Origin of the sequence: Priestia endophytica, from assembly GCF_026790145.1 — a bacterium.
GTDB classification, from domain to species: domain Bacteria; phylum Bacillota; class Bacilli; order Bacillales; family Bacillaceae_H; genus Bacillus_I; species Bacillus_I endophytica_A.
Genome location: NZ_JALAMS010000018.1, coordinates 206,972 through 437,657, shown reverse-complemented (window position 1 = coordinate 437,657; position 230,686 = coordinate 206,972). Strand labels below are relative to the sequence as shown.

Sequence of the window (230,686 nt, the reverse complement as noted above, 5' to 3'; positions counted from 1 at the left end):
GATGAACTATTTTCTGCAAGTACAAACTTACATCCGCTATCTTTCATAAGATACTTAGTATGCTCTTCTGGAAACTTTGGATCGATAGGAAGGTATGCTCCTCCAGCCTTGAGTATACTAAGTATGCCAACTATCGATTCAACGTTAGGGAGAGAACTAATTCCTATCACATTTTCCCTCTCTACGCCTTGCTTTCTTAGATATCGTGCCAATTGATTTGATTTCCTATCTAATTCACTAAAACTAATGCTTTGTCCATTGTATACAAGTGCTGTAGCATTTGGTGTATTCATACATTGTCTTTCAAATAGTTCTTGAAGAGAGCTACATTTATAATACGAATGTGTATTGTTAAAATCAGTTAATAGTTTATATTCTTCTTCTGAAGATAGAATATTTATATTTTTTATTTTTTCATCTGCATTTTCAGTCACCTTGTTGAGCAATTGACCAAAATGATGAGCTAAACTCTCTACTGTTTCTCTTTTAAAGAGCTGTGATGCATACTTGAACTTTATCTCCATTTTTCCTTCTTGAACATACACATCAATAGACATATCAAATTGAGACATTCCACTATCTAAAGGGTAGTTGGAGTAATTTAAAAGCCCGTTTTCATCTACACCATCTTCCAATTCAATATTCTCCAAAGAGAATATAATATCAAACAATGGGTTTCTTCCTGTTTGCCTTGATATTTTTAACCGATCTACTAACAATTCAAAAGGATAATCTTCATATTTTATGCTCTTAATTACGTTTTCCTTTACATCTTCTAAAAGATGTGTGAACGACTGATTTTCATCAAGATGGTTTCTGAGGGCTAAAGTATTTACAAACATACCTACTATATTCTCCAAACCCGAATGAAATCTGCCTGCTGTTGGCGTACCAATTGTAATGTCATTCTCTCCGGTATATTTATAAATTAATACATTTAAAGCTGTTAACATTAACGTATACAGAGTAGTTCTATTATCTACCGCTAGTTGTTTCAGCCTATATGCTAATTGAGGTTCTATATTTAATAGTAATTGGTCTCCTAAAAGATCTGGGGTTGCAGGACGAAGATAGTCTGTGTTTAGTCCTGAGGTGGGATTATAATCATTAAATTTATTTAACCAGTATTGTTCACTTTCTTTAAATTTCTCTGTTTGTACATAACTTTCTTGCCACACTGCATAGTCTTTGTATGTTAAATTTTGCTCAGTTTTTATAGATTGATGATTATTGTAGTAATTTATAAAATCTTGCATAACAATTTTCATTGAAATACCATCAAAAACTATGTGGTGAACATCAGTGAATAAAAGATGTTTATTTCCACTCAATCGTATTATTTTCACTCGAAATACAGGGCCACTTTCTAAATCAAAAGGTTTAATGAATTCTTTGAGTTGATTGTCTAAATTCCCCTCAAAGTTTTCTATAAATTCTATATCAATAGTAATCTCTTGGTTAATTTTTTGAACAAGATTCGCGTTCTTAAATGAAAAAGAGGTTCTTAACGCTTCATGTTTACTTACCATAAATCGAAGAGACTTTGTTAGTAAACTTTTTTCTATCTGTCCTTTTAAAATAGTTGCTGAAGGTAAGTTGTATGCAGTAGATTCTTTATTTAGTTGCCATAATACAAATAGCCTTTTTTGCTGAAAAGATACTGGATAATAATCTCTCGGGGCAGTCCTAGAAATGCTTTGTATTTCTTGGTGTCTTTCATTACTTGCTAAATCTGCTAGCCCTTTTATCGTCGGATTACTAAAAATATCACTTATTTGCAAATCTATTCCCAACTTATGATTAACTTTTAAAATGATAGAAGCTGCCTTTAAAGAATGTCCTCCTAATTCAAAAAAATCATCCATAGAGCCTATGTTCTTTACTCCCAGGATTTCTTCCCAAATTTCAGCAATATAAATTTCCGTTCTCGTTTCAGGTGCAGTATATAATAAATTATTTGTAATTTTAATGTTTGGCGTTGGGAGACTCTTTCTATCTACTTTTCCATTCTGATTTAATGGAAGCTTTTCCATACGAGTAAAATATGAAGGCACCATAAACTCTGGAATGTTCTCCAGTAAGAACTTTCTCAAACTTGGATAAGAGAGAGGCTTTGATGATGTAAAATAAGCACTTAGCGCCTTTGAACCAGATGCATCGTCTATAGCAATCACTACTGCTTCATCCACATCTTGGTGCTTTGTTAAGTAGTTTTCAACCTCACTTACTTCTATACGATATCCTCTAATTTTTGTTAGATTATCTTGTCTTCCAATAAACTCAATGTTTCCATCTGGTAACCATCGAGCTAGATCTCCTGTTTTATAAGCACTTTTTCCTGTACCTAAAGGAAATTCACTAAATTTTTCGTTGTTTAACGTTGGGGAATTATTATAACCTAATGAAACACCCGCCCCGCTAATTAGCACTTCTCCTACAACACCTAGTGGTAAAAGATTCATGTTTTTATCTACAATAAATAACTCCGTATTGGTTATAGGTTTTCCTATAGGAATATTTGTTTTTTGTATATCTTGGGTATTAATTCGATAAGAGCATGCTATATCAGTGCATTCTGTTGGTCCATAAGTATTCACTAACTCACATTTATTTTCACTGTGTTCAAGTAAAGGTTTGATTTTCTTAGTGTTAATAGATTCTCCTCCAAGAAAAGCATACCTTAAAGAAGTTAACCTAGAAAAGTTGGTTTCTTCATTATAAGAGACGATAGGATAAAAGCCACTTGGTGTACAATTTATAATTGTAATTTTACTTTTTTGAATATAGTTAGACATATTGTTATAGTCATAGGCACCTGGTTCGAATATATGTAAACAACCGCCTAAAACTAAGGGGGCAAAGATGTTTTTATGAGAAGTGTCAAAACTTATAGGAGCAATCAACAAAATATTATCATTCTGGTTCATATCAAATTCTTCTGTATACCAAGTTAACAGATTCAAAAAGGAATCTTTTTTAATCATCACTCCTTTAGGTTCACCTGTACTACCAGAAGTATATAGAACGTACATTAAACCATGAGGTGAGACATTCACCACTGGATTTTTTTCTGCTTCAGCATCCGAACTTTCATTTAAAACTTTGTCTATATCGCAATGTTTTACATTTAAAGTTAAGTTATTTAAATCACTACTTTTTTTCACAAGATAACTTAGCTTAGAATTATAAATTAACGATTTTATACGTTCATTTGGATAATTAGGATCTATTGGCATATAAGCTGCACCAGTTTTTAAAATACCTAAAGTCACGATAGGGAGCTCTAAACACCTATCTAAAACTAGACCTACTATACAGCCTTCCTTCACTCCCTCTTTTATTAACCTATTTGCTAATATATTTGCTTTATTGTTTAACTCTTGATATGTCATTTCCTTGTCTTTAAAGACTACTGCCACGGATTTAGGATTTTTCAAAACTTGTGATTCGAACATTTCGATTACTGTATTACGAGATACAGTTCGACTTGTGTCATTAAATATATGACTCATCATTTCTTTTTCTTGAGGCGATGTGATTTCAATACTATAAATATTCCGATTAGGATTCTCAACAACTGCTTGAAAAAATCTATTCAACTGCTTACACAGTCTATCAATGCTTTCCCTACTATTTCCTTTATATTCAATATTGCAACTAATTTCTACTTCATTAATATCAAATTGAAAAGAAGTGTCCGGATAAATCGAAGTATCTATGTGACTGCTGTTGATATTTTTTAGACTTACAATTGTGCGCGGACTTGCATGTAATCCTATATGCTCCTTTACTGTACTAATTGATACATGTTGGTTATTGTTAGAATTATAAATTTCCTCTTTAATAGATAACAAAAGGTCTTTAACTGTCATTTTTTCTTCAATTTTACTTCGAAGGATTAACAATTGATTATGCGTAGTTGTGCTACCAGGTGAATTTACTACAGGAGTACCGATACAAATATCGTTGGAACGTGTATATATAGACAAAAGATATTTTATCCCACACATTAGAAGTATATATATGCCGTATTCGGAGTGGTTACTCATTTTCATTAGTCCCGCAGAAATGTTTGCAGGCATTGTATATCGGAATTCACCTGCTTCATTCGTATAATTTGAATTTCGATAATATGAAAAACTACTCATATTAATATCGTCTGTAAGTTTATTAAGCCAATATCTTTCTCCGTCATTGAACTTTTGACTGGTATCGAAGGATGTACTATTCATAACAATCTTCTCCTCTAACAATTTTTTGATTAATATAATCTATCACTTCAAAAAATTTATCGTTGATAAAAAAATGCCCCCCTTGAAATCTACAAATTTGCATTTTCTTAGTTGTGAAATTGGACCATCTCATCATTTCTTCCTTTGTCATGTTATCTTCTGTGCCATACATTACAGTAATGTTAGATGTTATTTTACTGTTCATTGATTCAAACTTATATTCTTCAATTAATTTAAAGTCCGCTCTTAAAATGGGAATGAATATATCCATCAACTGTTTATTTTCAAATACTTCTCTAGGCGTTCCATTTAACTTTTTCAATTCTTTTCTAAACTTCAAATCAGGTAAATTATGTATCTTACGCATTCTAATCATATCTGGAGGTTTAATACCTGATATAAACATATCAAGGGGTGGTTTATAACCATTTTCAATCAAATTTCTACACACTTCATATGCAATTAATCCACCCATACTATGACCAAAAAACATATAATCATTGTCATCTAGCTGTGAACTTATTAATTTACATATATCAGTTACAGCTTCATTCATGTCATTGTAAAAAGGTTCATTAAACCTTTTTCCTCTACCAGCGTAATGTATAGGTTTTAAATCAAAATTTGCAGATAAAGGTTTTTTCCATTCGTGAAATATAGAACCAGATCCGCCAGCGTAAGGAAAGCAAAAAAATGTGATTTTATTCATAGCAATGCACCCGCACTTCAAATTTAATGTTGTTTATGAACAAATATTTCGTGGAATTTTAATGTAATGTAGCACTACTTACCCTTCCTTTTATTCCAAAAAGGGATTCGTCCTTGAATATCATCTATGACTGATGAAAATCCTGGTGCTGAAGCTAAAAAGAAACCTGTGCAATGATGTGCATTTCGATAATCAGCATCCTTCAGAAGTATCAAATGTGCTTTTTTAATATTGTAGTGTGGAACAGCTGGAAACAAGTGGTGTACTAAATGATAGGAGTTTCTATGAGGATGTAATATGAACCGTTCAAACCAATTTCCAAAAGAGTTTCTAGAAGCAAATATCTCTTCATCAGACTCAAGACCGGCATGTTCGGCCATTTCGGCCCAATATTTTAAAATTTGAAAAGTAGTCAGAAACGGTATAACCCAATATAATATGAACTCTTGCCAAAAACCAAAATAGATGGAAGCTACTATAATAATTCCCCAGTATGCAAGACGAATAATTCGGTCTAAATTAGATTCTTCTTTTACATAAGCAGTCACCTTTATCATGCCAATTAAGTAGTTAGGTACATGTACTAGGAATAAAGGTTTTAATATATGCTTAACAAAAAAAGTAATTTTATTTTTAGGCGGTGAGTCTAATCCTACTATATGATACCTTTGTTTGTCAGGATCAATATCACTCCATAAAAATCTGTGATGGTTCATATGGCTTTTACAATAAGCATCATAAGAAATTAGTATTGGAAAAGCTGCAAATAAACTTGCTATCCATTTATTCAAATGTTTATTTCTAAAAAGCATTTTATGACTAGACTCATGCATCATGATATCTAAACCCCGCATCCGACTACCAATGATTACAATACTAACTAGATACATTAGAATATGGGGAATCATATAATTTAAAATAATAGCTAGAGAGATGATAAACCAATCTAATCCTATAGCGAAGAAATTGTACCAATTGTTTTTCTCTTGTAAATCACGAATTCCTCCTATAATCTCTTTTGAAAATGAGTGTTTTTTTATAGGTTTAGGCAATTCTTTTTCCATATCCACAGATATATTGTCCATTTTATATCTCCTTTTTAATTTTAATGATTCAGTGAATACCAAGAAATCTTAAATTCATTACAATATTCTAACTATCAGTATCTATATTATGACTAGAGTTATCATTAAACACCTCATCTACAAGAGAAACTATGGGATAAATACTTTGCTCAATATTGGATAAAATATGTGTTTGAACATTGTTTTTTATATTTACAGAAGAATGCATTCTTACTCCTGGATCAAATCCTAAAATAGCATATTTCAAAATCTCATCTTTTTCTGTCATAATCCAAACACCATATCCATACGAAGTAGAGTCATTGCTTTTAACATGCGGTGTTAATAATGTATTAAGATAATCTGAACTAAGTAATTCTCCTCCCATAAGAGCTTTCCAAAAAAGTGATAAATCTTCAACCGTTGTAAACGCTCCTCCGTCTGGCCCTCCTACAACAGGAACAGAATAAATGTTCGTTCTCCAAGACCCACTCTCTTTATCATCAATGTAACCTAAAGCTGTATTTGGAGGTAACTGATCCATTCGATAATAACCTGAATTTGTCATTCCACAAACTTTAAAAATATGATTCTTTATATACTCTGAAAATGATACACCTGCTAATTTCTCTACTAATAGTCCTAGAACAATAAAACCTGAATTGCTATAAGAGAACTTAGTACCAGGTTCAAATTTCATTTTATGATCTTGGAACATGGGTAAGAAAGCATTAGGAGAAGTAATAGAATACATGGGAATTTCTCGCCATAGTTCCTCAAAATCTTCCATTACTTCCTCATCAAAGTAATCCGGAATACCTGACGTATGCGTTAATAGATGGTGAATTGTGATATCTGGAGAAAAGTTGGGAAACTCGATATCTAAACAGTCTTTCAGATAAGTATCAAATGTCAATTTACCATCCTCAACAAGCCTAGATATAGCAACAGATGTAAAAATTTTACACCCAGAAGCCATAGCAAATATGGTACTAGGGTTAATAGCTAATTTTTCATTTCTGTTAGCATATCCAAAACCTTCTTTTAAAAAGACACCATGTTTATTTTCAATCAAAACTGAACCCGAAAAGGGGAGTTCTTCACTATTTTCCAATATAATTCCTTTAATATAATTTAAGATTTTCATCATTCCTCCCTCTCCTATTATTTTCTTTTAATACAAATTAATGTTAACTTAGTAATAAACAATATGCAATAAAATTCAGAAAAAACTGATATTAAAAAATAGCATCTCATCTTGGAATTTTAATCATTCATAATATATGATAATTAACTTCATTATTCTATATTTAAAATTTATCCTCTATTATAAGAAAGGAAAACATACATGAAAAATGCAAAGCTTATTATCATCCCACTTGGAAATCGTTTAGAAAATACTTTTTTACAACAGAAGTTGAATTCCTTACCAAAATATGAAAGAGACAAAATTAGCGCTTATCACAATTGGGAAGATAGACAACGTTCCTTGTTAGCCCAACTTTATATCCGTAAATATTTTACTGAATTATTAAATACTACTGATTTCTTAATTAAAAGAACAGAAAAGGGGCGTCCTTACTTATCGTCTCCACAACTATTTAACGGAGATTTTAATTTCTCTCATTCCTCTGATAAAATTCTTTGTGGTATCTCAACCCATGGAAAAATCGGAGTAGATATAGAAAAAAAACAGTTAATAGACTTATCAATAACTAAATATTGTTTTACTCAGGAAGAAGTCTTATATTATAAAGATTTAAGATTTGAAGAACGCTTATCTTTTTTCTTTAAAGTTTGGACTTTGAAGGAAGCCTTTGTTAAAACAACTGGGGAGGGTATGAGTACTCAATTTTCTGACTTTGGTTTTGATATGGATAACTGGGAAAAAGGAAAAATCATGTTAAGAAATCAAAGCAAAGTAAGTTCTAATACTTTTCACTTCAAGTCACTCAAATTCCATAATGATTTTTTCATTGGGGTGTGCAGTAACGAGATAGAGAATTTAAACCCTATAGAATTGCAAAAAATAGACCGATTTAAAGTATTTTAAAAATGTATTTTTCATAGAGTTTATAAACCTTTGATATAGAAAACCCTGTTTCTTTTTCTAACACTACTGTAACACGTTATGCCTAATTTATTCCTTACCTCTCTGTACATCTTGTATAAAGATGCCCACTTGAATCCAACAGAGCCGACCATATAAAATAAAAGACAGCACAATTATTAAATATATATAAGCTGGTTTCCTTAATCATATAAAGACCTCTGAATTTTATAGTAACAGATCTCAATATGGTTCCTATTTCAACACAAACTTCAGTTTTTTAATATATTAACTTTTAAACCTTAAACCCCTTTTACCTGTAGGAGAACTTAAAAGGAGAGAAAATGTCTTGGATTAATCTATTATTAGATGGAAAGTTTTTAATACGTTTTCCGTGACGTTATTAGTGTCATGCTTATTATCTTTTCTATATATGATTCGCTCAGTTGAAACAAGTGTTAATGACTACAAATTAGCGCAAGGATTTATATTATGGTTATTCGTTTATGGTCTTTATGTAGGCGCCGTTATTTTAATTTATGCTACTCTTGTTTCTGTTCTTATTGAAGTTTTATGGAATAAATTTAATCTGAACTCATTCACTTATATTATACTGCATGGATTAGTAGGAGCTTTAACAGGTGGAGTGGTTTCCAAAAGTGCATTAGTTGTTCTATGTATTGCTGGCATAGCCATACTGTATGCGCTTATTGACTATTGGCAAATGACTCAAGGGGATGAGAGCCGTTCTATAAAATACATTTTGCTTGTTTCTCTACTTCCTATTGTCTGTTCTGCTATTTACTTTGCAACTATTTCAGAGCCCCTACCTCCATTTACAGCAGAGGATGCAATAGAATCAGCAATAGATGATCATTCTATTACAAGCAAATTCCCTCATAAAATTGGTACAGTAGACTCCAAAGAGAAAGGATACCATATTACAAGAGAAACAAGGGCTAAGAAAATTAAAAGAAATACATACTCGGTTAGATTTATAGAAAAATGGAGCAAAGACGGAGAAAGTGGAAAATTTGGAACTTCTCATGAAACTCATTGACACTTCATGCTATTTCAGGAGAGGAACCACCATATTATAATGAATAATTTTACTTCAGCAAAAAGCAAGTAATAAGAGCATATTTTACTTTTCTCAACCCAGGCTCTTATTACTTGCTTTCTTATCATTACCCTGCAATTTCAGCCCCGCTAAAAACTCCACTAACATTCCCATCCACAATAATACAATGACCACCAAACATATCTCCATCAGAAAAATAGATCGTAAAATCACCATAGGGATCAACAGATATGCTTGTGACCTTTATACAATTTATAAACATTTCTTTTGTAATTTCCTCTACCTCTGCCTCATCGTCTCCTTGCAGCCAGTCATTTGCGAGTTCAACCAACTCTTCAGCAGCATACATTCTAACCTTTCGATCCCATTCATTCTGTTCGTTGAAAAGTGTATGAGCTGTTTCTAAAGCAGACTTCATTATAGGGGAATCTTCATTCCAGTCAAAATAAAGATAACACTCCTCGTCATTCCAAGAGGTGCGCTTTTCGAAAAGTTTAACACCTTTCTCAAGGGTAAACTCTCCTAATATTTCATCATGATAATAAACAGGCTTTTTTGCTTCTTCTAATAGATGTTCCAACTCATTATCCTTATATGCTGGGTCTAAGAGGTCGACAAGCATCATTGCATTTTCCCCCCTGCGAACTTGTAATTTTACAATTGTATAGGCTTCTATCATCTTTCTTGTTTCTTGCCATTCTTTATCATCTGCTAACCACTGAAGCCGTATCTCTTCCTTTTTAGGGGGGTTATCATTATGTAAGGTCTTCCACGCAATTAACTCAATGGATGCTGTCCACATCACATCATTCCCTGCTCTTCCCGCACTAGTTCCTAATGCTCCTGTCACAGCAGCTATTTCAATGACTTCTTCTGAGAATCCACTTTGGAATCTACTAATCTCGCTTGCTTTACTCAATTTAATATACATTCCTTTCTATATAATCAACTTCTACCTTAACTACCCTGTGATGTTCACGTTCCATTATTAACAATCCTTAGTCACTTATGTATTACTCTGCACGGGAATTATAATCAACCTTTACTTCCCTTAATCCTTTTAAGACACGTCTAATTCTTTGAGATAAATCATTAACTTCACCTAACGATAACTCTCCAATAGCTTCTTCTAACGGAAACGAGCTTAGCCGCTTTGTAGTTCCTTCAACTGTTCCGACAAATACTTTTTCGTGTGTCATAACAATCTCGCCAATAGCCGTATCAACAATAACATCTTCTACTTTACCTAAATTATCGAATTCATTCGCTAATCTTGCTGCAGCATATCGATATCCTCTATTTTATTCTAAAAATTCTTCATAAAATTCTTTAATCGTATAGAACAATTCATCATACTCCCAATTTCCCATAAACTTGCCTCCATCGTTTAGTTGTAGTTAGTACATAAAATAAAATCAAACTTCCCTGAGCTATGTACCTCACCGCTATACGCAAAGTGATAAATAAGAATAATAGAGTTATATGTTTTTTTAAGTTCGCTGTATTTCTTAACTTTAGGAATAATGACTTCCTCGTATGATATGCCTTCCAACAGCTTAGAAATATCTTTGCTGCTCTCTCCTAACCATTCCACTTCAAAGAAATCTTCGTCTGTTTCATACTGGTTAATATGAAAACCCCTAAAAAATGGAGAAGGAATAGAATCTCCATCCTCGTTATATTTCAAAGCAACATATTCCTCTAAGTCTCTTTCTCCCTTAAGATTTCCTAGCCATATTGAAATACTTCCTTGTTTCTCCATGAAATACACTCCTGTTTTAAAGAGTTTGTTAGTGTTTTGTTTCATTAATTTTCACCTAGGTGATTTCTGGTTGTTGCTCACATTCTATTAACTTTAAATTCACTTTGAACATCTCTCCAACTTCTATAACAATTCGACTCCAAGTTGCTTAAAAAACTTTATCTTTACTTTCTCCATTCCTTTTATACGAATAATCAAATCTCGCTCTCTTTTGCGTATTTCTGTAACATTGAGGAACTCTCCATCAAAAACCGAATAATCTTTATATGTAATACTAATAGTGCACACTTTTCGATAAACATCTAGCGTAAACACCAATTTAAAATTGTTGTTATCTTCATATACATACAAAAGAATACCAGCACGTATATCATCCCCTACGCTTACTGGTTCATCTTGAAAAAATTCAAGTAATTCATACTCATCATATTGAATAAACATTTCCATTCCCTTTCTAAACTTCTTTCACTTTGTTATTCTTGCTTCTCCTCTCTATTTATAGGAAGAGCGGGTTTAGGATAGGAAGCTTTTTTATCATCTATTAGAGCTATGTATGTTTTAATATCAATTAATACATACTTATCTCCATTTCCACCAAATATCTCTTAAAAAATAAACAGCAGGTAAATCAATCCCACGCTTATTCTCTTTTTCATCAACCACAAACCAATTAGTATCATCCATCCATGCTTCTTCATATTGTTCTGGACGGAACTCATTATCTTCATCAGTTAAGGCTACAAACAAATCTGTAAACTTCACTATGTTTTTGGTAGGATGAAGTCTTCCACTCATCCAAAATCCTTCACCTTCTATATTTGTGATTTCTCCTATGTATTCGTCGATATAATAAAGCTTCATAATTAATACTTAATTCCCTCCGCGTTTTCTCCATATTTGTTAATCTCTGTCCATGCTTCTCTTAACCATAGCATCTGCTCTTTTAACTGTTCCTCACTTATCCTTTCATATTTCCTATCACACTTAAAAACTTCCTGGGCCCAAGCCAGTAGTATCTTCATAAACTCTATCGTTTCTATTGCACAAATAACTTCCTCTTCCCCATCAGGAAATAGGCTCTCGAATAAAGCGAAATTTTCATATGCTCGAATTATACTTGTATTTCCTCCTCCTTTGTACATCTCTTCTTCTCCTGTTAGGACTTTTAAATAAGCAATAAACTTCTCTTCAATATCATTAAAGTTTGCTAAAATATCTGATCCCAATGAAATTTCAATAAGAAAGCTGTTTTCTAAATGACTTTGGGATAAGTCGATAATGATGCGTTCCCTTTTCTCTTTAAATCTATATTTATATTTTGACATAGTAACTCTCCTGTAATTTTAAAAATTGTAATGTTAACGCCCTAATTCAAAATAAAAGAACCAGAGATGAAATGATGTTCTAGTCTCTGGTTCCCTTGTTTATCATCTTTAAATGGAATTATGAAGAGATGCTCGATCACACTTTTCAAACAAAGTTCAAACATCTTTAACTTTTGGTACTTAACCTAAATACTCATTTTCCTAATTTTATAATTTAGACATTCAACATCTTAAGAATTTTATCTCGATGTTTAGTTAAAACAGGACAGAGTTGGATAACCCCTTGTCCCCCTTCAATCTCTTCCACAGGCTCCCCTTTACTGCAGAAATAGCAATGGATTTCATCAGCAGAAAAGTGGTAATGAAATACACCTTCATTGACGGCTACGTACTGAGCACCGTTGAAACTAAATCCAACTTGCCCTTGCTCATTATATTCTAATTGCAAGCCTTGAAGATCGTCTTCACTTTCTTGTAAGACTTCATCTTCTTTCACTTCTTGAATTACATTCATGATAGATTCAGGAGAAAAATCACAGCGATGAGCATAGATGATCGCTTCCTCATCCTCTTCTTCTACTTTTGTCATCAGATGAGCTTCACACGAACAGATTGGACAGGAAGTAGCCTTCTCCTTTTCTTCATCATCAATATACATCAAGCTATAGGATTCCTGAAGAATATATTTATACCCGCTATCTACTATGTATGGAATAACAACTTCTACTGGTTTTAACTTAGGATCAAATTCAGCAGACTGACTCGTCATATATTCACTAGATAAAATCAATTCAAATTGAAGTTGATTCTCTTCGTCCATTCCTAAAAAATCATGTGCGTATTTATCAAATACACTAAAATAGTTTTGTAAATCTAACATTTTATCACCTTTAGTTCCTTTTAAAGTTTCCTTCTCTTCGTTTTTATTTATCTTATGAGCCAAGCGAGGCCTTCAACGGAGAAGAAATAAAAAGCAGGACAGGGATCACTGCTTTTTGTAATTCTATCATAATTGAAGCAACTTTCTTTAGCAATACCACGCTTAGCTGATGATTATAAAGTGTACGCACTAATAAAAAAACAAGGAGAAACCACAAATTTTTATCTGATTTCTCCTTCTATATCTACCTATTTAACAACATTCTCCTTTGTTCTCTCCACAACAAACCAAGGATTAACTAACTCCTCTTTATTATACAAGAGCGGCGTTCCATCTTGTTTTGTAACTCTTCCTCCTGCTTCTTCAACAATTGCATGTCCTGCAGCTGTATCCCATTCCATTGTTGGAGCAAAGCGTGGATAAACGTCTGCTTTTCCTTCTGCAACTAAGCAAAACTTTAAGGAACTTCCGGCAGAAACAATATTTACTTCTTCCGCTTCTTTTTCTAGTTCTTTTACAAATTGTTTTGTATCTTCTGACATATGTGAGCGGCTAGCAACTACATTTAAGCCTTTTCTTTCTTGTGCTAACGGTAACTTTTCTGCTTTTTCTTGGAATGATTCTGCTTCTTTTGCGAGTACTTCTTTACAATTTTCTAGCTTATAAGCCCCAAACCCTTTCTTCGCAAAATAAACCGTATCCCAAACCGGAACGTAAATGACACCAATGAGCGGAACATTTTTATGTACAAGCGCAATATTAACGGTAAACTCTCCGTTTCGTTTAACAAACTCTTTCGTTCCGTCTAGTGGGTCGACTACCCAAAAGTAATCCCACTCTTTTCGCTCATGATAAGGAAGATGTGTACCTTCTTCACTTAGGAGTGGAATTGTTGGATGCTCTTTTTGAAGAGAAGCTGCGATCACTTCATGTGATTTTTTATCCGCTAAGGTTAGCGGTGAGTCGTCAGCTTTTGTTTCTAGTGCAATGTCTTCTGAATCGTATACACCTAAAATTTCAGTTCCCGCGTTTGTTGCAATACGGATAAGGTTGAGTAAATTTACTTCATCTTCTTTTTTATGAGGCATTGTATTTGACTCCTTTCATGTAAATCAGTCTATCTTTCTAGTTTACTAAAAATGTGGTTATCTTTTTAGATAAATTTGATAAATAGGAAAATAAATACTAATGTCAGGCCTACTATTCCTATGAACGACATGACTTTAATATAGCGAATAGCAGCGGGTGTTGGCCCAGGATTTTCTTGATACATCCATCTTTTCCCGAATAATAAGCTTTCTTCTGGATCGAAGTAACTCCAAATAAGAACAGCATACAGGGGGATAAAGAGAATAAAGCTCAGAATAACGCCAGCCAATATATCCACCTCCAGCAAAGCTTTAAATAATCATACGGTTAACGTAGTCAACAGTTCCGTACTGGACAAAATAAAAAGCAAGGAAGATGCACTTCCTTGCTTTTTTTATATTCAAGACTTCAACATTTCTTCACTCACCGAAAAGTCATACTCATAGCACGTATAATAAAGCTCCACAATCTCTTCATGCGACGGCACTCTAGGATTATTCCCCGGGCTTCCGCTCGCTAATGCATCCGTCGCCATTTTAGCTACAACTTTTTGGAACTTTTCTTTATCAATGCCCCATTTCTCCATATTCGGAATATTGAGCTCAGAGCAAAGTAATTTGATTTTATAAATCACTAAATCTGCCAGTCTCTCATCCTGAAATGCTTTTGATTCTGGATAAAGAAGGCGCCCAATCACCGCTAGTTTCTCTGTTGCCTCTTCTTTTGTAAATTCCAATAGGGCAGGAAGCAGCATCGCATTTGAGATCCCATGCGGAACATGAAATAGGGCACCAATAGGACGAGACATGCCGTGAACAAGCGTTACAGAGGCATTTGTAAAAGCAAGACCTGCTTTCATTGACGCTGTTGCCATTTTCTCGCGTGCTTCCATGTCTTCTCCATTGTCATAGGCTCTTTTAATATACGTTAAAATATCTTCAATCGCTGAAAGAGCTAAGTTATCAGTCAGCGGCTGTGACCTCTTAGAAAGGTACGCTTCTATCGCATGACAAAGGGCGTCTATGCCTGTTGCAGCTGTAACAGAAGATGGTGTAGATCGTGTTAGGACTGGATCTACAATGGCGACTTTTGGAAGAAAAGCAGGATGTTTAATCATCATTTTAATATCTTCTTGTGTATTTGTAATAACCGTTACGTTTGTAACTTCTGAACCTGTGCCAGCTGTTGTTGGAATCGTGATAAGTGGGAGCGGTTCTTTTGTAAGAGCAGAGGTGCTGTGAAGATAGTCGTTAATTCCTCCCCCGTTTGTGGCAAGAACAGCAACGGCTTTAGCGGCGTCAATGCAACTTCCTCCGCCAATGGCAATTACAACATCGCATTTTTCTTTCACACAAATATCAAGGGCTTCTTTCACATGAGAGTCTGTAGGCTCTGAATTCACATCTAAGTAAGAAGAGTACGTAACGTTTGCCCTTTCTAATAAATCCGTGCATTTTCCGACATGACCGATTTTCTCCATAATCCGGTCACTAATTAAAAGCGCCCTCTTCCCATATGTAGCAACTTCATCTCCGAGCTGCTTTAAAGCGTCTCTTCCATAAAAAACAGACTCTGGCATGCTAAACTTTGAATACGTTTTCATTTTTTATCCTCCTTGCATGTTCTTATTGTAGTAAGGAAGTTTTTACAATCTAAGATGCAAGGTTCTCTATCTCTATTGTAATACAACCCTTCTCCCCTTTTCTAGCACAAATAAAAAGACAACTCTTTACCGAGTTGTCTTCACTGTACTTGAAAGATAAAATACACAATCATAATCGTCTGGAGAGCACCTTTTACAACAATGCTGCTTAAAAATCCGATAAGTGAACCATATCCTACCTTCATTGCGTCTCCTATGCTTTTTCTATGTACGAGAAGTTCTGCAATGACCGCTCCTAAAAACGGTCCAGCAACAATGCCGACAACAGGAATCACAAATGGTCCAACGAGAAGACCAATCGTACTTCCCCATATCCCTGCTTTTGAACCGCCATAGCGCTTAACTCCAACTAAGTTGGAAAAGTAATCGGCAACAAAAAGCAAGATAACGAACATTGCTTGAATAATCCAAAATAGAATCGAAAACTGTTCAAAGCTGAAAAACAGACCATATAAAAGATACCCCGCTATAATAAACAAGACGCTTGGGATAATCGGATAAATTAATCCTACATATGCGACTATAAATACAAGACTAACAACAATCCAGCCTAAAATATCGATAAAAACCACTCCTACTGCAAAATGTCATGTGATATTTAATCATACCCTAGTATAGCAGAAATAAGCAATTCCTTTTAGCGAAAACTTCTTCGCTTGGTATATAATGGAGGTAGTTTAAGGATAGAATGGAGCTTAAAAAATGACAGTGGAAACAACCATTATCGAAACACTTAAGGAAATTGAAAAGAATTACAATGTAAAAGTGCTCTATGCTTGTGAATCTGGCAGCAGAGCGTGGGGGTTTCCTTCTAAAGATAGCGACTTTGACGTCAGGTTTATTTATGTTCATCCCCCCCATGATTATTTAGTGATTGATCCAATGGGCGTTGGCAAAAGACGAGACGTGATAGAGCTTCCTATTAATGATAAATTAGACGTTGTCGGCTGGGAGCTTACAAAAGCGCTCAAGCTATTTCGAAAAGGAAATCCCCCTCTTCTAGAATGGATAAATTCAGGGATTGTCTATTATGAGAAGTTTTCAACGATGAAGCAAATTCGTGAGCTAGTAGACGAGATTTTCCTTCCAACGTCAGCGATCTATCATTATTTAAATATGGCAAGAAAGAATTTTAAGGAGTTTCTACAAGGAGATACAGTAAAAATCAAAAAATACTTTTACGTCCTTCGCCCCATTCTTGCGTCACGCTGGATTGAACAATTTAACGAGTTTCCTCCGTTAGAATTTCAAGAGTTGTTAGATGGAGTAGTGCCAGATGGTGAAATTAAAGAGGAAATCACCGTTCTTCTTCAGCGGAAGATGGCTGGAGATGAGCTTGATTTAGAGCCTAAAATTCACGTTATTAATGATTTTCTATCTTATGAATTAGAGAGTTTAGAAGCGTATGCGAAAAGCTTGGATTTGAAAGTTGAGGATCCTACACCTAAGCTGAATGCTGTATTTAAAAATACGCTACAGGAAGTGTGGCATTCTTAAGAAAACAAAAAAGCATCCATTAGGTAATGGATGCTTTTTCATCTTGCCTTTTCTAGGCTAACCAATCGAGATAATCATCAATAAGTTGCTGTAAATCATGTAGAAAAAGACTTACATGATAACCATCACATACAGCATGATGAACTCGTATTGAGATAGGCAGTAATGTTTGATTGCCGTTAGAAGCATATTTTCCACATGTAATAATAGGCAGAAGATAATCTTCCCCATTAAATAAGTTTAATTCAAACGATGAAAAGTTCACCCATGGGATTGAAGAGATTGAGAACGTATGGGGTGGGACATTTTCTTTTACCCATAATCCTTTTTGATGACCGAATACGTTCAGATCAGACTCATAACTTTTATAAAAAGTGGAGAAGTCAGAAGAATAATCAGTCCAGAGCGCAGAAAAAGTCCCAGCATCTTTATGGAAAACCGTATAATTTGGGACAACTTCATCCCAATATCCGAGAATTCCTTTTTCATTAAAAGTTGTTCTAAATTCTCTATGCTTGTTGACGATTCGCGTCACCATATAAATAAACGCAGGATAAAATTTAATCTTCTTATCTTTTAATGCCGCTAATAATTCCGTCACATCTAAGTTCGCTGTTAGATTGAAAGAACATTTTGCTCCACTCATATAGTGATGGAAATGCTCTTTTCTATTCCAATTTTCAATATCAATTTGATGAAAGTTCATGACTCTTCCTCCTAAAATATAATTTTTAATTTTAGGAGGCTAATTTCTCTGATTTTTTCATATTTTTCACTCCATCATTTACTTTAGGAACATTCATGAGATCGTTTGTAGAAAGGATCTCATGCGGTTATTATACAAAGACAGAAGGTTTGAAGCAACCTACAAAAAAAGTGGATGAAGCCTAGTGCTTCATCCACTTTTTTTCTACTTCATTCTTATACTTCTTCTCCATTTGTTGCAATTACCTGTTTGTACCAATCAAACGACTTTTTCTTTGAACGTTCTAATGTGCCGTTTCCTTCGTTATCACGATCAACGTAAATGAAGCCATAGCGTTTTTTCATTTCTCCTGTTGTGAAAGAAACTAAGTCAATACATCCCCACGGAGTATAGCCCATTAAGTCAACACCATCAAGCTCAACTGCTTTTTTCATTTCTTTAATATGTGCTCCTAAATAATCAATGCGATAGTCATCATCGCAAGTACCGTCTTCATTCTTCACATCAATGGCACCAAATCCATTTTCAACAATGAATAATGGAAGCTCATATCTTTCATATAGCATATTCAATGAATAGCGTAAACCAACAGGGTCAATCTGCCAACCCCAGTCAGATGCTTTGACATGAGGGTTCTTCACGCTAGCGCTTGATCCTGCTATGTTTGTTGGATCAATTTCATTTACTCCAGTTTTCACAGCGTCTGACATATAATAGCTAAAGCCGATATAGTCTACTGTTCCTTCTGCAAGAATTTCCGCGTCACCAGGCTCCATTTTAATGTTGTAGCCTTTTCTCTCCCACTCTTTTAACGCATAAGCTCCGTAATGGCCGCGGCAATGGACATCAGCAAAGAGCCAGCGGTCATGCATAGATTCGACTTGCAGCATCATATCATCTGGATTACAAGAGTACGGATAAATCGGCACCATTGCCACCATGCATCCTACTTGAAGATCAGGGCTAATGTTGCGAGCTGCTTTCACAGCAAGTGCGCTTGCAACAAGCTCATGGTGAACAGCTTGGTACATCACTTCTTCAGGATTTTCGCCTTCTTCACATTTAACCCCAGAGCATGTCCATAAGAAAATTGGGTTTGATGTGTTCTTTTGGTTGTTGATTTCATTGAACGTCATCCAATACTTTACTTTATCTTTGTAACGTTCCATTACTGTTGTTGCATAATGCACGAAGAAACCGATTACGTCACGGCTGCGCCATCCACCATATTCTTTTGCAAGATGATACGGCATTTCAAAGTGGCTTAATGTGACAACAGGTTCGATCCCATGCTTTAATAGTTCATCAAATAAATCGTCATAAAACTTTAAGCCGTCTTCATTTGGCTCCAGCTCGTCACCTTTAGGGAAAATACGTGACCATGCAATACTAGTACGGAAGCATTTAAAACCCATCTCCGCAAATAGGGCAATATCTTCTTTATAATTCTCGTAAAAGTTGATGCCTTCATGGTTTGGATAATATTTTCCTTCTACAATACCGTCCGTAATTTCACGCGGCACACCGTGCGCACCTGCCGTCATTACATCAGCAACACTTGGTCCTTTTCCGCCTTTATTCCAACCGCCTTCAATTTGGTGAGCAGCAACGGCTCCGCCCCATAAAAAGTTTTCTTTGAATGCCATGTTGTTTTCCTCCCTTTATAAAAACAAAACGAATCCTTTTCTAAGTGATTCCGTTTTTTTAATTGTGAAATGTTATACTTTAATAATAGAACAACGCTACTTTTAATGAAATGGCTTACAGTAACTTTGAAATGCCGTTTTAATTTTAATGAATAATAAGCACATATTTTTGGAATGCCGTTTTGAAAACGATTAACTTTCACATATAGAAGGAATGTTGCACAATGATTATTTCGAATAAACTTGAATCAATGGACTCTTTATCAAAATCAGAAGAAATATTAGCGAAATTTATTCTCCAGGAGAAAGAAAATATTGAAAGTCTCTCAACAAAAGATTTAGCAAAAGCTACCTATACTTCCCCTTCAACAGCTGTTCGCTTGTCTAAAAAATTAGGCTTTAGCGGGTGGAATGAATTAAAAGAAAAATATCTTGAAGAGCTTCACTATTTGAATCAGCACTTTTCTAACATTGATCCAAACTATCCATTTGATACAAATGATACGTTTATAAATGTGGCTGCGAAAATTGGACATCTTGCCTCAGAATCAATTGAAGATACGCTGTCCCTTTTAAAGCATACAGAGCTACAAAAAGCTGTTGAACTTCTTCACAAAGCACAGCATATTAGCATCTACGGGATTAGCAACTCCCTTATTATGGCATATGATTTCAAACATAAAATGCTTCGTATTAACAAGTATGTTGACATTATGAGTGTACCTGAAGAGCAACCATTTGTAGCATCCAATTCGACGCCTCAGCATGCGGCAATCTTAATTTCCTATTCTGGAGAAACAGAAGAAGTTTTAAAAATCGCGAACATTTTAAAAAGAAACCGCACTCCTATTATTTCTCTCACAAGTATTGGAGAAAACAGCTTAAGAAAGCTCTCGGATTGTGCCATGTCCATTTCAACGCGTGAAAAACTTTATTCGAAAATCGCTACATATTCTACAAATAACTCGATTCATCTCCTCTTAGATATTTTATATTCATGCCTTTTTAAAATGGACTATGATCGCAATTTAGAATATAAAACAAACGTTTCAAAAAATGTTGATGAACGCGTATCAAGCAGCACGCTATTAAAAGAAGAATAATGTTTCACTAAAAACCGGTATTCTTTATAGAAGGACACCGGTTTTCGCCTATTGACAAAGAATTCCTTTTAGTTTAGTATTTAAGTAAATACTTAATTAACTAAATACCGAAGAAAGGACTCACCTTATGAACAACGCATTTAAAGCTCTCGCTGATGGGACCCGTCGTAAAATTTTATCTCTCTTAAAAGAAAGAGATATGACAGCTGGAGAAATTGCAGAACAATTTAATATGTCAAAGCCTAGCATTTCTCAGCACTTAAAAATCTTGAAAAATGCCGACCTTGTTTCAGATGAAAAAAAAGGTCAGTATGTTGTGTATTCTTTAAATGCGACTGTTTTCCAAGAACTTGTGAGCTGGGCCCTTGATTTTGTTGAAAAAGGAGATGAAAAGAAATGAAAAAACACGTCTTCCCTCTTATCATTATGTCACTTTCCATCTTATGTTGGGTGATCCTCTACAATAAGCTACCCTCTCAAATTCCGATGCAGTGGGGAGTTGATGGAACTGTAAATTCTTACGCACCTAAGCTACAAGCAGCGTTTACTCACAATGGAATCTTGATGTTCTTGTATGCGGTTTTAGTGCTTTCCCCTAAAATGGATCCTCGGAAACAAAACTATCAAAAGTTTTCACGCTCGTATCGAATTATCACGCTTGCTATTATGTTGGTTTTGTTTCTTCTTAATATTTCCGTTCTTCTTGCAAGCCTTGGATATAACTTAAATGTTACAACAATTACTCCTATCCTTGTTGGTATTTTGTTTATTATTTTAGGAAACTACATGCAAACGGTAAAACCTAACTTTTTTATTGGGATTAGAACTGCTTGGACACTCAGCAATGAGCAAGTATGGAGAAAAACACACAGACTTGGTTCAAAACTGTTTATCCTAGGAGGTCTTTTATTCTTCGTAACTCCGTTTGTTCCAGAACAACTGTTATTTCCTCTGATTATCTCTATTATTCTTGCTGTTGTTCTTATTCCAACTCTCTATTCATATGTTCAGTATCGGAAAATGACAGAATAACACTTTGCCACAACAAAAAACCGCTCTACTAATATAGTAGAAGCAGTTTTTTATTGTGGCATTAGCTTAATTTGTGTTCAAGCCTCCACCATTTAATCCTTCTTTAATATATCCGTTTACTTGACTATTTGCCAATAAACCGATATGAGTGATGCCATAAAGTTGAATGTTTCTTGCTCCTTGTAATCGAGAAAGACTAGGAAGAACAATTCCATCATTTATGCTGTAGATTGAAGTATATAAGATTTTTTGGTTAGGATCTGTACCTGGCAATGCTACTGAAGAAGATAGACCGTTAGCTCCACCTAAAGTAACAACATTCTCAATTTTGTCCCCGCCACCAAGATACTTGATGTAATAAAGCGTATTTGCTCCTCCCATGCTATGAGCTACAATATCAACTTTATCTGATCCTGTTTCTCTTAGAACGCGATCAATGTACGTTGCAAGCTGTGGTCCGTTTGTGGAGTTAGAACCTGCTTTGTTGTAGAAATCAATGGCATAGAACTGACTTCTATCCCATCCTTGCAATCTTAAATAGTTTTCAATACTGAAGAAATTATAAGAAGCTCCTCCAATACCATGTACAAATACAACTGGATTGTGAGCAGACTGGGCTTTAGCACTTGATGGTTGAACACCAATAAAAGATAGAAAGAGTGCAAAAGATAGAACTGCTGCCATAATGACCTTTTTCATGCATAAACCTCCTAAAATTATGTAACAAAGATAATTATATACAATACTCCTAATTTTGTTAATATATTTTTCAAAAAAAGGGCAATATTCCCTATCAAAAATTTAATATTATTAAAGACTTAATGCTAATGATAGAAAAATATTATTAACACCTTCAACCAATCCACAAAAAAAGCGCCCTAAGTTTTTCAACTTAGAACGCTTCACTCCGTAACTATCTTAAAATCGAATAACACCGGCAATTCTTCCAATTGTAATAAAAACAAAGCACCATAAGAAAGCACCAATGGCCACAAATAAGAGATATGTTTTTAAATTCATCCGGGTAATGCCTGAAAAGTAGCATGTCACATGGCGCACACCCGGAATAAAGTAGCCAAGGATAAGCGAATATGGCCCATATTTCTTCATCCATGTTTCCACTTTATCCATTCGTTTTTCTTTTAAACCAACCCACTTTCCATACTTATCAATAAAAGGACGACCTGCTTTTCTTCCAATAAGGTAGCTAATTATCATTCCTAATAGAGCACCTGTAAAACTAATAACAATAGCAAGTTCATAGTTGAGCGTACCAACATGTGTAAAGTACCCAATGAGCGTCATTAATACTTCATCAGGAATGGGTAAACCCACAATTCCGAGCGTAAGCATCAAAAAAACAGCAATATAGCCATAGTGTGTAATAAGATGCTCGACTAGTTCCATCCTTGCATCTCCACGTTTTCAGGGGCTTGGCTCTTGAAATGTGGGAATTTGACTCGACTTACCATAAGATAAGCAAGAATACACGTCCCAATGGCTAGAATCACTGGGTTATGTACAAAACTTAGCACAACAAGACAAATCGCAGCGAATGGAGCAGGCATTCCAATAAATGTTGATAGTTTGCTTTGTTCAGCATTAAAACGGGCAAGACGAAGCATTCCACAAACACTGAAAGCAAGTGCACATAAAAGACCGATAAGCGGCAGCTCATATAATGACACACTGTAGGCAAGCATTGATGGCGCAACGCTAAATGTGACAAGATCAGCTAAAGAATCCAGCTCTTTGCCGATTTCTGAAACAACATTAAGCTTGCGGGCAGCTAGACCATCAAAAAGATCAAAAAACATTCCTGTAAAAATCAGCATAACAGCTGAATGAACGTGGTGAAATAATAAAGAGTGAATAGCTAAAATTCCACAAATAAAATTTCCGATTGTAATCATGTTGGGTATATAAATCAAAGCGTAGTTAAACCTCCAGTACTATTCTCTATGTAATGTACCTTTTTTCTGAGTTGTTTCATTTTCTTCTTTAATAACTTCATTAATTTTTTCCATTGTTCGTGTCATATGTGTTAAATCATCTAAGTTCACTTTTGAATAATAGTTCTTAATAAGCTTTATGTCCAATTCTTGGAGCAAAGAGACATACTTTTCTCCATTTTCTCCTAATGATATAAAAGATTCTCGCTTATTTTGTGGGTTGACCGCTCGTATAATCATTTTATTTTGTTCAAGTTTTGAGAGAACTTGACTTACAGCACTTTTCGTAATACCGAACGAATGAGCAATTTCGTTTGCTGTTACGTTTAAATGCTTAGCTATATAAGCTAAGATGAGATCTTGCTGCATTGTTAAGTCAAACTGATCAATTTTTTTCGTCTCATTAGCAATTAATACTCCAAACTCTTCAAAGGCATCGTTCATTTGTTTAATAATCTTTTGATACTCCGACAACACTTTTTTACGCTCCTTTTATAACGCTATTTTCATTACTTTTTAGCAAAATGCTAGAGAAGTAATTTCTTCCGCAATTAGTTAAGTTAACTTAATCAATTATAAAAGTAGTTCGATTGTAATGTCAAATTTTTCAGGAACGCATATTAGCATACCATATAAAAAGACCTTGTGCTTAGTTTATGGAAATTTATATACATTTCTATACGGTTTTTCATTTTTTGTTGTTCTCTAAATTCAAATGATATTTAAAAAATGAGTTGACAGTAAAGAATATCTCTCTTATAGTTAAGTTAACTTAACTTTTGTTAATTAATTCCTTTATAATGCTCTTAAACTTATCTCAAATATGGCCCCCTAATAAGAGTCGAAGAAGAAGGCGAAGAAGTTTCTCTTTTGAAAGAAGTAATTTATGGAGGGAAATTTGTAGATGCCTAAGAAAAGGTATAGAAACCTAGGCTTTGCAGACTAGCTTTTTCTAGAACAGATTGAACAAAAATCTTGTAATCTATCCTTACTATCTTAAACTTTGGACCCTCTCATCATCCTTTTTCTGTTAGAATATGAAGATATAGGTTTTACTATATATAAAATTCATCAAGAAAGCAGGTCATATATGAGCACAGTACAAAATCATTCAAAGATTGAAAAAGAAGAGCTAAATTTAAAAGACGCTGTTTTTGTTTTTGCCTCTTTTACTTTAATGGGCGTAGCAGCGATCACACTGTTAATTATTTTTGATGTTTTGACGCTAGATCAATTTTTATCATTTCATAACCCCGCTACACTTATGACCATGACGATTACAACAACGATAGGACTTATCTTATTTGGTATTCTTTTAACAATTTTAATTCCTTCTCATTACATTGATAATCAGAATAAGCAATACCAAACATCTTCTATATCAGCACTACTTTCTCTTTTTCTTTTTGGATCATTGTTTGAAGAGCTTTTATTTAGAGGGATTGTTCAAAATTTACTTCTTCTTTATATAGAAGAAAGCTGGGGCGGGATTTTTATTACTTCTCTTCTATTTTTAGCTCTTCATGTTCAATATTTTAAAAAGCCTCTTATGCTTTTTAATATTTTATTACCAAGTCTTGCATTTGGTTGGGTATATGTGAAAACAAGTAATATTTTAGCACCAATCATCGCCCACTTTTTTCTTAATTTTGTCATCACCATTCTCTTTAAGTATCGAATTCTAAAATTAAAATCCTAAACAACAAAGACTCAAAGCTAAAAGCTCTGAGTCTTTGTTGTTACTCTATTAAAAAACTTAAGATAACACAATAGAATCACCAAGAAACGTTGTTAAGAGTGATTTCAACTCTTTTTTCTTCTCTTCGCTAAGCTTGCGGGTTGGAGCTAATACATCTGTTGACACTTCTATCCCTCTTAAACGAATGGCTTCTTTGGCAACATTCATAAAGGGCGAGTCTAATTTATATAAAAGCGGTAAAGGAGCAAGTTGACGATGAAGCTCAATCGCTTTTTCGTAGTCTCCTGTTTGAAAAGCTCTATAAATTCCAACAGATAGTTCTGGAGCAAAACTTGCTGAGAGCGGAATTGAGCCATCTCCTCCTAAAGCTAGCGTATTAAATAAGTGATCATCATACCCTGAGAAAACGACAAAATTAGGTTTCTCTTTTTTCACTTTTAAAATGAGTTCTCTTGTATGCCCTACAGCGTCAACGGTATCTTTAATTCCAACGATATTTGGATGTGCTTGAGCTAGCTTCAACACTAAATCAGGAGATAGATCTGTTCCTGTTAATGAAGGAAAGTTATATAGCATGATGGGGAGATCTACATTTTGCGCAATTTCACTATAATGCTCAAAAAGACCTTCTTCAGTTAAGGGCCAATAATAAGGGTTAATAACAACAATACCGTCAGCTCCCTTTTCTTGTGCATGAACGCTCAAAGAAATCGTCTCCATTGTGCTTGACGTGCCTGTACCAATCAGAACGGGAACACGACCGTTTACATAAGGAATCACAAACTCCGCTACTTCTCTTCTTAGCCCTGCTGACATTTGACTAAATTCCCCTCCAGAACCTAAAAAGAAAAGTCCATCAACATTTGATTCAATTAAGAAATCAATTAGGTTTTTCATTCCTTTTTCATCAATGCGTCCATCTTCATATAAAATAGTTGGAATTGGTGGGATAATCCCTTTGAATATTGGATTTGCCTTCACTGCAACCTCTCCTTTCATCTTTATATAAAACGCTTTCATTTTAGATTTTCTGGATGTTTTTTTATCGTATCACATCCCATGCTTTTTTAGTTATTTATTTGCATTTTGGTTATATTTTGCGAATTAAAATATCCACTACTTCACTCTCTTATGAGTTGTTTGAAGTAGTGGGTATTCAAAATATAATTTAACTCCTCTAAGGTGCATTTTCGTGCTTTTCTTTTCTTGTTGCCTTTTATTTCTAAAAAAAACTCTCTGCTTTTTCTTTAAACTTATAAAAAAATAGAGGCACTTCCTCTTCCTTTAAACCAATAAAAAGATTATGAGCAACGTTCAGATAATACCATTTTTGCTTTTCGTATCCCCGTTTAAAGTGTATCCACACTTCCTCTCCTTGCTCTTTGTAGTCTTTTTGTAGCGAATGTAAATTTGATAATTTATCAGCTGCAATAAGAGCTTTTACAAGTAATGACCCGCTTTTTGCCACGGCAATTGTATGAGCTTTACGCTCTTCCCAGCTTTTAGACTTATCTTCCGTATGAGCCCCAACAAGAGATGCTACTTCTTTTCCAAAAAGAGCCTTAATGTCATCTAATGTGGCCTCTGTATCTTCAACCGTATCGTGAAGAAGACCCGCGATTACAACACTTTCTGGCAAGTTTGCTTCTTCTAATATTTTACTCACCTCGATAGGGTGAACAATATACGGAAGGGAACTTCCTTTTCTTTTTTGTTCTCCATGCATTTTGGTTGCAAATGCTAGCGCTTTTTCTTTTGCATTCATCCCATCACCTCTTGGCGTCCTGTTGTTTTTATCATATGTGATATTGATGGAAAAACCAAACGTTAATACAATAAAAGAAGCGGCTGCTAATGCAGCAACCGCTTCTCTTATTTGTGCTTCTTCTCAGTCGAAGAAGAATCCTTTGTACGGTGCTTTCTTTTTTCGTCTTTCTGATCTAGTTCAACCTCTTCAAGTGGAATATGATCGACGTTTTGTTGGCTTTCAAATTTGTCTAACTCTGTTCGGTCTTTTACTTCGGATTCTTTTGAAGGTTCATTTTTTATCCGTTCTTCTTCTTTATAATCATTATGTCTCGTTTTCGCCATTTTTTCTTCCTCCCTTTTTTGAAGTATTCTATTATATTTTCTTTCGTATTTTCGTAGATAGTTGTACTTTTTCTTTAACCTTACTAGGAGAAATTCAAACACGGCGTGAAAAACGGTTATGTAAGCGGAAGCTCTATTTTAATATATGCTCCACCTTCTTTATGATTATAAGCCTCAATTTCTCCGCTGTGATTTTTGACAATAGAGTGCGCAATATAAAGGCCAAGCCCTGCATTTCCTTCTGTATTTCCTCTTGATTGATCTTCTCGGTAAAACTTTTCAAACAGCTTTTTGTTATGATTTTGCGCAAACCCAGGTCCGCTATCTTTCACTTCAAATAAAACGGTCTCATTGTGGATCGTAATATCCCAGCTAATCTTTCCGCCCCAAGGAGTGTAGCGAATACAGTTTGTGATTACATTGTCAAAAACTTGCGCAATGAGATGTGGATCAGTATAGAGGACTTCCTGCGCACCGTGAACTGTATAAGAGAAATAAATGCTCTTTTTCTTGCTTAAAAGCTCAAATTCGTTCCCTTTTGCTTCAACAAATTCTCTAATATTAATCGGTTCCTTTTTTACAGAAAACGTAATATTCTCTAGGAAGGAAACATCGCGAAGCTGATCAAGTAAGCGAATGGAACGAACTGTATTTCTAAAAATGGTTTGTAAATAATCATCAAGCCGCTTTGGATTGTTTTTACTTCCTTCAAGAAGTCCTTCTGTATGACCATGAATGATCGTAAGCGGGGTTCTCAAATCATGAGCAATCGCTGCTGTCATTTCTTTTCGGTCTTCTTCAAGCTTCCATTGACGTGTTAGTGACTCTTTAAGCGCAACTCTCATGTCTTCAAATGCATGAACAAGCTGATCTAATTCTCTCGATTCTTGAACTTTTGGTAGCGAAAACTCCAAGTCGTTACGCTGAATTTTATGAGATGCATCAATAAGCTCGTTGAACGGTTTCTCAATTTTCCGGCTAAAGCGACGTCCAAACAGATACGAAAAAAGATAGAAATATAGAAAAGGACTACTAAATAATAAAACCGTTGCACCTACAATAAACAAACGGTCCTTTGGATTAGAAGAAGCAAGCGTTAATTTGTAGCGCAACAAAACAGCACCATTCACTTCTTTTTCTCTATTAAACAGTGGATAAAGTTTAACAAAATACGTACCATCATGGATATCACTGTTCAGCTTAGAATACAATTCTCGTTTACTTCCGATATACGTTTTTTCAATTGAACCGTATACAACATTTCCTTCTTTATTCAGAACTTGATAGCCAATCCCTTCTGTTGGAATTTCTTTTTCAAGTCTGCTTTGAAAACTTCGGGATGTCACATCACTTTCATGTTTTTGAACAAATGCAAGCACATCCGGGATTTTTTTCTCATAGTAGTTAGCAGGATTCAATCCGTTCGGAATAAGGAAGATAATCGCACATAGCACAATAGCTCCTGCTGTAATAATGGTCGCAAGTATACTAAATAAGAGGACAAGATGAAAAGACGTAACGAGCTGGGTTCTTAGACTTGCGCTCTTTTTCCGTCTCTTCAACTTACCCATTTATAGCCAATTCCCCACACTGTTGAAATATAATCTCTGCATCCTTTATATTTAGAAAGCTTAGCGCGAATTTTTTTTATATGCTCTGTCACTGTTGAAGAGTCTCCTTCTGCATCATATCCCCAAATTTTTTCATACAGCTGCTCTCGTGTGAACACTTGTCCTGGATGAAGCGCTAGAAAATGCAGAAGCTCAAACTCTCTTGATGTAAATGGAAGTTTTTCATTGTTGTATAAAATTTGATAGCCGTCTAAGTCAATTGTTAAATAGCCAAAATGAAGTCGATTGTATACCGTACTTTCCGTCCGCTTCTCTCGCCTCAAATGAGCATAAATTCTCATCTTCAGCTCCTTCATGCTAAATGGCTTTATTAAATAGTCGTCTCCTCCAACTAAAAGGCCTTTGATCCGATCTTGCTCTGTTTGTTTTGCACTTAAAAACAAGATCGGACAAGAGACATTTTTACGGATAAGTTCACAAAGCTCAAATCCGTCCATTTCAGGCATCATCACATCTAAAAGAATAAGATCTGGCCGTTCTTTTAGTTTGGTGAGCGCCTCTTTTCCATCATAGGCACATAGCACATCATATCCTTCATCTTCTAAGGCATCTCTCATAAACGAGATAATTTCTTTCTCATCATCCACAAGTAGAATTTTTTCTTGCATTTTATCCTTATCCTATCCATTCTTTTTTCTTCCATACGGTTATATTTATTATAATGCTAAGTCCCAATATTGGAAATAGAAGGAATAAAAAGTTATCTGAACTTGTACCGCTTAGTTGATAAAAAATCGAATCGGTCATTGAAAAGAAGAAAAGAAGCTGATCTGACGCATAGACACTCCCAATTAATATAGCGATTAATCCAACATATGAAAGAATGGCATTTGGCATAAGAACGCTCACTAAGCTAGCAAGTGTAATAATTGTGAGAAAAATAGCAAACGCAATGCCGTAAAATTTAAGCGTATAGAGAAATGCTCCCATCGTATCTACATTATGCCCACCTAAAAATATCGTATGTTCTACATTCGGCATCACAATTTTCCCAAACAAAAACCCGGTTACACCTGTAATAACTAACACACCGAAAAACAGAAAACATTGAATAAACCACTTCGCTAAAAACAGCTGTAAACGTGACTGAGGACGAATTAATACAAGGCGCAGTGCCCCTGACGCATATTCCCCGTTAAAACTATCCACAACAAGCATTGGAATGAGAATAAATGTAAGAAAGAAAGCTAAATCTCGTAAATAAAGGGAGGAAGAATTTAGCGAATCCATCTTTACATCATGTTCAGGATCGAAGAAAGTGGTTCCTCCCATTGCAAATAAAAACAAACATTCAAACCCAAGCAACAACAGATAAACAACAAGCATAATAATAGTCTTTTTTCGTTTGAAAGTTCTTTCTAGTTCACTCCAAATTAATTGTTTCATTTCTGCTCTCTCCTTTTATAAAAATGTTTCTTTTTTTCGAAGTGTTAAAAATGTTAGCGTGCTGAAAAACAAAATATAAAATCCCATCACTCCTAGATTCCATAAAACAAACTGTGGTTTTTCAGCAATCATCGTTGTAATACCTTCATGTTGAATCATCGGAATTGATGTGAAAAAGAATTTTGCAACCGTTACTTGATCAATAAATCCACTAAATACTTTTAACATATAAGGATAAGAGAATGAGAAAAGCAAGAAACCTCCTCCTCCTCCAATGGCTGCTGTCGTTGTTTTACTAATAACGGCAATAAATACTAGTACAGCCCCAATTGCAACGGTCGTCATATATGACAGCCCATAGAACTCAATATTATAAATTAAGCCTTCTTTAAAGCTAAACAACTCGTTATGATAGAAAACAGCATAGTTTGCCTGATTATCAAAGAAAAAGAATCCTATCAAATAACTACTCAAAAAATAGATGATAAAAAAGAGAAACAAGAAGACCAGTATAACGAGCACTTTAGCTGTGACAAGCTCACCAAGCGAACGGGCCCGAATCATCAACATGCGCAGCTGTCCTGTTCGGTATTCTTCTGTAATCATCAACGTAATAAAAACAAGTAAAAGCGCATTAAATGCGGTAAATAACATCTCAGATAACCCAAGTACAGCAAAGTTTCCTGTGAACGTATATTCTGGTAAGTCAGGACTTAGCTGCCCGTTTTGCTTCTGCAAATACGAAGCAGCAACAAGTAGTCCAGCAGGCGCCATCGCCAACACAACCCACGTTAATTTCCGTTTAAAAAGTCGCTCCCATTCCGCTAAAATTAATGCCTTCATCGTGACACCAACTCCACAAACGCATCTTCTAAATTTTGATTTTCAGCTGCAAATTCATTTAAATCTCCGTTCCACATCAGCTCTCCTTCTCTAATCACAACAATCTGGTCACAAACGCGCTGTAATTCATCAAGCAAATGGCTCGAAATTAAAATTGTTTTTCCATACTCCTCCTTTAGCTTGAATAAAAGCTCGCGTAGTTCTCTTACTCCAATGGGATCAAGTCCGTTTGCTGGTTCGTCTAATATAAGAAGTTCAGGATCTCCTAAAAGAGCTTGCGCAATTCCTAATCGCTGCTTCATGCCAAGCGAATAAGTGCGAACTTTATCATCTTCCCGTCCTGTTAATCCAACAATCTCAAGCACTTCACATACTCTTTTTTCACGTTCACTTTTAGAACTAATATGAAGACGTGCTAGATTATGAAGGTTTTCTCCTCCTGTCATATACGGAAAGAAAATCGGTGACTCAACGATTGCTCCTACTTCCTTTAACGCTTCTTTACGATCTGTCATAATGTTTTTTCCATTTAATAAAATTTTGCCCTCTGTTGGTTTAATTAAGCCTGTTAGCATGCGGATAAGCGTTGTCTTCCCAGCTCCATTTGGCCCTAATAACCCGCAGATGCCTCCACCTTTAACACTGAACGACACTCCCTTTAATAACGAGCGTTTTTTCATTTTTTTAGATACGTTTTGGACATTTAAAATTGTATTTTTCATAAGAAAATCCCTCCTAACGTCAGTATAGGAGGGATTTATAAACATTTTATAAAGTTTTAGAATTAAAGAAAAAATTTTCCTGCTGCAACAAGAGCAGCAACTTGGGCGGCCACTTTTAGAAAATCCACAAAAAAGCTGTGCCAGCCAACTCCTTTTTTCACGGAGTTTTCAATTGTATCAAGCTGTTTTTGAATGATTTCAAGCTTGTATAAAATCGTTTCTTTCTGAATCGTAAGCGCCGTAATTTCTTTATCTTTTTCACTCATTCGATTTTCAAGTTTTGCAACACTTTCCGTTAATGACTCAATCTTATTCATCGTCTTTCACATCTCTTGTTCCCCATAAAGCAAGGAGAGCTATTGCAAAATAAACGCCTACTCCCGTGTTTAAGGGTTGCTTTGCTAGAATAAATCCTGCTGCCATCATTCCATACAGAAACGTTGATGAAAGCAGTGATATTTTACGCATCCACGCTTTTCTCCATACGAGTCCAAGAATGAGAGAAATCAAACTTAAAATAAAAATACTTGCCCACTTTGCTTCATTACCAATTTCCTGAAACGTATAAAAAAATTCAGGACGGTTATGAAACAACTTGTCATTTACTACTAGAACCATAGACCACCACGCTGTAATAAGAATTAAAAACATTTCAATAAAAACATTTCGTTTTTCCATAGCATGCCTCATTTCTATTCTAGCTTCTATACTCTATGAAAATTTTTTAATACTTGTCACATTTTTATATAGAAAGTCCTCCTATCCTCTTCTCTAGCTTCTCTACAAGCTATTAAAATAAAAAAGCGTAAGAACTTTTAGAAGTTCTTACGCTTTTTCCAATGATCTGGTATTTTTAATATTGGTGGCAACTTTGTATGACTATTTCCCTTTGCTGCGTTTACTTGTGCTTGAGTAAGAAAAAGACTTCCCGTCAAATCTGCCCCGCTAAGATCTGCATCCCTAAAGTCTGCTCCAATCAAATCTGTAAAACGAAGATCTGCTTCCCTAAGATCTGCTGCAATAAGGAGTGCTCCTCTTAGATTCTCCCCTTTAAGCTTTGCTTTCCTAAGCTTAGCCCCTATATAATCGCTACTATACTTTCGTTTTTTCTTATGAGTGACTTGCGGGCGGACTAATTCACTTGTTTGTAAAAGCAGTGTATTTACTTTTGCTCTATGCCCTGCAACATCTATATGTAAAATTTCTTCTGGAGATTGTTCTGTCATCTTTTCCGTTTCTCTGAACATCTCTCTTAGCTCAGCATGAATAGATTTTGTTTCCCTATAGCTCATTGCTTCATATAAGTAGGAAAGCATTTCATGAAGCTGCTGAACAATCGGATAGACGCTAAACATTTGTTCAGCATATTGTTTATTTCCTTTCCACTCTTTCCTCTTATATATAATTCTAGATACTTTTTGACCTGCTCCAAAACATTCATAAGCAACACAACCGCGAAAGCCTTCCTTCATTAAGTTATCATGAATGCCGCACAAGTAGTTATCTTGCAAATTCCGGCAAGGTGTTCCCCCATCTTTATCAAAGGGAAAATCAGCTGACTTTGCATATGGCAATGCAACACAGCATAAACCAAAACAGCTTGTACAGTCTGAATTCAATGCTTTTTGAACTTCTACTTTATTTTCTAATTTAATTGACACTTTTATCCCATCCCTTTTCTAATCCCGTTATATTCATATTAAAAGGAATGATGTAAAAAAGGAAGAGGTTTGTAAATTAGATTTCCATTCTGTTTATATTCCTTGTTAGCCAAGATGATGAACATTTTCTAACTATTTAATAACTTAAGAGCACCAATGGTTGTAATGTGAACAGATGTTAATCTACAAAATTTAAGAATGCTCTTTTTCATTAAAACATGTCCACTTCTTTACCTTACTCGTATGCCGCTGTTCAATGCTCGTTCTTGATACTTTAATAAGAATTTGAATTCCCTTGAATAATGAGGACGTTTTTTATCGATTATCATCCTTTCTTCCTTTCTTCCTTTCTATCCATAGTATCAGTAGTGTAGAAGTATGCTAGACCTTTAAAAAGAAAAAGATTCATTTGTAGGATTTAACTTTTACAAAAATATGGTATACTACCAAAAAAAGCATATAAAAATGATAATTAACTCACAGTTTAGGGGCTCTTACTTTTTTAAAAGTGGGAGGTAACAGGGAACCAAGTGAAAATCTTGGGCGGTCCAGCCACTGTTATGAAGGAGTTTTTCACCAGAGGCCACTTAACAACTCTGTTAGGGAAGGCGGCGAAAAATGATGATTTCAGAGCCAGGATACCTACCTAATCTGTACGCTAGGATCTTCTAGGAAAGAGAGTAGTGTATACATATTTAGCATTGTTTATTTGTGCTGCTTATTTGTTATACATATTTTCCTCAACCCTAGAAATGGTTGGGGATTTTTTATTAAAGGAGGCTACAAAATTGGAAGGTTTATCACTTTTTGCATTTGTATTTGTTTTAGGATTAAGGCATGGGCTTGATGCAGACCATTTAGCTTTTATTGATGGTCAAACAAGGTATAACTGGAGGATGAAAAGTCCTTTCTCAAGATGGGTTGGTACATTATTTTCATTTGGACATGGGGGCGTTGTCGCATTAACTGCTGGAGTTTTAGGAATGGTGATGAGTAATTTTACGTTCCCATCATCCTTTGACACCTTTGCTTCTTGGGTATCTATTTTATCTTTATTTTTAATTGGGACATTAAATACGTACAATTTGATTCGAACAAGAAGTAGTAAGGAAGAATTTCAGCTTAGTGGGTTAAAAGGGAAATTCATTCCAAGGCTTGCAAAAGGAACAACAAATCCGCTTCTTATTATTCTTATTGGTGCTCTTTTTGCCCTAGCAGCCGAAACGGTGAGTCAAACAGCTGTATGGACGTTAGCTGCTGGCAATTCAAGCGCGTACACTCCGTTATTATTAGGTTTAGTTTTTATGGTTGGCATGATGATTACAGATACAATTGATTCTTTTGTTGTACACAAAATGGTCAAAGACTCAAGCAAATTTGGTCAAGCGGCTTCACGCCTTATGGGCTGGGTCATCGTTGTACTCGCCTACAGCGTTTCTTTCTATCTTGCTTTTACATTCTTCAATCCATGGGCAGAAATAGACTTCGAGATTGTTGGCGTTATCCTTTTTCTATTTCTTCTTTCAATGTTTACTTTTGTCCGTTTCAAAGCTAAAAAAGCAAACAACAGTGTTCAATCTGTGTAACAACTGTGAGTTTATCTGAGAGAGCAACACATCCTTTGCTCTCTTTTTCTTCAATTTAAACAAGTCAGTTTGTAATAAGAAACAAACTTGATAGAAACTCTCTCATTTTATGCATCTTTCTTCCACATATGATTATTAATCGTCTTTCTATTATAGGCAGTTTCTCTCTTCTAGCTTATTTTATCTCTTTAATAAAAAATTTCTCTTCATATAATGTAGATAGAGGACTCATTTAGGGTAATGATACACATAAAGGAAGATAAATAGGAAGGAGTCATTTATGAATATGAATCTTGTCATCATTTTACTTGCTTTAGCAGGACTTCTCATTATTTGCTGTAAGACCTTTAGCTCTCCTTATATTGCTTGCAATGCCGTCGGGACATTTTGCAGTTTATTTACTGCTCTAGCTATGATTCAAGAGCAGCTTTCAATCATTGAAGGACTCATTATCATCTGTGTCATATTAGCGCTCGCTTACCTCATTTATACTCCCTTGAAAACAAGCTTATTTGTTCGAAACTGCTATATTATGTTTAATGTTAATTTCTCTAAGTCACAAGAAATTATAGAAAGGGAAAACTCTAATATTACGATTATTACTAAACCGCTAAACACTCTCATTCTTTCCTATAGAGAGCACCAAGCAGAACAAGCACACCATCTAAAAAAGATACTTAAACAAGAAGCACAAGGTATGCCACTATCTGGCTTTCTTCTTCTCTCAAGCTCTATTATTCTCTATTTATGGCAAAGGATTAGCTAAAGCTGACCTAAAAAAGTAGTGAGAAGCCGAAAGCTTCTCACTGCTTTTTTCACTTCCATCTCATATATTGATATAAACGGTCTTACATGTTGAAGTTTTGAACGATTCTTTTAATGATGTTTTGTTCTCCCTCTTCTAGTTCACTCATTATGTCTTCAAAAGCTCTAGTTGATTCATATGTATTTAATACTTGAAGTGCCGCAATACTATAGTGACCAATTGTATCTTTTCCAAATACTTTGTGAATCTCTTCCTTTCTACACTTGCTTAGCTCAATAAGTTTAGAAATAACTTCTGCATTGGATATGTTACCCTTTACAATTTGGATAAGAGCCGTCACTTGTACTTTTGGATATGGATAATCTAAACATTCTACTATTGCTGTCTCATCGAAGCTGTTTTTTGTTTTCTCTTCCTTTACAACTGGAAATCTCAATATTTTTCCTCCACATTTGCCGTCATCCGTTGTTACTAAATGATGTAAGTTGCTTTTATCTGTTGTCTCTACTACATATGTTATGCCTTACAGTCAGAAACAAACTTTAGCAAGCTAGGTTCTATCCTATATCATTATGCTCTCTTCTCTCTCCTCCCTTTTTTAAAATGATAGGAACCTATAATATATATGGTAAATTGGTTTTAACATGGTCATGTTGACCTTTACATGATAAATCTTACCAGATTCCATCTCCTCTATAAAGTAGCATTTATAAAGAATAAGGGATTTTCAATTTTAAAAATGACACGTTTTGCAGTAAATACTCACATAAAAAACCTCCCTAATAAAACATTTACATCATTATCGCACTTTGATTCAAAAAACAATTCAACGAAAACAAACTTTTAATTTTTTTATTTATATTTGTTTCACTCTTCTCCTTTATGTTTTTTCTCCTTCGCTAGCCTTTGAACGTGTTTAAAAGAGCGCATTCTTCTAAGAAAGCATGAACTACAGCGTGAATTTATATTAAAAAGTATGATATGATGAGACAAAATAAAAAGAAAACAACATATTCCTCTGTAATTTGTTTTACAGATATTGAAGGAAAGGACGTTATGAATGCTAGTAGCCGAAAGACAACAAAAAATTGTGGATTTAGTTAATTTACGATCAAGCATTCGAGTTTCTGAGCTTAGTGAGCTTTTTGCTGTTACAGAAGAAACAATTAGACGTGATCTTGAAAAACTCGAAAAAGAAAATAAATTACGAAGAAGTCATGGTGGAGCAGTGAGTGTCCAAGAAAAAGAAAGCGAAATAGATTTCTCAGAACGGGAAATTACAAATGTATTGGAAAAGAAAATAATCGCTCATGAAGCCGTAAAAAGAGTAGAAAACGGTGACCGGATTATTCTTGACGCAAGTACAACCGCATGGTATATGGCCAAAATACTTCCTAACATTCCGCTCACTGTCATTACAAACTCTATTAAGGTTGCGATTGAACTTAGCAAAAAAGACCGAATTGAAGTGATTTCAACTGGTGGAATCCTGCTTCCAAAATCCTTGTCTTATGTAGGACCGTTAGCGGAGCGATCGCTTGAGAATTATCATGTTAATAAAGCCTTTCTTTCCTGTAAAGGTATTGATTTAAATAGTGGATTAAGTGACTCAAACGAATGGCAAGCTCTCTTAAAAAGAAAAATGATTGAAAGATCGAATAAAACATTCTTGATGGTCGACTCTAGCAAGTTTGGTTACCGAGAGTTTTCACATATCTCTACTCTAGATCAAGTTGATGAAATGATCGTGGACGTAAAACTCCCTCCCCATTCTCAAGAGAAATTAAAAGAAAAAAACATCATCGTTACGACCGTTGACTTTGTTGATAAACCTGCTTCTTAAACAAACTTATTTTATGATAAGTTTGTTTTTTTGTATTTTCCCCAGAACTAAGACAACTTTTATATATTGATTTAGTTCTGTTTTCAAGAGAATATCAATAGAAAAAGCCGGAGCTCTTTAAAGCTCCGACTTTTCCCTTAACTTAGTGATGGTTTTTCAAAAGAGGAACGTCACGCCAATTCATATCAGAAGCAAAATAGAAGCTCGGATATGCAGGTTGATTATACCCCGTATTTTGGTTGGCAATTCCTGTTCTGTACTGCTTATCCTGCATTAAGGTATATAACTTATGATTTGTTTTTTCTGTGCTCATATATATACGAAGCGCTGAGCTATCCGCTTTCTTCACAATAAGTTCTTCTCTCCAGTCTCCAAACAGATCAGCAACTAAGCTTGGGTTCCCTTTTGTGCCATTGTTTGTACTCGTATTTGTAGCTGTTAGTAATCGTCCCTTTTTCCAGTCATCGATTGTTGGCGGCTCTGCAAAGGTTCCATTAATGATTTGGGTTGTCATATCAGCTCCCCATCTAATGCTCATATTTGTTCCTGGAAACTTCTGATCTATTTTTTGGCCATCAGCGCTTAATAGACTTGTAGCCCACATTTCTAATCCTTCATGCGCAGGATCAATGTCTCCTACAATCCCACGACCTGTATCTTTACCTGTATATTCTCCAACAATTACTTCTCCTGTTTTTGCATCACGTAAACTATAGCCATAAGGTGCTTTTGTGCCATTTTCATGCACCATAAAAATTTCTAGTCCGCTTCGTTTTGGATTAATGTCAGCAACGTGCAGGGTATCGCCGTGACCAAGCTTCACCCTTTCACTACTTTTTTCACTTTCAGGCGGCATCTTATCGTAGGAGCTATATAGCAACTTACCATTATGATCGATTGTCGCGCCTCCATACACTATTTCTTGCTTTCCATCATTGTTAACATCGCTTGTTGTAAGATAGTGAGCACCTTGGTTTGTAAGAGTACCATATTTTTTACTTTCCCCATCTTTCTCATGTGGGTTGCTGTTAAATGGGTTACTCATCGGTGTCCATCCACTATCAACAGCCCAATATTTCTTAAGTTTTTTTCCATCCCAACGATATGAAACAACATTTGCTCTTGTATAATATCCTCTTGCAAAAATAGCGTATGGTTGATCTTCTTTAAGGTAAGCAACACCTGAGAGAAACCGATCAACTCTGTTACCTGGTTCAATTCTTTGGGTTGCATAGTCGCCCCACATTAATCCATCATCATGGCGCTGAGGTTCATAGTCTATCGTTTCGAGTTCTTTACCTGTTGCCCCTTCAAATACGGTTAAATATTCGGGTCCTTCTAAAATAAACCCTTGGAAGTCGCGCAGTTTATTTCGTTCACTTCTCTTTGGGGCATATTCATCCATGAAGTAATCAGCTAAACTTTCTGCATCCTCCCGTGATAGGGGATAGCGATACTTCTTAGCAATCCCAAAACATTCTTCAAGCGTTTTTGGCCAATTTCCTTTTTGAACTTCTTCATGCTTGTGCCAATTCATAAACATCTTCACAACATGATCATAGTAATCCTCACTGTTCATTCGGTAATCATCGCTATGACGATAGCCTGCTTTTATATCTCCTTTAGGCATTGTGATAAACTTCTCACCTTGTACATTTCCAAGCTTATCAAACTGAATGGTTTTTGTACCTGGAGCTGTTTTGAGCATCATCTCTGCTTTTCCATCTTGATCAAAATCGTATACTAAAAATTGCGTATAGTGAGCACCAGCTCTAATATTAACGCCTAAATCAATTCGGTAAAGAAGAGTCCCATCAAGTTTATAACAATCTATATACGCATTGCCTGTATACCCTACTTGTGAAACATCTTTTGAATTTGATGGATCCCATTTTACAAAAAGCTCGTACTGTCCATCTCCGTCCACATCTCCAACGCTCGTGTCATTTGCTTCATACGTATAAGTTTGGCCATCAGGTGTTCTCCCATCCTTTGGTTTCTTTAGCTTTAAATCGTAATATGCTTCATTCATTGGCGTAACAACAGCGCTTTTCCCTGTCCCTTTTTCATTTTGGGAAGAGGAAACATAATAGGTAGACTTTGAATTCCCATCTCTATCTAAAAAATTTGTACTATCTTTTACAAACGCAATTTTCTTTCCGTTTCGATATACGTTAAAATTCACACCTGTTAACCCTGTTTCTGAATAGCCTGTTGCTTCCTGAGACAAAAACCGCCAGCTAAGATAAACTCCTTCTGAGGTGGAGACGGCTACTAATCCACGGTCAAGCTTTTCTCCTTTTGTCATTGTTTTCCCATTCGTATCTGCCCAAACAGGCGTTGTCATACATAATAAAGGTATAAGCAGCATTATAATCATTCGATTTAAAAGTGATGGTTTCTTTCTCTTCATTTTTTCCCCTCCTTAAAACGCTTACAAAAACAGAACTTCAACTCCCTTTTAATCTTAACGTTCGATCTGAATAGAATTGAAGCTTTGGATAATGAACAAGTACATTTTCCTTATAAGAAGCTATAGCGTTGTTTTGATATCAGGTCCTTCTTTTCGACTCTTTTTATAAGCTACATAGTTTTCATATCCTACAGGATTGTTTCCCCATGTTTTTTCATAGTCCCATCCTGTTAATTTTTCCACTACTTCACGAGCTTCAGGAGACGCTTCTTTTTTAAGTCCGCCCTTTTTCAGCCGCTGAATTTCAGCTAACAATACAACATGATTTTCTTTAGTTAATTTATAACGATAAGAAATAAGTAAACCGCCAATAAGAAAGAGAAGCGTTCCAAAAAGCAAGATACTTGTAATTGTCTGAACAACAGATGAAGATTGAACTTCTTGCCCAGAAACAAAGCCTGATAAGTCTAGTCCAACGCCAACTAAGAAAACGGCCAGAGCTTGAGAAGCTTTTCTAATTAAACTCATTACACCAGCAAAAACTCCTTCGCGGCGCTGTCCTGTTAGAGCTTCATCAATATCAGGAATAAAGGCATAGTTGTTCCATGGAATATAGTTAAGGCCTCCGCGCCCTAATCCAGCAATGCCAATCATAATAAACATAAGAAGTAAACTATTTTCAACATTTGTAATCCTCAATGCGGCAAATCCTAAAATGCCTACCATAAAAAAGAGAATTGCCGTCCGATAAGCAGGCGCTGGATTCAATTTAATCGTCAATGTCATCGCAATCCATACTCCTACAATCTGGAGAATATACATAACGGTTAAGAGGTTAGAAGCAACAACAGCATTATGCATGAGAGCAAAAACAATGAAGTACGTAAATACAGCATTAAACACATCTTGACTTAAATAGCCTCCTAAATACATTCCTAAATGATGTCTAAATGTTTTAACGCGAAGAGTTGAAAATAAATCAACGTACACCTTTTCAATTTTTTGAAGCAGCGTTTTCTTATCAATCTCTTTTTCAATCGGAATTTCTGATAGTGGACGCTCCCACGTATTTTTATAGAGAACAACTAACACAACAACAAAAATTGCGGTGAAAATTAATCCTGAATAAAGAAAGCTTAGCGGATCATCTTTCCCTAGCGATTCAATAAGTCGACCAGGAATAAAGGAAGCGAAAACAGCGGAAATTTGCGCAACAAACATTCTCGCACCAGTAAGCTTTGAGCGTTTTTTATAATCATCTGTCATTTCTGCTGCTAGTGTGTCATATGGAATTAAAATCATAGAGTAAGCGATTTCAAAAATAATGTAAGTTAACATATAATACCAATAGTTAAAGCCATCTACCCATATTAACGCATATATAAGCATGAGCGGAATGGCTGCTAAAATGAAAAATTTTCTCCTGCCAAATCTTCGACCAAGCTTTGTTTTATGAAAATTGTCGGTGATATATCCCATTGCAGGAGCTGCAACAGCATCCACAACCCTTGCAACTGCAAAGATGGAGCCTGCTTGTGTTGCTGTTAATCCACAAAATGTTGTATAAAAGTACATTAACCATGCAGCAGTGAGGGCAAATGCTCCTGCTCCTACAAAATCTCCTAATCCATAAGAAAGATAGTTTACAAATTTAATTTGTCGTTGAGGTTTACTCATCATATTTCCTCCTTTTTCTTCAGCTTTTAAAAAGAATCTTGTAGACAAATAGCAATGTGAAACATAATTAGCGCTTGAGAAAGTAGATTAAAAAGAGAATGAAATAAGCTTATTTTTTAGTAGGAATTCATGCTATTTTCTATCGACTATGTTCTAAATGTTAAAATATAAGTATTCTACTAAACAAAGAGTGGCCATTGCTTTTTGTACGAGGCATATTGTGATACAACCAATCTCCCCATGTTTCTAAATGTGGCAAATATGTTGGATTTTTTGTTTCTTCATAGAGATATGTGAGCGTTAACATTTGAACCATTGCATTTACATTTTTTTCGACTGGCGGTTGTTCAAACTGCTGATCAAACCACTTTATAATCATATTTAAGACGTTCATCGATAATATTTCATTATTCCCTATGGCCCAATTCCAGCGGTCCATTCCCAATAGTTAAAACTTTTGTTATCAATCTTTCGTCCGTCTTTAAGCAAAATTGCATATTTTCCTTCTGGATCATCTAAATTCACTAAGTTTTCAATCAACAAGCTAATGATTTATTCAAGTTCTTTTCTATCCATTTTTCTCTCCTTTCCACAAAGCAAACGCTTTCAAAAAATACCGTCTTTCAACATAAAAACAACAAATAAACCTTTATTTACATTTGTTTATTTCTGTTATTATTTATTATTATATTGACTTTGTTTTGTTTATGTCAATAATATTCTTTATTTTCTGATTATTTATTTTTTCAAAAATAAAAAAAGACCCAAAACTATGCATTAAGCTTTGGGTCCTTTCTAACTTACATTCTATTTTAAACTCCAAACAAGGCTGTTCCAATGATCATATACATAATAGGAAAGAGAAATAAAAGGCCATTTGCTATAGCTCCAATAAAGGAAATTGCTCTTTTCCTCGTTTTATAAGCTCGTAAAGCAAAGAAAATGCCAATTGGACAAAATAGTAGGGGAAGAAAAACAGGCATTCCTTGAATTTTTTCAAGTGGAACAATGTTAAATAAGAAGTTACAAATAAGAATAAAGGGAGTAAAAAATAGAACATACGATAAGACAGTAAACGTTTTGGACATGTGTTTGAGCTCCTTTTTTATACAAAAATCCGTTCTTTACTTTTTTAATGCTCCCTTTAGACGAGCTCCACTTTCCTATAGTTTCAAGCTTTCATGCTAAATTTACACTTTTTTAAATCCAAAATAGTTTTGGATTAATTTCTCGAATTCTTCCCTATTCATTTCTCTTTTCGTCATCTTTCCATCTTTCCACTCTGTAAAAGATTGTTCAGTTGCTGTTATATTTCCCTCATAGGTTAAACGCGTTATAAGCGGTTTTTTATTAAAAGGAGATTGTGGATGATTCACAATAATCTCTTGAACTTCGTTTAGTTTTCCAATCTCTCCAATAGACTCCGATGCATCAAAAGCATAGCCCCACTTCCAGTCACTATCTTTATTTCTTACTTTCATTTCAAAAATATAGTTACCATGCTCTGTTTTTATATTGTGTACTCTAAAATCTCCATTATTAGAATGAACTTCTTCCCCTGTTAATGGAACAGGTTTTAACGGTAGATTCCCACCAAATCCTGTATCAATTAAATAGGTTTTCTCTTTATAGTTAACAAGGATAGCAACGTGGGTTTTCCCAATGTCGTTCCATTTGTTATTTTCGTTTTCATAAATAACGCCTCGTACAAGCTTTACATCGAAATTGTTTTCAACAAGAAATAAATAGAGAAGAGAATTTAGCTCATAGCATACTCCCCCTTCATTTCGTGTAAAAAATTTATGTGCCAAATTTTCTTCTGTAAGTTCACTTGTTCTATTTTCAATAATACATAAATTTTCAAAAGGAAGTTCTTTTGCTAATCGAGGAAGGAGTGTGTGTAAATCATCAAATTCTATTTTTTCTCCTTGTGACATGCCAATACGCTCTCGTAATAATGTATTTATCTTCTTCATAACATTTCCTCCTTATCTTCTATACTAAGTATGTTATGAACGGTTTTAAATCACAACAAAATAGCTTATATCTGTTCATTTGGCCGATGGTAAACAAAAAGTTAATCCAAAAAACGTATGAACATACTATTTAGTGCCATCCTTCTTCTCTTTAAGATTGGTAAATTTAGTCGATTTATGTCATAATTTTTTCTAGAAACTATGAACTAGGAGATTTATAAATGAAAAACAGTTTTATTCGCGGCACATTTTTTCTTACTCTTTCTTCCCTTATTACGAAGATATTAGGTTTTGTGTATATCATTCCATTTACAGCATTGGTCGGTACGTCAGGCTATGCGCTTTATAAGTATGCCTATAGTCCATATACGTTTATGCTAAGTATATCAACAATGGGTCTTCCACTTGCTGTTTCTAAATTTGTATCAAAATATAATGGACTTGGAAACTATAGAGCTGGACAAGATTTACTAAAATTCGGGATTTTCCTCATGACGATAACAGGATGTTTATCATTTATTGTGTTGTATTCTCTTGCACCTTTTCTTTCAAGTTTTGTAATTACGGGTAAAAGCACAGGGGGAAACAGTCAAGAAGACGTTATTTACGTAATTAGACTCGTCAGTTTTGCTCTTATCATTATTCCTCCTATGAGCTTATTAAGAGGTTACTTTCAAGGAAACCAATCAATGGGTCCTTCTGCATTAAGTACCATATTAGAGCAAGTTGTACGCGTCATCTTTATTGTTGTTGGAGCGTATATTGTCGTCGATCTTTTAAATCATGAGGTAACAGAAGCTGTTGGAGTTGGTACTTTTGGAGCCTTTATTGGGGGACTTGGAGGTCTTTCTGTTCTCGTCTTTACATATACGAAACGACGAAAACTCATAGAGCAGCAAGTAAAAGAGAGCAAGAATAACGAAAAAGTAGCGTCTCTGGTGATGTTTAAAGAGTTGATAAGCTATGCCATTCCTTTTGTACTTGTTGGATTAGCTATTCCAATCTATCAAAATATTGATACATTTACAATCAACTCACTTTTTCAATCCATTGGATATTCGCTGTCTCAAGCTGAAAACATTAATTCGGTGATTGGGCTTTCACAAGTTTTAGTAATGGTTCCTGTCTCTCTTGCAACTGCTTTTGGCATGTCTCTAATTCCTGGTATTACTTCCTCATATGTAAAAGGACATCTTGAAGAAGTGAAAGAGAAGATTAGCAAAACGCTACAAGTTCTCATGTTCTTTACACTTCCTACTGCAATTGGGCTTTGTATATTAGGAAAACCCGTCTATACGATGATATTTGGGATTAATAACAGTCCTGATTTAGGTGGGCACATTCTAAGTTGGTATGCTCCTATGGCTATTTTATTTGCTCTCTTTACTGTTACAGCAGCAATTCTTCAAGGGTTAAATAAGCAGAAAAAACTAATTGTCGGAATGTTCATTGGGATTGTGGTGAAAGTTATCTTAAACTTTGCTTTTCTCCTACCTTTCAAAGAAATTTCCCCTATTCTTGCTACATATGGTGGATATCTAGTCTCTGTTTTGTATAACTTTTATCTCATTAAGAAAGCTATTCATTATAGTGTGAAATCTTTAGTGCATTCACTATCATTCGCCTCTTTATTAGTAGCAATAATGGCTATTTTTGTAGCTTTAAGTAACTATTTAGTAACAACCTATATTGGCGGACATGTAACAATATATCACCTTGCTATTATATCTTCTCTTGTCTCTGTCTTATGTGGAGCTCTTGTCTACATAAGTATGAGTATGAAGACACCTTTATTTAAAGAACTAGTACAAAAAAGACGCCATGCTTCATAAAGAAGGGGCTTCACTCAATAGTGAAGCCCCTTCTTTATACTATTTCATACTTACATAGATTTCTTAAAGAGAAGCTTGATTAACTTCAATTCGAACAATATCAATATTATACTCTAGAAAACTCTGTTTAGTTTTGGAATAATCATTTCTTCTCTCACAATGAGTTCTGGAAAGGTTTCATTATGTATAACATTTACCCTTATCGTTATGCTGCTTTCCCAACTGACTCATACTTTTCCCGTAATCCAATAGCCAATAAAAACTTAAATTCCTCTAATATGTTCTACTAGTTTCTACTTTTTTTGATTTGCGAACAAGTGCGATGATTCCAGCAATTAAATAAGCAATCCCACCAAATATACCTAAAACAAATGTTGCCACTGTTCCAAGAATAGCTGTGACAATTAAAATTCCCCCTGCTAGCTTAGGTTTTTTGTTTCCTTTTAGATAAATAATAGAAACAATTCCTAATATAGCGCAAATAAGCGTCACAATAAGAATATAAAGAGCTCCATCACTAATAGTAGACGCCATCTCACTTGCACTAATGTTTGTAATATTGCTTTCATCTAGAGCTTGTTGAAAACCGTCTAGTACGTCTTGATTGTCTTGTGGAAGAGCAAGCACAAAACCGCTTCCTACTGAAACAATTAAAAAAAGCACAATTCCAATTACCGAAAACACAATTTCTACAACTCTACTCATGTTCTTCCTCCTTAGTCTTTTTAAATGATAAGTTTTTATTTCTCATCTATTTGAAAAATAAAGCTCCTGTCAGAACCAAATTCTTCCTTAATTACATTTTAATAGTTTTTATTCAGGAGGGAAAGAGGTTCAGCGTAAATTAAGGGAAAATTAAGGTAAACAGCTATTAATTTTCGTTCATGATTGCTAGGATGTCATCATGCTTCGGTTCTTCTTAATCATTTTATTTTCTTATTCCATTTCTTATTACATGATTGTGAAAGTTATAAAGTCCCCTCTACTAAAGGAAAAGCAACTTTTTTCACATTTGCTATTCTAATATTTTATTGACTTACATTTTTATTTGTCTTACAATAAATTTGATTATTCAGAATATTATTCAGGGAGGGATTTACTTTAAGGTTCATTTTGCTCTTTTTTAAATCTAATACTAACTTACTGTTCTCTATTATCATTATCCTTTCTACTATATCTACTTTACATCACACTAACGACTCTTCTCGTGATTACTCTTCTTGGCGTTGACATCCTCTGTATTTTTTCATCTTGTCAAAACCACTTAATTCCTAAAATGAAAGCGTACCCAAAGTTTATAAGGGGGATTTTAATGAAAAACGAGTCTAATTTACAAAGTGCGGAAGTTGTAGTTGAAAAAAGACAGTCTTTTCTAACAGAGTTCGCTAAAACGTTTGGTCCAGGTATTTTAGCAGTTTTAACATGGCTTGGTGCAGGAGATTTAGTGACTTCTTCTGTTGCCGGAGCTTCCTATGGATACAGCTTAATGTGGATTTTAGCTCTCTCTCTTCTTCTCAGATTTCTCATTGTAAATGTTATTGCACGTTTTCAGCTTTGCAATAACGAAAATTTGTCTCTCTTAGAAGGTTACGGACGAATTCATCCTTTCTTTGCTTATTTTCTTTTGGTATATGCGCTCATCATGGGTCATCTTTTTAATTCATATATGATCAAAGGAGCTGGTGAAGTGCTGTCAACGCTCCTTCATATTAACCAGCCCTTCTTAGGATCTGTTATTGTTGTTGTCCTTATCTTACTGCTAATCGGACGAAACATTTATAATACGATTGAAAATGTAATGAAGATTATTTTAGGATTGTTGACAGTGGCCTTTCTTGTTTTGGCCGTTCAATCATCCCCTGACTTTGGAGAAATTGTAAAAGGTACAGTTGGGTTTAGCATTCCAAGTGATGCAGGCTTGCATGGGGCTTTCTTGTTAGCGGTTTCAATAGTTGGAGCTGTAGCTGGATCTATTTCTAATTTTGTGCATCCTTACTTTTTAAAAGAAAAAGGCTGGACAAAACCAAAACACTTAAAAATTCAGCGTAATGATTTACTTTTTGCAATTGGGGTTTGTATTGTAATTAATTTAGCCATTTGGATTATTGGGGCTGGAATATTAAAACCAAAGGGTATTGAAGTTGAAACAATTGATGATCTTGGAGCAGCTCTGCAAATGCAGCTAGGTCAAATAGGTTGGCTTATTTTCTACCTTGGAGTTTTTGGCGTTTTATTTGCGAGCATTGTTGGAAAATCGACAGGATACCCAAGACTTATTACAGATGCTTATTATGTAATTAACAAGAAAAGAAAAGAGAAATATAACGGAAAATACAATAAAGATCCACTGTTCAAATGGATTATGCTTTTTGTGCTCGTTACGCCAATCATTTGGTCAATTCCTGGAATGCCTGGTTTTATTACACTGACACTTTTAGTGAATGCTTTAAACGTCGTTGGCTTCCCTGTCATTGCCATTGGTATGCTTGTTTTATCTAATAACAAAAGTCTTATGGGAAAATATCGCAACAACTGGTTTGAAAATTTATGCTTATTTCTTGCAACAGCATTAGCTCTTTGGTCTTCTATCCAACTCGCAATAGGATTCTTTTAAAAAAGGAGTTTAAGGATATAAAGTGGAAGTTTTAGAAGTGAACAATTAAAAGAAAAGAGGAAACTTCATGAAACCAAAAGTTATCGTATATAAAAAAATGGATGAAAAGGTTTTGAACTTTATAAGAGAAACGTGTGAGGTCATTTACTTTGAGAAGCTACATTCAGATGTTTATCCAACATTTTTAGAAGAATTAAAAGATGCGGATGCCCTGCTAGGATCTGGTTTGAAGGTAAATGAAGACTTACTAGATCGTGCTCCACGTCTAAAAATGGTGTGTAATACATCTGTTGGCTATGACAATCTCGATTTGGGTGAACTATCAAAACGAAATATTATTGCTACAAATACACCTGATGTGTTAAATGATACTGTTGCAGATACGATTTTTGGTCTTTTGCTTGTAACAGCGCGCAGAATGCCTGAATTAGATCAGTTTGTCAAAAATGGCGAATGGAAAGAAACATTGAAAGAGGAGCATTTTGGGGTTGATGTTCACCATAAAACACTAGGAATCATTGGTATGGGAGGGGTTGGCTCTGCTATTGCCAAGAGAGCGCATTTTGGTTTTGATATGGATATCTTGTATTATGGACGCTCCCGAAAAAAAGAAGAAGAAAAAACATACAATGCAACATATTGTTCTTTAGAAGAGCTGCTACAAAAGTCCGATTTTGTTTGCTTAATGACGCCTCTTACTCCTCAGACAGAGGGACTAATGGGAAAACGTGAGTTTGAGCTTATGAAACAGAGCGCTATCTTTATTAACGGCTCAAGAGGAAAAACCGTTGATGAAGAAGCCCTTATAAATGCTTTAAGAACAGAAGAAATCTTAGGGGCGGGACTTGATGTATTTGCACAAGAACCAGTGAGTCCAGACAATCCTCTCCTTTCTATGAAAAACGTTGTAACGTTGCCACATATCGGCTCTGCTACAGCTGAAACACGCCTTAAAATGGCAATGCTTGGAGCTGAAAATCTAGTAGCTGGATTAAAAGGAGAAACTCCTCCTAATCTTATTAAAGGAAGCATAGGGGTAAAATAAGAAAAACCTTTGTAGTTATCTACAAAGGCTTTTCTTTTTACAGCTTCCCTGCACCTGCTTGTGCTTTTACAGTTCCTGGCACAGATTGGGTTGGGTTAATTTTTTTATATAAAGAAGGTTTCCAGCCTACATTTTCATCTAATTTTGTACCATTTTCTTTATTTGTTTCTTGAAGTAAATCAACTTGACGCTCTCCTGCTGGGCTCTTTACATATGAACCCTCTTCATAAATAGATGTTCCTTTCCAATCTTTAATGATATTCCCTAGAGGTACATTATAATCAAACGAGAAGTAGTTGTTTTGTGCATAAATCTTAGATTCTTTTCCAACTCCTAATGCATATTGAAATGAGTAATCCGTACTTTTTGCGAATTCATAGTAGTTGTTGTACACATGAACTTCCCCATAACGAACACGAGGTAAGCGCTGGGTTAAATTTTTATAGTAGTTGTGATGAAGGGTTACTTTTAAACGACCTCGATCACTTGTCTTACTATCGCTTGATCCAATAAGGGAGACTTTATCATGGTCTTGAAAAACATTGTAAGAAGCTGTCACATAGCTTGCTGTATTTGTTACATCTAATAGTCCATCATGCTGTTGAAATTTGCGTCCAAAATACTCGCCAAATCCTTTATCATGATAGCGACCATCGCTAAATGTATTGTGATCTACCCAGACATGTTCTGCACCATTTGTGACTACAATATTGTCATATTCAGAGTTCCACTCTCCTTGATCCCCATCAGTTGGATCCCATTGTGGAAAGAAATCTCTCGGCGCCTCAAATGCAAGATTTCGAACGATAACATTTTCTACTCCACTAATATTAAGACTTCCTCCTAAAATTTTAGCATCTTTACCTACTCCGATAATAGACGTATTAGAAGGAACATTCACAACTACTTGCTTTTGCTGTTCCTTTTGAGCACATACTCGTGCATCTTCAAGCGGCCCGCTTACTTCTTTATCATACCCCCACTTCTCTGGGCTGTAAGCTTGAAGGTAAGCATTAAAATCATAGCCACACTTTTTCGCATAGTGCTCAGCTGTTGCAGGCTGATTGTTTTCATCAACATTAAAATCAATTGATCCTTCAATATAAACAATTTTCGGCATATTCCCGCCCTCTGAAAGAGCACGAACAAATTCGCTTCTATTTTTCACTGTAAATGTATGACGACTGTCTGCTCCTGAGCCACCCCTTGTTCCTTTTCCATAAGAAGCCCAGCCATCATTTGAAGCAAGCGTCGCTTTTCCGAGATTGCTAGAAGCTGCTGATGCTGGTGAAGTACTACCTGCAATAAGAAGGGATGCTAACATAAGCCCTTTTACTACTTTTTTCATCCTAAACTCCTCCTTTAAAACTAAAATGTTAACGTTAACATTTTAGTGATTAGAAATGAACTGTTCTTTGTTAAGGTAGTTCTTTAACGGGACAATTTTTAATTCTTTTACACCCTCTGCTACAAGATGTGAAATTTCCCTTGCTCCATTTTCTTGAAAATGCGTATTATCAATTACTCTATCTGGATAGTTAGGATGTTCTCCTTTTTCGAGCCAAAGAAAGAGGTCTTTTGTTTTTTCAACGCCAAGTTCTTCGTACAATGCTTTACTTTTCTCTGTTAAATCAATAACAGGCACATTTTCTTCTTTTCCTAGCTCTTTCATTGCTTTGGGATATGTCCCATGAGAATCATAAGCAATACCTTCTTCAGTAAAACGTCTACGTTCAACAGGTGTAATTAAAACAGGCGTCGCTTTTTTAGCACGAGCTCCGTCAATATATTGTTTTAAATAGCTTTTATACGTAGTAGAAGGCTCTGTATAGCGACTCGGATCTTCTATTTTTTCGTCATTATGTCCAAATTGAATCAAAAGGTAGTCTCCTTTTTGAATTTCGCTTAGGATCGAATCTAACCTTCCTTCGTCAATAAAACTTTTTGAGCTTCGACCAGATTGCGCTTCATTTCTGACCGTCACTTTATGACGAAACTCTTCCTCAAAAACTTGCCCCCACCCCGCTCTCGGCGCAACGGAAGAATCATAGGTTGAAACAGTCGAATCCCCAACAAGGTAGACTGTTATTTTACTTTTATGTGACTGTGAAACAGAACTTGTCGCTTGCACTCTTATCCCCCCAAAACTTAAACTTAATAGGAGAAGTAGAAGACCTATAAAATGGATTTTCTTTTTCATCTTCTTCACCTATCTTTCAGATTCTGCTTTTTCTTTTGGATTCCAGCCATTTAACACATTTTGAATTGTATACTGATTGGCTTCTTCTCTTGTTAATTGCTCCCGTGAGTCATTAAAAGCGACTCCTGGACCATGGTTTTTATATTCATAAAACCGGGCATCACGATAAGAAAAACCTGACATGTCTGTCCATCCTTGTTCATTGATATGCGGTCCAAGATAACTTTCTCTAAACACAACGCTTCCAATTGCATGAGGGTCGCCACCTGGATGCCACGGTCTGCCAAGATAGACAGTTCCATCCTCTGCATTACTTAAAAGCCTGCTTTTAATAAATAAATAGCCATATTCGTCTGTTATTTGAGTGCTTGGCGCTGTGACATACCCATTTACAGTTGAAGATCCTCTCGTTAGAGACATAATATCACATTTTTCAAATACGGCTTGAGAACCTCCAAAGATAAAGTCGACATCTCCTTCAATATAGCATTTGTAGAAGTATTGCGTGCCCTCTTTTGTGTACAATGTATCTTGGTTTCCAATAAATCTCGTATTCTTAAAAACTTGTCGTTCGCCTTTCGTATATACGGCAACAGCTTGCTCATCTTTTACATCAACACTTTTTTCATCAAATGCATTTTCAAATGTGAGATTTTCAGCCGTAAAATCATCGCCATATATATAAACGCTTGCGCTTCCTGATGTCCCGTACGTTCCGCCCCCAGGTTTCTCCTTCCCTGAATAGTTGTCATACGTAAGTTTTGTTTTGTTGGCGTTTTCACCGATAAGTGAAACAAAATCTTTATCTTCAGGTACTGTGACAACTTCTTTATATACACCGTTAAAAATAAAGACGGTAACTTTCTCTTTGTTTCCAGAAGGGATTGCATTAATAGCTTCTTGAACGGTACGATATTCTCCCTTTTCGTCTTTTGAAACGGTTACTACTTTCCCGATTTTCTCGAATCTTTCCCTTATATCCTGAAGTTTTTGGCGTTTATCTTGTTTTAAAGAATGAGTAGCTTCTTTTCTCACTACTTCAGCATATACGTTACCTCTAATTTTTGTAGAGGTTTGGAAAAGAACAACGGTTTGCCCTTTTTTGTTTATACTTTGAGTCATGTTTTGAATTGAAATATCGTTCTGACCTCCTTTGAAAGCGATATCATTTTTGTCTACGCTTTTTAGAGTTGTACTAAATGTAACCGCAATAAGGTCATTTCTTACAAGTTCTGCCTTATCTATCTTCATCTCACTGCTTGGCATTTTTCTTTGTGAAACACCTTCACTCGATAAAATGCCGAGCATATACAGTTTTGCAAGATCTCCGCTGCTCACAACATCTTTTACATGTTCGTTTTCATTTAAGCTCATATTGGTTGCGGTTGCGTTAATGTTATCGTGTGCATAAATCGTATTAGGCAATCCCCCTCCCATCATCGTCAACATTGTGGCAGAATAAATGATCACTTTTCTCTTTTTCCCACTAAATTTCAAACACTTCGCCTCTCTTTCTGTGAGTCTAAAATTTATTATATAGAATGAGTTAAGATTTGCAATAATTTTTTAAATATTTAATAAATTTTTACACGAATACATTTGACGAGGAAAATAGACCTATTTTTTACAAATTGTGATGAAATCCTATTAAAAAGAGCAGAAGAAATATTTATTCTTTAAAAAACCTCCACCCATACATGAGTGGAGGCTTCGACTATGAATTTTGATTAGAAAATCGTTTAGAGAGCTCTGTTAATAATTCAGGTTTATCATCTCTGTTCATTTTGATTTCAGCGAAAACAAGCTTATCATGATGTTCTATCTTGTTTAACATATCATCAAGCTCCTGCTCTGTTTGTACTTTAAACGTTTCGCTTGCTTCTTTTGAGCCAAAAATGCTTGGAAGTTTTTCATAATCCCACATAACAATATCATTGTAAGATTTGTTTTCACCGTGAATAGCGCGTTCTACTGTATAGCCATCATTGTTGATTAAGAAAATAATGGGCTTAATTTTTTGATAAATGATGGTTGAAAGTTCTTGAGCTGTAAGCTGGAAAGAACCATCTCCAATTAAAAGAATGTTGCGACGTTCTTTGTCTGCAAGCTGACTTCCAAGTATCGCAGGAAGCGTATAGCCAATAGATCCCCATAATGGCTGACCAATAAATGTCCCTCCTTTTTTTAAAGGCATTGTTGCTGCGCCAAAAAAGGAAGTTCCTTGATCAGCAAGGAGTACATCATCTTCTTTTATAAAATGAGAAAGACGCTCAAAGAATCGCGTTTGCGTAAGTTTTTCGTTTGTTGCTTCAAATGGTTGTTGTTGCTGAGAAGCAATTGATATAATGTTCATTTCTTCTCTCTCTCGTTTTTTGATGTGATGAGCTAATGTATTCAACGTGTCTTTCATTGTAAGAGGTGCATATTTTTCTCCTTCCCCCTCAACAGACAAAGGATGAAGATGAATCACGTTTTCTTCAGAGAATCCTTGTGAAAACCCGCCTGTAATAGAATCTGTTAACTTCACTCCTACACTTATAATACAATCAGATTCATCTATTCTTTGTTTAATATAAGAATCACTTAAGTCTCCATTATAAACACCAATAAATTGAGGATGTGTTTCATCAAAAACCCCTTTTCCCATACTTAACGTTGCAAGGGGAAAGCCGCTCTTTTCAGCAAAGTGCATTAACTCTTTTTCCGCTTTGTAGCGGTATACTTCATAATCTGCTAAAATTACCGGCTCTTTCGCTTTGTTTATTTTCACTAATAAATTGGTAAGCATGTCGTCCATTGCTTGTTCATTGCTCTCCACTTCTTCATTTAAAAGTTGTTTCTTAGGCTTATTAGCAGGTTTATCATATACATCAATAGGAAGCACAATATGAACAGGCTTTTTTTCTGTTAAACAAGCAAGAAGTACCCGGTCAATCTCTTGGCTCGCATTTTCAACTGTTAATATGGTTTGAGCACACGTCACTTCCCTGAACATCGTTGAAAAACGATGGAAGTTTCCGTCTCCTAATGTATGATGAACGTAAGCACCTTCTTTCATCACTTTTGTTGTGGGAGCCCCTGTGACTTTGATAACTGGAACATGTTCAGCATATGAACCAGCAATTCCGTTTACAGCACTTAACTCGCCAACCCCAAATGTAGTCATAACAGCTCCGATGCCGTTTAATCTTGCATATCCATCAGCAGCATATGCAGCATTAAGCTCATTACAGTTGCCGATCCATTCTAACTCTTTATGTTTTAAAACTTCATCTAAAAACATTAAATTATAATCACCAGGCACGCCAAAAACGTGGTGAACCCCAATTTCAGCTAGTCTGTCTAGTAAGTAGTCGCCAATTGTATAGTCTTTTTTCACTGTCTATTCCACCTTATCTTAATATGTAACTTTTTCATTCCCTTTTTATCATTGTTCATAAACACGAGGAATAGGAACTTTACATTTTTTAGTTATTTTCTCCTATTTTTCAAAAGTTATAAAACGGATTTTCTTAGGGAAAAGTTCTCCTTCTTTTTACAGTGAAACTTGGTGACCTTTTTCCTCAAATAAGAAATTCCTTCTATAAAGTAGTCATTTCTCTTATTAAAGCTGAAAATTGAACAGGATAAAGAGAAAAAGGGTTTCTAAAGGCCACTATTTTTAAAGTTCCATAAGCTAGTGCTAGATAAGGAAGATGTAGGTAGACAGGTACATAAATAGTAGGAACCTCATTTCTCCTACAAATTGTTTCTAATTTCAATACGAACTTCTCCATTATAATTTCGGCTTTGGAGAAAAGTTGAGGTTTTCTTCGTATATTTTCATTGTGTTCTTAATGAATTGTTCTATAACTCTTTGAATTTGATATTCTATTTAATAATCATTTTTTACGTCTCGTAAAATTTGTTATTGATCTCTAAACGTAGATAATGCAGCATTCAAATCTTTTGTTTTAAAATAAACCTCTTGATAAATATTAAATAGAGCTTCATATCTCTCTACATTTAATTCTTTAGGATAAAATATTGACGTCTCTCGTATAAATTCTTCTGCACATTGTTCAAGTGACTCAAACCATCTACTCCCGAAAGCAGCTAGCATGGCTGCCCCCATTGCTGGACCTTGTTCACTTTCTAGCTTAATTACTTTGGCCTTGAAAATATCAGCTTGCATTTGAAGCCATGTTTCGTTCTTCGCTCCACCACCAATCGAGATAATCGTATCAACTGATTTTCCTTCTTTCCGGAACAGTTTAATGGACTCATGAAGAGAGAATGTAATCCCTTCCATAACTGCTCTTACAAAATGCTCTTTTTTATGGGATCCATCCATTCCGATAAAGCTTCCCCGAATAAGAGAATCAGCATGTGGCGTCCTTTCCCCTACTAAATACGGGGTAAATAACAGTCCATTGGATCCGATTGGAACGGATGCTACCCTATGCAACAACTGCTCAAATGTTTCATTTTGAGAGAACGTTTCTTTAAACCAGTTCAAACTGTAACCTGCAGCAAGCGTAACCCCCATTGTATAAAACGCATCCTTCTTCCCATGATTAAAAAAGTGAACTTTTCCTTTAAAATCTCGTTCTTTATTTTCCTCATATGAAAGGATGACTCCAGATGTACCGATGCTACATAACGTTTTGCCTGAAGAGAGAATACCAGCACCAATGGCTCCACATGCATTGTCAGCTCCACCTGCAAATACTTTCGTTTTTTTAGCCAGTCCTGTCTCCTCTGCAATATTAGGAAGCAGCGTTCCTACACAATCATGTGATTCAACAAGTGGTGGACAGATCTCTGTAGGAATGTCAAAGCGCTTACATAGATCATAGTCCCATTTTTTACGTGTTACATGTAATAGTAAAGTTCCCGCTGCATCTGAAAACTCGCTATTAATGATGCCTGTCATCCTAAATCTTACATAATCTTTAGGAAGTAGGAAAAGGGCTGCTTTTTCAAACGTTTCAGGTTCATGTTCCTTCACCCATAAGATTTTAGGCAATGTAAAACCTTCTAGAACACGGTTCTTTGTAATCTCCAACAACTGTTCTCCAAACTCCTCCTCTATATTCATGCATTGAGAAGTTGTTCTTGTATCATTCCATAATATAGCATTACGTAACACACACTGGTTTTGATCAAGCAAAACTAACCCATGCATTTGTCCAGAATAACTAATCCCTTCAATATCATTAACTTGAACTTGACATGTGGAAACAAGCTCAGCTAAGGCCTGAATCGTTTGCTGTACCCAGTCTTCCGGATTTTGCTCGTTGTATCCTGCCTTTTCTTGAATAAGTGGATAACTTTTAGAAACTTCCCCACAAACTTCTCCATTTTCATTAACCAAAATCGTTTTGACAGCGCTCGTTCCTAGATCGATTCCAATTACATATTTCATTATTTTCACTCCTTTATCTACATAAAAAAGGTCATTCTGCAGATTTCTAATCAATTCGCAAACTGCATTTTTATGAAAAAAACGTCATAAAACCTCAGTTCTATAACTATTATATTTGACCTTAAGTATGTTAGTACGATAAACTAACTAATAATATTATGATAATTATATATAACTCTATTGTCAAGCGCTTACATCGGTTAGACAAATAAATTCTTAAACGATAAACTAATATCATTAATCTAGAGATGAGGAAATGAGGTACTTATATGGAAACAACAGATAAATATATGATACGGAAACAAAATGAACTAGTTATTCTCGAAGAAATTATTAAAAGTGGCCCCCTCTCACGTGCAGAATTAGCAAAAATATGTGGTTTAAATAAGGCGACTGTTTCGGAGATTGTAAAAACCTTAATTGATCGGAAACTTGTTACGGAAACAGGTATTGGAACAAGTACACAAGCTGGAGGAAGAAGACCCATTATTCTTCAATTTATTGCGAAGGCTGGACTATCCATTAGTATTGACATTGGCTATAATTATATCGCTTTCATGCTTACTTACCTTGATGGTTCTATTATAAAGGAGCATTATCAAGAGAATATCAAAATAGATAGACATAATGTTTATACATCTCTCCTAGATGTATATCAACTTTGCAAAGAACAAGCTCCCCCTACTGAATACGGTATAATTGGAATAGCAATAGCAATCCATGGTGTAACCTTGGACAATGAAATTATTTTCACTCCTTACTATGATCTGAATAAACTTAATTTAACAGAAATCATTGAAAAAGAAACAGGAGTCCCAGTCCTAATTGAGAATGAAGCAAACCTCTCAGCAATTGCCGAATTAGCCTATCATTCAAATTTCATGAATTTAGTTAGCATTAGTATCCATTCCGGAATTGGCGCAGGTATTATACTAGATAAAGAATTACACTATGGGAAAAATGGTTATGCTGGAGAAATTGGGCATACTATTCTATTTCCAGATGGAAAAGCCTGTCCATGTGGGAACAGAGGGTGCCTTGAGCAGTATTATTCCGAGAAAGCGATTTTAGAACGTTTCAGTTTACTGAATCCAGAAGGACCACAAGCCTCCTTTTATGAAATAGCTCAAGCTGTTGAACAAAATAATGAAGAAACAATTAAGTTGTTAAAAGAAACAGCTAAATATATTTCAATTGCTATTAATAATATTAATAATACGTATAATCCTGATGTTATTTTCCTTAATAGTGAATTAATCCGTACAATACCCTCATTGTTAGAAACTATAAAAAAAGAATTAACATGCTTTATGATTGACGACATAGAAGTAGCCTCTTCTTCCCTAGGAAATCGCGCAATTTTAATTGGAGCAACTTATTTAAATATTCAACACTTCCTTGGCATTAAAAGTTTATATTTCTCTAAAGAACAGATTTATAATAATTAAAACCCTAAATTTTAAATTCAAGAAAAACGACTATATTATAGAAACAAATAAATCAAAAGGAGACTTTGGTAAAAGTAAAAGTCTCCTTTTGATTTATATTATTTTTCCTTATAACTAAAGTATTTAAAATCAGCCTGAATATTTTGACCGCTTGTATCTTGACATTGCATTCCTACAAAAGCTCCTGTAAAGAATCCTCCTCCTCGAACATAATCATCTGATAATTTTTTAGACTCTAATATAACTTCAATTTTAGTCCATTCTTCTTTGTTGAAAGAATAAGAGTAATAATATTTCTCATGTTCAACCTCTACTTTTAGATGAACATATTTTATTTCACGAGGGATAATAATTTTATCTTTTAACGGTTGCGAAAAAGAGATGTTATCACATATTGTTAGATCTAAAATACGTCCAAGGTCTTCATCGTACGTTACTTGAAGAGCTGTCCAATTTTCCGTATTATAATAATTAACTAGCCCTGCTGCTTGTTGAAAGTTCTCTGGATAGAATTCAACCGCTGTTTCTGCCTCAAAGTGAAGGCTTTGCCAACGTCTTGCTACAAATGCTTGAGTAAATAGAGATGTTAATGACTCATGTCCAAATAGACGTAAATGGTTAGGTCTTTCACTTAATGATCCCAATTCATCTGTAAAGGGGATTCGTAATGTCTGAAAGTTAATATTTAATTTTGCACTTTCAAATTGATCAACCTCTGGATATGTTGCTTCAAACGTAGTTTCGGCAATACTCGGTGCCCCCACCTCTAAGCTACCCTCTTTTCCACCAACTACATAAGGCCACCCATCTTTCCACTCTAGTTTTTGAATAGCTGTTTCTCGACCTAGTGGACAATATCCTCTTTGCTGAATAACTGAATCATCGGAAGGATGAATTGGACGGCCTGTCAAATGAGCTAGATACCATTCATTTGTATGAGTTTGAACAATTGAGGCATGTCCACATTTTTGTAATGGATTTCGAGGTTCATGCCAAGACGTTAAAATTGGGTTATCTGGATGAAGTTCATATGGACCTTCAATATCCGTTGAGCGAGCAATTGTAGCAGCATGCTCAAACCGCGTTCCACCTTCTGCTGTGAGTAAATAGTAATAATTCCCAATATGATAAAGATGAGGTGCTTCTGTTAGTTTTATGTCCGTTCCTTTGAAAATGACCTTTGGCTTGTTAATTAATTTCTGTTCCTCATGTGAATATTCCTGCATTACAATACCACCGAATGAATGGTGATTGATTCGGTGATCCCATAACATATTTAATAAGTATTTCCTGCCATCAAAATCGTGAAATAGAGAAGCATCAAATCCAGAACTATTTAATTTAATAGGTTCTCCCCATTCTCCATCAATTGTTTCCGAAGTCACTAAATAGTTATGACAATCTTTCCAAGCACCATCCACAACCTTTACATCTGTGTATATAAGCCAAAATTCCCCGTCACTATAACTTAAACAAGGTGCCCATACTCCTCCCGAATTAGGATTTCCTTTCATATCTAGCTGTGAAACTCTCTGTAATGGATGTGCAATCAAGCGCCAATTTACTAAATCTTTTGAATGATGGATCTGCACACCTGGAAACCATTCAAATGTAGATACAGCAATATAATAGTCTTCTCCTACTCTACATATACTTGGATCAGGATTAAAACCTTTAAGGACTGGATTAATAATCTTCATCTTAACTCCTCCTCGTATATTATTATTTAATAAATTTCTAACATAGAGTTGCATTTCTATTTATCTTTAATCAGATATAAAAATTTTCTATATGATCTACAAATTCCTTGATATACTCTTTTTCTAATTTTTAAATTCATTAATATGGTCCAAATATACTTTATCTCTATTCTCTAATTCACGTACAATCTTTGCATATTCTTCTTCATCTAAGTTATAGAAATAAATGTTAATTATAGCTAATATCAAGAACACAACAGGGATGATTGTTGTTGTAATTAAAATTCCTGTCAATGCTTCAGGGGTTTGTACCTGATTCGCAACATAACCGAATTTATCTAAAACAAACCCTGGTATGATGCCGCCAATGGCCATGCCAAACTTAAAAAAGAAGCCAATAACGGAATAAATTAATCCACCCATCCGTTTTCCTGTCTTGTATTCTCCATATTCAATTGTTTCTGGAATAAGAGCCCACATATAACCTCCAGCTGTAACACTTCCTGCAGCAGCAATCAAACGAAAGAGTAGTACGAGAAAAATATGACTAGGTGGGACAATAAGCAGGCCTAAAAGACCAACAATATTTAATAATAATGCAAAAGTTAAGAGTTTCTTCTTCCCTATCCATCTATTGATCTTAGGTATAAATGGGAGGATAATTAAAGCCGGTAAGCTCCCCAATAAACCATACCATTTCACCAAATCTTCCCTACCGACATTGTAAGTAATATAATAGATTCCAACAGAATTGCTTATTGAGTTAACGCCGAAAATAATGATAAAGAAGATACTTAAAACGACTAATGGTCGATTAACCTGAAACTGTTCAAATATATCTGATAATCTAATTTTCTCCTTAGATTTTTGAAGACTTACACGTTCTTTCGTACTCTTAAAACAGAATATTAATAGACATGCTCCAATAACCCCCAAAATACTCATAGTTAGCTGCCAAGCAAGAACTGAACTATCCGTGGTATTACGTAAGTTATTGGATAATAGGGGAACAAAAAATGCTACTATCAATCCACCAAGGTTAGCAAAGAACATACGCACAGATGTGATACTAACAACTTCTTGATTGCTTCTTGTCATCGCAGAAGTTAATGCACCGTAAGGAACATTTATAGTTGTGTATGTAAGTGATAAACCAACATACGTAATATAGGCATATATTAATTTACCCATATCTGAAAAATCAGGAGTTGTAAAACACAGTATTGCGAGTATTGCAAATGGAAATGCTCCAAATAACAGGTACGGTCTAAAACGTCCAAATCGACTATTTGTTCTATCTACTATTGTTCCAATAAAAGGGTCAGCAAGGGCATCAATTATTCTAACAACTAAAAACATTGTACCGGCAGTAGCTGCTGATAACCCAAATACATCGGTATAGAAAAATAAAAGGTACGTAGAAACTGTATTGTAAATCAAATTACAAGCGAAATCTCCAGAAGCATAACCGACTTTTTCAAATATAGGAATTCTCGATAGATTTTTACTAGACATCATCTTTCCTCCTTCATAACCCCATTAAATAAAAACTACATACCTTTAAATTTTCCATATCCATAAAAGTTACTTTTTCAATTTCAAAGAGGGATATTCGTGTCTATATAATGTTAAAACCTCAAGAATAACTTCATACTACTTCATGCTGATCAACTTTAGTTTTTTTCCATTCATTCTCCATTTGTTCAAGCGTCTTTCCTTTTGTTTCAGGGACAAACTTCCAAACAAATAGAGCAGAAAATACACTCATTAGTCCATAGAAACCATAAGTTAAGCCGCTGCTATATTCCATCATCATTGGATAAGTAGATGAGATTAGATAGTTAGCAGCCCATTGAGTAGCTACTGCAATGGCAACGGCCTGTCCACGAATTCTATTAGGGAAAATCTCAGAAATTAACACCCAACATATTGGCCCCCACGACAACATAAAAGCAGCTGTGTATATAATAATGAAGATTAAGGTACTAATTCCAATAATATTTAGAAAAGACATTCCTGCCACACCAAACATTCCAATCGCCATACCAATGGATCCTATTGTTAGTAATGGTTTACGCCCCCACTTATCAACTGTTAAAATAGCAACAATTGTAAAGATAACATTGACTAATCCCATAACGATGGTCTGTAACATCGAAGCATCTTTTGCAGCTCCCATGCTTTCAAAAATACGTGGAGCATAATACAAAGCAACGTTTATACCGACAAATTGCTGAAATACCGAGAGCATGATTCCTACCACAATCACTAATTTCCCGTAAGCAAATAGCTTTTCAGAAGCGATACTTACTTTTACGGTTTGCTTAATTTCACTTAAAATGGCTTCCGCTTCTAAAGAGCCGTTAATTTTAGTAAGAATATTTAACGCTTTATCATCTTGATTTTTAATTGCTAGATATCGAGGTGTTTCTGGTACAAAAAGTAGAAATACCCAAAATAATAAGGCTGGAACTATTTCTGAAGCGAACATATATCTCCACCCTATGTTATTTATCCATTCTAATGGCTGCCCATTAGCAATCCCCCAGTTAACAAAATAAACGACTAGCATCCCAAAAATAATCATAAATTGGTTGAATGATACTAACCGGCCACGAATATCTGCAGGTGCAATCTCTCCTATATACATTGGCACAATAGCCGAAGCTAAGCCGACACCGACTCCCCCTATAATTCGATATAAATTAAACATAAGTAATAGAGAAATGGATGGTTCTCCCTTTGTAAAAAATAAGAACTCAGGATAAGCAGACCCTAAAGCTGATAGAAGAAAAAGGACAGCTGCGACAATAAGGGAATATTTACGTCCAAAATTTGACGCAAAATAACCGGATATTATACCGCCAATGATACAACCAATTAATGCACTAGAAATTGTTGCGCCATGTGCTAACGATCCTAAACCTAAAGGTTCGATTAAATAGGCTTCTATTGATTTTTCAGTTCCAGATATTACAGCAGTATCATAACCAAAAAGCAAACCACCAATAGCAGCTACGAGCGTAATTGAAAAAATATAAAGTGAGTTTCGCTTTTGTTTCATAGTTTTTCAGGGATAAATTTTAATAAATCAAAGAAAATTAATCTACTATATAGAACTAAATGATTAGCATTCCCCTACTTCTATTAAGGTCACTTACTAAAACGCTTACAAAAATAATGTGGTTAGAGGGTTGTTTCCCATAACTTAGTTGTTTATAGATTAATTTTTAAAATCTTCCCCTAAACTCCTTCCTATTTTAAAGTAGTTAATCACGCTTCTAGAAAACTTTTTATTTACGGAGATACTCCTCAAAACTCAATGCACTTCTTACACCTTTCTCCTTTACTTATATAAAAGTACTGACTCGAACTCTTTATATGTTTTATAGAAAAGAACCCGTCATGAAAACTTAGAGATTTAAAGAGATTCATTGACGGGTCTTTTCAAGAAATAATACAGTCGGTTTTCTTGTTACTTCTTAAGTCGTTCCTTTTTCATTTTAAACTTCCAAAATATATTGATTTAAGATGGCTTTCAATCGTTCTTGTCTTCCAGATTTGTTTTGAATTGAGTTATTATTTAGAGCGTATTGCTCAAGGGTATGGAAGTTTGCTCTTCCTTCCACAATGTCTAGTCCAATCCCTTCCGTGAAGCTACGATAACGTTCTGCAATAACATCCTCAAATACACAATCTTCAATTAATTTATGAGCTACTTTTAATCCCCTTGCAAATGCGTCCATTCCAGCAACATGGGAGTATACTAAGTCCTCTAACTCAAAAGATCCTCTTCGTACTTTGGCATCAAAGTTCAATCCTCCACAACCTAATCCTCCATTTTGCAAAATTTCATACATGGCTAATGTTGTAGAATATAAATCGGTTGGAAACTCATCTGTATCCCATCCTAAAAGAGGATCTCCCTGATTAGCGTCAACAGAACCTAACAGACCGTGGACTCTAGCTACTCTTAACTCATGATCAAATGTATGGCCAGCTAAAGTCGCGTGATTAGCTTCAAGATTCAACTTGAAATATTTGTCTAGATTATACTGTTTTAGAAAAGTAATTGTTGTAGCTGCATCTGTATCGTATTGATGTGTAGTTGGTTCCTTCGGTTTTGGTTCAATTAAAAATTGTCCTGTAAATCCAATTTCTTTTGCATAGTCAACCGCCATATGCATGAATCGAGCTAGATTATCCAACTCTAATTTTAAATCTGTGTTTAATAATGTTTCGTAGCCTTCACGCCCTCCCCAAAATACATAGTTTTCAGCTCCAAGCTCTTTCGCTGTTTCTAATCCTTTCTTCACTTGAGCTGCTGCATATGCAAATACATCTGCATTACAAGAAGTAGCTGCTCCATGAACAAAACGAGGATGAGTAAACATATTAGCTGTATTCCATAATAATTTCACATTACTTGTTTTCATATACTCTTTTATCATAGTAACGACTACATTTAAATTTTCATTTGTCTCTTTTAATGTATTTCCTTCTGGAGCAATATCTCGATCATGGAAAGCAAAGAAGGGCACCCCTAATTTTTCAAAAAGTTCAAATGCAGCTTCTACCCTCGCCTTAGCCAAGTCCATTCCTTGATACTTATCCCATGGTCTTTGCATTGTTGCAGCTCCAAAAGGATCTGTTCCATCAGCCGTAAATGTATGCCAGTAAGCTACCGAAAATCTCAAATGTTCTTTCATCGTTTTATTTCCTATGATTTCTTCCGGATTGTAGTACTTGAATGCTAGAGGATTGTTAGAATCTTTCCCTTCATAAAACACTTTGTTTGCGCTTCCAAAATAATTCCTTGCATTAGTATAAGATTTAGTCATATTGTTTCCCCCTTAGTTTAGATACGATAAACTTTAAACATTCAAATTACAGTGATTCATCATTGAAGATAAGTTATATTTTATTAATAAGATTTAAGTTAGTTTGTTCCCCTTACAAACTAACTTAAATACATATTATAAGAAATCGTTATTTCTTTCAATACCCTTTTTCAGATTTTTTTTTATTTTCTTACGGCCTATTAGTTGTTAATAAGAGAAAAAAGAATACTCATTGTTCTAGTCAAACCTTATTATCGAAGAAATTATCTTTCTGAATTGTACCCTTGGATATCTTATTATTAAAAATTCATATTATCTTTCGCTTGTGACATTTGTTGCTTTCCATGAATCAGAAAAAGTCCTAAAAATGTAATTATTCCACCTCCTACACTAAGTAAAGTAATCTTTTCGTCAAGACATATTCCTGATAAAATGACAGCTACAATTGGTATAAGATAAAGAGAAGTCGTGGCTTCTGACGCCCCTACTTTTAAGTTTATATAGGCTAAAGCTAAATAAGGTAGAACAGAGGAGAAAACACCTAAATACGTCACGGCTAAAGTAGATGAAAAAGAAGCTACTTCTATCTCTGTTAACAGCCGTGGAAAAAACCACAGCATACCAATTGTTCCTCCCCATATCGTATAAGTAATAAATGCGAACATTCCGTATTGTTTTAAGTAACGTGTTTGAAAAACAAAGTACAAGCTTTCTGAAAAAGAAGCAAGCAGAATAAACACTGTTCCGCTAATAGAGTAAGACTGGGAATGATAGCTAAGTGAAAAAAAGGCAATTCCTAAAAAACTAATAAATGAACCTAGCCATTTGCTAAACCCCATTTTTCTCTTTAAATATAGCCGTTCAAGTATTAGTGAAAATATTGGTGTAGTAGACACAAGTAAACTAGCAATCCCTCCACCTACAGTTGTTTCTCCCTTATTTAAAAAAAGATGATAAGCTGAAAATCCTAAGCATCCTAAAAGAACTAACATAGGAACATCTCTCATATTTGGTAGACCTATGCGCAGTACAATAGCTATAATCACTAGAAAGCTTGAAGCAATGAGTAACCGAAAAAGAGCTAGACTTTCAGGAGTATAAGAATGTAGGGCAAAACGAATAGCTGGAAAAGAAGACCCCCAAAAAAAGATGATAGATACATATGAAACAAGTAAGAATACTGTCCAGTTTTTCAATTTACTCTCTCCTTATTAAATAAAATCCAACCAGTTAGTCTAAAAATCTAACAAGTAGTTTCTATCCTAGATAACATTTGGTAAAATGTCTCCAACCAGTTAAATTTTTGAAAACCAACCACTTCAAAGGAGAAACTTCTTATGTTAAGTAAAACAAGCATTCCTAAGTATGAAAAAATTATGAGGTATATAAAAGAAAAAATTTCAAATGGTGAATGGCCTATTGGAAGTAAAATCCCTAGTCAACGTCAGTTAGCGAAAGAATTTAATGTGAATAGAAGTACAGTTATTACAGCATTAGAAGAGTTAATCGCGGATGGCCTACTCGAAACACAAAAGGGTGTAGGAACCATTGTAACGAACAATACATGGAATCTTTTATCTTCCTCTCTTAATTGGAATACACATGTAGAAGCAGGAATGCTGAAACAAAGCAGATCAACAGTTCAAGAAATCAATAACTCAGAGTCACAACAACAGTTTATCCAACTAAGTAAAGGTGAGCTTTCAAGTGACATGTTTCCCCTTCAGAAAATGAAAGATATTATAAATAAAGTCTCTAATCATATAACTCCTTTTGGCTATGAAGAACCAAAAGGATATTTACCATTACGAAAAGCAGTGAGCGCTTATTTACATAAAATGAATGTTAATGTCTCTCCCTCTTCAATCTTAATTGTCTCAGGAGCCCTCCAAGCTCTTCAACTTGTCTCCATTGGACTTTTACAAAAAGGATCAACAGTTCTACTAGAAAAACCTTCTTACCTTTACTCTCTTCGTATTTTTCAGTCAGCTGGGATAAATCTGACTGGAATGCCTTTGGATCATGAAGGCCTTCTCGCCCAGCATCTAGAGCATGTGAAAAAGAAAAGGAAAGAAGCTGTTCTATATACAAATCCTTGTTTTCATAATCCAACTGGAACATTAATGTCTGAGAAACGACGCAAAAGCATTATCGAAACATGTACAAACTATCAAATTCCTATTATTGAAGACGATATTTATAGAGAACTATGGTTTGAAAAAGCCCCTCCTTTACCATTAAAATCTTTAGATCAAACAGGCCATGTTTTATATGTTGGCAGTTTGTCCAAAACATTAACGCCTGGTTTACGAATTGGTTGGATAGCAGCACCAGAACCTGTTATTAACCGCCTTGCAGATATTAAGATGCAAATTGACTATGGTTCTAGCTCTCTTTCTCAACGAGTTGCGGCCGAATGGCTGCAAAGTGGGTTATATGTGGAACATGTTAAAAAAGTAAGGGAGAATCTTTTGGAAAGAAAGAATGTAGCTTTAAAGCTTATTAAACAGCATTTAGAAGGACTTGCAGCATGGGAAGAACCTCAAGGAGGCTTTTTTGTTTGGGTTCATATTCTTGCCCCAATTTCTATGAAAAGTCTTTATGTATGTGCTCGTACACAAGGGATATTACTAAACCCTGGTCATATTTATCATGAACAATCTAGTCGTTATATACGCCTCTCTTATGCATATGCTTCAATGCAAGACTTAGAGATTGGGATTAGGAAATTAGGTTTGTTGATTAGAAGTTTATCTTAGTGATGAACGAGTATTTAAAAAACTAGGGTTTATTCGGTTCCTTCTTCATTTTGGTCATCTAAGTTTATTTCAAAATTTGTAAAACATAATGACAGGAAGATTGAGAACGTCTTTCTCACTTTAGAAGTTGAAGGATTACATAATGGGAAACCCTCTACTCAAACTTTCTCCCTTTCTGCTTCGTCAGATTATAAAACAACAGCTATTGTAACAGCTTCTTTAGCTAAAATACTCCTAGAACAATATCTTAATGGCGTGTTGTTTCCATTTGAGTTTGCTGAGTTTAACGAGATTCTAGCGCATATAAAGGAGCACTCGACTTTTATGAAGAAGTGAGAGAGGAGAAAGTATACTTGTTTATTATGTTTTTAATTGGACTAGTTGTGGGATTAGGGCTATATCTATTAACTTACGTTTTTGCAAAAGAGATAGAAAATAGAAGAAGAGTATTGACTTTAGCTACTATTGGGGGGTTATCTTTACTTGGAAGTATTGCTGTAGCCTACCAAGTGGAAACATTAGGATATGGGATCGCTTTTTTAATATCAAGCCTAGGTATTTTAGTTATTTCCTTCCTGTTAACTTTGTTTGGAAAAAGTATTGTATGGAAAAAGAGTGTTTTTACTTTTGTTATTTTGTTTGTTATCGTCTCTAGTTGTCGGATGTATATGAAGCAAGTTGACTATTGGGTTATAAAAGAAACTAAGGTTTTTAGTGACGAAGAAGAATCCTATCTGCAACTTCTCCAAAGGGATCCAACAATTCAAGGCTATAAAGCATTTGAACAAGTCGTTGTCTTATCTTTAGGGGAAGAAATGGCAGGAGATAATATAGAAGTTCTAGACGTAGAAGAAGACGGAAATACTACTGTAATTAAGGTTAGAACGTTCTACAATCGTTCTGATGAAAAGAATCCTTTTATCGCTATTGGCTTAGATAGAGTTCAATCCGATGTCGTGATTGAGGATACGAATGGCACTGTCTTTAAGGAGGCACCAGACGTAGAGTAGCCTTTACATAAGTACCCCCGCCTCTTTCTACAAAGAGACGGGGGTATCATTTTCCTATGCTTCTGTTTTCCGTGTTTCAATAAATCTTAATACATGCTCTTTTCCTGGAGCAGATTGAATTGCTCCTTTGACGGAGGCCGTTAACGCTCCACTTGCATTTGCAAAAGTAAGAAGCTCTTCATGATGTGCTCTTACTTGTTCAATCAAGTTCTCACTTGTAATCTCATACTGTGAAAGCTCTGATAAAAAGCCGCCAATAAAAGCATCTCCAGCACCTGTTGTATCAGCAACAGTTACTTTAAATCCTTTTCCTTCATACGTTTCACCATTTTCAAAATGAATAGAAGCCCCGTGTTTACCTTTTGTATAGACAACAACTTTTACATCTCCTGTGAAAAGCGCCTTAATGCCCGCTTCTTCATCCTCTATGCCTGTAATAAACGAAAGCTCTTCATCCGATATTTTAACAATATGAGAGAGCGGTAAAAATTCTAAAATTGCTTTACGGCAGCTTTCTTTATCAGGCCATAATGGAAGGCGCACGTTTGGATCAAAGCTAATGATTCCACCCTTTCCCTTCATTTCCTTGATTGCTTTTTTGTGCGCAATTTTCATTGGACTGTCAACTAAGTCTACAGAGCAAAAATGAAGAAAGTCTTCTCCACTAAACCACTCTCCATCGATTTCCTCTTCTGAAAAAAGAAGGTCAGCTGCGTTTTGACGATAAAAATTGAACGTTCTCTCACCAAATCTGTCTACTGAAACAAAAGCAAGACCTGTTTCACCTTCATCTGATCGAACAATATAGGACGTATCAACATTTGCTTTTTGTAAAACATCCATAATATGATCCCCAAAATGATCATTTGCCATTTTTGTTAGCATAACAGCTTCACAGCCGTACTTTGCCGCTGCAATCGCAACATTCATTGGCGCTCCGCCTGCTACACGTTCAAAGCCAGCTACTTCTTTTAAACTCTTTTCTTTTTGAACGGGAATAAAATCAATTAATGTTTCACCAATACAAAAAATTTTGCTCATTATGTACACCTCAATTTTGTGAGCAAGCTTGCGCTTGCTCACCCTTATTCTACTTCCAAATATCTTTCAATTTCCAATACATAAACTCTTTAACTTTTACCTCACCTTTGTTTGCAAAGCACATCACGCCTAATCTTTCTTCCGTTGGGTATATACGACTTGTCATCGTTTTCATCCCATCGTTTGCAAACACTTCAATTGAGGATCGATCAAGGAAAATACGTAGTGTAAGCTCCCCATCATTCCCAAGCCCTGTTGTTCTTACCCCATCTTCCTTCTTGCCCATTTTAGAGCAGTCCAGAGAAAGCTTTTCATCTCGAATATGATAGGTAATCACAACTTCCTCTTCTTCGACGCCTTTAATCGTTAATCCAACTGATTCTGCCTTACAATCTGTTAAATCAAACTCTGCTTTTATCTCTAGTAAACTACTGTTTTCCTTTGCTAAATGATAATCTGAAATGCTTGTGTTTTCAAGTTCTACACTCTTTGTTTCACGCAATTCTACCATCTCATCTACAGGATTCATAAAAACAGTGTTGTTCTTTCCGAGCGTTAGCCCTCGAGGAATAGTTAATGCTCCACACCATCCGTCTTGTTTTGTCGGCATTTCGCTTTCCCACATATCCATCCAACCGATCACAATGCGACGGCCTTTCTCATCTACTAGCGTTTGAGCGGCATAAAAATCGTGGCCATGATCTAATTCTAGAAATTCACCTTTTACGTACTCATTTTTTTCGTAGTCATATTTGCCAACAAAATAACCTGTTTGAAAGAGATTGTTATAATTGTCTCCTTTAGATTCTATCCCTTGTGGAGAAATTAACAGGATATGCTTTCCTCCCAGCTCGAAAAAGTCTGGACACTCCCACATATATCCTAGTGTTCCATCACTTTGAGCAAGAACCCCAACATACTCCCATTTTCTTAAATTCTGAGATTTATATAAAATTACTCTTCCTGTTTGATTTTTTGTTGAGTTTCCAACAATCATATACCATTGATTATTATGCTTCCATACTTTCGGGTCGCGGAAATGATGAGCACTGTCTTCAGGAGGATGAGCAATAACAGGATTTTGACCTACTTTCTCAAATACTACTCCATCTGTACTCACCGCAATATTTTGAGTTTGATAAAAAGTGTCTTCCTCTTGATTAATATAATTGTGACCTGTATAAATAAGGGTTAGCTCTCCGTCATTGTTAACTGCACTGCCTGAAAAGCAGCCGTCCCTATCGTATTCATCACCAGGCGCTAACGCAATCGGAGCATATTCCCAGTTCACTAAATCTTTACTTTTTACATGTCCCCAGTGCATAGGACCCCAGTTTTCATCATATGGATGATGCTGATAAAAAACGTGATATTCTCCTTTGTATCGAACCAAACCGTTTGGGTCGTTGATCCAGTTCCCTTCTCCCATAATATGATAACCTAACCGATACCGAGGATTTATGTTTTGTGTTGTTTTTTTGATAGCTTCTTCAGCTTTTTGAAGTTTGTGATCTATTACCATATTACTTCCTCCTATACTACTCTTTTTATATTTTTCCCACCTTGAGGTATTCCTCTAGTATGCTTAGAACCTAGCAATGTGAAGATGGATATAATCGTAAAACCTAACACCATTGTTCCCATTACAAGATAAGAGTATCGAAACCCAATGGAATCATACAATATCCCTGAAATAGGCGATAAAATAGCTGCTCCTACTTGTGACGCAAATTGAAAGCCAACAAGATATAAAATGGATGATAAACGAGTATCAAAATTAATTGCTAAATATTTAAAAATCGAAATCAACATAATTGGTAGCTCTAAAGCGTGAATAAGCTTCATCGAAGAAATTCCAATTGGACCCATCACAAGCCCTGAACCAATAATTCGAAAGGCCATTAGAAATCCTGCTAATAATAAGCTGTTTTTTGCGCCAAGTTTGTTTACCATAAACGGAGCTAAAAACAGCATCCCAGCTTCTAAAAACACCTGAACAGAATTAAGATATCCAAATACTTGGTTCCCTAATGCCTCACTTGGAAAAACAGATGCATAGTAGATCGGAAATTGTTGATCATACACGCTATATACGCAAGTCACACCAACTACATAAAGCATTAAAAACCAAAAATCTTTTAAAAGAAAAAGTTGACCTACGTCTTTTAAAGAAACAGATTGGGCTTTCTCGACTTCGTACGTTGTCATCTCTATTTTTATAGACAAAATAATGAAGACAAGAATAATTGCCGACCCAGAAGCAATCCAGAAATTAATATTAGGGTTAATGTTAAATAACTGACCTGCAAAAAATGTAGCTGAAGCCCACCCTAATGATCCCCACATTCTTGATTTTCCATATTCAAACTGGTATTTTCGGCTGATCTTTTCAATATACGATTCGATGGCTCCTATTCCAGCTAAAAATGAAACACCTAAGTACATCCCTCCTACAATTGCTCCAAGCAAAACATTGTACTGAAGCAATGGCCCATAAATGAAAATATAGAATGGTCCAACAAATACAAGTAAAAGGCTAATAAAAAATAAAATATTTTTCTTCAAGCCAATTTTGTCTGATATATATCCATATATCGGCTGCATACACAAAGCAAAGATAGCGTTTACAGAAAAGATTAAACCAGTTGCTGATCCACTCAATTTAATCTCTTGACCAAGCCAAATGGAAAAGAGAGAATAGCTAGCAGACCATGTAAAGAAAAAGAAAAAGAAATACGCACTTAACTTCCAATACAACATTTTTGAACTTTTCATTTGGATAACCCCTTTGATTAGAAATGAAAAACGAATGGTTTGTTATTGAAAGCACTTTCATAGATAATTCTATGTCAACCGGTTTCATATGTCAACCGGTTTCATAATTTTTAATTTAATTCTTCAGAAAACAACATAGGACACTGCCTAGAGGCAATGTCCTATGTTGTTTCACCTTCAATGAGCGTTACAGGTAGCTTTGTTTCACTTTTGATATTGTGAAACTCTCCGCTAATCCCTTTTAACAGCATATCAACAGTCGTTTGAGCGATAGAGTAGATTGGCTGTTGAATGGTTGTTAATTCAGGTAATAAAGTTTGCGCTGTTTCAGTTCCATCATATCCGACAACTTTAACGTCCCCGGGGATTTTCTTTCCTCTTCGTTTTGCTTCGCGGATAAAAGAAGCCGCAAACAAATCATTACTCGCAAAAACTCCGTCTACATGTGGATGTTCATCTAAAATTCGCTGAATGATTTCATCCTGACTTTTTGGATCAAATGTTTGAGGGACTTCATATGTAATCGGCTTTTTACCGCATTCGTGTAATACATCCTCATATGCCTTTCTTCTAAGCTGTTGCGCTGGGGTTTCTATATCAGACTGACCGTTAATATGTATAATGTATTCGCACTGTTTTGATACGAGCAGTTCTGTTGCTTTTCTTCCTCCGTCATAATTATCACAGCTTACAATTGGAATCGTCTCTGATAAATATCTGTCAACAGCAACAACAGCTAGATTTTGCTTATGATAATCAATAATTCCGTGATTGTGGGTCCCAACGATTATGCCGTCTACTTGATTGCGTAGGAGCATTTCCACATACTTTTCTTCTTTTTCTATACTATTTAAGCTATTGCATAGCAATACTTTATAGCCTTGTTCAGCACAAATATTTTCCAGATGAAAAATAAGCTCTCCATAAAAAGGATTGCTTGTTGTTGGGAAGATAACGCCAATTAAGTTAGTTCGTTTATTAAATAATGACCGTGCTAAATCATTCGGAAAGTAGTTTAATTCCCTCATAGCTTTATGTACATTTTCTCTTGTTTCTTTACTGATGTACCCACGGTTATTCAGTACACGAGAAACCGTTGTGGGAGAAACTCCAGCTAGCTTTGCTACATCTCCAATCTTTGTTTTCATCGATTTTCCCCTTTCACATGCTCTTAAGCTATTATACCTTTCCTATGGAATAATGTACAAAATATTGATAACGCTTTCCTATTTGAAGCACACATTAAGTTATAAAATCTCCATGATTATTCTATCCTTTTTCCACTAACTAACATTTTAATAAATCAACTCTAAACACTAGAAACCCGATAGGAATTATTGTATTATAATACAAAAAGGAGGGGTTACATTGGCAACAATGGTTAATAATCAATCTGTATCGTCAACTCAGAAGGTAATGAAAACCCCAAATAATCGGAATACATGGTTAAGTGTTTTATCACTTCTCATCCTGATTGGCGGTACTATTTTCTTATATACAAAAGTATCTTTTAATCAATCGCTTTTATATGTATTAGGCGGAGTTGGAGGCTTTATCTTATATCAAGCCCGCTTTGGTTTTACATCTGCATGGCGTCAATTTATTTTACACCGCCGTGGTGAAGGTATTCGTGCTCAAATGATTATGATGCTTGTAGCAAACGCGTTATTTTTACCGCTTCTTTTGAAAGGAAGCATGTTTGGCCATTCTATTTCCGGATATGTGTCTCCAGTAGGAATGTCTGTATTAGTCGGCGCCTTTATTTTCGGAATTGGAATGCAAATGGGCGATGGATGCGCATCAGGTACGCTGTATCATATTGGTGGCGGTGATATGAACGGTGTTGTAACATTAATCGGATTTATTGCAGGCTCTGTTATTGCTGCTACTCATTTTAATTGGTGGATGAATACACCGCAATTTCAACCAATTTCTCTTATTGAACATTTTAATGTTGTAACAGGTTTTCTTGTGCAGTTTATCATGCTTGCTATTGTTTACTTTGCGACAATCTTGATTGAAAAACGTAAACACGGCAAACTTATCCCTCAAAAACGAGAAAATGCAAACGGATGGAAAGTCATTTTCAAAGGTCCTTGGCCACTTATTTTAGGTGGAGTTGCGCTAGCCGTTCTAAACGCTCTTATCTTAATGATTCAAGGAAAGCCTTGGGGAATTACATCTGCTTTTGCTCTGTGGGGTTCAAAAATCACCCAAGCTTTTGGGGCAAATCCTGAGACATGGTCATACTGGCAGGATCCTGCAAAGGCTGCTTCACTAGAAAGTCCATTATATATGGACATCACAACCGTTATGGATATCAGTCTTATGGCTGGAGCACTTCTTGCAGCTGCTTTCGCAGGTCGTTTCAGCAAACCTGTCCGCTTTAAACTGCCGACCCGCATGACAATTGGTTCATTAGTTGGTGGATTAATGATGGGATATGGAGCTCGTATTTCATTTGGATGTAATATTGGAGCCTATTTTGATGGAATTGCTTCCTTTAGCATGCATGGCTGGCTTTGGTTTGTTGCTGCATTTATCGGAAGCATCATCGGTGTAAAACTCCGTCCATATTGTGCTTATAAGAAATAAAGAAAAGAACATGTAAAAAGACCTTATCTATGTAGATAAGGTCTTTTTACATGTTAGCCATACCCAAAACAACGAAAGGATAACTTGTTTTTCCATTTTTCCCCTTCTTATTTTGTCTCATCCTTATCTCTTTTCATACTTTATGTAGTTTACTCATTACAAAGTTTTAATGTTTCATATTTCAAAGCTCGTTTTTGCACTCTAAAACAAAATTCTTCAAGTTCAATGTTGGAGCAGACATGTATGTTTTTTCATTCCAGGCAAGCCCTATTAATCGTTCACACTTTGGAGAACGAACAGGAATTTGGATAACGTTGCTTTCCTCCGGTTTATGTAAACGAGGCAATAATGAAATTCCAAATCCAGCTGAAATTAGCCCTGCAACTGTGGGAACTTCTTCTCCCTCAAAAGTAATGTTTGGGATAATTCCAACTTTCTCAAACAGCTGATCTGTAATGGAGCGCAACGAATATCCTTTTTTTAAGAGAACAAATTTCTCCTCTCGTACTTCCTCTAATAAAATGCTTTTGTAATGGGAAAACCGGTGACAAGTTGGAACACTGAGAAAGAGCTCTTCTTTCCTTAAAATTCTCCAGTGAATGGGATGCTTAATTTCCATATTTGAAAGCAGACAAATATCAATTTCTCCTTCTTCTAGCTGGCGAAGAAGAGTGTGAGAATTATTTTGATAAAGACGAAACTTTGTTTTTGGATACACTTCTCTAAAAGAGCTAATAAGGCGTGGAATATAACTTGGTCCTAGTGTATGTAGAAATCCGAGGGAAATCTCTCCTTCTTCAGGATCCAAAAGGGCTTGAATCTCTCTCTTTCCTTCTTCGAACTCTTTCATAATCCGTTCGACTCGTTTTAAGAACAAATGACCGTATTTATTTAACGAAATAGAGCGACCTTGCCGATCAAATAGTGGAACACCAACTTCCTCCTCTAACCGAGAAATGGAGCGACTTAACGCAGGCTGTGATATTGATAATAGCTTCGCTGATTGTGTCATATGTTCTGTGCGTGCAAGCATTCGAAAATACTCAAAATGATGCCATTCCATAAAGCTCTCCTCCACATACAGATAAATTCATACCTAGCTATATTATATATTACAATTGCTTTTTGTAGTTATTTATGTCTCTTTCTCCAAATTGATACTTGAGAAGCTTATTTGGTCCCTGTGGAGAAACCAAAATTTCAAAAATATGTAATATTTTTTTATTCTTTATAGATAAGGCAATCTTCACCTTCTATTTCTTACTTTCAAAAGGAACTTAGTAAACCAATAAGCAACAAAGGCTATTGCTACACCCTTGAGATTATGATGAAACGTAGAGCCCAATCCTGAAGTTTGTTCTAAATTATAATATAGCTCTATTGGGATATACTAGCGTAGACAAATTTGCAGGAGGTTAATAAAATGGAGAACATTACTCATAGTGGTAAGATGAGTTCCTCGGAACTTGCAAACCTTTGGTCACAATACCTCAACGATAGCTTATCACGTTGCATCATTCGTTATTTCATTAATACTGTAGAGGATAAAGAAATAGGTGAAGTCCTTCAATTTGCCCTAGAGTTATCGGAAACCCACCTTCAAAAGATAAGAGAATTTTTAACAAAAGAAAACTATCCCATTCCAAAGGGATTTACTGATGAGGATGTCATACTAGAGGCACCAGCTCTATTTACAGATACATATATTATTGTTTTTATGCAAATCATGTCTGTCCATGGTATGACTAGATATGCAGGAGCTATTGGCTGTGCAATTAGAGAAGATCAAAGGAAATACTTTAAACAAGTTATTTCTGAGTCAGTGGAATTATATGATTTAGCTACTGGTGTTCTTGTAAGTAAAGGAATTATTAGTAACCCTCCTACTTTTAACAATCATCAGAAAGTTGAGTTTGTGAAAAAACAAAGTTATTTAACAGGTTGGCTTGGGAAACGTAGACCTATCAGTGCCATTGAAGTTAGTGGTACCTATCTTAATATGCAAAAGACATTAACAAAACTAGTTTTAGAATTGGGATTTAGCCAGGTTTCTCAATCCAAAGATGTTCGAAAATATATGAAAAGAGCTAGATCAGTTTGCCAAGAACACTTCGAAATCCTAGCTTCAATGTTAACAGACGATAATTTACACATTCCTAGAACGTTTGATTCCGAGGTAACAGATTCAACAGTTCCTCCCTTTTCTGATAAACTCATGATGTTTTTAATATCTAGCCTACTCTCTTCAGCTATTGGATATTATGGTGAAGCTATGTCATTATGTCAACGAAGGGATTTGGCAGCTAATTACGCGAAAATGATTACTGATATTGCAGTGTTAGCAGAAGACGGCATAAATTTACTAATAGAAAATGAATGGATGGAGCAACCTCCACTAGCGACAGATCATGACGATTTGGCAAAAAATAAATGACTTTAGTAAGAACGAAAAAAAGGAACAGATAATTGAGAGTATATTTTGGAGTATAGCTTTACCTGGTTTTTCTCAAATATTAAATGGGAGGCTATTTAAAGGGATTTTATTTCTTGTCTTTGAAATGGTAATAAACGTTAAGGCCAATTTTAATGAAATCATTCAATTAAGTTTTATGGGACAAATAGATGCGGCAATTGCTCAAACAAATTTCCAATGGCTTATGTTTTATCCTTGTTTATACTTTTTTTCAATGTGGGATGCCTATAAAAGTTCAGGTGGTGGAAAGAGCCACTTCTCCTATCTTCCGTTCGTTTTCTCAGGATTTTTCGTTACAGTTGGGATTATGTATTCAACAAAACTAAAAATGTTTGGTTTCTTATTAGGACCCGTATGGCTTCCAATGTTGGGGGTTATCCCTGGTTTAATAATTGGTTTTTCTCTAAAAAGAATCCTAACATCACATTAAGGGTAAACTTAATTGTTTATCCTTTTTATCTTTTCATTCCATTACCAAATGTAAAATTAAATCTCCTTAAGATATTACTCAATTCAAAAGACAGCTCCTATTTAATAAGTGCTGTCTTTTGAATGTTAAGATTACTTTTTTATATTTTGTAGTTTCTTTATAAAGATATGGCTTCTATAGGGTACTGACCCTCATATAGACTTTAAAATAAATTGTCCAAACAATTCCAACCAACTAAGCATTTTATATTAAGAGACCTTTTAAAAAATAATAGGAGGATGATTAACTTGAACTTACAAGATATCAAAGGATCTTATGATGCTGTATTTAGTTTAGGAAGTGCTTGTAATCCAGCTCTTCAATTCCAACGCCTTAATTTAAAAAGGTTTACATCAAGTCCACTAGATTGGAGTTACTCTCCATTCCTTTCAGATGTAAATAGATTGTTTAAAAATAATTTTAAGGGATTTATGGAACTTAAAAATATGCGTGTAGTAAATGATAAAGGAGATTATGTATATGCTCATGATGGAGCCCCTGTTGTTCCAGATAAAGAAATTCAAATACCAACAAAATCCTATGTGATACAAGATACTGTTTATAATATCTTTTCAGCTCACGATTTCCCTATTATTGGAGATCAAAGTTGGATTGTAACCTACCCTTCTTTTAAAAAAACACTAAACTATCGAATATATAGATTTCTAAAAAAAGTAGCAAATAGTGAATCCGTTCTATTTGTTAGATGGGTAGCTAACTATGATGAAGCAGTCGAATTACAATCTATTTTATCTCACATGGTAAAAGGATGTTTTAATGTCCTTATCCTTAATCCAGTAGAAGACTTGGAAGAAATTATTGAAGTAGAGTGGGAATTAGATAGAACATGTGTAGTTAACGTTCCTAGTGATCCTAACAGCGATTCGACATGGGATCATGTTCTAAATGGAGTAACATTAACGAATTAATTGTTTTTAGACTACTAAATCTTTTAATTAAATCAGATTTTGCATATTCCTATAACTCTATATCTAACTAATAATTTTTATACAATTCTAGCTGATATAAAACATGTTCAAAGAAATAACGAAGGCGCGGAACCCTTAAATAACAAGGAATCCGCGCCTTCTGTTTTTTTACTCTCTAGGCCAGTTTTTTTTGTCCCTCACTGATTTAACAAACTTTTCCCCACTCCGCCATGAGAAAAGAGAATAGAAAATTGCATTTTTCACAACTCCTCCCAGTCCTTAAACCTTACTCATCCCCCTTTATCTGGAAAAAAACACTAAAAAGGATAAGTGCCCGCGCCATTTCTAAGGAAGAGACATAGGATAAACAGTATTACTTTAAATAGTAATGCTACTTTAATAGAATGGAGAAATAATGAACAACATGAGTATTCAGAACTTAATTGTTAATGGAGGTTTCGAAACAGGAACACTTTCTCCATGGTTTTTTTCCAACGCAATAGTGACCAATCAATTTTCACATTCCAACTTTTATTCAGCAAGATTACAGGGTGGAGACACGGTTTCCTATATTGGGCAACTTGTTCCCGTGAATCCAGGAGACACCTTTGAATTACTCGTTTCCTTAGCCAAAGTAGGATTGGACCAGGCTGCTCCTATACAGATACAAGTTATTTATTTAAATGATCTTTCTAATTCTCTTGGAAACGGACTCTTTATAAACATTCCAGTAAACCGAATTCCTACAGCCGATAATAATACATGGCTTGAAATCCACCAAATTACAACTCCAGCTCCCCCAAGTGCTACACAGGCCTTTGTTTTAATTAATACTGGGCCTCAAGTAGGCACAGCCGATATTTTAGTCGATGATGTTGCTCTATTAACTGTAATTGGCGTAACAGGACCGACTGGACCGACTGGACCTACGGGTGCCACTGGCGACCTTGGACCAACTGGACCTACAGGTGCTACGGGTGATGTCGGACCAACTGGACCTACAGGTGCTACGGGCGACCTTGGACCAACTGGACCGACTGGACCTACGGGTGCTACGGGCGACCTTGGACCAACTGGACCGACTGGACCTACGGGTACTGTGGTGTAAGAGTTACCCCTGTCGATTAGACAGTCATAAAAAAGACTAAACGACCAGTGTGTTTCGATATTGTATCGAGGCACACTGGTTTAACTTTTTCCGGAATTGTTCGTGATTATAAAACCAAATCTAATCCTGAATAGCTTGAGAAGTTTTCCTTTACCTCTTAAAACAAAAAATAGTTATTTTCTGTTTTAAGAGGTAAAAAAAGATTCAATGCATCAATTTCATTTTTATACTATATTATATATCACAATGCCTTTTTGCAGTTATTTGCGTCTCTTTCTAATCGTTGATATTTAAGATTTCTCCTTAGAATGAACTCTTGATTTTTACGTAGTCTTTTGTGGTTGCTTTTATTATTTATGCAATTGTTTCTGAACTCCTAAGCGCAAAATACTTTAGTAACAATGCCATATAACATCCTAAATAAAATAAAAAAGCCCAGATCCCTTATCATAAAAGAGATCTGGGCTTTCTAATTTTCTTGAAATCCATTATGTGAACTAAGAGTAAATATGATATATATCCTAAAAGCAAAAAAACTCCTGGTAGGTTAGTCAGAAATTTTTTCCGATTTTAACATTAGCATACTTAAATATGCATATCATTAATCATAATGTTTTTTAGAGAAAGGGGTTCAGAATGTACAATAAAAAATCAACATTTACAACTTTAAAATCGTATAAACCTTTCCATAGTATATATGATCCTTGCAGACCGATTGGTACTAAGTATTATTCTACGCCTCCTCAACTATATATGGGGTTTCAACCACCAAATATGCAACAATTTTCTCCTAGAGAAGCATTAAAAAAAGGAACATTATGGCCTGCATTTTGGGATTACTATGAGAATCCATATAAAGTAAAAAAGAGGGATGAAGAATGAAACAATTACCTCCAGAGTACTATCAAGAATTAGAAGAAATTCAGGCTATTGATTTTGTACTTGTAGAATTAACCCTTTATCTAGATACACATCCAAACGATCAGCAAGCACTGCATCAGTTTAATGAATATGCAAAATATGCTAAGAAACTTAAAAGAAGTTTTGAAACAAAGTTTGGTCCTCTTCAGCAATATGGAAATAGCTATACAGATGCAAAATGGAGTTGGGGAACAATGCCTTGGCCATGGCAAATATAGTTTAGTAAAGGAGAAATCTTATGTGGGTTTATGAGAAGAAATTGCAATATCCAGTAAAAGTAAGTACCTGTAATCCGACGCTAGCAAAATACCTTATGGAACAATATGGTGGAGCTGATGGAGAATTAGCTGCTGCATTACGTTACTTAAATCAGCGTTATACAATCCCAGATAAAGTTGTGGGATTATTAAATGATATAGGTACAGAAGAATTTGCTCATCTCGAAATGATTGCCACAATGATTTATAAACTGACAAAAGATGCTACACCAGAACAATTAAGGGAGGCTGGATTGGCAGAGCATTATGTAAATCATGATAGTGCTCTTTTCTATAGTAATGCTGCAGGAGTTCCTTTCACAGCAACATATATCCAAGCAAAAGGAGACCCAATTGCAGATCTTTATGAGGACATAGCAGCAGAAGAAAAAGCAAGAGCTACATATCAATGGTTAATTGATATATCAGATGATCCAGATTTAAACGATAGCTTGAGGTTCTTAAGGGAAAGGGAAATTATTCATTCTCAACGTTTTCGTGAAGCTGTAGAAATATTAAAAGAGGAAAGGGATAGAAAGAAAATCTTTTAATACTATCTATTAAGGCATTATTGTAGGTTTTTTAAAATAACAAAGAGAATGTCGTTAGTAATGATGCGACTCTCTTTGTTATTTTGTTTCTGATAATAACGATTATGTGAACTAAGATAGTATATGATATTCAAAGTTAGTTTATAGTGAGATATTCCTTTCAATAAGGGAGAACACAGCTTTCATTTTTTACATACGGCTTATCTGGTTATCTCACCAACGAAAATCGATCACTCATCCTCTCTCCTTATTTATCACCACTCAAATCCTTAGGATCTATAACCGTAAATGGACGCATCATGTCATAGTCTTCATGTTCTAAAATATGACAATGCCAAACATAATTCCCCGTGTAGGGACCAAACCGGGCGATGACACGCGTGATTTGAGCAGAGGGAGCTGCTATAGTATCTTTCCATCCTCTTTCGTTGGCTTTCGGTCGTATGGCTGGGCCAGTATATACAATTTGGCCCTCCTGATTATAAAGATCAAGATCAAATGGACGGCGATCTAAAACCTGAAATTGAATCAAATGAATATGAATCGGATGTGTGAATCCAGTGATGTTGATTAATGACCAAGTTTCCGTTGAACCTAAACATGGCTTTTCCGTTACAGATGCCGACCACGCTTTATTATTTAATAGCAGCAAAGGTCTTCCGTATTTATCGGTCGAACCTGTAAGTTTCAGATTTCGAATTGTCTTTACTTCATTTTGCTCAAGAGAAGGAATGTTGGATAGGTATTTCGGAATGACAGTTTTATCCTCTCCTTGTAGAGGTAGGCTCACTTTAAATTGCATGACTTCCCCCGTATTATCATTTGGATTTGCATTAGGACCAAGATCATTTTTTAAAGTTATGGTTTCGCCTTCATATTTAGAGAAATCGAAAATAAAGTCTACGCGTTCTGCTGGCTCAATTGCAAAATTTTTCAGGTGTACGGGTTTTTGTAACAGGCCTCCGTCTGAACCGATTTGATGAAAAGACTGCCCAGAATCAAGATACAATTGATAAGCCCGAGTATTCGAGGCATTCAGTAGTCGGAATCGATATTTGCGTGGTTCTACTTCTAAATATGGCCATACCTTTCCATTGACAAGAATGGTATCTCCCAGGAAAGCCGGAATAATTGAGGGATTCGGTAAATTTTCAGAAGGATTGTTAGGTCGTTTCGGATAAAAAAGGGAACCGTCCTCATTGAATGATCGGTCCATAATCATAAGTGGGATTTCATAGTCTCCTTTTGGTATATTTAACGAGTTTTCCTTTTCATCGCGAATGATATACATACCAGCGAGTCCAGCATAGACGTTGAGTCTTGTAATGCCCATAGCGTGATCGTGGTACCAGAGTGTTGAACCCCGTTGATGATTAGGATATTCATATATTTTTCTTTCAAAAGAAGGGCCTACCTCTTTAAATCCTCTGGTAAACCATGCCTCTGGATAGCCATCACTAGATGGTCGAGTCTCACTTCCGTGTAAATGGACAACGGTCCGTACTTCTGGTTGATGAGCAACATGGTGTATCGATCGGTCAACTGGAAGGAAATGCTTATTGGGGAGATTATTAGTCCATTTGATTTGAGTACACTCCCCCTGTTTGACATCAATGATGGGGCCTGGAAACTGACGATTATATCCCCATAGACGTGTCGGTTGTAAATCTCTGTGCAGTTTTTGATAAAATTCTTCCATTCCAATTTCGTAATAAGATTCTTTTTTGCTTTTCCGCTCTGGTTTGGCAGTCTTCATGAGTGGTAGCTGATCCACAAACTTCATGAGATTCATAGGTTTCATCTCCTGTACCTGTATGATTAGGTTAGAAATTTAATATATTAGATGATAAATTCCTATTATTGATTGGGCTTTTTAATTGGTTTTTGAATTCTTTCATCTTTTTAGAAAAGGAACAGAAAATCTCTTATCAATTTAATAAGAGATTCTCTGCTTAAAGATTTTTAGTTAATCTACAAGTGGCATATTTACGTAAATATTGACCGTTGGCAATCATTAGATTTTATTATCAAGACCTAAATCGTAAAAAGGATTAAAAAATAAAGGTTGATACATATTAGTCATGACTAATATGTATCAACCTTTTACTTCTTGTTTAACAATCAGACCATTTAATTAGAGGTAAAGTTTAATTTCAAAAGTAATTTTATCCAATAGACCGAAAACCCCAAATAGACATAACCTAAAAATTCAGAGGCGGGACCATGTAATCCTAGGTGAAAACCGTCTCTTTTTTATGCTATTTTATACTTTATAAGGTATCCATATCCGACATCTGATCTAGCTCCAAGGGCAAAAAAGCATATTCTCCGTCCTTAATAATCTCACATCTACGAACTGGAATAGGATGTTTAAAAATGGGCCCATCTATTACTGTGGTATGGAATTCTCCGCCTTCTCCGCAAGGGTCGATACCACGAACTTCAAGCTCCTTCACGTATTCATGGGTTAACATTCGTCCTAAATCATCCTCTCGCATTCCTAATGATAAATTAACAGTTACAATAATCGTTACAAATCCTAGATTTATGAACTCTTCGACAGTTTCACGATGATTCATTTCCCATAAAGGTATCCCAAGCTTTAATCCAGCATTCTTCGTAACCTTTTCATGCCAACAGCCATGGGCAGGCATATCTAGGTCTCCAGTTACTAACACTTCTGCTCCTTTATTTTTAGCTTTTTCTAAAAGGTGCATAAATACTTTTTCATAATCTGTCCAACTTGCAGCTGCAGTATATACTGTCAAACCTATAGATTTAGCTTGGGCACGTATGAGTTCCGGAGGCATTCCATGGGATCTAGAACGTTTCCCTTCTTCCTCTAGCATAACGATCAGTCCAACCGCTTCCCCAACCTTCAATGCTTTATATAGAGCTAAGACACTATCCTTTCCTCCGCTAAAAGAAGCTATAAATTTATGCCCACGAGCATTATTTTTCCAATCCTTTAATTTTGCCATTCAGATCTTTCTCCTTTGCTCTAATAACTTTTTCACGATGGCTGCCTGTTATTAGCCAATTTTATATATGAGGGTTCATAGCTCTATTTGTTTGATTTTATCACGATCGGACCTTACAGATAAGATATTATTGCACCCTGTTACAAAAAAACTTGAAAGCTAGCTAATGATGAAGAAAGGAGAAGTTTATAGGATAGTTAAATTTCACCAGATAGATTAGCATACTCATAAATGTTATTTAAATCTAAATTTGCATATTTATCCCCTACATTATTCATAATACGTTCAAGACCTCCACAATTAAATACACGCTGACTAATCATAGCATAAAGGTCTGCTATAAGAACCCCCACTCATATAAGAAGGGGTTTCCTTTCTATTAAATAAGAAAGCACCACTTCAAAATAAGAGGGTTATAGCGAGGTATAGTGTCAGCTATTCTCCACCCTATAGTGGGCTACCAAGACAAAAGTTGTACTTATATCCTTCCCGACTATTTTCATAAAAGTCCCCTTTTCCGACCGTATAGTCAACCTCTATTAGTTGTTAGGATAATAGAAAGAATATATACTGAGCTATGTGCCTAGTAAGAATTTCACTGAACAAGATATTAAAAATGAGGAGGATGTTATAATGCACAGGAATAATGAACTTTATCACTTTTTATTGGAACGGACTCACTCATTAACAGAACAATGGTATAAGTCTTTGGATAAAAAGAAGTCATCTGGTATATATGCTTCAAATGACCCTGAAGTAATCGAAATGCTCAAGAAACAAAATTATGAGTTTCATCTATGTTTTTGTAAAGTATTTGATGAATCCTGCTCGGAGGTTGAGTTCTTATCCGCTTTTGATCAATGGATTTATGCCACTTCTAAGGATGAAGGACATCAACGTACACCGATTCATCTTATGATACAAGAATTTTTCAACAATCAAGAACAGTATCTAGACTATATTCAAGAATTTGTGGAAACAAGTGAGGAAACATATTCTCTAAAAACCATTAATAAATGGAACCGTAAGATCATTGAGAATTTTAATTATGTAATTACAGCTTTCACAAAGCAAAGTTATGACTACGCTGAAGAACGTCTAAATGCTCAAAAAGAGATGATTTATGAGTTAGGTTCCCCTATCATTTCCCTTAGTGAGGATTTAGCTGTTCGTCCTCTCGTTGGTGACATTGATACAGAGCGAGCTAAGAGAATGATTGATAGTACCTTACATCAATGTGTCGAGCTAGGAGTGAAACGCCTCTTCATTGACTTATCCGGGGTGCTTATTATTGATACCATGGTTGCCTATCAAATCTTCCAATTAATTCAAGCTTTACAATTGGTAGGTGTAAATTGTACCCTGTCAGGGATGCGACCTGAAATTGCCCAAACTGCCGTCCAGATTGGAATAGATTTTGAGAACCTTTCTGTGGTTTCGGATCTCAGAACAGCCTTAACTTCTGCTAAAATTATTTAGCACTCTAAATGAGCGATTACCCTTTAAATTAAAGATTTTGTAATTATAAACAAGTTACTTTTTATAAATGGTAACATAAACTAAAAAAGCAGCAGTAAGAAAAGTTTATTTCATCTCCTTGATTTACAACTTTTTTACTGCCGTTCTCTTCATCGTAAAAAAGGCCCCTACTTCTTTTGTGAATAGGGGCCTTCTGTTCATCTTTTTATATCATATTTATATTTTTTGTATTTACAATACATAATTTTTCTACTCTTTTAATACATAATCACTCTTTAATTGATGTGTAAGGATAGAAGGTAACAAAGTAACTCCTCCAACTGTAATAGATTTATCCGACACTTTCCTTTCCCAACGTTCATCTTCGAGAAGTCCAGCTTGTCTTGCTTCACGATAAATCGTTTCTAACTGATTCATCTGGTATTCTCCAATAAATTTACTCATTTTTCTCTTTTCTTCCTCCTGTTCTTTTTGATTTATCTCGGGCTTAACAGGCTTAGTTTTTGAAGAGTGAATTGAGCTCCCAACTAATTTTAAACCTAAATACTTTGCAATCCCTCTCCCATGGGCTTCTTTTTGTCCACGATCTAATACTTGTCCAAAAGCTTTCATTGTAAGCAAAACTTCTTCATGAAGAGATTTCTGTAATTGTTTCGTTGCTCCTGTTGTGCCTGGATACGTGTAACTTTCTAATCCTGTTCCTCCTCCAGCATTGATATGAACAGAAACAAATAAATCTGCTCCCCAATTATTAGCTTTTCTAGCTCTTTCCCTTAATGACAAGAAATAGTCACCTGATCGACCTAATCCGACTTATATATCGCTATAATGAGCTTCTAAATAAGATTTAGTTTCTAGTACGATTGTAATACTAAGTCCTTTTCTTTTATTCCATAAGCTGCTGGACCTGGATCTTGGCATCCAACCACACTTTATATGTCATTTCCTTTTCCTCCTCTTCCTCATGATTCTCTTTTAATTGACTAAAACGGTCTGATAGTAATTTAGAGACTTTAATATCCAATCGACCTAAGTTTTCAATCAAGCTAATTCCCTCTTAGCATAACGGACAAATTGAACTTCGTTTCCGAGAATGATATCCAATTGTGTAGTTACAATCTTAACTTTTAGGAAGAAGTCGTCCAACTCTTCTTCAAAAACCTAAAAGTTATATAAACCGAAACAAATATGGTTAAAATGTGGTCAATTTCTACAACCAGAGCGGAAAACATTGATAACTAATATGCATCAATTTCATTTTTATAATACATTATGCATCATAGAAATTCAGTGCTAACATAGAAGTAGAAGCAAACTCGAGTATGTGTTCAGTCAGCATTTATATTGTATTTTTTTATAAAAGGGCCCTTTATTACTGAAAGGATTGTTAAAACAATGATAAATATCGTTCACACCCAAAGGTTGGTGCTAGTATAAAATGGGCTTTATTCAAAAAGGAACAGCCGTTTATCGAAAAACAAATTTTTCTTTTTTTGCGGCAGGCTTTAATACATTTGCAATTCTATACTGTATGCAGCCCCTTCTCCCACATTTCACAGAAGAATTTCATGTTACACCAGCACAGGCGAGCCTAGCGCTCTCCCTTTCAACAATCTCACTTGCTATTGGGATGTTGATATTTGGATCACTTTCAGAAGCATGGGGACGGAAACCTGTCATGGTGATCTCTATGATTGCTGCTTCTGTTATCTGTATTCTGACCCCGTTTAGTCCGGATTTTCACTGGCTGTTAATTTTGCGGACGATTGAAGGAATTTCTTTAGCTGGTCTGCCTTCAATTGCTATGGCTTACCTTGGGGAAGAAATTGAGCCGAAAAGCTTAGGTTCTGCAATGGGGCTTTATATATGCGGGAACGCAGTTGGAGCTACGTTTGGGCGCGTTATTGTTGGCTTGTTAACCGAATTTATGAGCTGGCAGTGGGCCATTTTGATTGTTGGAATCATTAGCTTTATTGCAAGTGTAATTTTTTGGAGAAACCTTCCGCAATCCAAAAACTTCATAAGCAGTCCCCTGAAACTTTCAACATTAACAGGCTCGCTTTTTCATCATTTGAAAGACCCTGGCCTTCTTTGCTTATTCGGATTAGGTTTTCTGCTACTGGGAAGTAATGTTGCCCTTTTTAACTATATTGGCTATGTATTAGTTGCACCACCTTTTTCTCTTAGTCAATCAGCGGTAAGCTGGATATTTCTTCTCCTTATTATAGGGATGTTTAGCTCTGCTATATCAGGACGGATGATTGGAAAATATGGTCGTCGTCAAACCTTAATTTTCGGATTATTTCTTCTATGCTTCGGTGCCTTTCTTACAATCAACGGACACTTAGTTGTTAAGCTTGTTGGTTTAGGATTTTCTGTATACGGCTTTTTCAGCTGTCATTCGATTGCGAGCAGCTGGGTTGGAAAGCGTGCTGCAATCAATAAAGCGCAGGCCTCGTCTCTTTATCTATTCCTCTACTATACGGGATCTAGTGTTGGAGGAACGGTAGGCGGTGTACTATGGCCTTACTTTGGTTGGGAAGGCGTTGTGGGTCTTGTACTTTGTTTCGTTCTCGGTGCCTTTCTGCTTACGTATTTTCTTATTAAAGCAGAGCAAAAAGCCGTCCATAAATCACATGAGGCTCATATTTAATAAGAAAAGGCAGACTTACACAAGTCTGCCTTTTGTAAATATATTGTTGGGGAAGTGAAAAACATGAAGCTAGTTCCACCAAAACCTTTTTTCCTTAGAAGTGGACCTCGCGCTGTCCTACTTTTACATGGATTCAAAGGCAGTACTGGCCACATCAAAAAACTAGGACGCTTTCTACAAGCTAAAGGGTATACATCATACGCTCCACTTTATAAAGGGCATGGAAAACCACCGGAGGAATTACTGAATACTTCACCAAAAGACTGGTGGGAAGATGTATTAGCAGGATATCAAACACTAAGAAGTGAAGGATATCATGAAATCGCTGTTGTAGGGTTATCGATTGGTGCTTTATTTTCTTTGATCTTAAGTACAAAACTTCACGTAAAAGGTGTTGTATCAATGTGTGCGCCTTTAGAGATTATCAGTCGAGATGTGCTACTTCAAAGTATTGTTGACTATGCCAAGCAGTATAAAAAGTTGGAAGGAAAAAGTGACAATTGTATTAATCTAGAGATAGATACCTTTAATACACAACCTGAAGATACAATAGAGTCGGTCCTCTCCTTTATAAAGCGCGTGAAGGAAGAACTTCCATATATAAACGCTTCAACTTTGGTTGTGCAAGGACGTCTTGACCAGCAGATTAACGCTGATAGTGCAAACTTGCTTTATAATAGCATCTCTTCTATACATAAAGATTTGAAGTGGTATGAGCATTCTGGTCATGTCATCACATTAGACCGTCAAAAAGAAGAACTTCATAGAGATGTTTATCAATTTTTAGAAACCCTTTCATGGACAACATAAGAATGAAGAAAAGCATTTTGCTGCTTTATCAAAGATTATATTGGGTATATAAATGCATAGACCCTTTCTTTCACAATACAGTAAGAGGAGCAGAATAAAACATGAATTTAATTGTTAAACCGTCAGCATCAGAAGCATTAAACGAAGTGTCTTTTAACGAGACAGAGGGAGTTCGTATAGAAGCGATTTTTGTAGGAAGTTGTTCTCTTTATGTAGATCATCACCTATGGATTGATGAAAAACAAACAGAAGATACAAAGGTTGAAGTGGAAGGTATTCCTTTTCTTATCTCTACTGATTCATTAAAGTATCTCCCAAAAAAGTTATATGTAGACTATAATCCTACTTTAGGATATAAGCTTTCTTCTGACGAGGAAACATTTAAATATAATCTTCGTCTAACAAGAAGAGAAAACAAGTAAGAAAATAAGATAATAAAATCCCCTCAACTATCTCTAAGTTGGGGGATTTTATTGCCTTCTTTACTGTAAATAAAACAAAACGCTTAGCTTTTTTATTTTTCATCTATAACTACCCTTATAGGAATGATTCCCTCTTATAGGTTATATAACTTAAATAAGAGAGACATTTTACTTTTTTTAAAAGAAACTGCAACAAATTTTCCTTTTTAACGTCCTTTTAAATGTTGTTTCTCTTGTTTTATATAAATATAAAAAAATGGCTTACTTGGATGCTAAACAAGAGAATGTAATAGAGATTAAAGGGGTTTTTGGATGAGTATTGGAAATTTAGATTATTCGTGGTTTGAGTGGGTGAACAGCAAAGCAGATCACAATGCGTTTTTAGATCATATTATGATTTTCTTTGCGGACTATTTGCAGTATGCTTTTGCGCTATTGCTTGTTGTTTTATTTCTTATCAACCGCAATTACTCACGCGTTATCGCAATGCAAGCTGGTTTTGCACTTGTACTCGGTTTTGCTGTCAACCGTGTGATTCGCTTCTTCTTTTTTCGAGACAGGCCGTTTGTATCACATGAGGTGAATCAATTAGTTGAACATAGCACAAGCTCCTCGTTTCCAAGCGACCATGCTACAGCTGCCTTTGCTATTGCTTTCACCATTATTTTATGCGGCTTAAGTACTCGCTACATATGGGGAATACTTGCGATTGGAATTGCCTTTTCACGAGTATGGGTAGGTGTACATTATCCACTTGATATTATGGCAGGAGCATTAAATGGAATCATTATGGCTTCTTTCACTCACTATATTATCTTTAAGCTAAAACCATTGAATCCTATTTTTGAAAGCACATTTTTTTCCGGAAGAAGTACAACGCGAAACTTCTAAAAAAAGAGACGCCCTTTCTAGGACGTCTCTTTTTTACATTTATTTTTTTACAAATGAGCGCATAAGAGCAACAGCTCCTAGGATAACAGCGATAATAGAAAGGATAAGAGGAATATTAGAAGTTGAGTTTTCTTCACTTTCCTCGTTGTCTGTGTTGTCTGTTGTTTCCTCTGTAGCAACACCATGTGCGTCTGTTGTTGTATTACCTTTTACAACTTTTGTAATGGATGCTGGTAACTCTGCATCTGCTGGTCCTTCCCAAGCAACAACAGAGCCGTCTTTATATGTTTGATACGCTTTCCAAGCAATTTTCTCCGCTGAATCGCCAACTTTACCTTGCATGCTAAACTCTCCAAACTCTGTTGCTGAAAGTCCTTCACCAGTTGCTGTCCATGTTACACTCTTAATTAATCCTGAAGAATCTTTTTCAAGCTCATACGTCCAGCCAGGCTTTGGCTCAAAGCGTGAAATTTCCACATCTTTTGGAATGTCAATTTTCACTTTTGTTGTTGGAATGTCTTTTTCAGTTGGAACACGGACTGTGAATTTTTCATATGATCCTTGTGTTACTTCTTGTGGATAAACAACAACGTGTGCACTTGCAGCTCCTACAAAAGAAATAGTTGATAGTACAAGAGCAGCTAAAATCGTCGTTACTTTTTTCTTCATCATATTATCCTTCTTTCCTATTTTAATGATCAAAAACTTGAATGTTTTTGTGAATAATAAATTCATCTAACTCTGTTGTAACCACTCTAACCGATAAATCCCACTCTCCGGCATATGGAAGTACAGCTTTACTCGTTTTGTAAGACGATGAGTCTTCTTTTTCAAGTGGAATTTCAATAGCTTCTTCTTTCCCTTTTCCTTTTGGCGTTAACGTAGCTGTTACCATTTGAATCGAAGAACCGTCTTTAGGTTGTGACGGACTAACAATAATTGCAAAGTTTCCTTGTTGCAACGTACTTGTTTTGGTTACGATGTACATTCCTTGTTGCTCTTCTTTCCATAACAATGGTTGATTTTGCGGAATTGGGTTCAAATGAGTAATAATCCCGACAATTAGCACAATTAGTGCCATTAGCGTTACATCTAAAGTAAGAAGCTTTTTCAAATTAGTTTGCTCATTTTTCTTTAATGCATTCCGGACTAATGCTCCGATGATAAGCACAACGCACACAAGCCCGACTTTTACAAGAAGTAAAATCCCCCATGTCGTATAAAAAATCACGCTAATGTTTGGTACAATCATCAACGTATATAAAATACCGGTTATGATTAGTAAAAGTAAGCTAAAAAGTGCTGTCTTTGAAAACTTCGGTATAAATAGCAGAACGTCTTCTCTATGCTTCTTAAAGAAAAGCAGAAGATATACAATCCCTCCAGCCCATAATGCAGCTGTAATGAGATGAATAAAATCAAGCATGACCGTGTAGTACGGTATGTTTGTTGCAACAGCATGACCGTTTAATGTACTAACTAAAAGAACAAGCCCTGCCCATACAAAATCAAATCCTTTGTGCTTTGAAACAAGAAAATAACCGATAAGTGCTAAAAAAAGTGAAAGAATCCAAGAAAGTCCTGTGGGAGAACTAAAGATAAACGTGCCTATTTGGGAAGCGGAGGAACCATTTAATACGTTCATCGCTTGCACTACAATGCTTAACACTAAAAAGACCATGTAGTTTAAATAAATTCCTTTGTACTTTTGACCGTAAGTCTCCTCATTTTCTTTAGTTTGAAACGGAATGAACCATTTCCACAACACCCATCCTACCGATAACAAAAGTAAAAGGTAATAACAAACTTGCACAATTGATAACAAGATGTTATAAATCGCGTCGCTTCCCTGTTGAAATCCATCACTACGGTCTGTTACAGGACCTGCTATTTTTTCCCCAACTGAGAATATGTATGTTCCTTTTACAGGGTGTCCGTCAGCTGAAATAATGGAATAGCTTAACGTGTAGATTCCTTTTGGCTGATTCGGAACGTCTAGCGAAATCGTTTTGTGATCTTCACTAATGACAGCCTTTTTCTTTGTAATAACCTCTCCTTTGTCATCTCGAACTTTAAGATCAAACACTTCTCCATCTAGTCGTTCATTAAATGTAAGCGAAACTTCATCTGGCATTTCTTTTAGCTCACTTTGCTCCTCTGGGGTTGCCTTTAAAAGAACAGCGTGTGCAGATGTTTTTAAAGGATGAAATACAAGCAGAAGCAAAAAGCATAAAAGCAGCGGTACTTTTTTGTTCATCATATTTATTGCTCCTTACCTCTTTAATACTCCTTGTTCATTATAAGAGAAAGTAAAAATTAAAATAATAACTCAAAAGAGTGATTTTGATTAAAAAATAGAGCAAACGTTACAACAAATGATAAAATATAGACACATTTGAAAAGAAACAAGGTGAGAATTTGAGTTATAAAGGAATTAAATGGCTAATTTTAATATTGCCAACGGTTGCAATTGGTCTCTGGGAATATAGTCGTCACGCTTTCTTGCTTCCCTATATTTCGATGGAGACAGGAAATATTCTTTCCCCCCTGTTTGTTTTTATGATTACAATCGTCTTTTTACGCAAGCTGTTTGCGATTTTAGAACGTATGCATGAAGAGTTAAAAACTGAGAAAGCGAAAAAAGCGGCTTTGCTTGAACGAGAAAATTTAGCACGCGAGCTTCATGACGGGATTGCTCAGTCGCTTTTTCTCTTATCTGTAAAAGTAAATAAATTTGGGCGTCATCACGGCCTTCAAGAAAATGAAGATTTCCAGAAAATCAAACAAACGCTTCAGCACGTTCACGATGATACAAGGCAATCGATTACGAATTTAAAATATGCTCCAACCCACACTACTTTTAGCTGGAAAGAACGTATTCATCAATACAAAGAAGAGCTGGAAAATCAGCACTTTATGCGCGTCCATCTTCAGTGGAAAATCAAAGAGGATACCCTTTCATCTAAAGAAAAAGTTGAGCTTTTTGCGTGTATTAAAGAAGCGGTCACAAACGTAATGAAGCATGCCAAAACAAATGAAATTTGGATACTTGCTAAAGAAACAGAAAAGGGTTGGTTTTGTTATGTAAAAGATAAAGGAACAGGCTTTACTTTCCCTATCCACGAAGGGTATGGACTTCAAATTATGAAAAATCGAGCTCGTGATATGAATTGGGAGTTTTCAATGCGACGGGAAAACGATGAAACAATTGTTGAACTAAAAAAGGAGGCGTAATAAATGGAAGAAAGATCTTTTAGAATTTTAATTGTTGATGACCATGCTCATGCAAGAGAAGGCATTCGAGATATACTTGAAGAATATGAAGACTTTTTGATTGTTGGCGAAGGTCGAAATGGGAAAGAAGCGCTTGAATTAACAGAAAAGCTAATGCCAGATATTATTTTAATGGATATTCAAATGCCTGTTATGGACGGTCTTGAAGCGACAAAAAGAATCAAGCTCCAATTCCCATATGTAAAAATTGTGATTATCACCGTTTCTGATGATATTACAGACTTGTTTAATGCCTTGAAACAAGGAGCTCAAGGCTATTTGTTGAAAAACATTCAATCTGATTCTTGGTATGAATATTTGAAAGCTTTTGCGCTCGATGAAGTGCCAATGTCAAAAGAAATTGCCTTTCAAATCTTAAAAGAATTTCCTCAAAATAAAAAGGAAGAGACAAAAGAAATTCCTTTGTCTAATCGAGAACTTGAAGTATTGCATCTTGTCGCAAAAGGCCTCTCAAACCGGGACATTTCGGAATCTCTTTTTATCTCAGAGCATACAGTAAAAAGTCACTTAAAAAACATTTTAAGCAAACTTCACCTTGAAAATAGAGTCCAGCTTACAAGCTATGCATTTCAACAAGGGCTGATGGACTCTTAATCTTGCTTGAATGTTTATACTTATCAAAAAAACGGTCCAACATATTGTTGGGCCGTTTTTTATTGTTTTTGTTTAAGAAACGCAAGAAATTTTTCAAGGCCTGCTAAGTTGAAATCTATTGTTTCATTAAAATGGTTTTTAACAAAATGATAATCTTCTTTTTCTCCATAGTCTATTTCAGTTTCCCTACTTTCCCACCATTCTGCAGCACTTTCATTTATTAACTGTTCCCTTTGTTTCTTTACTTTTTCAATTGCTTCTTGAACAAGAAACATAACAATTTGAAGATCTACATGTTTTAAAAAAAGGATGGATGAATAGACTGTTTTAATATTTGAAAAGTTTTTAAAGCTTTTATAAATATCTTCTTTTAATACTTCTCGTCCTTTATCTGTAATAGCATACATTGTTTTATCAGGACGATTTACTTCACGCACAACTTCTACTTTTTGAATAAGTTCTTTTTTTAGTAACGTATCAAATCGATAATACAATGTACCGTCTTTTATTTTAAGGTTTTCCTCATCGCTTAAATTTTTCAAGATCGTTTTCTTGATTTCATACGGATGACTGTGACCTTCACTTAGAATACCAAGTATAAAAATCTCCAGTGACAGTGACATAAAATTGCCCCACTTTCTAACAGTTTCAACAAATAATTTTTATTAATATTATTTCCATCCTAGTGTACCTTAAATTTCTTAGCGTTTCTATCATGTCAATAAACATTAGTATAGCTCAAAAAAGAGCAGCCCAAAAGAGCTGCTCCTTTTTTGTTCGTATTTACTTATATACTTTAAGGGGAAGGTGTGTTAAAGATTGACCTGTTGCTGAATCTGTTAAATTCTCTTCTAATTCAAATCCTTCTACCGGCTCAATTTTAGAAAATCTTTGCACAAATTCTTCGAGTGCAATCTGCCCTTCTAATCTTGCAAGCGGTGCACCAAGACAAAAATGCGTGCCACTTCCAAATGTTAAATGCTTTTTATTATTGGAACGATGAATATCAAGTGAAAATGGATTTTCAAATACTTCTTCATCAACGTTTGCAGCACTCATCCATGCAATCACGACATCGCCTTTCTTCAAAGGAACACCAAGCAAATCGTTATCTTGTTTTACAGTACGGTCTCTTCTTGACATATGAAAGCGATAGCGAAGCATTTCTTCTACCGTATTCGGCACTAGTTTTATATTAGTGTGCAATTCTTCATATATGGATTGATCATCATATAAAAGCGCATAAAATGTATTAGCTAACATATGACTTGTTGTTTCAATACCCGCTCCTAAAATCATCATTGTTATGCGGACAATTTCATCATCTGTAAACTTCTCGCCGTCTACTTCTGCCCGAATTAAATCCGAAATAATATCATCTGAAAGATTGAAGCGTCGTTCTGCTACGTATGGATAAAGGTACTCGTAATATTCTTTCGCAGCCTTTTGTTTTTGTGCTTCAATATCTTCTTGTTTGTTTTTATCAAACGGCTGGAAGAGAATATCAACCCATTTTTTAAATAACATTTGATCAGTATTTGAAAGACCAAACAAATCAGCCATAACTACAGCTGGTAGAGGCCCTGTCAGTACTTGAACAATGTCATTTTCACTGTTTTCCTCTATATTATCCAAAAGATTTCTAACAATTTGGCGAATACGTGGCTCCCACTCTTTCAAACTTCGCGGTGTGAAAGCTGCAGATAGCAATGATCGACTTTTACGATGTGCTGGAGGATCTACATTTGTGAGCTGTACTTTATCAGGAGTTTGACCTTCTTTACTTTTGGCGCCAACAGAAATTGTTGTTCGTTCTCCTTCACTTGAGAAGAATTTATAGTTGCTCAGCACTTCTTTTACATGTTTATATTTAAAAACGTTCCATGTGTTGGTTTCCTCGTGAAAATAGACAGGATCTTTTTCAAGCTTTTCCTTATACCAATTAATTGGAAAGAATTCATCTGATCGTTTCTTAGCCTTCATAATCTCTTTAAGTGCAATAACTTCTTTTTCCATAAAAATCTCCCTTCACATTTTAATAGTAGGATTTTTTTCATTTAAAGACTCTTCACTTTTGATAATAAGAAAAGATTTATAGTTCACTCATTATATAGTACTCTAATTAGAGTACTTTACTAAGGTAATGATACTTGAATTATTTGATTTTTGTCAAATAACTGCTTACTCGTTTATTATTAATTATATAAGGCTGTTATTTTGAACTTTGCTCATAAAAAAGGCCTAGCAATCATTTTTAGATTAGTTGCTAGGCCTAATTCTTTTATAAGATTCTAGTAGTTTTTATTACTTCCTTTATAACTATACATAGAGAGATGTACTCCTCTTTGCCTTGAATATGAGTCAAGAGAAAAAGTTCTGTTAAAGTTTTTACCCTAAAACCAAATAAGCTTTATAAAGATTTTCGATCAGATTTATGAAATTCCTGTCGCATCTGCCAAATACTCAATAAGATGAAGAACTTTAACAGACGAAGATAAGTTCTCTCGTTCAATTCCTATTTTCATCTGTATTAGGCATCCTGGGTTAGTAGTTATAATAACTGAAGCTTTAGTTTCCTTCATATGCTTCATCTTTTCATTTAATATTTCCATAGATTCATCGTAGTTCACAATATTATATATTCCCGCTGAACCACAACACATATCGGCATCCTTCATCTCCACAAACTCTACGCCTGGTATACTTTTTATAAGCTCTACCGGTTCGTTAGTTACCTTTTGTACATTTGTCATATGACACGATCTTTGATATGTGACTCTTTCATCATTTCTAGGGGGGGAATTTCGTAAACCTCCACATAAGACAAGAATTTGGCTAATATCTTTTGATTTTGAAGAAAAATCTTCAGCCTTCTCTGACCACTCAGGTTCCGCTTTAAGAAGATGACCGTATTCATAAAGCATCGCCCCGCATCCCCCTGAATTGTTGACAATATAATCCGCTTTTATTTCTTCAAAAGCCGCAATATTCTTTTTGGCAAGTTCTTTTGCATCATCCATTTCACCTGAGTGTGCATGTAAAGCACCACAGCAGGTTTGCTTTTCAACAATATATACATCACATCCGACTTCAGCCAACAATTGAATCGATAATTCATTAATTTTACGAAACATCGCATCCATGATACAGCCTGTAAAAAATGCTACTGTATATTTGCGTTCTCCCTTTGCTTTCACAAATGAACTAAAATGAGAGCGTTGTTTAGGTGAAATAGCCTTAGGCATAATTGTTTCGAACTCCCCTAAATGGAAAGGCAACTTCTTCAAGAGATTTGATTTTCTCATTACCTTTTGTAACCCTGTTTTTTCATACAGCCAATAGGAGTTACCTGTAAGCCCCATCATATATTTGCTTGGAAATACTTTTTTAAACATCGTATTCCGAACAAGTCTAACAGGAGAAGAGAAGGTTTTTCTCTTCACTAATGCCGCTCTTGCCGCTTCAAGAATAGATCCATATTCCACCCCTGTTGGACAAGCCGTTTCACACGCTCTGCATCCTAAACATAGATTAAGAGGTTCTTCTAGAACTGATAAATCTTTTATTTTACCTTCCCCAACCATTTTCACTAGATTAATTCTACCGCGCGGGGAATGTGTTTCTTTCCCCATACTCATATAAGTAGGACATACAGGAAGACAGTAACCGCATTGAACACACTTATTTGTTTTATCATAGTGAAGCTCTTGCCTTAATTGCTCAATTGTACGGTTCATACTATTTCAACTCCAGTTTCTGTCCAGGTTCAGGAAAAATCTTACCCGGATTCATAATGTCATTAGGATCCCATGCTTTTTTTATTCTTTTCATCATATCCAATCCAATTTGTCCAAGCTCCATTTCCATAAAAGGAGCTTTCATAGTGCCAATCCCATGTTCACCTGACAACGTTCCCCCTAGCTCTACTGCTGCTGTAAAAATTTCAGCTACGGCCTTTTCTACTCTAGTCATCTCTTCTAAGTCATTTTTATCACAAATAATATTAGGATGAAGATTCCCATCTCCTGCATGGCCAAAGACAACTAGATTCACATTATATTTCTTCTTAATCTGTTGCAGTCTTTCACACATTTCAGGGATTTTACTTCTCGGTACTGTAGCATCTTCAGAGATTTTGGTAGGCTTAATTCTTACAATAGCTGGTGATACTAACTTCCTCGCCTTCCATATTTCCTCCTTTTCCAAACTATTCTGTGGAATGATCACCTTATTTGCACCAACAGAATGGCATAAACATTCAACGCTTTGAACTTCTTCCTTCAAAGCCAATGGATGCCCATCAAGTTCTATTAATATTATGGCCTCGGCATCTGTTGGAAGACCCATTGGCTGATAGTTTTCAACGGCGACTATAGAGGCCTGGTCCATTAGTTCCATTTTAGAAGGCAAAATACCAGAAGAAAGAATTTTAGAGATTGCCTTTCCTGCATCAACTAGAGTTGAAAAGATTGCCATGAGAGCTGCTGTGCCTAACGGCTTAGGAAGAAGGCGAAGAGTTGCTTTCGTAATAATTCCCAATGTCCCTTCAGAACCTACTATAAGCTTTGTTAAATCATAACCTGTTACATTTTTTACGGTTTTTCCACCAATTTGAATGATTTCTCCTTCTGGTGTTATGACTTCAAGACCGATTACATAGTCTTTTGTTACACCGTATTTTAACCCTCGAGGTCCCCCTGAATTTTCAGCTAAATTGCCCCCAATTGTCGACACATGTGAGCTACTTGGATCAGGTGGGTACATCAATCCCTTCTCTTCAGCAGCTTTATGAATAGAAGCAGTAAGGACTCCAGGGGAAACTACTGCAACAAGATCCTCTTCATAGATTTCTAATACATTATCCATCACTGATAGATCAATTACGATGCCTCCTTGTAATGGAAGTGGCCCTCCACTTAAAGAAGTAGATTGCCCTCTTGGATAAATGGGGATATTCTCACGATTAGCAAATTTAACAAGCATTGCGAGCTCCTGAACACTTTTTGTTTGGATGACTGCATCAGGAAGATAGGTTCCAAATGATGCGTCAAATGCATAACTGTAACGATCACTTTCGTCTAATAGTACTCTGCCTGTCTTTACAATTTTCTTCATCTCAATAATATGGTCAGGGATAAGCGCTTTCATTTTTTCCCTCCTAATCAGTCTCAACTACAAAGTTCTTGATGAATAGACCTAATTTTTTCTCTGCATTTCTTAAATGAATGAGACATTGAACTCTTGCAAGCTCTGGTTCTTCAAGTTCTATTGCTTCTACTATACGTTGATGCTCTCTATACACACTTCTTCTTTTGTGCTCTAACTCCGTGTTAGGCTGAAGTGTGATTTTTAAGGCTTTTTCATACAGTATAGAAAGGTTTTCAATTGTTTGAATCATAACTGGATTATGGGTTGCCATAACAATAGACCTGTGAAACTCTATATCTGCTTCCATTCCGCTTTTCCCTTCTGCTACAGATTCTTTTTCAAGACGACCCAAGATCTCTTTCATTCTTTCAAGTTGCTCTGGTGTTCGTCTTGTCGCAGCTAAAAAGGCAGACTCGGGTTCTAAAGCTTTTCTCATTTCAAATAAAAATTTTATATTCTCCATATCCTCATTTTCAATTTTGATCCCCTGAAGGAGGGCTTTGCTTGTTGCTTCCTCAACATAACTCCCTCCTCCCTGTTTAGAACTTATCACCCCTGACGCACGGAGAACACTTAAAGCTTCTCTAATAGGTACACGACTTACCCCAAATTGAGCAGCTAATTCCATTTCTGTTGGCAGTTTTGTTCCAGGAGAATATTTTCCTTCTTCTATCAGCTGTAACAATTCCCTTGAAATAATTTGCGAGATTTTTTCCTTTTTTGGCATAAAAGTCTACCTTTCCATCACTAAATATTTTTTCAACTTGTTACTATTATATAAATTTGTAACACAAATTTCTAGTTAATAATTCTGAAAATTATTTATTTTTTTGATTTACAACGATAATAACTGCCTTTATAATAAAAAAATACAAATCAAAACAATACACCAACCGAATTTGTATTACAAATATTATTTTATTAAGGATATTTATATTTTGGGATATAAGCGTACATATCATCACTTTATACTTATCCTTTTTATATAAATCTACTTTTTGAAAGCCCTTACAATGATATCTCATTTAAATTGAGGGCGGATGGTAATTTAGTTAATTCCGATAATGTAGTAAAAAGTCTGATGGCTTGATCATTATTTTCAAACTAGGAGGAAAAAGCATGAGTGAACAAAATGGAACTTCTATAGAAAAACGTACTATAAAGAAAGTGACAAGACGTATTGTTCCTTTTATCTTTATACTTTATATTGTTTCCTATTTAGATCGTGCAAACATTGGCTATGCTGCTTTAGATATGAATGAGGAACTTGGTATATCTAGTGAAGTCTTTGGATTCATTTCTGGAATTTTCTTTATAGGTTACTTCTTATTTGAAGTACCGAGTAATATTTTACTCCAACGTTATGGATCAAGAGTATGGATCACACGTATTCTCATTACTTGGGGAGCAGTATCAGTTGCAACAGCTTTTGCACAAGATGCTTTTCATCTTTATATTATTCGCTTCTTACTTGGGATCGCTGAAGCCGGCTTTTTTCCAGGGATTATTCTTTATTTAAACTCATGGTTTAGAAAAAAAGAACTCGCCACTACAATTGCTATGTTTATGACCGCTATTCCCGTATCTTATATTATCGGTGGTCCATTATCAACATGGATTATGGATAACATTGGATGGTTTGGTATTTCAGGCTGGCGTTGGATGTTCATTTTAGAAGGTGCTCCAGCCGTTATTTTAGGAATTATCACATTTTTCTATTTGACTAATAAACCCGAAGAAGCTAAATGGCTTTCAAAGGAAGAGAAAACGTGGCTTATTGAAGAACTTCGTAAGGATAGAAAAGAGACTATAGGAAAGAAAGGGATACAAGACAAAGATCATAAAAAAGCATTAACGGACAAAAAGGTTTGGCATTTAGCCATCATTTACTTTGTCTATATTTCAGGAAGCCTTGGTGTAGGTTATTGGATGCCTCAAATTATTAAAGAGTTATCAAGCTTTCTAAGTAATACTCAAATTGGCTTGATATCAACTATTCCTTTTATTGTGGCTACAATTGCTATGAATTACTGGGCAGTTCGCTCTGATCGCACTGGAGAAAGAAAAATGCATTCAGCTATTCCACTCATGATTGGAGCTCTCGCTCTAATAGGAGCTGGATTGACAAGCAACCCCTTTATTTCAATGTTATTTATTACCCTTTCTCTCGCTGGAATGTACTGTTTCAAAGGACCGTTCTTTGCATTACCATCAATGTTATTAGCTCCTTCAACAACAGTTGTAGGAATTGCTGTAATTAACTCAATTGGAAATCTGGGCGGTTTTCTCGGGCCCTATGCAATAGGGATTCTTAAGGAATCAACGGGCTCTACTGGTGATGGTTTAATATTTCTTAGCGTGATGCTTCTTATTGGCTTTATATTAGTATTGCTTATAAGACAGGACAGTAGCCACACAAAAACAATCAGCAAAAAAGGAATGAAAACAACACTCTAATTAAGCTGGTACTCAGCTCAATCTGAATTTGCTAAAGGGTAAGATTTCATACCTTCAGTTAAATAAATTTTCCTTTTTAGCATCTATTTTTCATATTTGCATTGTTCAATAATAAAGCGCCATTAGGGGACAGATAATAAAAGATCAACATAAACATGATCAATATGTTGATCTTTTATTTATTATTCAAAGAAAATATAAAACCCCCTATATAACACATTAGAACAAAAAGATTGCTAATAAAAGTCACTCTTCTCATGCTCCAATAGAAGAGTGACTTTTTATTTTTCTGTTCTTTAGAGGAAGAACGAAGCTTTAGAAGAGCTCCAAACACTATCACAATTAGAAATATATGTTAAAATGTAATTATCTTGAAGCTCATTCATTCTATTGTCTTTATCATTTAACTTCCCTGAGCTTTATGCTCTAATAAGGAAGGAGGAATAGAATGAAAAAGAAGCTAACATTTGCTTGGATTGCCTCCCTGTTTGCTCTCTTTGGGCAATTACTCTATTTTATAGGAGTCTCAGCATTTACAGGAGAATGGGGTTATGCGATGTGGAGCGCTATGGTTAGTATGGTGATCGGAGTACCAAGTATGCTAAGAACGTGGAAGCAGCACAAAATGCAACATCTAAAAGAATAAACAAACAAGCGGCCTGCTCATAAGGCCGCTTGTTTGTTTTATGTAAAACGGGTTAAAAGCGTTGTTATTCTGAATAATACATCAGTAAAAAGAAGCTTGCAGGTTGTGCTGATGTATTCATATAACTATGAGAAAGGTTTCCCATAAAGTTAAGCGCATCCCCTGATGAAAGCAGATGCTCTTCATCTTGGAACTTTATCGTAAGCTCTCCTTCTTTCATTAATAAGTACTCTTCTCCTAAGTGTGTTTTTGCTTCATGAACACAGCCAGACTCAAGGGTTACAATATAAATTTCAAATTTTTTCTCAGGATGATAAGGAAAAAACGGATACACGCGGTATTTTTCTTCGTCATCTGTGATCGCATTTAAATCTTCTATATGCACTTTTCGAACATCTGGCTTGTCCTCTTTAATAAATTCTGAAAACGAAATATTAAGACCGTTCGCAATCTTCCACAGGGTTGTAACGGTTGGACTTGATTTCCCTTTCTCAATTTGAGCAAGCATTGCTTTGCTGACACCTGTGAATTCTGAAACGTGGTCAAGTGACAAGCCGCGCTGCTTTCTAAATTTCATAAGGTTGTTTCCGATAATATGCTGAATTTCTTCCATTAGAAATCTCCTTTACGGTGATTTTAATTTATTATAACATAGCGTTGTTCAATATGATAAATATATGTATAATATAATATACAAGGAGGCGATAATTTGATTGCTGAAAAAGCTGCAAGTCATAAAGAGAGTCACGCTCCCACCTTTTCGCAAGGCGTGAAAGATTGTATTCCAACTCTCTTAGGCTACATAAGTATTGGATTAGCTGCAGGTGTTGTTGGTGTTGCATCGCATTTGAGCGTTATGGAAGTTGCCCTTCTGTCTCTACTCGTTTATGCAGGAGCTGCTCAATTTGTTATTTGCGCTTTACTTGCTTCACATAGTTCTATCTCTGCTATTATTTTAACAACTTTTATTATTAATTTACGACATCTTCTTTTAAGTGCGACGCTTGCTCCACACTTCTCTCAACATTCTTTATTAAAAAACATAGGAATTGGAATGCTTGTAACAGATGAGTCATTTGGTGTTGCTTCAAGCAAGATCGCAAAAAATGAAAAGCTAACAGATCGTTGGATGAATGGACTAAATATAACAGCTTATGTCTTTTGGATTTTATCATGCACTGTTGGAGCTCTATTTGGCAACTTAATTTCAAATCCCGAAAAGTTCGGGCTTGATTTTGCCTTACCAGCGATGTTCATCGCGCTGCTTGTCTTGCAGCTTGAAAGTATTATCCCTGAAAAAGTAAAACATTATTTACGATTGATGATTTACATGGTTATTGCGATGATTGTTCTTTCCTTTTTTGTTCCTTCGCATGTAGCCGTTATTCTTTCTACGGTTATTGTAGCAACGATCGGGGTGGTGAGTGATAAATGAATGTAAACAGCACAACACTTCTTATTATTTTAGGATGTGCCATTGTTACCGTTATTCCCCGCGTTCTTCCGTTTATTATAGTGCGGAACGTTGCGCTGCCACAACCCGTATTAAAATGGCTCTCTTATGTGCCAATTTGTATTCTGACAGCGCTTGTTGTTGAAAATTTTATCATTCACACAGAACAAGGGTTAAAAATAGACTGGACCGTGATTTCCGTCATTATTCCAACCGCTCTTATTGCCATTTGGACAAAAAGCTTATCATTGACTGTTATTGTTGGTGTTTTGCTTATGGCAGGAATCCGCTACTTTATATTTTAATATATACGATAAAAAGTCTACAAAGATAGTTTGTAGACTTTTTATCTTTGTAAAAGTTAGAAATCACCCTTGCCTCATTTCCCCCATTTTTTCTCCCTATTTCCATTTTTATAAGTAGAGATATAATAATTTCCAACAATTCTTTTTTCATAGTTACAAAGTTACATAAAATGGTATAATATCTCTTATCATATCCCACTATTTCACCTAGGAGGCAAATTATTAATGAAGAAAAAACAACTCTATTTTTCTATTAGCAGTTCTCTTTTAATCTTAGGAGCGGGGCTCTTCTTATTCTTACAAATGAAAGAACAGCATGAGGAAAATAAACGAATTGGACAAGCATGTCTTAATCAAGAAGGTACTGTTATAATGGAACGAGAAGCATTCTTTCTTATGTCTAAAACATCATGTGAGACACATTAACAAGTCAGATCTTTTAACCTATTAAAATGTACCTATTCGAATTCAAAGTACCAATCTTGGAAGGATTTACACCTAGCTTTCCCTCTTTAGCCACGCTATTGTATTAACGAGATTACAATATACATAGCTAAGGAGAGAGCTTAATGAAAAAAACGATTATTGCATCTGCTTTGGCCCTGTCTATTGCAGGCGGAGCTGCAGCAACAAGTACAAGTGCCATGACAATGTATAAGGAACCACCTTTTGAAGCATATAAAGTAGACAAAGGAGACACTTTCTACTTTATCGCGAAACGTTATGGCTTAGATTATAAAGAGTTAATGAAATTAAACCCAAACGTTGATCCATATAACATGAAAGTTGGTTCTATTCTTCGTTTAAAACCTGAAAATCAAAGCACAACTACACCAACTTCTTCTCAATCAAGCTTAAGTGCCTATGAACAAGAAGTTGTAAAACTTGTAAATGCAGAACGTGCAAAAGCTGGTTTACAACCACTTCAAGTTGATAACGAAGTTGCAAAAACAGCTCGTCTTAAATCACAAGATATGCATGACAACCACTATTTCGATCATAATTCTCCTACATATGGTTCACCATTCGATATGATGAAGCAGTTTGGAATTACATATAAAGCAGCTGGAGAAAATATTGCTCAAGGTCAGCAAACACCTGCTGAAGTAATGAAAGCTTGGATGAATAGCCCTGGTCATAAAGCAAATATTTTAAGCAGTAAATATACTCACATTGGTGTTGGATATGTAAAAGACGGAAACTACTGGACACAGCAGTTTATCGGAAAATAAAAAAGAGGCCTTCTAACGTAGAAGGCCTCTTTTTTATGTCATAAACTCAGTATTCAGAAAAGTTGGCTATCCTTTCAAAAGAAAAAGCCAAATTCGTATGTAATCAAGAGAAATTTCGCGAAAACTTAAGAAAAATAGAGTATACCCCTCAAAACCCCTTTATGTTTTCGCTTTCATAGAAAATGTACCCGTTTTCACCCTCTTTGTCAAAAGCAAGGGTTATGTTCGATAATAATAAAAGGTTATTTCGTAAAGGAGATCGGTATCATGAAAAAATGCATCTCACTATTTGAAATGTTAAAAATGACTTATAAACAATCTATGACAAGCTACGGCGAAGCAATCATTAAAGTAAAAGCTAAATAAACTTCTTTGTTTATTCACTATACCCTATTTTGCTGAAAACTTAACTTCTAAATTTTAGATATCATATAGGACTCCAACTCGGATGTCCTATTTTTTTATGTATATTTGTCTCTCTTGTAGTTGACAGTGTTATAATAGGAAAGAAATTATGATTTACATACTCTTTGCTAGGAAAGAAGGACACTTATGAAAGAAGAATGGAAAAAGCTTTTTCACATCTTTTGGGCATTTTTAAAGATTAGTCCTGTTACATTTGGTGGCGGATATGCAATGATCCCGCTTATCGAAAAAGAGATTGTTGAAAAGCGAAAATGGTTAAAAAAAGAAGAAGTAACAGACGTTCTTGCCCTTTCACAATCTGTGCCTGGGGCTGTTGCTGTGAATTCAGCTACTTTTATTGGGCAAAGAGTTGGCGGTGTAAAAGGGCTAATTGCTGCTGCTCTTGGCGTTTCCTTACCAACGTTCGGAATTATTCTTGCACTTGGAATTTTATATATTTTCATTCAAGACAATCCAAAAGTAGAAGCTGCTTTTATGGCTATTCGCGCTTCCGTTGTAGCACTTATCTTATACGCGGCCATAAAAGTGAGCAGAACAGCCCTTTTAGACAAAACAACCATTGCCATTTTTATCGTAGGGATTCCCCTTTTATTTCTGTTTCATCCTATCTTAATTATTCTTTTAGGCGGCATTATAGGCATTGCTGTTGTTTCTATTAAAAAACGTCTTGGTTATACCGTCACGTTCGAAAAAGAAGAAGAGGATGAAGAAGATAAATACTGGCACTATATGATTTAACTTGCAGGAAGGGGAAAAATCTGTGCTGTTATGGCAGCTTTTTAAAACATTTTTTATTATTGGTTTAGTTTCTTTTGGAGGTGGATATGCCATTATTCCCGTTATTCAAACCGAAGTATTAAGACACGAATGGATGACGCCTCAACAATTCACAGACATGATTGCAATCGCCGGTATGTCTCCTGGTCCGATTGCCACAAATAGCGCTGTTCTTGTAGGATACTCGATGGCAAATTTACAAGGAGCGGTGGTTTCTGCACTTGGAATTCTTCTTCCTTCCGTCATTCTGGTTCTTATTATCGCTTTAGCGTTTCAAAAACTCCATCATCATCCCATCGTAAAATCAGTATTCTATGGCCTTCGCCCTATTGTGGTTAGCTTAATTATTTATTCAGCAATCAAATTTGCTGTTTCAAACGGCCTTGTTAGTCTAGATGCTTCCTTTCATACGATAAGCTTAATCGTGATTTGTGGGTTATCTCTATTTGCGCTTTTAAAATTGCGCTGGAATCCAGTTTACGTAATTATTTTATCAGGGCTTGTAGGCATCGCCCTTTATTCATAAAAAAGAGACTTCATGATGAAGTCTCTTTTTTATAACCTGATAAAGTATTTTTGTTATAATAATGTTAAAAAGGAAATGAAAGGATTTTTTATGATTTCTGTAAATATTGAAAAAGCGGGTTATGTACGAAATCAAGAAATTATTTCTAATGTCCATTTCACGATTGGAAAAGGACAACTTATAGGACTTATTGGATCAAATGGAGCGGGGAAAAGTACAACAATTAAATCTATCATTGGTACAATTCCCTTCTTAAAAGGAAAGATTACTAAAACAGAAAAGGAAATTCAAACGTATGTACCTGAACATCCTTCTTTTTATCATTATTTAACACTAAGGGAACATATTCGCTTAAAAGCCTCCCTCCACCACATTCCTAAAGAAGTTTATAAAAAAAGAGCACAGGATCTTCTTTCTCTTTTCAATTTAGACACAAAGCTTGATCATTTTCCAATTCACTTTTCAAAAGGAATGAAACAAAAAGCAATGCTGCTTTTCTCCTTTATAACAGAAGCTGACTTCTTTATCATTGATGAACCTTTTATTGGACTTGATCCAAAAGCAACAAAAGATTTACTTCACCTCATTGAAAAGGAACGAAAAAGAGGAGCCTGTATTCTAATGTGTACACATGTGTTGGATACAGCTGAACGCTACTGTGACTCTTTTGTACTTCTCCACGAAGGAAAAATACTTTCACAAGGGAATCTTGAAGAGATTAGACAAAAAGCGGGGTTACCTTCCAAACCACTTCTTGAATGCTTTTACAAACTTCAAGAAAGCGAGGAAACCCTAAATTGAATGCTTTGGCTCTTTTTAGACGCAAACTACATGAAACGATGCGCTATTATACGTCTATTATAAAAACGGTTGCTGATTGGACTGTTTGGTTATACGTCTTCATTCCTGGAATGTTATTTCTCGTCGTTTTCTATCTGTATTACTTAGGAAATACGTCTCCTTCCTTTATTCACTTTATGGAGAGGTATCTGTTTTTTGTTTTCTTCTTGTATCTTTTATGGGGGAAAATACGCACTTTCCTAGAGAAACCAGATGAAGTATTTTCAACTCTCAACAAACCATTTATAAAAAAGATTGTTAGTTTTGGAGTCTTATATTCAAGTGGAAAGATTATCGTTACTAACTTTCTTCTCTTTGCGCTTCTCTACCCTTTTTTACGTGATCTTTCCTATTCACTTTCTCTCTCTGCTTATATTATAACAGGTACGATTTTACAACTTTTCCGTTCGCTTTGTTTTTACATGATTGAAACGAGAAGATGGCGATATACTGTGCAATGTTTAGTAAAACTCTCCATAGTTTTTGTTATTGCATTAGCTCTATACAGCATTCTTTACATACATAGCCTATCTCCTTATATTTGGGGATTTGGCAGTTTATTTGTTATATTGCTTATTATTGTAGAAGTGAATGAACCCTTTTCCATTGACAAAGAGATTGAAAGAGAATTGTCAAGCAGCAATCGCCTTCGGGAAATCATTCTTCAGCAAGCAGATGCGCTTGATTATAAATCAAAGCCAAATCGTTTATTTAAAGAAAAGTATTTATTTAGAAATGAAACAATAGAAAATACAATTGTTGATTCTTTTATTAAAACAACGGTTCGAAATTCCAAAACGTTGCGAATGATTGCACAGATTGCGTTGTATTCACTTATCGCCATTATCGTTATTTCGAATACGTTGATGAAAGAAATTTCCTTACTGTTTGTCTTGTTTCTTTTCAAACAGGTTATGAATAATGAATGGCGTTTATTTATTCAATCTTTAAAAGATCAACCGCTACTCAGTATACAAAAAGTTCATAAACTAGCCCTAAAAGTTACCGTAATCCCATATTTCTTTGTGCTCGTTGCTTTTGGAACAGCAACAGTTCTTTTTTATTCTCTCAAAGAAGCCATCCTGTTCCTCATTGGAAACGGCATTTTATTTTTTCTTGCTAAAAGAAAATATTTTTAAGAAAAAACGCTTATTCTTTTTAGTTCATTTGCCCCGTTTATACAAGTCCGACTGTTCAACGTGGCTATGTTTCGGTATAATAGTTATGGAAATTTTAGTTATACATCATATTATAAAAATATCAGGTGAACAAAATGAAAATTGGTTTCTTTGACTCAGGACTTGGTGGGATTTCTGTTTTGCATGAAGCTGTAAAACATTTTCCTAACGAAAGTTTTTTATACTATGCAGATACACTGCACGTTCCTTATGGAAGCAAAACAAAAGAAGAAGTAAAGTCTTACGTTCTGCAAGCAGCAGAGGAAATTATAAAACAAGATGTAAAAGCGCTCGTTGTAGCATGCAATACAGCAACAAGTATTGCAATTGAAACATTAAGAGCTACGTACAACATCCCTATTATCGGAATGGAGCCTGCTGCAAAGCCAGCGCTTGAAATTAGTCGTTCCTTAAATAAACGAGTCCTTGTTTTTGCTACTTCGCTAACGCTTAAACAAGCTAAATATAAGCATTTACTCGAGACGATTGACGATCAATCTTTAATTGATTCGATTCCTCTTCAAGAACTTGTTCAATATTGTGAACATCTGAACTTTGATCAGGACACCTTAAAAGCCTATTTTCAGTCGAAAGTACAAGGGCTAGATCTTCACCAATATGGTACTGTTGTACTTGGATGTACTCATTTTCCTTTTTATAGAGGACTTCTTCGTGATATGTTTCCACCATCTGTTCAATTTATTGATGGAAGTATCGGAACTGTTAAAAGGTTAGAATACGTATTGAAGGAGCGCAATATGCTGAACACTGCTGGTGAGCAAAGTGTAACATTTACATCTTCAAGCGGCGCAAAAGAGTACGAACAAAAAATGAAACAAGCTTTTCACTTTCTTGAAAAAGGAAAACATGAAAAAGTTCAAAAAACCGACCTTGTATAAACAAGGTTGGTTTTTTAGTTTCTTATCCTATCACGTCTTTAACAATTTCCTCCAACCCTTTTATCTTTGGCTCCTTATTCCTTTCTTGTACTAACATAATATCTTGATATTTCTCACCCCGTAAATGATCCATCATCACTTCTCCCTTTTCGTTTGGGAGCTCGAAATATAGACTTAAACTGAAGAATAGTTTGGTTGCAGAGAAGCGATTTTTTTATATACTGAACAGCAATCTTTACAAACAATGGCATAGGGTATGCTTTCACTACAATCGCTCCTTTAGTTCAGATATTTCCACTGTAAAGAGTAACGTAGTGAGAAGCTCAAGTACTTTTTTGAATAAAAATCAGAAAACTTTACGCTTCTTTGTTCGTATAGTAAAACAAGGAGGGAAAAAATATGCACTCATCAAATCGACCGCTTCTACACATTCCTCGAACAAAGAGGGAGAAAATCTGGAATGCTGTTGGAATTCTGTTTTACGTTGGTTCTATTTTGTTCTTACTTTTTTCCTGGTATGATCTCCCCTCTAAAGTTCCTGCTCACTACAATATAGCAGGAGAAGTGAACAGATGGGGATCAAAGTGGGAGCTACTTTTACTTCCAGGCATAAGCACTTTCCTTCTTATCTTAATGACATTGCTTGAAAAATTCCCAAACGTTCATAACTATACAGAGCGTTTTAACGAAAACAATGCCGCTCAATTCTACTTAAACAGTCGTAAGCTGGTAAATATGCTTAAAAATATATGTTTGATAGTGTTTTCCCTTATTGTATTTGAATCTGTCTCTATTTCGCTCGATTGGGGATTACGTATAGGAATATGGTTCTTACCATTTATACTTATAAGTATTCTTCTTCCAATCGTTATAAGCCTTTTAGAGCGTAGACATATTAATTGAAGAAAAGCCATTGAGTAAACAGTTTCAATGGCTTTTCTTCTTTCAAATATCTTCAATAGGAGCGTTTACTTACAAATCTTTATCAAACTGTTCATCGAACTGTTCGCCAAATTGTTCGTCTTCAAAGCGATACGGATATGACCTTGGTCTTGGATAGTACGGATATATAGGATACGGTGGATATCCAGGATATGTAGGATAACCTAGGTAATATCCCGGATATGACGGATAATACGGCGGACGCGGTTTTGGATAACCTTGATAATCACCTGATGAATGAGAGGGTTGCCTTTCTTCTCCTCCATTTCTTCAGTAAATTCTTAATACATATCTGACCCTCTATCCATATTATGTCTGTCTTAAATAGGATTGTTGAACCTTTTATAATAGAAGATGATAAAGATGTAACATGCTTCATAATTTTCTAATCGTAAAGAATTTTCGTAAAAGCCATGGTCCTGGCGTAAAACCAAGCGTAAGTTGCCAAGCTCCTATTGCTTGAAGTCCATACCGTTTTACTAACATCATCTTTTCACTCATACTTCTTACGTCTTCAAACCATATTTCATGCCCCTGCCCCTTTTCATCCTTGTAACGAAAATAAGGCGACTTATATGTTTCAGAATACTGCACAGGCGCTCCGTATTTCATTGCTGTTTCAATAGCACTTTGGTTTGAGATAGCAGAAGCGACCGTTCCTGGTGTATAAGGAATGGTCCAGTTGTACCCATATAAAGGCACCTCAATGATGAGTTTCCTCCTTGGCACTTTGTTAATCGCGAATTGGACTGTATTCTGAACTTCTGTAAGTGGTGCAACAGGACCTGGTTCACTTCCTGGATGATGCCAATCATAAGCCATAATGAACATATAATCGACAACAGCTCCAATTCCTCCATAGTCATACCCTCTTAACCATGAAATATCTTCACTTGTTTTGGCTGGCACTGCAATAGTTAAAGCATATCCCCTTGAGTGAAGCTGATCTCCTAACTGACGCAAAAAGCCAGTAAATAAATCTCGATCTTCAAATCGAATTTGTTCAAAATCAATATTGACTCCTCCATAACCTTTTGTTGATACTAGATAAACGATATTGTTTACAAGATTCGTTCTTGCAGTTGGATTGCTTAATACTTGACGAGCAACGCCAGTATCAAATCCACTCGTCTTTAAATTGGTAATTGTAACAAGAGGGGTCACTCGATTTCGCCACGTTGTTTGAATGGCAACTAAGTCGTCTAACCTGTTTACAATGTCTCCATTAGGTCCAAAATGATATTCAAAAATAGCGATGGAAGAAGAGTATGGTGCAAAATCATTGATTAATTCACGATCAAGCTCTGGACTACGCACACCATAGTATTGAAACGTGCCTGCGATGTAATTTGATGTGTTTGGGATGTTCACGTTCATCCCTGGTTGTAGAGCATTAAAATTGATTGAAGGGTTTTCTCTTCTTAACCGTTCCTGAGACACATATGACTTTTGAGCAATAGTGCGCAGTGTGTCACCAGGCTGTACTGTATACACATAAAGGGGGATAAGTAAAGCCTGCCCTGGAACAATGTTCTCCGTTTCTAACCCATTAACAGCGCGAAGTTGAGCGACAGGATAACGGTATCTATTACTTATAGAAAATAAGCTATCACCTGTCTGCACCACATGAACAAACATGCGCGTTCCTCCCTTGTTCCTTTTCTCTCTCCAAACTCTTGTAAAAAGCCATCATGTTATCTATATGAAAGAAGAAGTTCATTTATATAAAAAAGTTTGTGATTTTCTTAGTCTTCTATAATAAAAAGATTCACATCTCTTAATCCTAAAAAAGAAGCCAAGTTTCCTTTGACTTCTCTTCCTGGCCGTTATTCATTCCCTTACAAACTATCTTTTAACTCTTTTCGAACTTTATGTGTTTCAAGGTCTGCTAGACGAACAGGAATAGGTAAACGACTTTCTTTATTAATAAAATTCATCACAATCTCTGTACTTGTAGCAAGATCTATTTCGTTCCCGCATGAGACAAAAATAGGCTTTACCCCTTTTGTTGTACGAAGCGCTCGCCCATATACTTCCTCATCAATCATAATATCTGTGAAAGCACCAGCTTCCTGCTTTGGCATTGTAAAATCTTGTTCTTTTATTTTTAAGTAACTTTTAGCTACTCCAATTGTTGGCTTTTTCAGAAAAAACGAAGCATGAGTAGCAATGCCCATATGACGGTAGTGTAAATAGCCGTTTCCATCAAACATATATAAAGTTGGTGATGTTTTTAGTTTTTTAGCGGCTTCTATAATAAGCGGAAGCTCTCGAAAAGCTAGAAAACAGAAATATAAGGAACAGTAATTTCGCCATAGCTATGTACTTTCTCAACAACTTTCATTGTATGATAGTCAACGACAACAATACAACATGTCCCATAGTGCTTAGTATCATTCTCCCAATAAGCTAAATCAACTCCTGCAACTAAACTTATCTCTTTTTTATGAAAGTTGTTTTCTAATTTAACTTGAGGGAGCAGCTCCTCCTGAATCCCAGTAAACTGTTCTATTAACCCTTCATTTTCTTTTTTCATCTTTGTGCCCTCTCCCTTTTATTTCCTCTATGTCTTTACGATTTAATTTTACTATTCTACATTGGAGGTATACAATTAGAACCTTTTTTTCAAATCATTGATATTTGAGAATTTTTCATAGAAAGGGTTCTTTCGGGAGCTGAAGCTTCTTACTTACTATTGCAAATATGCCAATAAATATTTCTTTTTTTCATTACATATTTTTATCCAATAAGAACATAATAAAATCGGTGCTTATACACCTTAACTAACTTCGATGCAGAGGGAAATAACCATGGATATTCGTGAAGGTATGATTCCAACTGTATTAGGTACAGCTGTAACAGCTACTGGTTATGCACTGAAACAAAACCGTGGATCTAATAAAATGATCGCAAATACGGTTTTTGGTTTTGGTTTAGCTCACGTTGTATTAGGGGTAATTGACCTTGTTGAACATCGTCGTTAGAGAGAAGAGAGCGCTTGTGCTCTCTTTTTCTATAATCATCAAAAACATATTGCTTAATCTGGCAGCGGTATCTGAGCCATCGATTCCTTTTCTCCTCATATCCTTCCACTCTTCATACCCTCCTGTTTTGAGTAGAAACTAAGACATTTAACTTTATGAGCAACTTTCTTGATTTTGAGAGATTAATGCGATAATATTAAATCAATCAGGAATGCATAGACCTTATTTGAGAGTTCGTAGCACCAGCTACGGGCTCTTTCTTATTTTGTTTGAGAAAATTCGACATCATAAAGAACCTCTAAATACTTCTCTAACTCTTCTTTTAACCTCATCTGGATCTTCACACCTCTGTTCCAAAGTAATCACTTTTTGTGTGTTCCGGTTGGGCCATCTAGATATCCTTTTCGGTTCATCTGAATAATATAAAGTTGTTCCCTAAATCTTCACTCTCTTTTATAGTTTATTTTTTAAATTATCCCTTCAAAGGAAATATGTGTTATCATTAAATTGTTCGACATAGCTTTCCTTTTCTCAATAGTCAACTCTTCCCTGCAGTGAGCAATGAATAATAGCTTGCTGCTCTTTTTTGTTTCAATGGGTACTTTTATCTAGAAGAAAAGCTAATCATTATGAGGAGTAGCAGTTTCCTTTTCTTCTACCCCTCATCTTTAAAAAGTAAAGCTTTCCTATTGATCAAAATAAAATTACTAAAAACAGTTTAACAACTTTTCAAAGCAGAAATACAATCACCTTTACACTTTTTCAATGATATGGCAACATTCCCTTAGCAATTTGTGCTCATTCTTTTGTAAAAGTGCTTTTCTCTTTTGATTGATTTATATGAAGGTTAAGATGTATTGAAAGACTTTCTAATGTATTTTGTATATGCTGATTTCTCATTGCATTAAAAACAGAGAAAGACGGCAGAGCATCCATTCCACAATATTGAAATGTCTTATGAAGCGGAAAAAGCACATCATCAACACTTTTCCCTTCTAAAAAAGATGATTTTTGATTAAAAACAGCCTCATTAGCTCCCCATGTTGTTGAGAAAAGATACTGTTTTCTGGTCAAGAGACCACCATGCCCAAATTTCTTCGCTTTTTCAAAAAAGGCTCCTTCTAAAAAAACAGTATCAATATATGTCTTAAAAAGACCTGGAACACTGAACCAATAAATAGGGGTTTGAACAATAACAGCGTCCATCCATTTAAATTTTTCTATTTCCTTTTCTACGCAATATCCTTCAGTAACAACGGTCTTCTGGATTTCAAAATTCCCCAAGACAACTTCCATATGCTTAAAAAGATGCTGATTCAATTTTCCTTGCGCTTTTTTAAAAGGCTCATGTCCATTAATAAGTAGAATCTTTTTCATTTTTCATCCTCCCTTTTTCTCTTACTATAAGACTACAAGAAAGGTTATAATCGTTACAGATGATAGTTTCGATATTAATAATCGCTTTTTTCGATTAAGGAGGAGAAAAAATGGAGTTGAAACAGCTTTATACTTTTTTAATGGCTAGTGAAACGCTAAATTTTACAAAGACCGCTCAAACGCTAAACTATGCTCAGTCTAGTGTTACGGCTCAGATTAAAGCACTTGAACGAGAGCTCGAAACTCCGCTGTTTGACAGACTTGGAAAAAGATTGATTCTGACTGAAGGAGGTCATCAATTTAGAAGTTATGCCAAAAGCATCGTCAATTTGAGTGAAGAAGCTAAGAAAACGATTAGTGATAGTCAAGAAACAATAACAATTAGGATTGGCGCCCAAGAAAGTCAGTGTACATACCGCTTGCCACATCTTTTGAAAGAATTCAAACAAAAGTACCCACTCGTTCGTCTTGTATTTAAGCCAGCTCATTCTGACAAAAAGGCAGCCCAAGATTTAAAGGAAGGAACGCTTGATGTTGCCTTTATCACAGATCGTGAGGAAGAGCATCACAATATCCAAACAGAAACACTTTTAGAAGAAAAACTTTTACTTGTTACATCTCCTGAACATCCTTTAAGTAAAGCTTCTATTATTGAAACATCAGATTTACAAAATGAAACACTGCTTTTAACAGAAAGCGGATGCTCTTATCGTACCCTTTTTGAAAAAGAGCTTTTACTATACGGAGTTTCTCTTACAAATGCCATCGAATTTTTAAGCATTGAAGCGATTAAAAAATGTGTAGCTGCCAACCTTGGCATCGCTCTTCTTCCCGAAATGACAGTAAGGCGAGAAATAGAAAATGGAGACTTACAATCCCTTTCTTGGAACGCTTCTCTTCCACCGCTTATCACAAAAATGGCTGTTCATGAAAACAAATGGATTTCTCCTATTTTGCATGATTTTAGAAAGATGACAATTGATTATTTTCAGCGAAAAGAAAACTTCTGCTAAAACCCTACTCATAAAAAAACCCTTCCGTTCTATGAAAGAACGGAAGGGTTTTAATAAATGTGGATTAGATAATACGTGTTGTTACAATGCCACCAATTTCTCTAATTTTCGCTTCAAGACCTGGAATAATCTCATCGCTCACATCACCTTCAATATCGATCATTGTGTACGCATAGTCGCCTCTGCTACGGTTCACCATGTCGGCAATGTTTAAATTATAGCTAGAAATAGCATTCGTAATCTGACCGACCATGTTTGGTACGTTTTTATGGAATGCTGTAACACGATTTTTTCCTGTGTAAGGAATGTAAGCATTTGGGAAGTTTACTGAGTTTTTAATATTTCCTGTTTCAAGAAAGTCTTTCACTTGATGTGCTGCCATTCTTGCGCAGTTTTCTTCTGATTCTTTTGTTGAAGCACCAAGATGTGGAATCGGAATAACGTTGTTCATTTTTAACACATTTTCATTCGGGAAGTCCGTAATATATTTTCCAACTGTTCCACTTTCAAGAGCTAATCTCATATCATCTTCATTTACTAGCTCACCGCGTGAGAAGTTTAGAATATGAACGCCTTCTTTCATAATGCTAAACGTTTCTTTATTAAACATACCTTTTGTCTTATCTGTAAGCGGAACATGAACTGTAATATAATCAGAGTTTGCAAAAAGCTCTTCAATTGTCATTGCACGCTGTACGTTACGAGATAAGTTCCATGCTGTGTTAACAGAGATAAATGGATCGAAGCCAATAACATCCATATCTAAATCAAGAGCATCATTTGCTACAAGTGCTCCAATAGCACCTAAACCAATAATCCCTAATGTTTTTCCTTTCGCTTCTTTCCCAACAAACTGCTTCTTGCCTGCTTCAACAAGCTTTGGAATCTTTTCACCTTCTTCTTCTAACGTTCTCGTCCATCTAATTCCATCAAATAGATTACGAGATGAAGCCATTAAAGAAGTTAGAACAAGTTCTTTAACTGCGTTAGCATTTGCTCCAGGCGTATTGAAAACAACAATACCGTTTTCCGTACATTTATCAACTGGGATGTTGTTTACACCAGCTCCAGCGCGCGCAATTGCTTTTACATTGTTTCCAAGTTCCATCTCATGCATGTTAAAGCTGCGAAGAACATATGCATCTGGATTTTCACTTTCATTATCAATTTTGAAATTTGGTTGATTGAATACATTTAGGCCTGTTTGAGCAATTGCATTTAAAGTTTTAATCGTTTTTACTGTTTCTAAGATCGTTGTGGTCATTGTATTGGCTCCTCTTTTTTCGTAATAGTTATTTACGAATTCTTAATAAAATAAAAATTAAAAATAATATGGCTATTTCATCTTTTTACAATCTGTAACTTTATCATAATAGAGTTTTTATATAGTAGCAACTGCCTTTATCAGCCTCCTATAATAGAAAGAGGCAAGGGAAATAAACTCCCTTACCTCTGCCCAGGCGAACGGCTACGACACTGTATGCTCCCTCACGGTAATCCGCGTTTCGCCAGTCACATACAGCCTTTTGAATGATTTTACTTTACCAAATTGTTCAGTGATTTTCAATAACTGTTGTGAAATTTTTATAATTTCTTTAAATTATCAATATTTTCTTTCTAAATTAGCCTCTATTTTATGCTCCTAACCTATCTTCCAAAATGGTTTTGCCGTATTTTTCCTCTCAATATCTAATACATGAGGAGTATCTACGTGCTTTTTTAATTTATGAATTAAAGTTTGAGAACCTTTTTTCATCGCTAGCTTTCTTTCATCTTCATAAAGAGGAACAAGCTGATAAAAATTCACCATTTTTCCGTTCTTTTCAAAAACACGAAGCCCTTCCTTTTCTGGTCGCATTACAAGCAAGCTTGAAAGCTCTGTGTTACGTGCAAAAGGAATAGGTGGTTCCTCATTTGGAATGATCACTCCTTCATCAATCCACCCTTCGAAAAGGTGTGGCAAGTGAGCAGTTTGTCGCAAGAATCCAAGTGGCCAATAGTTCTCTGGTTTTACAAGCTCCTCCTTTGTAATCGGCCATGTAGAAGGAAGACAGATCATAAGTTCAGCAAACTGAAGCTCATCATCTACTCTTTCTCCTTTCATTGGTAAATCGCTCATTCCTGTTGTAACAAGAGTTGTACATTCTCTTTTTTCAGTTGGTTTAATAATATGTAGATTCACTGTGACATCGCTTCCAGGGACGATTTCTCCAAGCGATCCATCAATTTCTCCAACGTGTTTTTCTATATGCGAAAGCAACTCTTCATGCTTTATCATGCCTCATCAACTCCTCTGAAAGTACAGCCTATAAAAGCATTTTCCTTTTCTATGCTTTTACTTTTAGTCACTTATTTTCCGTTTCTCTATTCCCGTTCATTTTTATCTACTTCTTTATTTTATCGTAATTCCGAATACAATAAATCCTTTCTGGCATATTTTATGGAAATGAATACATTCTCACAGGTCTAAAGAGGGGAGTATATAGAAAAACGAGATATAGCTTATTCATATTTGATAAGAAAGGTATTTATTTAACGTATATATACCCCTATTAGTAAAGGAATAAAAGAAAAAACCAAGTGAATGATAGTTATTACATAACCTTTTAGATATTATTTACCACTAGAAAATTGAAGTTTATTTTATAAGTTATTATAAAGTATTACCCTCTATAATTTCTGTAAATTTCCGATTACAAAACGATAACAAATTGATGGAATAAAAATAGTTCAAGCCAACAGACTTGAACTATTTTTATTCCATCAATGAAACTTCCCTGTTAAACGAAATCCAAACTCTGCAATAAGACTTGAAAGTACAAATGTACCTGTATACACAACAATTGAAATAACAACAATTCGCCAGCTTAATTTTCTAAACTCTTTCAAATCTTTTCCAAATGATAAACCAGCATAAGCAAGAATTGGAGTAGCAATAGCCATAAAATTAATTTTCTCTGTTTGCTCTACAATAAAATCAGTCCCTGGACAAATTGGTGAAGAGACAAACAATGCAAGAAGAGAAACCCATATAACAATAGGGATTTTCAACGGGATAATTTTATCTATAATAAATCCTAAAATCGTAATCCCTACAAGAATCATCATTCCTGGCAGGGCTTCAATTGGTGAGATTTCGTAACCAATCCAGTTTCCGATAATAGCAATAACTCCTATTATAATAAATGTATACACTTTCTCCATCATATACTTCCCCTCCCCATTCCTATACGTTCATTGTTTTATCTTTTTTAGAACGTCGACCTAGTACGGGTTCTAAATATTTGTATAAAAAGTTTGTAAAAGGCAGTGAGAAGAATATACAAATATATGTACCAACAATTGTTGTAATAAGATTAGCAGCTCCAGCAAAAACAGCAATATCATTTGCTGAATTTGGAAAGATAACGGACAATGCTCCAACCATGGCAGCCATCATACTTCCTGATCCAACGCCGGCTCCCATAGCAAGTGAAATTGGATGAAAGAAACCAGTACTAGCAAGAAAGCTGGCTAAAACAGATAAATATACAGCTCCAAATAAAGTACCGCAAATATATACACCTAACGCTCCTCTTCCTTCAGGGGAATCAGCTCCGTATTTCTCTGCGATAATAGCTAAGTTAGGTTCTCTATCAATAGAAAAAGTAGAGCCAACAGCTTCTCGTTTCATACCTAGCCATAAAGCAATTGGCAAACCGAACACAATCGTGCCAAGAAAATGTCCTAACTCTTGTAATGTTAACGACAACCCGGCCTCCATAAGCTGTGGTAAGGAAGGTCCCATCATCGTGCCAAGCTTTACCACAAACAGCATAAAGGCAATTCCCAATATATTAGCAGCTACATTCATTTGTTTTGTAGTTAAGATTTTTAAAGAAGGAAAGCTAATAACTGCTCCCATAATAAGGGCATAAAGCATCGGAAAGAGAGCAATGGCTCCATAGCCGATTGTAAAGCTCTTTGTTCCAATAAACTCTGCAATACAAACGAGTATAAGGACAAAAAGTTGAATTTTGAAGTTCAGAAACTTTTTCATTTCATCTCTCCTTTACAAATAAAAATCATTTTAAATAATATATTATTTTTCTGTAACTGAAAGAGTTGAGTTGCTCGTTCCTATTTCCGCTCCAGCCAATTCTCCAATAACTTCACACACAGCCGAAGTATCTAGTTTTCCTTTTCCTTTCTCCTCTGCTATTTCAAAAAGCCCTTGTACAACTGATCCAATAAAAGAAGGAACTTTCATGGTTTTAGCAGTTTCACCATAAAGAGAGACATCTTTAAGCATATGTTCTAAGCTAAATAAAACATTATCATATTCTCCCTTTAGAATATTTTCTCCAAATACATCTAAAACACGTGTCGCCGAGCCCTTTCTCATCACTTCAGCTAACTGTTCTAGTTCTAATCCAGCCCTTGAAGCAACCGTAAATGCTTCCCCTAGACTGACAATTGTAGAAGCTACAATCATGTTGTGACAAAGTTTCACTGCTTGTCCAGCACCGTTTTTCCCTAAATAGAAAATATGTTCCCCTACTACTTTTAAGATAGGATCCAGTTTGGGAAAGCTGTCTCTTTTCCCCCCTACCATAATCGTGAGCGTACCATCATTTGCTCCACTCGGCCCTCCACTTACAGGACAATCAAAGAAAAGAATGTTCTTTTCTTCCGCCTTCTGCCCAAGTCCTTCAGCTGTTTCTGAATCAACCGTACTCATATCTATGACAATGCTTTCTTTTTCAAGATAAGTAAAAATACCGTTTTTGCCTATAAGCGTTTCTTTTACAATAGAAGGTGTAGGAAGAGACGTAATGACAATATTAACGTTCATGGCTACTTCCTTAGGAGAATGGGCTATGATTGCCCCTTTTTCTGCTATTCTTTTTAAAGCTTGTTCATTAAGATCGTAAACATATACTTTATATCCGTTTTTTAAAAAGTTCTTCACAATTCCTTTTCCCATTGCCCCACACCCAATAATTCCTACTGTTTTCATTTCCGTTCCTCCTTCTCTAGTATCACTATTTCCCCATTTCTTCTTCAAGCTCATGAAATAAGTTCATGGCTGTTTCAAAGCTCGATCCAGCTGCTGGAACACCACAATAGATGGTACATTGCAAAAGAACTTCCTGAATTTCTTCTTTTGTACACCCGTTTCGCAATGCCCCTTTTAAATGAATACGAAGCTCATTTTGGTAGTTGAGCGCTGTTAAAATGCCAATATTAAGAAGGCTTCTTGTTTTTTTAGATAATCCAGGTCTGTTCCAAATTTCTCCCCAACAATAGTTCATTGCTAGCTCATGAAATGGTTTGTTAAAATCATTAGTGTGCTTAATGAAAGCTTCTACATTTTCGCGACCTAACACCTCTTCACGTGCTTCAAATCCTTTGCTAAAATCCCCTCTATTCATCTATAAAACTCCCTTTCTTTCTAGTTTTCTTGAAATGGTCCTTTATAAGGACCATAATTAATCCAAATTGATTTTAATTTCATGTACTGTTCCATTGCTTCTATACCTTCTTCAACCCCAACTCCACTATTTTTATAGCCACCATACGCTGAGCCAGGAGTTAAAGTATGAACAGTGTTGACCCATACAATCCCAGATTCAAACTTTTCGGCCAATCGATGAGCTTTTCCTAAATCTCTTGTCCATAATGTTGTCGCTAAGCCAAAATCAGTCCCATTTGCTATTCGCACCGCTTCTTCTTCGTTCTTAAATGTAAGAACAGACAAAACAGGTCCAAAAATTTCTTCGTTTGCAATTCTCATATCCGAACTAACGTTCGTTAAAATGGTCGGCTCCATAAATAGACCTTTCTCCAATCCTTCTACTTCCATTTGTTTTCCACCTATCAAAAGCGTTGCTCCTTCATTCTTTCCAACTTCAATATAGTGCCGAATACGTTCTAGCTGTTTCGCTGAGATTACAGCTCCAATCTGTGTAGTAGGATTCAAAGGATCTCCAATTCTTAATTTTCCGACTTTAGAGATTAATTTTTCTAGGAATGCTTCTGCTATATCCTCATGAACAAGCAACCTTGTTCCAGCAGTACATGTTTGTCCTTGATTATTAAAAATAGTAAACATAGTTCCTTCTACAGCTTCATCAAGATTAGCATCTTCAAAAACAAGATTAGCCGTCTTTCCTCCAAGCTCTAATGTAAAAGATTTGATTCCATTACTATTGTTTAAAATATGTTGTCCAACTTTTGAAGAGCCTGTAAACGTAATCTTGTGTACATCCCGATGATTAACAAGTGCTTTTCCTGCTTCAGCTTCTCCATTTATAACATTAAATACACCATTTGGTAGACCTTCTTCAACTGCTATTCTTGCAAGTAAAAGCGCTGCTAATGGAGCTTGTTCTGCCGATTTCAACACGATAGTGTTCCCGCAAGCAATAACAGGGGCAACTTTTGTTGCTACATTAATCATAGGATAGTTCCACGGGACAATGGCTCCAACGACTCCATATGGTTCTCTTTTCGTATAATTTAAAAGATTTGATGGAGTCGGAATAGTAGAGCCTCGAGCATATTCAGGAAGAGCAGAATAAAAATCAAACAATCGTGCTACAGCTTCTACATCTCCATTTGTTGTATGGGTAATAGGTCTTCCAGCATCCCTTGTATCTGTAAGCCCAAAAGATTCGCTTTCTTGACGAATTCGGTGTGCTATTCTTTTTAAAATTTTACCGCGTTCACTTGGGTCCATTTTTTTCCATGTCTTTTCGTACGCTCTTTGCGCTGATCGAACAGCACGAGTTACATCCTCTTTGTCCCCTTGAGATACAAAGGCAATTTCCTCTCCTGTTGCAGGATTATAGCTTATAAAATATTCATCTTTCATTTCTTCTTCCTGTCCATCAATAAAATGCCCTCGTCTTTCAATCCTCTTTTCCATACTCTCTCTCCTCTCTATTATTAAGCATTTCTAGTGATAAAGGATTTAAACCTAATGAAATAAACAAAGAGATTCCCGCAATCATTGCTTCATGTTTTGGAAGAAAATATTCACTATGTAGTTTTTCAGCTCCTAATTCTTCATCTTTAACACCTAAGAATACAAATGCACCCGGAACTTTCTCTAAATAAAATGCAAAATCCTCACTTGCCATACTTGGATGTTCAAGCCAATGAACTGATTTTTCTCCGTAAAGACCTTGAGCTAATAGACTAATATATTTATTAATGTGAGGAGTATTTTTGGTAATAGGATAGCTCCGTTCATAATGAACATCTGCTTTCATTCTTAACGATGCACTTATTCCTTTGACAATTCGTTCTATGCTTTTTTCTACTTCTAGTCTTGTCTGAGAATTAATAGTACGAACTGTCCCTTTGAAAACGGCTTGATCAGGAATAATATTATACCCAGCACCTGCTTCAATTTTACCGATTATAATGACAACAGAGTCTAAGGGATTAACTTCACGGCTTACAATAGACTGTAATGCTGTCACAACGTGTGCTGCTCCGATAAGAGCATCCACACCTTGATGTGGAGCAGCTCCATGGCCTTGCTTGCCTTTTAGCGTAACTTCGAACGTATCCATACTTGCCATTAAAGTTCCATCTCTAAACCCGTATGTACCAATAGGAAGTTCAGGCCAGACGTGGAAACCGAAAGCATAGTCTACATCAGGAGTTTCTAAGGCTCCTGCTTCGACTATTCTCTTTCCCCCTCCCTTCATTTCCTCCGCAGGCTGAAAAATAAATTTAATTGTTCCATAAATCTCCTCTCTATGTTCAGAAAGAGCTTTGGCTGCTGCTAAAAGCATCGACATGTGCATGTCATGACCACATGCATGCATTACGTTCGGAATTTGAGAAGCAAATGGTATGTTTGTTCTTTCTTGAATTGGCAAAGCATCCATATCAGCTCGAAAAGCTACAATAGGTCCTTCCTTTCCTCCTTGTAAAGTACCAATAACACCTGTTTGAGCAATCCCTGCTTCAACATCTAATCCCAGATTCCGCAAATATTCTTCAATAACCTGACTTGTTTTATATTCCTCAAATCCAAGTTCTGGATGTTGGTGAAATTTCTCTCTTAGCATAACGGCATCTTTATATACATCTAATGCTAACATTCTCACTTTTTCGTCTGTTTGTTTAATAGACAACAAGTATAGTACCTCCTATCTTTTATAATTTAAGACATGTTTGTTTAATAGTCTTAAATTATCTGTTAAAATTATAATAGCAGGTCTTAACTTAGTTTGTAAATAATTTGTCAGAAAATTTAACATATTCGAATAAATTATTATTTGCTTTTTCGAGAGGAGAAATGTTCCTTATGTTAGCGTTACACATAGGCATCATTGGACCAAAAGATTTAATCGATCAAATAGTAAAGGAGCTAAACACTTATCAATTAAATAATCTTGAATATCATTTTTTCTTCATTCAACAAGTTGAAGATACAAGAACCTTAAATTATGAGGATCTTCATCAATGTGACTTACTTCTCTTTGCTGGACAAATGGCTCATAATATTTATCTTGAACAAAAAAAGCTAGAGCGCAATCAAAAAAACGTACCAACAATCTTTATTAAATATGATGAGTCTGCCCTGTATAAGACACTATACGAACTTGCAATAGAAGAGAAAGGTTCTATTTCGTCTTTCACTCCATTTACAATTGACGTTCTTCACCAAGATGAAGGACATCATTTATTACGAGAAATTGATTTAAAAGATTGGGTGTTTATTAATGGTCTAGCCACATATACAACAAATCAGTGGGCAACCCTTCATGAGGAATTTTACAAGCAAGGGAAAAGTAAGTATGCCATTACTTGTTTAACAAGTGTTGCAGAGGAACTTGTCAAACGTGGCATACCGGTAAAGCGCGTTATGCCTACCTATTCGTCTATTAAAACGGCTATAGAACTTTTAGTTGTAACATCTGAAAATCTTATACGACAAAAGCAACAAATAACAGCTATTTATATTGAATGGATAGAATCTGAACGCAGGCCACAAAATCGATATGTTATCTACCGCCAAAAGCTTAAATTTGAAAGTATCATCGTGGATTTTTGCGAGCAGTATGGTGCTTCACTTGCTTTTTCTGATCAAAACAAAGCAACTGTTTATACAACAAAAGCTGTTGCAGAAGCATTCACCAACCATTTTCACAGTTTCCCTCTTCTTCAAAAACTTACAGAAGAGACAAGTACTCAAATATTCGCTGGTATTGGATTGGGGGATGAAACCTCAACAGCTGAGTATTCTGCTGCTAAAGCTTTAAAATTTGCGTTAGTAAAAGGGAAATCATGTGCCTATGTTATGTTTGCAGATGGAAAAATGAAAGGACCATTGCAAGGAGATAACTATATTCCTTTATCTTTTACTACCATTTTAAAGGAAGAGGAACTAAGTAAAATCGCGCAGAAAGCTCACTTAAGTGCGATGACGGTTTCAAAACTTTTATCCTTAATTGAACAAACAAAGGAACCTTATGTAACAGCACATACAGTAGCAGAAGGATTTAATATTTCTCTCAGAAGTGCAAATCGCATTTTAACAAAACTTGCAGAAGCCAATTTGGCAGAGCCTTGTGGAGAAGAACAGCCTCCAGGACGTGGACGACCGCGAAAAATATTCCGTCTTTGTTTCTTACCCTAGGTCGGAAAGTAAACATGTATTTCAAGACTCGTCCACCTGATAGACTTTAACAGTAACAAACCTTGTACTTTTTAAAACACAAGGTTTGTTACTGTTATTTCTTCATAATTTGAGGCGGTTCTTCCATCCATCCATGTTTGATCATAATTTTTGCTCCTTCATGGGCATATTGAAAAATATCTTTCATAAAAACAGACAATTTTCTAGGTAAATCATTTCTCATACTAAAAGCCGTGCCAAGCGAATTTCCTCCTAGCGAAAAGCTGCAAAAAAGACTTACACAATAAAGCATCATTTTATCTGAAAAAGGAGGAATTGTAGATGTTGTGACGTTCCCTCCCGCTATTCCTGGAACAGGGATGTTATCCTCTAAAAAGAAGTTTCCTAACTCTTTAATCATATTTTTAGCAAGTTCTCCTCCTTCAGAAAAAAACTTTCCAATCTCTTTGTTTTCAGCACACTGAGCAAATCCAAAAATCATTTGCATTCCCATCATATTTGATTCAATAGCATGATAGATATGAGCCATTTCTACAGTGTTTAATGATCTTTTTCCTTTGATAGGGTTCAGGACACCTAAATAACTCACATCCTTAACAAATTCGACAGATTTTACAGGGTCAACAAAAGGTGACTTCGGAATGAGCCCTCTCTCAATTAAATACTCTGTACAGAAATCAAAATATTTTTGGGTAACGATTGATAATTCACGAAATATTTCTCTTAAATCTTTTCGATATGACATTGTTAAGTTCAAAGTATGCATAGCCATACTAATTTCTTTAATTAACCGAACAAACATAATATCAAATCCGTTGTCATATAGCTTAGGTGCTTCTTTATGCACATCTTCAGCTGTGAAACCTATCGGAACGGAAATTTCTTCTTCTTGAAATATCTCTTGTATTTTCTATATATATGGGTTAATTTCTTCATAAAGATTTTTCATAATCTTTTTTGCTTCATCATCTTCAGCTTTTTCAATAAAATATTCTAACATTCGGACGACCATTGTTTTTTGTTGATATGTAATCCATAAGACTCCAATTTCAGAAGAAGAGATAGAAGGATGTTGCGACATTGTGATTCCTCCATATTTCAAATTTTATTTTCTTATATTTTAGCGATACTTTATAACAAAGCACTTTTTATTATCGTTTTCCTCACACGCTAAAACATACATTGTAGAGGACATATTTTTCATCTTATTTCACATTTCTGTATAGCTTTTTTCATTAAGTATAAAGCGCTTTTATTGACTCACTGTTGCGTTTTCTTTTATAAAGCTCGGAGATTTGATATGATGAGATTACATACATATGATGGAGGTCACCAGTGAAGATACTACGTTTTATGGTCGCGATTATTGTTATCTGTTCTGCTCTTTACACTCTTTTTTTTAACAATTCTACTTCCCTTTCTATTATGCAAGTTTCTTTATGTATCTTGATTTTTATTTCAGGTTTTATCGAGCTACAAAACAAAAGAAAAGGCTATGCCATTTTTATGTTCTTAGTTGGCCTTTTTCTTATTATAACAACGATTTATATTTCTTACGGATGAATTTTGGGATGAAAGAACGGTATACTAACCGTTCTTTTTTAAGACTTTTTTTCGTCTATTAAGAAAATTGAATCATAAAATACTAAAAAAGATGTATTGGGGATGGAGGAGACTTATATGCTTGTAGGCATTATCGGAGGTGGCATTGGAGGCCTTACGCTTGCTCAAGCTCTTCGCGAAGCAAATATTAATGTTATTATATTTGAACGTGATCAAAAGCCTACACAAACCGGTGGATACCGTTTGCACCTTCATAGAGACGCGCTGAACGCACTCCGTAAAGTTCTCCCTCACAAACTTATGGAGGCACTGCTATCTAGCGGCACAGGCAAAGAGTCATTCACAAAGTTTTCTCTCTTGGATCATCACGGCAACACAAAGCTCTCTTTTCCTGTTGAAGAGGAAGAAGTACTTATGATTGGTAGAGTGCCGCTTAGAACAATTCTAGCTTCAAATTTAAAGCATATTGTACGCTGGAACACAGCATTCTCACACTATGAAAAGAAAGTGTTGAAGTTGATGTATTAGTTGGAGCAGATGGGGTTCATTCAGCCGTTGCCAACCAGCTTCTTGGTAAAAAAAGTGCCAAAAGCGCTAATACAGCTGCTATTGCAGGGAAAATTCCTTTAACAGCTGAAGTGAAAAAACTCCTCCCTAATGACCTATTTCATGGGCCAGCCTTTGCGATAGGACCAAAAGGAATTGGAATGTTTCTGACTGTTCACAACCAGTTGAAATCTACAGGAAACGAGCTAGCACAAAACGAATCTCCATATATTGTTTGGTCTGTTGGGGCGCCTTCATCTTTTTTTCATAACAAACTCTCTTCACAAGAACTTCAAAACGAAGCACTTTCTCTTATTTCGAAATGGGATAGCTGTTACCAAAAACTAGTTTCTCTCTCCCCTGCTCAAAATATCGCTTTTTTTCATTTTTACTTTCCAGCAGCACTTGAACCTTGGCGAAATTCGAAAGTAACTGTTATTGGTGATGCGATTCACCCAATGCCTCCTACAGGAGGTGTTGGCGCAAGTACAGCGATCATTGATGCAGTAAACTTAGCTCAAAATTTAGCAAACCGTGATCAGATCAGCTTAGCTCTTAAAGCTTATCAGTCTGAAATGCTCCATTATGCTCCACAAGCTGTAGATGAAGCACGTCCTCCACTTTTTTGGCAGCGGAGATTTGCTAATCCTGTTATTAGAACATTTGCCATGTCATGTTTTCTTCCCCTCGCTCACCAAAGTATAATGATAAAAGACCGATTGAGAAGAAAAAAAGGCTGCCAATTAGCAGCCTTTTTTATCAATCATGAAAGTTTGTTCCGTCTGTTACAGCTTTTATGACTCCAACACGTACAACAAAGTCACCGAAGTGTTCTCCTTCTTCACGCTCTTTCGCATAGCGACTAAGAAGTACTTTCAACTCTTCTAAGATTTCAGTTTCTCCAATGTTTTCACGGTACATTTTGCTCAAGCGACTTCCGTCAAAAGCTGCACCAAGATACATATTGTACTTGCCTGGCGCTTTTCCGATAAAAGCAATCTCTCCGAGCGTTGGGCGCGCACAGCTGTTCGGACAGCCTGTCATCCGCACGTTGATTTCTTCATTGCGAAGACCGTTCTCATCTACAATTTCTTCAATTTTATCGATAAGTTTCGGTAAATAACGCTCAGCTTCAGCCATCGCTAGACCACATGTTGGAAGAGCTGCACATGCTAGTGAATTGCGGCGAAGTGCTGTATGATGTGAACCATCTGTAAGACCATATTGATTCATAAGTGCTGTTACTTCATCTTTAATTTCTTCTGTGATATTAGCAATCACTAAGTTTTGATTTCCTGTTAAACGAAAATCACCAGTATGAATTTTTGCAATTTCACGCAAACCTGTTTTCATCTTGTAGTCTTCAAAGTCGCCAACGCGGCCTCCTTCTACAAAAAGCGTATAGTGCCAATTTCCATTGATCCCTTGTGTCCAACCATAGCGATCACCATTATGTTCAAAATAATATGGTTTTGCTTCTTGAAGTCTGAAACCAAGACGATCATAAAGCTCTTCTGTTACAGTTTCAAGTCCTAGACGATCAACTGTATATTTAAAACGAGCATTTTTACGAACTGAGCGGTTTCCGTAGTCACGCTGAATTGTAATCACTTTTTCTGCTACATCAAGCACCTGATCTGGTGTACAGAAACCAATCACTTTAGCAAGCTGAGGGTACGTTTCTTTATCACCATGGGTCATCCCCATTCCGCCCCCAATTGCAACGTTAAAACCAATTAGCTCGCCATCCTCAACAATAGCAATAAAACCAAGGTCTTGAGAAAATACGTCAATATCGTTTGAAGGTGGAACAGTGATACCGATTTTGAACTTACGAGGTAAGTAAAGAGCACCATACATTGGTTCTACTTCTTCTCCTTCAGGTGTTCCAGCCACTTTTTCTTCGTCTAACCAAATCTCATGATATGCTCTCGTGCGAGGAAGCAAATAGTCGCTTAATTTCTTCGACCATTCATAAACCTCTGCATGAACTTCAGATTGATATGGATTAGGATTCGCCATAACGTTACGGTTAACGTCACCACAGGCTGCAATTGTATCTAAAAGGGAAGCATGAATTTTTTGAATAGTTGGTTTCATGTTCCATTTTAAAATACCGTGCATTTGGAAAGCTTGACGTGTTGAAAGTTTAAGCGTTCCATTTCCATATTTTTCAGATAGTTCATCCATCACAAGCCACTGTTCTGGTGTTGAAACCCCACCTGGTGTACGAACACGAAGCATGAATTGATAAGCTGGTTCCAGTTTTTGTTTTTGTCGCTCATTACGAAGATCTCGGTCATCTTGTAAATAGCTTCCGTGGAATTTCATTAGACGGTTATCGTCGTCTGAAATTCCAGAACTGATGCGATCTAGCATAGATTCCTTTAGTGTACCACGCAAATAGTCGCTTCGTTCTTTAATTTCTTCTACATCACTAGGTGGTCCTTCTGGTGCTTTTAATAGTTGGTTCACTTTCCCCATGTTGAATTACTCCTTTCAATCGGAACTCAATATACGTCGCGTTGATAACGTTTTTGTTGCTGCATATTTGCTACATACTCTTCTGCATTTTGACGAGACATATTTCCTTCTTTTTCAATAATATCGATGAGTGTTTCATGAACATCGTGTGCCATATGTTTCTCATCTCCACAAACGTAGAATGAAGCTCCAGCTTCAAGCCATTCGAATAGCTCTTTGCCTTGTTCTTTCATTCGATGTTGAACATATACCTTCTCTTCTGTGTCACGAGAAAAAGCAACATCCATCTTCGTTAACACGCCATCTTTGAGCCATTTTTGCCATTCTGTTTGATATAAAAAGTCTGTTACAAAATGCTGATTCCCAAAGAACATCCATGATTTTCCGTCTGCTCCTATTTCTTCACGCTCTTGCATAAAAGAGCGGAAAGGAGCTACACCTGTTCCAGGTCCAACCATAATAATTGGTGTATCTGGATTTTCAGGAAGCTTAAAGTTTTGGTTACTTTGAATATAAATTGGCAGTGTATCGCCTGGTTCTAAGCGCTCTGCGCATAAAATTGAACATACACCATTACGGTCACGACCATGGGTATTGTAACGAACAGCTCCAATTGTTAAATGAACTTCGTCTGGATTCGCTTCTAAACTGCTTGAAATCGAATAGAGACGAGCAGGCATTTTACGAAGAATAGCAACAAAATCATTTGCAGAAACAGGCCATGGACCAAAGTCACGGACAAGATCCAGTAGGTCGCGTCCATCGATATACTCTTTTACCTTTTCTTCGTTTCCTGCTGCTAATAGCTCTGCAAGATCATCATTTCCTGAAAGTTTTAGAGCTTGCTCAAGAAGCGGTTTTGTAAGAACAGTAATTTCAAAGTGAGAAATTAAAGCTTCTTTTAAAGGACGAACGTCTCCTTGTTTATTTGTTGTTACAATTTCTTCCGGATCCCAATTTAACTCTTCGATAAGAAGGTCAACAAGCTTTGGATCGTTCTCTGGATAAATTCCAAGACTATCACCTGGTTTGTACGTTAAACCTGAATCTTCAAGCGATAATTCTAAATGACGCGTTTCCTTATTTGAACCACGGCCATTTAGATTAATAGATTCAAGCACTTCCGCTTTGAACGGGTTTTTTCTTGAATATGGAGATTCTACAATGGCTTCTGCTGTTGCCGCACTTTGTGCTAATCCTACATTTTGTTCTTGCCCTTCATTTAGCCCTTCAATAACTCCATTCAGCCACTCTTCAGCAGGCTCATCGTAGTCAAGATCACAGTCAACACGTGTATGAATACGCGTGCCGCCAAGTTCTTCAAGACGAGCGTCAAATTCTTTTCCTGTTTGACAGAACTGCTCATATGAACTGTCCCCTAAAGAAAGAACAGAGAAACGAAGATCTTCAAGCTTTGGAGCGCGTCTTCCATGTAAAAATTCGTGGAACGATAAGGCATTATCTGGTGGGTCTCCCTCACCATGCGTACTCGCTACAATAAGAAGATTTTTTAGTTTTTTCAAACTGTTTGGTTTAAAATCACTCATAGATGAAACAGTTACTTTAAACCCTTTTCCTTCAAGCGTTTTTCCCGCCTGCTCTGCTAAGCCTTGGGCATTACCAGTTTGCGAACCGTAAAGAACGGTTACTTCTTTTGAAATAGTTGGCGCTGGTGCAGCAGGTGTAGCTACTGGTGTAGCTACTGCACCGCTGTTTACGGCACTTGAAGCTAGATAACCGCTTAACCATACTTTTTGGGTTTCTGTTAATGTCGGTAGAAGACGATTTAGAAGCTCTACCTGCTCCTCATTAAACGGACTGTTTATTACCTGAAGTTGCAACACTATCCACCTCACAAAAATATAAGCTTAATTTTTCGCCATCATATGTATCATGACTTTTTCAAAAATTCTCTCTATTCACCTTTCAAAGAGAGAAGTAATTACTTTAATCATAATTTCACTATTCCTATAAGTCAAGTCGGTTTTAAAGTTATCTTTTGATTTTCTTCAAAATTCATAATAGATTTCTATTATAATAGTACAAAAAGGAGGAGAAATACAAGAGAGTACGAACGATTTATCTTGTAAAAGTTGAAAAAATCGGTCATTTCCCCTTAAAACCACTATTCCAACTTGTTTACTTTGTTTTAAAAATGTAAGAAAAGAGAAGATCAGCCAAACTAATCTCCTCTTTTCTTTACAAGTTGTTCTTTTTAACTTTTTCTTTCATTTCATTAAAACAACGCATTTTATGATCCCAGCACTCTTGACTTAAGTCAACAGGATATTCTTCAGGATTAAGTGTTCGTTTATATTCGTCCCATAGCAGGCTCATATTATCACGTGCAAACGCTTGAACTTCAGGCAATTTAGGACGGGTGCATGTTATTTTCCCAGCTGTTACAACTTCTTCATGAAGCTCTTTTGCCGTAAAATTTGTTACAAACTTGCTAATGTACGTATGCACAGGGTGAAACATTTTTAACTTTTCTTCCGCTTCGGGATTTTCATGTTCAAGCGCAATATAATCTCCTTCAGAGTGTTGATTTTCATTATTAATAATTCGATATACTCGCTTCTTTCCTGGTGTTGTCACTTTTTCTGGGTTTGCTGAAATCTTAATTGTATCCATCATTTCTCCATCTTCATCTTCAATAGAAACAAGCTTGTATACCCCTCCAAGTGCAGCTTGATCGTAAGCTGTAATCAGTTTCGTCCCAATGCCCCATACATCAATTTTAGCTCCTTGAGCTTTTAAATTCATAATGGTATATTCATCTAAGTCATTTGAAGCTACAATTTTCGCATCATGGAACCCTGCTTCATCAAGCATTTTACGGGCTTTTTTAGAAAGATATGCAAGATCCCCGCTATCAAGGCGAATGCCAATAAAATTAATTTTATCTCCATACTCTTTTGCAACACGAATAGCGTTCGGAACTCCTGAGCGAAGTGTATCGTACGTATCAACTAAAAATACGCACTCTTTATGTGTATCTGCATACTTTCGAAATGCTGTATATTCATCTCGATAAGCTTGAACCATTGCATGTGCGTGCGTACCTGCGATTGGTAAGTCAAACATTTTTCCCGCTCTTACATTACTTGTTGCTGAAAATCCACCAATATAGGCAGCTCGCGTTCCCCATACCGCTGCATCCATCTCATGCGCGCGGCGTGTTCCAAACTCCATTGCAACATCATCGCCAATAACTTGCTTAATTCTTGAAGCTTTTGTTGCAATAAGGGTTTGATAGTTCACAATATTTAAGAGCTGTGTCTCAACAAGCTGTGCTTGAGCAAGAGGCGCTTCAACTCGCAAAAGCGGCTCATTTGGAAAAACAAGCTCCCCCTCTTTCATTGACCGAATGCTTCCTGTAAATTTCATCTCGCTTAGGAAAGTAAGATAATCTTCTCCATATCCTTCGCTTCGTAAATATTCAATATCACTTTCTGAAAAACCAAAGCTCTCTATAAATTGTAAAACACGTTCAAGCCCTGCATAAACGGCATATGCATTACCAAAAGGGCTCTTACGGAAATAAAGTTCAAATATTGCTTTACGATTGTGGATTCCGTCTCTCCAATACGTTTCAGCCATGTTAATTTGATAAAGATCCAGGTGAAGCATAATGCTATCATCACTATATTTTCCGCTCATTGTTATTCCTCCACATTTTTTATAGTCGAACATCTTTCCAATTCATTAATTTAATACCATACGTTTTCGCAAGATGCGCATATTCTTTTTCTGTTTCTTCCTCAAAACCCTGAATAGAGGACATGCAGTCTTGCAGGACGATTATATTTGAAGTTAAGTTATCATCGTTTTGATAATAGTGTGTAATTTGCTTAATAGATTCCAACACACAGTGAGACTTTGCTTCTCCTGCAATAATAATTCTGTCATACTCTTTTAAACGATTAAGAAAGCTATAATTTGTATCATCTGTTTCAGCATGTTCAGACTTAATAATGCCGTACATTTCACTTAGAGGATTTTCTCCTTTTACAATTTTCTCAATCGGTGTTTTATGCACTGAGCTATGATAATGAATCATGTTTGCAAACTGGCCCTCTAAGGAAGCTCCTTCTGTTCCTTTTATACAATGGTAGCTCCAAATACAAAGCTGTTTTTTGCCATAATTCTCTAAGTTTTGAACATATTTTAAACTTTTCTCTCTTTCATAAAGAGGTTTCCATTTATTTGTTAACACATCTTCCGCTGTGATGATTGTAAATGGTTGCGGGTGTTCCCCTTGCTCATTTTCCCACCAACATTCATGAAAGATTTGAGAAGGTTCATGTGTATCAAGCGAAACAGAGATATTTGTAATCTTTTCTAAGTTTTCATAAATAAAACGTGTTACGTTTTCCACATCTCTGTGCGAACCGAGAACAGGAAGTGCTCCATCTTCCATAAAGTCGTATTGATAGTCGATTCCAATAAATAAAACTTTTTTCCGTTTTTCTTCTATTGGTAGTTTCTCTTTTGAAGACAGTGTTAATACATCACCAAGTTTTTTTTCATTCTTCTTTCCGATTTTTTCTATCTCAACAATGTGTTCAAAAGGCGCTTTTTTCATCTTCTTCACTCTCCATTAATTGTAATTGGTAATTACAAAATTACAAATTAGTAAAATTAAAATTTGATTAGGAAAGAAACTCTTCCCTAATGATAAACAGACTGAACGACTTCAATATTATTGAAACGGTAAAGCTGTGACGGTCGAAATGAATTGCGCTTTGTTTTTTTCGGCTGACCTTTTTCATCCAATACTTTCTCAATAAACGGAAGTTTTGGTGCCTTTGTAAAAAAAACAGAATCTGTTGAAATACGAGGATCTTCTCCGACGGTTAATAGAACACGTTGTAGTTCAGATAATGAAAATTCACTCGGTAGAAAATTTTTAGCAAGCGTCGTTTGAATCATATCTTTTTTTATAAAAGAAAGAGCATCTTCAATGATTTGTCGATGATCAAAAGCAAGATCAAGCTTGAATACTTCTTCCATTGTGAAGAGTTCTACTTCTGCTGCATCGTCACTTGCTTTTCGCTGTTCTACAAGTTCTTCAGGTACAACAGCATAAAAAGCATTTGAAATCATCCATCCCCGCGGATCTCGCCCAATGCGATCATACACGCCAAAATGCTCAATATGAAGACCGTCTATGTTTGTTTCTTCTTTGAGTTCTCTTTTTGCTGCTTCAGAAGCTGTTTCCTTATGATTCGCATCAACAAATCCTCCTGGAATTGCCCATTTTCCTCCTTCGACATTCGGATTTCCTTCTTTGTCTTTTTCAGCTCGTTTAATAAGCATAAGAGAAAGCTTCATAACTGGTGGTGCTTTTTCCTCTTTCTTATATGACTGGATGGTGAAAATGGCGATGTCTGACGTATAGCCATCAGGCGTAATATAGTCTGATGAACGATAATGATCTAACATCTCTTTTTCTGTCTTGTATTTCGCCACACGAATTCCCCTTTTTTCTCATTTTCTTCACTTGAGTAATTTGTATTTATTGAATTACTATTTATACATATAGCATAAGCTTATTCTTTTCTCTTTGCAACTAGTTTTTCAGAAAAAATGATAAATATACGACTTGTTTATGATTGTTAATACCCAAAACTAGAATCCCTTACTCTTCTATTGTAAAGTTAATCAAAAAGTAAAGAAGGTTCGTTTGTTCTTCATTCTTTTTACATCTTTTATATTTCATTTCAATGTTTACAATCTGGCCTGATACGTTCACCGTATCAAGTCTGTTAAGTTTTCATACAAAAAGAGCGTCTAAACCTAGACGCTCCTCACGTTCTTTTCTTATGATCAACCTTCCAAAAAAGCGGTAAAAAAACAGAACAAGGCCTATAAAAAATCCAGAGAATTGATTTACAAACACTTCTCCTGTTTTTATATACTTTAAAAAGAACGTCCCTCCAAAAATAACCATCATACAGATGGAAAGTTGAAACAAAGTTTTGTAAAGTGACATCCCCTCATCCCCCTTCATCCACGATCCTATTTTATCACAAATAAGGGTATTTATGGAAAATACCCCCTAAAGTGGAACCTGACTTAGCGAGATCTATCCTTTCTTCTTAAGTTAGGGCTTTTATATTTATAGCTCTCTTCTGTGTGCTTTACATTACATATTTTTGCTCTTATTCTATTAAACTTAATGGTTATTTTAATTTCTTCCCTTGTATAATTCCTATGAATTCAGTATGATAAATAACTGGACTGCATTTTAGATATATTTTATTCCATTTTATAAAGAAAGGCTGAATAGGTTATGAATTCTTCACAAGCTCAAAAGCTTAGCGGAAAAAAAGAGCCTTTTCCAATTGCTCTTCTTTCCCTAACGTTAGGTGCTTTTGCCATTGGAATGACAGAGTTCGTTATTATGGGCATCCTTCCAAACGTTGCGGAAGACCTTCACGTTAGTATTTCAAAAGCAGGACAGCTTATTACAGGCTATGCGTTAGGCGTTGCCATTGGGGCCCCTATCCTAACGATTTTCACACACAGGGTTCCTCAAAAAATGCTGCTTTGCTTACTTATGTTTTTATTTATTCTTGGAAATGCCTTTGCTATTATTGCCCCAAATTATGAATTATTAATGGGCGCTAGACTTTTAACTGCATTATGTCATGGTACATTTTTTGGTGTTGGAGCTGTTATTGCTTCAAAGCTTGTTCAAGCACACAAACGTGCAAGTGCTGTTGCTACAATGATGGCAGGCTTAACGATTGCTAATATTGTCGGCGTGCCTGTTGGCACCTTCATTGGGCAACATTTAGGATGGAGAGCTTCATTTGGAGCAATTACAATAATGGGGCTGATTGCTTTTATTGGCATCATTATTTTCATTCCAAAACTTCGTCAAGAAGCGTCTTCAAACTTAACAAAACAGTTTGGCGCATTTAAGCAGCCAAAGCTTCTTCTTTTCCTTCTGCTTAGTGCATTAGGATGTGGAAGTTTATTTACTGTTTTCACTTACATTACGCCGTTGCTTGTAGACGTCACTGGCTTTCATGAACATAGCGTAACATGGATTCTTGTGCTGTACGGCTGTGGCGTTACGTTAGGAAACATTGTAGGAGGAAAACTGGCAGATTGGAAGCTTATGCCCTCTATCTTCGGAATATTTGCGGCCATTTGTATCCTTCTTTTAGTATTCACTGTTACAGTAAAAAGCCCTGTGGCAGCAGTTATTACAATGTTCTTTTGGGGAGCAGCAGCGTTCGCTGTTATGCCTGGTGTTCAAGTTAAGATTATGAACCTTGCACACGAAGCCCCTGCTCTTGCTTCAACATCTAACCATTCTGCAGCAAACTTAGGAAATGCATTTGGAGCTTTTCTTGGAGGCGTTGTTATTACTCATATGGGGCTTACCTCTCTTCCGTGGATTGGCGCTATTTTCGTTGCGGTAGCGTTTCTAATAGGATTTTCAATTTATGTTGTTGAAAGTAAAGGGCAAAGCCGTGTTCAAGCATAACGAAGAAACCGTCTGTTTTTAAAAGGCAGACGGTTTTTTCTATTGTTCTTTTCTCTGTATAATACGCCTAGTTCTCATCCACAATAAGCGACAGAAGCTAAGTATCTTATTATCATAACGGCATTTCCTTATTATCAAGGATCGCAAAAGGTGGTTGAAAACATGAGCAAAGCATTTGAGAAAGGCTTTTTGAAATTTTTGTTCTTCTTCACATTGCTACTATGCCCTTTTTTATTAAAAAGAATGGGAATGAAAAACTTTTTGCTAACTTTCTTGCTGAATGGCTTTACAAATGGAATTATCGACAGGTTTGTTGTTAATAGAAAATTAATCAAATATCCCGTTAGACTGCTAAAACGGGATTTCAAAATTCACGTCCTGTTTGATTTTCTCTTATACCCTGTAACGTCCATCCTTATCAACGAAACAACAAAGAAGGACGGAGTAATAATAACGATTTGTAAAACACTATGTTTTATCAGTGTCATTGTCCTAGTCGAAACGTGGGCTGAAAAATATACAAAGCTGATTAGATGGAGCAGGAAATGGACTTGGTATTATAGTTTCCTTAGTATGGCGGTAAAATCATTGCTAAATAGGATTATTATCGGATCATTACGCAAAACAACAACAAAGAAAACAACCTAAAAAAAGCGTGTGAAATAGATATTTCACACGCTTTTTTTATCCTGCTTTATGCTGCTCGTTTTCGTTAGCTAATGTGGAACGTTTATGAATTCCAAATGCATAATAACTAATCGTTACAATAACAAGAAAAACAATCCCGACAACTAGCGATACTCTCGTTTCATCGTTAAACCACATTCCAACAAGAACCATTAATAAAAAGGCGATTGTTAAGTAGTTTGTGAAAGGAGCAAAAGGCATTTTGAATGGATGTTTCTTCATCTCTTTTCCTTTAGCCTTTCTAAAACGGATTTGACTAATTAAAATCACAAACCAAGGTACCATACCTGGAAGAACACTTGCACTATATACGTACACAAAGATTTTAGGAGGTGCAACGTAATTTAACACAACGCCAATTGCTAAGCCGATAAGCACAGCTATCGTACCATATAGTGGAACACCATTGCGAGAAACTTTTGTAAAAAACTTTGGTGCTTGTCCATTTAGACCTAATGTATAGAGCATGCGTCCTGCACTGAAAATTCCGCTGTTACATCCTGACATTGCTGCTGTGATGACTACGAAGTTAATGATCCCTGCCGCTGCTGTAATACCCACTTTTGCAAATGTAGACACAAATGGACTGCCTAATGAGTTAAGCTCGTTCCAAGGATACACCGTTACAATAACAAAAATAGCTCCAATGTAGAAGATTAAAATACGCCAGATAATACTTTGAATAGCACTTCTCAATGTTTTCTGTGGATTTTGTGCTTCTCCTGCTGTAATTCCAATCAGTTCTACTCCTTGATAAGCAGCAATTACAAGAGAAAGAGCAAAGAAAAATCCAGACCAACCTCCAGCAAAAAAGCCGCCATGCTCCCAAAGATTTGAAATTCCGATTGCATCTCCGCCATTTCCAAGTCCAAAGAAGATAAGGCCAATTCCAGCAATAATCATAAGGACAATTGTAACTATTTTAATCATAGCGAACCAAAATTCAAATTCCCCAAATGATTTAACAGACACTAAATTAGCTGCTCCAAGAATAGCCATAGCTACGATCCCTGGAATCCAAGCTGGCAAGTCTGGAAACCAAAATTTCATGTATGCTCCAACTGCAATAATTTCAGACATTCCAACAATAATCCACTGAAACCAGTTGCTCCATGCTGTCATATATCCTGCTAATGGATGAATATACTTATGACCAAATGTGGCAAAAGAACCTGTGCTCGGTTCAACGTAAAGCATTTCCCCCATTGCTCTCATAACAAAAAAGATAAAAATACCGCAAATCGCATATGCAAGGAGTACGGACGGGCCTGTCCACTGAATTGTGCTTGTTGAGCCCATAAACAACCCAACACCGATTGTTCCTCCTAGAGCGATCATTTGAATATGACGCGACTGCAGTCCTCTTTGTAGCTCTTCTTTCTCCACTTTTGTTCCTCCTCTTTTCTCTGTAGTCTCCACGTGATGAAAGAGGGCTAAGCTTTTTCTGTTTGTACTAAAGCTGCCTTCCAAAATCATCTTTATATTTACTGGAATAGTTGAGAACATGCTTATTATTTATAAGTGCAATACTTTATTACTTATTCTATAATAATAAATTCTCCCTAAAAATACAATTGTTTTTTTCAGGAGAACAGCATATCCTTTATATAATGATAGAGAAAATAAAAAGAGGTTTCCATTTTCTAAATATTTCCTTATGAGAATATAACTAAATTTAAATATTCGGAAAATTCCAGATAACTCTTTTCTTTTTCTAACCTTTCCTCTCATTTTGTATAACTTCCCTCTATAACGTTCATTCTAAGAAAACACGGATTTTTTTATAAAATTTTGCTGAAAGGAAAAGAGAATGGTTGGACTGATTGTTGCTATTATTGTATTTAACGTGATCGCTTTTAAAACAAATAGAACGTTAACAGCTCATCAAATTTTACATATTTGGATGTTTACCATTGCCTTTCAGCAACTATTTGATTTGATGATTGAATATAAATATCATGGTTATTGGTACTTTGACCAAGAAATTGACTGGCTAGGGCTTCTTCCTCATACACTGTTGATTCCTCCTGTAAATATTATGTTTTTAAATTGGTATCCTGTTCATAAAACATTGATTCAAAAAGCAGCTTATATTGTCCTTTGGGTAATTTTCATTCTTCTCTATGAAGTAATAACAAAGTTACCTGAACCATGGGGGTATTTTCACTATGGCTGGTGGAAATTATGGCATGCTGCAATTCTTGATCCTTTCTTGCTACTAATTTTGCTTAGCTATTATAAACTAATATCTTGCTTAGAAAAACGTGCCATTCAAAAATAAATTTTATGCTATAACTGCTTTTTTAACCTATCAAACAAGGCGACAAATACGTGAACACCTTATTCATTCCCGTATTTATAACAAAGATGTTAGAAAATAAAAAAACTGACGGTCACTATAGAGCGTCAGGGTATAAAAGAGGAAATTTTATTTTTCAACTGTTTTTTTCAATGTATCACGTATGAAGTGCCTTGCGCTTTCAGCTTTTTCTAACCTTCCGCTATGTGTAAATCCGTGTACTGCTCTTTATATTGTTTATATGTCACCTCTATGTCAGCCTTTTGTAATTTTCCTGCATATAAGATTCTGCTTCCTTTGTAAGCGAGTCTCGCTCAGCTGTAATGATAAGCACAGAAGGCATTCTGTTGAGGTCCTCCGCAAAAAGGTGTTAAAGGAGCGAATTTAGCGTTTCTTGTCATTTTGAAACATAGATATCATTGAAAAGTTCTGCTACTTTAAGAGGGATCACTTCCTCAAATGGTGGTTTTTATTGAAAAAGAAGGCTTTTAAAAAGCCTTCTTTGTTTTACTGCTTATGAACATAGTTAAATAAAAGGTAGGTCATAACAAGCAAGTTTTCATGATGCTGAAACTTTTCTTTTACGTCAAAATAGTATCGATTCTTCAAAAATTCATATCGCCCGCCTTCTGCTACCAGTTCTCCCCCTTTTTTCACCTTTATATTTGATCCAATGCTAGAACAGGAGAATTCATAAAGAGAGCCGTTATAGTGCAAACAAAGCTTTTCTTTCAACTTAGCCGAATTTTTCAGTGAAAAATCAGTTTTAATCATTCCAATTTCCTTGTTATCCTGGATAATTTTCCAGCCCCAATTCAGCTTCCATACTTTTTCAGTTTGGTCAATAAATCGGATTTCATCTCCAGCCTCCCATTTTACAGCTAGGTTCATATACCACTGTCCGTCTCCTTCAAGAATGTCCACAATTATTTTATGCCACCACTTCGCATAGTAACGGCGGTATTCTCCCCGCTTTGTTTCACCGAAATAAAGCATTTTTCTTCCTTTTGAATGTCGTTCGCCTATTTGGGTTGTCCAAAGCTTGTTTTCTGATTGTGCTGGTATGTACTCTTCATCAAGGCTGACTCTCCACTTTATAAAAATTAAAAGAAAAAACGCTCCCACTAGAAAGAAAGAGACTATTACAATATGCTCCCACTCAAATTCCCCCAAAATAATATAACGTAAAATAATGCCAAGCAGGGCAATAAAAAATAAAAAGAGCAATCTACCCAAAGTGTGGCCCACCTCCTTCTCTTATCATATACGAAAAAGAGAGAGAAAGGTTACCACTTTTACTATTTTTTTCTTAAGAATTGTTTACATAATAAGTTTATGAGAAACCCATTAACCCCCTTACTTTCTCAACGTTTTTTCTTGAAGTTAACTTTTCTAACATAAGAAAGGAAACATCAAAGCCTACCGATGGACTTGCGCATGTAATAATGTTTCCCTTATCAATAAGCGGCGCTTGAACTACCTCTGCTCCAAACTGTTGTAACTCCTGCTTTCTCGTACTTCCAGGATAGCTGTATGTTGTGGCTTTTTCCCTTTTAAAATTTCGCTTTTCCCAAGCGCTAAAGCAGCTATGCAAATAGCTCCAATTATTTTTTTCTGCTGATGAAACTGCTGAATAATATCTTGAAATTCTTTAGAAAATGCATCTATAAAATACCCTGCTTGTTCAAATCCTCCACAAATAGCAAGGGCATCGAAATCTTCTACTTTTACGTCTTGTAAGAGCATTTCAGGCTTCACTCGAAAATTCCACGTACATTTCAATTCTTCCCTTAGCCCTGCTGTCACAAGTTCTGTCTCACCGTTACCTTCTATTTTGTTCCATCCAAAAACATCTGTAAACACACTCGCTTCAACAGCTTCAAATCCGTCTGCTAAAAGAAGCAACATTCTTTTCATTTTGACCTTCTCCTTTTCACCCTATATGTAATGCTTTCTTCTGTGGTTATCATAAGCTAATAGCGTAAAGATTATTTATGGAATGGCTATGTTCGCAAAAAAAAAGAAAGAGAGGGGTCCTCTCTTTCTTTAAGCTTTTACTCTTATTTTTGCAAATTTGCGTTTTCCAATTTGAATAACTAAACCATCAGAGATTACTAACTGCTCATCTTTGTGGACAACTTTCTCTCCATTTATTTTTACGCCGTTATTGTCAATCATTCTACGGGCTTCGCTTTTAGAACCGAGTAAGTTAGCGTGCATAATAAGATCAATAGGAGATGCTGTTTCTCCGCCCTTCCATTCTATTTCGGCAACATTTATTGGGATTGCTCCTTGTTGAAATACGGAAGCAAAGTGTTGGCCTGCTTTTTTAGCTGCTTCTTCATCATGGTACATGCTTACAATCGTTTTAGCGAGAAGCATTTTAGCTTTTTTCGGATGAAGCTCACCTGTTTCTAAATCCACCTTTATTTTAGCTATTTCCTCTGGAGTGAACTTTGTCACAAGCTCAAAGTATTTAATCATCTGCTCATCTCTAATAGACATAGCTTTTCCATACATCTCCTCAGGAGTTTCGTCAATTCCAATGTAGTTATTTTTAGATTTCGACATTTTTTCAACACCGTCAAGTCCTTCTAACAAAGGCATTAAAAGCGCAACTTGTTTTTCTTTTCCAAACTTTTCTTGAAAATGTCTTCCCATTAAAATATTAAAATGTTGATCTGTTCCACCTAGTTCAATATCACACTCTAACATCACAGAATCATATCCTTGCATCACAGGGTAGAAAAATTCATGTAAGGAAATTGGTTTTCCTAATGCAATACGTTCTTCAAAGTCATCTCTTTCTAATAATCTTGCTACGGTTATTTTACCAGCTAGGCCGATAACCTCTTCAAAATTTAGCTTTGAGAGCCATTTAGAATTATAGTAAAGGTCTACTTTTGACATATCCATTACTTTTCCAAATTGCTCAAAGTATGTTTTAGCATTTCTCTTTACTTCTTCATCTGTAAGCTGTTTGCGCGCTACTGATTTTTCTGTTGGGTCCCCAATTTTTCCTGTGAAATCTCCAATTAACAGCTGAATTTTATGTCCATTTTCCTGAAACTGACGCATTTTATTCAATACAACCGTGTGTCCGAGATGCACATCAGGAGCAGAAGGATCTAATCCTAGTTTAATTTTTAAGGGTTCATTGTTAAGAATGGACTTAGCGAGCTTCTGTTCTAATTCTTCTGCCGGAATGATTTCTTGCACACCTTGAGTGTACAACTTCATTTGTCTCTTTACTTCTTCTTTTTGTTCTCTTGTTAATTTCTCGATGAAATTTTCCATTTTTCTTCCTCCTTAAATATAAAAAAACCACGTCTCCTAAAAAGGGACGTGGTTGTTGTTGACACGCGGTACCACCCTTATTGAAGAATACAAGTATTCTTCCACTTCATGATTAACGGTTCTTCCGTTCTTTGCTTTTTTATCAGGCAAAGAAAGCTCAAGGACTGTATTTCGCATTATCTTTATATCGACTCACACCACCCGCCGACTCTCTGAAATAGGGAGATAACCGCTACTAGAGTTCCTCTCATTGCTTTTTAAATATGAACTTTTAAAATTTGTTCGCTCGAATTACTTTTCGAAGCAGATGTGACATATAGTCTTTCTCCTCTGAGTCTAAACTTGAGACAATCTCAACTTCACCTTGATGAAAATGAGGATAAAGCTCTTCGATCACTTTTTTCCCTTCATCTGTTAAAAAAACATATGTTTTGCGCCGGTCTCTAACATCACTTTTACGGTAACAAAGCTCCTTACGCTCAAGCGTCTTCGTAATATTGCTAATTGTAGCCTTTGTTACGCCAGCTGACACGGCTAATGCTTTTGTTTCTTCTCCTTCTCTTACCCACAAATCATAAAGAAGTGAAAAAGCAGTCCATGATAATCCATATTGAGAGAGCACTTCTCTCTCCATTTTATTCCGTAGTCCTTGTGCAACTCGATAAATGTTTGTCACAACAGCAATGGCTTTCAAATCAAGTGAGCCAACTTTGGCATTTGTTAAAACATCCATGATTTCTTTTTCTTCTTGCAAAAGCTTTCCTTCCTTATCAAATGAATAAATATGACTCACCTCATTGAATTTTCAAAATCGTTAGCTATGAAACGATTTTAACAAGAAAATATTTTTCTTGCAAGCTTAAAATAAATTATATTGTTTTTTATTGCGCGTACGTTTTGAAATCAGGATGCATACTCTATAGTAAAAATACCTAGAGGAGGCATTAGAATGGACTCTAATGATAATAAGCTTTCAAAGCTATTTGAAAGTTCTCTTCAGAACGTTGTAAAATCGTTTGACTCTCTATTTCAAGAATCTGCAGGACAGCTTGGCCATTTATTAAATCAACAATCCTTTTATGTTGATGTTTATGAAACAGGGGATGAAGTAATTGTGGAAGCAGAAGTTCCTGGATTCCGCAAAGAGCATATTGAGATTAGACTTATTGGAGATCATTTAAAAATCTCAGCAGAGTACAACCAAACTGTTGAAAATGTAAGTGAAGAATATGTTTCAATGAGGAGCTCTTCCATAAAAAAAACAGAACGACTTGTTGTTCTCCCATGCTCTGTTCAGGAAGAACAAGCACGGGCGCTTTATCAAGACGGCATTTTAAAAGTCATTTTGCAAAAGGGCGAGCAAAAACAGCGAAAAATTGAAATCGAATAAAAAAAGCGAGCGTAAACCTTTTGATATGAAAGGTTTGCGCTCGCTTTTCTTCCCTTATTTATAAAACACTTTATCAATGTTATATTTTGCTTCTAGTTCATTAATGGCATATGTTTCATAAATTTCACGGTCAACAGGACGTTCTACAAAAGATACGGAAATTTTGTAGATTTCATCTCTGTAAGGTTTTAATGGGGATACGTTATCTTCAAGATGTCTTTTCACACGCTGTCTTAGCTTGCGCGCTTTTCCGACAAAAAGCACTTCATCTTCTTTATTATAGAAGAAAATCATACCGCCTTTATCACGTGGAATTTCGTGAAGATCAATGAATCCATTAATTGGGCGGATTCTTGGTTCTGCGCTTTCAGGCTGTTTTCTTCTTGTAATTGTTACATCTGATGCTGGAATACTAATTTTAATCATCATTTCACGTCCTATTCTTCAGTAAAAATAAATCGTAACATACGAAACTATAAAAAGCTATGCTTTTATTGAAGTGAGAGCTTCCTCAACAGAGTAATTATGATAATCAAGCTCAGTTTCTTCTCCAAGAACAAGTTTGGCAAGTTCACTCCCAAGATAAGGTCCCGACGTTAAGCCAGATGCGCCAAGCCCATTTGCCACAAATACATTCTTAATAGTTGGAACAGGACCAAAAACAGGCAAGAACCCTGGTGTGAACGGTCGAAACCCCACTCTTGTTTCAACAATTTCGCTATTTGAGATGCCTGGTGCAACAGAGATAGCTTTATCTAATACTTCGTGCAGTCCCCCTGCTGTTACCCGGTAATCAAAGCCTGTTTCGTTCTCATGCGTTGCTCCAATAACCATTTTCCCGTCTTCAAACGTTAAAATATACTGATCATTCGGTGGAATAACAACAGGCCAGTTCCCTGTATCTTCTTCAACGTGTAAATGAACAATTTGCGCTTTTTGAAACGTTACTAAAAATTCTAGCCCTAATGGTTTTAAAAGCTCATCTGCCCATGCTCCACCTGTGATGATGACTTCTCCATCATAAATGTCTTCATTATTTATTTTTACTCCTGTGACTTCCCCGTCTTTTTCTAAAAGAGCGGCACTTCCTTCTAAGAGTGTTGCACCATGCTTTTTTGCTCCATTAAGAAGAGCTTCTCTAAGCGCCCGTCCATTTACACGGGCTGCTCCACTTATATGTACAGAACTATATTCATCACTTAAAAGAGGAAATCGTTTTTTCGTTTCTTCCTTGTTTAATCTTGTAATCTCGCCGATTTCAGGCGCCTCTTCTCGACGTTTGTATGCCCTTTTTTCCATTCCATCTAATTTCTTTTCATCATAATGAAGACTAATAGCTCCAACTCTTTTATAGCCTGTTTCATACTCTCCATCTTTTTCAAGATCAGAAATTAAACGATGATAGTATTTTGCTCCACCTTTAGCAAGTGCATACCACACTTTGTTACGACGCTGTGAAAGCCATGGACAAACAATACCTGCTGCAGCATCTGTTGCTCTCCCGCGATCTTTTCGATCAACCACAACAACCTCTGCTCCTTTTTTTGCTAAATGATAGGCTGTTGAAGCACCAAGAATTCCTGCGCCAACGACAATATATTTTTTCATTTTTACACCTTTTTCTTTTTATCTTCTCCTCTCCATTCTACAAATACACTCCGTTTTTTTCAAAGGAAGAAAAAAACGAACGAAAAAATCGCTCGTTTCTTTTTAAATAAATAAAACTTCATAAATATCACTAAGCTGACGCGCGCGCTCTTTGTCTTGTTCTTGATTAGAGTAATCAATAGCTTCTGTTAAAATGGCATTCAAATAGTGACTTTCTTTTGTTGTTAAATCTTCTACAAACGCTTCTTCTGTTTCGTATTCGTATGTTGAGAGACGTTCATAAATGGATCTCCCTAGCACATCTCTGTCAACGTGTGCCGCTAAAATTTCACGTAAATACTTTAATGATTGTTCCATACCTTCACTCCCTGTCTTCATATAAAGAAAATAGTTGCTGTATAAAGAACAGCTGCAATGACAGCCGCAATCAAAGCAGGCTTTAATTTATAGCGTGCGTAATCAACAACAGATAAATTCAAAATTTTTGCGATTGTGTTTGTATCATCGCTAAGTGGAGATGAAAAAGCCCCAAAAGATCCGCTTGCAAATACTGCTCCTATAATTAATGGAAGCGAAATGCCAGAAACAGAAGCAATGGAAACACCTAGAGGCATAAGAATTCCCCACGTTCCCCATGCTGAACCAATAAAATAAGAAACAGCTGCTCCAAATAAAAAAAGAAGCGGGGTTACAAACATTTGCGGAATCCAGCCCGAGTGAGCTGTGATGAACTGAGAAAACCCCAAGTCTTCGGCAACAGAGGAAAGCCCCCATACAACTGAAAGGAGCAGCACAACTGACATTAAATCATTTCCTCCAGTAACAAAGCTTGTAATAAGATCATTAATCTTAAAACGTTGAAAAAGAAAGAAAAAGGCTGAAAGCAAAATAGTTATAAGAAGAGATACAACCATTGCTTGAAGAACATCTGCTTTAATAAAGGCTCCAAAAAAGCTATTAGCTTTCGTGTGACCGCTCCACCATGTTAAAAAAAGCGTTAATAAAATAACAAGAATAAGAGGAACAAGAAGATTCCACGGTTTTGACGGCAAGTCTTTTGAAACAGCAGGATGACACGTATGCCAGTCTTCTTCTTCCGCTTTTGTTTCAACTTGTGTTGGAGCATTTGATTTTGAGTGGTGAAAAAAGCTTAAATAAATGCCAACCAAAATAATAACGAAAGCAAAAAAGTTGTATGGAATGCTTTTAATAAACATCGTATAGGGGTCTTCCGTAATCTTTTGGTTTTGCAGTGAAATTTGGATGATTGAAACCATATATCCTACAAAAGCAGTTGCTACAGGAATTAATACAATAATGGGCGTTGCAGTTGTTTCAATAACAAATCCTAATTCTTTTGTCGTCATTTTCACCTTTTTTAAAAGGGCGCGCATAATAGGCGCAATTGTGACAAATCGAAACGTTGGTGCGCTAAATGTTCCAATTGTTGAGACATATGTGAGCAACAGCGCTTTCTTTTTTGTATCAATCTTTTCAGCTGCTTTTTCTACAAATCCTTTAATTCCTCCTGAGGTTTTAATCATGCCAATTAAACCAGAAAACGCATAAAGGAATACGATAATTTCAATATTATTTTTATCAATTAGTGCCTGCACAATATAATGAAGCATCGTCTCCATCCCTCCAATAAGCGAAGGGGTATGAAGATATGAGCCGATTAATAAGCCAACCAAAAGCCCTGGTAACACTTGTTTCGTCCAGACAGCAATCGGAATGACAACTAAAAACGGGAGAATCGAAATCCAGCTACCTTCCATGTTTATCACCTATCTTAGAAAATATCTCTTTCCCCCCCCATTGCAACAGCCCCTTTTGTCGATTACAATTTAGAAAAATGAATAAGGAGGGATTTTTATGAATAAAAAGCTCGCTTATCTTTATATTGTAGGGGGAGCTTCTCTTTGGGGGATTATTGGAGTCTTTGTTACAAAACTTTATGACCTTGGTTTTACTCCAGCTGAAGTTGTTGCTATTCGCGCCTTAATGGCGGCTATTTTTCTTCTTTGCTATACATTTATACATAATAAGAAGATGTTAAAAATTCATATACGCGACAGCCGTTATTTTGTTGGAACAGGTATTATTAGTATTGTCTTCTTTAACCTTTGTATGTTCACAGCTATTAAAGAAACGTCCGTTTCTATTTCAGCTATTCTTCTTTACACAGCTCCTGCATTTGTGATGATTTTATCTTATCTTTTGTTCAAAGAAGCGTTTACCCTTCAAAAAGTAGTCGCACTGCTTATGACGTTTTGCGGCTGTGCTTTTGTTGTAGGGATTTTTTCAAATGATACAACCATTTCACTTTATGGTTTACTTGCTGGGCTTGGCTCTGGTTTCTTTTATTCTCTTTACAGCATTTTTGGCAAATTTGCATTAGAAAAATATGAATCAATCACTGTAACTGTTTATACCTTTGTATTTGCTGCAATCGCTATCGTGCCGTTTAGCGGTCTGCTGTCTTCACCTCAGCGCTTACTTCATCTAGACGTTTTACTTTATGGAATAGGACTTGGTTTCTTCTCCACAATGCTCGCTTTTTTACTCTATACAAAAGGACTAAGTTACGTGGAATCAAGCAGAGCTTCAATTGTCGCTACGCTTGAACCTGTTGTAGCCGCTCTGGCAAGCTTTCTCTTTTTTCACGAACGCCTTGATGTTTTTCAATATTTCGGCATTATTCTCGTTATTTCTTCCATTGTTATTGTTGGAACATCTTCCTCAACAAAATCACTATTTAAAGCAAGAAGCCAAAACCTATAAGATTTTGGCTTTTTAGCCCTTAGTCTTCTGTATATGGATCTTTTTCGTATGGCTCTAAATCACCAAACTCCGTCATAATGCCTTCTTCATCCAACACATTTTCATATTCCTCATGCTCTTTGTTTGGAAAAATGGTAATATTTTTTCCATCGATATCAACCCCAACAAAGTTTTCGTAGTCTTCTACATATCCGTAGTTCTCATCTGACTCAATATATGTGTTTTGATAATCTTCAGGAGGATCATAAAAATCGGCTGGAGATTCTGATGTACCATATGATGAAGCATCTTGCCAAGAATCTTCTGCGTCATATGCTACATTTTCAAATTTATCGTCTAAATCATACCGTCCGAACGGAGGCATTAATACATCCTCTTCAATTGGACGTCCATGTGACACAAACTGGTCAGGGGCATGTTCTACACAATATCTTGCTGTTGGTAACGCTTCTAATCGTTCAACTGGAATTTGCTCTTGGCATACTTCACAAATTCCATATGTTCCTTTTGAAATAGCTTCAAGCGCTCTTTCTACGCCTTCATACTCAGCTCTAAAGTTTTCATTTAAAGCAACGTCTTTCTCACGTTCGTACTCTTCTGTGGCAAGGTCACCTGGATGATTATCGTAAAGGGAAAGCTCTGCTGTTGAGTCTCTTAAGCTTCTCTGTAAATTAAAGTGATCATTGTCTTCAAAATGAACGGATAATTCTTTTTTGCGCTCTAAAAGCTGGTTTTTAAACTCTGAAAGCTGGCGCGATGTTAGCATTTTGACATCCTCCCTTTGTTATGTTTCGCTCTTTATAAAATGATGTTCTCGTTTAGCGTTCCCTAAAAGAAGGAGGAAGATTACGTAGAAATAATTGGCGCTTTCTACTATACAGGTTGTGCTCATTGTGATAATCTGACGAAGGAATATGAAACACGTACAGAAAGAAGGATAAAAAATGGAGCACAGTACAAAAACACTTAGAAATTCAAATAGTACAGCAGCTGAGACAAAAGTGTTTCTTTTAATCGGCATTATCTTTATTGGTGCAAATTTACGTGCACCTCTCACATCTGTTGGTCCTTTGCTTTCTTCAATCAGAGAGCAGCTACATCTCTCAAGCACTGCAGGAGGAATGTTGACAACTGTTCCATTACTTGCTTTTGCTGCTCTTTCACCGTTTGCAGCAAAAGTGGCAAATAAAGTTGGAATGGGAACTACCCTGTTCTTTTCCCTGCTTCTTTTAACATTGGGAATTTTTATTCGTTCAACAAGTGGGGTAAGCCTTTTATTTATCGGCACTCTTTTCATTGGACTCGCTATTGCAGTGTGTAACGTTCTTTTACCAAGTTTAATTAAACAAGACTTCGCTCATAATGTTGGTTTAATGACAGGGGTCTATGCGGTTTCAATGAACTTATGCGGAGCAATTGGCTCTGGAATAAGTCATCCTATCTCAGTAGCCTCAAGCTTAGGATGGAAAGGAGCGCTTGGATGCTGGGGAATTTTATCGTTTATCGCGCTTTTATTATGGCTGCCGCAGCTTAAAAAGTCCGGCTACCAAAAACAAGCCAAAACGCTTAAAAAGACGCCGTCACTTTCCCTTTGGAAATCAAAACTTGCTTGGCAAATCTCGCTTTACATGGGACTGCAGTCTGTTTTATTTTATACGATCATTGCTTGGATGCCTGATATTTTGAAAGAACAAGGACTAACATCAGATGATGCGGGATGGACTCTTTCTTTTATGCAGCTCGCTATTATTCCTTTTACATTCCTTATTCCAATTATTGCTGGAAAGCTTAACAATCAGCGCGGCCTTGTCACAATTTCTGGCGTTCTTTTATTTATTGGAATCATTGGAATTTTATATGGACCTCTTTCTTTTATAAAACTTTTTATTATTTCATCAGGAATTGGAATAGGATCTGCTTTTAGTCTTGCAATGATGTTTTTTACGCTTCGAACAAGCAATGCCAAGGAGGCAGCTGAACTTTCCGGTATGGCTCAGTCGTTAGGCTATTTGTTAGCCGCACTTGGACCATTTTTGTTTGGGTTACTGCACGATGTAACACACGGATGGACAATTCCCCTTTTCCTTTTGCTATTCTTTTCGCTTCTTCTTTTCTTATGCGGAATGGGGGCAGGAAAAAACCGTGTTATTGAAAACAGCTGAAGGTTTTCCTTCAGCTGTTTTTTAAGTTTACAGCCTTTTTGGTTTTTTGGAGCCCAGCATAGGTCATATATGAGAATACAAAAATAAAGAGCGTATAAACAATATTCAATAACAAATGGCCTTCAAGGCTTTCAATGCCAATCATCTTTAAGAGGAAATCTAAAATACGAATAAAAAAGACGTGAATAACGTAAATTCCTAAAGCATTTGCTCCTACTTTAGCAAACAAGCTTCCTCTCCCATACTGGGGATATGAAAGAGCAAAAGAAAAAAGACAGAAAGTCAGAAAGAAAGTAGATAAAAAGTACTCTCCAAAAGGAGCGTGTAGCACATAGCGAAGCACATATGCTTCTGTTGCTTGAAGCAGGATAAATAGAAAAAAGAACGTTCTATAAATAGAAGAAGAAATAGGTCTCGGCGCTGAAAGGCCTGGATGAAGAGCAAAAAAACAGCCAAGGGTTGTATAAAATAAGCCAAAAAAAAGCGCGTCTCTTGTACTCACGGACACCTTATAAAAAAGCGCATAAGACTGACCGAAAAGTCCTGCTATATATAAAAGAAAGCTGATGGGTAAAAGCACATACAGTTTTTTTACTTTTACGAACATATAAACAATAAGAGTACTCCAAATAAGCGCGGTTAAAAACCAAAGCTGATAAGCACTTGTTCCTTCTCCATAGTAAAAAACATTTTTTAATGTCAGCTTTTCAAAATAAGAGGAAATTTCTTTGCTTACGTTCCCTCCTTTTTCATATATGATAAAAAGATCGTAAAGAGCATAAAAAATGAACCAGCAAACATAGATTTTTATAAGCTTAACTATATACTTTAATGTGTATGTCCACGAATATTTTGTGGTAAGCATTTTTAAGCCAAACAGATATCCTGAAGCTGTAAAGAAAAACGGAACCGCAAAACGAGCAAAGTTATCGAGAATAAATAGAACAACTTCTCCATCAATTGGAAATGTATGAATGATAACAACCGCTAATATAGCAAAAAACTTTATATAATCAATTGCTTCGTTTCGCTCCATAATGCACCCCTTCTTTTTTCTTAGTATGAGCGAAATGAAACCATTCAAATCGTTTTTATCTTTACTATCTTTATAACGAGAAAAAAGAGCCCAAAATAAAGGCTCCTCTTATCTAACAATCCACTTTTTCCTCTTCTTTCTTTACTTTTTCACCAACAAACTCCCCGTTTGGCTGAATGATTGTTATACGCTGAACTTCTTGTTGTTCATTTTCCGCAAACTGCACGCTAAATCCATCTAGTCCTTTAAAATAAAAAGCACCTTTTTTATATGGAATAAGCTCATAATCAGGTTGACCTTGTAGCGACAGAACTAACATACTTTCTTTCTTTAAAGAAACGGTTGCTAACATCTCTCCTTGAATCTTGTATTGACCAACATATCGTATAAGTTCTTCTTTATCTTGAAGACGTTCATCAGGAACTTTTTCAAACACAATATCTTTTGTTCCAGGTTCAAGTGCAAACGGCCCTGAAAGCTTTGCAATCTCTCCATATACATTTCCTTGAAACGAGAGAAGAAGTGTATGATTGAATGCCGCAATTTTCATTTGAAAAACATCATAATGATAGTGAGTTAACTCGGAGTGAACAGAATTGAATGTTGCTTCTAGTTTGCCATCCTTATAGGTGATTTTCATATTCCCATACCCTTTATGATGATACGTCCCTTCATAATCTTTTAACGGATGTGATGGCTGAGTATTTGGTACTTTTCCTTTCTCCTCCTTTTCTCCACTTCCTGTCATTGTTGCTTTCAATTCTTTAAGCTTTTCTTGCAGTTCGTTACTCCACTGCTTTTCCTTTAAATGAAGCAGACGATCATAAATATTGTAGACAATGGTATCAGGGAAAAGTGTTGCATCTTTATTTGTCAACACAACTACTCCAATGTTTTCATACGGAAGAAAGGAAACAAGAGCTGTAAAACCATCAATGTTTCCCCCGTGATGAATATGATGATGCCCTCTGTATGGAGAAATAAACCATCCTCCTCCATAAGTAGAAATTGGCACTTCTTTTGTTGGGAACATAAGCTCACAAGACATATGTGGTGTATGAAGGGTTTTCATTTCTTGTTCTGAAATGATTCGTTTTCCGTCAAACTCTCCTTTTTGAAGATGAAACTTCAACCAGTTCACCATTTCCTTTATATTTGAGTTAATAGAGCCTGCTGGACCAATTTCATCAATGTTTCGGAAAGGGACTTTTGTTACTTTCCCGTCGATTTCTTTATATGGAAGAGAATAATCTTTGCTTTTTTGCATATCTTCAACTGAAAAATTACTTTTCTTCATATGTAGAGGTGTAAAAAGTCGTTTGTTGACTAACGATTCATAAGAAGAATGAGCAACTTCTCCTGCTAAGTAACCCGCTGTTAAATACATTAAGTTTTGATACTGCCATTCTGATCTAAAATCTACGTTTCCGTCTAAATACTGAATACGTTGGATCAGTTCTTCTCGTGATAAATCTGCTCCGTACCATACTAGTTCATGACGAGGCAAACCTGAGCGATGAACTAGTAAATCAAGCGGCGTTATACGTTCTGATGCTACAGGATCTTTTAATTTAAAGGAAGGCAAATACGTACGAACAGGCTCGTCCCACGCAAGCTTTCCTTCATCAACAAGAAGTGCAAGGGCTGAAGCTGTAAATGCTTTTGTAGATGAACCAATTGCAAATAATGTTTCTTCTGTGACAGGAAGGTTTTTTTCGATATCACGCAACCCAAATCCTTCTGAAAATATCACTTCTCCGTCTTTGACAATCGCAACAGCAGCTCCCGGTACTTCCCACGCTTTCATTTCTTCTTCTAGAAAGGTTTTAAAACCGTTAAGTTCATTCATTTTTTCTCCCCCCTTTTTTTCTCTATACTATATACGAAAAAACAAGAAAAAAGTTCCAATAAAAAACGCATATAACTAAAGTTATATGCGTTCTCTACCTTCATTTAGAAGTTAAATTCATTTGGATTTGGACCAACACGACGATTTTCATTTAAGGAGCTAATTTGTTGCATCTCTTCTTTTGTTAATTGGAAATCAAAAATGTTGGCATTTTCAATAATGCGATGTTCTTTTGTTGATTTCGGAATTGTAATCACTCCATTTTGAACATCCCAGCGAAGAATAATTTGAGCAACAGATTTTCCATGATGTTTGGCAATGTGCGTCAACTCTTCATTTTGTAAAAGCTCTCCTTGCATAAGTGGTGACCATGCTTCAAAACGAATCTCGTTCTCCTCACAAAAAGCCTTTACTTCACTTTGAGTCAAGCGAGGATGGTACTCGACTTGGTTAATCATTGGTTTAATTTCAGCTTGCTTCAATAATCCCTCTAAATGATGAACTTCAAAATTGCTTACGCCAATTGCTTTCACTTTTCCTTCTTTATAAAGAGTTTCAAGTGCTCTCCAAGACTCCTTATACTGATCTTTTCCTGGCCAGTGAATAAGATAAAGGTCAAGATAATCGAGACCAAGTTTTTTCAAACTCTCTTCATAAGCAGAGATTGTTTCTTCATAGCTTAAACCATCATTCCATACTTTTGATGTGATAAATAGGTCTTCACGACGTAAATTGTTTTCTTCCAAAGCTTCTTTAACGCCAACGCCAACTCCCTCTTCATTGCCGTAAATAGCAGCTGTATCAATGCTTCTGTACCCGTGCTTAATTGCATTTTTCACAGCCTCTACAAGCTCTTTCCCCTCTTCTACTTTGAACACGCCTAGTCCAAATCCAGGCATTTTGACTCCATTGTATAGTGTTACTGTATCCTGTAAGTTTTTCATTATTAAAATCCTCCTAAAATGTTTTCTTATCCTTGCTAAGCAATGTTTCTTCCAGCTTTTTGATCTTTTCTTTCTAAAGAGCGACTCCACCCTGTTAGAAGTACAGCGCCAGCTACCATCAAGGCTCCAATCCATGTTGTATGAACAAGACCAAGTGAGTTTGTGACGACTCCTCCAAAATAAGAACCAAGCGCAATTCCTGCATTGAACGCTGCAATGTTAATCGCAGACGCCACGTTCACAGCACTTGGTACAAATCGCTCTGCAAGCATTACAACATATACTTGCAGACCGGGAACGTTCATAAATGCGAAAAGTCCCATCATCAAGATTGTCGCTAACCCTATCCCTTTGAAAGGCGCGGTGAAAAACAATGCTAACAGAATAAGTGCTTGAAAAATAAACATGTAAAACAGCGCTCTTACCGGGTTTTGGTTAGAAAGTTTCCCACCAACCATGTTTCCAATCGCAATTGCTACTCCGTAAAGAAGAAGAAGAACAGCAACAGTACTTCCTTTAAAACCTGTTACATCTTGTAAAAGTGGTGAAAGGTACGTAAAGACAACAAATGTTCCACCATATCCAAGAGCTGTAATAACAAACACAAGCAATAAACGACCATTTGTTACTAATTTCACTCCATCTTTAATTGTTGTTTTTTGTCCTTTTGACAAGTTTCCTGGCACTAGTATACTATTTGCGATAAAAGCAACAATTCCAATGACAACAATTGTGACAAAAGCAAGACGCCATCCAAACTGCTGACCAATAAAAGTTCCAAACGGCACTCCTGTAACGGTCGCCACCGTTAACCCTGTAAACATTATAGAAATTGCGCTTGCCCGACGGTCTTTTGAAACGAGATCAGCAGCAATTGTTGAACCAATTGACATAAAAACACCGTGAGAAAAAGCAGCGATAACTCTTCCAAGAAGAAGCATGCTAACGTGAATAGCCCCTGCTGAGATTATATTTCCGATAATAAAGACAATCATAATCCACAGTAAAAGTGACTTTCTTGACATATTAGAAGTAACGCTCGTTAAGACCGGTGCTCCAAATGTTACTCCTAGTGCATATAAAGAAACGGTTAGACCTGCTGTTGTAACCGAAATATTTAGATCTTCGGAAATAAGCGGCAAAAGTCCTACACTAATAAATTCTGTTGTTCCTATAGCAAAAGCACTCACTGCTAAAGCAAGCAGTGCAAACGTACTTTGTTTTTTACTTAAAGACATGAAAAACTTCCTCCTTTATCTATTGATTTTTGGTTTGTTTGTTTTTTTTTAAAAAACAAGTTACAGTAAAAAAAGAATCTAATAAACCGCCGGTAAATGTTATTATGGGAGATAAGAATAGAAAAAGGAAGAACGCACTTTAAAGTGCTGTAGGTACTTTTTAGTGCCTATAGAAAAGGAGAAAAAAATGGAAAAAAAGCTTGAGACAAAAAAGAAATACAACATTTCAGTAGAAGCAACGCTTGAAGTTATCGGAGGAAAATGGAAATGCGTTATTCTTTGTCATTTAACGCACGGTAAAAAAAGAACAAGTGAATTAAAGCGCCTTATGCCAAACATTACGCAAAAAATGCTCACTCAACAGCTTCGAGAGCTTGAAGAAGATGGCATTGTAAATCGCATCGTGTATCAGCAAGTACCACCTAAAGTGGAATATGAGCTAAGCGAGTATGGAAAAAGCTTAGAAAGCATTCTAGATGCCTTGTGCAACTGGGGAGCTTCTCATATTACGAAAGTTTACGGAGACAAGTTTTCTGTCTTGGAAGATAGTGTATTAAACGATAAATTAAAATAAAAGATCCCGCATTAGCGGGATCTTTTATTTTATAGAAATATCTCTGCCAAACGCTTAAATGATTTTTTCTTTTCTTCAAAATCATATATATTCGCAAGAGCCATCACTTCATCTGCACCATATCGATTCATCAAATTAAGAAGCTCTCTCTTTACTGTTTCACGTGAACCAATGATCATTCGCTTTCGATTTTGACGTATTTTCTCTTGGTCTCGTTCTGTGTAATGATAAGCTTTTGCTTCTTCTATGTTCGGAACACGACTGTCTAACCCTTTCTCAACCTGAAGGAGCCATAAGTCTTGACTTGAAGCAAGCAACTCTGCTTCCTCATCACTTTCCCCACAAATAATAAAGACCGCTACAATTGAAGCAGGATTTTGCAAGTACATGGAAGGTTTAAACGATGCTTTATACGTCTTTAACGCTTCTGCTCCCCTGTTCGGAGAAATAAAATGGCCGAAAACATAGCCTACTCCATGACTTGCAGCTAGGGAAGCGCTATTCTCCCCAAGCCCTAGCGTCCAAAGCGCAGGAGGCTTGTCCGTTAGAGGGGCGGCTTTAATGCCGCTGTAGGAGTGACTTCCTGGAAGCGTTCGATGAAGATGATAGATAACATCTTGAAGCTTTCTTGGATAAGCTTTCAAACCATTTTCCTCCGTATCCCCGAGCGCTCTTCTAATTTTCTCTGGTCCGCCTGGAGACCTACCGATACCAAGATCAATTCGTCCTGGATAAAGAGCTTCCAGTTGCTGAAATACTTCGGCAATTTTAAATGGACTATATTGTGGTAAAAGCACTCCTCCAGAACCAACACGAATAGATGAGGTTTTAGCTGCAATATGACTCATTAATATTTCAGGAGCTGTGCTTGCAAGCCCTCTTGTTCCATGATGTTCTGCAAACCAATATCTGCTATATCTTAACGACTCCGCGTATAAAGCAAGCTGTGCTGATTTTTCAAGTGTTTGGTGAGCGTCTTGTCCTTTTGAAATCGGTGCTTGATCGAGTATGCTCAGTTTCATTTCACTTTCATTCCTTCCTAACGTTATGGGACATGTTACCCGAGTATAAAACTTTATTCTTCCGTTCACACTAAAAATAAAAAGGAGGATCGGATATGAATCATCTAAAAGCGCTGCTTGTAAAATTTATTTGTTCTATTATTGCTTTTGCAATTGCACTTGATTTATTTTTTGATGCCACAATTGTTGATATTCTCTCATTTAGTTTGTTCGTAACAGTTGCTTCATACTTAATTGGCGATCAAATCATCTTGCGCCGTCTTGGCAACAGAGAAGCTATTATTGTCGAATTTTTGCTAACGTATATGAGCGTTTGGATTTTTGGAAGTATTCTTTTTGATAGCTACCCGCAAGTAGCTTGGGGAAGCATCTTATCTGCGCTAATTATTACAGGAGCTGAAGTACTTGTTCATCGCTATTTCCTTAATTATGTACCGAAAGAAAGAAAAGTGAAAGATATGCGCTTCAAACGCCGTCTTGCTTATAGTACTGAAATGGCAAAAGAAACTGATATCCATAATAAAAAAGAACCAGAATAAAAAGCGAAAAGCCTGTAGGCTTTCGCTTTTTATAAGGATTCCATTTCAACGCTTACAATATGCTCAATATGTTTCAGCTCATAATACACTTCTGTTGTGTAAATATTTTCATCTACTAAAAGACTTAACTCAAGCTGAAGATGATCACTATTTTTCAAATCTTTAATTCGAACTTTTTGCGCCTTCATTTTACGCTGTTTTAGTTCTTTCAAGATATCCGTCATTTTTTCATCGTTATCTACTACAATCTTTACTTTCAGTTCTTTTTCACGAAGCTTTTTCGGACCGATTCCTTTAATTAAAACAGGTAAAATTTCAACGCTTATAATAAGCAACCCTGTCGCTAGAATGGCTTCGAACCAAAAGCCTGCTCCACAAGCAATTCCGACGCCTCCTGCTGCCCATACCATCGCTGCTGTTGTTAATCCAGAAATAATATCGTTATTTCGGCGTAAAATTACACCTGCGCCTAAAAATCCGATCCCAGATACAATTTGCGCAGCCAATCGAAGAGGATCCATCGGTCGCTCATACTCTTCTGCGAACTGATAGGCAGCCTCAATGGACACGCTTGTTAATAAACAGCTTGTAATCCCAATTACAACGCATGTTTTGAGTCCTAACGGTTTTTTCTTTAGCTGACGTTCAAGGCCAATAATGATAGATAAAATAGCAGAAACCCCAATGTTAAAAATAAACTCATGATTATACAGGTTCATCCTTTTGCTCCTCCAAAGAACTTTTCTCTCTTATTTCATTATCCGTTCTACTAAAAGTTTGCCCTTTTATCATTAATTTATCAAGTATAATTTACATTATATAATGTACTTAACAATGAATAGAGTAAAAAAGCATCCTATGCAATGGATGCTTTTTCTGTTTCTTTTAGCTTATTCTCCAACGTTTGCATCTCAATCTCTGCTTGCTTTCTTTTAGCAAAGGAAAGCTTCAATGCTTCTTCGTCAAAGCTTGCTTTTTCAAGTAACATTTCTACAGATTCTATAAACATCGGAACAGTTTTCAGAGCGCTTTGATGATTGTTGTTATACTGTTCTGGTACAGCTAACTTCTTCATGTCTTCTAAGCAAGAAGTATATTGTTTTAAAAGCTCTCTATATCCTATATTCACTTCTTTTATCGTTTTTCTTTGTTCCATTAAATCTTGGTTTAAAGAAATATATGCGTTTGAAATATTCGTTAAACTTCTTTGAAGCTCCTCTCTTGCTTCAATATAGTTTTCTTTATTCACGATTATTCCTCCCCCATCGTTATGGCTTTTCTTCTCTTTACCCTATTTAATTTAAAAGAAACACAAAAAATCCATGAAGAGACTACTTCTTCACGGATTTCTGTACAACACAAAAAGAGGCCGTATAAACGGCCTCTCTGACGTATTGCGGCGAAAAACCATATGACCACATTCATATGTTGAGCAAAAGCTCATTTTTCGTCTTATGCAATTAGCTCATCGCTTTATTAATATAACATCATTCATAAAAAATAACAATCTTTTTTTTATTTTCTATTAGAGAGATTTATAGTACGATATGAACATAGAAAAGAAAAGGAGCGAAAATAATGGCCTATAAAATGATTGTGCTAGATTTAGATGATACCCTTTTGCGTGACGATCATACCATCTCACCATTAACAAAAAAAGCACTAATGGATGCACAAGAGAGCGGTGTAAAAGTCGTCTTAGCTTCTGGACGTCCTACATATGCAATGCTTGATATTGCGAAGGAACTTCATTTAGATGAGTATGGAAGTTTTATCTTGTCTTTCAATGGAGCTAAAATTATTAATTATAAAACAAAGGAAGAACTTTTCAGCAGTACCCTTTCTCCTGAAACAGTGCACCGTTTATACAACTTAAGTAGCAAAGAAGACGTAGGCATTCATACGTATGTAGGCGATACAATTGTAACGCCAAAAAACAATGAATTTACAGATATTGAGGGACAGATTACAGGATTGCCAATTAATGAAGTTTCTAATTTTAAAGAAGCCATCACAACTCCTGTTGTAAAAGTTCTTATGGTGGATAATCCTGAAAAGCTAGCACTTGTAGAAAAGAAACTCCAAAGAGAACTGAACGGCATTCTTAGCGTTATGAGATCGAAGCCTTATTTCTTAGAGTTTACAGAGGCTGGAGTAACAAAAGGAACGAGCTTGAGCCAACTTATTAAAAAACTTGGTATTGAACGTGAGGAAGTTATTGCATTTGGTGATAGCTATAACGACCTTGCTATGCTTGAGTTCGCGGGTCTTGGAGTTGCTATGGGGAATGCCCCTGATGACATTAAAGAAAAAGCAGACTATGTAACAGATACAAACATGAATGAAGGTATTCCAAAAGCTCTTGAAAAATTCGTTTTAACACCAGCACACTAAAAAAAGCGCGGGAGAGATTTCCTGCGCTTTTTTATAACCTTACACGACGAATCATTTGATTGAAAATCTCAGATAGTACAAGCCCCATTGCAATAGCGCCTGAAATCATAAGCGCTTTTGCCCCGAATTGAGCTGCTAACGCATAGTTATTTTCAACAATATTTCGCATTGAATTGTAAGCAAGCGTACCTGGTACAAGAGGAATGATTCCAGCTACGTTAAAAATGATAATCGGTGTCTTATAAAGCTTCGCAAACACTTGGCTGACAATTGCAATAGCAAATGCAGCCACAAGTGTGGCCACTATTGCATCTGTATCAGCGTCCGCTACAAGCAGGCTATAAACACACCAGCCAAACATGCCAACAAAGCCCGATTTAATGATTGAATGTCTCGGTGCGTTAAAAATAATGCCAAAGGCAGCGGAAGCAACGAAACTTGTTAAAATCTGATCAATCATCATATTACATATTCCTTTCCTCTGTAAGTTATAAAACTGTAAAAATAACCGCGGCAACCCCTGCTCCAATAGCAAAAGCGGTTAAAAAGGCGTCTGCTCCCTTTGCAAGCCCTGAAATGAGGTGCCCTGACATAAGATCTCTTACTGCATTTGTAATTAAAAGTCCCGGTACAAGTGGCATGAGTGAGCCAATAATAATTTTATCAATTTCGTTTCCAAGCCCTTTTGTAACAAAAGCATACGCAATAAGAGCAATAATAAGAGAGGCTAGAAACTCAGCTAAAAATTTAACGCGGACAATACGATGAAAATAAATAAAGCAAGAGAATCCAATACCACTTGTAATAAGAGCAGGGAAAAAATCGCTCCATCCGCCTTGTGACAAAAATAAGAAACAGCCACTTGCAATAGAAGCTGCAAGAACCTGAATACGAATAGGATATGTCATGCTCTCTGTTTCAACTTCTTTTAATCGTTTGAATGCCTCTTCAACGGGCACTGTCCCTGTACTAATTTCACGGGAAATGCTGTTCACAACACTCACCTTATGAAGGTCTGTTGTTCTGTCTGAAATGCGAATTAATTTTGTTGGTTCTCCTTGGCCTTCAACAGAGAAAATAATACCTGTTGGGGTAACATAGCTATGTGTACGACCTATTCCATATGAAGCGGCAATTCTCATCATCGTATCTTCGACTCGGTTTGTCTCTGCTCCACTTTCAAGCATCAATTTTCCGGCAAGTAAGCAGAGTTCAATGACATTATACGTTTTTGGGGTTTCATTTTCCATTTTATCTCTCTCCACAATGATTAGTATGCTTTTAGTAAAGAATAAGCGCTACAATATTTTAGCATTCTTACAGTGTAAAACAAAAAGGCTCAACTTAGCAATCTATTTTACCGTCTTTATGTGAAAAGAATTTCATATGATAAATAAATTGAATCTTTTTATCATCGTTAGCTTTCCTAGCCAAACTTATTCCCATTAATTTCAAGCCCCTGCATTTTCTTACCCTATTTGTTATGATGTAAAACAATACAAAAAAGAAGAAGCAGAGTTGCTTCTTCTTTTAACGTTCATCTATTAAGCTATACGGCAGAGAGATTTTTCAGCTCTTCCGTTAACCGTAAAAATTCTTCTTTGTTCTGATTCTCTAGTGACTGGTCGATTTCCTTTTGGATTTGTTGCTCTCGAAACGCGTTTAAAGCTTGATCCAATACCATTTCAGCAATAAGCGAGTCCGTAACATTTACTTTAGGGGATTGAGAAGGATTAACTGCATTGTCTTTCATAAGAAATCAACTCCTTGTCCTTTTTTATATTGTAACAGAAATTTCAGATAATTCAACTTATTTTAATAATTATTTTTAAGCTACAAAAATTCCCTTTTTTTTTTGAGGTTGTCGGTGTTTCTTTACTTCTTCTCTTCCCTTTTTTCTTACTTGCTAAACAGAAAAATGTAAGCGCTAAACAAAAATCAAAAAACTCCTTATAAGTTAAAAGAACACCTGCCACCAGGTGTTCTTTTAACTTATGTAAATCGCTTAAGCTGATCTAGACGGTTTTCCTTTGTCATAATCTCAATTTGTTTTTCTCCTAACAAATCAAAATGAGGGTACCCTGAACGGTTATCAATCGCTTTTTTAGGAAGATTATATTTCTCTCCCCAAGCGATTAAATGCTCTATATTGCTGCAGCCTACTTTTGTGACCGTTTTAGCGTTTGGAAAGCGATCATCAAGCCAATAGTGGGTCAAAAATGCAATTTCACCCTCCTCAACGACTCTCTTCCAATTTTCTAACTCTTTTCGTTTAATACCGAAAGCCATACTTTCACCTGTTTTCTATCTAAGTTTACCTTTTTGTAAGCGCCATTTTATCATGTCTAGTATAAGATTACCAATGATTAATTCGAGATAAACGGCGTACATCTTATATATTTTTTACTATCTAATTGAGAAATCAAAAAACTCGCTATATCTTCGTTTGTAATTACTTTTCCTGGCATATTTTTTATCGCTACTTTAATATGTCCTTTTCCTTTCTTGTCTACAACAAAAGGAAGACGAATAAGCGTCCAGTCTAGCGAGCTTGCTTTTAAAAGTTCGTATTCCTTTTCTTTTTCCTTCATCATCGGCGAAAAAAAGAGTTGAAACAGATTTGCGCCTACTTGATTTAGAAATGTTTTTTCATCCCCATTCAGCGTTAAAGACGCTCCTGTCGCTACAATATAACGTTTTATTCCTAGCTCTTTCATTCCCTGTATAATATGTGAAGTTACCGTGCTATAAAAAGGCTTTTCACTTTTAGGATGTCCAACAGTATTAATAACAGCATCACATCCTTTTATTAGTTCTTTTATATCCTCTTTATTCCGAGCATCTCCCTTAATGAAGCAAATTTCACTCCCACTTTCTTCAAGATATCGAGTTAGCATTTTGATGCTATAGCCTTTTTCTAATGCTTTTTTACTTATTTTTTCCCGACTGTCCCTCTTCCGCCAATAATAGCAATCTTTTTATTCATTTTTTCACCTTTGCTTTTAGAACATGATTTTATTAAAGTACATGTTAAGGATTACATAGATAAACTTTGTTCTTTTTTAATCTTTCTATTTGAAGCATAGCTTTGAGCCATCATGCCGCCGACAACAAACAAAATCCCCATCCATGAAATAGCTGTTGGTAACGGAGCCGAAAGTAATAAAACTTCTCCTAAAAGAGCAAAAAGAACTTCAAATGACTGCGTTGCTTCCACTGCCCCAAGCTTTTGCATATCATGTTTCACAAGGTCTGTTGCCGCAAAGAAAAGCGCTGTTGCACAAACTCCTGAAAGTAACGCAACAATAAGTGACTGTACCGTTTGATTTACACTTGGCACTCCTTCTTCAAAGAGTCCATAGATTGTTAAAATACCCCAAAATGGCATGCTTGCAATCGTCATTCCTAACAAACGCTCGTATGGATCTACCTTTCCCTCGCAAACTTCCATCATCTTACGATTGCCAAGAGGATATGCAAAAGAAGCGATTAGAATAGGCAGAACACACAGAATCATACTTCGTAAAGAAATTTCGGTTGCATGCTCTATTTGCATAAATACAACACCTAGTAAAATGAAAGAAGAAAATAAAAGACTTCTATATGGAATACGCCCTCTTACTAAAATATACTCTGAACCCCTTTTAACTCTTGCGTAAAAAAGTGGAGCTAATAATGACCCAGATAAAATGGTAATTTGCCATGTTCCTGCAATAAGCCACCCAGGACCGTAAGCAGCCGCAAAGCAAAGCGGTGCATAAAATAAGCCAAAGCCAACCGTGCTCCATAAAAGCCAGCTCCAAGGCTTTTGTTTTATTTCTTTTATTAAGTGAAATAATTTTCGCTTACGATAGACAATGAACAACAAAAATGGAATCATAAAAACAAAACGAAGCACAGCACTCCAAACCCAGCTTCCTCCTTCTACTTCCATAAAGCGATTTAACACAAATGTGGAAGCAAAAAAGAGAGAAGCTAAAATCCCTAATAAAATAGGACGCATTTTATCTCCTCCTAGCTCTATTACCGAGCGAGTTTATCTCCTAGAGTGAGCCAGTTTTTTTCAACAAGCTTCTCTACTTTCTCTTTCTGACCTTTTTGAACAGCTTCAATAATTTCTTGGTGATCTCTATATGAACTTTCCCCTTCTACAGAGCTAAATTTAGAAAGCTCAAGCCGATATACATTTCCGATAAGGCGTGCGAGCATTTTTTCAATTTCTGGATTTTTAGAAGCTCTCACAAATACGTTATGAAAACGGTAATCTTCTTCAATCGCACCTCGAGCATCTCTCTCTCTCACTCGGTATTTAAAGGTTTCATTTGCGTCTGAGAGCTCTTTTATTTCCTCCTCTCCTAGGAATGGAAATGCTAACCTTGCTGCAAGAGCATGTAAAGCTGCCACAACTACAAATGTATGTTTCGCCTCCTCGCTATATAAAGGAGCAACTTTTGTTGAAGATCCTGGGGAAGATTCAACAAGACCTTCATCTTCGAGTCTTTTTAATGCTTCACGCACAGGAGTGCGACTAACCCCAAAGTCTTCTGCTAGCTGGTGATCATGCAATCGTTCACCAGGCTGAAATTCTAGCGTCATAATAGCTGACTTAAGACCTTCATAAACTTGATCACGTAATGACGGACGAATAATTTTTTTTATTTTCTTATTTTTATTCATAAAACCAATATATCACATTTAGGTTTTTAAAAAAATAAGAACTTCTTCATATTGAAGAAGTTCTCCCTGTTTATCTTGATCGTTTTGGACGACTTGGCTTTCCAGCTTTGCGGCCGCTGTTTTTTCCAAAGCTGTTTTGACGATCATTTCTGCTCCCGCGGCTGCTTCTGCCACCTTTATCTTCTTTTTTCCGCCCTCTTTTTGGGGAGTCTGTTCCTTTGCCCCTTTTTCCTCTTGTAGGAGAAGAGGCCTGACTTTCACGCTTTCCTTCTCTCTTCGGTTCTTTTTTCGTTTGCTTTCGTTCCCCTTGAGGCGCTCTTTTTTGTTGAGAACGAAGTGGCTCATCATCTACTGTTTTACGTTTAAGCTTAAAGCGAATTTCCTTTTCAATAAGCGTCATTGTTCTTTCGTCTTTCTCAGCCACAAAAGTAATCGCTAGTCCTTTTCCACCCGCTCTTCCTGTTCGACCAATTCGGTGAATGTAGCTTTCTGCATCTTCTGGAATATCGTAGTTAAAAACGTGTGTTACTCCTTCTACATCAAGACCGCGAGCTGCTACATCTGTTGCGACAAGAAGCTGTATTTCTGCATTTCGAAAGCTCTTCATTACTTTTTCACGCTTTGCTTGCGTAATATCTCCGTGAAGCTCTTCTGATTTGTAGCCATTACGTTTTAAAGCATCATTTAAGACGCCAGCACGACGTTTTGTACGACAGAAAATAACGGCTAAAAAAGGTCTATGTGTTTTTAACGTTTCTAATAAATCATACTGTTTTTTGCGGTCTGTTGTTTCAATAATAAACTGTTTAATTTCTTTAACCGTTACTTTTTCAGCTTTAATCGTAATATCAACAGCTTGTTTTAAATGTTTTTTCGATAATTTACGTACTCCATCCGAAATCGTAGCCGAAAACAGAAGGGTTTGACGATTTTTTGGCGTTTGAGCGATAATTTCCTCCACTTCATTTAAAAAGCCAATATGAAGCATTTGATCTGCTTCATCTAAAACAAGCGTTCGAACGTTCTGCAGGCTAATCGTTCCTCGGCGCAAATGGTCGAGAAGCCGGCCTGGTGTTGCCACAACAATTCCTACGTTTCCTTGCAGTTTTCTCATTTGACGTTCAACGTCTTGCCCTCCATAAACAGCAAGTGCCTCTGGCAAGCCAAGCTGCTTAGTGAGCTTATTGCTCTCATCTGTAATTTGAAGAGCAAGCTCGCGCGTTGGAGCAACGATTAATGCTTGCACACTTTCATCTTCAAGATCTAGTTTTTCTAAAATTGGAAGAAGAAATGCAAGCGTCTTTCCTGTTCCTGTTTGCGCTTTTGCAATAACATCTTGTCCTTTTAAAACCGCAGGAATCGCTTTCGTTTGGACTGGCGTCGGTTTTACAATTCCTCCTGCTTTTAATCTTTCACATACTTCTATACTAATTCCTAGTGATTGAAAGCTCATATTTAGCACTCCTTGCTTTTTACGTTCATAAAATAAAAAATGGTTTCAGCACATGCGAAACCATTTTTCTATGTTTTTTATGAAGAATAGTTACTTTTCGTATTGTACCATGAATGGATAGAAAAGCTAGTTTTTTATGAGAATAAGCCCTTTTCAAAGCTCTTTTCTACGCATATTGACATCCAACGAAAAAGCTAGCAAAAGGAAATCCTCTTACTAGCTTTTCACATTAGTAAATCTTTTTAAGTTCTTGCATTTTTTCAGCCGGCTTGACAGAAGTATCAAGCATTAACACAAGTCCAACACCTCGAACATAGTATTCAGACGTGTCAAGGCTGCTTTTTATTTCAATTGCATTTTTAAAAATGCCTGCTTGAGTTGTAATCGTTTTGTTCATTGAAGTAACCACATATGTAATAGGGTCTTCATCTTCGTAGAAATCATCTGTCCACTTTGTATTTAATTTAAGCGGATATGGGACTGTCGAAGAAATAAAGCCGTCTTGCCATCCAGCAATAAAGCCGTCCGTATCTTCGCTATAAGCATAATCGTACGTATCTCCGTCTGTGTCTCGGCCTGTCCAGTTGTCAATGCCAGAAATTGTACCTGTATACTTTACTGTTTCACTATAATTTTCATCAAACGGATAGCTATAAATGTACGTTTTGCGTGGATTTGGCTTTAATCCACCTGTTATAGTAAGCTTGATTCTTCTTTGAAAGAAGAATCAAGCGTACGAGCTAGAAAAACGGAAAAATGCTGACGTGAAATAGACTGATATGGCTTAAATGTATTGTTAGAATAACCTGTTGTTACGTTATTGTATGCTAATGCATTGATGTATGTGTAAAAGCCATCTGTGCTTGGCACATCGTAAAACTCGCTAACAGTCGTTCCTTTTAGATGATAAGCAAGGCTTAAAACCTTAGCCATTTGCCCTCTTGTAAGAGTATCCCATGGATTAAAATATTTCTTGCCTGTTTTTGAATCTTGCTTCCTAGAAATAAAGCCAAGCTGAACAGCTTTAGCTGCTTCCTCATAACCGTAATCGCCTTTTTTCAAATCGGCAAAATTCGGATCTGGAGCTCCGCTTAAATCCTTTACTCCTTTTGCACGCAGAAGCATTTGTACAGCTTGAATTCTTTTGATAGATGCTTCAGGTTGAAAAGTACCATTATTATACCCATTAATAATTCCCTTATCTGCAAGGAAATTAATCTCTTTTTCGTAAAGAGTCACGTCTGTAAATTTGCTGCTAGCGTCTGCGTGCTGAAACGGAATAATAACCGTCATTATAAGACTTAGGGCTAGCAACATGCGCCCAAACTTTTTCAATCTTACTTCTCCTAAAGTGTTACTAAAATATTAAACTTACATTACTAATTTATTACATAATTTCATTAAAAAGTCAACCTAATTTCAATATGGAAAACATGGTAATTTATTACCATAAGAATCTAGTACCTTTTCCTCTTCTAAAAGCCATTAAAATACATTTTTTACCATTTATTCATTTCATTGTATGGTGAATTAAATAGAAACGAGTAAAACCCTCTCTTAGAAAGAGAGGGTTTTACCCGTTTCTCGCTCTTGCTCACTTAAGCTCCCTTCTTTCTTAAGAAATTAGAAAGCAGAATAAGAAGAAGTCCTAAGATAGCTGTAAATTTCACCATTCCGTTGTCTTGTATAATACTGTGATCAAAAAAATTCATCCATCCAACAAAACCGATAATAAATAAAAGAAGTCCGATTGCGAACACAAATTTACCTTTAGCTGTTCGTTTCATTTCTTCCTCCCTTCTCCCCCTTTCTCTTTACTAATCTTTACCCGTCTAGTAACCATTCAAAAAGTCTTTTAAAGGATATTGTACAACTAACAAAGCAAGAATGTATTAAACACGGTTAGAAGTACTAAAATTAAAAAAGTTTCTATACCTCGCATTTTCTAAGTCTTCTTGTTATTTGAAAATACGGGTTCAAAAAAACCTTTACTCTATTAGAGTAAAGGTTTTTGTCCACGCTATAATTAAAATGAATCTAGCTCTTTTTAAGCAGCGTTCGACTTTTTAAGTGAAGCCGTATATTCTGCTGCTTTTTGTTTGTCAAAATTTCCCTCCCATCTTGACATCACAATAGAAGCTAAAGCATTACCGACTACATTTACAGATGTACGAAGCATATCTAAAATACGGTCAATTCCAGCAATGAAAGCCATTCCTTCTAGTGGTAACCCCATTGTTCCTAGCGTTGTTATCACAACAACAAATGAGGCACCTGCAACGCCCGCCATCCCTTTAGAAGTTAACATGAGTACGAGTAGAAGAGTGATTTGCTCTCCGATAGACAGATGAATTCCATACATTTGAGCAATAAAGATGGCTGCGATCGCTTGATAAATAGAAGAGCCGTCTAAATTGAATGTATAACCTGTTGGAATAACAAACGATGTCACAGCTTTTGGGCAGCCGAACTTTTCCATTTTATCAATTAATTTTGGTAAAACAGCTTCTGAACTTGCTGTTGTAAAAGCTAAGATAAGCTCCTCTTTTAAAATCTTCATAATGACAAAGATATTTACTCCTGCCATCTTAGCGATAATTCCTAAGACAACAAAAACGAAGAAGAACATTGTTAAATAGATAACAAGAACAAGCTTACCTAATGGAATTAGTGAACCAATTCCAAACTTCGCTACGTTCACACCAATTAAAGCGAAAACGCCAAAAGGAGCAAATTTCATAACTAAATTTGTGATCCAAAACATAGCCTCTAATAAGCCTTCAAAAAAACTTAGTACAGGCTTTCCTTTTTCTCCAACAGCCGCTACGCCTAAGCCTAATAGGACCGAGAAAAAGACAATCGCTAGTAAATCTCCCTCAGCTAAGGATTGCACAATGTTACTTGGTATAATGTGCACAAATTGATCCGCAATGCTTCCCTTCTCTTCTGTCTGAGCAGTCTCTTCATAGGAAGATATATTGCTTTTTTCAAGGTTCCCCATTTCAATCCCTGTACCAGGATGAAATAAATTAGCAGCGAGCAACCCTATTAGAAGAGCAATTGTTGTCACAATTTCAAAATAAAGAAGTGTTTTCCCACCTAGTTTACCTAATTTTTTAATATCCCCTACTCCAGCAATTGATACAACAAGAGCTGATACGACAATAGGAATAACAATCATTTTAACTAGATTTAGAAAAATATCCCCAATTGGTTGAAGAATTGCCATCGCCGTTTCATTCCCATAAAAAATGGCACCTACAGCAATTCCTAAGGCTAGGCCAACAAAAATTTGTGTAGCCAACCCAAACTTTTTCATTTTCTTAACCCCTCTCAAACATTTACCCTTAAATGTTGTCTTTTGATGATTTCGTTTCTAAGCTGTAAAACCTTTAGAGCTCAATTTGAGAACACTTAGATATGAATCTTCATACCTAAATGTGTTTAATTATAAATGTTTTATACTAATTAAACAAGAATTCACTTTCTCTATTTCTTATATAATAATATAATATTACACGTATAGAATCCACATCATATTTTAAAAAGAGTGTTAAAGTAACTTTTTCATTTTTATGTAAAAACAATCCAATATTCTACTATTTGTTGGTATATTTCTTTGCTATAAATAAAAACAAAAAGGCTAACTCACCATGAGCTAGCCTTTTTACACTCTACTTACTTTGCATCTTCTAGTTCTTCTTCAACCATCTTCTTTAGATCTTCATATGATTTGCCTTCATAAAGCTTTCCATTTACATAAACAGTTGGAGTAGAGTTAATTTGAAGATCATTAACAACCTTTAGATCTTCATTAAGCGGTTTTTCTCCTTCTCCATCTTTGAAGGCTTTAACAACTCTATCTACTTCTTCTTGACTTGCAAACTCACTCAAACGCTCTGTTAATTCTTTCTCTGTTAGAAAGTCAATTTTTTCATATTTATAATCAGCAGGCTGATTTTTGTATAAACTTTCATGGAACTTCCAAAATGTTTCGTCACCAAGCTCCTTGTACACTACTTCTGCAAATTGAGCTGCACGCGTTGAATCATTGTTAATGAATGGGAAATTCATAAAGTGAAACTGAACTTTCCCTGTTTGAATAAGCTCTTTATCAATCTGTGGAAAGTAAGTTTCGTTGAATGTCTTACAAACCGGACATTTATAATCTCCAAACTCTACAATTTGAACTGGCGCTGATTCTTCCCCTAGAACAGGTTGATTTTTATAATCAAAAGAAGCCTTTTCATCTCCCATATTGTTTAGAACAACTAATCCAACAGCTCCTATAACAAAAACAGCAATAATAATATAAAACCATATGTTTGATGATTTTGTTTTGGATGTGTTTTTATATCCTTGCTTTTGCTTTTTCTTTTTGCTCATGAATTCCCTCCGTCTTTTTCTTTGCTTTTATCCAAGCTTCTCATCCATTCTTTTAAACTTACATAAGTTCACAATGTAACTATACGTATTGATGATAAAAGGTGTCAAGCATTACGACCATCATCCTCTCTTTCTATTCATAGAGAAGAAAAAGAAACATATGCTAGAAATAGGAGAAATTTATTATATGTAAGGAAAGAGAGTGAGAATTATTGATGAATACAATGCTTCTTGAAGGAGAAGGAACAGTGGTTATGGAACCTGATCAAGCTTCATTGATCATTGGGATTGTAACAAATAGTAAAAATCCAGTGAAAGCCCAAGAAGAAAATACTACCCGCTCCCGTAACGTTATTGAAGCTTTAAAAACTTTGGGAATTTTAGAGCAAAACATTAGAACAAGCTCATATTCTATTTATCCTCGCTATGATTATATTGAAGGAGTATCAACTTTAAAAGACTATGAAGTTCAACATCTCCTCCTTGTTACAGTGAAAGATTTGTCTCTTCTTGGTCTTGTCTATGAAACAGCTCTTGAGAACGGAGCAACAACAACTCATAGTATGCAGCTTAGTCTATCAAATACTGAAGCCGCTTATGAAGAAGCTTTAAGTAATGCGCTTCTCAGCGTTCAACATAAAGCACGCAGCTTAAGTAAATCTATTGGCGTAAAAGTAAATCCTATTCCATTAAAAATAGTAGAGAGAAGAAGAGAAGAAGGAACAGCGTTCACTCCTTTTGCCCAAAAAGCGCTAAGTGCTGAAGGTGGCCCTCCCATTGAAAAAGGAGAACTTACTATTACGGCTTATGTAAAAGCTCTTTTTCATTATGTATATTAAACAAACACCCCCATGAAAATAACATCACTATATTGTTCTTCTCGTATTTTCATTACTTTTCTTTGTCGTCCTTCTTCGCAGAAACCAAATTTCTGATAAAGTCGGATGGCTTTTTCGTTGTGGGAAAAAACTTCAAGATCAATTTTTTCAAGCCCTTCTTCTTCCATCCCCCATCTGATAAGATACTGAAGCAAAGAACTCCCAGCACCGCTTCCTCTAGAATCCCTCTTTACGCCCATTCCGAATGTTCCCGTATGACAGAAGCGAACGTAAGGAACTCTCGAAAACGATAGAAATCCAATCACCTTTCCACCTTCCTCTGCTACAATTGTTAATCCTCCTTTTTTCTCTCGTTCTCCTATCTTTCTTCTATAGTCTTCTTCCCTTTCTTCTTCATCATCTTTTGATCGAAGAAAAAATGTCGTGTTTCTTGCAATCTCATTTTTAATCTCAACAATATGTGTTGCATCTTGTTCGGTAGCTTTACGAATACTTAGCATATTTCCCTTCCTTTTTTACAATTTTATTTTTATGTATTCTTCTTTTAACACTGTATTCCTTCTTGTTTCCTTTTTTTATGTTAAGTTTCTTAACACTAATGATTTATCTTCTGAACTTTACTGCTAATATAGAAAATAATCATCGGTAAAAACGTTCGTTTTCACGCATCTTTTTAGTTATACTAGCTAATTTCTCAAAAGGTTAGATCACTACGTTTATGCTTTTTAAAGAAAGAGGTGAGAATGTGAAAGTAAAAGACGTATTAGAGCTTCCTTCTCTAGAAGAAGCATTCACATTAGCAGGACACTCAGGACTTCATAGAAACGTTCAGCATGTGAACATGATGGACGCTCCTGACATTATTCACTATTTATCAAAAGACGACTTACTTCTCACAACAGCTTATCATTTCAAAGATGATCCTTCAGCGCTTTTATCGTTAATTAAAAAAATGCATGAACAAAACTGTGCAGGTCTTTGTATAAAAACAAAACGGTTTTTAAAAGAACTGCCAGCTGATGTTTTAGCACTCGCAAATAAACTCTCCTTTCCCATTATTGAAATACCTGAAAGCGTTGCCCTTGGAGATGTCGTAAACAATACATTAGGCACCATTTTAAACACGAGAACAAATGAGCTGCAGCAAGCCATTCACGCTCATCAACAGTTCACAAATCATGTTTTAAGCGGACGCAGCATTGATGAGTTGTTACAAAATCTATCTCTTATGATTGGCTCTCCTGTTCTACTTCTTAACCAGCATTACAAACTTTTAACTCAAACCCATTATGATGAAAAAGCTCCAGAAAGCTCAAAGAAATGGAACACGCAAAACACTTCTTTTTTCCTTAAAAAAACTCCTTATTCATGTTTCTCTATTCGAGATACACATGAAGTTTTTTCCGCTTTCCCAGTTCCAACACACGAAAAGAGATGCGGCTCTCTACTAGTCAAAGAGAACCTTGCCAAACTTGATCAAGGAAAGATTTTGATGATTGAACAAGCAGCAAATGTTATTGCTTTTGAGCTGATGAAGGAAAGTGCTTTAAAACAATACGAACGAAGAGCAAAAAATGAGTTTTTCACTAACTTTGTAGATGGAAAATTCACATCAAAAGATGAAACAAGAAACCGCACAAAAGAATTTGGGCTAAACTGTGAGCAAAAATATATTCTTATCGCAACAAAACTTGATCGAAATGAAAAAGGCATCAGCTTTACAGCCCACCAAATGGAAACCGACGTTGTATATGAATTTTTAGAGGAAGAGCTTGAATCTATTCCATGGCCTTGTCACTTCTTTCTTAATGGAACGATTGGCGTTATTTTTGTAGAAGTAAATGATAGATGGATTGGTCTTCATGAAACAATGGTTTCAGCCTTACAACATATTCAAAAAGGAGTTTTAGCAAGCTTTCAGAGAACGATTTCTTTCGGGATAAGCAACATTACTCAAAACTTATTTGAAATAGAAAGTGCTTACGAAGAAGCTCTCGATGCCCTTGATACAGGTCATTTCTCTGGAAGCATGCAGTTTATTCAAACATATCAAACAAAAGATGTCACAGAACTTCTAAGAGTCGTTCCTAGACAGGATTTAAAAAAGTTTTATGATCATACGCTTCACAAACTTTCTTCTCACACCCAAGATGAAGAGCAACGCTTATTGCATACACTCTCTGTTTTTCTAGAAACTCACTGTCAAATATCCGAAACAGCAAAACGATTATACGTGCATCGCAATACGGTTATTTATCGTCTTGAGAAATGTGAAGAACTGCTTGGAAAAAGTTTAAAAGATCCTGATACAACGCTAAGGTTAAGACTAGCTCTCCGTATTGGAACAATGTTGTAAACTACAAATGTTATATTTTATAACATAAAAAGTTATTTATTTCATAATTTTCATAATATTTTCACAATAAATATAAAAACATTAGTTACTTTAACTAATGACTTAACCTTTTTTCTAACGTAACATGTTATTTAACTTAACACCTAAAAGTATTTTAAAAGAGGAGAGGTTGATTAATGAACACTCGGCAGTCACGAGGAAAAATTTTTTCATTTGGTCTTCAGCACGTTTTAGCAATGTACGCCGGAGCTATCCTTGTTCCCTTACTTGTAGGAAGAGCACTTGGTTTAAATGCGGAAGAATTAGCATATCTTGTCGCAATTGATTTGTTAACATGCGGCATTGCTACCCTTCTCCAAACATTAAAAAGCAAGCATCTCGGAATTGGATTACCTGTTATTCTTGGCAGTTCTTTTGTAGCCTTAACACCCATGATTAGCATCGGTTCTCAGTACGGAGTTCCTGCTATCTATGGAGCTATTATTGTCACAGGTCTCTTTATCTTTTTCGCTTCTTCGTTTCTAGGAAAACTTGTCCGCTTCTTTCCTCCTGTTGTCACAGGAACGGTTGTTACGATTATTGGGATATCCCTTGTTCCAACGGCAATTAAAAACATGGGAGGCGGAGCAAATAGTTCAGACTTCGGTTCTAGCGAGAACTTACTGTTAGCTTTTAGCGTGCTCTTTCTTATCATAGCTGTGAACCGTTTTTTCTCAGGATTTATGCGCTCCCTTTCCGTTTTAATTGGCATTATCGCTGGTACTATTTTTGCTGCTTTTTTAGGTAAAGTAAATCTAGATCCTGTAAAAGAAGCTTCATGGTTTCACTTCCCACAAGTTTTTTACTTTGGTTTGCCAACTTTTGAACCTGGAGCTATCTTGACAATGCTTATCGTCGGACTTGTTATTGTGATTGAATCAACAGGAGTGTTCTTTGCCCTTGCTAAGATTTGCGATCGTTCTTTAACAGAACAAGAACTTGCAAATGGCTACAGAGCGGAAGGTTTAGCTATCTTTTTAGGCGGTATTTTTAATGCATTCCCATACAATACGTTCGCTCAAAATGTCGGACTTGTAGAACTATCTGGAATTAAAACACGTAACGTTGTCGTTGCAGCAGGCGGTATTTTAATCTTTCTTGGCTCTATTCCAAAGATCGCCGCATTTGCGACGATTATTCCAAATGCTGTTCTTGGAGGGGCAACCGTTATCATGTTCGGGATGGTGATTTCTTCCGGAATGCGAATGTTGAGTAATGTTGAATTCACGAACAATAACTTACTTATTATAGCGTGCTCTATCTCACTTGGACTCGGTGTAACCGCTGTTCCTAATCTCTTTGCATCCCTTCCATCTTTTTTAAGCATTCTTGTAAGTGACGGTGTTATTACAGGAAGTCTTGCTGCTATTATCCTGAATTTGTTTTTCAATACTAAAAAGAAAAAAGTAGAAGTTCCTCTTCCTAACTCTTTAAAGGCAGAAGAAGCTTGAGGAAAATGAACATCGCCGGATTCTTTAGTTTACAGCAGTTTACGAAGAAATTCGGCGATATCTTCGCGCATTCTCTACGAGTTGTTTCTCAGATTTATCAGCTATATAAAGTTGCCCTCTATTTCGCTTACATGACCAACAAAGGAGAGATAAGGTGATGAAAAATAATAACCGGATAATGACTTATGGAAAAGGAGACGTTTTTTCTTATCGTACGCACTTGGCCCCTTTAAAAGGTATTAAAGAAATTCCAGAATCAAATTTCACAGGACGCTCTAATATTATATTTGGAGCTAATATTCGCGTCGAAGTTGGAGGCTCTGCTTTTCTTTCTTCTTTTATTGAAGGAGATAATCGGCTCGTTGTAGCAACAGATTCTATGAAGAATTTTATTCAACAGCATCTTGCATCATACAGTGGTACAACAATGGAAGGATTCCTTGATTATGTTGGAAGAGCCTTTCTCCTTAAGTACTCTCAAATAGATAGTGTAAAACTTACCGGCGAACATTTATCATTCCAAGAAGCAAACATATTTGAGAATGAGGAAATAAAAAAGAGCCCTCTTGTCTTTAATCATTCACGAAATGAAAAAGCTGTTTCTTCTGTTCATCTTATTCGTCATGGTCAAGACATTAATGTTGAAAGTAGAGAAAGCTCAATTTGTGATCTTCAGCTTATTAAAATAAGCGGCAATTCGTTTGTTGGATTTATCCGTGATGAATACACAACTCTTCCGGAAGATGGAAACCGCCCTCTTTTCATCTTTTTAAACATTGGCTGGAACTATGAAAATAGTAAAGATGCGCTCGGAGAAACTCCATCACTTTATGTTGCGTCTGAACAGGTTCATGACATCGCCTCTTCTGTTTTTCATGAACTTGAAACACCATCGATCCAAAATTTAATTTACCACATCGGCTGCCGTATACTAGAGCGTTTTCCGCAATTACAAAGTGTTAACTTCCAATCTCAGAACCATACATGGGATACAGTTGTTGAAGAGATTCCAGGTGAGAAAGGAAAAGTATATACAGAACCAAAGCCACCGTTTGGCTTCCAACTTTTCTCCGTCACGAAGGAAGATTTAAAAACAAACTCTTCAAAAGAAAAAAAAACAAAGTTAAAGTGAGTACTTGCCTACCAACACATATTTTAGATTTAGTAAATGGAAAACCGGAAAGTCTTGTGAAAGTTGAGCTTTATAATAGTACTCAGGAATTGTTAAAATAGCTCATACAAATGAAGATGGACAGCTTTCACCTTCTCTTCTAACTAAAAACGAGAGGAAGAAAGTTATATTGGGGACTATTTTAGAGAAACCTTCCTTTTTAAACAAAGTTCCTATGCGTTTTTATATCAATGACAGCATACACCACTATCGTAACCTCTTCTCCTTTGGGATACCAAGTTTATGGTGGAAGCTAAAAAAAGTCAGGGACTCTACCCCTGACTTTTTTAATGGAGATTATATTTTTGAAGACGTCTATAGAACGTGCTGCGCGGGACATTGATTAATTTTGCGGCAAGCGTAATATTTCCATTTGTTTCCCGAAGTGCTGTCTTCATTTTCTCTTTTTGAATTTCTTCTCGAAATGAAAGCGAGGGAAGTTCCTTTTCTTCTCTTTCAGGATATGACGAAAGCGAGTCTAATAGAATATTGTCTAAAATGTTTTCTACTTCCTCTCCTTTTGCTTCTTCCACAATTTTAATGCGATGAAGTATATTAAACAGTTCACGTATATTGCCTGGCCAATCATAGTGAGCAAGTTTCTTCAAAAAAAGAGGAGATAAAGTTAAATGCCAATTATATCTTTCACAAAAATACTGAACGAGATGTGGGATATCTTCTTTTCGACTTCGTAGTGGTGGAACATGGACTGGATAAATATGAAGTCTGTAATATAAATCTTCCCGAAACTTCCCTTGCTCAACAAGAGCTTTTAAGTTTTGATGTGTTGCTGTAATAATTCGAACGTCAATGGGCTTTTCCTCCTCACTTCCAAGAAGAGTAACAACACGCTCTTGCAAAACACGTAAAAGAGCAGTTTGCATCGTAAAAGGTAGGTCACCAATTTCATCTAAAAATAGTGTCCCGCCGTTCGCTTGCTGAAATTTCCCCTTATATCCTCCACGCTTTGCTCCTGTAAATGCTCCTTCTGCATATCCAAAAAGCTCACTTTCAAGCAAGTTTTTTGGAAGCGCTCCACAGTTTAATGCAATAAAAGGACCATTTTTTCGTCCGCTGTTTTCATGAATTGCTTTTGCAATCATTTCTTTTCCTGCCCCTGTTTCACCGGAAAGGTAGACACTTGCCTCTGTTGGTGCAGCACATTTTGCCTCTGTTAGGGTATGTTGAAAAGCTTTACTGACGCTTTTTGCGCCATTAAATATAAAAGGGGCGGAAACAAAAAATGAATCTCTATTTTTATGTCTCTTAGGTTTTAAATAGGCAATATATCCAATAGCCGTCAATCGATTTTTCGAGAATACAGGAACTTCAAACTGTACATCATACCCTTCATTTAATAAACTTGCCTTTGACAGCTCAGCCCAGTTCCCCTTCTTTTCCCTTACGCTTTTGCTTGCTCCTATGACGTTCCCTTTATTTGTGCAGACAATAAGTGGACGCTCACTTTCTATCCATTCCATTGTGTTGTGTAAAAGCGCAATCTCTTCTTCCCTTTTTAGGTGTACTTGTGCTTTTTCAATCATATAGGCTGCTGAATTAGCAGTCACAATCATAGACTGATGAGCATGCTCAGCAGGACACGAAATATTAAAAACACCAAGAACTTCTCCCGCTCCTCCTCTTATAACAGCTGAAGAGCAGCTCCATTCATGGGAAGCTTTTGCATAATGTTCAGCTCCTGTCACCATCATTGCTTCCTTATTTTGGAGAGCTGTGCCAATTGCATTTGTCCCGACTTCTTTCTCCGTCCAGCATGATCCCTCGGTAAAATTAATTTCCCTTGCTTTTTCTAAAACATGCTGAGCTCCATTCATTGATAAAATATATCCTTCTGCATCGATCAACAGCGAAACCATACTTGTCTCCCGAATAAACTTTTCTATTTCATTCATATATGGTAGGGCTGCATGAATTAAAAAAGAATTTTTGCGTCGTTGTTTTTCTAACTGTTCTTGATTTAAGACGCGCTGTCCAACTTTTAAATTCGGATTTACTTCTTCACTTCTACAGCGATACCAAGACTCTATAATTCTCTTATTTAGACGACTTTCTTCTAGTGTGCCTTCTTTTATAAAACGCTCCCACATATTTAAAGAAAAACTTCCCTCTATCATTAAATCCTCTCCTATAATCGTTGTTTTACATAAGAAAGGTGCCTGCTCTAGAAAGTTGATTTCATCCTTTAATCATGTATTATTCTTTTATTATAGAAGTTTTAGAAAGCGTTTTCAACATAGTCTACATCATAAGAAAATGGACTGCTATTAACAGCAGTCCATTCTATCCCCATTTAAGCATGTACAGCACTTCCTGTCGTGTTCAAGAGCGCTTCATGAATGGCTTCTGAAAGTGTTGGATGAGCAGCAATAAAATCTTCCATTACATCTATTGTTAGTTCACTATGAATCATTACTGTTCCTTGCCCAATGAGCTCCGTTGCTTTTGGACCAACGATAGAAAGGCCAATAATCTCATTAAACTCTTCTTCTATCATTACTTTCACTTTTCCAAACGGCTCACCTGTAATAAGGGCTTTTCCGTTTCCCCCAAATGAAAACTCTCCAACTTTTACTCTATCATATACTTCTCTTGCTTCTCTTTCCGTAAATCCGACACTTGCTACCTCTGGAAAAGTATAGACACACCGAGGTACTGCTCGATAATTCACTTTGGCCTTCTCTCCACAAGCGTGGAGTGCTGCAACGGCTCCTTCACGGAAAGCAACGTGTGCTAACTGAATACCTCCTATAATATCTCCACATGCATAAATATTTGGGACACTTGTTTGCATGTGTTCATTTACAGTAACTCCTTCATCCGTAAATTCTACTCCAGCTCTCTCTAGACGGAGATCGCTTGTTTTTGGCTTTCTTCCGACAGAAACAAGTACATAATTACCTTGTCTTTCTTCACATCTTCCCTCACTTGTTATAAAACTAACTTTTTTAGCTTTTTTCTCTACACTCTCTAAGCGAGCATTTGTATAAATTTCTACCCCATCTTCTGCAAGCTTTTCATGTAAAAGAGCTGAAGTATCTTCATCTTCATGTGGAAGAAGGGTTGGACTTCCTTCAATAATGGTTACTTTTGTTCCAAGACGGCTATAAATACTAGCAAACTCACATCCAATAACCCCTCCTCCAACAATAATTAAAGAAGATGGAAGTGTTGAAAGCGACATTGCTTGCCCGCTATGAATGATCCAGTCTCCATCAAATGGAGCGAACGGTAAAGACACAGGAGCAGATCCCGCAGCAATAATAAACTCTGTTCCTTCTATTTCGTCAACACTGTCTTCTTTTTGCACTCTTACTCGATTATGACTGATGAAAGAAGCTCTTCCATTTATAACGTTAATTTTGTTTTTCTTCATTAAGTATTTAATCCCTTGCACAAGCTGATGAACAACACCATGCTTATAAGCCTGTACACCACTCCAATTAACAGTGGCTTCGTTTGGAACTTCTATACCAAAGCGTCCTGCTTTCTTTACTTTTTCATATGTTAAAGCACTCTCAAGTAAGGATTTCGTTGGCATACATCCTTCATTTAAGCACGTACCTCCAAGATCCTTTTCTTCAATTAATATCACCTTTTTTCCGAGTGAGGAAGCTTTAATTGCTGCAACATAGCCAGCAGGACCTCCTCCAATTACAACTAATGTTGACATGTTTTTTCCTCCTACAAAAGGATTGCGATTGGGTCTTCTAAATACGCCTTAATGGTTTGTAAAAATTTCGCAGCAGGTGCTCCATCTACAACACGATGATCAAATGTTAAACTAAGTGGTAGCATGCTGCATTTTTGAAGTTCTGCTCCTTTATACATTGGAACTTGCTCAATTGCCCCAACCCCAAGAATACCTGTTTCTGGTGGGTTTAAAATAGGAGTAAAAAGTTCTACTCCGTATGTGCCAAGGTTTGTCACTGTAAAGGTCGATCCTGTCATTTCAATTCCATCCATCTCTCCTCGCCGAACTGAAGAGGACAGTTTTCTAATCGTTGTGGCTGTTTCCACTAGGGAAAGCTTGTCAGCATTTCTTACAACAGGAACAAGTAAGCCATCTTTAATAGCAACAGCAATTCCAACGTGTACACCTTCATGATAAATAATGCCGTCCACATCATAGCTACTGTTCATTTCTCTATGTTTTCCTAATGATAAAACAGTAGCTCGCACAATAAAATCGTTCAGAGAAAGCTTTTCTTCTCCTCTTTTTTCAAAGGATTGTTTTACTTCCTCTCTTAGTTTAACAAGATTTGTAACATCTGCTTTCATCGTAATTGTAAGCTGTGCACTGTTTAATAAACTGCTTTGCATACGTTCTGCAATCACTTTTCTCATTCCTGCTAAAGGTATTTTTGTTCGCTCTTCTCTCCCTTCTTCTCTGCTTTCTTCCTCCTTTTTACCTTGCTTTTTCAATTCTTTTTCAACATCAACTTTTGTAATGCGACCTCCTGGACCACTTCCTTGTATAGTGTCAATGTCAAGTCCAGAAGCTAATGCTATCTTTTTAGCAACAGGTGAAATTTTAAGACGGTTCTTTTTTATAGGACGTTCTTCTATAGCAACTGTTGCTGCCACTTCCTCTTTTGAAGAAGATAAAGAAAGACGCTTTGTTTCATTCTCTTTTTTTTCGGCGATTTGTTCATTCGGTTCTCCAATGTAGCAAATAACAGTACCTGGAGGAACCCCTTCCTCTTCTTCAACTTTAATATCTAATAAGACTCCGTCACTTGGCGCTTCCACTTCCATCTCAATTTTCTCGGAGTTAATGCTCGCAACAGGCTCTCCTTTTGTCACTTTATCCCCTACTTTTTTATTCCAAGACGATATTATTCCTTCTTTCATCGCCATTCCGAGTTTTGGCATGACAACTTCGACTGCCATTTTCGTTTCCCCCTTTTTTCTTATACATTTAGAAGAGATTTGTCTCCAATCAATTCTGATACAACTTTAATAATTTTTTCTGGCGTTGGTAAGTATTCATCTTCTAGAGGTGGCGAAAATGGAACAGGTGTGTGTGGTCCTGTAATCCGCTTAATTGGTGCATCTAACATATCGAACGCTTCATCTGCTACAAGTGCTGCAATGTCTGTTGCAATGCTGCACCGTGGGCTTGCTTCATCAACGACAATAAGGCGGTTTGTTTTTTCAACAGAAGAAAGAATGGTTGCAGAATCAAGTGGTGAGAGGCTACGTGGATCAACAACTTCTGCTTCAATGCCGCGGTTTGAAAGCTGTGCTGCCGCTGTTAGTGCTGTGCCAACTTGCTTTCCAATTGCAACAATTGTTAAATCGCTTCCTTCTCGCTTAATGTCTGCTTTGCCAAGTGGAATTGTGTAATATCCTTCAGGAACTTCTCCTCTTGCGTTATACAAAATTTTATCTTCAAAGAAAATAACAGGATCATCATCTTCAATTGCTGACAACAACAATCCTTTTGCATCATATGGAGAAGAAGGAACAACAACTTTAATTCCTGGAATACTTGTAAATAAAGCATATAAGCTTTGGGAATGCTGCGCTGCTGCTCGAAATCCTGCTCCATGTGTTGTGCGGATTGTAACAGGGACTTTTGCTTTTCCACCAAACATGTAGCGAAACTTCGCTCCCTGATTTAACACTTGATCAAGACAACATCCGATAAAATCATTAAACATAAGCTCTGCAACAGGTCTAAGTCCAGTCGCAGCTGCTCCCATTGCTGCTCCAACATATCCTGCTTCTGAAATCGGGGTATCTAACACTCGATCTCTCCCAAACTCTTGAACAAGTCCTTTTGTAACTCCAAGGACGCCTCCCCATGCCTCATCATCTTGAAGATGGTCAACTCCTCCGCCACCTGCAATATCCTCTCCAAGCATGATGACGTCTTCATCCTTCCTCATTGCAAGCTGAAGTGCTTCATTAATCGCTTTTGACATTGTTAGTTGTCTGCTCATTTTTCTCTCCCCCTTTTAATATGAAACATATACATCTGTAAACAACTCTTTTTTATCTGGATACTCACTGTTTTCAGCAAGTTCAACTGCTCTTGAGACGGCTTCTTCTACTCTTGCATCAATGTTATTAAGCTCTTGTTCTTTAACAATTTCTTCTGAAGTAAGATAGTTTTTAAACAAAGCAATTGCATCACGTTCTTGTAAATGTTCTTCTCGATCTTCTTTTTTCTTATATGTTTGAGCATCACCTTCAAAATGACCATAATTTCTGTATGTTACACATTCAATGAGAGTTGGGCCTTCTCCGTTACGGGCTCTTTGAACTGCTTCTTCTGCTGCTTTATAAACAGCTAAAATGTCTTTTCCGTCAACACGTATTCCTGGAATGTTGTATGATGTTGCTCTTTCTGCAATTGTCGAGCAGCTTGAAGCAGATTCAAAAGGTGTTGCTTCTCCATATCCGTTGTTTTCAGCAACAAAAATAACAGGTAATTTCCAAACCGCTGCTAAATTGATTCCTTCGTGAAACGTTCCTTCATTATTAGCTCCATCACCAAAAAAGCAAACGCTTACATCGTTTGTCTTTTTATATTTTGCTGTTAATGCAGACCCACACGCAAGCGGGAACCCTCCCCCAACAATTCCGTTTGCTCCAAGCATTCCTTTATCTAAATCTGCAATATGCATTGACCCTCCTTTTCCTTTACAAAGACCTGTAATTTTCCCAAAAAGCTCCGCCATCATTCCGTCAAGATCGCATCCTTTTGCAATGCAATGTCCATGCCCTCTATGTGTGCTTGTAATACTGTCCTTATCTGTTAAATGAGCACACATTCCAACTGCGATAGCTTCTTCCCCTGCATACAAATGAACAAATCCAGGTAGAACGCCTCGTGCGAAGATTTCATGAACTTTATCTTCAAACTTGCGAATTTCAACCATCTTCTGATACATCCACGTTGCTTTTTCCCAAGAAAGGTGTTTTTGATTTTGCTCCGTCATTTTCATTGTACAGCCTCCTTTTTAATATCTCACTATACATAGATGCAAGAAGCATGCCAAAAAAAGAATGTTGTTTTATAAGCTTTCTGTCTCACTTTCCTTCTAACAAAATGAGACAAAATGACACGGTTGTGTCACTTTGTCTCATTTTGTTTCAAAAAAACATCCTTTAAGCACTAAGACTTAAAGGATGTTTTTTAGCGTTTATCAACAACCGCAATCGTACATCTTGAGATTGAAATCAGCTTTTCTTCTTCATCAACAATCTGTATCTCGTATACCATGCTTGTCCGACCTTGATGAATAACAGATGCTATTCCTGTTACAAAGCCACTTTGTTTAGAGCGAATATGGTTTGCATTAATTTCTTGTCCAAAAACCGCTTTTTCCTTAAGGTCAACTAAACTTGCGGCCCCAAGACTTGCAACCGTTTCAGCAAGGGCTACAGAAGCTCCACCATGTAGAAAACCGAACGGCTGACGTGTTCTTTCGTCAACAGGCATCTTTGCTATACATGTCCCGTTTTCTTTTACTTCTAAAATTTCTATCCCTAGACTTTCCATAAGGGTGTTTTTCATGTTAAAACGTGCTTCCATTGTAACTGCCTCCAAAAAATAAAAATATGTACACTTTAGGATAACAGTTTTTATCTCTTCTTCCAAAGAATAAGCTAAAAGTATACAAAAAAGCTTAGATTTAGAATAATCCAAGCTTTCTTCACGATTAAAATTTATAGTTTAAGGAAAAAGCAACTTTCACACTTGCTGTTCCTGTTCCACCTGTACCTGCAATTGCAATGGACTCGATATTGTTTATGTGATGGATTGTGCTTCGCCTGGTCCCACTGTAAAATCAGTAACAGCTGTTCCGTTAACTTCCAAACTCGCTGTTGGTGAAACCCCTATTGTTCCATTGTTTTCAACTACAATTGTTCCATTAATTGCAAACGTGCTTGTATCAGTCCAAACTGGTATAGGCGTTCCGACGGTTGTAACTGGTAAATCAAGGGTTACACAAACAGCATCATTTACAACACCAAGCTCATCATTGCTACAACTTCCTAATTGAGCCATTTTATTTCCTCCTCATCGTAAATGGAATTCTCCCAATTCCATTATATGTTAATCTATTTTTTCTGAATAGTTGAAAAACTATTTTTAAGAACTTTCTTCTAGGCATCACAAATGTCCCATTTATACTTCGATTTTCATCTTTTAGAACTTCTATTGTCATATCAAAACTAATCATCAAATTAACAATGAAACAAACTTCTTTCTCATTACTCTGTAGAAACTCTCCATAACAATGAGCATTTTGAATAGCAGCGTTTACAATGGTATGAGTTGGAGCATATAGAAGATACGTTTCTTCATGTAAAAAAGCAAAAGGACCTATAATACAATCCTCAAATTCAAGGCATACGTATCCTTCTTGTACGAACTGAATTTCTTGAAGAAGGATAGTTTCCCCATTTGGTAAAACAATGCTTCTCCTTTTTCGTTCTGAAGAATCCCTTTTTTCTCTACACGTTATTTTTTCTTGTTCTGAAGACAAAGGATACCCTTTTTCATCACTAAAGAAGAAGCGTGCATTTTCCAAAACTGAAATATCAAACTGTTCCTCTGATACAAATGATCGTTTCCGATGCACAGCAATGTGGAACGTCCCTTTCACCTCGTGTTTCCCTTCGTTTGTAACAGCTAGAGAATGAAGCTTTGCAACTGTTATGCTTCTTGATTGTCCTCTTAAAACAGAGAAAACAAACTCATGATTAACAAAAACGCTCATCTCTTCTCCATATTGAGAATTATTGCATATCCAAATCGTGCCCGTCGTAGGAACAGAGGAATGATGTTCCCAAAGTATAGCTGGATACTCAGCGGGATTTGCGATTCGGAAGTGACGGCATATTTTTTCATGCTGTATTTTTTGCTTTTTCTTCTTAAAAACAGGCCACTCGAATTGAATTGTAGAGGATCGAGTCATCCAGTCAAAAACCTTCGCAACTCTTATACAATGGGATTCAGGGTGATCAGCTTGAATAGTAGACATGCAATCCCCCCTGTTCTATACAACTAATTTGTGAATTTTTTTGCATGTTGGTTAGCTTTTTTGTTGTTATTTTTTAAAGAAAGCGTTTATTTAAAGTAAAGAAGTGTTTAATCCCCGTTAGATTAGAAAAAGTAATGAATCAAAAAAGAAAAACCCCTTATTTAAATAATTTTATTAAAAGTCAACACTATTCTTGTATTCCTTTATAAAACAACGTCTTTATACAATGTCAAACATTCTATACAATAAATAAGAAAGATAGAGATGTGCTAAGTGATATTAGCTGTCTCTATCTTTTTTGCTTTAGTTAAAAACTTATTCTATATTACACATGTTAAATTCGGGTGTATTCCTAATTCTTTGAAAAAAAACATTTTTTGCCTCTCTATATTCATTCATATTTTTTCCTTCATACTTTCTTTTTAATTTATCATATTCTATCCTATAAGCCTCATTTTGTAATAAAACGTCACGAAACTTCCAGAAGAAATCATATTCGGAATGAATAACTGTTAATTGTACACCCAAAGGAGGAATAGTAGAATCATCTTTAAACGCTCGAAATGAATCTGTTTTGATGCTCCCTTCATTCAAATCATATAATGCTGTGAGTTGTTGCTCTGCTCGGGGAAAATCATCAGCAGTAACACGTACTTGGATGTCTAAGTCACCCTTTGTTAAACTTTTTGGGATAGCTGTACTTCCAACATGTTGAATGTCTGCCTTTGGTAATTGTTCTTGTATTTTTGCTTTATGTGTAGCTTTAAAATAAAGATTGATAATTTGTAATAAAGATTGATAATTTAAAACAAAGTTTGATAAAACTCTGTATTAATATAGGGTTTTTCTTTTGACCCTAAACTTCAGCTGTATTGTTCAATTAAAGGGCCAGATTGTGGAAGATCGGCAGTTCTAGTTAGAAAGCAATCGAAGTTGAATTCATAAATCGTTACCTGTAGTTTGTAATAAAGTTTGATAAAAAGAAGCAGCTAACCTCTTATTAGACAGTAAACAAAAAGAATCTATTTTGAAAAAAGATCGATCAAAATAGATTCTACATTACTATAGGTACAGGTTTCTTTACTAAACCGCGTGATTTTCTTATTGCAGTTGCTGAAGAACCTCTTCCAAGCGGTCCCAAGTTTCGGTAATTCCTTGCATCATGCCCATGTCCATGACGGCCTTGAGGCCCTCCGCCGACGCATATTCAGCACGGTTGATTAGCTTCGTCTTGCCGCCCAGATCGATGAATTCCAATGTAACATCAGTCGATGGCATGGCGTCATTCGTATTGCCTTCGGCATCCGAGAAGAAATCGACATAGATGATCTTCTCTGGCTCGATGATCTCCTTATAAACCCCTTTGCCCCAAGATTCCATACCGTAAAATTCACCTTGATTTTGATCCACACACTTCATGCAGTAGTGCCAAACGCCGCCCGGTCGGAAATCGACGTTGCAGACTAGAAGCTTCCACCCTTTGGGACCCCACCAGTGTTTGAGATGCTCGGGCTCTTTAAACATCTTGAACACGAGGTCGCGCGGCGCGTCGAAAATACGCTCCAGCACGAGTATCCGATCGTTCTCTACCCTCGAAATCATTGCGTTGTTGGACATTTCTAATTCCTCCTCAGATAAATGATAGATCTTAAGATTTTTCTTTGTTTTGCAGTTCCTACAAGTATTCGATCAGGTTGTCGAATCTTTCTTTCCAGACGCGGCAGTTGCATCCGTCCATTTCTCATTTCCTTTTTGTATATGTTGTGCCCCTCAAATCTTAGCTAATTCTTCCTCAAGTCGATCAAGCGTTGATTTTGCACCCTCAATGGCTCCATACTCCTTAACCGCTTTGTCAAGTTCCTCTGCTGACTTAAAGAGCATCCACATAGTAAGTTCGGTCTTATCTCCTTGATCGGCAAATGTTACCGTTACTCGAAAATGTTCCTCCTTTCCGTCGCCATGAGAGTAGACGAGTCGCTCAGGACTCACTACCTCTATGAAGTCAATTTTATTGTTATAATCGACACCATCGGGTCCATGCATGACGTAAGTCCATACACCGCCTGGCTTTACATTTATTTCTTGAACCGTAATTGTAAAGCCTTTCGGCCCCCACCAGTGCTTTAGATGCTCAGCCTCGGTCCACGCCTTGAACACAAGCTCGCGTGGTGCATTGAAGGTACGCGTGATAACCAATTCATATTTATCGGTGTTCATTGTAATGCTGTTTGTTGCAGTTTCCTTTGACATTTCCATTCCTCCCAATCAATTTTTGTTAAGTTATTTCGCATGACTTAATGAAACGGCTTTTCGTTTTCTATGGTAGAAAACATAGGATCCAGCAATCAAAATGTACCCAATAATGAAAAATACCCAAGGATCGCCTACTGCTATAGTTGAATACATGGCACCCGTCAAATCGATGAAAAATCCGGCATAAGCCCATTCCTTAATTCCCGGAAATCCGGGCATCAGTATCGCTATTACACCTAACAATTTGGCAACGCCAAGAAAGGGAAGAAGGTATGCAGGGTACCCTAAATGTTTGAATAAAGCAACTGCTTCAGGGGCGGACATTATATCAGGAATAGAACCTAAAAGCATTAATGCTATTAACAGCCCCGTAAAAAACCAGTATCCGATTGTTATTTTCTTCAGAGATACCTTATTTCCTTCTTTGGTTTGGTCATTCTTAATAAGTTTCCGATCTTCTACAGACGTCAAAAGGTTTGCCATGACCTCATTCCTCCAATATCGTTTTTTAATAATCTTTGGCAGGACTCCTACTTGTCGTCATGGTTCACATCCTTTCTTTGTAGGTCCTGCAGGTAATCGTCCAAGCGGTCAAATCTCTCGTTCCAAATGTGGCGGTAGGATTCTAACCAGGAATCAAGCTCTTTGAACGGCTCGGCCCTCAGCTTGTAGATCCGTCGATTGGCGATTGCATTCATCTCGACGAGCCCTGCATTACTAAGTACACGAAGATGTTTGGAAGTTTGTGGCTGATTGAGCCCAAGTCGATCGGCAATCTCCCCTACCATGAGAGGGCCGTCACGTAAAAGTTCGACAATGTGTAGTCGGTTAGGCTCAGCAAGAGCATTCAAAGTTGTTTTCATGAATACAATATAACTGAGTAGGAATATTCCTGTCAAGGAATATTAAAAAGTTTTTTAAAAATTTGTGCTCCATGGTTCCACTTTGCATGTTTTTAATCTAATTTTTTAACTATCTATATTCAGCAATCGGGCGCTTTAATTGATTCATAGATTTATAGAAAGACTTTAAGGACGAAAGAAAACGATTCACAGTATTCGGACTTTTATGAGTACGATTTACGAATCGAAAAGAATCTTTTTCACGCACTTTACATGCCATTTCATTCATTAAATAATCTTCTATGGCAACGCGTATCGCATCCGGCTCATCATTCCAATGAACAGTCTCCCCTTGGTACTTACTATACACGTCTAACCATGTGAAAAAAGGCAGCAGGTTTTGAAGGTAGGATAAAGCCGAGCTTTCGGAAATCCGTCCCTTACAATCATGGTAAAAATCTGTTAACGTCATATAGAGGTCTAAAAATATAAAAAAGTACACCACCTGTATTCATGTGATGTACTTTTTTATACAATGTCTGACATTCCACATTAAATACTGATATGAATAGATCTAATTATTCACTTCTGTATTTAATGTTACAGTATAAATAAGAGGTTCTTCTTTATTCTTGGCGTTCTTTCTTACGAACTAACATCTCGCGGTCTTCTATTCCAGGAGGCTGCTCTAGCCAGTTGTGTTTAATCATAATATCAGCTCCCTTTTTAGCAAATTGACCAATTTCTAATGATAACCGCTCATAGTTTAAAACAAGATCACTGCGCTGACTAGCGGCTGCTCCAGTCGCATAGTTTCCCGTTCCTGCCGCACTCAAAAGAGACATTTGAAACATTAACAATTTATCTGAAAATGTTGGAGTTGTAGAGTTGCTTATCCCCATATCAGGTAGCCTCAGAGTAGGGATATCATGATCAAGCAGCACATCTGCAAATACTTTAATATGCTTGTTCGAGATTTCTTTTCCACGCTGCATGTACTGTTGGATTTCTTTTGATGGAGAAGTTTGTCCAAAGCTTAGGCAAAGCTGAACACCAATCACATTTGTGACAATATTCATGAACAAATGAGAAATTTCAACCGCATTCAATGGTCGTTTAGAGCTAAATGGGTTTAAACCGCTAAAATATTTTTTGCTATTTATATAGCTGCTTTCTTTAGGAACTTGGATATACGGTTGGCGGTTAAATACCCCTTTTGAAAGAGCAATATCTGTTGTCATATTGTAAAGCCTACTCGTTTCAGTTAAGGCCGTTGTAAAATAGTGACGAATATCTCCTCTTGAACTCATCGAAATAGTGCCGCTATATGTTATCATCCCTACTCTAGCCATAAAATTAACATAATCTAAACAAAAAACATCTGTATAAAGTCATGGAGCTTCTTCATTAACATCTTGAGATGTAAAACCGTTTGGGATAGCATAATTTTCTTCGTTAAATATTTCAACTAGATGTTTCAAATGCTCTGAAGCAATATCGTAAGCACGCCTAATAGCAGGCTTTATGTCATCATCTTCAATATGTTTCAGCATGTGACCTAAAATACATTTTGACATGCTATCATTCATATAAGCTGTCCAAAGAGAAGCAATCTCAGCCGATGTTAAATGAACTTTCTTTCCCTCCATTGTAGTAACCCCCTAAAATTAAGCTTATTATAATTAGTGTTTACAAACATTGGAGGAAATACGTATAAAAAAGTATAAATAGTTAGAAATCATCTGAGAGACTAGAGATAAATGTGAATTGTTGTTCCCATCCCAACCATACTTTTCATTTCAATATCTCCATCATGTGCTTTAATAACGTCTTTTGCAATAGCCATACCAAGACCAGAGCCTTTATGAACCTCTCCCGTATTTGTCCCTCGATAATAACGATCAAAAATTTTATCAAGATCTTCTTTCCTAATCCCTTTTCCATTATCTTTTATAACAATATGTGATCGTGCTTTCTTTTCAATGCGAACCGTTATTTTTACGTTCTCATCATTGTGTACAATCGCATTGTATATTAAATTGTGCAACGCCCGACGAATTAAAATCTCGTCTACCTCTACTTCTACTTTTTCTTGCTCTACTTCAAATTCAATATGACGGTTAGCATATCTTGCATCATTCAAAATATCGATAACAATGTTGCGAAGCACTGTAACAATATTGACTTCCTTTTTATTCAACATAAGTTCTTTATTTTTTAGTCTTGTTGTTAAATTTAAGTCTTCCATTACTTCTTTCATATATAGTGCTTTTTTTTCAATAATGTCGGCATATTCTTGCATCTCATCTAATGAAAAGTGATATTCTTTGTTTTTCATCATCTCAGCATATCCTTGAATGGAAGCAAGCGGCGTTTTGATATCATGAGAAATGTTCGCAAGCCATTCTTCTCTCATATGATCTAATTTCTTGCGCTCCTTCTCATTTGCGGTTAGCTCAGTTGACAAGTAGTTCACATTATAAAAAACGTCTTTATAAATGCCTTTTGGTTGATAATTCACGCTATAATCTTTGTTTGCAAGTCTTTTAATTCCATCAATTAAGCTATTTAATGGAGAGGTTAGTCTTTTGCTAAATAAATAGCCAATGAAAAAAGCGATCAAGCTATCGATAAGTAAAAAAGTAAGTATTCCCACTTTAAAATTGTGAAGAATGCTTTCGATATCAAATGTGAAAACATATTTACTAATATTCGGATCGCTAAAGCCAACGAAATAGCTGTATTCCCGATTATTCACCGTTTTTCCGCCTGCAAAAACGGTCGCTAATATGTCTTCTTCCTTATATTTATATCTATTGATGGTTTCCAACGGCGTATATTTTTTCTTCACAGCTTTTGGAAGTTTGTAGCCGTACACTTCTTTTCCGTTTTCATCAACAATTTGAATCCACGCTTTTTTTTGGTCAAGCTTCTCTTTCCCTTTTTCGGTAACATCAATATTTCCATTTGCTGCAGTAATATAATGATCAAAATTTCTTGTAAACCGCTCAGCTGATATTTCTCCACCGTGAAATATCGACTTTCCTGTATTAATTTCAATGAGAAACAATCCAATGAGTGTCACAATATTAATAATCACAACTAAAATAACAACAAGTACAATGGATAATAAATACCGGCCTGTTAGCTTCCATTTCATCTCTTATTCATCCTCGATAACAAGCTTGTATCCTAACCCTTTTACAGTCATTAAGTAAATAGGTTTTGAAGGTTGATCTTCTATTTTTTCGCGCAGTCTTCTTATATGAACCATAATTGTATTATCAAATCCAATAAAGTCTTCTCCCCATACAACATCACAAAGTCTTTCTTTACTAATTACTTTATTTGGATTTTCAAGAAAGTGCTTCATTAGTCCGAGCTCTTTTCGTTTAAGCTCTACAGTTTCTCCGTTTTTGACTAGCTCTGCTTTTTCTTCATTGAGTATAAAAGGACCTTTTGTAATAATAGGATCGCTTTTTTCCTGCTCCTTTCCATAACTTGCTCTTCTTAACTGAGCTTTCACTCTGTAAGCAACCTCCTTTGGACTAAACGGTTTTGTAATATAATCATCTCCTCCAATTGCAAAACCTAAAATCTTATCGATTTCTTCTGTTTTGGCTGATAAAAAGAGAATCGGTACTTTTGACACTGTTCGAATTTCTTTGCATACGTCATATCCTTCTCCATCAGGTAACATAATATCTAGTAAAATAAGATCTGGTTTCTGTTGATGAAATTGAGCCATCCCTTCCTTTGCAGTCGCAGCTGTTAATACGTGCTCAATTCCTTCCTTTCTTAATACCGTCTTTATGAGCCGCAAAATATCTTCTTCATCGTCTATGACAAGTATCTTTTCATTATTCATCATATATCAACAACCACCTTTAAAATGTATCATGCTCCCTATTATATAGAAATTGCTGTACTTATTAAAACATTGTCGTATTTCCTTCTCTTTCTATAAAAAACCCTTTACAAAAGACTTCTTTTGTAAAGGGCGCAAAGTGACTCACATGAATTTTTCTTTTACTTTTTGAGGAACTTTATCTTCGTTTATTTCTTCATATGATGTTACACCTTTATCGTTTTTTATAAATAGCTCTAAATAAGCTTGCTGGCGGAGTGGGTTTTGAGACGTAAATGTTACAGTTTTGGCTTCACCGTCTTCCTTTGCTGCCCGAAGTGTATATTCATATCTCACAAACACTTCTCCACTAGTGGCTTTCTCCTCTAACTTTTTGCCCTCACCTATAATTTGTGTATAATATTTGTCAGTACCTAATCGATTAATATTTACATTCTGAAGAAATAGAAACGCTCCACCTAATACAACTAAAAACGTTATAAGAATGATTGCTGTTTTTTTCATGATTTGTCTCCTTTTTTATTCATTTGTTTTCATCACAATTTTGTAATACGAGTTTACAGTTAAAATGTAATACAACACATATATGAAAGTATATACACTTATGCATATAATAACTGGCACAACTAGATTTGTTTGTAATAACTTTGATAAAGCGGTTAAAGCCACACTACAATGAGCAATCCCTATAATTAAAGGAAGCGTAAATATAAATGCCTGCTGTTTCGCTATTGTTTTCTTAATTTGCCTTTTATCTACACCAATTTTATATAAAACAACGTAGCGACTTCTATCTGCATTTGCTTCTGCTAATTGTTTGAAATAAATAATACTTCCTGTCGCAGCAAGAAATACGAGTCCTAAAAAACCTCCCATAAATATCATCAAGCCCGCAGCCTCTAGTCCTGAAGCATAATCTTCATAAAAGCTTGAGAATTGTGCATTATCAGCAAGAACAGCGTTAATACTTTCCGTAAGTTGTTTTGCGTGATCTTCGTTTGTGATTTCATAAACTTCCATGTTTACTTGTTTCTCATTTTTTACTAACTGCGCAAACATATTATCGCTTACAACAACGGTTGCTCCCGCTGTATACGTGTTTAAAACATTATACTTTTTCAACTTTGTAAACGTAATTTCCCTCAATTGCTCATTTCCTTTTAAAGAAACGGTTGAGCCTACGTATTTAGGTGTTATCCCTTCAAAATAGGCCGGCTCTAATACAGCTGCTTCATCTCCTTTTAAAGAGAGCTTATCTTTCCTTTTTTGCTCTTTTGCTAACTCATTGAAATCCGTAGATGAAATTACAGTGTACATTATTGTATTAAAAGGCAGTGTATTCTTTAAATCTGTACTATCTCCTTTTAGCTCAAGCGTTGAAATTTGTTTATGATACACTACTTTATGCTCTTTATTTTTATGGATTAAATCTTGAACGATTTTTGCCTTACTTTCATCTTCATCCCTAAACATCATACTGTTCGGGTCATTGATTTCTACGTTGCTTTTATTGTTGTAATAAAAACTGTATGCTGTTCCAACGGCTGTTAAGGTTGTTGCACTAAGTATTGCAATAATCGTCAGCATACGAGCATTTCCTTTTATTCGATATAGAAGCTGAGAAACACCAATGAGATTACTTCCCCGCCAAGCATAGCTTTTATTTTTCTTAACAAGCTTTAATACATAAAGAGATAATGTATTAAATAAAAGATACGAACCTAGTATAACCGTTACTAGGATAACGAGAGGAGTCATCATAAACCCTATCGTTTTCCAAACTTCCGATTGCAATAAGTTTTGAAGCGCAAGCCAATAACCAATTCCAATGAGTATAAGCGATAAAAGTGCGATGAAAAGAGATGCTTTTGGCTCTTTCTCTCCTTCTTGATCCGCACGGAAAAGTTCAATAAGTTGAAAACGATAAACTAAACGATAACCTTGAAAAGAAGCAATAAGTGTTATAATAAGAAATACAGTAATTGTGTTTATCACAGAGCTAAAAGAAATCTCAAAACTCCCAAGCACTTCGTATCCCATAATACTCATTAAAAGAGACACAAAAAATCTAGATAGAAATGCTCCAAGTAAAATCCCTACAAATAGAGCTCCTATTCCCATAATGAAATTCTCATAAAAGAGCATGCGACCAATCTGTTTTTTACGCACACCAAGTAACGCATATAATCCAACTTCTTTTTTTCGCTTTCTCGTAAAAAAAGTATTGGAATACCAAATAAAAACCGCTACAAAAATGATTAAAATAACAGATGCTCCATTAAAAGCAGAGCTGATTTTTGGTGAAGAATCAGAAGTTGTTTGAATGGTTTTATCGTATTTTAACGAAATAAACGTAAAATAGATGACAATACTAAAAATAAGAGATGTAAAATACAAAAAATAATTTTTGAAATTTTTCCTCATATTTTTTCTAGCAATACTAAAAAGGCTCATCTATGCTCCACCTCCAATGGAAGCAAGAACATGTAGAATTTGCTCAAAGAAACCTTGGCGATCTTTTTCACCTTTATAAATTTCAGCAGCAATGCTGCCATCCTTAATAAACAATACACGTTTGCAAAAACTTGCTGCAAAAGCGTCGTGTGTAACCATCATAATCGTTGCTTCTCTTTCTCTATTTAATTTCGTTAAGCTTTCTAACAAACTTTTCGCAGATTTAGAGTCAAGAGCTCCTGTTGGTTCATCTGCTAATACTAAAGCAGGATTTGCAATAATCGCTCGCGCTGCTGCTGTACGCTGTTTCTGCCCCCCTGATATATGGTAAGGATATTTATCGAGAAGGTCACTAATGCCGAACGTTTTAGCAATATCGTTCACCCGTTTTTCAATTTCTGCTGCTGAGACTTTTGCTAGAGCAAGAGGCAGAAGAATATTTTCTTTTACCGTTAATGTGTCAAGAAGGTTATAGTCTTGAAAAATAAAGCCGAGTTTGTCTCTTCTAAAGTCCGAAAGTTCCTTTTCTTTCATTTTGACGATGTTTTGTTCTGAGATCATAACCTCTCCAGCTGTTGGGGTATCAATGGTTGAAAAAATATTTAGTAATGTTGACTTCCCTGCACCAGAGGGCCCCATAACGCCGATAAATTCTCCTTCTTGAATTTCTAGATTAATGTCTTCTAATGCTCTATATACATTTCCTTTAGTTCCAAATACCTTTTGAATGTTTCTTGCTTTTAAAATGGTTTTCATTTGTGTTCCTCCTTGACTAAGCTACAAGAACGATTATAGATGCCGAACCTTACATCATTTTAATGTAAACCTTACATAAACCTTAAAAAACCCTTATCAAAGCTGATAAGGGTTTTAAGCATTTATAATATGTGAGTTAAATAAGTTCTTTCCATAACACGGTCATTTTGGAAAGTACACGAAGGAATGTAGATTTTAAAAAAGGTGCTTTTTGTTTCTCTTCATAAGGTTTTCGTACATACTGTTGGTCTTTCGCTATAAGCGCACTATGCTCTACTTTATCATCAATAGCTTTCGTTAACTCTGATGCAAATGACTCACTATCAATAATAAGAACAGATTCTGTATTCAAGAAAACTGAACGTGAATCGATATTAAAAGACCCAACAACGCTCAAGCTTTGATCATAAACAATGGACTTTCCATGTATAGAATGTGGTCCACCGTATTCATAAAGCGTAGATCCTGTTTGAACAATATGATCTCTTGATGCCATATATCCCGCAAAAGCAAGAGCATTCGGTGTAGAAATTAACGAATTAGTAAGAACCGTTGTCTCTATCTTTTCATTTCTTTTACGAGGCAGATATTTTTCCATATTTTTAGTTGGAACAATATAAGGACTCTGAATAACCATAGAAGTATGAGCTTGTTTTCCGAGTGAGATTAAACTCTCCCAAACAACAGGTGTTTTATGAAACCGTTCGATTGGATTATGAATAAAAGCAACTTTATGAGCAGGCACTGTTGATGTTTTCCACTGAAAAAGTGGACTCACAAATTCATTTTGAATTTCTTTTGCTTTTTGATATTTATCTTTCAAACGATCTCTCACGCGTTCTCCCTTTTCTCGTTCACTTTTTGAAAGGTTTTGGAAAATAGTCTTTGTATAGGGATGCTTCCACAGTTCATTCATATAGTTTTTCATTGGAATAATAACGCTATCTTTGCGCTGTGTTTCATTAAATACTATCGTATCCCGATCATAAACAAAATCATCAGAAGGGGTCTTCGCCAAGTACTTGTCTCCTATATTTCTCCCTCCAATAATGGCTAAATCCTCATCTGCCATCATTATTTTGTCATGAAGGCGATTATTCCAAGTCCATGGCTTTAATAGTGTAAATGGCTCATAGTATTTTAGCTGGATATTCGGATGTGAAGCTAAAGCATATCGAACATCACTTCTTTTTCCTCGTAGATTATGGCAAATACCGTCCAAAAGCACGCGTACACGTACACCTCGGTCTGCTGCTTGAAACAACGCCCCTAAAACGAAATCAGTAGATTCTCCTTTTCCAATGGAATAATAGGCAATGTCAATTGAATTCCTTGCTTCTTGAATCATCTTTATTCGAGCAATTCCTGAGTTATAGCCGTCTTCAAGAAGCAGTACTCGGTCATCTTTAGAATGCTGATCTTTCCAAACATGAGCTGTACTTCTACTAGCTTCATCCATTTTTTCAATAGGAAGATAAAACAAAGCAACTGCTGTTACTACAGCGTATGTAACATATAAAAATAAAACAAACGCTAGTCCTTTCACTATGCTTTTTGCTTTCATCGTTTTTCATCTCTTTATGTTTCAATTTCTTCTTATAATTTATAAAAAAGCACTGTTTTATACGATAAATTTCTTCCTTCTTTTTTTGACAGAATAGAGGCATATGCTAAAAAGACCTTCTTTAACTCAAGCAAGGTCTTCTTCATTCTCCTATTGAATTCTTATTACGTTGAGAGAAGCTCCGATTGTTCCTCCACCAGATATCAGAGTAGCCGTTAATAAAATGCTGCTAAAAAGCTGAAGAGAAAGTGTACTCCCTGCTGTAAGCGGCGTAATACAATCTCTATAAAATGTGGCATTACTAACAGCCGGGACTAGGATTGTACCTGGAATTGGCGTCCCATTTGCCGTTACCCTTGCTCCAGCTCCAATCCCAAGGCCAACTGTTGTATTAATTTGATACGTAATATAATAGCGACCTGTTTCAGGCACAGTGAAAACTGTATCATTTGCACTTACAATAAAGTTTCCTAAACTTTGGTTGTTCGGAAGGCGAATATTTGTTGATCCACCTAAGGCAACAACAATCACAGATCCAAGCGTGTTTGAAGCAAACATTCCACTTGTTGTCACACTAGTACCTGTTGGGCCCGTTACTCCCGTTGTTCCGATTACTCCCGTTGCTCCCGTGACTCCTGTTGCTCCCGTCGCTCCTTCCTCCCCACAGTTGCCTAGAGGTCCACAAAAATTTATCCCTGACACCTGTCTTCCTCCTCCACTTCGTACATTGATTCATCTTTTATAATTTATTCAACTTAGTGAAGGACGAAACGGCATTTAACCTACTAAAAAATGAAAGAATATAATGAAGTGATTACGCTATGATTCTATCTTTGATTGAGAATCAAGCGTTCGTTTGATGCTATCAACGGCTCTGTAAATTCCTCCATACCCTGTGCAGCGACAAAGATTCCCAGACAAGCCTTCTTTAATTTCGCAATCTGTGGGATTTTCGTTTTCTTGAAACAAATATTTAGTGGCCATAATCATTCCTGATGTACAATATCCACACTGAAACCCACCTTCATCTAAAAAAGCTTTTTGACAAATATCTAAGTCCCCTTTTTTTAATCCCTCAATTGTAGTAATGTGCGCATTTTGAACTTGATAAGAGAGCAATAAACAGGAATTCACTAAATTCCCATCCATTAAAATCAAACATGCTCCGCACCTACCAATTCCACACGAAACTTTTGTACCTGTTAAAGAGAGATCATCTCGCAAAATATCGACAAGTCTTTTTGTTGGAGAGACAGTGATTGTAAATTCTTCATCGTTTATAGAAAAAGTAAGCTTTAACTTTTCTCGTTCTTCTTTCACATGATGCTTTTCTAGTTTTTCTTTCACATGATGCTTTTCTAGTTTTTCATAGCTCATTTTTTCGCTCCTTCCTCAAGATTATCTAATATATTTTCAGGTTGAAGAGGGAGTTTATTTACAAAGCACTTGGTAGCATCATAAACAGCTGCTGCAATAGCAGGAGCAACAGCAATTGTTCCGATTTCTCCAACGCCTCTAGGACCATAGCTATCTTCTTTATGGAGCGTCTCAATTTTGCTTATGTTCATTTGAAGAGGCAAATCTGAAATACTTGGAATAAGGTATGTGTCAATATTATCTCTTGTATATAACCCACTACATATATGTGAATCTTCCATTAGAGAATAGCCAAGAGCCATAGCCGCTCCTCCTTCAATTTGCCCTTGATAACCTCGTTCGCTTATAACAGGTCCTGCCGCGATAGCATGGTCCATTTTTGACACTTTCACCATTCCTGTTATAACGTCTACTTCAACTTCAACCGCAACAGCCCCGAAGGCGTATAGAAAATGACCTCCAACAACAGCATCAGGAGTTGTTGGAAAATGAAAATGAGTTTCCACACGAGGGAGTTTGTGAGAAAAAATACGCTTAGCCACTTCTTTGTATGTTAGGCAAAGGTTATGTTCACGCTCGTCTTGTTTATACCATATCCCTCCTACTCCTAATAAAAGGAAGTCAGTCGGCAAATTGAGAAACTGAGAAACTCCTTGTAGTAATTGAGCTGTAAATTCTCCTTTCATTCTTTGAATTGCTTGCCATACCATACTTGTGCCTCTTGACGCAGTTGAAGATCCAGAAGAAGGAACATATTTAGTATCTCCAATCACAATTTTCAAATCTTCTGGAGCACATCCAAGCTCCTCTGTTGTAATATTTTCAATGACAGATAGCAATCCTTGCCCACATTCTTCAAATCCAAAAGATATTTCAATTTCTCCATCTTTCGTTAAAGAAAGTCTTCCCCCAGCTGCATCAAGTCGTCCAAATCCTAACCCACCACCATGCATTGTTATAGCTGTTCCTACTCCAATTAGCTTTCCTTCTTTTCTCCTTCTCTCTTTTTGTAAAATAGGAGATTCTCCAATAGCACAAAGCACATCTCGCGCTCCATCTGTTGGCGCAATTTTCTGGCCTAAAGGGCCTGGATCAAACGTTTCTCTAAGATTCTGAGCTCGAATTTGAAGAGGTTCTATCTTAAGCTCCTCAGCTAAACGATCCATTTGACCTTCAAGTGCAAACGTAATTTGATTTCCTCCAAACCCCCGAAACTCCCCTGCTACACCATTATTAGTAAAAACAGAAACTCCTTTTGTTTTAACATGTGGAATAAGATAAGGACCTATAGCATGTTCAACGGCAAAATCCAATACTGCTGGACCTAATGTTGCATATGCTCCTGTATCTGCTATAATATTTGTCTCTTGAGCAAGCACTTTTCCTTTTTTTGTTGCACCTGTTTTCATCCTAATTTTCATTGGATGACGTTTTATACTTGAACGAATGGATTCCCGTCTAGTTTGATGAAGTTTCACAGGTTGCTGCGTTTTCAGGGCAAGAATTGCTCCATATTGCTGCACATTGAGCTCATCCTTCCCGCCAAAAGAGCCGCCCATTGGACTTGAAACTACTCTTATATCCTGTTCGGGAATGGCAAGAATGCGAGCAAGCTGAAAACGATCTTTATAACCATGCTGTGTTCCCATGTAAACCGTAATTTTTCCATCCTCTTCTGGAACAACAACTCCTCCTTCTGTTTCCATATAAAGATGGGCTTGCCGAGGCAGTTTATATGTTTCTTCAATAATTACGTCACAGTTTGCAAATCCTTCTTCAACATCCCCTTTTTCATACTGTGCTTGATATAAAACATTGCCATTTGGATGAAGTTTCACAGCATTTTTCTCTAAGGCTTGTTCTGGACTAGAAATGATAGGAAGCTCTTCATAACATACTTCAATAAGCTCTAATGCCTGTTCGGCTATCCTTTCACTTTCAGCCGCTACCGCTGCAATAGCATCTCCTATATAGCGAACTCGCTCTTCACAAAAAACAGGTTGATCAGGAAAAACAATTCCAAATCGATTCATTCCCTTCACATCTTTACTTGTTACAACCGCTTTTACTCCTGCTAATTCTTCAGCTTTTTTCGTGCAAATTGAGATGATATTTGCATGAGGATACTTACTTCTGAGTACTTTTCCATACAGCATATTTGAAAAAGTTAAGTCTGTTAAATATTTAAGTTCTCCTGTTACTTTCTCTTTTCCATCAGGACGAACTCTGTCTTTTATTGTTTCATTCATCAAAGCCCCTCCTCTTTCATCTTCTCGCCAAATAAAATTTTGTGTACTTTTTCTTCAATAATGTTACAAGCAAGCTTTTGGCGATATGTTCCAGAAGCAATAGCATCTGTATAAGGGCAAAATTCTTTTTTTATCTTTTCTTTTAATAACCTTAAATCTTCTCTTTTTTTCATATTTTTTTTAATCCAGTCTTCACAATCAAAAAGGCGTTTTGTCTCATTGTTTGCATAGCCTGTTACAAGACGAACTTCCTTTATTTCTTCCTTATCTTTTTCAATATAGCCAGCGACTGTTAGCGTTGAAAGTGTAAAAGCTTCCCTGCCGCCTACTTTTTGATAAAAGGGGGATTCATATTGCTTTTTAAGATAAATGGCCGTTACTATTTCTTCATAGATACGATTAAGCTTCCGCTCCTCTAACCATTTCACGATTTTCTTTCGTTCATAACCTTTTAGTGTAAACACTTCAATTTCTGCATCAATTGCAACCAAAAGAGGAAGAAGATCTCCATAAACACCAGCTATGTTTCCTCCAATTGTTCCTCTGTTCCGAACAGAAACACAGCCTATTTCTCTAAGAGCTTCTTGTAAGAATGGAGCGTACTTTTTAATAAGTTCATTTTTAAGACAATGTGAGAGCGTTGAGAGAGCGCCTAGTTTAATAGAAAGTTCTTTTTCTTTACATTCCGTAATGCCTGTAAGTTCTGTTATGTTTTCTAAACTAATTAAATGCTTCGGCGTCTCTCCACTTTTTTCCCATTGAATTTGAAGGAGGGTGCCTCCTGCAATAAATTCTGCTTTTAGTCCTAGCTTTCTCTTCATATCCAAAGCTTCTGTAATTGTATTTGGTATCCAAACATACGGCGTGCTTGTCATTGCTTCGTTAATCATCATTTTCTCCTTTCCCCAAAAACATGTTCATATGCTTCTTTTGTATCAATATCATAGAGCCACTTCTTTTCCTTATAAGAAAGAAAAAGACCATCACTTCTGTGTTTTAAGATCTTCCTAGCTCCTATATCTCCTTCTAAACTTAAAAGAAGAGGAAACATACTAGCCGCAAATAAGATAGGAGGCGCCGTCGTCCCTTGAAAACGAGGGGCAATAAAGGAAAGGAACGGTTGCTTAGAGTAGGTGAACATTAGATGATTAACCATTGTAGAAGTTACAAAAGGCTGATCTGCCAGAAGAACAACAACTGCATTTGCTTGTTGATGTATTGCTTCTTGCACACCACACTTTAATGAATATGCCTGCCCTTTTTCAGCTCTTATACAAGAAACGAAGTGAACTCTTTTATCACTTTTGTTCATCCAAAAAAGATCATCATTTGGACGGTGAACAACGATAATGGTATGAAGTTGAGATAAAAGAGCATGTGAAAGAGATGTATTCCCGATGGTAGAGGTTTGAAAAGGTAAAGATAATTTATCTACTCCCATTCTCTTGCTAGAACCTGCAGCTAGAAAGATTCCTGCTATTTTCATGCTGATGTACGGCTTTCTCGCACTGCTAAACGCTGTTGCTGAACAAGCTGCGCCACAATGCTAACCGCAATTTCTTCAGGTCCTTCTGCTCCTATTGAGAGACCAACTGGACTGTATATATAAGGGGGAACTTCTCTTCCTTCAAAGAGCCGCTTCGTTCTATTCGCAGATCCTAGTACTCCTACATACTGAAGCTGTTTCTTTTCTAGAAGAGATAAAATTTCTTGGTCACGTTGAAAATTATGGGTGAGGATGACAACAAAGTCTTTAGACTGAATAGTCATTTTATTGATTACTTCATGTGGAAAAGAGACAATGAGCTCATCTGCAAGAGGAAACGCTTCTCTGTGACAGTAACTTCTTCTCCAATCTGTTACTGTCACAGAAAAACCAGTTTGAGCTGCAAGTCTTGCAAGGGGGATAGCATCTTCTCCACCTCCAAATAATAGAAGTCGTGGTTTTGGATAAAAACAGTGAACATATACATATGAGGCATGTTCGTTAAAAAATGCCACACCACTCTTTTCTTTTCCATATAACATCAATTTTTTTACATTTGGAGAAACTGCTCCTTCCCACTCTCCGAAAACATATTCATCTTCTGAAATGAACAGATAGTGAGAAACTCTTAAATCATGCGTAATTTTCTTTACAACGGTTACAGTTTTGCCGTGTTTTAAAAATTCTCCAAGCATTAGTAAATGCTTACGCAGTTTTTCATCTATTCCTTGAATAAGCACGTGAATGATTCCATTACATCCCGCTCCAGTCCCCCATAGCAAGTCATCTTCGCTCTTCATGTTAAATGTAAAAGTAGCCGATTTTGATGTTCCAAAGAAGTCTGCTGCACGTTGAAATAAATCTTCTTCCAAACAGCCTGCACTTAAAACACCTGCTTTTTCTCCATTTTCCAATAAGAGCATTGATGTTCCTTCTTTGCGATATGATGATCCTTCTACTTCAATAATAGTAGCTAAAACAGCTTTTGGTTTAGAACATTTCAACAAAGTTAGAATGTCATATATATTCTCCATCCCTCTTTCCCCTCTCCTTCCCGTTTCCTTTTAAAAAAGTAAGGTGTGTCATATATTCTCACAAAAAAGTTATTCCCTTAGTAATCTTTTGTAAATCATAGACGATTTTCCAAATTCAAACCTCACATTTGTCATATCTTTTAACACTAATTCTTGCTTTTTGGAAAAAATGTGTTGTGTATTGTTTTTCTTTAGAAGAAATCACTAAAAAAAGAGACGATGCGAAATTCGCATCATCTCTTTTATAAAACAAGTTTACTACCTGATTGCTGTACAACAAGCCTTGCAATACCATTTCCAACTGCACACGCTTCTCTTAACGATAAATTGACAGCAAGACCTGCAATAAAACAAGCAAGGTGTGAATCTCCTGCACCGATTGTATCAACGACAAGAGCAGGCTCTGATGGAATAAGGTCACTTTCTTCTTCTGTGTAAAAGAACGTTCCTTCAGCACCTAATGTGATAATTACAGGTTCACCCGTTTTATCAAAAATAGCACGTGCTCCGTCTTCAACAGAGCTTTCACTTGTTAGGCAAAGAAGTTCTGCCTTATTTGAATGAACAATTGTTCCTTTTGTCAAAACCTTTTTTATAACGCTTTCATCAATAAATTTGATTCTTGGACTTGGATCAAAAATTAGCTTAGCTTCTTTCTTCCGTTTTTCAAGCGCTTTTGTAACGATATAGCCTGAAGGACCTTCTAATTCGTATCCTGATATATAAATGTAGTCGTATGTTTCAATTTCAATAACCTGAAACCATTCTTCTTTCCACTGTGTTTCAATCCCTGGTATACTTATAAATGTTCGTTCTCCACCTTCTTCAACAATGCATAAACTCCAGCCGTTGTCATATGGTTCTTCAATAAGAAGCGGATATTCTTCTTTCAGAAGCTCCTCTCTAATGATCTTTGCACAAATCCCCTCTCCAACAGGGATAAGTAAGTCATGTGGAATACAAAGCTGTTTTAACACACTTGATACATTATAAGCACAACCACCAACCGTCACTTGATCCGCTCTTCCAAAAATATCTTGACCGCTTTTAGGAAGCTCTGCTACTTTAATGATTACATCAATAATAGCTGCACCGAGAATAAGTACTTTTCCTTTCGGTCCAGGCTCGTTCGTGTCTTCATTTTGCCATTTTTCCACTTTCTACACCTCTACTCTTTGAAGATTGCACATTTACTAAAACAGCTTGTACAACTCCACTCACAATAAATGCTAATAATACACCTAAACTACTATCCTCAAAAATCCCTCTTGCAAATGGCCCAGTAAAAAATGACGTATTTGTAAACGCCAGACCTGCCGCAATTCCAATCAACCAACTTAAAAGTCCCGCTGGATTTATTACCTCTGCCTTGTTTCTCAACAGTTTTTCATCATACCCAAATTTCCTCCGAACAAGAGCAAAATCAACGAGAAACGTAGCTCCCCAAGAAGCTAACCCAATTCCGACTAGCCCTAAGAAAACCTGAAAATCTCCTAGGAAATTTTGAGAGAAAAACAAAACATACACAGGAAGAGCAATAATAATGATAGCATGGATAAAAATCGCTGTGGAGTCTTTCACATGAATATCTAACGTCTGTAAATTTGTACGCGCTGATTTTAAACTTAAAATACATTGCGGAATTAACCCACCTAAAGCTGTAAGAAAATAAAGAGCCGTCATCCAAGATGGAAGAGCTTGACTAATTACATTAATTGGATTATCCGCTGTTCCTAATGACGGAACGGACGTTGTCATTAAAATCCCAGCGCTCATAATAATAAATAACGGAAAAAAAGCTCCTAAAGTTACGCTCATAACAACGGATTGAGAAGAAGTTTTAGGATGTTGATAACGACTATAATCAGCACCAGCCCCTACCCATCCAATGCCAGTGCCTGCAATAATAATAGAAACAGCAGGAAGAAAAGACGTTAACCAATCCCCGTTATTTATTTGAAACAAAGCTTGCCAGTTTGTTTTAGGGATAAGTAAGGCTATTACAAAAAGAGTTAACAAACCAAAAACGTATGTAAAAATGGTTTGAGCTTTTACAAGTACTTTTTGACTAAATAAATTTGAAAGTAAAACAAGAAGAGAAAAAGCAAAAAGGCTGACAACTGTTAGTAACGACGTTGTATTTAAACCCCAAACATTAAGTAATGACAACAATGTTAAAGTGCCTGTAATAACATTAACAGCAAGCCAACCAACAAAACTCATCCAGACCATCAACGTTGGAAAATAGTTTCCTTTTCTTCCGAAAGCTGCTCGAGATAACGTGAGCATATTTGCTCCCGTATTTTTACCCGAAATACTTGTTAATCCAACAAGGATAAAAGATAGCGATCCAAGCATAGCCGCAAGCAGCGATTGAAAAAAGCTAAGGCCAAACCCGACAATCATTGTGCCGTATACAACACCTAAAATTCCAATATTACTTGCAAACCAAATAAAAAAGAGTTCCTTTGGTTTTCCCGACCGCTCAGAAGGTGACAAAAAAATAGATGAAGATGGTTTACTCATTTTCCTCCCCCTTAATAATGAAATCTTCGATATTTCACAAGGTGTTCAGCATAGTAAGTAAAATCGACTCCATTGCTTCTATTAATCGTCTCAATCCATTCTGGTAAAATTCCTGTAATTCCTACCTTCGCTCCGCATATTGCTGTTGCCATAGCTCCAATAGTATCCGTATCTCCTCCTAAATTGGCACACATGATACTACATTTATGAACATCCTTTGTATAATACGCCAAAGCTAAAGCTGTTGGCACGGATTCACACGTTAATGTCCCCGCTCCGATAATGTGATAAAGGTGATCGGCAAAAGCGTCTTCTTCATTCTTAAATTTCTCTGCATATTGCAAACAAAGATCAAGTCTTGCTTTTAATGATGGACTAAATGTTTCTGTCCCATATAAGCTAAGAGAACAACTATAAGTATCTTTTACCTTTTGGATGATCTCCTCCCAACTGCAATCTTCAAATGCGGCGCTAACAGCCATCGCAACCATTGCTGCTCCACTAATAGCAACATCTGACCCATGCGTTACTCGACTAACTTCATAAACATACCTCACAATTTCTTCCATGTAAGTAGATGGAATGAGACATCCGATAGGAGCAATTCGCATTGCTGCTCCGTTTGTTTCAGCTTTCGCTGTAACAGTAGAAGCATTTCCCCCTGTCCGAATCGTTTGTAACGCTATTTTTGAACTTGGGCCAAGAATATTGTGTTCAAAAGCTTGATTTTGTTCAGCCCACTCAATAAGATGATCCGCAATTACTGTTGTTGATGGAATAAAATTCCGCTCAATTAAAGCATCTAAAATAGCGATGCTTTGGGCTGTATCATCTGTATATTGTCCACTTTTATAATAGCGTGCAGCTTCGTTTTCTTGTGGTCCTGAGATAAACGTATCAATTTTACCAAAGTGTTGTTTAATTCTCCTTCTGCTCCAGAGTTCCCCAGGCATTCCCATTGCATCACCAATTGCTAAACCATATAGCGCTCCTAATGTTTTATCCATTAATATGTCCACTACCAGTTCCCCCATGTTTGTCACTCATTTTATTGCTAAATTATCTTCGTTATTTTTCTACCATCAAAAGTCATTTCTCTTTCCTATCTACTTAAATTAGACAATTATTTTATATCCCCTGCTTTTTTTCCAAATTATCTTAATTTTCTACTTTTTATGTAAAAATTATAATATTCAGAAATTATTTTTTTTATTATCCTTTATAAATTCATTAAAAATTAAATTAAAGTTGAACTTTTTATCTTTTAAATAAAAAAGAGTTTTGATAGAAAGAAAAAAGGGAAGTATATTTTTGCGTGTTTTACACACGCTATATATGTCACCCGCTCCCCATATTATTCGCTTGTTGCGGGACACTTAACCAGGTCGGCGGGGTTGTCGGGTGACTAAAAAACGCTTAAGCTACTAAGCTTAAGCGTTTTTAATGTGGTGCAGCTTTCATATTTAAAACGATAACTCCACCAATAATCATGATAATTCCTATTACACTATATATGCTTATATTTTCTTTCCAAATCATAATGCCAACAAGAGCTGTAAGAGCCGTACCAACACCAGACCAAATAGCATAAGCCATACTTAATGGTATGTTTTGAAGAGATAGAGAAAGAAAATAAAAAGCAGCTCCTATGCCAGCAACGGCTCCTATACTTGGGATAAGCTTCGTAAATCCTGCTGACGATTTAAGCATAGAGCTACCGATAATTTCTAAAATAATAGCTAGAGCTAAATAGAAATAAGGTTGCACAATCATCACCTCATTCATCTTTCCTATAACATTTTTCCGAAGAAAATCGTACCATATGTGAGCAAGACTACGCTAGTGTTTTTATTGAAAATTGGTGTTGTTCACAAAAAAAGCACAAAGGTGTTAAAAAATCCAACAACTTTGTGCTTTTTACATTAGGATGTATGATGAAGTTCACTTTTTTCGACCAGCTTTTTAAGCTCTTTCAACATTGGTTCGCGAAGCTCCTTATCTTCTAAAGCGAAAGAAATGTTTGTTAAAAGAAAACTGAGCGGCTCGCCTGCATCATATCTTTGACCTTCAAACTGATAAGCAAAAACAGCTTGTAACTCATTCATTGCTTCAATAGCATCTGTGAGCTGAATTTCGCCTCCTTTTCCTTCTTTCTGTTTCTCTAAGTAAGTAAAAATTTCTGGTGTAAAAACATAGCGACCAATAATAGCTAAATTTGAAGGAGCTTCTTCAGGTTGCGGTTTTTCAACAAATGAATCTACTCGATAAAGGCGGTGTTCTTTCTCAGCCGGATCTATTACTCCGTACCTGCTGATCTCTTCGGTTGGGACAGGCTGAACGCCAACAACTGAACACTCTTTTTTCTCATATTGCTTAATGAGCTGTTTCAAGCAAGGTTCTTCAGAGTAAGTTAAATCATCTCCAAGAAGGACCGCAAATGGCTCATCTCCAATAAAAGTGCGAGCACAAGAAATAGCATGGCCAAGACCTTTTGGTTCTTTTTGACGAACATAATGAATATTAGCTAAGTTTGAAACATGTTGAATGGCATTAAGCTGTTCTTCTTTTCCTTGCTCACTTAAATGTCTCTGGAGCTCAGCATCATAATCAAAATGATTTTCAATTGCTTGTTTTCCTTTTCCGGTCACAATTATAATATCTTCAATTCCCGATTTCAGCGCTTCTTCTACAATAATTTGAATTGTCGGTTTGTTGACAATCGGCAACATTTCCTTTGGAATTGATTTTGTAACAGGTAAAAAACGAGTACCTAACCCTGCTGCTGGAATAACGGCTTTTCTTACTTTCTTCATCTTTTTCTCCTCCATTTTATTTGATTTCTTTTTCTATCCATTTTGTGCTTTAAATACCCATGCTTTCGTTCCTATAAAGTTAATCCCCAAACCGATGATGGTAGCTCCCACCTTGCTGATTAAAAGAGACCATCCTAATTGCTCTGAAAATAAAAGTAAACATTTCATTATTATTAAAAGCGTTAGCATGTTAATGAGAACAAAGCGGAATAGTTCACTTCTTTGAGCTTTAGATGATTGTTTAAACGTCCATTTCCGATTTAGGATATAGCTGTTAAAAAGCCCGCAACTATAAGAAATTACTTGAGAAAGAACAGCTGGCATACCCCCAAAAACGAGAAGGGTAAAAACGAGAAAATCAATCATCGTATTAGAAACTCCCACAATGCAAAATTTGAGAAACGTTCTTCCTTTATTCATGAATCATTTGCTTCTCTTTCTTTCCAGACGTTTCTGTACCATATATGTCACGTACAATATATAAAGGTCGACCTTTTGATTCATCATAGATGCGTCCGATATATTCTCCAATTACGCCAAGAAGAATGAGCACAACCCCACTAAAAAATAGCTGAATAATTACAAGTGAAGCCCAACCTGTGACAGTGCTTTCTGTAAAGAATTTCAAATATAAAACATACAGCATGTAAATAAATCCTGCTCCTGAAAAAAGAGAACCCGCATACGTTGCTAATTTCAATGGTTTATAAGAGAACGATGTAATTCCATCAAGAGATAACTTTAACATTTTTTTAAGTGGATACTTTGTTTCCCCTGCAGCTCGCTCATCACGTTCATATTCAACAGCCGTTTGATGAAAACCAACCCAGCTAACAAGTCCCCGAACAAATCGGTTCTTTTCTTGAAGACCTTTCATTTGCTCACATACTTTACGATCAATAAGTCGAAAGTCTCCTGTGTCAATAGGAATGTCAATGTCTGTCATAGAGCGGAGTGTTCTATAAAACATTGCTGCTGTTTGCTTTTTAAAAAATGTTTCTCCTTTTCGCTTTGTTCTTTTCGCATATACCACTTCATACCCTTGTTTCCATTTGTCAATCATATCGAGGATAAGTTCTGGAGGATCTTGCAAATCTGCATCAATTACAACAACTGCCTCTCCTTTTGCATAATCCATTCCTGCTGTAATCGCAATTTGATGACCAAAATTTCTTGAAAAATCAATTAGTTTAATAGATGAATCACGTAAGCTAATCTCTTTCAAAATTTCTACCGTCTTATCTTGACTTCCGTCATTTACAAATAAAAGCTCGTATTTTTCTTTTGTAGAATGCATTACATTACTTAAACGTTGGTACGTTGTTTCAATAACTTCTTCTTCATTATAAACAGGAATAATAATCGAATATTTTATATGTTCCATCTCATTTATAACCTCCTATGAATAGAATTTGTAAAAGGAGAAACGTTTCTCCTTTTACAAATCTAAATCTTTTATAGCTCTACTTTGTAAAGCGTTTCGCTTTGGCCTCCTCTACCAGGCATTCCGCTATTTGAATTGCTATCAGAATCACTGTTCGACGACGTACCGTTCCATTCTTCTTGTGGCACTTCTTCTCCATGCTCTTTGATCCATGTTTGTAAATCTGAGCTGCCACCAGGACCTCCGCCACCAATTAAGAAGTATTTCACTTCATTGTTTTTAACCATTTCTTCAAGCTTCTCTGTCGTTAAAATTGGATCTGAGCCTGAAAATCCACCCATCGCCATGACTGTTTCACCTTCGATAATGTAAGGAGCAGCAGAAGAGGCATTAGATGTAGCAAATAAGTAAGTTTCCCCGTCGCTATGTTTCTTAAGGTAAGAAACTAAATTTTCATTGATGCTGTTTTGTCCTTCACCCATCTTCATATTTCCATTTCCCATCGTTGTAGGACCAGCCGCTGGCATTACACTATTTCCATCTCCGTATATAATAGGAGTGCTTGCCCAAAAAGCAGGAATAACAAGAATGGCAATAAGGGCTGCTAAGGACACAAAATATGTCGCTCGTTTCTCTTTTTGTTTGAAGAAGAATAACGCTAGTGAAAGCAATGTCCCTGCTACTCCTACTCCAATGCTCCAAACCATCCCAATTTGATCTATATAAGATTTCAATGTAAAGACTTCAAAAGCAGTTGTTGCTAGAATTGCAATAGGAAGCAACATTGATTTAAATCCTTTTTCTGTTTGATAAAGCTTAAATAGTTTAACCCATCCTGCCCCAACAAATGCTGCAATTGGAGGAGCTAACATGATGAGGTAGTATTGATGGAAGAAACCTGCAATACTAAAGAAGGCACCAACAGGACCAAGCCATGCAAGCCAGAATAGGCTTTCTTTTTCCTCATCACTCCACTGTTTTCGCAAACGAATTCCTGAAAGTAAACCAACGCATCCGAAAAGAGCAAACGGAAGAACCCAACTAATTTGATCTGCTAAGCCAATTTGGAACAAACGGAAGAACCCTGGAGTGCCTGTATTGAACATTCCTCCCCCATTTTGACCGCCTGGTCCACCTTGATCTCCTCTATTTAGAAAATCACGCTGTTCATTACCTTCAGACGTCTGAGTTTCTGAGTTTGTGCTATCTTGTGTAGAAGATGAATCTGTATTAGAAGAATCATTGCTCGCTGAATTATCACTATTTGTTGTGTTTGTATCATTAGCCTGATTTGGTCCACCTTGACCATTTGGTGGAGTTCCTGATGGCATTCCCTCTGGCGCTTCTCCTTGTTCCATTCCATTTGGTGGAGCCTGCACCTCAGCTCCATTTCCTTTATCACCACCAGCACCACCGCCTCCTGGTGTGCCTTGTCCTTGACCTGTTAAGCGAGCTACACCATTATATCCAAAAGCAAGCTCTAACACAGAGTTCATTTGACTGCTGCCCATGTAAGGACGATTATCTGCTGAGACACTATCAACAACAACAGCCCATGAAAGAGACAATGCCATCATAACAACTGTTGCACTTGCTAATATCCCTATTTTCTTTTTCCACTTCACCTTTGCTGCAGTTATGTAGAAAAGATAAAACGCAGGAGCAACCATGAAAGCTTGCATCATTTTCATATTGAAGCCAAGTCCAATCATGGCAAAAGCTCCAATTACCCAAATAGCTTTGTTTTTTCTAACGCCTTTAAATAGCATCCACACCCCAATTAAAAGAGTAAAAACAAGCATACTATCAATGTTGTTTGAACGACTTATGGCAGGAACAATTGGTGTAATCGCCATTGTCAGACTTGCGATTCTAGCTCCTGTAATTCCAAAGGTTGGTTTTAGAAGGAAGTATAGAAGAACAACAGATCCAACTCCAGCTAAAGCTTGTGGTAACATAACGCTCCATCCATGCAAACCAAAAATCGCAGCGCTTAATGTTTGAATCCAAAATGTAAGCGGCGGCTTATCCACTGTGACAAAACCTGCTGGATCAAAAGAAGCATAGAAGAAATTGTGGAAGTTTTCGAGCATGCTTTTTACTGCTGCCGTATAATAAGCATTCGCATAATCGTTTTTCCAAATGTTATAGATGTTTAAGAAAGCAGAAAGAAGAATAATCCCTAGCAGGATAAGATCCATTCTTTTGTACATAAACTTTTTCATTTTTTCACCTCATTATCATTTAAAACGATGATTTACTGAGGCTAATAGAGTCCGGACTTCTACTAACTTTGATCTCTTAAATCATGTTTTTATCAATTCAACGTTTTTAACGTTTTCTTGAGTGTATTTAGACTATAACAAGCAATTATGTCGGAAAGATGTCAAAAACAATTTTTAGCAAAATAAAAAGCTAAAGTTTAAAAATCTTAAACTTTAGCTTTCTCCTTCTATTTTTCCCGCAAGCGCGTAGAGAACAACCGTTGAGACAAAATGGGCAGAAAACTGACTTGGATCTTGCTGAGGATATACTTCAACAAAGTCCATTCCTACAATGCCCCTTTTTGCAAATTCATGAACTAATGTTAATAGTTCATAAGATGTTAACCCGTTTCCATCAACAGGACCGCCTGGGTTAAAGGCATAATCTAAAACATCACTACAAATCGTTAAATACACTCCATCAACATTGTGACTTGCTTTTTTATAAACGTCTTGGGCAAGCTCTTTTATGTTTGTACATTCTCTAATGTCTCGAATTGTAACAGTCTCTGCTCCTGCTTCTTTTGCATACTGACCACTTTCAGGTTTGTTTCGCGGCCCGTGAATCCCTGTATGAATAATACTTTCATTTCGGATTCCATCTAGTTCATATATTCTTGCAAAAGGGGTTGATCTTGCGAATTCATCTCCTTCGTGTGAAACCATATTATCATAGTGAGCATCAAGGTGAATGATACCAAACTTCTTTCCCTGCTGCGTCTCCGTTAGAGCCTTCATAATTGGATATGTAATCCCATGATCTCCTCCAAATACAACCGGAAATTTGTTCTCTTTCCATACTCGTTTAGAAAATGTTTCAATCCGCTCCATTGTTTCTTCTACACTAGCTGGAACAACGTCAACGTCTCCCATATCTCCTAAACTTAAATGTTCAAAAACATCAATATGATCCAGCTCAGGCAAATAGCCGCTATAACGAGCGGAAGAAAGCCTAATTACTTTTGGACCAAGTTCACATCCTGTATAGTCCCCCCATGTTACAGCTCCTTCCCATGGTACTCCATATATTAAAACGTCTGTCTCTTCTATCCCTTTTCCCGTTGACACATTTTTTGCTCCTAAAAAAGGGGGCGTATTCCCATATATCTTGTTCATTCTTTATCATCCTTTCTTTTCCTTAATTTCTTTTATGGTCTCCTTACCCTTTATGAATAAAAATACTCTTATAAAATAAAAAAGCGCTCAAAAATGAGCACTTTATATAGCCGCTGAATTTACAGTTTCAATGTCTGACTCTTCTTTTTTCTCTTTTTCTTCAAGTTCAATTGCTTTTGGAACAGAAAGGTATTTTGCAAGAACAAGAGCTGATGCTCCCCCTACGAATTTTCCAATCATAATATACAAAATTAAGTTAGGTTGAAAATTCGCTGTAAATGAAAGATGATCTCCAAATAAGAAAGCAGCACAAACCGCATAGGAAATGTTCATTACTTTATCTTTAGCAGGCATATCTTTTACAAGACGGAACATTGCTAAAATGTTCGCGGATGCTGCAAGAATACCAGCGCTTCCTTCTTTACTAATGCCAAATTGATTTCCTATTTTTTCAAGAGGTAGGGCTAAATACTTTTGCATCAAGTATACAAATGGAAAGGCCCCAGCTAGCATTAACCCAATATATCCTGCTACTTCAAGTGCTCTATATTGGTCTTGTTCATCAGCTACAATCGGACTAAATCCAAAACTTCCAAAAAGAGTGCTAAATGCCCCTGTAAAGTGTTCAACAATGGAGAATAGGAGAACAAGCTTTAAGAAAGCATCAAGACCGCGACCAAATATCATAAATCCTTTAATCATTTTGTCTGGAAAAAAGCGTAATCCTATTGCAAGAGAACCTACAAAAACAATCAACGGAATGAGGTTCATGAATATTGTTCCAAAGCTAAGGCTAAGCTCATACACTACAGAAGAGTTTGTGGCAACGGCAGACCGAATGGTGGGATTTGTAAATGCAATAAGTAAACAGCTTACTAACACGCCAATTGGAATAGCTAAAACCCCTGACATTACTCCAAGCGCCATATACTTGTGATCTTTTTTCTGGAGCATAGCAAGACCTGTAGGGATAGAGAATACAATAGTTGCTCCTGCCATATATCCAATAATCATAGCCATAATCCAACTTTCCTTCGTTTGAGCTAATGCCTCTGCTAGCTGATAACCGCCCATATCAACTGCAATAAGGGATGTTGCTGCAATTGATGGATCTGCTCCAAGCTTTACAAAAAGCGGACCAAAAATAGATTCAATAAGTTGAGATAAGTATGGAATAGACGCCATAATGCCTGCAGTTGGGATAAAAATATAACCGATAGAATGAATGCCTTCCATAAATTCCTTCCCTATTCCTTTTTCTTTATTTTTAATAGCTGCAATTCCTCCAATAATAGCGGAAAGCATTAAAATATAAATAACGTATGTTCCAATCTTCTCCACTCGTATACCTCCCTTTCTTAAACAACAAGACTTACGCCACTCGTTTTTTGAGCTAACATTTGGTCTATAAGTGTACCAATGTGCGCTGCTGCTTCAACAGGCGATGTACCTTGACGGTGAATATTTGAAATGACCATTCGGCTTGATTCTTTCGTTCCCTTCCTTGGTCTATAACACATATAAGCACTTAGTGAGTGAGCACAAACAAGCCCAGGTCTTTCCCCAATAAGAAGAATAAAAGCTTCAGGTTTTAAGATTTCACCAATATCGTCCATACAGGCAACTCTTCCTCCCTTTAAAAAGAAAGGAGTTCCAACAGTTAACTTATATGATGTTAGCGAATCTACTAAGGCAGGATATACATCTCGGATATTCTCTTCAATGGCATTTGCACTCAATCCATCCGCTATCACAATTTGAACTTGAGGATGTGTTATGCATTCCTTTTTAATAAGATTGCGCCCTTCTAATGAAAGAAGTCTCCCTTCATCAGGGCGCTTTAAATACCGCTCTTTTGTTTGAAAACGAGTTGTAACAGAAAAAAGATTAAATTCCGCTAATGTTTCTTCACTAACTTCTCCATAAACAGAGTCAACCGCAGCAGCATGATCAATCCGGAATGACAAAAAATCTCCTGTGAGAGGCCTTGTACCTGTTCTACCTACCCCAATTCGTGCTGGTGTATATTGTTTTAAATGAGCAAGTTTCTCTTCTTTTTCTCTCATCCTCTTTTCCTCCTCTATTTCACTTTCATAAAAATGGTAGGGTCGCCTGCTACCCTCGTTAACTTTCCGTTTTCTGTAATCCCTTGATTTTCAAGCCAAGCTGAAAAAGCCGGAGCAGGAGCTAAATTAAGCACATTTCGCAATGTTGCGATATCATGATAGCTTAATGACTGATAGTTCAACATGCAATCATCTGCCATTGGTACACCAATAACAAAATTCACACCTGCTGTGCCAAGCAGCATACTCAAGTTATCCATATCATTTTGATCTGCGTTCATATGATTTGTATAACAAACATCAACACCCATAGGAAGTCCATGCATTTTCCCCATAAAATGATCTTCAAGCCCTGCCCTTATTACTTGCTTGCTATCATACAAATACTCTGGTCCAATAAATCCAACAACCGTATTCACAATAAATGGATTATAACGTTTAGCAAGACCATAGCAGCGTGCTTCTAAAGTCAGTTGATCAATATCATAATGGCTGTTTGAGGAAAGTTCAGATCCTTGTCCTGTTTCTAAATACCACCTGTTTGGCCCGAGTGCTGTTCCTTTTTCTTGCATCAGCTGGTGTGCTTCATCAAGCAGAGAAATGGATATACCAAAGGACTCGTTCCCTTCCTCTGTACCTGCGAGTGATTGGAAGATAAGATCAGCAGGTGCTCCTTTTTCAATTGCCCTCATTTGGCTTGTAACATGGGAAAGAACACAGTTTTGAGTTGGAATAGAAAATTCCGTTATAATATTTTTTGTTTCCAAGAGAAGGTCATAAATATTATTTGTTGTATCAATAACAGGATTAATCCCGATTACCGCATCTCCAATTCCATAGCTTAATCCCTCATATAAAGAGGCGCGCATTCCTTGCAATCGATCTGATGGATGATTAGGTTGAACGCGGGATGCAAGTGTTTTTGGCTGTCCAATTTTCGTTTGACAATGGGTAATAACTTGAATTTTAGCAGCTGCTTGAATTAAGTCTAAATTAGACATCAGCTTGGCTACTGCTGCAATCATGTCACTTGTTAACCCTTTTGAAATGGTTAACAAATGCTCTCCTGTTGTTTCGTCATGTAAGATATACTCCCTTAAATCGGCAACAGTCCAAGTTCGTATTTCTCTGTATACGTTCTCTTCAACACTTTCTTCAATCACTCTAGCTACTTCATCCTCAAGAAGCGGATAGTTACGAAAATCTGCAAGTGTAATGTTTGACAGTACAGTTTTAGCTGCCATTCTTTCTTTCATATTTTCAGCACTAACACGAGCAAGCTCATCTCCTGATTTTTCTTCATTTGCTTTTGCCATAATTTCTTTTAAACTTTTAAAAGAATAAGTTTGTCCGAGAATAGTTGTTTTTTTGTTCATTCTTTTTCCTCCTTCTATTGATGAAATGCAAGTGTTTTAACAGAAACCGAAATCGCTTCTCCTCCAATAGGCATCCCAAGATCTATATAATCTCCATCAGCAACCTGCACGCCATCAATACAAACAATATTCACATCCTCAGCGCACCGTTTTTTGAGGGCTTGACCGAGCGCTTTTGCTACATCGTCTTGGCAAACAACGACAATATTTTCCTTTTGAAACTCTTTTTCCATTTCTTCATGAATAGCCTGAGCCATTTCCTGTAAAATCACGTACGAACAATAAGGCATGTCAAGGAGCGTTAAGGCAAACGGTGGATTTTGTTTTGTATCAAACACTTCTTTTGCATGCCTTATTTTTTCTCTCAACCTCCTCGAGAACTCAAGAGAGCTCCACTCTCCTTTTTTACTTGTTTTTACTTTTAAAAGCGGTATATTTCTGATTGGTAAAAGTTCTTTTTGCACATGAACAGTTGCTCCACTTACTTCCATGCTTTGCATACCAGCCCCAATCACCGTTGCTCTATTTGTCTCAACTGCTTTTTTAATACGCACACTTGATAAGGGAAAAGCAGTCGGAATTACAGACGCTAAGAGCGGACCAATATCTCCATATCTTGCTGCATCTTTCATTGTATGAATTTGTACATCATTCATCATTGCCCCAACTCCCCCAGAAATCATCATTTCATCAGGCTTAGGAAGCACTTCATTATGTTCTCCTGTCAGCAAAAGCTCTCCACCTTGTTTATCGTTGCTTAATAAGTAAGCAAACAAGTCTTCACTTAGTTTTTGACAGAGGTTTTGAGCTTGCTTATACGATAAAATGTCTCCTTTTTTTAGATTAATAGATCGATAAGAAAGCCATTTAAAGAGGGATGGCGCTACATACTCTACTTCTCCATCTTCTGTTAAACGAACAAGGCGTCCCCCAACGTGGAAAGTAAGGGAAGCTACAGCTTTTCCATCTTGGAAAAATGCCACATTTGCGGTTCCGCCCCCAATATCAACATTCGCAACTGTTCCATTTATCTCTTCTGAACGTTTCATAGCTCCGGATCCTTTTCCAGCTAGAATACCTTCTAGGCTATCTCCTGCTGTTGCAACAACAAAGTCTCCTGCTTTATCTGCCAAGTAATGAATAATACTTTCAGCGTTTTCTTTTCGAGCTGTTTCCCCTGTAATAATGACAGCTCCTCCTTTAATGTCTTTTAAGTTAACGTTAGCTTTTTGATACTCTTTTGAAAGAAGACTCTTTAGCTTTTCAATATGAATCATATCTTTGGTTTCTAAAGGTGTTTCGTATAAAGACCCTGTATAGGTCACTTCTCGATCGATAATGCGGCAAACAGGAAGGCTAAAACCATCCTTCCTTTCATTAATAAGAAGCCTGCTTAAAATGACTTTTGTTGTGCTTGTACCAATGTCAATTCCTATACTTTTTATCCAATATTCGCCCAAAACTCCTCCTCCTAACGAAAAAACGCTTTGAAGAATCCCTACAACATGTAGAGGGTCTTCAAAGCGCCATTGCTTTTATTTATTCACTTTTGCTATAACCTGTTCCGCTATTTTCACCATTGATAGGTGAGTTTCCATACTCTTTTTTTGAAGTTTTCGGTATGCCTCTTCCTCTGAATATCCTTTTACTTTCATTAGAATTCCTTTTGCTTTTTCAATTTTTTTACGATGCTCTATTTTTTCTTCTAAAAGAGCAATTTTTCTAGAGAGTTCTAGCTCTTTCTCCCGTTGACTTAAAGCAATTTCAACAGCGGGAATGAGCTCCCTTTCTTTCACAGGTTTAACAAGGTATCCTGTGACTCCTGCTTTTTTAGCCTTTATCGTTAATTCTTGATCGCTGTAAGCTGTTAAAAGTAAAATTGCACAATCCGATTGTTTCTTTATAATAGAAGAAGCCTTTACACCATCTAAAATAGGCATCTTTATGTCCATAATGATAAGGTTTGGAGCAAGATGTTTAGCTTTTTCAATTGCCTCTTCACCGTTTTTAGCTTCCCCAACTAAGTTATACCCGCGCTCTTCAAGCATTTCTTTTATATCCAGACGTGTAATAGGTTCATCATCTACAACCATCACTCGGTCTTTCATAACATCACCGCTTTTGCTATAGGAAATGTGAGCGTCATTTTTGTTCCGTCTTCTGATGAAAAAGTGGAGAGAACGCCGTTCAGCTCTGCTGCCAACGTATGTACAAGCTGCAGTCCAAGCGAGGACGGCTTGTCCTCAATTATTCCTCTACCATTATCTTCAACCGTAATGTTTGCTATTTGTTTACGGCAGATTACTGTAATACTAATTTTTCCACTCTTTTGTTGTTCAAAAGCATGTTTGAGACAATTTTGAACAAGTTCATTCACAATAAGTAAAACGAATGTTGCTTGATTAGATGGTAAAAAAGTAGGCTCCCCTTTAACCGAAAGAGAGATTTCTTTTTCTGGCACAGAAGCTAGGCTTATAAGCATATCAGCGGCTCGCTCCATTACGAGCACAATGTTCACTGCTTCTATTCCATCTTGCGCTAAGTAATCATGTATAATTGAAATTGTCTCAATCCTCGCTACACTATCTTGCAAGATATCCGATACTTCAGAATGAGCTCGGCGCGTTTGCAATCTAAGCAAGCTTGAAATAATCTGCAGGTTGTTTTTAACACGGTGATGAATTTCTTTTTGAATAAGAGATTTCACCGTCCCTTCCCTGTCTACACTTTCTTTTGGAATTAACAGCTCTTCAACCCGTTTATTAGTCAACATTTCTTCTGAAATATCTCGCTCTCTTATGAGCACCCCAATAGTAGTTCCTTTGTTATCAACAATAGGTACGATATCTTGCTGAACGATAACACATTCTTGGGTGATGCCGCGTGAATTCGTAATGGTATTACCCGTTCTTAAGCTAAAAAATACCCCTGGTTCATTTTGTTCTGTCGCTGTTTCTCCTATAATATTTCTTTTATATAAAGAAGAAGCTGTTGCAGGCTGAGCTTGTGCAACAATCATTGCTTTATCTTCAGAAAGTGAACAATCAATAAACATATCTGACTTTGAAATATCTGCTGTAAGTTGGAGAGTATTTGCAACTTCCATTATTCTTTCTTTCTGAGATAAAGATAGATGATGGAGGTCTTCTAAACAAGAAAGTGTGTTCATTTTTCTCCTCTTTTTCAAAATATTCTACCTTTTATATCATTACTATACCATATGAAAAGAAATGCTCAATTTTAATGTCAAAACTTCTGACAATATAACATTTTTCGTCCGATTTCTCTTTTTTTTGACATTTCTTATGACGTTGATCCTTTTGTTCCAAAATCAATAACTTCAATGTTTACATCATAATTAATTTCAGCTTCACTAAACTTTTTCCCCCACTCTTTATTGTGCTTTTTCCAATATTTTGGATGCTGAATTTGAACATATTGATAAAGACCCGCAACACCTGTTTTATATTTTGTTTGAAGCTTATGAATAATATCTTCTACGTCTTTTTTTACTTGTTTTTCTATTACTTTCTCCATTTCTTCAAGATCTCGTTTCTTAAAGGAGTTTTCACTTCTGTACCAGTTCTCTGCAATTCGCCCTTCACATTCTAGTGAAATATCGAAATGAAGTTTTCCATTTTTAATTTTAGTCTTAATCTCTTTTTTCACCATATGGAAAAATTCAAAGGAAATGGGTTCTCCTTTATATGTTGCTGGAACGACTCCACCTTGAACATCGCCAATGAGCCAGTTCAAATGACTTACATCCTTTGGCGTCATATGCCCAATTGGTTTTCCATCATCAATGACTTCTACTCCATCAAGAATGAGCTCCCCCTCTTTAATTTTAAGACCTTGTACAGCAAAGCTTCCATCTGACTGAAGCTTTGCTGACACTTGTCCAAGCGTAATCGGTTTTAATATTTTATTAGAAGACGTTTTGTTATTTGCAATTTCAAAAATTTTATTAGCTGGAATGTCTTCCTTTGATCCTGTTGATAAAATTTTTTTTGCCGATTCCCTTGTCACAAAGACGAGCGCACTTCTTCTTGTATTATCGTCTCTAATATATTCATTAATCCACACGTCAAGAGGGTATTTGTCAAGAGCATTTTTACTAAAAATCAACACGCGCTGGTGGTTGCTCATCACTGGGAATGTTTTAAGAGCAATATCTCGAATGGATTCCTGAATAGTCGTTCCTTTTGTATAATAGTTTTTATAGGAAGGCCTAGTTGCCTCACTTCCTCCACCTCCAGATGGAATGATAATCTGCTGTGTAAGATGAACTTCTCCTTTTTTCCCTGCATCAATCCCAGAACCAACTAGCAAAGAAACATCCTCAAGGTTTTGACTGTCTCCACACCCAACTAAAAAAAGAAGTACAAACAAGATTAAGATTTTTTTCATCTCGCTTTCACTCTCCTTTTAATTGCTACAAGCAGGAAGTTTATAATGGGAATGGCTAGTAAAATAAATGGAAAAATCCACCCTAACATATCACTCATTTTTAAAATTTCAATGGTATCCTTCGGCCAATTAGCCAAGAGAAAGATAATCGGAATAAGAATGTAAACGTTTGGCTTATATCCATTTCGAAAGACTGACTGTAGCCCTGTGACAGCTGAAAAGTAGTAAAGAGTAAGCGTTGTAAAAAATTGCAGAATCCATGTTATAAGTAAGAAAGACTCTAACCGTTCGATAAAAATCCCCTTTACTTCAAACGATTGCACAAAAGAAATCGTCGGCCATGTTACAGTTGTTACTTCTTGAACGGTGACCCCTGCTACAACAAGCACGTACGTTAAAATATATAAAAGCAGCGGAACAGCAAAACCAATAAAGGCTCCTTTCACAAGCTTTGTATCTTTGCTTGTAAATCCTTTTAAAATGAGCAGAAGTTCAATCCCAAAGAAAGAAAGCATAACCGTATTCATTCCTTTAACAACTGGCATAATCCCTTGCCCAAGAACGGGTTGAACGTTTTTTATATCCACAATTTGTAGGCCAAAAGCATATATCAGTAGAATAACAGCAATTGTAATTGGAAAGAAAAACACGCACACTTTTGCAATTATTTTAAGATTGCTATTAATTAAATAAGCAGACGTTAAAATAAACGTGAGAATAATAAGCTCTACAGGTGTCTCAGACAAAAGGAAAAAGCGAACCATTTCACTCATTGCTACGACTTCAAAGCTTGCTACTCCTATAAAATAAACAACCATGATTAAATTAACGAGTTTTCCAAGCTTTTTCCCGAATCCTTCTTGGGTATAATCAAAGTAATTCTTCACATTATGCTTTTTTAAGATTTGGAGGAGTATGTAAATGACCGCAAAGAAGATGAGGCCATCGATGATAAGCACAATCCATCCATCAGGTGTTCCAACTTTAACTGTAATGGTTCTTGGCAGTACTAATAAGCCAACACCTAACATTGTAGATGAAATCAAAGCTATAAAATCTAATGTTGTAAGTTGCCCACCATCTCGGCCCATACGATTACCTCCATTCAAACATCTTTTTTTAATCAATTTCCAACCATTGCTCTACATTTTTGGAAATGGAAACCTCATAATAAAATCTTTCCACTTCCCTTTTTGAATTGATGCTCCTGGGTCAAAGTATGGAATCGTAAAGCTGTCTAGTTTTGAAATATGAATGGTTACAATAATAAAGAAAAGAGTGACTCCATAGATACCTAAAAGCGCTGCACTAATCATTGCTCCAAAACGTAAAACCCGGAAGGCAAGACCAAATCCGTACTGAGGCACAATAAATGAAGTGATCGCTGTGATGGAAACAATAATAACCATAATTGAACTCACAAGATTAGCCTGTACGGCCGCTTGCCCAATAACAACCCCTCCAACTAAACCAATTGTTTGACCAAGCGGGGTTGGAAGCCGTATTCCAGCTTCTCTCAATAATTCAATCGTCATTTCCATAATAATTGCTTCAATAAAAGGTGGAAATGGCACATTTTCACGTGTTTGGGCAATTGTCAACGCTAGTTCAGTCGGCAACAATCCTTGATTAAATGAAACAAGCGAAATATAAATCGAAGATAAAAAAAGCGTGATAAATAAAGATACATACCGAAGTATGCGCAAAAACGTTCCCGCAATCCACCGTTCATAGTAATCATCAGGAGACTTTAACAACATGTTAATTGTCGTGGGAACAACAAGAACAAACGGTGAGCCATCGACCATGATGATCACTCTTCCATCTTTTAAAGCTGCTAAGGCAATGTCCATCCGCTCTGTGTTTTGAATTTGTTGAAAGGGAGAAAACGGGACTTCTTCGAGAAGTTCACCAAGCATACCCGAATCTTCAATATCTCTCTCCTGAACTTTCGAAAGCTTTTCTTCTACCCTCTGAAGCAGCTTTTCATCAGCTGTACCTTTAATGTAAAGTTTGGTGATTTTTACTTTTCCGTGCAAACCAACTTCACCTTGCTCAATCATCAAATTTTGATCCTTCATAAACTGACGAATAAGCCCGATATTTTCATCCGTATTTTCAATAAAGGAAAGCTTTGGTCCGCGGACAACACGCTCTGTTGTTGGTTCAGCAAATGCTCTCATTTTAGGCATTATTGTATTTAATGAAAAAGCTATATTCATTCCATCCACAAGCAAGACAGACATTCCACTGAAAATAGCTTCTAATATTTCTTCATATGAGAAAAGCTCTGTTTGCTTAAGAAGGCCAATCCTAGAAAATAAAATTTCTTTAAATGGATATTCGAATTCTGTTAAGTAATCAATTGAAGTTAATGAATCGATGAGCTTTTCAAGCGCTTCACTATTCAACGTATTTTGTAAATATAAAATAGTACATGCCCTATCATGTTTTTTGATATAAATATCTTTTCGCGACATGTCTGCTTGGTCTTTTAACAAGGGAGTAAGATATGCTAAATTCCTTTCTAATCCAGTGCTTAACGAAGATATATCACTCAATTATCATCACCAACTCTTCCCAATATCGCTTTTATTTTGTCACAAAAGGTAAATATTATACGGTTTGCTAAGTTTGATAAAGAGTCTGAACATTACTCTTTCACAAAAGTAAAATGTACGTTAAAATGGGATTAATAAAAGATATTAATCTTATTAACGAATTAAATAAACTTAAAAACCGAACTTTAAACAATAATTAAGATTCATAATTCGTTTTTAGATAAGGAGGAGTTTAATTATGTTTAGCGGAAAGAAAATGCTTTTATTAGGTGCAGGTGAACTTGGAAAAGAGATAATGATTGAAGCCCAGCGTTTTGGTATTGAAACAGTTGCTGTTGATCGCTATGAACATGCTCCAGCAATGCATGTTGCTCATAAACAGTATGTCATTGATATGTTAGACTCACACGCTCTCCGTAACATCATCCAAAAAGAACAGCCAGACTTTATCGTTCCCGAAATTGAGGCCATTGCAACAGATGAACTTGTTGGTCTTGAGAAAGAAGGATTTAACGTTGTTCCAAATGCAAAAGCAACTAAATTAACGATGGATCGAGAAGGAATTCGCCGATTTGCTTCTGAAGAACTGAACATCCCAACAGCTCGCTATCAGTTTGCAAATACATATGAAGAGTTTACTGAAGCTGTAGCACAAATAGGCTACCCTTGTGTCATTAAGCCGCTTATGAGCTCTTCTGGAAAAGGACAAAGTATTTGTCGCAGTGAAGAAGATTTAAACTCATGCTGGAATATAGCTTTAGAAGGCGGACGTGTAAAAAGCACGCGCGTTATTATCGAGGAATTTATTTCTTTTGAATCTGAAATTACCCTTCTTACAGTGAGAGCTGTGAATGGAACTAAATTTTGTGCTCCAATTGGCCATAAACAAAAGAACGGAGACTATATTGAATCATGGCAGCCCCATTATATGACAGAAAAACAGCTCAAAGAAGCAGAAAGAATTGCAAAGGAAGTAACAGACGGATTAGGTGGATATGGGCTTTTTGGAGTGGAGCTTTTCCTAGCAGGAGATCGTGTTTATTTTAGCGAAGTTTCTCCTCGTCCTCATGATACAGGTCTTGTAACACTTGCAACTCAAAAGCTGTCAGAATTTGCTCTACACGTGCGCGCCCTGTTAGGTTTTCCTATTACTGAAATCAAACTCAGCACACATGGCGCAAGCCGACCATTGAAATCACCGAAAGAAACGAAAGAATATGAAATTAGAGGATTGGAGGATGCACTTGCTCTTCCACATACAGAAGTACGTGTTTTTGGGAAGCCAGATGCTACTGTAGGGAGACGTTTAGCTGTTGCCCTCTGCGGTGGTGAGAGCGTAGAAAAAGCTCGTGAAACAGCTAAAACAGCTCACGATTTTTTACATATTAACAGTTTGGATTAATCACCATATACACTCCCTTTTCACCATGATAAAATTTGAAAAGGGAGGTTTTTCCATAGATATATTCACCATACTTTTTATAATAGTGCTTGGAGTTCTTTATATTTCAAGTCGTATCTCGCAATTGGAAAAAAAGATGGACCTTAAAATGAAAAGGTTAGAAGCCTTCATATTGAAAGATAAGCATGATGCTTTCTTTCAATATGAAGAAGAGGTAAAAGGTGAGCTGAAGCAGCTCGTAAAAGATGGAGAAAACGTAAAAGCAGTGAAGAAAGCCCGCGAACATTTCGGATTTTCTCTTCTTGAAGCAAAGCAATATGTTGATTCCTTACATTAAAAAAGAGAGCCTAGGCTCTCTTTTTTAATGTGATGCGGAAGGAACTCCCTCTTCTTGCTCAGAAGAAGCTTCCCCTTTTTTGTTTTCAAGCTTAATTTTTTTAAGAAACAACGTAAATAAAGCACCAACGATAATAAGTGCAAAACCTACGAAAAATACGCTGTGCAAAGATTCCATTAAAGATGTTTTTAGAATAGGAACTATTTCTCCAGGCATGCCTTTAACAGCGTCTGGACTAAATAATGACTGCAGAAGTCCTTGTGGATTTGTGCTAATCATTTCTTTTAACTTTGTAACAAGCGTGCTTGCTTGAGCAGGAAGCGTATCTAAGTATGGAACTAAGTCGTTTGTTAAAAGCGTGCCAGACTTTGCATTCATCACAGCTCCTAACACCGTAATTCCAAATGTCCCACCAATCGAACGGAAAAACTGACTTGAAGATGTCACAACTCCAAGCTCTGCTTTTGAAAAGCTTTCTTGTAAAGCAAGCGTAATAATAGGCATTACAAGACCCATCCCAAGACCAATAATAGCCATATATGATATAGCAGTAAGCTGACTAGTATGAAGGTTTAGTGTTGTTAATAGGAAGAAACCGAATGCCATGACAATCATACCTGTAATAATTTGTGCTTTCACACCGATTTTATAGACAAGCTGACCACCAATAATACTTGTTACAATCATCGCAATCATCATTGGTGTCATAATTGTGCCAGATTCTGTCGCACTTACTCCAACGATGCCTTGCATAAAGAATGGCACGAACGTAACAGCACCAAACATCCCAACACTCATTAAAAATCCGATTAAATTCAAAAGAGTAAACGTTCGATTTTTGAAAAGGTACATCGGTAAAATAGGCTCAGCTGCTCTATTCTCAACCATAACAAAGCTTACTAAACCAACAAGAGCAAGAGCAAACAATCCAAGGATTTGCCATGAATCCCAAGCATAGTCTTTCCCACCAAAGCTTAGCGCTAAAAGTAAGCTTACAACTCCAACAATCATCGTAAACATTCCAGCAATATCAAATTTAATCTTGCCTTTTCGTTCATGTTTTTCAAGACCGATAGCAATAAAGATTGCAGCTAAAATCCCAACAGGAAGGTTAATATAAAATACCCATTTCCAGTTTAGAGAATCAACAATCCAACCGCCAATCTGCGGACCAATAACAGAAGCTAAACCATAAATACCACCAAAAACCCCTTGGAATTTCGCTCTTTCTTTCCCAGTGAATAAATCTCCGATTACAATCATCGCCATTGGCATCATAATCCCGCCGCCAATTCCTTGCAATCCTCGGTAAATGATAAGTTCTGTCATGTTTGTTGCTAATCCGCAAAGGGCAGAAGCAATCATAAAGATAACAATACCTGATACATAAACTGTTTTTCTTCCAAGTAAATCAGCTAGCTTCCCTGCGATAGGTACAACAGCTGTTGATGTTAATAAGTATGACGTTGTTAACCACGTCATCATGCTAAGTCCGCCAAGATCTCCGACAATTCTCGGCATTGCTGTTCCCACAATTGTGCCATCAAGAGCAGCAAAAAACATAGCAATAATAAGTCCTGTTAAAACAAGCTTACGACTGCCTGATTTATTACTTTCAACTGTCATTATTTTCCCTCTTTCCTATTCTACTGTTTTTCTTTCTAAAAGCGCAGAAATCTCGTTATGTGTTCGTAAAATTCCTTCATATTCTTTTTCTGTTAATACATCAGCTGCTTGTTGAAAAACATCATGTATTCCACTCTTTTTAACATGAAGCTCTTTTAAAAAGCGTTTTCCCTCTTCACTTAACAAAAGTTCTACTTCCCTGCGGTTTCCTTCTACATGATGCCGCTCGATAAATCCTTTTAAAACAAGTCCTTCAACAGCTTGACTTAACGTACTTTTCGGAAGAAACGTTTTTTCTACAACTGTTTTTTGAAGCATCTCCCCATATGGTGCGATGGTTACTAAAATGACATATTGAGGAACAGACAGTCCATTGTTTACAGCTGTTTTTTGGATAAGCTGCATCATATTTTTTTGCACGTTCCAAAAAGATTTAAGAAGCTCTACAGGACGCTCTTCACGTAGATCATTACTTTCCATATTTACCTCGCTTAATATTAAATTTATGAATTGTTCCATTTAGAACAGTTTTTTTTAGAACTTTTATATTTTAATCCCTATCTTCTTTAAAGTCAATCATTTT

Annotated in this window: 220 protein-coding genes, 8 pseudogenes, 2 riboswitches and 1 other annotated feature (1 of these 231 only partly in view); of the genes and pseudogenes, 64 read left to right on the top strand and 164 right to left on the bottom strand. The window is 36.2% G+C overall.

Annotated elements, in window-relative coordinates:
* From MOC86_RS15930 to MOC86_RS15915, 4 genes are all read right to left on the bottom strand, one after another.
* A protein-coding gene (locus MOC86_RS15930) for a non-ribosomal peptide synthetase (RefSeq protein WP_268585037.1) crosses the window boundary here: on the bottom strand, window positions 1-4,232 show its 5' portion. 1,510 nt of this gene lie to the left of the window's left edge; the window shows 4,232 of its 5,742 coding nt (coding positions 1-4,232); it begins with the start codon at window positions 4,230-4,232; its stop codon lies off the left edge, out of view.
* On the bottom strand, window positions 4,225-4,941 hold the full coding sequence (locus MOC86_RS15925; protein ID WP_268585036.1) for a thioesterase II family protein: 717 nt from the start codon (window positions 4,939-4,941) through the stop codon (window positions 4,225-4,227). Before MOC86_RS15925 ends, MOC86_RS15930 begins: the two co-directional genes overlap by 8 nt.
* 74 nt (window positions 4,942-5,015) lie before the next feature.
* Window positions 5,016-6,026, bottom strand: coding sequence for a fatty acid desaturase family protein (locus tag MOC86_RS15920; protein WP_268585035.1), 1,011 nt, complete (start codon window positions 6,024-6,026; stop codon window positions 5,016-5,018).
* Between the two features lie 67 nt (window positions 6,027-6,093).
* Window positions 6,094-7,152 (bottom strand): serine hydrolase domain-containing protein, encoded by a 1,059-nt coding sequence (locus MOC86_RS15915; RefSeq protein ID WP_268585088.1) that lies wholly within the window; start codon window positions 7,150-7,152, stop codon window positions 6,094-6,096.
* Between the two features lie 201 nt (window positions 7,153-7,353).
* Between MOC86_RS15915 and MOC86_RS15910 the strand changes: the two genes are divergently transcribed.
* Both MOC86_RS15910 and MOC86_RS15905 read left to right on the top strand, forming a co-directional pair.
* Complete coding sequence (locus MOC86_RS15910; protein ID WP_268585034.1) at window positions 7,354-8,058, top strand: 4'-phosphopantetheinyl transferase family protein; 705 nt, start codon at window positions 7,354-7,356, stop codon at window positions 8,056-8,058.
* A 403-nt stretch (window positions 8,059-8,461) separates the two neighbouring features.
* Window positions 8,462-9,115 carry a hypothetical protein gene (locus MOC86_RS15905; protein WP_268585033.1) on the top strand — a complete coding sequence of 218 codons (654 nt, stop codon included), beginning with the start codon at window positions 8,462-8,464 and terminating at the stop codon, window positions 9,113-9,115.
* Between the two features lie 127 nt (window positions 9,116-9,242).
* Here the strand turns inward: MOC86_RS15905 and MOC86_RS15900 are convergent, their stop codons facing one another.
* The 11 genes and pseudogenes from MOC86_RS15900 to MOC86_RS15850 all read right to left on the bottom strand — a co-directional run bounded on the left by MOC86_RS15900 (window position 9,243) and on the right by MOC86_RS15850 (window position 16,418).
* Window positions 9,243-10,067, bottom strand: coding sequence for a DUF2262 domain-containing protein (locus MOC86_RS15900; protein ID WP_268585032.1), 825 nt, complete (start codon window positions 10,065-10,067; stop codon window positions 9,243-9,245).
* An 82-nt stretch (window positions 10,068-10,149) separates the two neighbouring features.
* Window positions 10,150-10,506: pseudogene (locus MOC86_RS15895) on the bottom strand (Imm3 family immunity protein).
* 17 nt (window positions 10,507-10,523) lie between these two features.
* Complete coding sequence (locus tag MOC86_RS15890; RefSeq protein WP_268585031.1) at window positions 10,524-10,898, bottom strand: immunity 22 family protein; 375 nt, start codon at window positions 10,896-10,898, stop codon at window positions 10,524-10,526.
* A 123-nt stretch (window positions 10,899-11,021) separates the two neighbouring features.
* Window positions 11,022-11,339, bottom strand: a complete 318-nt coding sequence (locus tag MOC86_RS15885) for a hypothetical protein (protein ID WP_243510052.1) — start codon at window positions 11,337-11,339, stop codon at window positions 11,022-11,024.
* 138 nt (window positions 11,340-11,477) lie between these two features.
* Entirely contained in the window at window positions 11,478-11,759 is a 282-nt protein-coding gene (locus tag MOC86_RS15880; RefSeq protein WP_268585030.1) for a hypothetical protein, read from the bottom strand.
* 2 nt (window positions 11,760-11,761) lie between these two features.
* The gene (locus MOC86_RS15875) at window positions 11,762-12,223 is read right to left on the bottom strand and encodes a hypothetical protein (protein ID WP_268585029.1); all 462 of its coding nucleotides are present in this window, start codon (window positions 12,221-12,223) and stop codon (window positions 11,762-11,764) included.
* 214 nt (window positions 12,224-12,437) lie between these two features.
* On the bottom strand, window positions 12,438-13,166 hold the full coding sequence (locus tag MOC86_RS15870; protein WP_268585028.1) for a hypothetical protein: 729 nt from the start codon (window positions 13,164-13,166) through the stop codon (window positions 12,438-12,440).
* A 185-nt stretch (window positions 13,167-13,351) separates the two neighbouring features.
* Window positions 13,352-14,191, bottom strand: coding sequence for a 3'(2'),5'-bisphosphate nucleotidase CysQ (gene cysQ, locus MOC86_RS15865; RefSeq protein ID WP_268585027.1), 840 nt, complete (start codon window positions 14,189-14,191; stop codon window positions 13,352-13,354).
* Window positions 14,192-14,256: 65 nt separating this feature from the next.
* Complete coding sequence (locus tag MOC86_RS15860) at window positions 14,257-14,490, bottom strand: hypothetical protein (protein ID WP_268585026.1); 234 nt, start codon at window positions 14,488-14,490, stop codon at window positions 14,257-14,259.
* Between the two features lie 102 nt (window positions 14,491-14,592).
* On the bottom strand, window positions 14,593-15,795 hold the full coding sequence (locus tag MOC86_RS15855) for an iron-containing alcohol dehydrogenase (protein ID WP_268585025.1): 1,203 nt from the start codon (window positions 15,793-15,795) through the stop codon (window positions 14,593-14,595).
* Window positions 15,796-15,935: 140 nt separating this feature from the next.
* Entirely contained in the window at window positions 15,936-16,418 is a 483-nt protein-coding gene (locus MOC86_RS15850) for a DUF456 domain-containing protein (RefSeq protein WP_268585087.1), read from the bottom strand.
* Between the two features lie 139 nt (window positions 16,419-16,557).
* Here MOC86_RS15850 and MOC86_RS15845 point away from each other — a divergent pair, with 139 nt between their 5' ends.
* On the top strand, window positions 16,558-17,352 hold the full coding sequence (locus MOC86_RS15845; protein WP_419146644.1) for a nucleotidyltransferase domain-containing protein: 795 nt from the start codon (window positions 16,558-16,560) through the stop codon (window positions 17,350-17,352).
* A gap of 52 nt (window positions 17,353-17,404) precedes the next feature.
* On the opposite strand, the gene catA is transcribed toward MOC86_RS15845, so the two are convergent.
* Together catA and MOC86_RS15835 are read right to left on the bottom strand one after the other, a co-directional pair.
* The gene (gene catA / locus MOC86_RS15840) at window positions 17,405-18,058 is read right to left on the bottom strand and encodes a type A chloramphenicol O-acetyltransferase (RefSeq protein ID WP_268585024.1); all 654 of its coding nucleotides are present in this window, start codon (window positions 18,056-18,058) and stop codon (window positions 17,405-17,407) included.
* A gap of 215 nt (window positions 18,059-18,273) precedes the next feature.
* The gene (locus tag MOC86_RS15835; RefSeq protein WP_268585023.1) at window positions 18,274-19,704 is read right to left on the bottom strand and encodes a 6-phospho-beta-glucosidase; all 1,431 of its coding nucleotides are present in this window, start codon (window positions 19,702-19,704) and stop codon (window positions 18,274-18,276) included.
* Window positions 19,705-19,928: 224 nt separating this feature from the next.
* Between MOC86_RS15835 and MOC86_RS15830 the strand changes: the two genes are divergently transcribed.
* The 3 genes from MOC86_RS15830 (at window position 19,929) to MOC86_RS15820 (ending at window position 21,839) form a co-directional block, all read left to right on the top strand.
* Window positions 19,929-20,807: a MurR/RpiR family transcriptional regulator gene (locus tag MOC86_RS15830; protein ID WP_268585022.1), complete on the top strand. Its 879-nt coding sequence runs from the start codon at window positions 19,929-19,931 to the stop codon at window positions 20,805-20,807.
* A gap of 127 nt (window positions 20,808-20,934) precedes the next feature.
* Entirely contained in the window at window positions 20,935-21,207 is a 273-nt protein-coding gene (locus tag MOC86_RS15825) for an autorepressor SdpR family transcription factor (RefSeq protein WP_268585021.1), read from the top strand.
* On the top strand, window positions 21,204-21,839 hold the full coding sequence (locus MOC86_RS15820) for an SdpI family protein (protein ID WP_268585020.1): 636 nt from the start codon (window positions 21,204-21,206) through the stop codon (window positions 21,837-21,839). The genes MOC86_RS15825 and MOC86_RS15820 overlap by 4 nt, the downstream gene beginning before the upstream one ends.
* Window positions 21,840-21,905: 66 nt before the next feature.
* On the opposite strand, the gene MOC86_RS15815 is transcribed toward MOC86_RS15820, so the two are convergent.
* The 4 genes from MOC86_RS15815 to MOC86_RS15800 form a co-directional block, all read right to left on the bottom strand.
* A complete protein-coding gene (locus MOC86_RS15815; RefSeq protein WP_268585019.1) occupies window positions 21,906-22,538 on the bottom strand; it encodes an esterase/lipase family protein in 633 nt (210 codons plus the stop codon).
* 219 nt (window positions 22,539-22,757) lie between these two features.
* A complete protein-coding gene (locus MOC86_RS15810) occupies window positions 22,758-23,246 on the bottom strand; it encodes a DedA family protein (RefSeq protein WP_268585018.1) in 489 nt (162 codons plus the stop codon).
* Complete coding sequence (pssA, locus tag MOC86_RS15805) at window positions 23,237-23,770, bottom strand: CDP-diacylglycerol--serine O-phosphatidyltransferase (RefSeq protein WP_268585017.1); 534 nt, start codon at window positions 23,768-23,770, stop codon at window positions 23,237-23,239. The genes MOC86_RS15810 and pssA overlap by 10 nt, the downstream gene beginning before the upstream one ends.
* Before the next feature lie 21 nt (window positions 23,771-23,791).
* Window positions 23,792-24,268, bottom strand: a complete 477-nt coding sequence (locus MOC86_RS15800) for a MarR family winged helix-turn-helix transcriptional regulator (protein WP_243510111.1) — start codon at window positions 24,266-24,268, stop codon at window positions 23,792-23,794.
* Between the two features lie 613 nt (window positions 24,269-24,881).
* On the opposite strand from MOC86_RS15800, the gene MOC86_RS15795 reads away from it, so the two are divergent.
* Window positions 24,882-25,490, top strand: a complete 609-nt coding sequence (locus MOC86_RS15795; protein ID WP_268585016.1) for a CPBP family intramembrane glutamic endopeptidase — start codon at window positions 24,882-24,884, stop codon at window positions 25,488-25,490.
* Window positions 25,491-25,547: 57 nt separating this feature from the next.
* Here MOC86_RS15795 and MOC86_RS15790 read toward each other — a convergent pair whose 3' ends face one another.
* The 11 genes from MOC86_RS15790 to MOC86_RS15740 all read right to left on the bottom strand — a co-directional run bounded on the left by MOC86_RS15790 (window position 25,548) and on the right by MOC86_RS15740 (window position 33,824).
* Window positions 25,548-26,471, bottom strand: coding sequence for a dihydrodipicolinate synthase family protein (locus MOC86_RS15790; RefSeq protein ID WP_268585015.1), 924 nt, complete (start codon window positions 26,469-26,471; stop codon window positions 25,548-25,550).
* Window positions 26,472-26,712: 241 nt separating this feature from the next.
* A complete protein-coding gene (locus MOC86_RS15785; RefSeq protein ID WP_268585014.1) occupies window positions 26,713-27,255 on the bottom strand; it encodes an HD domain-containing protein in 543 nt (180 codons plus the stop codon).
* A 107-nt stretch (window positions 27,256-27,362) separates the two neighbouring features.
* On the bottom strand, window positions 27,363-27,581 hold the full coding sequence (locus MOC86_RS15780; RefSeq protein ID WP_061805866.1) for a hypothetical protein: 219 nt from the start codon (window positions 27,579-27,581) through the stop codon (window positions 27,363-27,365).
* Between the two features lie 116 nt (window positions 27,582-27,697).
* On the bottom strand, window positions 27,698-29,152 hold the full coding sequence (locus MOC86_RS15775; RefSeq protein ID WP_268585013.1) for a sensor histidine kinase: 1,455 nt from the start codon (window positions 29,150-29,152) through the stop codon (window positions 27,698-27,700).
* Window positions 29,140-29,820: a response regulator transcription factor gene (locus tag MOC86_RS15770; RefSeq protein ID WP_268585012.1), complete on the bottom strand. Its 681-nt coding sequence runs from the start codon at window positions 29,818-29,820 to the stop codon at window positions 29,140-29,142. Before MOC86_RS15770 ends, MOC86_RS15775 begins: the two co-directional genes overlap by 13 nt.
* 7 nt (window positions 29,821-29,827) lie before the next feature.
* Window positions 29,828-30,598, bottom strand: a complete 771-nt coding sequence (locus MOC86_RS15765; protein ID WP_268585011.1) for an ABC transporter permease — start codon at window positions 30,596-30,598, stop codon at window positions 29,828-29,830.
* Window positions 30,599-30,613: 15 nt separating this feature from the next.
* On the bottom strand, window positions 30,614-31,441 hold the full coding sequence (locus MOC86_RS15760; protein ID WP_268585010.1) for an ABC transporter permease: 828 nt from the start codon (window positions 31,439-31,441) through the stop codon (window positions 30,614-30,616).
* Complete coding sequence (locus MOC86_RS15755; RefSeq protein WP_268585009.1) at window positions 31,438-32,163, bottom strand: ABC transporter ATP-binding protein; 726 nt, start codon at window positions 32,161-32,163, stop codon at window positions 31,438-31,440. The genes MOC86_RS15760 and MOC86_RS15755 overlap by 4 nt, the downstream gene beginning before the upstream one ends.
* 62 nt (window positions 32,164-32,225) lie before the next feature.
* A complete protein-coding gene (locus MOC86_RS15750; RefSeq protein WP_243510135.1) occupies window positions 32,226-32,480 on the bottom strand; it encodes a hypothetical protein in 255 nt (84 codons plus the stop codon).
* Window positions 32,473-32,841, bottom strand: a complete 369-nt coding sequence (locus MOC86_RS15745; RefSeq protein WP_268585008.1) for a hypothetical protein — start codon at window positions 32,839-32,841, stop codon at window positions 32,473-32,475. Before MOC86_RS15745 ends, MOC86_RS15750 begins: the two co-directional genes overlap by 8 nt.
* Before the next feature lie 137 nt (window positions 32,842-32,978).
* A complete protein-coding gene (locus tag MOC86_RS15740; protein ID WP_268585007.1) occupies window positions 32,979-33,824 on the bottom strand; it encodes a pentapeptide repeat-containing protein in 846 nt (281 codons plus the stop codon).
* Between the two features lie 469 nt (window positions 33,825-34,293).
* A riboswitch (cobalamin riboswitch) is annotated at window positions 34,294-34,489 on the top strand.
* A gap of 123 nt (window positions 34,490-34,612) precedes the next feature.
* On the opposite strand from MOC86_RS15740, the gene MOC86_RS15735 reads away from it, so the two are divergent.
* Together MOC86_RS15735 and MOC86_RS15730 are read left to right on the top strand one after the other, a co-directional pair.
* On the top strand, window positions 34,613-35,410 hold the full coding sequence (locus tag MOC86_RS15735) for a sodium:proton antiporter (RefSeq protein ID WP_268585006.1): 798 nt from the start codon (window positions 34,613-34,615) through the stop codon (window positions 35,408-35,410).
* Between the two features lie 280 nt (window positions 35,411-35,690).
* Window positions 35,691-36,176 (top strand): hypothetical protein, encoded by a 486-nt coding sequence (locus MOC86_RS15730; RefSeq protein ID WP_268585005.1) that lies wholly within the window; start codon window positions 35,691-35,693, stop codon window positions 36,174-36,176.
* Between the two features lie 82 nt (window positions 36,177-36,258).
* On the opposite strand, the gene MOC86_RS15725 is transcribed toward MOC86_RS15730, so the two are convergent.
* Window positions 36,259-36,612, bottom strand: coding sequence for a hypothetical protein (locus MOC86_RS15725; protein WP_268585004.1), 354 nt, complete (start codon window positions 36,610-36,612; stop codon window positions 36,259-36,261).
* A gap of 624 nt (window positions 36,613-37,236) precedes the next feature.
* Between MOC86_RS15725 and MOC86_RS15720 the strand changes: the two genes are divergently transcribed.
* A complete protein-coding gene (locus MOC86_RS15720; protein WP_268585003.1) occupies window positions 37,237-38,019 on the top strand; it encodes a DeoR/GlpR family DNA-binding transcription regulator in 783 nt (260 codons plus the stop codon).
* A gap of 142 nt (window positions 38,020-38,161) precedes the next feature.
* On the opposite strand, the gene MOC86_RS15715 is transcribed toward MOC86_RS15720, so the two are convergent.
* The 5 genes from MOC86_RS15715 to MOC86_RS15695 form a co-directional block, all read right to left on the bottom strand.
* A complete protein-coding gene (locus tag MOC86_RS15715; RefSeq protein WP_268585002.1) occupies window positions 38,162-40,432 on the bottom strand; it encodes a rhamnogalacturonan lyase in 2,271 nt (756 codons plus the stop codon).
* Window positions 40,433-40,552: 120 nt separating this feature from the next.
* On the bottom strand, window positions 40,553-42,109 hold the full coding sequence (locus tag MOC86_RS15710; RefSeq protein WP_268585001.1) for an MFS transporter: 1,557 nt from the start codon (window positions 42,107-42,109) through the stop codon (window positions 40,553-40,555).
* Between the two features lie 160 nt (window positions 42,110-42,269).
* The gene (locus MOC86_RS15705) at window positions 42,270-42,503 is read right to left on the bottom strand and encodes a glycoside hydrolase family 88 protein (protein ID WP_268585000.1); all 234 of its coding nucleotides are present in this window, start codon (window positions 42,501-42,503) and stop codon (window positions 42,270-42,272) included.
* A gap of 418 nt (window positions 42,504-42,921) precedes the next feature.
* On the bottom strand, window positions 42,922-43,197 hold the full coding sequence (locus tag MOC86_RS15700; RefSeq protein WP_268584999.1) for a hypothetical protein: 276 nt from the start codon (window positions 43,195-43,197) through the stop codon (window positions 42,922-42,924).
* Window positions 43,198-43,299: 102 nt separating this feature from the next.
* A complete protein-coding gene (locus tag MOC86_RS15695; protein WP_268584998.1) occupies window positions 43,300-44,085 on the bottom strand; it encodes an arylamine N-acetyltransferase family protein in 786 nt (261 codons plus the stop codon).
* Window positions 44,086-44,306: 221 nt separating this feature from the next.
* Between MOC86_RS15695 and MOC86_RS15690 the strand changes: the two genes are divergently transcribed.
* A complete protein-coding gene (locus tag MOC86_RS15690; RefSeq protein ID WP_268584997.1) occupies window positions 44,307-45,917 on the top strand; it encodes a putative polysaccharide biosynthesis protein in 1,611 nt (536 codons plus the stop codon).
* A gap of 273 nt (window positions 45,918-46,190) precedes the next feature.
* On the opposite strand, the gene MOC86_RS15685 is transcribed toward MOC86_RS15690, so the two are convergent.
* Window positions 46,191-46,622 (bottom strand): DUF4064 domain-containing protein, encoded by a 432-nt coding sequence (locus tag MOC86_RS15685; protein WP_268584996.1) that lies wholly within the window; start codon window positions 46,620-46,622, stop codon window positions 46,191-46,193.
* A gap of 607 nt (window positions 46,623-47,229) precedes the next feature.
* On the opposite strand from MOC86_RS15685, the gene MOC86_RS15680 reads away from it, so the two are divergent.
* Together MOC86_RS15680 and MOC86_RS15675 are read left to right on the top strand one after the other, a co-directional pair.
* Window positions 47,230-48,531 (top strand): Nramp family divalent metal transporter, encoded by a 1,302-nt coding sequence (locus MOC86_RS15680; RefSeq protein WP_268584995.1) that lies wholly within the window; start codon window positions 47,230-47,232, stop codon window positions 48,529-48,531.
* A 67-nt stretch (window positions 48,532-48,598) separates the two neighbouring features.
* Window positions 48,599-49,576: a 2-hydroxyacid dehydrogenase gene (locus tag MOC86_RS15675; RefSeq protein ID WP_268584994.1), complete on the top strand. Its 978-nt coding sequence runs from the start codon at window positions 48,599-48,601 to the stop codon at window positions 49,574-49,576.
* Between the two features lie 37 nt (window positions 49,577-49,613).
* On the opposite strand, the gene MOC86_RS15670 is transcribed toward MOC86_RS15675, so the two are convergent.
* The 6 genes from MOC86_RS15670 to xylB form a co-directional block, all read right to left on the bottom strand.
* Complete coding sequence (locus tag MOC86_RS15670) at window positions 49,614-50,924, bottom strand: pectate lyase (protein ID WP_268584993.1); 1,311 nt, start codon at window positions 50,922-50,924, stop codon at window positions 49,614-49,616.
* 42 nt (window positions 50,925-50,966) lie between these two features.
* The gene (locus MOC86_RS15665) at window positions 50,967-51,707 is read right to left on the bottom strand and encodes a rhamnogalacturonan acetylesterase (protein ID WP_268584992.1); all 741 of its coding nucleotides are present in this window, start codon (window positions 51,705-51,707) and stop codon (window positions 50,967-50,969) included.
* A gap of 78 nt (window positions 51,708-51,785) precedes the next feature.
* Window positions 51,786-53,273, bottom strand: a complete 1,488-nt coding sequence (locus MOC86_RS15660) for a pectinesterase family protein (protein WP_268584991.1) — start codon at window positions 53,271-53,273, stop codon at window positions 51,786-51,788.
* A 217-nt stretch (window positions 53,274-53,490) separates the two neighbouring features.
* Complete coding sequence (locus tag MOC86_RS15655; protein WP_268584990.1) at window positions 53,491-55,155, bottom strand: alpha-keto acid decarboxylase family protein; 1,665 nt, start codon at window positions 55,153-55,155, stop codon at window positions 53,491-53,493.
* A 202-nt stretch (window positions 55,156-55,357) separates the two neighbouring features.
* Entirely contained in the window at window positions 55,358-55,537 is a 180-nt protein-coding gene (locus tag MOC86_RS15650) for a hypothetical protein (protein ID WP_268584989.1), read from the bottom strand.
* Between the two features lie 146 nt (window positions 55,538-55,683).
* Entirely contained in the window at window positions 55,684-57,183 is a 1,500-nt protein-coding gene (gene xylB / locus MOC86_RS15645; protein WP_268584988.1) for a xylulokinase, read from the bottom strand.
* Window positions 57,184-57,452: 269 nt separating this feature from the next.
* On the opposite strand from xylB, the gene MOC86_RS15640 reads away from it, so the two are divergent.
* Window positions 57,453-58,631: an ROK family transcriptional regulator gene (locus MOC86_RS15640; RefSeq protein ID WP_268584987.1), complete on the top strand. Its 1,179-nt coding sequence runs from the start codon at window positions 57,453-57,455 to the stop codon at window positions 58,629-58,631.
* A 98-nt stretch (window positions 58,632-58,729) separates the two neighbouring features.
* Here the strand turns inward: MOC86_RS15640 and xynB are convergent, their stop codons facing one another.
* The 5 genes from xynB to MOC86_RS15615 form a co-directional block, all read right to left on the bottom strand.
* A complete protein-coding gene (xynB, locus tag MOC86_RS15635) occupies window positions 58,730-60,331 on the bottom strand; it encodes a xylan 1,4-beta-xylosidase (RefSeq protein ID WP_268584986.1) in 1,602 nt (533 codons plus the stop codon).
* Window positions 60,332-60,454: 123 nt separating this feature from the next.
* Window positions 60,455-61,846, bottom strand: coding sequence for an MFS transporter (locus tag MOC86_RS15630; RefSeq protein WP_268584985.1), 1,392 nt, complete (start codon window positions 61,844-61,846; stop codon window positions 60,455-60,457).
* A gap of 133 nt (window positions 61,847-61,979) precedes the next feature.
* Complete coding sequence (gene xylE, locus MOC86_RS15625) at window positions 61,980-63,395, bottom strand: D-xylose transporter XylE (RefSeq protein ID WP_268584984.1); 1,416 nt, start codon at window positions 63,393-63,395, stop codon at window positions 61,980-61,982.
* A 439-nt stretch (window positions 63,396-63,834) separates the two neighbouring features.
* Window positions 63,835-65,172, bottom strand: coding sequence for a xylose isomerase (gene xylA, locus MOC86_RS15620; RefSeq protein ID WP_268584983.1), 1,338 nt, complete (start codon window positions 65,170-65,172; stop codon window positions 63,835-63,837).
* 299 nt (window positions 65,173-65,471) lie between these two features.
* Window positions 65,472-66,368: a DMT family transporter gene (locus MOC86_RS15615; protein ID WP_268584982.1), complete on the bottom strand. Its 897-nt coding sequence runs from the start codon at window positions 66,366-66,368 to the stop codon at window positions 65,472-65,474.
* Between the two features lie 141 nt (window positions 66,369-66,509).
* On the opposite strand from MOC86_RS15615, the gene MOC86_RS15610 reads away from it, so the two are divergent.
* Together MOC86_RS15610 and MOC86_RS15605 are read left to right on the top strand one after the other, a co-directional pair.
* Complete coding sequence (locus tag MOC86_RS15610; RefSeq protein ID WP_268584981.1) at window positions 66,510-67,931, top strand: PLP-dependent aminotransferase family protein; 1,422 nt, start codon at window positions 66,510-66,512, stop codon at window positions 67,929-67,931.
* Window positions 67,932-68,284: 353 nt separating this feature from the next.
* Entirely contained in the window at window positions 68,285-68,941 is a 657-nt protein-coding gene (locus tag MOC86_RS15605) for a hypothetical protein (protein ID WP_268584980.1), read from the top strand.
* 54 nt (window positions 68,942-68,995) lie between these two features.
* Here the strand turns inward: MOC86_RS15605 and MOC86_RS15600 are convergent, their stop codons facing one another.
* The 4 genes from MOC86_RS15600 to MOC86_RS15585 form a co-directional block, all read right to left on the bottom strand.
* The gene (locus MOC86_RS15600; protein ID WP_268584979.1) at window positions 68,996-69,982 is read right to left on the bottom strand and encodes a carbohydrate kinase family protein; all 987 of its coding nucleotides are present in this window, start codon (window positions 69,980-69,982) and stop codon (window positions 68,996-68,998) included.
* A gap of 49 nt (window positions 69,983-70,031) precedes the next feature.
* Window positions 70,032-71,504: a glycoside hydrolase family 32 protein gene (locus MOC86_RS15595; protein ID WP_268584978.1), complete on the bottom strand. Its 1,473-nt coding sequence runs from the start codon at window positions 71,502-71,504 to the stop codon at window positions 70,032-70,034.
* A gap of 11 nt (window positions 71,505-71,515) precedes the next feature.
* Window positions 71,516-72,757 carry an MFS transporter gene (locus MOC86_RS15590; RefSeq protein ID WP_268584977.1) on the bottom strand — a complete coding sequence of 414 codons (1,242 nt, stop codon included), beginning with the start codon at window positions 72,755-72,757 and terminating at the stop codon, window positions 71,516-71,518.
* A 161-nt stretch (window positions 72,758-72,918) separates the two neighbouring features.
* Window positions 72,919-73,905 carry a LacI family DNA-binding transcriptional regulator gene (locus MOC86_RS15585; protein WP_268584976.1) on the bottom strand — a complete coding sequence of 329 codons (987 nt, stop codon included), beginning with the start codon at window positions 73,903-73,905 and terminating at the stop codon, window positions 72,919-72,921.
* Window positions 73,906-74,173: 268 nt separating this feature from the next.
* Between MOC86_RS15585 and MOC86_RS15580 the strand changes: the two genes are divergently transcribed.
* On the top strand, window positions 74,174-75,352 hold the full coding sequence (locus tag MOC86_RS15580; RefSeq protein WP_268585085.1) for a YeeE/YedE family protein: 1,179 nt from the start codon (window positions 74,174-74,176) through the stop codon (window positions 75,350-75,352).
* A 181-nt stretch (window positions 75,353-75,533) separates the two neighbouring features.
* Here MOC86_RS15580 and MOC86_RS15575 read toward each other — a convergent pair whose 3' ends face one another.
* The gene (locus tag MOC86_RS15575) at window positions 75,534-76,415 is read right to left on the bottom strand and encodes a LysR family transcriptional regulator (RefSeq protein WP_268584975.1); all 882 of its coding nucleotides are present in this window, start codon (window positions 76,413-76,415) and stop codon (window positions 75,534-75,536) included.
* Window positions 76,416-76,775: 360 nt separating this feature from the next.
* Between MOC86_RS15575 and MOC86_RS15570 the strand changes: the two genes are divergently transcribed.
* The 7 genes from MOC86_RS15570 (at window position 76,776) to cotJC (ending at window position 82,060) form a co-directional block, all read left to right on the top strand.
* Window positions 76,776-77,786 carry a DUF3231 family protein gene (locus MOC86_RS15570; protein ID WP_268584974.1) on the top strand — a complete coding sequence of 337 codons (1,011 nt, stop codon included), beginning with the start codon at window positions 76,776-76,778 and terminating at the stop codon, window positions 77,784-77,786.
* Window positions 77,761-78,255, top strand: coding sequence for a hypothetical protein (locus MOC86_RS15565; RefSeq protein WP_268584973.1), 495 nt, complete (start codon window positions 77,761-77,763; stop codon window positions 78,253-78,255). The genes MOC86_RS15570 and MOC86_RS15565 overlap by 26 nt, the downstream gene beginning before the upstream one ends.
* A gap of 278 nt (window positions 78,256-78,533) precedes the next feature.
* The gene (locus MOC86_RS15560; protein ID WP_268584972.1) at window positions 78,534-79,223 is read left to right on the top strand and encodes a DUF1796 family putative cysteine peptidase; all 690 of its coding nucleotides are present in this window, start codon (window positions 78,534-78,536) and stop codon (window positions 79,221-79,223) included.
* 424 nt (window positions 79,224-79,647) lie between these two features.
* Window positions 79,648-80,331: an NTTRR-F1 domain gene (locus tag MOC86_RS15555; protein ID WP_268584971.1), complete on the top strand. Its 684-nt coding sequence runs from the start codon at window positions 79,648-79,650 to the stop codon at window positions 80,329-80,331.
* A 636-nt stretch (window positions 80,332-80,967) separates the two neighbouring features.
* Window positions 80,968-81,213 (top strand): spore coat associated protein CotJA, encoded by a 246-nt coding sequence (locus MOC86_RS15550; RefSeq protein WP_268584970.1) that lies wholly within the window; start codon window positions 80,968-80,970, stop codon window positions 81,211-81,213.
* A complete protein-coding gene (locus MOC86_RS15545) occupies window positions 81,210-81,470 on the top strand; it encodes a spore coat protein CotJB (protein ID WP_268584969.1) in 261 nt (86 codons plus the stop codon). Before MOC86_RS15550 ends, MOC86_RS15545 begins: the two co-directional genes overlap by 4 nt.
* Window positions 81,471-81,490: 20 nt before the next feature.
* On the top strand, window positions 81,491-82,060 hold the full coding sequence (cotJC, locus tag MOC86_RS15540) for a spore coat protein CotJC (protein WP_019395542.1): 570 nt from the start codon (window positions 81,491-81,493) through the stop codon (window positions 82,058-82,060).
* Window positions 82,061-82,307: 247 nt separating this feature from the next.
* On the opposite strand, the gene MOC86_RS15535 is transcribed toward cotJC, so the two are convergent.
* Window positions 82,308-83,852: a multicopper oxidase gene (locus MOC86_RS15535; protein ID WP_268584968.1), complete on the bottom strand. Its 1,545-nt coding sequence runs from the start codon at window positions 83,850-83,852 to the stop codon at window positions 82,308-82,310.
* A gap of 478 nt (window positions 83,853-84,330) precedes the next feature.
* On the bottom strand, window positions 84,331-85,041 hold the full coding sequence (locus MOC86_RS15530) for a diphthine--ammonia ligase (protein WP_268584967.1): 711 nt from the start codon (window positions 85,039-85,041) through the stop codon (window positions 84,331-84,333).
* A 633-nt stretch (window positions 85,042-85,674) separates the two neighbouring features.
* On the opposite strand from MOC86_RS15530, the gene MOC86_RS15525 reads away from it, so the two are divergent.
* Complete coding sequence (locus tag MOC86_RS15525; protein ID WP_268584966.1) at window positions 85,675-86,520, top strand: STAS domain-containing protein; 846 nt, start codon at window positions 85,675-85,677, stop codon at window positions 86,518-86,520.
* A 249-nt stretch (window positions 86,521-86,769) separates the two neighbouring features.
* On the opposite strand, the gene MOC86_RS15520 is transcribed toward MOC86_RS15525, so the two are convergent.
* Window positions 86,770-87,303 carry an N-acetylmuramoyl-L-alanine amidase gene (locus tag MOC86_RS15520; RefSeq protein ID WP_268584965.1) on the bottom strand — a complete coding sequence of 178 codons (534 nt, stop codon included), beginning with the start codon at window positions 87,301-87,303 and terminating at the stop codon, window positions 86,770-86,772.
* Between the two features lie 103 nt (window positions 87,304-87,406).
* Window positions 87,407-87,565 (bottom strand): hypothetical protein, encoded by a 159-nt coding sequence (locus tag MOC86_RS15515; protein WP_268584964.1) that lies wholly within the window; start codon window positions 87,563-87,565, stop codon window positions 87,407-87,409.
* Between the two features lie 393 nt (window positions 87,566-87,958).
* On the opposite strand from MOC86_RS15515, the gene MOC86_RS15510 reads away from it, so the two are divergent.
* The 4 genes from MOC86_RS15510 to MOC86_RS15495 all read left to right on the top strand — a co-directional run bounded on the left by MOC86_RS15510 (window position 87,959) and on the right by MOC86_RS15495 (window position 91,296).
* Window positions 87,959-89,173, top strand: coding sequence for an MFS transporter (locus MOC86_RS15510; RefSeq protein WP_268584963.1), 1,215 nt, complete (start codon window positions 87,959-87,961; stop codon window positions 89,171-89,173).
* Between the two features lie 63 nt (window positions 89,174-89,236).
* Complete coding sequence (locus MOC86_RS15505; RefSeq protein WP_268584962.1) at window positions 89,237-89,983, top strand: alpha/beta hydrolase; 747 nt, start codon at window positions 89,237-89,239, stop codon at window positions 89,981-89,983.
* 101 nt (window positions 89,984-90,084) lie between these two features.
* Window positions 90,085-90,405 carry an iron-sulfur cluster biosynthesis family protein gene (locus MOC86_RS15500; RefSeq protein ID WP_268584961.1) on the top strand — a complete coding sequence of 107 codons (321 nt, stop codon included), beginning with the start codon at window positions 90,085-90,087 and terminating at the stop codon, window positions 90,403-90,405.
* 312 nt (window positions 90,406-90,717) lie between these two features.
* Entirely contained in the window at window positions 90,718-91,296 is a 579-nt protein-coding gene (locus MOC86_RS15495) for a phosphatase PAP2 family protein (protein WP_268584960.1), read from the top strand.
* A 39-nt stretch (window positions 91,297-91,335) separates the two neighbouring features.
* Here the strand turns inward: MOC86_RS15495 and MOC86_RS15490 are convergent, their stop codons facing one another.
* The gene (locus tag MOC86_RS15490) at window positions 91,336-91,965 is read right to left on the bottom strand and encodes a YcnI family protein (RefSeq protein ID WP_268584959.1); all 630 of its coding nucleotides are present in this window, start codon (window positions 91,963-91,965) and stop codon (window positions 91,336-91,338) included.
* A gap of 22 nt (window positions 91,966-91,987) precedes the next feature.
* Window positions 91,988-93,556 carry a copper resistance CopC/CopD family protein gene (locus MOC86_RS15485; protein WP_268584958.1) on the bottom strand — a complete coding sequence of 523 codons (1,569 nt, stop codon included), beginning with the start codon at window positions 93,554-93,556 and terminating at the stop codon, window positions 91,988-91,990.
* Window positions 93,557-93,714: 158 nt separating this feature from the next.
* Between MOC86_RS15485 and MOC86_RS15480 the strand changes: the two genes are divergently transcribed.
* The gene (locus tag MOC86_RS15480) at window positions 93,715-94,530 is read left to right on the top strand and encodes a sensor histidine kinase (protein WP_268584957.1); all 816 of its coding nucleotides are present in this window, start codon (window positions 93,715-93,717) and stop codon (window positions 94,528-94,530) included.
* Window positions 94,531-94,533: 3 nt separating this feature from the next.
* The gene (locus tag MOC86_RS15475; protein WP_268584956.1) at window positions 94,534-95,184 is read left to right on the top strand and encodes a response regulator; all 651 of its coding nucleotides are present in this window, start codon (window positions 94,534-94,536) and stop codon (window positions 95,182-95,184) included.
* A gap of 59 nt (window positions 95,185-95,243) precedes the next feature.
* Here MOC86_RS15475 and MOC86_RS15470 read toward each other — a convergent pair whose 3' ends face one another.
* The 5 genes from MOC86_RS15470 to MOC86_RS15450 form a co-directional block, all read right to left on the bottom strand.
* Entirely contained in the window at window positions 95,244-95,807 is a 564-nt protein-coding gene (locus tag MOC86_RS15470; RefSeq protein ID WP_268584955.1) for a PadR family transcriptional regulator, read from the bottom strand.
* A 160-nt stretch (window positions 95,808-95,967) separates the two neighbouring features.
* On the bottom strand, window positions 95,968-97,200 hold the full coding sequence (locus tag MOC86_RS15465) for a cytochrome P450 (RefSeq protein ID WP_268584954.1): 1,233 nt from the start codon (window positions 97,198-97,200) through the stop codon (window positions 95,968-95,970).
* Between the two features lie 416 nt (window positions 97,201-97,616).
* Complete coding sequence (locus MOC86_RS15460) at window positions 97,617-98,921, bottom strand: (Fe-S)-binding protein (RefSeq protein ID WP_268584953.1); 1,305 nt, start codon at window positions 98,919-98,921, stop codon at window positions 97,617-97,619.
* A gap of 1 nt (window position 98,922) precedes the next feature.
* Window positions 98,923-100,332, bottom strand: a complete 1,410-nt coding sequence (locus tag MOC86_RS15455; RefSeq protein WP_268584952.1) for an FAD-binding oxidoreductase — start codon at window positions 100,330-100,332, stop codon at window positions 98,923-98,925.
* Between the two features lie 10 nt (window positions 100,333-100,342).
* Entirely contained in the window at window positions 100,343-101,059 is a 717-nt protein-coding gene (locus tag MOC86_RS15450) for a FadR/GntR family transcriptional regulator (RefSeq protein WP_268584951.1), read from the bottom strand.
* Between the two features lie 392 nt (window positions 101,060-101,451).
* Between MOC86_RS15450 and MOC86_RS15445 the strand changes: the two genes are divergently transcribed.
* Window positions 101,452-102,789: an MFS transporter gene (locus MOC86_RS15445; protein WP_268584950.1), complete on the top strand. Its 1,338-nt coding sequence runs from the start codon at window positions 101,452-101,454 to the stop codon at window positions 102,787-102,789.
* Between the two features lie 448 nt (window positions 102,790-103,237).
* Window positions 103,238-103,435 (top strand): hypothetical protein, encoded by a 198-nt coding sequence (locus tag MOC86_RS15440; protein ID WP_268584949.1) that lies wholly within the window; start codon window positions 103,238-103,240, stop codon window positions 103,433-103,435.
* A 64-nt stretch (window positions 103,436-103,499) separates the two neighbouring features.
* Here the strand turns inward: MOC86_RS15440 and MOC86_RS15435 are convergent, their stop codons facing one another.
* Window positions 103,500-104,048, bottom strand: a complete 549-nt coding sequence (locus tag MOC86_RS15435; RefSeq protein ID WP_268584948.1) for a helix-turn-helix domain-containing protein — start codon at window positions 104,046-104,048, stop codon at window positions 103,500-103,502.
* 96 nt (window positions 104,049-104,144) lie between these two features.
* On the opposite strand from MOC86_RS15435, the gene MOC86_RS15430 reads away from it, so the two are divergent.
* The 10 genes from MOC86_RS15430 (at window position 104,145) to MOC86_RS15385 (ending at window position 111,974) form a co-directional block, all read left to right on the top strand.
* The gene (locus MOC86_RS15430) at window positions 104,145-104,870 is read left to right on the top strand and encodes an AzlC family ABC transporter permease (RefSeq protein WP_268584947.1); all 726 of its coding nucleotides are present in this window, start codon (window positions 104,145-104,147) and stop codon (window positions 104,868-104,870) included.
* The gene (locus MOC86_RS15425) at window positions 104,867-105,193 is read left to right on the top strand and encodes an AzlD domain-containing protein (RefSeq protein WP_243510318.1); all 327 of its coding nucleotides are present in this window, start codon (window positions 104,867-104,869) and stop codon (window positions 105,191-105,193) included. The genes MOC86_RS15430 and MOC86_RS15425 overlap by 4 nt, the downstream gene beginning before the upstream one ends.
* 225 nt (window positions 105,194-105,418) lie before the next feature.
* Window positions 105,419-105,619, top strand: a complete 201-nt coding sequence (locus tag MOC86_RS15420; protein ID WP_268584946.1) for a hypothetical protein — start codon at window positions 105,419-105,421, stop codon at window positions 105,617-105,619.
* A 143-nt stretch (window positions 105,620-105,762) separates the two neighbouring features.
* Complete coding sequence (locus tag MOC86_RS15415; protein ID WP_268584945.1) at window positions 105,763-106,425, top strand: CAP domain-containing protein; 663 nt, start codon at window positions 105,763-105,765, stop codon at window positions 106,423-106,425.
* 552 nt (window positions 106,426-106,977) lie between these two features.
* Entirely contained in the window at window positions 106,978-107,589 is a 612-nt protein-coding gene (locus tag MOC86_RS15410; protein ID WP_019395518.1) for a chromate transporter, read from the top strand.
* Window positions 107,590-107,611: 22 nt separating this feature from the next.
* A complete protein-coding gene (locus MOC86_RS15405) occupies window positions 107,612-108,154 on the top strand; it encodes a chromate transporter (RefSeq protein WP_040057838.1) in 543 nt (180 codons plus the stop codon).
* Between the two features lie 90 nt (window positions 108,155-108,244).
* On the top strand, window positions 108,245-108,955 hold the full coding sequence (locus MOC86_RS15400) for an ABC transporter ATP-binding protein (RefSeq protein WP_268584944.1): 711 nt from the start codon (window positions 108,245-108,247) through the stop codon (window positions 108,953-108,955).
* Window positions 108,952-110,133, top strand: a complete 1,182-nt coding sequence (locus tag MOC86_RS15395; RefSeq protein ID WP_268584943.1) for an ABC transporter permease — start codon at window positions 108,952-108,954, stop codon at window positions 110,131-110,133. The genes MOC86_RS15400 and MOC86_RS15395 overlap by 4 nt, the downstream gene beginning before the upstream one ends.
* A gap of 134 nt (window positions 110,134-110,267) precedes the next feature.
* A complete protein-coding gene (gene murI, locus MOC86_RS15390; RefSeq protein WP_268584942.1) occupies window positions 110,268-111,071 on the top strand; it encodes a glutamate racemase in 804 nt (267 codons plus the stop codon).
* A gap of 399 nt (window positions 111,072-111,470) precedes the next feature.
* The gene (locus MOC86_RS15385) at window positions 111,471-111,974 is read left to right on the top strand and encodes a DUF1648 domain-containing protein (RefSeq protein ID WP_268584941.1); all 504 of its coding nucleotides are present in this window, start codon (window positions 111,471-111,473) and stop codon (window positions 111,972-111,974) included.
* Between the two features lie 414 nt (window positions 111,975-112,388).
* Here MOC86_RS15385 and MOC86_RS15380 read toward each other — a convergent pair whose 3' ends face one another.
* Window positions 112,389-113,651, bottom strand: a complete 1,263-nt coding sequence (locus MOC86_RS15380) for a glycoside hydrolase family 18 protein (RefSeq protein ID WP_268584940.1) — start codon at window positions 113,649-113,651, stop codon at window positions 112,389-112,391.
* A 200-nt stretch (window positions 113,652-113,851) separates the two neighbouring features.
* Window positions 113,852-114,549 (bottom strand): annotated as a pseudogene (locus MOC86_RS15375) (endonuclease V).
* 274 nt (window positions 114,550-114,823) lie between these two features.
* Between MOC86_RS15375 and MOC86_RS15370 the strand changes: the two are divergent.
* Window positions 114,824-114,997 carry a hypothetical protein gene (locus tag MOC86_RS15370; protein ID WP_019395509.1) on the top strand — a complete coding sequence of 58 codons (174 nt, stop codon included), beginning with the start codon at window positions 114,824-114,826 and terminating at the stop codon, window positions 114,995-114,997.
* Between the two features lie 798 nt (window positions 114,998-115,795).
* Here MOC86_RS15370 and MOC86_RS15365 read toward each other — a convergent pair.
* Entirely contained in the window at window positions 115,796-116,374 is a 579-nt protein-coding gene (locus MOC86_RS15365) for an NAD(P)H-dependent oxidoreductase (protein ID WP_268584939.1), read from the bottom strand.
* A 110-nt stretch (window positions 116,375-116,484) separates the two neighbouring features.
* On the opposite strand from MOC86_RS15365, the gene MOC86_RS15360 reads away from it, so the two are divergent.
* A complete protein-coding gene (locus MOC86_RS15360) occupies window positions 116,485-117,387 on the top strand; it encodes a LysR family transcriptional regulator (RefSeq protein WP_268584938.1) in 903 nt (300 codons plus the stop codon).
* 64 nt (window positions 117,388-117,451) lie between these two features.
* On the opposite strand, the gene MOC86_RS15355 is transcribed toward MOC86_RS15360, so the two are convergent.
* From MOC86_RS15355 to MOC86_RS15320, 8 genes are all read right to left on the bottom strand, one after another.
* Complete coding sequence (locus MOC86_RS15355; protein ID WP_268584937.1) at window positions 117,452-118,651, bottom strand: phosphoglycerate dehydrogenase; 1,200 nt, start codon at window positions 118,649-118,651, stop codon at window positions 117,452-117,454.
* Window positions 118,652-118,834: 183 nt separating this feature from the next.
* A riboswitch (ZMP/ZTP riboswitch) is annotated at window positions 118,835-118,913 on the bottom strand.
* Window positions 118,914-119,029: 116 nt separating this feature from the next.
* Entirely contained in the window at window positions 119,030-119,665 is a 636-nt protein-coding gene (locus MOC86_RS15350; RefSeq protein WP_268584936.1) for a suppressor of fused domain protein, read from the bottom strand.
* Window positions 119,666-120,150: 485 nt separating this feature from the next.
* On the bottom strand, window positions 120,151-120,591 hold the full coding sequence (locus MOC86_RS15345; protein ID WP_268584935.1) for a hypothetical protein: 441 nt from the start codon (window positions 120,589-120,591) through the stop codon (window positions 120,151-120,153).
* Window positions 120,592-120,613: 22 nt separating this feature from the next.
* Window positions 120,614-121,426, bottom strand: a complete 813-nt coding sequence (locus MOC86_RS15340; RefSeq protein ID WP_268584934.1) for a DUF3100 domain-containing protein — start codon at window positions 121,424-121,426, stop codon at window positions 120,614-120,616.
* Window positions 121,427-121,468: 42 nt separating this feature from the next.
* Entirely contained in the window at window positions 121,469-122,386 is a 918-nt protein-coding gene (locus MOC86_RS15335) for an NAD(P)-dependent oxidoreductase (RefSeq protein ID WP_268584933.1), read from the bottom strand.
* Window positions 122,387-122,411: 25 nt separating this feature from the next.
* Window positions 122,412-122,801, bottom strand: coding sequence for a carboxymuconolactone decarboxylase family protein (locus MOC86_RS15330; RefSeq protein WP_268584932.1), 390 nt, complete (start codon window positions 122,799-122,801; stop codon window positions 122,412-122,414).
* Window positions 122,802-122,821: 20 nt separating this feature from the next.
* Window positions 122,822-124,297 (bottom strand): aldehyde dehydrogenase family protein, encoded by a 1,476-nt coding sequence (locus tag MOC86_RS15325; RefSeq protein ID WP_268584931.1) that lies wholly within the window; start codon window positions 124,295-124,297, stop codon window positions 122,822-122,824.
* Window positions 124,281-125,519 carry a M20 metallopeptidase family protein gene (locus tag MOC86_RS15320; RefSeq protein WP_268584930.1) on the bottom strand — a complete coding sequence of 413 codons (1,239 nt, stop codon included), beginning with the start codon at window positions 125,517-125,519 and terminating at the stop codon, window positions 124,281-124,283. The genes MOC86_RS15325 and MOC86_RS15320 overlap by 17 nt, the downstream gene beginning before the upstream one ends.
* Before the next feature lie 173 nt (window positions 125,520-125,692).
* Between MOC86_RS15320 and MOC86_RS15315 the strand changes: the two genes are divergently transcribed.
* Window positions 125,693-127,027, top strand: coding sequence for a hypothetical protein (locus MOC86_RS15315; RefSeq protein ID WP_268584929.1), 1,335 nt, complete (start codon window positions 125,693-125,695; stop codon window positions 127,025-127,027).
* Window positions 127,028-127,121: 94 nt separating this feature from the next.
* Here the strand turns inward: MOC86_RS15315 and MOC86_RS27380 are convergent, their stop codons facing one another.
* Window positions 127,122-127,616 carry a DUF3231 family protein gene (locus MOC86_RS27380; protein WP_326847733.1) on the bottom strand — a complete coding sequence of 165 codons (495 nt, stop codon included), beginning with the start codon at window positions 127,614-127,616 and terminating at the stop codon, window positions 127,122-127,124.
* 39 nt (window positions 127,617-127,655) lie between these two features.
* A pseudogene (locus tag MOC86_RS27375) lies at window positions 127,656-128,108 on the bottom strand (DUF3231 family protein); the annotation flags it as partial.
* A gap of 254 nt (window positions 128,109-128,362) precedes the next feature.
* Between MOC86_RS27375 and MOC86_RS15305 the strand changes: the two are divergent.
* The 3 genes and pseudogenes from MOC86_RS15305 to MOC86_RS15295 form a co-directional block, all read left to right on the top strand.
* Entirely contained in the window at window positions 128,363-128,590 is a 228-nt protein-coding gene (locus tag MOC86_RS15305; protein WP_268584928.1) for a DUF3953 domain-containing protein, read from the top strand.
* A 117-nt stretch (window positions 128,591-128,707) separates the two neighbouring features.
* Window positions 128,708-129,118 (top strand): NAD(P)-binding protein, encoded by a 411-nt coding sequence (locus MOC86_RS15300; protein ID WP_268584927.1) that lies wholly within the window; start codon window positions 128,708-128,710, stop codon window positions 129,116-129,118.
* A gap of 38 nt (window positions 129,119-129,156) precedes the next feature.
* Window positions 129,157-129,936 (top strand): annotated as a pseudogene (locus MOC86_RS15295) (FAD-dependent oxidoreductase); the annotation flags it as partial.
* On the opposite strand, the gene cysI reads toward MOC86_RS15295, so the two are convergent.
* From cysI to MOC86_RS15265, 6 genes are all read right to left on the bottom strand, one after another.
* Entirely contained in the window at window positions 129,896-131,620 is a 1,725-nt protein-coding gene (gene cysI / locus MOC86_RS15290; protein WP_268584926.1) for an assimilatory sulfite reductase (NADPH) hemoprotein subunit, read from the bottom strand. The pseudogene MOC86_RS15295 and the gene cysI sit on opposite strands and share 41 nt — an antisense overlap.
* A 26-nt stretch (window positions 131,621-131,646) precedes the next feature.
* Entirely contained in the window at window positions 131,647-133,461 is a 1,815-nt protein-coding gene (locus MOC86_RS15285) for an assimilatory sulfite reductase (NADPH) flavoprotein subunit (RefSeq protein ID WP_268584925.1), read from the bottom strand.
* Window positions 133,462-133,819: 358 nt separating this feature from the next.
* Complete coding sequence (locus MOC86_RS15280) at window positions 133,820-135,283, bottom strand: nicotinate phosphoribosyltransferase (RefSeq protein ID WP_268584924.1); 1,464 nt, start codon at window positions 135,281-135,283, stop codon at window positions 133,820-133,822.
* A 19-nt stretch (window positions 135,284-135,302) separates the two neighbouring features.
* A complete protein-coding gene (locus MOC86_RS15275; RefSeq protein WP_268584923.1) occupies window positions 135,303-136,208 on the bottom strand; it encodes a hypothetical protein in 906 nt (301 codons plus the stop codon).
* Window positions 136,209-136,294: 86 nt separating this feature from the next.
* Complete coding sequence (locus tag MOC86_RS15270; RefSeq protein WP_268584922.1) at window positions 136,295-137,095, bottom strand: NUDIX domain-containing protein; 801 nt, start codon at window positions 137,093-137,095, stop codon at window positions 136,295-136,297.
* Between the two features lie 304 nt (window positions 137,096-137,399).
* On the bottom strand, window positions 137,400-137,618 hold the full coding sequence (locus MOC86_RS15265) for a hypothetical protein (RefSeq protein WP_268584921.1): 219 nt from the start codon (window positions 137,616-137,618) through the stop codon (window positions 137,400-137,402).
* Window positions 137,619-137,918: 300 nt separating this feature from the next.
* Between MOC86_RS15265 and MOC86_RS15260 the strand changes: the two genes are divergently transcribed.
* Entirely contained in the window at window positions 137,919-139,124 is a 1,206-nt protein-coding gene (locus MOC86_RS15260; RefSeq protein WP_243510368.1) for an MFS transporter, read from the top strand.
* A 162-nt stretch (window positions 139,125-139,286) separates the two neighbouring features.
* On the top strand, window positions 139,287-139,772 hold the full coding sequence (locus MOC86_RS15255; RefSeq protein WP_268584920.1) for a CBO0543 family protein: 486 nt from the start codon (window positions 139,287-139,289) through the stop codon (window positions 139,770-139,772).
* A 36-nt stretch (window positions 139,773-139,808) separates the two neighbouring features.
* On the opposite strand, the gene MOC86_RS15250 is transcribed toward MOC86_RS15255, so the two are convergent.
* On the bottom strand, window positions 139,809-141,149 hold the full coding sequence (locus MOC86_RS15250) for an amino acid permease (RefSeq protein WP_419146649.1): 1,341 nt from the start codon (window positions 141,147-141,149) through the stop codon (window positions 139,809-139,811).
* A gap of 472 nt (window positions 141,150-141,621) precedes the next feature.
* Here MOC86_RS15250 and MOC86_RS15245 point away from each other — a divergent pair, with 472 nt between their 5' ends.
* On the top strand, window positions 141,622-142,092 hold the full coding sequence (locus tag MOC86_RS15245; protein WP_268584918.1) for a hypothetical protein: 471 nt from the start codon (window positions 141,622-141,624) through the stop codon (window positions 142,090-142,092).
* 525 nt (window positions 142,093-142,617) lie between these two features.
* On the opposite strand, the gene MOC86_RS15240 is transcribed toward MOC86_RS15245, so the two are convergent.
* The 4 genes and pseudogenes from MOC86_RS15240 to MOC86_RS15225 all read right to left on the bottom strand — a co-directional run bounded on the left by MOC86_RS15240 (window position 142,618) and on the right by MOC86_RS15225 (window position 146,140).
* A complete protein-coding gene (locus tag MOC86_RS15240) occupies window positions 142,618-143,346 on the bottom strand; it encodes a hypothetical protein (protein WP_268584917.1) in 729 nt (242 codons plus the stop codon).
* A 97-nt stretch (window positions 143,347-143,443) separates the two neighbouring features.
* A pseudogene (locus MOC86_RS15235) lies at window positions 143,444-144,027 on the bottom strand (DJ-1/PfpI family protein).
* Window positions 144,028-144,156: 129 nt separating this feature from the next.
* Window positions 144,157-145,407, bottom strand: coding sequence for a tyrosine--tRNA ligase (gene tyrS / locus MOC86_RS15230; protein WP_268584916.1), 1,251 nt, complete (start codon window positions 145,405-145,407; stop codon window positions 144,157-144,159).
* A gap of 39 nt (window positions 145,408-145,446) precedes the next feature.
* Window positions 145,447-145,667, bottom strand: a binding site (T-box leader).
* Between the two features lie 11 nt (window positions 145,668-145,678).
* Complete coding sequence (locus tag MOC86_RS15225) at window positions 145,679-146,140, bottom strand: MarR family transcriptional regulator (protein ID WP_419146648.1); 462 nt, start codon at window positions 146,138-146,140, stop codon at window positions 145,679-145,681.
* Between the two features lie 216 nt (window positions 146,141-146,356).
* On the opposite strand from MOC86_RS15225, the gene MOC86_RS15220 reads away from it, so the two are divergent.
* On the top strand, window positions 146,357-146,797 hold the full coding sequence (locus tag MOC86_RS15220; protein ID WP_268584914.1) for an Hsp20/alpha crystallin family protein: 441 nt from the start codon (window positions 146,357-146,359) through the stop codon (window positions 146,795-146,797).
* Between the two features lie 54 nt (window positions 146,798-146,851).
* Here the strand turns inward: MOC86_RS15220 and MOC86_RS15215 are convergent, their stop codons facing one another.
* The 4 genes from MOC86_RS15215 to MOC86_RS15200 form a co-directional block, all read right to left on the bottom strand.
* Complete coding sequence (locus MOC86_RS15215) at window positions 146,852-147,223, bottom strand: GIY-YIG nuclease family protein (protein ID WP_019395484.1); 372 nt, start codon at window positions 147,221-147,223, stop codon at window positions 146,852-146,854.
* Between the two features lie 57 nt (window positions 147,224-147,280).
* A complete protein-coding gene (locus tag MOC86_RS15210) occupies window positions 147,281-148,405 on the bottom strand; it encodes an NAD(P)/FAD-dependent oxidoreductase (protein WP_268584913.1) in 1,125 nt (374 codons plus the stop codon).
* A gap of 102 nt (window positions 148,406-148,507) precedes the next feature.
* Window positions 148,508-148,762, bottom strand: a complete 255-nt coding sequence (locus tag MOC86_RS15205; protein ID WP_243510387.1) for a sigma-G-dependent sporulation-specific acid-soluble spore protein CsgA — start codon at window positions 148,760-148,762, stop codon at window positions 148,508-148,510.
* Window positions 148,763-148,779: 17 nt separating this feature from the next.
* Window positions 148,780-150,183, bottom strand: a complete 1,404-nt coding sequence (locus MOC86_RS15200; protein WP_268584912.1) for a Na+/H+ antiporter NhaC family protein — start codon at window positions 150,181-150,183, stop codon at window positions 148,780-148,782.
* A 97-nt stretch (window positions 150,184-150,280) separates the two neighbouring features.
* Between MOC86_RS15200 and MOC86_RS15195 the strand changes: the two genes are divergently transcribed.
* Complete coding sequence (locus tag MOC86_RS15195; RefSeq protein ID WP_243510397.1) at window positions 150,281-151,189, top strand: DMT family transporter; 909 nt, start codon at window positions 150,281-150,283, stop codon at window positions 151,187-151,189.
* A 19-nt stretch (window positions 151,190-151,208) separates the two neighbouring features.
* Here the strand turns inward: MOC86_RS15195 and MOC86_RS15190 are convergent, their stop codons facing one another.
* On the bottom strand, window positions 151,209-151,955 hold the full coding sequence (locus MOC86_RS15190) for a TraR/DksA C4-type zinc finger protein (RefSeq protein ID WP_268584911.1): 747 nt from the start codon (window positions 151,953-151,955) through the stop codon (window positions 151,209-151,211).
* Between the two features lie 178 nt (window positions 151,956-152,133).
* Between MOC86_RS15190 and MOC86_RS15185 the strand changes: the two genes are divergently transcribed.
* Window positions 152,134-153,351 (top strand): CynX/NimT family MFS transporter, encoded by a 1,218-nt coding sequence (locus MOC86_RS15185; protein WP_243510400.1) that lies wholly within the window; start codon window positions 152,134-152,136, stop codon window positions 153,349-153,351.
* A gap of 10 nt (window positions 153,352-153,361) precedes the next feature.
* On the opposite strand, the gene MOC86_RS15180 is transcribed toward MOC86_RS15185, so the two are convergent.
* The 4 genes from MOC86_RS15180 to MOC86_RS15165 form a co-directional block, all read right to left on the bottom strand.
* Window positions 153,362-154,387: an acyltransferase gene (locus tag MOC86_RS15180; RefSeq protein WP_268584910.1), complete on the bottom strand. Its 1,026-nt coding sequence runs from the start codon at window positions 154,385-154,387 to the stop codon at window positions 153,362-153,364.
* A gap of 112 nt (window positions 154,388-154,499) precedes the next feature.
* Window positions 154,500-156,236 (bottom strand): serine hydrolase, encoded by a 1,737-nt coding sequence (locus MOC86_RS15175; protein ID WP_268584909.1) that lies wholly within the window; start codon window positions 156,234-156,236, stop codon window positions 154,500-154,502.
* 104 nt (window positions 156,237-156,340) lie between these two features.
* Entirely contained in the window at window positions 156,341-157,183 is an 843-nt protein-coding gene (locus MOC86_RS15170) for an aldo/keto reductase (protein WP_268585084.1), read from the bottom strand.
* A gap of 32 nt (window positions 157,184-157,215) precedes the next feature.
* The gene (locus MOC86_RS15165; RefSeq protein ID WP_268584908.1) at window positions 157,216-158,418 is read right to left on the bottom strand and encodes an MFS transporter; all 1,203 of its coding nucleotides are present in this window, start codon (window positions 158,416-158,418) and stop codon (window positions 157,216-157,218) included.
* Window positions 158,419-158,605: 187 nt separating this feature from the next.
* Between MOC86_RS15165 and MOC86_RS15160 the strand changes: the two genes are divergently transcribed.
* Window positions 158,606-158,992 (top strand): winged helix-turn-helix transcriptional regulator, encoded by a 387-nt coding sequence (locus tag MOC86_RS15160; protein WP_268584907.1) that lies wholly within the window; start codon window positions 158,606-158,608, stop codon window positions 158,990-158,992.
* Between the two features lie 29 nt (window positions 158,993-159,021).
* On the opposite strand, the gene MOC86_RS15155 is transcribed toward MOC86_RS15160, so the two are convergent.
* A complete protein-coding gene (locus tag MOC86_RS15155) occupies window positions 159,022-160,014 on the bottom strand; it encodes an LLM class flavin-dependent oxidoreductase (protein ID WP_268584906.1) in 993 nt (330 codons plus the stop codon).
* A gap of 95 nt (window positions 160,015-160,109) precedes the next feature.
* Between MOC86_RS15155 and MOC86_RS15150 the strand changes: the two genes are divergently transcribed.
* Entirely contained in the window at window positions 160,110-160,553 is a 444-nt protein-coding gene (locus MOC86_RS15150) for a YndM family protein (RefSeq protein WP_268584905.1), read from the top strand.
* A gap of 29 nt (window positions 160,554-160,582) precedes the next feature.
* On the opposite strand, the gene MOC86_RS15145 is transcribed toward MOC86_RS15150, so the two are convergent.
* Both MOC86_RS15145 and MOC86_RS15140 read right to left on the bottom strand, forming a co-directional pair.
* Complete coding sequence (locus MOC86_RS15145) at window positions 160,583-161,272, bottom strand: MgtC/SapB family protein (protein WP_268584904.1); 690 nt, start codon at window positions 161,270-161,272, stop codon at window positions 160,583-160,585.
* Window positions 161,273-161,409: 137 nt separating this feature from the next.
* On the bottom strand, window positions 161,410-161,802 hold the full coding sequence (locus MOC86_RS15140; RefSeq protein ID WP_268584903.1) for a hypothetical protein: 393 nt from the start codon (window positions 161,800-161,802) through the stop codon (window positions 161,410-161,412).
* A 329-nt stretch (window positions 161,803-162,131) separates the two neighbouring features.
* On the opposite strand from MOC86_RS15140, the gene MOC86_RS15135 reads away from it, so the two are divergent.
* Window positions 162,132-162,947, top strand: a complete 816-nt coding sequence (locus tag MOC86_RS15135) for a Cof-type HAD-IIB family hydrolase (protein WP_268584902.1) — start codon at window positions 162,132-162,134, stop codon at window positions 162,945-162,947.
* A 31-nt stretch (window positions 162,948-162,978) separates the two neighbouring features.
* On the opposite strand, the gene MOC86_RS15130 is transcribed toward MOC86_RS15135, so the two are convergent.
* The 13 genes from MOC86_RS15130 to MOC86_RS15070 form a co-directional block, all read right to left on the bottom strand.
* Window positions 162,979-163,410, bottom strand: coding sequence for a threonine/serine exporter family protein (locus tag MOC86_RS15130; protein WP_193399801.1), 432 nt, complete (start codon window positions 163,408-163,410; stop codon window positions 162,979-162,981).
* 25 nt (window positions 163,411-163,435) lie between these two features.
* On the bottom strand, window positions 163,436-164,197 hold the full coding sequence (locus MOC86_RS15125; protein ID WP_268584901.1) for a threonine/serine exporter family protein: 762 nt from the start codon (window positions 164,195-164,197) through the stop codon (window positions 163,436-163,438).
* Window positions 164,198-164,496: 299 nt separating this feature from the next.
* Window positions 164,497-164,700, bottom strand: coding sequence for an IDEAL domain-containing protein (locus tag MOC86_RS15120; RefSeq protein WP_019395464.1), 204 nt, complete (start codon window positions 164,698-164,700; stop codon window positions 164,497-164,499).
* A gap of 239 nt (window positions 164,701-164,939) precedes the next feature.
* Entirely contained in the window at window positions 164,940-165,236 is a 297-nt protein-coding gene (locus tag MOC86_RS15115) for a hypothetical protein (protein WP_268584900.1), read from the bottom strand.
* A 77-nt stretch (window positions 165,237-165,313) separates the two neighbouring features.
* The gene (locus tag MOC86_RS15110) at window positions 165,314-165,844 is read right to left on the bottom strand and encodes an NAD(P)-dependent oxidoreductase (RefSeq protein WP_419146643.1); all 531 of its coding nucleotides are present in this window, start codon (window positions 165,842-165,844) and stop codon (window positions 165,314-165,316) included.
* A 140-nt stretch (window positions 165,845-165,984) separates the two neighbouring features.
* Window positions 165,985-166,950, bottom strand: a complete 966-nt coding sequence (locus MOC86_RS15105) for a multidrug resistance efflux transporter family protein (protein WP_268584899.1) — start codon at window positions 166,948-166,950, stop codon at window positions 165,985-165,987.
* A 20-nt stretch (window positions 166,951-166,970) separates the two neighbouring features.
* On the bottom strand, window positions 166,971-167,624 hold the full coding sequence (locus MOC86_RS15100; protein WP_268584898.1) for a GntR family transcriptional regulator: 654 nt from the start codon (window positions 167,622-167,624) through the stop codon (window positions 166,971-166,973).
* Window positions 167,625-167,694: 70 nt separating this feature from the next.
* Window positions 167,695-169,077, bottom strand: a complete 1,383-nt coding sequence (locus tag MOC86_RS15095; RefSeq protein ID WP_268584897.1) for a DEAD/DEAH box helicase — start codon at window positions 169,075-169,077, stop codon at window positions 167,695-167,697.
* A 229-nt stretch (window positions 169,078-169,306) separates the two neighbouring features.
* The gene (locus MOC86_RS15090; RefSeq protein WP_268584896.1) at window positions 169,307-169,474 is read right to left on the bottom strand and encodes a hypothetical protein; all 168 of its coding nucleotides are present in this window, start codon (window positions 169,472-169,474) and stop codon (window positions 169,307-169,309) included.
* Window positions 169,475-169,770: 296 nt separating this feature from the next.
* Window positions 169,771-170,412, bottom strand: coding sequence for an S-layer homology domain-containing protein (locus MOC86_RS15085; RefSeq protein ID WP_268584895.1), 642 nt, complete (start codon window positions 170,410-170,412; stop codon window positions 169,771-169,773).
* Between the two features lie 263 nt (window positions 170,413-170,675).
* Window positions 170,676-170,864 carry a hypothetical protein gene (locus MOC86_RS15080; RefSeq protein WP_243510424.1) on the bottom strand — a complete coding sequence of 63 codons (189 nt, stop codon included), beginning with the start codon at window positions 170,862-170,864 and terminating at the stop codon, window positions 170,676-170,678.
* Window positions 170,865-171,124: 260 nt separating this feature from the next.
* Window positions 171,125-172,396, bottom strand: coding sequence for a cation:dicarboxylate symporter family transporter (locus MOC86_RS15075; RefSeq protein WP_268584894.1), 1,272 nt, complete (start codon window positions 172,394-172,396; stop codon window positions 171,125-171,127).
* 359 nt (window positions 172,397-172,755) lie between these two features.
* Complete coding sequence (locus tag MOC86_RS15070) at window positions 172,756-173,463, bottom strand: DsbA family protein (RefSeq protein ID WP_268584893.1); 708 nt, start codon at window positions 173,461-173,463, stop codon at window positions 172,756-172,758.
* A gap of 215 nt (window positions 173,464-173,678) precedes the next feature.
* On the opposite strand from MOC86_RS15070, the gene MOC86_RS15065 reads away from it, so the two are divergent.
* Window positions 173,679-174,302 carry an SIMPL domain-containing protein gene (locus MOC86_RS15065; protein WP_268584892.1) on the top strand — a complete coding sequence of 208 codons (624 nt, stop codon included), beginning with the start codon at window positions 173,679-173,681 and terminating at the stop codon, window positions 174,300-174,302.
* Here the strand turns inward: MOC86_RS15065 and MOC86_RS15060 are convergent.
* The gene (locus tag MOC86_RS15060) at window positions 174,299-174,802 is read right to left on the bottom strand and encodes a GNAT family N-acetyltransferase (protein ID WP_268584891.1); all 504 of its coding nucleotides are present in this window, start codon (window positions 174,800-174,802) and stop codon (window positions 174,299-174,301) included. The two genes, MOC86_RS15065 and MOC86_RS15060, sit on opposite strands and share 4 nt — an antisense overlap.
* Before the next feature lie 245 nt (window positions 174,803-175,047).
* Between MOC86_RS15060 and MOC86_RS15055 the strand changes: the two genes are divergently transcribed.
* The 3 genes and pseudogenes from MOC86_RS15055 to pucL form a co-directional block, all read left to right on the top strand.
* Window positions 175,048-176,658 (top strand): PucR family transcriptional regulator, encoded by a 1,611-nt coding sequence (locus MOC86_RS15055; RefSeq protein ID WP_268584890.1) that lies wholly within the window; start codon window positions 175,048-175,050, stop codon window positions 176,656-176,658.
* A 176-nt stretch (window positions 176,659-176,834) separates the two neighbouring features.
* Entirely contained in the window at window positions 176,835-178,148 is a 1,314-nt protein-coding gene (locus tag MOC86_RS15050) for a nucleobase:cation symporter-2 family protein (protein WP_268584889.1), read from the top strand.
* A gap of 121 nt (window positions 178,149-178,269) precedes the next feature.
* A pseudogene (gene pucL / locus MOC86_RS15045) lies at window positions 178,270-179,280 on the top strand (factor-independent urate hydroxylase); the annotation flags it as partial.
* Between the two features lie 326 nt (window positions 179,281-179,606).
* Here the strand turns inward: pucL and MOC86_RS15040 are convergent.
* The 45 genes and pseudogenes from MOC86_RS15040 to MOC86_RS14820 all read right to left on the bottom strand — a co-directional run bounded on the left by MOC86_RS15040 (window position 179,607) and on the right by MOC86_RS14820 (window position 226,738).
* Window positions 179,607-181,454, bottom strand: coding sequence for a sigma-54-dependent Fis family transcriptional regulator (locus tag MOC86_RS15040; protein WP_268584888.1), 1,848 nt, complete (start codon window positions 181,452-181,454; stop codon window positions 179,607-179,609).
* Between the two features lie 176 nt (window positions 181,455-181,630).
* Window positions 181,631-183,010, bottom strand: a complete 1,380-nt coding sequence (gene lpdA / locus MOC86_RS15035) for a dihydrolipoyl dehydrogenase (RefSeq protein ID WP_268584887.1) — start codon at window positions 183,008-183,010, stop codon at window positions 181,631-181,633.
* 11 nt (window positions 183,011-183,021) lie between these two features.
* Window positions 183,022-184,230 (bottom strand): dihydrolipoamide acetyltransferase family protein, encoded by a 1,209-nt coding sequence (locus MOC86_RS15030; protein ID WP_268584886.1) that lies wholly within the window; start codon window positions 184,228-184,230, stop codon window positions 183,022-183,024.
* Between the two features lie 20 nt (window positions 184,231-184,250).
* The gene (locus tag MOC86_RS15025) at window positions 184,251-185,285 is read right to left on the bottom strand and encodes an alpha-ketoacid dehydrogenase subunit beta (protein ID WP_268584885.1); all 1,035 of its coding nucleotides are present in this window, start codon (window positions 185,283-185,285) and stop codon (window positions 184,251-184,253) included.
* A 15-nt stretch (window positions 185,286-185,300) separates the two neighbouring features.
* Window positions 185,301-186,293: a thiamine pyrophosphate-dependent dehydrogenase E1 component subunit alpha gene (locus MOC86_RS15020; RefSeq protein ID WP_268584884.1), complete on the bottom strand. Its 993-nt coding sequence runs from the start codon at window positions 186,291-186,293 to the stop codon at window positions 185,301-185,303.
* Between the two features lie 191 nt (window positions 186,294-186,484).
* Complete coding sequence (locus MOC86_RS15015; RefSeq protein ID WP_268584883.1) at window positions 186,485-186,883, bottom strand: hotdog fold thioesterase; 399 nt, start codon at window positions 186,881-186,883, stop codon at window positions 186,485-186,487.
* A 127-nt stretch (window positions 186,884-187,010) separates the two neighbouring features.
* Window positions 187,011-187,360, bottom strand: a pseudogene (locus MOC86_RS15010) (DUF3992 domain-containing protein).
* 1 nt (window position 187,361) lies between these two features.
* The gene (locus MOC86_RS15005) at window positions 187,362-188,339 is read right to left on the bottom strand and encodes an S-Ena type endospore appendage (RefSeq protein ID WP_268584882.1); all 978 of its coding nucleotides are present in this window, start codon (window positions 188,337-188,339) and stop codon (window positions 187,362-187,364) included.
* A 315-nt stretch (window positions 188,340-188,654) separates the two neighbouring features.
* Window positions 188,655-189,056 (bottom strand): GrpB family protein, encoded by a 402-nt coding sequence (locus MOC86_RS15000; protein ID WP_419146647.1) that lies wholly within the window; start codon window positions 189,054-189,056, stop codon window positions 188,655-188,657.
* A 384-nt stretch (window positions 189,057-189,440) separates the two neighbouring features.
* Window positions 189,441-189,956, bottom strand: coding sequence for an SRPBCC domain-containing protein (locus MOC86_RS14995; RefSeq protein WP_268584881.1), 516 nt, complete (start codon window positions 189,954-189,956; stop codon window positions 189,441-189,443).
* Window positions 189,957-190,109: 153 nt separating this feature from the next.
* Window positions 190,110-190,589, bottom strand: coding sequence for an SRPBCC family protein (locus tag MOC86_RS14990; protein WP_268584880.1), 480 nt, complete (start codon window positions 190,587-190,589; stop codon window positions 190,110-190,112).
* Window positions 190,590-190,619: 30 nt separating this feature from the next.
* On the bottom strand, window positions 190,620-191,075 hold the full coding sequence (locus MOC86_RS14985; protein WP_268584879.1) for a DoxX family protein: 456 nt from the start codon (window positions 191,073-191,075) through the stop codon (window positions 190,620-190,622).
* A gap of 47 nt (window positions 191,076-191,122) precedes the next feature.
* On the bottom strand, window positions 191,123-191,455 hold the full coding sequence (locus MOC86_RS14980; RefSeq protein ID WP_268584878.1) for an ArsR/SmtB family transcription factor: 333 nt from the start codon (window positions 191,453-191,455) through the stop codon (window positions 191,123-191,125).
* 109 nt (window positions 191,456-191,564) lie between these two features.
* Complete coding sequence (locus MOC86_RS14975) at window positions 191,565-191,936, bottom strand: hypothetical protein (RefSeq protein WP_268584877.1); 372 nt, start codon at window positions 191,934-191,936, stop codon at window positions 191,565-191,567.
* Between the two features lie 124 nt (window positions 191,937-192,060).
* Window positions 192,061-193,083: pseudogene (locus MOC86_RS14970) on the bottom strand (DUF3231 family protein).
* Window positions 193,084-193,184: 101 nt separating this feature from the next.
* Window positions 193,185-194,594 (bottom strand): sensor histidine kinase, encoded by a 1,410-nt coding sequence (locus MOC86_RS14965; protein ID WP_268584876.1) that lies wholly within the window; start codon window positions 194,592-194,594, stop codon window positions 193,185-193,187.
* Window positions 194,595-194,597: 3 nt separating this feature from the next.
* Window positions 194,598-195,305, bottom strand: a complete 708-nt coding sequence (locus tag MOC86_RS14960) for a response regulator transcription factor (RefSeq protein WP_268584875.1) — start codon at window positions 195,303-195,305, stop codon at window positions 194,598-194,600.
* Window positions 195,306-195,446: 141 nt separating this feature from the next.
* Window positions 195,447-195,806: a YxeA family protein gene (locus MOC86_RS14955; RefSeq protein ID WP_268584874.1), complete on the bottom strand. Its 360-nt coding sequence runs from the start codon at window positions 195,804-195,806 to the stop codon at window positions 195,447-195,449.
* Window positions 195,807-195,821: 15 nt separating this feature from the next.
* A complete protein-coding gene (locus MOC86_RS14950; protein WP_268584873.1) occupies window positions 195,822-197,756 on the bottom strand; it encodes an ABC transporter permease in 1,935 nt (644 codons plus the stop codon).
* Window positions 197,757-198,512 carry an ABC transporter ATP-binding protein gene (locus MOC86_RS14945; RefSeq protein WP_268584872.1) on the bottom strand — a complete coding sequence of 252 codons (756 nt, stop codon included), beginning with the start codon at window positions 198,510-198,512 and terminating at the stop codon, window positions 197,757-197,759.
* A 136-nt stretch (window positions 198,513-198,648) separates the two neighbouring features.
* Window positions 198,649-200,076, bottom strand: a complete 1,428-nt coding sequence (locus tag MOC86_RS14940) for a phospholipase D-like domain-containing protein (RefSeq protein WP_268584871.1) — start codon at window positions 200,074-200,076, stop codon at window positions 198,649-198,651.
* A 150-nt stretch (window positions 200,077-200,226) separates the two neighbouring features.
* Window positions 200,227-200,778 carry a BclA C-terminal domain-containing protein gene (locus MOC86_RS14935; RefSeq protein WP_268584870.1) on the bottom strand — a complete coding sequence of 184 codons (552 nt, stop codon included), beginning with the start codon at window positions 200,776-200,778 and terminating at the stop codon, window positions 200,227-200,229.
* A gap of 117 nt (window positions 200,779-200,895) precedes the next feature.
* Window positions 200,896-201,453: a (2Fe-2S)-binding protein gene (locus tag MOC86_RS14930; RefSeq protein ID WP_268584869.1), complete on the bottom strand. Its 558-nt coding sequence runs from the start codon at window positions 201,451-201,453 to the stop codon at window positions 200,896-200,898.
* Complete coding sequence (pucD, locus tag MOC86_RS14925; protein ID WP_268584868.1) at window positions 201,450-203,702, bottom strand: xanthine dehydrogenase subunit D; 2,253 nt, start codon at window positions 203,700-203,702, stop codon at window positions 201,450-201,452. Before pucD ends, MOC86_RS14930 begins: the two co-directional genes overlap by 4 nt.
* Window positions 203,702-204,592, bottom strand: a complete 891-nt coding sequence (locus tag MOC86_RS14920) for an FAD binding domain-containing protein (RefSeq protein ID WP_268584867.1) — start codon at window positions 204,590-204,592, stop codon at window positions 203,702-203,704. The genes pucD and MOC86_RS14920 overlap by 1 nt, the downstream gene beginning before the upstream one ends.
* Entirely contained in the window at window positions 204,592-205,188 is a 597-nt protein-coding gene (locus tag MOC86_RS14915; RefSeq protein WP_268584866.1) for a nucleotidyltransferase family protein, read from the bottom strand. The genes MOC86_RS14920 and MOC86_RS14915 overlap by 1 nt, the downstream gene beginning before the upstream one ends.
* Window positions 205,185-206,222 carry an XdhC family protein gene (locus MOC86_RS14910; protein ID WP_268584865.1) on the bottom strand — a complete coding sequence of 346 codons (1,038 nt, stop codon included), beginning with the start codon at window positions 206,220-206,222 and terminating at the stop codon, window positions 205,185-205,187. Before MOC86_RS14910 ends, MOC86_RS14915 begins: the two co-directional genes overlap by 4 nt.
* Window positions 206,223-206,464: 242 nt before the next feature.
* Window positions 206,465-207,379: a PfkB family carbohydrate kinase gene (locus MOC86_RS14905; protein WP_268584864.1), complete on the bottom strand. Its 915-nt coding sequence runs from the start codon at window positions 207,377-207,379 to the stop codon at window positions 206,465-206,467.
* Window positions 207,360-208,748, bottom strand: coding sequence for a purine-cytosine permease family protein (locus MOC86_RS14900; RefSeq protein ID WP_268584863.1), 1,389 nt, complete (start codon window positions 208,746-208,748; stop codon window positions 207,360-207,362). Before MOC86_RS14900 ends, MOC86_RS14905 begins: the two co-directional genes overlap by 20 nt.
* A gap of 11 nt (window positions 208,749-208,759) precedes the next feature.
* Window positions 208,760-209,767: an ADP-ribosylglycohydrolase family protein gene (locus MOC86_RS14895; protein WP_268584862.1), complete on the bottom strand. Its 1,008-nt coding sequence runs from the start codon at window positions 209,765-209,767 to the stop codon at window positions 208,760-208,762.
* 421 nt (window positions 209,768-210,188) lie between these two features.
* A complete protein-coding gene (locus MOC86_RS14890) occupies window positions 210,189-210,515 on the bottom strand; it encodes a DMT family transporter (protein WP_061805143.1) in 327 nt (108 codons plus the stop codon).
* 155 nt (window positions 210,516-210,670) lie between these two features.
* Window positions 210,671-211,561 carry a UTP--glucose-1-phosphate uridylyltransferase GalU gene (galU, locus tag MOC86_RS14885; protein WP_268584861.1) on the bottom strand — a complete coding sequence of 297 codons (891 nt, stop codon included), beginning with the start codon at window positions 211,559-211,561 and terminating at the stop codon, window positions 210,671-210,673.
* A 33-nt stretch (window positions 211,562-211,594) separates the two neighbouring features.
* Complete coding sequence (locus tag MOC86_RS14880; protein WP_268584860.1) at window positions 211,595-211,981, bottom strand: GtrA family protein; 387 nt, start codon at window positions 211,979-211,981, stop codon at window positions 211,595-211,597.
* Window positions 211,974-212,945 (bottom strand): glycosyltransferase family 2 protein, encoded by a 972-nt coding sequence (locus tag MOC86_RS14875; protein ID WP_268584859.1) that lies wholly within the window; start codon window positions 212,943-212,945, stop codon window positions 211,974-211,976. The genes MOC86_RS14880 and MOC86_RS14875 overlap by 8 nt, the downstream gene beginning before the upstream one ends.
* Before the next feature lie 71 nt (window positions 212,946-213,016).
* Window positions 213,017-215,170 carry an ArnT family glycosyltransferase gene (locus tag MOC86_RS14870; RefSeq protein WP_268584858.1) on the bottom strand — a complete coding sequence of 718 codons (2,154 nt, stop codon included), beginning with the start codon at window positions 215,168-215,170 and terminating at the stop codon, window positions 213,017-213,019.
* Between the two features lie 213 nt (window positions 215,171-215,383).
* Window positions 215,384-216,325: an agmatinase family protein gene (locus MOC86_RS14865; protein ID WP_268584857.1), complete on the bottom strand. Its 942-nt coding sequence runs from the start codon at window positions 216,323-216,325 to the stop codon at window positions 215,384-215,386.
* 102 nt (window positions 216,326-216,427) lie between these two features.
* Window positions 216,428-217,666, bottom strand: a complete 1,239-nt coding sequence (gene eutH, locus MOC86_RS14860; RefSeq protein ID WP_268584856.1) for an ethanolamine utilization protein EutH — start codon at window positions 217,664-217,666, stop codon at window positions 216,428-216,430.
* A 17-nt stretch (window positions 217,667-217,683) separates the two neighbouring features.
* On the bottom strand, window positions 217,684-218,391 hold the full coding sequence (gene eutC, locus MOC86_RS14855; protein ID WP_268584855.1) for an ethanolamine ammonia-lyase subunit EutC: 708 nt from the start codon (window positions 218,389-218,391) through the stop codon (window positions 217,684-217,686).
* Between the two features lie 14 nt (window positions 218,392-218,405).
* Window positions 218,406-219,767: an ethanolamine ammonia-lyase subunit EutB gene (locus tag MOC86_RS14850; protein ID WP_268584854.1), complete on the bottom strand. Its 1,362-nt coding sequence runs from the start codon at window positions 219,765-219,767 to the stop codon at window positions 218,406-218,408.
* Window positions 219,768-219,781: 14 nt separating this feature from the next.
* Complete coding sequence (locus MOC86_RS14845) at window positions 219,782-221,227, bottom strand: ethanolamine ammonia-lyase reactivating factor EutA (RefSeq protein WP_268584853.1); 1,446 nt, start codon at window positions 221,225-221,227, stop codon at window positions 219,782-219,784.
* 75 nt (window positions 221,228-221,302) lie between these two features.
* Window positions 221,303-221,875 carry an ANTAR domain-containing response regulator gene (locus MOC86_RS14840; RefSeq protein ID WP_268584852.1) on the bottom strand — a complete coding sequence of 191 codons (573 nt, stop codon included), beginning with the start codon at window positions 221,873-221,875 and terminating at the stop codon, window positions 221,303-221,305.
* Window positions 221,872-222,936 carry a sensor histidine kinase gene (locus MOC86_RS14835; RefSeq protein WP_268584851.1) on the bottom strand — a complete coding sequence of 355 codons (1,065 nt, stop codon included), beginning with the start codon at window positions 222,934-222,936 and terminating at the stop codon, window positions 221,872-221,874. The genes MOC86_RS14840 and MOC86_RS14835 overlap by 4 nt, the downstream gene beginning before the upstream one ends.
* A 134-nt stretch (window positions 222,937-223,070) precedes the next feature.
* Complete coding sequence (locus tag MOC86_RS14830; protein ID WP_268584850.1) at window positions 223,071-224,177, bottom strand: Ger(x)C family spore germination protein; 1,107 nt, start codon at window positions 224,175-224,177, stop codon at window positions 223,071-223,073.
* Entirely contained in the window at window positions 224,174-225,268 is a 1,095-nt protein-coding gene (locus MOC86_RS14825; protein WP_268584849.1) for a GerAB/ArcD/ProY family transporter, read from the bottom strand. The genes MOC86_RS14830 and MOC86_RS14825 overlap by 4 nt, the downstream gene beginning before the upstream one ends.
* 51 nt (window positions 225,269-225,319) lie before the next feature.
* Window positions 225,320-226,738: a spore germination protein gene (locus MOC86_RS14820; RefSeq protein WP_268584848.1), complete on the bottom strand. Its 1,419-nt coding sequence runs from the start codon at window positions 226,736-226,738 to the stop codon at window positions 225,320-225,322.
* Between the two features lie 238 nt (window positions 226,739-226,976).
* On the opposite strand from MOC86_RS14820, the gene purT reads away from it, so the two are divergent.
* Together purT and MOC86_RS14810 are read left to right on the top strand one after the other, a co-directional pair.
* Window positions 226,977-228,140, top strand: coding sequence for a phosphoribosylglycinamide formyltransferase 2 (purT, locus tag MOC86_RS14815; RefSeq protein WP_268584847.1), 1,164 nt, complete (start codon window positions 226,977-226,979; stop codon window positions 228,138-228,140).
* 25 nt (window positions 228,141-228,165) lie between these two features.
* Complete coding sequence (locus tag MOC86_RS14810) at window positions 228,166-228,477, top strand: hypothetical protein (RefSeq protein WP_268585082.1); 312 nt, start codon at window positions 228,166-228,168, stop codon at window positions 228,475-228,477.
* Between the two features lie 24 nt (window positions 228,478-228,501).
* Here MOC86_RS14810 and MOC86_RS14805 read toward each other — a convergent pair whose 3' ends face one another.
* Both MOC86_RS14805 and MOC86_RS14800 read right to left on the bottom strand, forming a co-directional pair.
* Entirely contained in the window at window positions 228,502-230,103 is a 1,602-nt protein-coding gene (locus tag MOC86_RS14805; protein WP_268584846.1) for an MDR family MFS transporter, read from the bottom strand.
* Window positions 230,104-230,118: 15 nt separating this feature from the next.
* Window positions 230,119-230,583: a MarR family winged helix-turn-helix transcriptional regulator gene (locus tag MOC86_RS14800; protein WP_268584845.1), complete on the bottom strand. Its 465-nt coding sequence runs from the start codon at window positions 230,581-230,583 to the stop codon at window positions 230,119-230,121.
* Window positions 230,584-230,686 lie beyond the last annotated feature (103 nt).

Excerpts from the sequence above, each read along its gene's own strand:
- MOC86_RS15150 (WP_268584905.1), top strand. The coding sequence starts at position 160,110 with ATGAATCATCTAAAAGCGCTGCTTGTAAAATTTATTTGTTCTATTATT.
- MOC86_RS15890 (WP_268585031.1), bottom strand. The coding sequence starts at position 10,898 with ATGGAGAAACAAGGAAGTATTTCAATATGGCTAGGAAATCTTAAGGGA.
- MOC86_RS15470 (WP_268584955.1), bottom strand. The coding sequence starts at position 95,807 with ATGTCACTGTCACTGGAGATTTTTATACTTGGTATTCTAAGTGAAGGT.
- MOC86_RS15300 (WP_268584927.1), top strand. The coding sequence starts at position 128,708 with ATGCTTGTAGGCATTATCGGAGGTGGCATTGGAGGCCTTACGCTTGCT.
- MOC86_RS15385 (WP_268584941.1), top strand. The coding sequence starts at position 111,471 with ATGCACTCATCAAATCGACCGCTTCTACACATTCCTCGAACAAAGAGG.
- MOC86_RS15420 (WP_268584946.1), top strand. The coding sequence starts at position 105,419 with ATGAAGAAAAAACAACTCTATTTTTCTATTAGCAGTTCTCTTTTAATC.
- xylE (WP_268584984.1), bottom strand. The coding sequence starts at position 63,395 with ATGAAACAAAAGCGAAACTCACTTTATATTTTTTCAATTACGCTCGTA.
- MOC86_RS15580 (WP_268585085.1), top strand. The coding sequence starts at position 74,174 with ATGAAAACCCCAAATAATCGGAATACATGGTTAAGTGTTTTATCACTT.
- MOC86_RS15500 (WP_268584961.1), top strand. The coding sequence starts at position 90,085 with ATGAATTTAATTGTTAAACCGTCAGCATCAGAAGCATTAAACGAAGTG.
- MOC86_RS15530 (WP_268584967.1), bottom strand. The coding sequence starts at position 85,041 with ATGGCAAAATTAAAGGATTGGAAAAATAATGCTCGTGGGCATAAATTT.
- MOC86_RS14965 (WP_268584876.1), bottom strand. The coding sequence starts at position 194,594 with ATGAAATGGAAGCTAACAGGCCGGTATTTATTATCCATTGTACTTGTT.
- MOC86_RS15105 (WP_268584899.1), bottom strand. The coding sequence starts at position 166,950 with ATGCGTCCTATTTTATTAGGGATTTTAGCTTCTCTCTTTTTTGCTTCC.
- MOC86_RS14960 (WP_268584875.1), bottom strand. The coding sequence starts at position 195,305 with ATGATGAATAATGAAAAGATACTTGTCATAGACGATGAAGAAGATATT.
- MOC86_RS14995 (WP_268584881.1), bottom strand. The coding sequence starts at position 189,956 with ATGTCCAACAACGCAATGATTTCGAGGGTAGAGAACGATCGGATACTC.
- MOC86_RS14880 (WP_268584860.1), bottom strand. The coding sequence starts at position 211,981 with ATGAATAAAGGAAGAACGTTTCTCAAATTTTGCATTGTGGGAGTTTCT.
- MOC86_RS15400 (WP_268584944.1), top strand. The coding sequence starts at position 108,245 with ATGATTTCTGTAAATATTGAAAAAGCGGGTTATGTACGAAATCAAGAA.
- MOC86_RS15040 (WP_268584888.1), bottom strand. The coding sequence starts at position 181,454 with ATGATAGAGGGAAGTTTTTCTTTAAATATGTGGGAGCGTTTTATAAAA.
- MOC86_RS15835 (WP_268585023.1), bottom strand. The coding sequence starts at position 19,704 with ATGGCATTCAAAGAAAACTTTTTATGGGGCGGAGCCGTTGCTGCTCAC.
- MOC86_RS15675 (WP_268584994.1), top strand. The coding sequence starts at position 48,599 with ATGAAACCAAAAGTTATCGTATATAAAAAAATGGATGAAAAGGTTTTG.
- MOC86_RS14915 (WP_268584866.1), bottom strand. The coding sequence starts at position 205,188 with ATGAAAATAGCAGGAATCTTTCTAGCTGCAGGTTCTAGCAAGAGAATG.
- MOC86_RS15700 (WP_268584999.1), bottom strand. The coding sequence starts at position 43,197 with ATGTCCAAAACGTTTACTGTCTTATCGTATGTTCTATTTTTTACTCCC.
- MOC86_RS14955 (WP_268584874.1), bottom strand. The coding sequence starts at position 195,806 with ATGAAAAAAACAGCAATCATTCTTATAACGTTTTTAGTTGTATTAGGT.
- MOC86_RS15825 (WP_268585021.1), top strand. The coding sequence starts at position 20,935 with ATGAACAACGCATTTAAAGCTCTCGCTGATGGGACCCGTCGTAAAATT.
- MOC86_RS15685 (WP_268584996.1), bottom strand. The coding sequence starts at position 46,622 with ATGAGTAGAGTTGTAGAAATTGTGTTTTCGGTAATTGGAATTGTGCTT.
- MOC86_RS15710 (WP_268585001.1), bottom strand. The coding sequence starts at position 42,109 with ATGAGTAAACCTCAACGACAAATTAAATTTGTAAACTATCTTTCTTAT.
- MOC86_RS14920 (WP_268584867.1), bottom strand. The coding sequence starts at position 204,592 with ATGATTAACGAAGCAATGACAAGCACGCCGTATGTTTGGATACCAAAT.
- cotJC (WP_019395542.1), top strand. The coding sequence starts at position 81,491 with ATGTGGGTTTATGAGAAGAAATTGCAATATCCAGTAAAAGTAAGTACC.
- MOC86_RS15190 (WP_268584911.1), bottom strand. The coding sequence starts at position 151,955 with ATGCTAACATCGCGCCAGCTTTCAGAGTTTAAAAACCAGCTTTTAGAG.
- MOC86_RS15900 (WP_268585032.1), bottom strand. The coding sequence starts at position 10,067 with ATGTATATTAAATTGAGTAAAGCAAGCGAGATTAGTAGATTCCAAAGT.
- MOC86_RS14830 (WP_268584850.1), bottom strand. The coding sequence starts at position 224,177 with ATGAAAAAAATCTTAATCTTGTTTGTACTTCTTTTTTTAGTTGGGTGT.
- MOC86_RS15570 (WP_268584974.1), top strand. The coding sequence starts at position 76,776 with ATGGAGAACATTACTCATAGTGGTAAGATGAGTTCCTCGGAACTTGCA.
- MOC86_RS15145 (WP_268584904.1), bottom strand. The coding sequence starts at position 161,272 with ATGAACCTGTATAATCATGAGTTTATTTTTAACATTGGGGTTTCTGCT.
- MOC86_RS14850 (WP_268584854.1), bottom strand. The coding sequence starts at position 219,767 with ATGAACAAAAAAACAACTATTCTCGGACAAACTTATTCTTTTAAAAGT.
- MOC86_RS15120 (WP_019395464.1), bottom strand. The coding sequence starts at position 164,700 with ATGAAAGACAATGCAGTTAATCCTTCTCAATCCCCTAAAGTAAATGTT.
- MOC86_RS15460 (WP_268584953.1), bottom strand. The coding sequence starts at position 98,921 with ATGAACCGTACAATTGAGCAATTAAGGCAAGAGCTTCACTATGATAAA.
- MOC86_RS14870 (WP_268584858.1), bottom strand. The coding sequence starts at position 215,170 with ATGAAAAAGTTTATGTACAAAAGAATGGATCTTATCCTGCTAGGGATT.
- MOC86_RS15425 (WP_243510318.1), top strand. The coding sequence starts at position 104,867 with ATGAATGTAAACAGCACAACACTTCTTATTATTTTAGGATGTGCCATT.
- MOC86_RS15920 (WP_268585035.1), bottom strand. The coding sequence starts at position 6,026 with ATGGACAATATATCTGTGGATATGGAAAAAGAATTGCCTAAACCTATA.
- MOC86_RS15180 (WP_268584910.1), bottom strand. The coding sequence starts at position 154,387 with ATGGAGCGAAACGAAGCAATTGATTATATAAAGTTTTTTGCTATATTA.
- MOC86_RS15110 (WP_419146643.1), bottom strand. The coding sequence starts at position 165,844 with ATGCTAACTCGATATCTTGAAGAAAGTGGGAGTGAAATTTGCTTCATT.
- MOC86_RS14805 (WP_268584846.1), bottom strand. The coding sequence starts at position 230,103 with ATGACAGTTGAAAGTAATAAATCAGGCAGTCGTAAGCTTGTTTTAACA.
- murI (WP_268584942.1), top strand. The coding sequence starts at position 110,268 with ATGAAAATTGGTTTCTTTGACTCAGGACTTGGTGGGATTTCTGTTTTG.
- MOC86_RS14810 (WP_268585082.1), top strand. The coding sequence starts at position 228,166 with ATGATAAAATTTGAAAAGGGAGGTTTTTCCATAGATATATTCACCATA.
- MOC86_RS15205 (WP_243510387.1), bottom strand. The coding sequence starts at position 148,762 with ATGGAACAATCATTAAAGTATTTACGTGAAATTTTAGCGGCACACGTT.
- MOC86_RS14835 (WP_268584851.1), bottom strand. The coding sequence starts at position 222,936 with ATGAACACACTTTCTTGTTTAGAAGACCTCCATCATCTATCTTTATCT.
- MOC86_RS15080 (WP_243510424.1), bottom strand. The coding sequence starts at position 170,864 with ATGAAACGAACAGCTAAAGGTAAATTTGTGTTCGCAATCGGACTTCTT.
- MOC86_RS15215 (WP_019395484.1), bottom strand. The coding sequence starts at position 147,223 with ATGATTAAAATTAGTATTCCAGCATCAGATGTAACAATTACAAGAAGA.
- MOC86_RS15355 (WP_268584937.1), bottom strand. The coding sequence starts at position 118,651 with ATGACCACAACGATCTTAGAAACAGTAAAAACGATTAAAACTTTAAAT.
- MOC86_RS15060 (WP_268584891.1), bottom strand. The coding sequence starts at position 174,802 with ATGCTAAGTATTCGTAAAGCTACCGAACAAGATGCAACACATATTGTT.
- MOC86_RS15220 (WP_268584914.1), top strand. The coding sequence starts at position 146,357 with ATGGACTCTAATGATAATAAGCTTTCAAAGCTATTTGAAAGTTCTCTT.
- MOC86_RS15775 (WP_268585013.1), bottom strand. The coding sequence starts at position 29,152 with ATGGGTAAGTTGAAGAGACGGAAAAAGAGCGCAAGTCTAAGAACCCAG.
- MOC86_RS15595 (WP_268584978.1), bottom strand. The coding sequence starts at position 71,504 with ATGGTAATAGATCACAAACTTCAAAAAGCTGAAGAAGCTATCAAAAAA.
- MOC86_RS15020 (WP_268584884.1), bottom strand. The coding sequence starts at position 186,293 with ATGAAAATGACGGAGCAAAATCAAAAACACCTTTCTTGGGAAAAAGCA.
- catA (WP_268585024.1), bottom strand. The coding sequence starts at position 18,058 with ATGAACTTTCATCAAATTGATATTGAAAATTGGAATAGAAAAGAGCAT.
- MOC86_RS14930 (WP_268584869.1), bottom strand. The coding sequence starts at position 201,453 with ATGAGCTATGAAAAACTAGAAAAGCATCATGTGAAAGAAAAACTAGAA.
- MOC86_RS15510 (WP_268584963.1), top strand. The coding sequence starts at position 87,959 with ATGGGCTTTATTCAAAAAGGAACAGCCGTTTATCGAAAAACAAATTTT.
- MOC86_RS15160 (WP_268584907.1), top strand. The coding sequence starts at position 158,606 with ATGGAAAAAAAGCTTGAGACAAAAAAGAAATACAACATTTCAGTAGAA.
- MOC86_RS15360 (WP_268584938.1), top strand. The coding sequence starts at position 116,485 with ATGGAGTTGAAACAGCTTTATACTTTTTTAATGGCTAGTGAAACGCTA.
- xynB (WP_268584986.1), bottom strand. The coding sequence starts at position 60,331 with ATGAAGATTATTAATCCAGTCCTTAAAGGTTTTAATCCTGATCCAAGT.
- MOC86_RS15820 (WP_268585020.1), top strand. The coding sequence starts at position 21,204 with ATGAAAAAACACGTCTTCCCTCTTATCATTATGTCACTTTCCATCTTA.
- MOC86_RS15715 (WP_268585002.1), bottom strand. The coding sequence starts at position 40,432 with ATGAAGAGAAAGAAACCATCACTTTTAAATCGAATGATTATAATGCTG.
- MOC86_RS15780 (WP_061805866.1), bottom strand. The coding sequence starts at position 27,581 with ATGGCGAAAACGAGACATAATGATTATAAAGAAGAAGAACGGATAAAA.
- MOC86_RS15855 (WP_268585025.1), bottom strand. The coding sequence starts at position 15,795 with ATGAAAACGTATTCAAAGTTTAGCATGCCAGAGTCTGTTTTTTATGGA.
- galU (WP_268584861.1), bottom strand. The coding sequence starts at position 211,561 with ATGAAGAAAGTAAGAAAAGCCGTTATTCCAGCAGCAGGGTTAGGTACT.
- MOC86_RS15335 (WP_268584933.1), bottom strand. The coding sequence starts at position 122,386 with ATGAAAACAGTAGGAATTATTGGGTGTGGGGCAATGGGAAAAGGAATT.
- cysI (WP_268584926.1), bottom strand. The coding sequence starts at position 131,620 with ATGGGGAAAGTGAACCAACTATTAAAAGCACCAGAAGGACCACCTAGT.
- MOC86_RS15255 (WP_268584920.1), top strand. The coding sequence starts at position 139,287 with ATGAGCAAAGCATTTGAGAAAGGCTTTTTGAAATTTTTGTTCTTCTTC.
- MOC86_RS15445 (WP_268584950.1), top strand. The coding sequence starts at position 101,452 with ATGAGTGAACAAAATGGAACTTCTATAGAAAAACGTACTATAAAGAAA.
- MOC86_RS15680 (WP_268584995.1), top strand. The coding sequence starts at position 47,230 with ATGAAAAACGAGTCTAATTTACAAAGTGCGGAAGTTGTAGTTGAAAAA.
- MOC86_RS15260 (WP_243510368.1), top strand. The coding sequence starts at position 137,919 with ATGAATTCTTCACAAGCTCAAAAGCTTAGCGGAAAAAAAGAGCCTTTT.
- MOC86_RS15350 (WP_268584936.1), bottom strand. The coding sequence starts at position 119,665 with ATGATAAAGCATGAAGAGTTGCTTTCGCATATAGAAAAACACGTTGGA.
- MOC86_RS15100 (WP_268584898.1), bottom strand. The coding sequence starts at position 167,624 with ATGAATAAAAATAAGAAAATAAAAAAAATTATTCGTCCGTCATTACGT.
- MOC86_RS15135 (WP_268584902.1), top strand. The coding sequence starts at position 162,132 with ATGGCCTATAAAATGATTGTGCTAGATTTAGATGATACCCTTTTGCGT.
- MOC86_RS15910 (WP_268585034.1), top strand. The coding sequence starts at position 7,354 with ATGAAAAATGCAAAGCTTATTATCATCCCACTTGGAAATCGTTTAGAA.
- MOC86_RS15875 (WP_268585029.1), bottom strand. The coding sequence starts at position 12,223 with ATGTCAAAATATAAATATAGATTTAAAGAGAAAAGGGAACGCATCATT.
- MOC86_RS15410 (WP_019395518.1), top strand. The coding sequence starts at position 106,978 with ATGAAAGAAGAATGGAAAAAGCTTTTTCACATCTTTTGGGCATTTTTA.
- MOC86_RS15640 (WP_268584987.1), top strand. The coding sequence starts at position 57,453 with ATGGAAACAACAGATAAATATATGATACGGAAACAAAATGAACTAGTT.
- purT (WP_268584847.1), top strand. The coding sequence starts at position 226,977 with ATGTTTAGCGGAAAGAAAATGCTTTTATTAGGTGCAGGTGAACTTGGA.
- MOC86_RS15195 (WP_243510397.1), top strand. The coding sequence starts at position 150,281 with ATGAATAAAAAGCTCGCTTATCTTTATATTGTAGGGGGAGCTTCTCTT.
- MOC86_RS14940 (WP_268584871.1), bottom strand. The coding sequence starts at position 200,076 with ATGAAAGCAAAAAGCATAGTGAAAGGACTAGCGTTTGTTTTATTTTTA.
- MOC86_RS15505 (WP_268584962.1), top strand. The coding sequence starts at position 89,237 with ATGAAGCTAGTTCCACCAAAACCTTTTTTCCTTAGAAGTGGACCTCGC.
- MOC86_RS15415 (WP_268584945.1), top strand. The coding sequence starts at position 105,763 with ATGAAAAAAACGATTATTGCATCTGCTTTGGCCCTGTCTATTGCAGGC.
- MOC86_RS15325 (WP_268584931.1), bottom strand. The coding sequence starts at position 124,297 with ATGGAAAAGAGGATTGAAAGACGAGGGCATTTTATTGATGGACAGGAA.
- MOC86_RS15670 (WP_268584993.1), bottom strand. The coding sequence starts at position 50,924 with ATGAAAAAAGTAGTAAAAGGGCTTATGTTAGCATCCCTTCTTATTGCA.
- MOC86_RS15925 (WP_268585036.1), bottom strand. The coding sequence starts at position 4,941 with ATGAATAAAATCACATTTTTTTGCTTTCCTTACGCTGGCGGATCTGGT.
- MOC86_RS15065 (WP_268584892.1), top strand. The coding sequence starts at position 173,679 with ATGAATACAATGCTTCTTGAAGGAGAAGGAACAGTGGTTATGGAACCT.
- MOC86_RS15755 (WP_268585009.1), bottom strand. The coding sequence starts at position 32,163 with ATGAAAAATACAATTTTAAATGTCCAAAACGTATCTAAAAAAATGAAA.
- MOC86_RS15155 (WP_268584906.1), bottom strand. The coding sequence starts at position 160,014 with ATGAAACTGAGCATACTCGATCAAGCACCGATTTCAAAAGGACAAGAC.
- MOC86_RS14985 (WP_268584879.1), bottom strand. The coding sequence starts at position 191,075 with ATGGCAAACCTTTTGACGTCTGTAGAAGATCGGAAACTTATTAAGAAT.
- MOC86_RS14910 (WP_268584865.1), bottom strand. The coding sequence starts at position 206,222 with ATGGAGAATATATATGACATTCTAACTTTGTTGAAATGTTCTAAACCA.
- MOC86_RS15770 (WP_268585012.1), bottom strand. The coding sequence starts at position 29,820 with ATGCAAGAAAAAATTCTACTTGTGGATGATGAGAAAGAAATTATCTCG.
- MOC86_RS14980 (WP_268584878.1), bottom strand. The coding sequence starts at position 191,455 with ATGAAAACAACTTTGAATGCTCTTGCTGAGCCTAACCGACTACACATT.
- MOC86_RS14900 (WP_268584863.1), bottom strand. The coding sequence starts at position 208,748 with ATGAGTAAACCATCTTCATCTATTTTTTTGTCACCTTCTGAGCGGTCG.
- MOC86_RS15550 (WP_268584970.1), top strand. The coding sequence starts at position 80,968 with ATGTACAATAAAAAATCAACATTTACAACTTTAAAATCGTATAAACCT.
- eutC (WP_268584855.1), bottom strand. The coding sequence starts at position 218,391 with ATGAGAGAAAAAGAAGAGAAACTTGCTCATTTAAAACAATATACACCA.
- tyrS (WP_268584916.1), bottom strand. The coding sequence starts at position 145,407 with ATGGAAAATTTCATCGAGAAATTAACAAGAGAACAAAAAGAAGAAGTA.
- MOC86_RS15745 (WP_268585008.1), bottom strand. The coding sequence starts at position 32,841 with ATGGAAAAACGAAATGTTTTTATTGAAATGTTTTTAATTCTTATTACA.
- MOC86_RS14875 (WP_268584859.1), bottom strand. The coding sequence starts at position 212,945 with ATGGAACATATAAAATATTCGATTATTATTCCTGTTTATAATGAAGAA.
- MOC86_RS15810 (WP_268585018.1), bottom strand. The coding sequence starts at position 23,246 with ATGGAACTAGTCGAGCATCTTATTACACACTATGGCTATATTGCTGTT.
- MOC86_RS15030 (WP_268584886.1), bottom strand. The coding sequence starts at position 184,230 with ATGGCAGTCGAAGTTGTCATGCCAAAACTCGGAATGGCGATGAAAGAA.
- MOC86_RS15125 (WP_268584901.1), bottom strand. The coding sequence starts at position 164,197 with ATGGAAAATGAAACCCCAAAAACGTATAATGTCATTGAACTCTGCTTA.
- MOC86_RS15545 (WP_268584969.1), top strand. The coding sequence starts at position 81,210 with ATGAAACAATTACCTCCAGAGTACTATCAAGAATTAGAAGAAATTCAG.
- MOC86_RS14945 (WP_268584872.1), bottom strand. The coding sequence starts at position 198,512 with ATGAAAACCATTTTAAAAGCAAGAAACATTCAAAAGGTATTTGGAACT.
- MOC86_RS15340 (WP_268584934.1), bottom strand. The coding sequence starts at position 121,426 with ATGAAAAAGTTTCTGAACTTCAAAATTCAACTTTTTGTCCTTATACTC.
- xylB (WP_268584988.1), bottom strand. The coding sequence starts at position 57,183 with ATGAAATATGTAATTGGAATCGATCTAGGAACGAGCGCTGTCAAAACG.
- MOC86_RS15070 (WP_268584893.1), bottom strand. The coding sequence starts at position 173,463 with ATGAGCAAAAAGAAAAAGCAAAAGCAAGGATATAAAAACACATCCAAA.
- MOC86_RS15560 (WP_268584972.1), top strand. The coding sequence starts at position 78,534 with ATGATTAACTTGAACTTACAAGATATCAAAGGATCTTATGATGCTGTA.
- MOC86_RS15365 (WP_268584939.1), bottom strand. The coding sequence starts at position 116,374 with ATGAAAAAGATTCTACTTATTAATGGACATGAGCCTTTTAAAAAAGCG.
- MOC86_RS15495 (WP_268584960.1), top strand. The coding sequence starts at position 90,718 with ATGAGTATTGGAAATTTAGATTATTCGTGGTTTGAGTGGGTGAACAGC.
- MOC86_RS15330 (WP_268584932.1), bottom strand. The coding sequence starts at position 122,801 with ATGAATAGAGGGGATTTTAGCAAAGGATTTGAAGCACGTGAAGAGGTG.
- MOC86_RS15750 (WP_243510135.1), bottom strand. The coding sequence starts at position 32,480 with ATGAATAAGATTGAGTCATTAACGGAAAGTGTTGCAAAACTTGAAAAT.
- MOC86_RS15730 (WP_268585005.1), top strand. The coding sequence starts at position 35,691 with ATGAATATGAATCTTGTCATCATTTTACTTGCTTTAGCAGGACTTCTC.
- MOC86_RS15585 (WP_268584976.1), bottom strand. The coding sequence starts at position 73,905 with ATGAAAACAAAGATTGGAGATGTAGCAAAGCTAGCTGGAGTTTCTCCC.
- MOC86_RS15575 (WP_268584975.1), bottom strand. The coding sequence starts at position 76,415 with ATGGAATGGCATCATTTTGAGTATTTTCGAATGCTTGCACGCACAGAA.
- MOC86_RS15815 (WP_268585019.1), bottom strand. The coding sequence starts at position 22,538 with ATGAAAAAGGTCATTATGGCAGCAGTTCTATCTTTTGCACTCTTTCTA.
- MOC86_RS15525 (WP_268584966.1), top strand. The coding sequence starts at position 85,675 with ATGCACAGGAATAATGAACTTTATCACTTTTTATTGGAACGGACTCAC.
- MOC86_RS15245 (WP_268584918.1), top strand. The coding sequence starts at position 141,622 with ATGGTTGGACTGATTGTTGCTATTATTGTATTTAACGTGATCGCTTTT.
- MOC86_RS14865 (WP_268584857.1), bottom strand. The coding sequence starts at position 216,325 with ATGAACAAGATATATGGGAATACGCCCCCTTTTTTAGGAGCAAAAAAT.
- MOC86_RS15200 (WP_268584912.1), bottom strand. The coding sequence starts at position 150,183 with ATGGAAGGTAGCTGGATTTCGATTCTCCCGTTTTTAGTTGTCATTCCG.
- MOC86_RS15535 (WP_268584968.1), bottom strand. The coding sequence starts at position 83,852 with ATGAATCTCATGAAGTTTGTGGATCAGCTACCACTCATGAAGACTGCC.
- MOC86_RS15050 (WP_268584889.1), top strand. The coding sequence starts at position 176,835 with ATGAACACTCGGCAGTCACGAGGAAAAATTTTTTCATTTGGTCTTCAG.
- MOC86_RS15630 (WP_268584985.1), bottom strand. The coding sequence starts at position 61,846 with ATGTCTAGTAAAAATCTATCGAGAATTCCTATATTTGAAAAAGTCGGT.
- MOC86_RS15175 (WP_268584909.1), bottom strand. The coding sequence starts at position 156,236 with ATGAATGAACTTAACGGTTTTAAAACCTTTCTAGAAGAAGAAATGAAA.
- MOC86_RS15345 (WP_268584935.1), bottom strand. The coding sequence starts at position 120,591 with ATGGAGAAAGTGTATACATTTATTATAATAGGAGTTATTGCTATTATC.
- MOC86_RS14950 (WP_268584873.1), bottom strand. The coding sequence starts at position 197,756 with ATGAGCCTTTTTAGTATTGCTAGAAAAAATATGAGGAAAAATTTCAAA.
- MOC86_RS15115 (WP_268584900.1), bottom strand. The coding sequence starts at position 165,236 with ATGGCTTTCGGTATTAAACGAAAAGAGTTAGAAAATTGGAAGAGAGTC.
- MOC86_RS15225 (WP_419146648.1), bottom strand. The coding sequence starts at position 146,140 with ATGGATGTTTTAACAAATGCCAAAGTTGGCTCACTTGATTTGAAAGCC.
- MOC86_RS15435 (WP_268584948.1), bottom strand. The coding sequence starts at position 104,048 with ATGGAAGAAATTCAGCATATTATCGGAAACAACCTTATGAAATTTAGA.
- MOC86_RS15830 (WP_268585022.1), top strand. The coding sequence starts at position 19,929 with ATGATTATTTCGAATAAACTTGAATCAATGGACTCTTTATCAAAATCA.
- MOC86_RS15705 (WP_268585000.1), bottom strand. The coding sequence starts at position 42,503 with ATGAACGTCTTAAATATGATTATAAAGTGGTTTGATCAGCAGTTTGAA.
- MOC86_RS15095 (WP_268584897.1), bottom strand. The coding sequence starts at position 169,077 with ATGAGCTTTCAATCACTAGGAATTAGTATAGAAGTATGTGAAAGATTA.
- MOC86_RS15695 (WP_268584998.1), bottom strand. The coding sequence starts at position 44,085 with ATGAAGAAGATAAATACATTATTACGAGAGCGTATTGGCATGTCACAA.
- MOC86_RS15795 (WP_268585016.1), top strand. The coding sequence starts at position 24,882 with ATGAGCACAGTACAAAATCATTCAAAGATTGAAAAAGAAGAGCTAAAT.
- MOC86_RS15880 (WP_268585030.1), bottom strand. The coding sequence starts at position 11,759 with ATGAAGCTTTATTATATCGACGAATACATAGGAGAAATCACAAATATA.
- MOC86_RS15280 (WP_268584924.1), bottom strand. The coding sequence starts at position 135,283 with ATGAGCGGAAAATATAGTGATGATAGCATTATGCTTCACCTGGATCTT.
- MOC86_RS15450 (WP_268584951.1), bottom strand. The coding sequence starts at position 101,059 with ATGCCAAAAAAGGAAAAAATCTCGCAAATTATTTCAAGGGAATTGTTA.
- MOC86_RS15380 (WP_268584940.1), bottom strand. The coding sequence starts at position 113,651 with ATGTTTGTTCATGTGGTGCAGACAGGTGATAGCTTATTTTCTATAAGT.
- MOC86_RS15845 (WP_419146644.1), top strand. The coding sequence starts at position 16,558 with ATGACAGTGGAAACAACCATTATCGAAACACTTAAGGAAATTGAAAAG.
- MOC86_RS15565 (WP_268584973.1), top strand. The coding sequence starts at position 77,761 with ATGACGATTTGGCAAAAAATAAATGACTTTAGTAAGAACGAAAAAAAG.
- MOC86_RS15590 (WP_268584977.1), bottom strand. The coding sequence starts at position 72,757 with ATGAAAAGTTCAAAAATGTTGTATTGGAAGTTAAGTGCGTATTTCTTT.
- lpdA (WP_268584887.1), bottom strand. The coding sequence starts at position 183,010 with ATGTCAACATTAGTTGTAATTGGAGGAGGTCCTGCTGGCTATGTTGCA.
- MOC86_RS15015 (WP_268584883.1), bottom strand. The coding sequence starts at position 186,883 with ATGGAAGCACGTTTTAACATGAAAAACACCCTTATGGAAAGTCTAGGG.
- MOC86_RS15370 (WP_019395509.1), top strand. The coding sequence starts at position 114,824 with ATGGATATTCGTGAAGGTATGATTCCAACTGTATTAGGTACAGCTGTA.
- MOC86_RS15130 (WP_193399801.1), bottom strand. The coding sequence starts at position 163,410 with ATGATGATTGATCAGATTTTAACAAGTTTCGTTGCTTCCGCTGCCTTT.
- MOC86_RS14840 (WP_268584852.1), bottom strand. The coding sequence starts at position 221,875 with ATGAAAGACCGAGTGATGGTTGTAGATGATGAACCTATTACACGTCTG.
- MOC86_RS15760 (WP_268585010.1), bottom strand. The coding sequence starts at position 31,441 with ATGAAGGCATTAATTTTAGCGGAATGGGAGCGACTTTTTAAACGGAAA.
- MOC86_RS15485 (WP_268584958.1), bottom strand. The coding sequence starts at position 93,556 with ATGATGAACAAAAAAGTACCGCTGCTTTTATGCTTTTTGCTTCTGCTT.
- MOC86_RS15555 (WP_268584971.1), top strand. The coding sequence starts at position 79,648 with ATGAGTATTCAGAACTTAATTGTTAATGGAGGTTTCGAAACAGGAACA.
- MOC86_RS15915 (WP_268585088.1), bottom strand. The coding sequence starts at position 7,152 with ATGAAAATCTTAAATTATATTAAAGGAATTATATTGGAAAATAGTGAA.
- MOC86_RS14825 (WP_268584849.1), bottom strand. The coding sequence starts at position 225,268 with ATGGGCCGAGATGGTGGGCAACTTACAACATTAGATTTTATAGCTTTG.
- MOC86_RS15265 (WP_268584921.1), bottom strand. The coding sequence starts at position 137,618 with ATGTCACTTTACAAAACTTTGTTTCAACTTTCCATCTGTATGATGGTT.
- MOC86_RS15315 (WP_268584929.1), top strand. The coding sequence starts at position 125,693 with ATGTTAGCGTTACACATAGGCATCATTGGACCAAAAGATTTAATCGAT.
- MOC86_RS15210 (WP_268584913.1), bottom strand. The coding sequence starts at position 148,405 with ATGAAAAAATATATTGTCGTTGGCGCAGGAATTCTTGGTGCTTCAACA.
- MOC86_RS14800 (WP_268584845.1), bottom strand. The coding sequence starts at position 230,583 with ATGGAAAGTAATGATCTACGTGAAGAGCGTCCTGTAGAGCTTCTTAAA.
- MOC86_RS15165 (WP_268584908.1), bottom strand. The coding sequence starts at position 158,418 with ATGTCTTTAAGTAAAAAACAAAGTACGTTTGCACTGCTTGCTTTAGCA.
- MOC86_RS15440 (WP_268584949.1), top strand. The coding sequence starts at position 103,238 with ATGAAAAAGAAGCTAACATTTGCTTGGATTGCCTCCCTGTTTGCTCTC.
- MOC86_RS15250 (WP_419146649.1), bottom strand. The coding sequence starts at position 141,149 with ATGATCGCTCTAGGAGGAACAATCGGTGTTGGGTTGTTTATGGGCTCA.
- MOC86_RS15275 (WP_268584923.1), bottom strand. The coding sequence starts at position 136,208 with ATGAAAAAAGCGCCTTTTGAACACATTGTTGAGATAGAAAAAATCGGA.
- MOC86_RS15785 (WP_268585014.1), bottom strand. The coding sequence starts at position 27,255 with ATGAATGCAAAAGAAAAAGCGCTAGCATTTGCAACCAAAATGCATGGA.
- MOC86_RS15090 (WP_268584896.1), bottom strand. The coding sequence starts at position 169,474 with ATGAACAAAACGATTACAACTCAAGCAGGCATTTTTAAAAATGCAATT.
- MOC86_RS14990 (WP_268584880.1), bottom strand. The coding sequence starts at position 190,589 with ATGTCAAAGGAAACTGCAACAAACAGCATTACAATGAACACCGATAAA.
- MOC86_RS15690 (WP_268584997.1), top strand. The coding sequence starts at position 44,307 with ATGAAAAACAGTTTTATTCGCGGCACATTTTTTCTTACTCTTTCTTCC.
- MOC86_RS15720 (WP_268585003.1), top strand. The coding sequence starts at position 37,237 with ATGCTAGTAGCCGAAAGACAACAAAAAATTGTGGATTTAGTTAATTTA.
- MOC86_RS15025 (WP_268584885.1), bottom strand. The coding sequence starts at position 185,285 with ATGAGCAGACAACTAACAATGTCAAAAGCGATTAATGAAGCACTTCAG.
- MOC86_RS15465 (WP_268584954.1), bottom strand. The coding sequence starts at position 97,200 with ATGGAAAAAGAAGTTATTGCACTTAAAGAGATTATGAAGGCTAAGAAA.
- MOC86_RS15475 (WP_268584956.1), top strand. The coding sequence starts at position 94,534 with ATGGAAGAAAGATCTTTTAGAATTTTAATTGTTGATGACCATGCTCAT.
- cysQ (WP_268585027.1), bottom strand. The coding sequence starts at position 14,191 with ATGCCTCATAAAAAAGAAGATGAAGTAAATTTACTCAACCTTATCCGT.
- MOC86_RS15885 (WP_243510052.1), bottom strand. The coding sequence starts at position 11,339 with ATGTTTATTCAATATGATGAGTATGAATTACTTGAATTTTTTCAAGAT.
- MOC86_RS15600 (WP_268584979.1), bottom strand. The coding sequence starts at position 69,982 with ATGAGCAAAATTTTTTGTATTGGTGAAACATTAATTGATTTTATTCCC.
- MOC86_RS15075 (WP_268584894.1), bottom strand. The coding sequence starts at position 172,396 with ATGAAAAAGTTTGGGTTGGCTACACAAATTTTTGTTGGCCTAGCCTTA.
- xylA (WP_268584983.1), bottom strand. The coding sequence starts at position 65,172 with ATGACTAAATCTTATACTAATGCAAGGAATTATTTTGGAAGCGCAAAC.
- MOC86_RS15455 (WP_268584952.1), bottom strand. The coding sequence starts at position 100,332 with ATGAAAGCGCTTATCCCTGACCATATTATTGAGATGAAGAAAATTGTA.
- MOC86_RS15765 (WP_268585011.1), bottom strand. The coding sequence starts at position 30,598 with ATGAAACAATTAATTTGGAGTGAACTAGAAAGAACTTTCAAACGAAAA.
- pucD (WP_268584868.1), bottom strand. The coding sequence starts at position 203,702 with ATGAATGAAACAATAAAAGACAGAGTTCGTCCTGATGGAAAAGAGAAA.
- MOC86_RS15490 (WP_268584959.1), bottom strand. The coding sequence starts at position 91,965 with ATGAAGAAAAAAGTAACGACGATTTTAGCTGCTCTTGTACTATCAACT.
- MOC86_RS15185 (WP_243510400.1), top strand. The coding sequence starts at position 152,134 with ATGGAGCACAGTACAAAAACACTTAGAAATTCAAATAGTACAGCAGCT.
- MOC86_RS15610 (WP_268584981.1), top strand. The coding sequence starts at position 66,510 with ATGTTAAGTAAAACAAGCATTCCTAAGTATGAAAAAATTATGAGGTAT.
- MOC86_RS15005 (WP_268584882.1), bottom strand. The coding sequence starts at position 188,339 with ATGTCTACTATTCAAGCTGATCACCCTGAATCCCATTGTATAAGAGTT.